Source organism: Lacrimispora sp. YZC11 (genome assembly GCF_057543815.1).
On record NZ_BAAJYQ010000016.1, the window covers coordinates 115,344 to 346,029 of the forward strand.

At 44.9% G+C, this 230,686-nt stretch carries 210 protein-coding genes, 1 tRNA gene, 2 pseudogenes and 2 riboswitches (2 of these 215 only partly in view); of the genes and pseudogenes, 195 read left to right on the top strand and 18 right to left on the bottom strand.

Annotated elements, in window-relative coordinates:
* The 5 genes and pseudogenes from AC27IJ_RS15850 to AC27IJ_RS15870 form a co-directional block, all read left to right on the top strand.
* Positions 1–168: the end of a COG1361 S-layer family protein gene (locus AC27IJ_RS15850; protein WP_487149703.1), read on the top strand. It extends 1,761 nt beyond the left edge of the window; only the last 168 of its 1,929 coding nucleotides appear in the window; the start codon falls outside the window, past its left edge; it ends in the stop codon at positions 166–168.
* The gene (locus tag AC27IJ_RS15855) at positions 158–1,519 is read left to right on the top strand and encodes an ABC transporter permease (protein WP_487149705.1); all 1,362 of its coding nucleotides are present in this window, start codon (positions 158–160) and stop codon (positions 1,517–1,519) included. Before AC27IJ_RS15850 ends, AC27IJ_RS15855 begins: the two co-directional genes overlap by 11 nt.
* Positions 1,520–1,573: 54 nt before the next feature.
* Positions 1,574–1,655, top strand: a riboswitch (ZMP/ZTP riboswitch).
* A 91-nt stretch (positions 1,656–1,746) separates the two neighbouring features.
* Positions 1,747–2,460 (top strand): IMP cyclohydrolase, encoded by a 714-nt coding sequence (locus AC27IJ_RS15860; protein WP_312445698.1) that lies wholly within the window; start codon positions 1,747–1,749, stop codon positions 2,458–2,460.
* A 14-nt stretch (positions 2,461–2,474) separates the two neighbouring features.
* Complete coding sequence (locus tag AC27IJ_RS15865) at positions 2,475–3,653, top strand: phosphoribosylaminoimidazolecarboxamide formyltransferase (RefSeq protein ID WP_487149707.1); 1,179 nt, start codon at positions 2,475–2,477, stop codon at positions 3,651–3,653.
* 94 nt (positions 3,654–3,747) lie between these two features.
* A pseudogene (locus tag AC27IJ_RS15870) lies at positions 3,748–4,023 on the top strand (sigma-70 family RNA polymerase sigma factor); the annotation flags it as partial.
* Between the two features lie 78 nt (positions 4,024–4,101).
* Here AC27IJ_RS15870 and AC27IJ_RS15875 read toward each other — a convergent pair.
* A complete protein-coding gene (locus AC27IJ_RS15875) occupies positions 4,102–5,844 on the bottom strand; it encodes a methyl-accepting chemotaxis protein (RefSeq protein ID WP_487149709.1) in 1,743 nt (580 codons plus the stop codon).
* 327 nt (positions 5,845–6,171) lie between these two features.
* Here AC27IJ_RS15875 and AC27IJ_RS15880 point away from each other — a divergent pair, with 327 nt between their 5' ends.
* The 6 genes from AC27IJ_RS15880 (at position 6,172) to AC27IJ_RS15905 (ending at position 9,711) form a co-directional block, all read left to right on the top strand.
* Positions 6,172–6,633, top strand: coding sequence for a hydrogenase maturation protease (locus AC27IJ_RS15880; protein ID WP_312504416.1), 462 nt, complete (start codon positions 6,172–6,174; stop codon positions 6,631–6,633).
* Positions 6,626–6,883: a hypothetical protein gene (locus AC27IJ_RS15885; RefSeq protein ID WP_312504417.1), complete on the top strand. Its 258-nt coding sequence runs from the start codon at positions 6,626–6,628 to the stop codon at positions 6,881–6,883. Before AC27IJ_RS15880 ends, AC27IJ_RS15885 begins: the two co-directional genes overlap by 8 nt.
* Positions 6,884–6,948: 65 nt before the next feature.
* A complete protein-coding gene (locus tag AC27IJ_RS15890) occupies positions 6,949–7,422 on the top strand; it encodes a cytochrome b5 domain-containing protein (RefSeq protein ID WP_312504418.1) in 474 nt (157 codons plus the stop codon).
* Positions 7,423–7,427: 5 nt separating this feature from the next.
* On the top strand, positions 7,428–8,333 hold the full coding sequence (locus tag AC27IJ_RS15895) for a hydrogenase small subunit (protein ID WP_331667189.1): 906 nt from the start codon (positions 7,428–7,430) through the stop codon (positions 8,331–8,333).
* Between the two features lie 2 nt (positions 8,334–8,335).
* Complete coding sequence (locus AC27IJ_RS15900; protein WP_487149712.1) at positions 8,336–9,130, top strand: nickel-dependent hydrogenase large subunit; 795 nt, start codon at positions 8,336–8,338, stop codon at positions 9,128–9,130.
* Complete coding sequence (locus AC27IJ_RS15905) at positions 9,073–9,711, top strand: nickel-dependent hydrogenase large subunit (RefSeq protein ID WP_487149714.1); 639 nt, start codon at positions 9,073–9,075, stop codon at positions 9,709–9,711. The genes AC27IJ_RS15900 and AC27IJ_RS15905 overlap by 58 nt, the downstream gene beginning before the upstream one ends.
* Here the strand turns inward: AC27IJ_RS15905 and AC27IJ_RS15910 are convergent.
* On the bottom strand, positions 9,699–9,860 hold the full coding sequence (locus AC27IJ_RS15910) for a hypothetical protein (protein WP_312445688.1): 162 nt from the start codon (positions 9,858–9,860) through the stop codon (positions 9,699–9,701). The two genes, AC27IJ_RS15905 and AC27IJ_RS15910, sit on opposite strands and share 13 nt — an antisense overlap.
* A gap of 114 nt (positions 9,861–9,974) precedes the next feature.
* Between AC27IJ_RS15910 and AC27IJ_RS15915 the strand changes: the two genes are divergently transcribed.
* The 18 genes and pseudogenes from AC27IJ_RS15915 (at position 9,975) to AC27IJ_RS16000 (ending at position 27,515) form a co-directional block, all read left to right on the top strand.
* Positions 9,975–11,660 (top strand): recombinase family protein, encoded by a 1,686-nt coding sequence (locus AC27IJ_RS15915; RefSeq protein ID WP_312504421.1) that lies wholly within the window; start codon positions 9,975–9,977, stop codon positions 11,658–11,660.
* Positions 11,656–12,024 (top strand): annotated as a pseudogene (locus AC27IJ_RS15920) (sigma-70 family RNA polymerase sigma factor); the annotation flags it as partial. The gene AC27IJ_RS15915 and the pseudogene AC27IJ_RS15920, both read left to right, overlap by 5 nt.
* A 319-nt stretch (positions 12,025–12,343) precedes the next feature.
* Positions 12,344–14,026, top strand: coding sequence for an ABC transporter substrate-binding protein (locus AC27IJ_RS15925; RefSeq protein ID WP_487149717.1), 1,683 nt, complete (start codon positions 12,344–12,346; stop codon positions 14,024–14,026).
* Positions 14,023–15,024, top strand: a complete 1,002-nt coding sequence (locus AC27IJ_RS15930; protein WP_312445684.1) for an ABC transporter ATP-binding protein — start codon at positions 14,023–14,025, stop codon at positions 15,022–15,024. Before AC27IJ_RS15925 ends, AC27IJ_RS15930 begins: the two co-directional genes overlap by 4 nt.
* Before the next feature lie 3 nt (positions 15,025–15,027).
* The gene (locus tag AC27IJ_RS15935; RefSeq protein WP_487149719.1) at positions 15,028–16,047 is read left to right on the top strand and encodes an ABC transporter ATP-binding protein; all 1,020 of its coding nucleotides are present in this window, start codon (positions 15,028–15,030) and stop codon (positions 16,045–16,047) included.
* Complete coding sequence (locus tag AC27IJ_RS15940; protein ID WP_312445681.1) at positions 16,040–16,984, top strand: ABC transporter permease; 945 nt, start codon at positions 16,040–16,042, stop codon at positions 16,982–16,984. The genes AC27IJ_RS15935 and AC27IJ_RS15940 overlap by 8 nt, the downstream gene beginning before the upstream one ends.
* A 16-nt stretch (positions 16,985–17,000) precedes the next feature.
* Complete coding sequence (locus AC27IJ_RS15945; RefSeq protein ID WP_312445680.1) at positions 17,001–17,873, top strand: ABC transporter permease; 873 nt, start codon at positions 17,001–17,003, stop codon at positions 17,871–17,873.
* A gap of 250 nt (positions 17,874–18,123) precedes the next feature.
* On the top strand, positions 18,124–18,978 hold the full coding sequence (gene licT / locus AC27IJ_RS15950) for a BglG family transcription antiterminator LicT (protein WP_487149722.1): 855 nt from the start codon (positions 18,124–18,126) through the stop codon (positions 18,976–18,978).
* Positions 18,971–19,465, top strand: a complete 495-nt coding sequence (locus tag AC27IJ_RS15955; protein ID WP_312445678.1) for a PTS sugar transporter subunit IIA — start codon at positions 18,971–18,973, stop codon at positions 19,463–19,465. Before licT ends, AC27IJ_RS15955 begins: the two co-directional genes overlap by 8 nt.
* A gap of 20 nt (positions 19,466–19,485) precedes the next feature.
* The gene (locus AC27IJ_RS15960) at positions 19,486–19,728 is read left to right on the top strand and encodes an HPr family phosphocarrier protein (protein WP_312445677.1); all 243 of its coding nucleotides are present in this window, start codon (positions 19,486–19,488) and stop codon (positions 19,726–19,728) included.
* 71 nt (positions 19,729–19,799) lie between these two features.
* A complete protein-coding gene (gene nagE, locus AC27IJ_RS15965; protein ID WP_312445676.1) occupies positions 19,800–21,236 on the top strand; it encodes an N-acetylglucosamine-specific PTS transporter subunit IIBC in 1,437 nt (478 codons plus the stop codon).
* Positions 21,237–21,373: 137 nt separating this feature from the next.
* Positions 21,374–21,994 (top strand): manganese efflux pump, encoded by a 621-nt coding sequence (locus tag AC27IJ_RS15970; RefSeq protein ID WP_312501501.1) that lies wholly within the window; start codon positions 21,374–21,376, stop codon positions 21,992–21,994.
* A 96-nt stretch (positions 21,995–22,090) separates the two neighbouring features.
* Positions 22,091–23,251 (top strand): flagellin lysine-N-methylase, encoded by a 1,161-nt coding sequence (fliB, locus tag AC27IJ_RS15975; RefSeq protein WP_312501502.1) that lies wholly within the window; start codon positions 22,091–22,093, stop codon positions 23,249–23,251.
* A 528-nt stretch (positions 23,252–23,779) separates the two neighbouring features.
* A tRNA-Cys gene (locus tag AC27IJ_RS15980) sits at positions 23,780–23,851 on the top strand.
* A 61-nt stretch (positions 23,852–23,912) separates the two neighbouring features.
* On the top strand, positions 23,913–24,815 hold the full coding sequence (locus AC27IJ_RS15985; protein ID WP_312501504.1) for a transporter substrate-binding domain-containing protein: 903 nt from the start codon (positions 23,913–23,915) through the stop codon (positions 24,813–24,815).
* 21 nt (positions 24,816–24,836) lie between these two features.
* Positions 24,837–25,544, top strand: a complete 708-nt coding sequence (locus AC27IJ_RS15990) for an amino acid ABC transporter permease (protein ID WP_312445670.1) — start codon at positions 24,837–24,839, stop codon at positions 25,542–25,544.
* Between the two features lie 5 nt (positions 25,545–25,549).
* Entirely contained in the window at positions 25,550–26,254 is a 705-nt protein-coding gene (locus tag AC27IJ_RS15995; protein ID WP_312445669.1) for an amino acid ABC transporter permease, read from the top strand.
* A gap of 4 nt (positions 26,255–26,258) precedes the next feature.
* Positions 26,259–27,515: a metal-dependent hydrolase family protein gene (locus tag AC27IJ_RS16000; RefSeq protein WP_487149727.1), complete on the top strand. Its 1,257-nt coding sequence runs from the start codon at positions 26,259–26,261 to the stop codon at positions 27,513–27,515.
* 150 nt (positions 27,516–27,665) lie between these two features.
* On the opposite strand, the gene AC27IJ_RS16005 is transcribed toward AC27IJ_RS16000, so the two are convergent.
* Both AC27IJ_RS16005 and AC27IJ_RS16010 read right to left on the bottom strand, forming a co-directional pair.
* The gene (locus AC27IJ_RS16005) at positions 27,666–28,358 is read right to left on the bottom strand and encodes an LrgB family protein (RefSeq protein ID WP_312445667.1); all 693 of its coding nucleotides are present in this window, start codon (positions 28,356–28,358) and stop codon (positions 27,666–27,668) included.
* Complete coding sequence (locus tag AC27IJ_RS16010; RefSeq protein ID WP_312501509.1) at positions 28,351–28,722, bottom strand: CidA/LrgA family protein; 372 nt, start codon at positions 28,720–28,722, stop codon at positions 28,351–28,353. The genes AC27IJ_RS16005 and AC27IJ_RS16010 overlap by 8 nt, the downstream gene beginning before the upstream one ends.
* Before the next feature lie 248 nt (positions 28,723–28,970).
* On the opposite strand from AC27IJ_RS16010, the gene AC27IJ_RS16015 reads away from it, so the two are divergent.
* The 5 genes from AC27IJ_RS16015 to AC27IJ_RS16035 all read left to right on the top strand — a co-directional run bounded on the left by AC27IJ_RS16015 (position 28,971) and on the right by AC27IJ_RS16035 (position 32,850).
* Positions 28,971–29,519, top strand: coding sequence for a phosphatase PAP2 family protein (locus AC27IJ_RS16015; RefSeq protein WP_312445867.1), 549 nt, complete (start codon positions 28,971–28,973; stop codon positions 29,517–29,519).
* Between the two features lie 35 nt (positions 29,520–29,554).
* Positions 29,555–29,652, top strand: a riboswitch (THF riboswitch).
* A 60-nt stretch (positions 29,653–29,712) separates the two neighbouring features.
* Entirely contained in the window at positions 29,713–30,285 is a 573-nt protein-coding gene (locus AC27IJ_RS16020) for a folate family ECF transporter S component (RefSeq protein ID WP_312445664.1), read from the top strand.
* 180 nt (positions 30,286–30,465) lie between these two features.
* Positions 30,466–31,284, top strand: a complete 819-nt coding sequence (locus AC27IJ_RS16025) for a Cof-type HAD-IIB family hydrolase (protein WP_487149730.1) — start codon at positions 30,466–30,468, stop codon at positions 31,282–31,284.
* On the top strand, positions 31,277–32,113 hold the full coding sequence (locus AC27IJ_RS16030) for a P-loop NTPase (protein ID WP_312445661.1): 837 nt from the start codon (positions 31,277–31,279) through the stop codon (positions 32,111–32,113). The genes AC27IJ_RS16025 and AC27IJ_RS16030 overlap by 8 nt, the downstream gene beginning before the upstream one ends.
* 26 nt (positions 32,114–32,139) lie before the next feature.
* The gene (locus AC27IJ_RS16035; RefSeq protein ID WP_312445659.1) at positions 32,140–32,850 is read left to right on the top strand and encodes a GTP pyrophosphokinase; all 711 of its coding nucleotides are present in this window, start codon (positions 32,140–32,142) and stop codon (positions 32,848–32,850) included.
* Between the two features lie 43 nt (positions 32,851–32,893).
* Here the strand turns inward: AC27IJ_RS16035 and AC27IJ_RS16040 are convergent, their stop codons facing one another.
* Both AC27IJ_RS16040 and AC27IJ_RS16045 read right to left on the bottom strand, forming a co-directional pair.
* Positions 32,894–34,159, bottom strand: a complete 1,266-nt coding sequence (locus tag AC27IJ_RS16040; RefSeq protein ID WP_312445658.1) for a sensor histidine kinase — start codon at positions 34,157–34,159, stop codon at positions 32,894–32,896.
* Positions 34,156–34,830, bottom strand: a complete 675-nt coding sequence (locus tag AC27IJ_RS16045; RefSeq protein WP_312445657.1) for a response regulator transcription factor — start codon at positions 34,828–34,830, stop codon at positions 34,156–34,158. The genes AC27IJ_RS16040 and AC27IJ_RS16045 overlap by 4 nt, the downstream gene beginning before the upstream one ends.
* A 270-nt stretch (positions 34,831–35,100) precedes the next feature.
* On the opposite strand from AC27IJ_RS16045, the gene AC27IJ_RS16050 reads away from it, so the two are divergent.
* From AC27IJ_RS16050 to AC27IJ_RS16160, 23 genes are all read left to right on the top strand, one after another.
* On the top strand, positions 35,101–36,189 hold the full coding sequence (locus tag AC27IJ_RS16050; RefSeq protein WP_312445656.1) for an S-layer homology domain-containing protein: 1,089 nt from the start codon (positions 35,101–35,103) through the stop codon (positions 36,187–36,189).
* A gap of 21 nt (positions 36,190–36,210) precedes the next feature.
* Positions 36,211–37,992, top strand: coding sequence for an efflux RND transporter periplasmic adaptor subunit (locus AC27IJ_RS16055; RefSeq protein WP_312501510.1), 1,782 nt, complete (start codon positions 36,211–36,213; stop codon positions 37,990–37,992).
* Positions 37,993–38,062: 70 nt separating this feature from the next.
* Positions 38,063–38,722 (top strand): ABC transporter ATP-binding protein, encoded by a 660-nt coding sequence (locus AC27IJ_RS16060; protein ID WP_312445865.1) that lies wholly within the window; start codon positions 38,063–38,065, stop codon positions 38,720–38,722.
* A complete protein-coding gene (locus tag AC27IJ_RS16065) occupies positions 38,706–39,884 on the top strand; it encodes an ABC transporter permease (RefSeq protein WP_312501849.1) in 1,179 nt (392 codons plus the stop codon). The genes AC27IJ_RS16060 and AC27IJ_RS16065 overlap by 17 nt, the downstream gene beginning before the upstream one ends.
* A 132-nt stretch (positions 39,885–40,016) precedes the next feature.
* A complete protein-coding gene (locus AC27IJ_RS16070) occupies positions 40,017–41,009 on the top strand; it encodes a dipeptidase (protein WP_312445652.1) in 993 nt (330 codons plus the stop codon).
* Positions 41,010–41,111: 102 nt separating this feature from the next.
* Positions 41,112–42,767, top strand: a complete 1,656-nt coding sequence (locus AC27IJ_RS16075) for a Na/Pi cotransporter family protein (protein ID WP_312445651.1) — start codon at positions 41,112–41,114, stop codon at positions 42,765–42,767.
* A gap of 44 nt (positions 42,768–42,811) precedes the next feature.
* A complete protein-coding gene (locus AC27IJ_RS16080; protein ID WP_312445649.1) occupies positions 42,812–43,501 on the top strand; it encodes a response regulator transcription factor in 690 nt (229 codons plus the stop codon).
* A gap of 46 nt (positions 43,502–43,547) precedes the next feature.
* The gene (locus tag AC27IJ_RS16085; RefSeq protein WP_312445648.1) at positions 43,548–44,951 is read left to right on the top strand and encodes a sensor histidine kinase; all 1,404 of its coding nucleotides are present in this window, start codon (positions 43,548–43,550) and stop codon (positions 44,949–44,951) included.
* 34 nt (positions 44,952–44,985) lie between these two features.
* Positions 44,986–45,873 (top strand): DegV family protein, encoded by an 888-nt coding sequence (locus AC27IJ_RS16090; protein ID WP_312445647.1) that lies wholly within the window; start codon positions 44,986–44,988, stop codon positions 45,871–45,873.
* 115 nt (positions 45,874–45,988) lie between these two features.
* A complete protein-coding gene (locus tag AC27IJ_RS16095) occupies positions 45,989–46,501 on the top strand; it encodes a Gx transporter family protein (protein WP_312501512.1) in 513 nt (170 codons plus the stop codon).
* 94 nt (positions 46,502–46,595) lie between these two features.
* Positions 46,596–48,125 (top strand): UDP-glucose--hexose-1-phosphate uridylyltransferase, encoded by a 1,530-nt coding sequence (gene galT, locus AC27IJ_RS16100; protein WP_487149737.1) that lies wholly within the window; start codon positions 46,596–46,598, stop codon positions 48,123–48,125.
* Positions 48,126–48,272: 147 nt separating this feature from the next.
* Positions 48,273–49,136, top strand: coding sequence for a YitT family protein (locus AC27IJ_RS16105; RefSeq protein ID WP_312445642.1), 864 nt, complete (start codon positions 48,273–48,275; stop codon positions 49,134–49,136).
* 212 nt (positions 49,137–49,348) lie between these two features.
* Entirely contained in the window at positions 49,349–50,386 is a 1,038-nt protein-coding gene (locus AC27IJ_RS16110; protein ID WP_312445640.1) for an ABC transporter substrate binding protein, read from the top strand.
* Positions 50,387–50,610: 224 nt separating this feature from the next.
* Positions 50,611–51,525 (top strand): ABC transporter permease, encoded by a 915-nt coding sequence (locus tag AC27IJ_RS16115; RefSeq protein ID WP_312445638.1) that lies wholly within the window; start codon positions 50,611–50,613, stop codon positions 51,523–51,525.
* A gap of 2 nt (positions 51,526–51,527) precedes the next feature.
* On the top strand, positions 51,528–52,325 hold the full coding sequence (locus AC27IJ_RS16120) for an ABC transporter ATP-binding protein (protein ID WP_186422960.1): 798 nt from the start codon (positions 51,528–51,530) through the stop codon (positions 52,323–52,325).
* A gap of 256 nt (positions 52,326–52,581) precedes the next feature.
* A complete protein-coding gene (locus AC27IJ_RS16125) occupies positions 52,582–54,180 on the top strand; it encodes a C40 family peptidase (RefSeq protein WP_312501519.1) in 1,599 nt (532 codons plus the stop codon).
* Between the two features lie 164 nt (positions 54,181–54,344).
* Positions 54,345–55,274 carry an NTP transferase domain-containing protein gene (locus AC27IJ_RS16130; protein ID WP_487149741.1) on the top strand — a complete coding sequence of 310 codons (930 nt, stop codon included), beginning with the start codon at positions 54,345–54,347 and terminating at the stop codon, positions 55,272–55,274.
* Positions 55,271–56,302: an XdhC family protein gene (locus tag AC27IJ_RS16135; RefSeq protein ID WP_312443641.1), complete on the top strand. Its 1,032-nt coding sequence runs from the start codon at positions 55,271–55,273 to the stop codon at positions 56,300–56,302. The genes AC27IJ_RS16130 and AC27IJ_RS16135 overlap by 4 nt, the downstream gene beginning before the upstream one ends.
* Positions 56,302–56,940, top strand: a complete 639-nt coding sequence (locus AC27IJ_RS16140) for a nucleoside-triphosphatase (RefSeq protein WP_312443639.1) — start codon at positions 56,302–56,304, stop codon at positions 56,938–56,940. The genes AC27IJ_RS16135 and AC27IJ_RS16140 overlap by 1 nt, the downstream gene beginning before the upstream one ends.
* Positions 56,915–57,931 (top strand): FecCD family ABC transporter permease, encoded by a 1,017-nt coding sequence (locus tag AC27IJ_RS16145; RefSeq protein ID WP_312443638.1) that lies wholly within the window; start codon positions 56,915–56,917, stop codon positions 57,929–57,931. The genes AC27IJ_RS16140 and AC27IJ_RS16145 overlap by 26 nt, the downstream gene beginning before the upstream one ends.
* Positions 57,932–57,943: 12 nt before the next feature.
* Positions 57,944–58,717, top strand: coding sequence for an ABC transporter ATP-binding protein (locus AC27IJ_RS16150; protein ID WP_312443636.1), 774 nt, complete (start codon positions 57,944–57,946; stop codon positions 58,715–58,717).
* Positions 58,717–59,463 (top strand): Rossmann-like domain-containing protein, encoded by a 747-nt coding sequence (locus AC27IJ_RS16155; protein ID WP_312443634.1) that lies wholly within the window; start codon positions 58,717–58,719, stop codon positions 59,461–59,463. The genes AC27IJ_RS16150 and AC27IJ_RS16155 overlap by 1 nt, the downstream gene beginning before the upstream one ends.
* 39 nt (positions 59,464–59,502) lie before the next feature.
* A complete protein-coding gene (locus AC27IJ_RS16160; protein WP_487149745.1) occupies positions 59,503–60,639 on the top strand; it encodes an ABC transporter substrate-binding protein in 1,137 nt (378 codons plus the stop codon).
* Positions 60,640–60,706: 67 nt separating this feature from the next.
* Here the strand turns inward: AC27IJ_RS16160 and AC27IJ_RS16165 are convergent, their stop codons facing one another.
* Together AC27IJ_RS16165 and AC27IJ_RS16170 are read right to left on the bottom strand one after the other, a co-directional pair.
* Entirely contained in the window at positions 60,707–63,019 is a 2,313-nt protein-coding gene (locus tag AC27IJ_RS16165; RefSeq protein ID WP_487149747.1) for a hydratase, read from the bottom strand.
* A gap of 3 nt (positions 63,020–63,022) precedes the next feature.
* Entirely contained in the window at positions 63,023–64,354 is a 1,332-nt protein-coding gene (locus AC27IJ_RS16170) for a citrate synthase (RefSeq protein WP_313153982.1), read from the bottom strand.
* A 408-nt stretch (positions 64,355–64,762) separates the two neighbouring features.
* On the opposite strand from AC27IJ_RS16170, the gene AC27IJ_RS16175 reads away from it, so the two are divergent.
* From AC27IJ_RS16175 to pgeF, 33 genes are all read left to right on the top strand, one after another.
* Positions 64,763–65,545, top strand: coding sequence for a ClpP family protease (locus AC27IJ_RS16175; RefSeq protein ID WP_312443628.1), 783 nt, complete (start codon positions 64,763–64,765; stop codon positions 65,543–65,545).
* A 61-nt stretch (positions 65,546–65,606) separates the two neighbouring features.
* On the top strand, positions 65,607–68,285 hold the full coding sequence (locus AC27IJ_RS16180; protein ID WP_487149750.1) for an FtsK/SpoIIIE family DNA translocase: 2,679 nt from the start codon (positions 65,607–65,609) through the stop codon (positions 68,283–68,285).
* Between the two features lie 133 nt (positions 68,286–68,418).
* Positions 68,419–70,089 (top strand): formate--tetrahydrofolate ligase, encoded by a 1,671-nt coding sequence (locus AC27IJ_RS16185; protein ID WP_312443624.1) that lies wholly within the window; start codon positions 68,419–68,421, stop codon positions 70,087–70,089.
* Between the two features lie 13 nt (positions 70,090–70,102).
* A complete protein-coding gene (locus AC27IJ_RS16190; protein WP_312443623.1) occupies positions 70,103–71,578 on the top strand; it encodes a UDP-N-acetylmuramoyl-L-alanyl-D-glutamate--2,6-diaminopimelate ligase in 1,476 nt (491 codons plus the stop codon).
* 195 nt (positions 71,579–71,773) lie between these two features.
* Positions 71,774–73,144 (top strand): UDP-N-acetylmuramoyl-tripeptide--D-alanyl-D-alanine ligase, encoded by a 1,371-nt coding sequence (locus AC27IJ_RS16195; protein ID WP_312443621.1) that lies wholly within the window; start codon positions 71,774–71,776, stop codon positions 73,142–73,144.
* 131 nt (positions 73,145–73,275) lie between these two features.
* On the top strand, positions 73,276–75,504 hold the full coding sequence (gene priA, locus AC27IJ_RS16200) for a replication restart helicase PriA (protein WP_312443620.1): 2,229 nt from the start codon (positions 73,276–73,278) through the stop codon (positions 75,502–75,504).
* A gap of 70 nt (positions 75,505–75,574) precedes the next feature.
* Entirely contained in the window at positions 75,575–76,066 is a 492-nt protein-coding gene (def, locus tag AC27IJ_RS16205) for a peptide deformylase (protein ID WP_312443618.1), read from the top strand.
* A gap of 2 nt (positions 76,067–76,068) precedes the next feature.
* The gene (gene fmt / locus AC27IJ_RS16210; RefSeq protein WP_312501523.1) at positions 76,069–77,058 is read left to right on the top strand and encodes a methionyl-tRNA formyltransferase; all 990 of its coding nucleotides are present in this window, start codon (positions 76,069–76,071) and stop codon (positions 77,056–77,058) included.
* A 2-nt stretch (positions 77,059–77,060) separates the two neighbouring features.
* On the top strand, positions 77,061–77,777 hold the full coding sequence (locus AC27IJ_RS16215; protein WP_312443614.1) for a zinc metallopeptidase: 717 nt from the start codon (positions 77,061–77,063) through the stop codon (positions 77,775–77,777).
* Positions 77,767–79,098 carry a 16S rRNA (cytosine(967)-C(5))-methyltransferase RsmB gene (gene rsmB / locus AC27IJ_RS16220; RefSeq protein WP_312501526.1) on the top strand — a complete coding sequence of 444 codons (1,332 nt, stop codon included), beginning with the start codon at positions 77,767–77,769 and terminating at the stop codon, positions 79,096–79,098. Before AC27IJ_RS16215 ends, rsmB begins: the two co-directional genes overlap by 11 nt.
* A 120-nt stretch (positions 79,099–79,218) precedes the next feature.
* Positions 79,219–80,271: a dual-specificity RNA methyltransferase RlmN gene (rlmN, locus tag AC27IJ_RS16225; RefSeq protein ID WP_312443611.1), complete on the top strand. Its 1,053-nt coding sequence runs from the start codon at positions 79,219–79,221 to the stop codon at positions 80,269–80,271.
* Between the two features lie 106 nt (positions 80,272–80,377).
* The gene (locus AC27IJ_RS16230; RefSeq protein WP_312443610.1) at positions 80,378–81,121 is read left to right on the top strand and encodes a Stp1/IreP family PP2C-type Ser/Thr phosphatase; all 744 of its coding nucleotides are present in this window, start codon (positions 80,378–80,380) and stop codon (positions 81,119–81,121) included.
* Complete coding sequence (pknB, locus tag AC27IJ_RS16235; protein ID WP_312443608.1) at positions 81,118–83,277, top strand: Stk1 family PASTA domain-containing Ser/Thr kinase; 2,160 nt, start codon at positions 81,118–81,120, stop codon at positions 83,275–83,277. Before AC27IJ_RS16230 ends, pknB begins: the two co-directional genes overlap by 4 nt.
* A gap of 9 nt (positions 83,278–83,286) precedes the next feature.
* Positions 83,287–84,165: a ribosome small subunit-dependent GTPase A gene (rsgA, locus tag AC27IJ_RS16240; RefSeq protein WP_487149756.1), complete on the top strand. Its 879-nt coding sequence runs from the start codon at positions 83,287–83,289 to the stop codon at positions 84,163–84,165.
* Position 84,166: 1 nt separating this feature from the next.
* Positions 84,167–84,829 carry a ribulose-phosphate 3-epimerase gene (rpe, locus tag AC27IJ_RS16245; protein ID WP_312443605.1) on the top strand — a complete coding sequence of 221 codons (663 nt, stop codon included), beginning with the start codon at positions 84,167–84,169 and terminating at the stop codon, positions 84,827–84,829.
* Entirely contained in the window at positions 84,826–85,488 is a 663-nt protein-coding gene (locus tag AC27IJ_RS16250; RefSeq protein WP_313260227.1) for a thiamine diphosphokinase, read from the top strand. The genes rpe and AC27IJ_RS16250 overlap by 4 nt, the downstream gene beginning before the upstream one ends.
* A gap of 96 nt (positions 85,489–85,584) precedes the next feature.
* Positions 85,585–86,172, top strand: coding sequence for an ECF transporter S component (locus AC27IJ_RS16255; protein WP_312501531.1), 588 nt, complete (start codon positions 85,585–85,587; stop codon positions 86,170–86,172).
* Between the two features lie 32 nt (positions 86,173–86,204).
* Positions 86,205–87,044 carry a pyridoxamine kinase gene (locus tag AC27IJ_RS16260; RefSeq protein WP_312443601.1) on the top strand — a complete coding sequence of 280 codons (840 nt, stop codon included), beginning with the start codon at positions 86,205–86,207 and terminating at the stop codon, positions 87,042–87,044.
* A gap of 132 nt (positions 87,045–87,176) precedes the next feature.
* Positions 87,177–88,466, top strand: coding sequence for a serine--tRNA ligase (gene serS, locus AC27IJ_RS16265; protein ID WP_487149759.1), 1,290 nt, complete (start codon positions 87,177–87,179; stop codon positions 88,464–88,466).
* Between the two features lie 235 nt (positions 88,467–88,701).
* Entirely contained in the window at positions 88,702–89,067 is a 366-nt protein-coding gene (locus AC27IJ_RS16270) for a VOC family protein (protein ID WP_312501535.1), read from the top strand.
* A 9-nt stretch (positions 89,068–89,076) separates the two neighbouring features.
* Complete coding sequence (locus AC27IJ_RS16275) at positions 89,077–89,745, top strand: alpha/beta fold hydrolase (RefSeq protein ID WP_312443598.1); 669 nt, start codon at positions 89,077–89,079, stop codon at positions 89,743–89,745.
* A gap of 88 nt (positions 89,746–89,833) precedes the next feature.
* Complete coding sequence (gene ylxM / locus AC27IJ_RS16280) at positions 89,834–90,184, top strand: YlxM family DNA-binding protein (RefSeq protein WP_312443596.1); 351 nt, start codon at positions 89,834–89,836, stop codon at positions 90,182–90,184.
* Positions 90,185–90,195: 11 nt separating this feature from the next.
* Entirely contained in the window at positions 90,196–91,545 is a 1,350-nt protein-coding gene (ffh, locus tag AC27IJ_RS16285; protein WP_312443595.1) for a signal recognition particle protein, read from the top strand.
* Positions 91,546–91,630: 85 nt separating this feature from the next.
* Positions 91,631–91,873, top strand: coding sequence for a 30S ribosomal protein S16 (gene rpsP, locus AC27IJ_RS16290; protein WP_013272775.1), 243 nt, complete (start codon positions 91,631–91,633; stop codon positions 91,871–91,873).
* A gap of 15 nt (positions 91,874–91,888) precedes the next feature.
* Positions 91,889–92,116, top strand: a complete 228-nt coding sequence (locus AC27IJ_RS16295; RefSeq protein WP_312443594.1) for a KH domain-containing protein — start codon at positions 91,889–91,891, stop codon at positions 92,114–92,116.
* Between the two features lie 173 nt (positions 92,117–92,289).
* Positions 92,290–92,799, top strand: a complete 510-nt coding sequence (gene rimM / locus AC27IJ_RS16300; protein WP_312443593.1) for a ribosome maturation factor RimM — start codon at positions 92,290–92,292, stop codon at positions 92,797–92,799.
* 22 nt (positions 92,800–92,821) lie between these two features.
* Positions 92,822–93,568 carry a tRNA (guanosine(37)-N1)-methyltransferase TrmD gene (gene trmD / locus AC27IJ_RS16305; protein WP_312443592.1) on the top strand — a complete coding sequence of 249 codons (747 nt, stop codon included), beginning with the start codon at positions 92,822–92,824 and terminating at the stop codon, positions 93,566–93,568.
* Positions 93,569–93,781: 213 nt separating this feature from the next.
* Positions 93,782–94,129, top strand: coding sequence for a 50S ribosomal protein L19 (gene rplS, locus AC27IJ_RS16310; RefSeq protein ID WP_312443591.1), 348 nt, complete (start codon positions 93,782–93,784; stop codon positions 94,127–94,129).
* Between the two features lie 141 nt (positions 94,130–94,270).
* Positions 94,271–94,822 (top strand): signal peptidase I, encoded by a 552-nt coding sequence (lepB, locus tag AC27IJ_RS16315; RefSeq protein WP_312443590.1) that lies wholly within the window; start codon positions 94,271–94,273, stop codon positions 94,820–94,822.
* A 9-nt stretch (positions 94,823–94,831) separates the two neighbouring features.
* On the top strand, positions 94,832–95,674 hold the full coding sequence (gene ylqF / locus AC27IJ_RS16320; protein ID WP_312443589.1) for a ribosome biogenesis GTPase YlqF: 843 nt from the start codon (positions 94,832–94,834) through the stop codon (positions 95,672–95,674).
* Positions 95,675–95,754: 80 nt separating this feature from the next.
* On the top strand, positions 95,755–96,405 hold the full coding sequence (locus AC27IJ_RS16325) for a ribonuclease HII (RefSeq protein ID WP_312443588.1): 651 nt from the start codon (positions 95,755–95,757) through the stop codon (positions 96,403–96,405).
* On the top strand, positions 96,402–96,746 hold the full coding sequence (locus tag AC27IJ_RS16330) for a YraN family protein (RefSeq protein WP_312443587.1): 345 nt from the start codon (positions 96,402–96,404) through the stop codon (positions 96,744–96,746). The genes AC27IJ_RS16325 and AC27IJ_RS16330 overlap by 4 nt, the downstream gene beginning before the upstream one ends.
* Positions 96,747–96,757: 11 nt before the next feature.
* A complete protein-coding gene (pgeF, locus tag AC27IJ_RS16335; RefSeq protein ID WP_442913716.1) occupies positions 96,758–97,618 on the top strand; it encodes a peptidoglycan editing factor PgeF in 861 nt (286 codons plus the stop codon).
* A gap of 88 nt (positions 97,619–97,706) precedes the next feature.
* Here pgeF and AC27IJ_RS16340 read toward each other — a convergent pair whose 3' ends face one another.
* Positions 97,707–98,885: a ribose-phosphate pyrophosphokinase gene (locus tag AC27IJ_RS16340; protein ID WP_312443585.1), complete on the bottom strand. Its 1,179-nt coding sequence runs from the start codon at positions 98,883–98,885 to the stop codon at positions 97,707–97,709.
* 201 nt (positions 98,886–99,086) lie between these two features.
* Between AC27IJ_RS16340 and AC27IJ_RS16345 the strand changes: the two genes are divergently transcribed.
* From AC27IJ_RS16345 to AC27IJ_RS16385, 9 genes are all read left to right on the top strand, one after another.
* Positions 99,087–100,460 carry a DUF512 domain-containing protein gene (locus tag AC27IJ_RS16345; RefSeq protein ID WP_312443584.1) on the top strand — a complete coding sequence of 458 codons (1,374 nt, stop codon included), beginning with the start codon at positions 99,087–99,089 and terminating at the stop codon, positions 100,458–100,460.
* Between the two features lie 139 nt (positions 100,461–100,599).
* A complete protein-coding gene (gene der, locus AC27IJ_RS16350) occupies positions 100,600–101,928 on the top strand; it encodes a ribosome biogenesis GTPase Der (protein ID WP_312443583.1) in 1,329 nt (442 codons plus the stop codon).
* Between the two features lies 1 nt (position 101,929).
* Positions 101,930–102,571 carry a glycerol-3-phosphate 1-O-acyltransferase PlsY gene (gene plsY, locus AC27IJ_RS16355; protein ID WP_312443582.1) on the top strand — a complete coding sequence of 214 codons (642 nt, stop codon included), beginning with the start codon at positions 101,930–101,932 and terminating at the stop codon, positions 102,569–102,571.
* Between the two features lie 15 nt (positions 102,572–102,586).
* A complete protein-coding gene (locus AC27IJ_RS16360; protein WP_312501542.1) occupies positions 102,587–103,597 on the top strand; it encodes an NAD(P)H-dependent glycerol-3-phosphate dehydrogenase in 1,011 nt (336 codons plus the stop codon).
* 249 nt (positions 103,598–103,846) lie between these two features.
* A complete protein-coding gene (locus AC27IJ_RS16365) occupies positions 103,847–105,070 on the top strand; it encodes an ABC transporter substrate-binding protein (RefSeq protein WP_312443580.1) in 1,224 nt (407 codons plus the stop codon).
* A 100-nt stretch (positions 105,071–105,170) separates the two neighbouring features.
* Positions 105,171–106,052, top strand: a complete 882-nt coding sequence (locus AC27IJ_RS16370; protein WP_312443650.1) for a branched-chain amino acid ABC transporter permease — start codon at positions 105,171–105,173, stop codon at positions 106,050–106,052.
* 9 nt (positions 106,053–106,061) lie between these two features.
* A complete protein-coding gene (locus AC27IJ_RS16375) occupies positions 106,062–107,138 on the top strand; it encodes a branched-chain amino acid ABC transporter permease (protein WP_312443579.1) in 1,077 nt (358 codons plus the stop codon).
* 2 nt (positions 107,139–107,140) lie between these two features.
* Positions 107,141–107,899, top strand: a complete 759-nt coding sequence (locus AC27IJ_RS16380; RefSeq protein WP_312443578.1) for an ABC transporter ATP-binding protein — start codon at positions 107,141–107,143, stop codon at positions 107,897–107,899.
* Between the two features lie 13 nt (positions 107,900–107,912).
* Positions 107,913–108,623 carry an ABC transporter ATP-binding protein gene (locus tag AC27IJ_RS16385; protein WP_312443577.1) on the top strand — a complete coding sequence of 237 codons (711 nt, stop codon included), beginning with the start codon at positions 107,913–107,915 and terminating at the stop codon, positions 108,621–108,623.
* Between the two features lie 96 nt (positions 108,624–108,719).
* On the opposite strand, the gene AC27IJ_RS16390 is transcribed toward AC27IJ_RS16385, so the two are convergent.
* Positions 108,720–110,471: a cache domain-containing sensor histidine kinase gene (locus AC27IJ_RS16390; RefSeq protein ID WP_487149770.1), complete on the bottom strand. Its 1,752-nt coding sequence runs from the start codon at positions 110,469–110,471 to the stop codon at positions 108,720–108,722.
* An 88-nt stretch (positions 110,472–110,559) separates the two neighbouring features.
* Here AC27IJ_RS16390 and AC27IJ_RS16395 point away from each other — a divergent pair, with 88 nt between their 5' ends.
* From AC27IJ_RS16395 to AC27IJ_RS16580, 38 genes are all read left to right on the top strand, one after another.
* Positions 110,560–112,107, top strand: coding sequence for a response regulator transcription factor (locus tag AC27IJ_RS16395; protein ID WP_487149772.1), 1,548 nt, complete (start codon positions 110,560–110,562; stop codon positions 112,105–112,107).
* Between the two features lie 223 nt (positions 112,108–112,330).
* A complete protein-coding gene (locus tag AC27IJ_RS16400; RefSeq protein ID WP_312443573.1) occupies positions 112,331–113,824 on the top strand; it encodes an ABC transporter substrate-binding protein in 1,494 nt (497 codons plus the stop codon).
* A gap of 32 nt (positions 113,825–113,856) precedes the next feature.
* A complete protein-coding gene (locus AC27IJ_RS16405; RefSeq protein WP_487149774.1) occupies positions 113,857–114,774 on the top strand; it encodes a carbohydrate ABC transporter permease in 918 nt (305 codons plus the stop codon).
* A gap of 19 nt (positions 114,775–114,793) precedes the next feature.
* Positions 114,794–115,648, top strand: a complete 855-nt coding sequence (locus AC27IJ_RS16410) for a carbohydrate ABC transporter permease (RefSeq protein WP_312443571.1) — start codon at positions 114,794–114,796, stop codon at positions 115,646–115,648.
* Between the two features lie 13 nt (positions 115,649–115,661).
* Positions 115,662–116,813, top strand: coding sequence for an ABC transporter ATP-binding protein (locus AC27IJ_RS16415; protein WP_312501546.1), 1,152 nt, complete (start codon positions 115,662–115,664; stop codon positions 116,811–116,813).
* Between the two features lies 1 nt (position 116,814).
* Complete coding sequence (locus tag AC27IJ_RS16420; protein WP_312443569.1) at positions 116,815–117,924, top strand: ABC transporter ATP-binding protein; 1,110 nt, start codon at positions 116,815–116,817, stop codon at positions 117,922–117,924.
* Between the two features lie 26 nt (positions 117,925–117,950).
* Positions 117,951–119,024, top strand: a complete 1,074-nt coding sequence (locus AC27IJ_RS16425; RefSeq protein ID WP_312501549.1) for an alcohol dehydrogenase catalytic domain-containing protein — start codon at positions 117,951–117,953, stop codon at positions 119,022–119,024.
* Positions 119,025–119,200: 176 nt separating this feature from the next.
* Positions 119,201–120,055, top strand: coding sequence for an L-ribulose-5-phosphate 3-epimerase (locus AC27IJ_RS16430; protein WP_312501550.1), 855 nt, complete (start codon positions 119,201–119,203; stop codon positions 120,053–120,055).
* A 1-nt stretch (position 120,056) separates the two neighbouring features.
* Entirely contained in the window at positions 120,057–121,565 is a 1,509-nt protein-coding gene (locus tag AC27IJ_RS16435; protein WP_312501551.1) for an FGGY-family carbohydrate kinase, read from the top strand.
* Between the two features lie 15 nt (positions 121,566–121,580).
* The gene (locus tag AC27IJ_RS16440) at positions 121,581–123,194 is read left to right on the top strand and encodes a xylulokinase (RefSeq protein ID WP_487149778.1); all 1,614 of its coding nucleotides are present in this window, start codon (positions 121,581–121,583) and stop codon (positions 123,192–123,194) included.
* A gap of 233 nt (positions 123,195–123,427) precedes the next feature.
* Positions 123,428–124,903, top strand: a complete 1,476-nt coding sequence (spoIVA, locus tag AC27IJ_RS16445; RefSeq protein ID WP_312443561.1) for a stage IV sporulation protein A — start codon at positions 123,428–123,430, stop codon at positions 124,901–124,903.
* Between the two features lie 44 nt (positions 124,904–124,947).
* Positions 124,948–126,549: an MBL fold metallo-hydrolase RNA specificity domain-containing protein gene (locus AC27IJ_RS16450; protein WP_487149781.1), complete on the top strand. Its 1,602-nt coding sequence runs from the start codon at positions 124,948–124,950 to the stop codon at positions 126,547–126,549.
* Positions 126,550–126,564: 15 nt separating this feature from the next.
* Complete coding sequence (rnhA, locus tag AC27IJ_RS16455; protein WP_312443557.1) at positions 126,565–127,041, top strand: ribonuclease HI; 477 nt, start codon at positions 126,565–126,567, stop codon at positions 127,039–127,041.
* 131 nt (positions 127,042–127,172) lie between these two features.
* Positions 127,173–128,036, top strand: a complete 864-nt coding sequence (locus AC27IJ_RS16460; RefSeq protein WP_487149783.1) for a lysozyme inhibitor LprI family protein — start codon at positions 127,173–127,175, stop codon at positions 128,034–128,036.
* 151 nt (positions 128,037–128,187) lie between these two features.
* On the top strand, positions 128,188–128,337 hold the full coding sequence (locus AC27IJ_RS16465) for a hypothetical protein (RefSeq protein WP_312443553.1): 150 nt from the start codon (positions 128,188–128,190) through the stop codon (positions 128,335–128,337).
* Between the two features lie 51 nt (positions 128,338–128,388).
* Positions 128,389–130,995 (top strand): alanine--tRNA ligase, encoded by a 2,607-nt coding sequence (gene alaS / locus AC27IJ_RS16470; protein ID WP_487150289.1) that lies wholly within the window; start codon positions 128,389–128,391, stop codon positions 130,993–130,995.
* 139 nt (positions 130,996–131,134) lie between these two features.
* Positions 131,135–131,311, top strand: a complete 177-nt coding sequence (gene rpsU / locus AC27IJ_RS16475; protein ID WP_008975787.1) for a 30S ribosomal protein S21 — start codon at positions 131,135–131,137, stop codon at positions 131,309–131,311.
* A 293-nt stretch (positions 131,312–131,604) separates the two neighbouring features.
* Positions 131,605–131,871, top strand: a complete 267-nt coding sequence (locus tag AC27IJ_RS16480) for a YabP/YqfC family sporulation protein (protein ID WP_312443551.1) — start codon at positions 131,605–131,607, stop codon at positions 131,869–131,871.
* A 24-nt stretch (positions 131,872–131,895) separates the two neighbouring features.
* A complete protein-coding gene (gene yqfD / locus AC27IJ_RS16485; RefSeq protein WP_312501596.1) occupies positions 131,896–133,140 on the top strand; it encodes a sporulation protein YqfD in 1,245 nt (414 codons plus the stop codon).
* Entirely contained in the window at positions 133,127–134,143 is a 1,017-nt protein-coding gene (locus AC27IJ_RS16490) for a PhoH family protein (protein ID WP_312501597.1), read from the top strand. Before yqfD ends, AC27IJ_RS16490 begins: the two co-directional genes overlap by 14 nt.
* Entirely contained in the window at positions 134,133–134,630 is a 498-nt protein-coding gene (gene ybeY / locus AC27IJ_RS16495; protein ID WP_312443546.1) for an rRNA maturation RNase YbeY, read from the top strand. Before AC27IJ_RS16490 ends, ybeY begins: the two co-directional genes overlap by 11 nt.
* Positions 134,627–135,781, top strand: coding sequence for a DUF3048 domain-containing protein (locus AC27IJ_RS16500; RefSeq protein WP_487149788.1), 1,155 nt, complete (start codon positions 134,627–134,629; stop codon positions 135,779–135,781). Before ybeY ends, AC27IJ_RS16500 begins: the two co-directional genes overlap by 4 nt.
* Positions 135,768–137,441, top strand: coding sequence for a putative polysaccharide biosynthesis protein (locus AC27IJ_RS16505; protein ID WP_312501599.1), 1,674 nt, complete (start codon positions 135,768–135,770; stop codon positions 137,439–137,441). Before AC27IJ_RS16500 ends, AC27IJ_RS16505 begins: the two co-directional genes overlap by 14 nt.
* A 54-nt stretch (positions 137,442–137,495) precedes the next feature.
* The gene (locus AC27IJ_RS16510; protein WP_312443540.1) at positions 137,496–137,882 is read left to right on the top strand and encodes a hypothetical protein; all 387 of its coding nucleotides are present in this window, start codon (positions 137,496–137,498) and stop codon (positions 137,880–137,882) included.
* A 66-nt stretch (positions 137,883–137,948) separates the two neighbouring features.
* Positions 137,949–139,187 carry a BaiN/RdsA family NAD(P)/FAD-dependent oxidoreductase gene (locus AC27IJ_RS16515; RefSeq protein WP_487149790.1) on the top strand — a complete coding sequence of 413 codons (1,239 nt, stop codon included), beginning with the start codon at positions 137,949–137,951 and terminating at the stop codon, positions 139,185–139,187.
* Between the two features lie 8 nt (positions 139,188–139,195).
* Complete coding sequence (locus AC27IJ_RS16520; RefSeq protein ID WP_312443536.1) at positions 139,196–140,791, top strand: NAD(P)/FAD-dependent oxidoreductase; 1,596 nt, start codon at positions 139,196–139,198, stop codon at positions 140,789–140,791.
* Between the two features lie 70 nt (positions 140,792–140,861).
* Positions 140,862–141,725 (top strand): glutamate 5-kinase, encoded by an 864-nt coding sequence (gene proB / locus AC27IJ_RS16525; RefSeq protein ID WP_312501854.1) that lies wholly within the window; start codon positions 140,862–140,864, stop codon positions 141,723–141,725.
* Between the two features lie 10 nt (positions 141,726–141,735).
* Complete coding sequence (locus tag AC27IJ_RS16530) at positions 141,736–141,957, top strand: DUF896 domain-containing protein (protein WP_312443534.1); 222 nt, start codon at positions 141,736–141,738, stop codon at positions 141,955–141,957.
* Positions 141,935–142,477 (top strand): 5-formyltetrahydrofolate cyclo-ligase, encoded by a 543-nt coding sequence (locus AC27IJ_RS16535; RefSeq protein WP_312443532.1) that lies wholly within the window; start codon positions 141,935–141,937, stop codon positions 142,475–142,477. Before AC27IJ_RS16530 ends, AC27IJ_RS16535 begins: the two co-directional genes overlap by 23 nt.
* A 59-nt stretch (positions 142,478–142,536) precedes the next feature.
* Positions 142,537–143,781 (top strand): glutamate-5-semialdehyde dehydrogenase, encoded by a 1,245-nt coding sequence (locus tag AC27IJ_RS16540; RefSeq protein WP_312443530.1) that lies wholly within the window; start codon positions 142,537–142,539, stop codon positions 143,779–143,781.
* A gap of 495 nt (positions 143,782–144,276) precedes the next feature.
* Positions 144,277–145,611: an ABC transporter substrate-binding protein gene (locus tag AC27IJ_RS16545; RefSeq protein WP_312443528.1), complete on the top strand. Its 1,335-nt coding sequence runs from the start codon at positions 144,277–144,279 to the stop codon at positions 145,609–145,611.
* A 70-nt stretch (positions 145,612–145,681) separates the two neighbouring features.
* Complete coding sequence (locus tag AC27IJ_RS16550) at positions 145,682–146,560, top strand: carbohydrate ABC transporter permease (RefSeq protein WP_312443527.1); 879 nt, start codon at positions 145,682–145,684, stop codon at positions 146,558–146,560.
* A 14-nt stretch (positions 146,561–146,574) separates the two neighbouring features.
* Entirely contained in the window at positions 146,575–147,390 is an 816-nt protein-coding gene (locus AC27IJ_RS16555; protein ID WP_312443525.1) for a carbohydrate ABC transporter permease, read from the top strand.
* 20 nt (positions 147,391–147,410) lie between these two features.
* On the top strand, positions 147,411–149,873 hold the full coding sequence (locus AC27IJ_RS16560; protein ID WP_487149795.1) for a glycoside hydrolase family 38 N-terminal domain-containing protein: 2,463 nt from the start codon (positions 147,411–147,413) through the stop codon (positions 149,871–149,873).
* A gap of 16 nt (positions 149,874–149,889) precedes the next feature.
* Positions 149,890–150,789, top strand: coding sequence for an ROK family protein (locus AC27IJ_RS16565; RefSeq protein WP_487149797.1), 900 nt, complete (start codon positions 149,890–149,892; stop codon positions 150,787–150,789).
* Positions 150,790–150,792: 3 nt separating this feature from the next.
* A complete protein-coding gene (locus tag AC27IJ_RS16570) occupies positions 150,793–151,512 on the top strand; it encodes a GntR family transcriptional regulator (protein WP_312443519.1) in 720 nt (239 codons plus the stop codon).
* Between the two features lie 73 nt (positions 151,513–151,585).
* Positions 151,586–153,334: a class I mannose-6-phosphate isomerase gene (locus AC27IJ_RS16575; protein ID WP_487149799.1), complete on the top strand. Its 1,749-nt coding sequence runs from the start codon at positions 151,586–151,588 to the stop codon at positions 153,332–153,334.
* A 17-nt stretch (positions 153,335–153,351) separates the two neighbouring features.
* Positions 153,352–155,439, top strand: coding sequence for a DUF5054 domain-containing protein (locus AC27IJ_RS16580; RefSeq protein ID WP_487149801.1), 2,088 nt, complete (start codon positions 153,352–153,354; stop codon positions 155,437–155,439).
* 154 nt (positions 155,440–155,593) lie between these two features.
* On the opposite strand, the gene AC27IJ_RS16585 is transcribed toward AC27IJ_RS16580, so the two are convergent.
* Complete coding sequence (locus AC27IJ_RS16585) at positions 155,594–156,307, bottom strand: GntR family transcriptional regulator (RefSeq protein WP_312443514.1); 714 nt, start codon at positions 156,305–156,307, stop codon at positions 155,594–155,596.
* A 246-nt stretch (positions 156,308–156,553) separates the two neighbouring features.
* Between AC27IJ_RS16585 and AC27IJ_RS16590 the strand changes: the two genes are divergently transcribed.
* From AC27IJ_RS16590 to AC27IJ_RS16800, 43 genes are all read left to right on the top strand, one after another.
* A complete protein-coding gene (locus tag AC27IJ_RS16590; RefSeq protein WP_312443513.1) occupies positions 156,554–157,918 on the top strand; it encodes a sulfatase family protein in 1,365 nt (454 codons plus the stop codon).
* A gap of 13 nt (positions 157,919–157,931) precedes the next feature.
* On the top strand, positions 157,932–158,357 hold the full coding sequence (locus tag AC27IJ_RS16595) for a PTS sugar transporter subunit IIA domain-containing protein (RefSeq protein ID WP_312443512.1): 426 nt from the start codon (positions 157,932–157,934) through the stop codon (positions 158,355–158,357).
* A gap of 18 nt (positions 158,358–158,375) precedes the next feature.
* On the top strand, positions 158,376–159,182 hold the full coding sequence (locus AC27IJ_RS16600) for a PTS mannose/fructose/sorbose/N-acetylgalactosamine transporter subunit IIC (protein ID WP_312443511.1): 807 nt from the start codon (positions 158,376–158,378) through the stop codon (positions 159,180–159,182).
* Positions 159,172–160,008, top strand: a complete 837-nt coding sequence (locus tag AC27IJ_RS16605) for a PTS system mannose/fructose/sorbose family transporter subunit IID (RefSeq protein WP_312443509.1) — start codon at positions 159,172–159,174, stop codon at positions 160,006–160,008. The genes AC27IJ_RS16600 and AC27IJ_RS16605 overlap by 11 nt, the downstream gene beginning before the upstream one ends.
* Before the next feature lie 43 nt (positions 160,009–160,051).
* A complete protein-coding gene (locus AC27IJ_RS16610) occupies positions 160,052–161,494 on the top strand; it encodes a sulfatase-like hydrolase/transferase (protein ID WP_312501619.1) in 1,443 nt (480 codons plus the stop codon).
* 13 nt (positions 161,495–161,507) lie between these two features.
* Positions 161,508–163,046 (top strand): PHP domain-containing protein, encoded by a 1,539-nt coding sequence (locus tag AC27IJ_RS16615; RefSeq protein WP_312443506.1) that lies wholly within the window; start codon positions 161,508–161,510, stop codon positions 163,044–163,046.
* A 17-nt stretch (positions 163,047–163,063) separates the two neighbouring features.
* Positions 163,064–163,549 (top strand): PTS sugar transporter subunit IIB, encoded by a 486-nt coding sequence (locus AC27IJ_RS16620; protein WP_312443505.1) that lies wholly within the window; start codon positions 163,064–163,066, stop codon positions 163,547–163,549.
* 167 nt (positions 163,550–163,716) lie between these two features.
* Positions 163,717–164,523 carry a motility protein A gene (locus AC27IJ_RS16625; protein ID WP_312443504.1) on the top strand — a complete coding sequence of 269 codons (807 nt, stop codon included), beginning with the start codon at positions 163,717–163,719 and terminating at the stop codon, positions 164,521–164,523.
* Between the two features lie 18 nt (positions 164,524–164,541).
* Positions 164,542–165,237, top strand: a complete 696-nt coding sequence (locus AC27IJ_RS16630; RefSeq protein ID WP_312443503.1) for an OmpA/MotB family protein — start codon at positions 164,542–164,544, stop codon at positions 165,235–165,237.
* A 296-nt stretch (positions 165,238–165,533) separates the two neighbouring features.
* Positions 165,534–167,036 (top strand): ribosomal protection-like ABC-F family protein, encoded by a 1,503-nt coding sequence (abc-f, locus tag AC27IJ_RS16635; RefSeq protein ID WP_487149807.1) that lies wholly within the window; start codon positions 165,534–165,536, stop codon positions 167,034–167,036.
* Between the two features lie 212 nt (positions 167,037–167,248).
* The gene (gene miaB / locus AC27IJ_RS16640; protein ID WP_312501625.1) at positions 167,249–168,697 is read left to right on the top strand and encodes a tRNA (N6-isopentenyl adenosine(37)-C2)-methylthiotransferase MiaB; all 1,449 of its coding nucleotides are present in this window, start codon (positions 167,249–167,251) and stop codon (positions 168,695–168,697) included.
* Between the two features lie 26 nt (positions 168,698–168,723).
* A complete protein-coding gene (mutS, locus tag AC27IJ_RS16645) occupies positions 168,724–171,378 on the top strand; it encodes a DNA mismatch repair protein MutS (protein WP_312501627.1) in 2,655 nt (884 codons plus the stop codon).
* A 115-nt stretch (positions 171,379–171,493) separates the two neighbouring features.
* Positions 171,494–173,413, top strand: a complete 1,920-nt coding sequence (gene mutL, locus AC27IJ_RS16650; protein ID WP_487149810.1) for a DNA mismatch repair endonuclease MutL — start codon at positions 171,494–171,496, stop codon at positions 173,411–173,413.
* Positions 173,410–174,366, top strand: coding sequence for a tRNA (adenosine(37)-N6)-dimethylallyltransferase MiaA (gene miaA / locus AC27IJ_RS16655; protein WP_487149812.1), 957 nt, complete (start codon positions 173,410–173,412; stop codon positions 174,364–174,366). The genes mutL and miaA overlap by 4 nt, the downstream gene beginning before the upstream one ends.
* Positions 174,366–175,646 (top strand): methionine gamma-lyase family protein, encoded by a 1,281-nt coding sequence (locus AC27IJ_RS16660; RefSeq protein WP_312443496.1) that lies wholly within the window; start codon positions 174,366–174,368, stop codon positions 175,644–175,646. Before miaA ends, AC27IJ_RS16660 begins: the two co-directional genes overlap by 1 nt.
* A gap of 124 nt (positions 175,647–175,770) precedes the next feature.
* On the top strand, positions 175,771–176,022 hold the full coding sequence (locus AC27IJ_RS16665; protein WP_312443495.1) for a DUF4321 domain-containing protein: 252 nt from the start codon (positions 175,771–175,773) through the stop codon (positions 176,020–176,022).
* A 103-nt stretch (positions 176,023–176,125) separates the two neighbouring features.
* Complete coding sequence (gene radC / locus AC27IJ_RS16670; protein ID WP_312443494.1) at positions 176,126–176,821, top strand: RadC family protein; 696 nt, start codon at positions 176,126–176,128, stop codon at positions 176,819–176,821.
* On the top strand, positions 176,822–177,742 hold the full coding sequence (gene mreC / locus AC27IJ_RS16675) for a rod shape-determining protein MreC (RefSeq protein ID WP_312443493.1): 921 nt from the start codon (positions 176,822–176,824) through the stop codon (positions 177,740–177,742). It abuts the gene before it with no gap.
* A 9-nt stretch (positions 177,743–177,751) separates the two neighbouring features.
* On the top strand, positions 177,752–178,270 hold the full coding sequence (gene mreD / locus AC27IJ_RS16680) for a rod shape-determining protein MreD (protein ID WP_312443492.1): 519 nt from the start codon (positions 177,752–177,754) through the stop codon (positions 178,268–178,270).
* Complete coding sequence (locus tag AC27IJ_RS16685) at positions 178,263–181,127, top strand: penicillin-binding transpeptidase domain-containing protein (RefSeq protein WP_487149816.1); 2,865 nt, start codon at positions 178,263–178,265, stop codon at positions 181,125–181,127. The genes mreD and AC27IJ_RS16685 overlap by 8 nt, the downstream gene beginning before the upstream one ends.
* A 20-nt stretch (positions 181,128–181,147) precedes the next feature.
* Positions 181,148–181,813: a septum site-determining protein MinC gene (locus tag AC27IJ_RS16690; RefSeq protein WP_312443645.1), complete on the top strand. Its 666-nt coding sequence runs from the start codon at positions 181,148–181,150 to the stop codon at positions 181,811–181,813.
* Positions 181,814–181,932: 119 nt separating this feature from the next.
* Positions 181,933–182,724, top strand: a complete 792-nt coding sequence (gene minD, locus AC27IJ_RS16695) for a septum site-determining protein MinD (RefSeq protein WP_312443491.1) — start codon at positions 181,933–181,935, stop codon at positions 182,722–182,724.
* Positions 182,725–182,735: 11 nt separating this feature from the next.
* Positions 182,736–183,014 carry a cell division topological specificity factor MinE gene (gene minE, locus AC27IJ_RS16700; RefSeq protein ID WP_312443490.1) on the top strand — a complete coding sequence of 93 codons (279 nt, stop codon included), beginning with the start codon at positions 182,736–182,738 and terminating at the stop codon, positions 183,012–183,014.
* A 2-nt stretch (positions 183,015–183,016) separates the two neighbouring features.
* A complete protein-coding gene (locus AC27IJ_RS16705; protein ID WP_312443489.1) occupies positions 183,017–184,141 on the top strand; it encodes an FtsW/RodA/SpoVE family cell cycle protein in 1,125 nt (374 codons plus the stop codon).
* Between the two features lie 31 nt (positions 184,142–184,172).
* On the top strand, positions 184,173–184,568 hold the full coding sequence (gene mgsA / locus AC27IJ_RS16710) for a methylglyoxal synthase (RefSeq protein ID WP_025233147.1): 396 nt from the start codon (positions 184,173–184,175) through the stop codon (positions 184,566–184,568).
* A gap of 14 nt (positions 184,569–184,582) precedes the next feature.
* Complete coding sequence (locus tag AC27IJ_RS16715; protein ID WP_312443488.1) at positions 184,583–185,551, top strand: D-alanyl-D-alanine carboxypeptidase family protein; 969 nt, start codon at positions 184,583–184,585, stop codon at positions 185,549–185,551.
* Positions 185,552–185,640: 89 nt separating this feature from the next.
* Positions 185,641–186,060 carry a hypothetical protein gene (locus tag AC27IJ_RS16720; RefSeq protein ID WP_025233145.1) on the top strand — a complete coding sequence of 140 codons (420 nt, stop codon included), beginning with the start codon at positions 185,641–185,643 and terminating at the stop codon, positions 186,058–186,060.
* 151 nt (positions 186,061–186,211) lie between these two features.
* Complete coding sequence (locus AC27IJ_RS16725) at positions 186,212–187,651, top strand: biotin/lipoyl attachment domain-containing protein (protein WP_312443487.1); 1,440 nt, start codon at positions 186,212–186,214, stop codon at positions 187,649–187,651.
* Positions 187,652–187,663: 12 nt separating this feature from the next.
* Positions 187,664–188,359, top strand: coding sequence for a YggS family pyridoxal phosphate-dependent enzyme (locus AC27IJ_RS16730; RefSeq protein ID WP_312443486.1), 696 nt, complete (start codon positions 187,664–187,666; stop codon positions 188,357–188,359).
* Between the two features lie 131 nt (positions 188,360–188,490).
* On the top strand, positions 188,491–189,009 hold the full coding sequence (locus AC27IJ_RS16735; RefSeq protein ID WP_312443485.1) for a cell division protein SepF: 519 nt from the start codon (positions 188,491–188,493) through the stop codon (positions 189,007–189,009).
* Positions 189,010–189,182: 173 nt separating this feature from the next.
* Positions 189,183–190,271 (top strand): 3-dehydroquinate synthase, encoded by a 1,089-nt coding sequence (aroB, locus tag AC27IJ_RS16740; RefSeq protein WP_312443484.1) that lies wholly within the window; start codon positions 189,183–189,185, stop codon positions 190,269–190,271.
* 10 nt (positions 190,272–190,281) lie between these two features.
* Positions 190,282–190,800: a signal peptidase II gene (gene lspA, locus AC27IJ_RS16745; RefSeq protein WP_313258091.1), complete on the top strand. Its 519-nt coding sequence runs from the start codon at positions 190,282–190,284 to the stop codon at positions 190,798–190,800.
* Positions 190,797–191,711, top strand: a complete 915-nt coding sequence (locus AC27IJ_RS16750) for an RluA family pseudouridine synthase (RefSeq protein WP_487149822.1) — start codon at positions 190,797–190,799, stop codon at positions 191,709–191,711. Before lspA ends, AC27IJ_RS16750 begins: the two co-directional genes overlap by 4 nt.
* A 114-nt stretch (positions 191,712–191,825) precedes the next feature.
* Entirely contained in the window at positions 191,826–192,467 is a 642-nt protein-coding gene (locus AC27IJ_RS16755; RefSeq protein WP_487149824.1) for a cytidylate kinase-like family protein, read from the top strand.
* Positions 192,468–192,686: 219 nt separating this feature from the next.
* Complete coding sequence (gene yhfZ / locus AC27IJ_RS16760; RefSeq protein ID WP_312443480.1) at positions 192,687–193,622, top strand: GntR family transcriptional regulator YhfZ; 936 nt, start codon at positions 192,687–192,689, stop codon at positions 193,620–193,622.
* A gap of 60 nt (positions 193,623–193,682) precedes the next feature.
* Positions 193,683–194,042: a PRD domain-containing protein gene (locus AC27IJ_RS16765; RefSeq protein WP_312501638.1), complete on the top strand. Its 360-nt coding sequence runs from the start codon at positions 193,683–193,685 to the stop codon at positions 194,040–194,042.
* Positions 194,043–194,107: 65 nt separating this feature from the next.
* Positions 194,108–194,479 carry a DUF2620 domain-containing protein gene (locus tag AC27IJ_RS16770; protein WP_312443477.1) on the top strand — a complete coding sequence of 124 codons (372 nt, stop codon included), beginning with the start codon at positions 194,108–194,110 and terminating at the stop codon, positions 194,477–194,479.
* Positions 194,480–194,481: 2 nt separating this feature from the next.
* Positions 194,482–195,792 (top strand): YhfT family protein, encoded by a 1,311-nt coding sequence (locus tag AC27IJ_RS16775; protein ID WP_313153608.1) that lies wholly within the window; start codon positions 194,482–194,484, stop codon positions 195,790–195,792.
* A gap of 13 nt (positions 195,793–195,805) precedes the next feature.
* Positions 195,806–196,789, top strand: coding sequence for an amidase family protein (locus tag AC27IJ_RS16780; RefSeq protein ID WP_487149827.1), 984 nt, complete (start codon positions 195,806–195,808; stop codon positions 196,787–196,789).
* 169 nt (positions 196,790–196,958) lie between these two features.
* A complete protein-coding gene (locus tag AC27IJ_RS16785) occupies positions 196,959–197,828 on the top strand; it encodes a phosphotriesterase family protein (protein ID WP_313258098.1) in 870 nt (289 codons plus the stop codon).
* Between the two features lie 14 nt (positions 197,829–197,842).
* Complete coding sequence (locus tag AC27IJ_RS16790) at positions 197,843–198,937, top strand: aminotransferase class V-fold PLP-dependent enzyme (protein ID WP_312501642.1); 1,095 nt, start codon at positions 197,843–197,845, stop codon at positions 198,935–198,937.
* The gene (locus tag AC27IJ_RS16795) at positions 198,938–200,095 is read left to right on the top strand and encodes an alanine racemase (RefSeq protein ID WP_487149829.1); all 1,158 of its coding nucleotides are present in this window, start codon (positions 198,938–198,940) and stop codon (positions 200,093–200,095) included.
* Positions 200,092–201,306 (top strand): phosphopentomutase, encoded by a 1,215-nt coding sequence (locus AC27IJ_RS16800; RefSeq protein ID WP_487149830.1) that lies wholly within the window; start codon positions 200,092–200,094, stop codon positions 201,304–201,306. The genes AC27IJ_RS16795 and AC27IJ_RS16800 overlap by 4 nt, the downstream gene beginning before the upstream one ends.
* An 81-nt stretch (positions 201,307–201,387) precedes the next feature.
* Here the strand turns inward: AC27IJ_RS16800 and glmS are convergent, their stop codons facing one another.
* Positions 201,388–203,205 carry a glutamine--fructose-6-phosphate transaminase (isomerizing) gene (gene glmS, locus AC27IJ_RS16805; RefSeq protein ID WP_487149831.1) on the bottom strand — a complete coding sequence of 606 codons (1,818 nt, stop codon included), beginning with the start codon at positions 203,203–203,205 and terminating at the stop codon, positions 201,388–201,390.
* A gap of 468 nt (positions 203,206–203,673) precedes the next feature.
* Between glmS and AC27IJ_RS16810 the strand changes: the two genes are divergently transcribed.
* The 8 genes from AC27IJ_RS16810 (at position 203,674) to dcd (ending at position 212,132) form a co-directional block, all read left to right on the top strand.
* Positions 203,674–204,774: an ABC transporter ATP-binding protein gene (locus tag AC27IJ_RS16810; RefSeq protein ID WP_487149832.1), complete on the top strand. Its 1,101-nt coding sequence runs from the start codon at positions 203,674–203,676 to the stop codon at positions 204,772–204,774.
* Between the two features lie 11 nt (positions 204,775–204,785).
* Positions 204,786–205,652 (top strand): carbohydrate ABC transporter permease, encoded by an 867-nt coding sequence (locus AC27IJ_RS16815; protein WP_487149833.1) that lies wholly within the window; start codon positions 204,786–204,788, stop codon positions 205,650–205,652.
* 32 nt (positions 205,653–205,684) lie between these two features.
* Positions 205,685–206,560: a carbohydrate ABC transporter permease gene (locus AC27IJ_RS16820; RefSeq protein ID WP_487150292.1), complete on the top strand. Its 876-nt coding sequence runs from the start codon at positions 205,685–205,687 to the stop codon at positions 206,558–206,560.
* A 126-nt stretch (positions 206,561–206,686) separates the two neighbouring features.
* The gene (locus AC27IJ_RS16825; RefSeq protein WP_312443462.1) at positions 206,687–208,081 is read left to right on the top strand and encodes an ABC transporter substrate-binding protein; all 1,395 of its coding nucleotides are present in this window, start codon (positions 206,687–206,689) and stop codon (positions 208,079–208,081) included.
* A gap of 34 nt (positions 208,082–208,115) precedes the next feature.
* Positions 208,116–208,874: a glycerophosphodiester phosphodiesterase gene (locus AC27IJ_RS16830; RefSeq protein ID WP_487149836.1), complete on the top strand. Its 759-nt coding sequence runs from the start codon at positions 208,116–208,118 to the stop codon at positions 208,872–208,874.
* Entirely contained in the window at positions 208,852–209,709 is an 858-nt protein-coding gene (locus AC27IJ_RS16835; RefSeq protein WP_312443460.1) for a Cof-type HAD-IIB family hydrolase, read from the top strand. The genes AC27IJ_RS16830 and AC27IJ_RS16835 overlap by 23 nt, the downstream gene beginning before the upstream one ends.
* Positions 209,710–210,047: 338 nt before the next feature.
* Positions 210,048–211,580 carry an LCP family protein gene (locus AC27IJ_RS16840; RefSeq protein WP_313258697.1) on the top strand — a complete coding sequence of 511 codons (1,533 nt, stop codon included), beginning with the start codon at positions 210,048–210,050 and terminating at the stop codon, positions 211,578–211,580.
* A gap of 18 nt (positions 211,581–211,598) precedes the next feature.
* Positions 211,599–212,132 carry a dCTP deaminase gene (gene dcd / locus AC27IJ_RS16845; RefSeq protein ID WP_487149838.1) on the top strand — a complete coding sequence of 178 codons (534 nt, stop codon included), beginning with the start codon at positions 211,599–211,601 and terminating at the stop codon, positions 212,130–212,132.
* An 83-nt stretch (positions 212,133–212,215) separates the two neighbouring features.
* On the opposite strand, the gene AC27IJ_RS16850 is transcribed toward dcd, so the two are convergent.
* Entirely contained in the window at positions 212,216–213,238 is a 1,023-nt protein-coding gene (locus AC27IJ_RS16850; protein ID WP_312443457.1) for an AI-2E family transporter, read from the bottom strand.
* Positions 213,239–213,638: 400 nt separating this feature from the next.
* Here AC27IJ_RS16850 and AC27IJ_RS16855 point away from each other — a divergent pair, with 400 nt between their 5' ends.
* Complete coding sequence (locus tag AC27IJ_RS16855) at positions 213,639–214,883, top strand: MFS transporter (RefSeq protein ID WP_312443456.1); 1,245 nt, start codon at positions 213,639–213,641, stop codon at positions 214,881–214,883.
* Between the two features lie 15 nt (positions 214,884–214,898).
* The gene (locus AC27IJ_RS16860; protein WP_312443455.1) at positions 214,899–215,201 is read left to right on the top strand and encodes an ArsR/SmtB family transcription factor; all 303 of its coding nucleotides are present in this window, start codon (positions 214,899–214,901) and stop codon (positions 215,199–215,201) included.
* A gap of 203 nt (positions 215,202–215,404) precedes the next feature.
* Here AC27IJ_RS16860 and eam read toward each other — a convergent pair whose 3' ends face one another.
* Positions 215,405–216,667: a glutamate 2,3-aminomutase gene (eam, locus tag AC27IJ_RS16865; protein ID WP_487149841.1), complete on the bottom strand. Its 1,263-nt coding sequence runs from the start codon at positions 216,665–216,667 to the stop codon at positions 215,405–215,407.
* A 997-nt stretch (positions 216,668–217,664) separates the two neighbouring features.
* Between eam and AC27IJ_RS16870 the strand changes: the two genes are divergently transcribed.
* Positions 217,665–223,397 carry a polysaccharide lyase family 8 super-sandwich domain-containing protein gene (locus tag AC27IJ_RS16870; protein ID WP_487149843.1) on the top strand — a complete coding sequence of 1,911 codons (5,733 nt, stop codon included), beginning with the start codon at positions 217,665–217,667 and terminating at the stop codon, positions 223,395–223,397.
* A gap of 3 nt (positions 223,398–223,400) precedes the next feature.
* On the opposite strand, the gene AC27IJ_RS16875 is transcribed toward AC27IJ_RS16870, so the two are convergent.
* The 3 genes from AC27IJ_RS16875 to AC27IJ_RS16885 all read right to left on the bottom strand — a co-directional run bounded on the left by AC27IJ_RS16875 (position 223,401) and on the right by AC27IJ_RS16885 (position 225,093).
* Complete coding sequence (locus tag AC27IJ_RS16875) at positions 223,401–223,601, bottom strand: hypothetical protein (RefSeq protein ID WP_312443452.1); 201 nt, start codon at positions 223,599–223,601, stop codon at positions 223,401–223,403.
* Complete coding sequence (locus AC27IJ_RS16880; protein ID WP_312443451.1) at positions 223,592–224,200, bottom strand: sugar O-acetyltransferase; 609 nt, start codon at positions 224,198–224,200, stop codon at positions 223,592–223,594. Before AC27IJ_RS16880 ends, AC27IJ_RS16875 begins: the two co-directional genes overlap by 10 nt.
* 83 nt (positions 224,201–224,283) lie before the next feature.
* Positions 224,284–225,093, bottom strand: a complete 810-nt coding sequence (locus AC27IJ_RS16885; protein ID WP_487149846.1) for an HAD family hydrolase — start codon at positions 225,091–225,093, stop codon at positions 224,284–224,286.
* 158 nt (positions 225,094–225,251) lie between these two features.
* Here AC27IJ_RS16885 and AC27IJ_RS16890 point away from each other — a divergent pair, with 158 nt between their 5' ends.
* The 3 genes from AC27IJ_RS16890 to AC27IJ_RS16900 all read left to right on the top strand — a co-directional run bounded on the left by AC27IJ_RS16890 (position 225,252) and on the right by AC27IJ_RS16900 (position 228,054).
* Positions 225,252–226,151 carry a helix-turn-helix domain-containing protein gene (locus AC27IJ_RS16890; RefSeq protein ID WP_487149848.1) on the top strand — a complete coding sequence of 300 codons (900 nt, stop codon included), beginning with the start codon at positions 225,252–225,254 and terminating at the stop codon, positions 226,149–226,151.
* A 159-nt stretch (positions 226,152–226,310) separates the two neighbouring features.
* Positions 226,311–227,540: an allantoate amidohydrolase gene (locus tag AC27IJ_RS16895; RefSeq protein WP_487149850.1), complete on the top strand. Its 1,230-nt coding sequence runs from the start codon at positions 226,311–226,313 to the stop codon at positions 227,538–227,540.
* 154 nt (positions 227,541–227,694) lie between these two features.
* Positions 227,695–228,054 (top strand): molecular chaperone Hsp90, encoded by a 360-nt coding sequence (locus tag AC27IJ_RS16900; RefSeq protein ID WP_312443447.1) that lies wholly within the window; start codon positions 227,695–227,697, stop codon positions 228,052–228,054.
* A gap of 280 nt (positions 228,055–228,334) precedes the next feature.
* Here AC27IJ_RS16900 and AC27IJ_RS16905 read toward each other — a convergent pair whose 3' ends face one another.
* Positions 228,335–229,456, bottom strand: coding sequence for an alginate lyase family protein (locus tag AC27IJ_RS16905; protein ID WP_487149853.1), 1,122 nt, complete (start codon positions 229,454–229,456; stop codon positions 228,335–228,337).
* A 204-nt stretch (positions 229,457–229,660) separates the two neighbouring features.
* Between AC27IJ_RS16905 and AC27IJ_RS16910 the strand changes: the two genes are divergently transcribed.
* Positions 229,661–230,686 carry the beginning of a helix-turn-helix domain-containing protein gene (locus AC27IJ_RS16910; RefSeq protein WP_487149855.1) on the top strand. It continues 1,206 nt past the right edge of the window, so only the first 1,026 of its 2,232 coding nucleotides appear in the window; its start codon is at positions 229,661–229,663; the stop codon falls past the right edge of the window.

Sequence of the window (230,686 nt, forward strand, 5' to 3'; positions counted from 1 at the left end):
GGTACTGTATTTCTGCTTAAAAGGCGAAAAAAGAAAAAGGAAGCGGAAGCAGATGCTTTAGAACCAGATGCATTAGAGTCAGAAGCATTAGAGCCAGAAGTATTAGAGTCAGAAGTATTAGAGCCAGAAGTATTAGATCCAGATGAGGAAAAAGACAATGAGATTTAGCGATTTGCTTTCCATGAGTGTAAATAACTTAAGACGCAGGAAGCTAAGGACGTTTTTAACGGTTCTGGGAGTTTTGATCGGTACGGCTTCCATTGTTGTCATGGTGTCTTTGGGGATCGGTTTTAATGAACTTACTATGGAACAGATCGCTTCCTATGGAAGCCTTACAGAAATATCTGTATATTCCAACGCTATGTGGGGAGGAAATGACAGCAGCAAGGATCCTAATTACATGACGGATGATGTGATTGCACAGTTTGGACGGATCGAGCACGTTACCACAGCTTCTCCCCTTTTGGAGACCAACGTTTTGATGACCCAGGGTGCTTATCAGGGAAACATCAACCTAATAGGGGTTTCCCAGGAGTATATGAATAATATTCCGTTAAAGGAAGGCAATATCCCGGAGCCGGGCAAAAGGGACCTTCAGATGGTTGTGGGAAATATGGTCCCCAGAAATTTCAGCAACCCAAAAAGCAATCGTAACAACTATTATGATGATTCCGCCAGCATTCCTGACATTGATTTTATAAATAAGCCCATGTTTGTGATTTTTGATATGGATGCTTACTATCAGTCTCAGAACGGCGGGACGGGGGAAGGAGGCTCAACTGTTAAACCTCCTAAAAAGTTTCTTATTCCAACGGCCGGACTGGTGGAAGGAGGGCCGGAGGAATGGAATAGTTACAGCTACAACGTTTATGTGGATCTAGATGCCTTAAAATCCCAGTTGAAACAGATTTTTAAAAAGAAGCCCATTCCTAATCAGCCCACCAATAAAAAGGGGAAACCCTACAACTATTTTATTTACCAGCAGGCGGTTGTGGAAGTGGACGATATGAACAATGTAACGACAGTACAAAAAGCCATCTCAGATATGGGTTATCAGGCCAACAGCAATATGGAGTGGCTGGAACAATCCCAAAAACAGGCCAAAATGGTTCAGGCCCTTCTGGGAGGGATCGGAGCTGTATCCCTGTTTGTGGCTGCCATCGGCATTGCCAATACGATGATGATGTCCATTTATGAAAGAACAAAAGAAATCGGAATCCTGAAGGTTCTGGGCTGTGATATGAATAATATCAGAAACATGTTTCTTCTGGAATCCGGCTTTATAGGCTTTTTAGGAGGAATCACAGGAATTCTGTTCAGCTACGGGGTTTCATTCCTAATTAATAAGTTCCTTTCCGGCAGTTTTATGCAAGGCATGCCCGGCGATCTTTCAAGGATCCCCCCATGGCTTTCCTTGGCAGCCGTCGGCTTTGCTATTTTTGTAGGAATGGCCGCAGGATTTTTCCCTGCCTTAAGAGCCATGAAGCTGAGTCCTCTTGCAGCAATAAGGAATGAATAGCCGATTTTAAAAAGAAGGCTTGCATTTCTCCGGAGAATATTATATGATGATGTACAAGGTACGTGCGACTGGCGGATGAGTGGAGTTTTACCACGGGGAGCACGATACGAAAAAGCCGACCGCCTGGGCGCCCTATGGGATGCCCAGGCGGTTTTTTATGCGGCTAACGAGCCAAATGAGCATGTTTCTTATCATTGTGTTTTCATTCAGAAAGGAGACCAGATCTGATGAATTTGATTTCTTTACAGGACGATTTAAGGAGCAATTCCTATCCGGGAAGAGGCATTATTATGGGAAAAACACCGGATGGAACAAAGGCGGTCGCCGCTTACTTCATTATGGGGAGAAGCGATAACAGCCGCAACCGAGTATTCGTAGAGGAAGGGGAAGGAATCCGTACCCAGGCCTTTGATCCTTCAAGGGTCACGGATCCAAGTCTTATTATTTATGCTCCGGTGCGGGTTATGGGGAATAAGACCGTTGTGACAAACGGAGATCAGACCGATACCATTTACCAGGGAATGGATATACAGCTGACTTTTGAACAGTCCTTGCGATGCAGGGAATTTGAACCGGATAGTCCCAATTATACGCCCCGTATTTCCGGGATCATGCATATAGAAGGCGGGCGCTTCAATTACGCCATGTCCATCATAAAAAGCAATCATGGGAATCCGGATTCATGCAACCGCTATACGTTTGCCTATGACAATCCAGCGGCAGGAGAAGCCCATTTCATTCATACCTATATGCATGATGGAAATCCCTTACCAAGCTTTGAAGGGGAGCCAAAGCTGGCGGCGACCCTTGACGATCTGGATGAATTTACTGCCATGATATGGGAAAGCCTTCATAATGAGAATAAGATCTCTCTCTTTGTAAGATATATTGACATAGAATCAGGAGCTTATGAAACCAGGATTATAAATAAAAATCAATGACAGGAGCACGAAAGATGAATGAGCTGGAATTAAAATATGGTTGTAACCCGAATCAAAAGCCCTCAAGGATTTTTATGCCAGGTGGGAAAGAGCTTCCCATCCAGGTTTTAAGCGGCAGGCCGGGATATATCAATTTCTTAGATGCCTTTCATGGCTGGCAGCTGGTAAAGGAACTAAAGGAAGCGACCGGACTTCCTGCTGCTACTTCCTTTAAACATGTGTCTCCGGCCGGCGCCGCAGTGGGACTGCCTCTTGACCCGGTACTTGCAAAAATTTACCGGGTAGAGGATATGGAAGGCCTTTCTCCCCTGGGCTGCGCCTATGCAAGAGCTAGAGGTGCTGACCGTATGTCTTCCTTCGGGGACTTCATCTCTTTATCAGATATCTGTGATGTGGATACTGCAAGGATTATCAAACGGGAAGTATCCGACGGCGTCATTGCCCCAGGGTATGAGCCGGAAGCCTTGGAAATCTTAAAGTCCAAGAAAAACGGCAATTATAACATCATCCGCATTGACCCGGATTACCAGCCGGAGCTTCTTGAAAGAAAACAGGTTTTTGGGATCATGTTTGAACAGGGAAGAAATGAAGGAACGATTGATGAGGAGCTTTTAAAGAATGTGGTGACAAAGAACCAGGAAATTCCCCAATCAGCAAAAACCGACTTGATTATTTCCCTTATTACCTTAAAATACACCCAGTCCAACTCTGTCTGCTTTGCAAAGGGCGGTCAGGCCATTGGAATCGGGGCAGGCCAGCAATCCCGCATCCACTGCACCAGACTGGCAGGAAATAAGGCGGACAACTGGTTTCTCCGTCAGGCGCCCAAAGTCCTGGAACTTCCCTTTGTAGATGGCATAGGCCGTGCGGATCGGGACAATGCCATTGATGTCTACATCGGAGAAGATTATATGGATGTAATTGCAGACGGCAGATGGGAAAATACGTTCAGGGTAAAACCAACCGTATTTACAGCAGAAGAAAAGCGGGCATGGCTCAGCCGGTTGACAGAGGTTTCTCTGGGATCTGACGCATTCTTTCCATTCGGTGATAACATAGACCGGGCTTATCGAAGCGGTGTTAAGTACGTAGCCCAGCCAGGGGGATCGGTCCGGGATGACCAGGTAATTGAAACGTGTAATAAATACGGAATGGCCATGGCTTTTACTGGTATCCGTCTGTTCCATCATTAAACGTAAAATAAGTACCAGCCTATATTTTTTGTAAAAGCACTTTAGGGAGAAGGGCGGCATAAAATGAGAGTAAGTAAGTTTAAGGTGGCTTTCTTTGAAAACTTTTCCCAAACCTTTAACTGCGCGAGAAGAACGAGAGTGTCTGGAACGATACCAGGAAGGGGATCGGGAGGCGAGAGCCACACTCATCGAGCGGAATATGCGCCTGGTAGCACATGTGGCAAAAAAATATCAGAATACGGATTATGATATGGAAGACCTTCTTTCCGTAGGAACCATTGGGCTCATTAAAGCCGTTAATACCTTTCATCCAGATAGAGGCTCCAGACTGGCCACTTATGCGGCCAAATGTGTGGAGAATGGTATCCTATCATAACGGCTCGTAATCTGAAGAAACAGGGAACCGGCGCATGCCTGTAACAGCAGGGCATGCACCGGTTCCTTTGGCTTATATTCTAAACTCTAAAATCATATCATGTAAATCTTCTGCCAGACCGGATAAAATGTCGCTGGAAGCTGCAATTTCTTCTAGCACATCGGCTTCCTCTTCCATAGACCGGTTGACCTCCCCGGCCGCAGAAGAATTCTGCTTTGCAATGTCAGATAAATGCTCCAGCAAAGCCAATATCATATTTTTCATATCATACATTTCTTTTCCAGTGTTGCTTAAGTGGACAGAAGCCTTTTGGGATTCTTCCATGGCTTTGTTTATGAATTTGTAATTCTCTCTGCTGCTTTCGACGCGCTGGGTCTGTTCTGCGGTAATATTTTTAATCCGTCCAATAATGTCAACGGCATTTGTGGCATTCTTCTGCAATTCCGAAACAATTTCTTCAATATCTTTGGAGGAATCAGCCGATAGGGCAGCCAGGTTTTTTATCTCGTCTGCCACTACAGAAAAGCCTCTTCCTGCATTACCGGCTTTGGCGGCTTCGATTGATGCGTTTAAGGCCAGAAGCTTGGTCTGGAATGCGATTGAAGAGATCAGCCTACTTGCCTCGCTGATCTTTTGAGAGCTGTCATTTGTTTTTATTATTAAATCGAATATTTTCTCATTGGCACAGTTGCTTTCTTCTGTAATCGTATAAAGGCTTTCCATTTCACCAAATCCACCGCTTATAGCCTCCGTCACATTTGTAATGGAACTGCTGATGTGATTGGCAGACTCCAGATTATGGTCAATGATATCCCCCAGCTGAATAATTCTGGAGGTTCCCTCCATTGTATTTTTTGTCTGCTCCAGGGCTCTGCCGGCAATTTCCTGGATTGCATTTGATACTTCTTCCGCAGTTTTGGCAGATTGGGAAGCAGCAGCAGTAAGCTGCTGGGAAGTAACGGCCACCTGTTTGGAGGAGACATTGATCTTTTGGATGATATTTTTAAAGTTATCCCGGATGCTCTCTAATGAATTGGCTAAGGTTCCAAATTCATCCTTCTTACGCAATTCTTTCCTTGAAATGTCACTTTTTAAGTTAAATTCAGCCAGCTTTTTTGAATAGTCCGAGGCACGCTTGATGGAACGTGATATTTTGCCGGAAAAGATCAATCCGGATAAAATAATGATTGCAGTAAATACCAGAAGGACAATAATGCTGATTTCCTTAAACCGGTTAAGCTCCTGGTAAATGGATTCAGCATCAAAATCCGCACCTATGATTCCTACCACATTGCCCTGGCTGTCCTTTAAAGGGTAATAAGAGCTTATAAATATTCCCCAGCCTTCTACAACGTTTAACTTATTATCCGTATAGGGGCTGCCGCTCCATGCCTGTTCATAGGAAGGCCCTGATTCTTCCGTGTCTCCAATATGTGAAAGTTCCTCAGCAGGGGATCCGTCAATTACATACATGAATTTCCCCTCATCCGTTTTCCTCATGGTGAAGATGTACTTGGCTCCGCTGATCTCCCGTATTTTTACAAGGTTTTCTCTTTCCTGGACATAAAAGGCCGTTTTTTCATCTTCTAAGGATGTCAAGGTCTTAAACGTTTCTATGTCAAGGTATTTGCTGGACTGGGATACTGTCCGGAAGGCTTCCTCGGCTGCTCTGGTGGTTATCATTTTATAACTTTGCAAGTATAAGATATACGCCAGTGCTGCAGCAATGGATATTACCATAACCAGAAAAAATACTGTAATCTTAACTCTGATATTTTTTCGAAAAGAGAATTTTGATAGAAAAGAAATTTTCATACTAAGCCCCCAAATCATTTTTTTGACCAACCGGAGGAGATCATTGAAAACCAATTCCAGGGCTGATCCTTGATCAGTATATCCTTAAAATGGTGAGGGTGCAAGCTTGATTTTCTTGAAAAATTGCAAAAATATATGCAAAAGACACAAGAGTTTAGAAAAGATTATGTGAGTAGTGCACAAAAGTTTTGGGAAAATCATCCTTATTTTTCCATTATAAATCAGGGATACTGCAACCTTTCCTCCAATATTCCCCCGGCAAAGAATATTTGATTATGTCCAACATATATATGGATAAATAACTAATTTAGAGAAGGAGACAAGGATATGGTGAAGTTAGTTGCTATTGGCAACCGGTTTATGAAGGATGACGCCATAGCAATTAAAGCTGCCGAAGCATTGGAAGACCGGCTGATCTGCCAGGATATTCAAGTGATTATTGGTGAAACCGATTTTCAAAGCTGCTTTTATTTACTAGATAAGGATGACTTTGTTTTTATTCTTGATGCACTTTCCTCAGGAGCAGAGCCTGGTAGCGTTCATATGTTCCGTCTGGAAGATGTGATGTCACAGCCTTCCTCATTCACCATGCATCATGATTTGAGCATGGTGGAACTCATGAAGCTATATGGCAGTCAATTTAAGGGTTATCTGCTGGGTATTGAAATCTTTGAAATCGGTTTTGGTCAGGAACTCAGCACTGTTTTAAGGGAGAAACTGCCTTTCATCTGCAGGATAATTGAATGCGAAATCAAAAAAATCATAGCGGAGGAAATCACTTATGCATGATACGTTTCTAAATCAAAATTTATATGAGTCAATGATTGACTTATGCAGGGAGAATTCCATTGCGAAGATATTGAATCTGACAATTACGGTACATACAAACAGCCATATAAGTGAAAACAGCATCCGTGAACAATTTTCTGAAAGAAAGAATGAGCTCATTGGAGACTGGACAAACATATTGGTCCGCAAACGAGAAATAGAACCGCTTACTGCGATTATAGACAGTATTGACGGTGAGAAATTCCAATGAGAAAGGCTGGATTTTGTCCGGCTAGTGTATCAATCATTCCGTATTTCATATTGGGAGGTTTTTTCATGGAATTAAATCTGTTTTTAGATTATATTGGGAACTGCGTCAAGCAAATAAACGAGGATGTAGAAAGACTCCATTCCAAACAGTACAACAGTAACGTTGTATTGGATCATTTGAGCAGCGAAGTGATCATGCTGGAAAGCCATATCAAATATTTCAGCCAGACAAATCAATTGGGTATGGAAGAGATACAATATCCGAATCAGACCATTCATGTAAATCAGGCACAGGAAGAGTTTCCTCCAAGATACTTCACCCTGGAAGAATTATCCCGTTATGATGGAAAGAACGGAGCTCCGGCTTATGTTGCGGTAAATGGAGTGGTGTATGATGTTACAAATAATTCCGTCTGGAAAGGAGACAGCCATTTTGGCCTTAATCCTGGAAATGATTTATCAAAAGATTTTGCAACATGCCATCCGGGAGCAATGGTATTAACCAGATTACCGGTAGTCGGTTATTTGGATACAGAGTAACGCTGGTGAAGAATTTGGATTGTGCAAGCTTTAAATGTCCTTATCAGGAAAGCAGGCTGAAAGCAACGGAAAGTCTTGTGAACCGGGTGAAGGATGAGATCGGCAATGATGTGCGCAAAAAGCGGAATCTTGTCTGGCTTGAATTAAACGGCTGTTCAGGAAATACAATCTCCCTTCTTAACGGCCAAAATCCGGATTTCCAGTATCTGCTGACTCAAATGACCAATTTTATATACAGCAACAGCCTGATGAATCCGGCTGGAAATAAGGCCATGGATCAGCTGTTTGATGTGATAGGCAGTGATTATATTCTGGCTGTGGAAGGAGCTGTATCGTTAAAGGACAACGGTTCCTACCATATCATTGGCAGGTACAACGGCAGGGAGATTACAGGATTTGAGGCGGTTAAAAGACTGGGAGAAAATGCGGCCCATGTGATTGCCGTAGGGGCCTGCGCTTCACACGGAGGTGTGTCGGCAGCACGGCCTAATCCAACGCAATGTGCGGGAATACAGGATGTTCTACAGAAAAAGGTGATTAAACTAACGGGGTGTCCATGTCACCCGGACTGGTTTATGGGGACTCTGGCCTATCTGTTATTATATGGAGACCCCCCTCTTGATAACAGGGACCGTCCCCTGATGTTTTACAGCATTACCATTCACGACAGATGTCCAAGACGGTCTTATTTTGACAGCGGCATCTTTGCCACAAAGCTTGGGCAGGAAACCTGCATGTACATGATGGGCTGCAAAGGTCCGATTACCCAGATCGACTGTCCCATCCGTCAATGGAACGGGCATGTTAACTGGCCCATTGGAGATGATTCGCCCTGTATCGGATGTGCCCAGTTCGGTTTTCCTGATGCAATGGAGCCTTTTATTACATTTGATACCATGGGAGGGGAGTGAATATGGCGGAGAAAATAACCATAAATCCTGTTACCCGCATTAGCGGTTTCATGGAAATTGATGCTGATATCGGAGAACAATCAGTGGTGGATGTAAAAATGAGAGGCTTGATGTTCCGGGGGTTTGAAAAGATGCTTCAGGGAAGAAACCCTTTTGATGCCGTTTATTTTACGCAGCGCATCTGTGGCATCTGTTCAACCGCACATTCCATGGCTTCTGCTCTTGCTCTGGAAGAAGCCTTGAACATTGTACCCTCTGAGCAGGGAAGGTATCTCAGGGATTTGCTTCATGCATGTGAGTTCCTGCAAAATCATTTGAGGCATTTTTATCAGTTTACCCTTCCGGACTATGTAAAGCTTCCTGAGGATTATCCGCTGTTTAAAGCGGATCACAATGATTACAGACTTCCGAAAGACATAAACGACAAAATGGTAAACGATTACTTTGAATCCCTCCGGTTCAGCCGGGATGCTCATCAGATGCTTGCCATACTCGGAGGAAAAGCTCCTCATAATCACGGAATATTCATCGGAGGGATCACATCGCCGATCTCGGCAGATAAGATCATCAGCATAAAATCCATTCTATATAACATAGGACAGTTCATCGCTGAAAAAATGATTCCCGACGTATACACAATCGGAACCTATTATCCGGAGTACTATCATATGGGCGGAGGCTACGGCAACTTGCTGACCTATGGGAGTTTTAACCATTATAAGAATTTGGAACCCTTTATGTGGATCCTCTTGTTTATACCAATGGCCAGACCGCCCCCTTTGATCCTGCTCTCATAACCCAGGAAGACGAATATGCCTGGCTTAACGAAAATAATGAACCGGACAGAAATAAGCCCCTGGCATATTCCTGGATAAAGGCGCCGAGATACAATGATGCTCCCTATGAGGTAGGGCCGTTGGCCAGACAGTGGCTCTCCGGCGAATACAGGAACGGGATCTCTGCCATGGACCGGACCATTGCAAGAGTGCTGGAAGCTAAGAAAATTGTGGAAATTATGCAAACCCTTATAGATAATCTGATTCCGGGAGTATCCATGCAGAAGGAATATACGATTCCTGTGCAGGCATCGGGAAAGGGACTGGTGGATACGACACGGGGGTCCCTTGGCCATTGGCTGTATATTGAAAACAGTACAATCGCCTTTTACCAGATCATAACCCCATCTGCGTGGAATCTATCAACACAAACAAATGGGATGAAGGGTACCGGGGAACAGGCATTGATCGGAGCGCCTGTAAAAGATGTTGCAGCACCTGTGGAAATTGGCAGGATCATACGGTCTTTTGATCCCTGCGTGTCCTGCGCCACTCATGTTTACTCAGACGGGAAGCATATGAATACAATTCAGGTAGTGTGAAGCTCTTCCATAAGAGCCTGTTTTTGGTCATTGGGGCAGGGGAGCTGCTGGATGTATTGAAGGACAGCCTGGCTATGCAGGAGGGAGGATTTTTTTTCCAATTCTTTTCTGCCTTCTTCTGTTTTTGGATGGTATACGATCATATTCATGACAAGGACCTGATATAGACTGTTATTATAATGTATGATGCTTCCCATGTCCTGTATGTTTGGGAATAAGAGGGCAGAAATCAGAGTTTTGCCTAAGTAAGGAGGAAGGTTTGGGTGGAACCCGGGAACGAGCGGTTTGCGATTTATTCAAGAAAGTCAAAATTTACCGGAAAGGGAGAAAGCATCGGCAACCAGATCGAACTGTGCAGACAATACATTTCTGCACATTATGGAGAGTGTTTCGCTGACAGCGCCTGCGTATATGAGGATGAGGGGTTTTCCGGAGGAAACCTTGACCGGCCTCAGTTTAAAGTCATGATGCAGGAGGCAAAAAAGAAGAAATTTACAGCCGTCGTCTGCTACCGTCTTGACCGGATAAGCCGTAATATCGGTGATTTTGCAAATCTGATTGAAGAGCTTAATGAACTTCATATTTCCTTTATCTCCATAAAAGAGCAATTTGACACCTCCTCCCCCATGGGGCGGGCTATGATGTACATTGCCTCTGTTTTTTCCCAGCTGGAGAGAGAGACAATAGCCGAACGGATCCGGGATAACATGCTCGAGCTGTCCAAGAGCGGAAGATGGCTGGGAGGAAATACTCCTACGGGTTATAAGTCGGAGAGCGTGTCCTCCGTGACCATAGACGGTAAAGTGAAAAAGGCCTTTAAACTTAAGCTGATTGAAGAAGAAGCAAAGCTGGTCAAGCTGATTTACGAGAAATTCTTAGAAACCGGATCACTCACCCAGACGGAAACCTATTTGCTCCAAAATGGGCACAAGACAAAATACGGCCGCCTGTTCAGCCGTTTTGCAATAAAAGGAATACTGACCAATCCGGTCTATATGATTGCAGATAAAGAGGCCTATGAATATTTACGGAAAAAAAATATGGATCTGTTTGCAGAAAAAGAAGCCTTTGACGGGAGCCATGGTGTGATAGCATATAACCGTACTCTTCAAAGGGCCGGAAAAACCCACGAGATGAAAGATATGGAAGAGTGGATCGTGGCAGTGGGAAAGCATGAGGGAGTGGTCTCAGGTTCCCTGTGGGTCAAAGTCCAATTGTTGTTGGACCAAAATAAATCAAAAAATTACCGGAAGCCCCGCAGCAATGTGGCATTGCTGTCCGGAATCCTCTTTTGCGGCGGCTGCGGCGATTATATGCGGCCAAAGCTTTCCGGGCGGTACAATGCCAAAGGAGAACAGATCTATTCTTATTTATGCACCATGAAGGAAAAAAGCCGTATGAAATGCTGTGGGATGAAGAATGTAAATGGAAATATGCTTGACCAAATGGTCTTGGAGGAAATCAAAAAGATATCTGGAGATACCGGTGAATTTCAAAAGCAGCTTTGCCGGAGCAAAAAGGCAGTGGAAGAAAGCAGGCAGGAAGTGGAATGGGATATATCCCGTTTAAAGGAGGAACTGAAGAATGTTGAAGGGGAGATAGCCGGATTGGTGGCTTCCCTTGGAAAAGCAGGGGGCACCGGGGCAGAGGAGTATATCATACAGCAGATTGATGAACTCCATAAAAGAAAAGGGGAAATGGAGCAGCGGTTATGGGCACTTTCGCAGGACGCAGGAAACCATGAGCTTTCCGGTCAGGAGCTTCAGCTGATCAGGCAGACCCTGTCTTCCTTTCAGAATGTGATCGACCTCATGGATGTCCGGCAGAAGCGTGCAGCGGTCCGGACTTTTGTGGATAAGGTTATATGGGATGGGGAGAATGTCCATCTGTATCTGTTTGGATCAAAAGAGCCTGAATTGCCGGAGCCGCAAGGTGACTCTAGCAAATGAAATCCTAATGCTTCTTCGTGCAAATAAGAAATATTCCAAAGAGGTTTCTCTGTTCGAACCCATTGGCGTAGACAAGGATGGAGAGACTGTAAGTCTGGTAGATGTCATTGAAATGGAAAATAAGGAGACATTGGAAACCATTATTTTAAAACAGGATATTAAGGAGCTGTATGAGGCCTTTGACAGCTGTTTAAAAGAAAATGAAAAAACCATAATCGGAATGAGGTACGGTCTGCATGGAGGGAAGGAATATACGCAGCGGGAGATAGCGGATGTAATGGGAATATCCAGGTCCTATGTATCCCGGCTGGAAAAGAAGGCTTTGGAGCGGTTGAGAGACGAACTTAAAAAGAATTGTATTTAAAAAGAAGTATTATAGAATTGTCCCATCTCTGATGGTTGAGAAGAGTAAAAAGTCTGGGAGGTCCGATAAGCAGGGCGTTCCGGACTTCTTTGCTGTCATGAAAAAGTGCGTAAGCCGGTTCTAAAGCAGAATGGAGTTCTTATAAAGACTTGCTGCAGATTGTATTTAATATAGTTGACAAAAAAACGAAATCATAATAATATGATAAAAAGGATATTTCATACTAAACATATATGTATTCTCTCATATGAGAAAAGCGTACCGTGCGCAGGATAAATATCTGAGAAAATTCTATGTTTATTTAAGGAGGACGGCAATTATGAAAAAAATAGTCTTTCAAAAACTGCATAAGGTAATTGGGTCTATGCTGGTTTTTGGCTTGGTGGTATCTCTTGCGGCTTGTGCAAAGTCAAATTCCAGTCCCGGAGCTGAGAATCCGGCGAAGGGTAACACGGCAGAGGATAATTCCGCAAAGGATGAGAGTGCGGGGGATAAAATCGTAAATATCGGAATGACCGATTCTATCAGCAGCGTTAACCCACTGTTAATGGATGCAACTGAGATCATGAAGACCTCCACGGCAATGGAATTCCTGCCCCTTGTTGAATTAAACGGCAATCTGGAGTTTGAGGGAATGCTGGCTTCTTCTATTACCACGGAGGACAATACTCATTTTACAGTGAATATTGATCCGAACGCAAGCTGGTCCGATGGTCAGCCTGTAACTGCGGACGACGTCGTATACACCGTACTTAAACTGTCAAGCCCCATCCGTGCCAATGCAAGTATGGCACTTTATGCCATTGAAGGCATGGGCGACGACGGTTTTTCGGAGGAAGGAGCGACGGAGATATCCGGTGTTAAGGCAATTGACAGTAAAACCGTCGAATTCACGACCAAATATCAGATGGCTCTTACCACCTTCCAGAATACATATGGGCGCTATATACTGACACTGCCCAAGCATGTTCTGGAGAGCGTAGCGGATGAGGACCTGGCAGGTTATGACTGGTTCAACGCACCGACGGTAATTAACGGGCCTTACCGCATCACTTCCGTTGACTTGCAGCATTATGTGTCCTATGAGGCAAATGATAAATACTGGAAGGGCGTTCCGAAGATTAATAGGTTAAATATCAAGATCGTACCTGCGGCACAATTGCTGACCGGGCTGCAATCAGGAGAGGTTGATTTTGTGCAGCAGACCACCGGTAACGTCCTGCAGGAGGATTATGCCAGCGTGGAAGCCCTTGCAAACGTGACGGTTAACTATGGTGCTCCTGTCATCAATCAGTCGATCTTCTTTAATACCACCACGGTAACGGATCCCCGTATACGTCAGGCGATTCTTTATGGGATTGACCGCCCGTCCATCATTAAAGGTCTTTTAAACGGAAAAGGTGAAGTGGTTGACGGCTTCCTGTCCAGTGCGGGACCTTTCTATGACGAGGGCCTGACGCCCACCGCTTACGATCCGGAAAAAGCGAAGGAATTGGTCGCCCAGGCAGTCGCGGACGGTTGGGATGCTTCAAAAACATTGAACTTCTATGTAAACAGTGGAGATTCTACTTTCTGCCAGGCCGCAGATTATATTGCTGCGAAGCTGCAGGAAATCGGAATCAAGATTCAGGTGACAACCGTGGACTTATCCAGCTTAATGACCAGGGCGGGAAGTAAGGATTTTGATTTGCTGGCAGTGCAATATACCTATGCCCCGGTAGATCCCTATCCGGACGTTAACTGGTTATTATCTGCGGACGGTTGGACCGGCTATGTAAATGATACCGTGACCCAGGCACTGGCGGCGACCCAGGCTACCAGTGACGTTAATGAAATCAAGGAGCAATATCTAAAGATCGATACCGTCATGCAGCAGGAGGTTCCGATGATCTCCTCCTATATCATAAGCGCAATCGGAGCTGTGAATAAAAGGGTGGTGAATGCGACACCGGATGTATATGGCTCTTTTAATAATATTCACGAATGGGATGTAACACAATGACTCCGTTATTGGAAGTAGACTCGCTGGAAATGATGTTCTCCACCGGTGCAGGAGATATCAAATGCATAGACAGGGTCAGCCTTAATGTAAATCAAGGTGAGATCCTGTGCATCGTTGGAGAATCGGGTTCAGGCAAGAGTGTTACGCTTCTGTCAGTCATGGGCTTACTTGGAGAAAATGGTAAAATCACCGGAGGAAGGGTCGTCTTTGACGGGCAGGAACTGTTGGAGCTGCCGGAGAAGGAGTTTGACCGGATTCGCGGGAGTGAGATGACCATGATCTTTCAGGATGCCATGGCCAGCTTAAATCCGTTATTCACCATTGGGAACCAGATCATGGAAGCCATGCGCATTCATATGAACTTGGACAGGAAAACAGCGAAGGAACGGGCACTGCTCCTCCTGGATAAGGTGGGGCTTCCGGATCCTTCTTCTATTATGAACAAGTATCCGCATACACTGTCAGGAGGAATGCGGCAAAGGGCAATGATCGCCATGGCGCTTGCCTGTAATCCAAAGCTTCTCATTGCGGATGAACCCACAACAGCGCTGGATGTTACGATTCAGGCACAGATTATGGAACTCTTAAGGAACTTACGGGAGGAGCTTCATATGTCAATCATTTTAATTACCCATGACATGGGTCTGGTAGCTGAAATGGCTGACCGGGTTATGGTTATGTATGCCGGACAGATTGTGGAGGAAGCAGGCGTCCTTGATTTATTTAAAAAACCGGGACACCCTTATACACAGGCGCTGCTGAAATCCATACCGAGTATCAGAGATAAAGAAGAGAGAGAGCTATTGACGATAGAGGGTACTGTTCCAGAGCATTACGGTGAGATCACCGGCTGCCGCTTTGCAAACCGCTGTCCGTATATGGCCGATGGCTGTGATCTGGAGCAAAGGCTGCTTGAAATAGATGGAAGCCACAGGACAAGATGCTGGCGGGGGTCGGAAATCCGGGATAGGAAGACGCAAGCGTCAGGAGGGAATTAACACATGCAAAAGGAACGACAGCCTCTGGCAGAGATTAAGGGATTGAAAAAATATTATCCGGTTCGCGACGGAATTATTCCCCATACAGTTGGGTTCATCCATGCTGTGAACGGTGTGGATCTTGAGCTATATCCGGGAGAAACTCTGGGACTGGTAGGGGAATCCGGCTGTGGCAAATCCACCATAGGGCGGCAGCTGGCCGCGTTAGAAACTCCCACAGAGGGCAGCATTGTTTATGAAGGGTATCCGTTCACGGACCGTACGGCGGCTGGAATGAGACGAATCCGTACCCAGATACAGATGGTGTTTCAAGACCCTTATACCTCCCTTAATCCGAAAAAACGTATTTTTGATACCTTATCCTATCCAATGCTGTATCATGGCATCAGTACAAGACAGAATGTCGATAGGGAGGTTGACCGCCTGCTTGACATGGTGGGACTTCCGAAAAATTCGAAGGGGCGTTATCCTCATGAGTTCTCTGGCGGCCAACGGCAAAGGATAGGGATCGCAAGAGCACTGTCTCTTAACCCCAGACTTGTCGTCTGTGATGAGCCGGTCAGCGCCCTGGATGTATCTATACAGGCTCAGATTCTTAATCTGCTTCGTGATCTGCAAAAGGAGCTAAAGCTTACATATCTATTTATTGGCCACGGTCTGGATGCGGTCAAATACATCAGTGACCGAATTGCCGTCATGTATCTTGGTAAGATTGTGGAGCTTGCGGATGCAAGGGAACTGTTTGAGAATCCGGTGCATCCTTATACGCAGGCATTATGCAGTGCCGCACCGATTCCCGATCCCGAGTCCAGAGGCAGAAAAAGAGTGATATTGCAGGGAGAACTGCCTTCCAATAAGAATATGCCTTCCGGCTGTCATTTTCATAGCCGGTGTCCCTATGCCATAGAGGAATGCAAACGATCGGAGCCGGCGTTAATCCCGATCCAGCCAGGAAGCGGGCATCTGGCGGCTTGTCCGGTGCAGACCCTGACTGTATGGCCAAAGGAGGCGGCGGATGCTTAAATATATTATCAAGCGTATTCTTATCGCAATTCCGGTACTGATCGGTATAACCATAATTGATTTTCTGATCATGACTATGGTAGGAAGTCCATTGGAACTGCTTCAGGGACCCCGAGTGTCCCTGGAGGCCATTGAAACCAGAAGAATTGCCTTAGGCCTTAATAAGCCTGTCTATGTACAATACTGGATCTGGCTGACGAATCTCCTGCAGGGTAACATGGGATATTCCTTAAAGAGTTTCCAGCCGGTAAGCCAAATGATTAAAACCTATATCGGGCCAACTTTGCTACTGATGTCCGTCTCGTTACTTGTCAGTATGCTGATTGCGGTACCAGCAGGAATCTATAGCGCAGTCCACAAATATACGCCGCAGGACTATACCGTAGTTACGCTTTCCTTCCTTGGAAGCAGTATTCCCGGTTTTTTCCTGGCATTGGTGCTGATCTATCTTTTTACCATCAGGCTTGGCTGGCTGCCCTCCAGCGGTATGTATACCCTGGGAGCCAAGAAGAGTGCCGTAGACGTCATCAGGCATATGATCATGCCTGTGATTGTATTGGCGACCTCCATGGCGGGAACCAATATTCGATATATTCGAAGTGCCATGCTTGAGATACTCCGTAAGGATTATCTGCGAACGGCAAGGGCGAAGGGAATTGGTCGCTTTCTGGTGATTAATAAACATGCGCTTCGTAATGCGTTAATCCCGGTTATTACCGTATTCGGAATGCACATACCGATCTTGTTTGGCGGAGCCATCATCATAGAACAGGTTTTTTCCTGGCCTGGGCTTGGCATGATGACCATGAGTGCAATTATCAGCAGAGATTATCCGGTCATTATGGGCGTCTGTCTGATGTCCGCAATTGTTGTTCTGGTGGCAAACCTGCTGACAGATGTCATCTACGCATTGGTAGATCCGACGATTACGTATTAAAAGCAGGAGAAAATGAATGAATAGAGATAAAACAATAATCAGTGAAGATAATGCATACCGCAATACGGTAATGAGGCGGTTCTTAAAACACAAATTGGCTGTGGCCAGTACCGTATTCCTGGCTATGATTCTCCTATGTGCGCTGCTGGCGCCGGTTCTTTCGCCTTATGACCCGAATAAGGTGGTCGGCGGATTCAGCGATCCGCCTTCCCTAAAGAACTTACTTGGAACCGACCAGGTGGGAAGGGATGTATTAAGCAGAATGCTGTACGCCGTCAGAATCTCGTTGTTGGTAGGGTTTGCCGCTACTGCCGTATCCACGGTCGTCGGTGTGGTTCTGGGCCTGGTATCCGGGTTCTTTGGAGGAATCCTTGATATGGTCATCATGCGGTTTACCGATATGGTCATGTCCTTCCCCTATATTTTACTTGTATTGGTTTCAGCCGCGATATTTCGCCCGGGTCTTTTAAATATTATACTGATTCTCGGTTTTGTTGATTGGCCAGGAATTGCACGGCTGGTCAGAGGAAATGTTCTATCCATCCGAGAGATGAATTTTATTCAGGGGGACCGTGTTGCAGGAATGCCAAAGCGCTATATCCTGTTTTCCGAGATACTTCCCAATACGGTCGCACCCATTCTGGTATATGCGACCTCGGTTATCGCCATATCGATGTTAGATGAAGCAGCCTTAAGCTTTCTTGGTATGGGAATTCAACCGCCTCAGTCCAGCCTTGGCAATATGTTAAACGGAGCCCAATCCATCTCGATCCTCACTTCCAAGCCATGGTTGTGGGTACCGCCGGGACTGATGATCATATTGCTGGTCGTCAGCATTAATTTCATCGGAGATGCTTTAAGAGATGCTTTCGATCCTTCGGGAAATTAATTAGCGGATCGCCGTATGTGGGATAGGGATTTCGCGGGATGATTTTAGCTGAAACATTGTAAATTTATAAAATATATATAAAAATGTATAAAATTTTGTTGACTTTTTAGAAAGAAACTGGTATAGTTCAAGCAAGGATATATTAAGTGGATTGTTACTGGAAAGCAGGCAAAACCAATTTTGATTATGGAAAATGAAATTTATTTTCGTGGTCGAAGTTGGTTTTTTATTTTATAGGATGGGACATTGTATGAAAATTGACAAAATAATCAATAACAATATTGTCAGTGCGCTGGAGCCGGATGGAAAAGAAATTATAGTCATGGGCAGGGGAATCGGATTCGGCATGAAGCCGGGAAAGGAAATTCCGGAGGGTGCAGTTGAAAAGGTATTCCGTCTGGACAGCCAGAACAATGTTGACAAATTTAAAGAATTGCTGGTGAACCTTCCCCTTGAGCATATCCAGGTTTCTACGGAAATCATAAATTACGCGAAAAGCGTATTAAACAGGAGTCTTAATCAAAACATATACATAACGCTGACGGACCACATCAATTTTGCCATTCACCGTTTTAAGGAGAAAATGAAATTCTCAAATCCTCTGCTTAATGAGATAAAGACCTTTTACAAAGAGGAATACTTGATCGGTGAGTACGCTATAGCATTGATTGAGCGGAGGATAGGGATATCCCTTCCTGTTGATGAGGCAGGGTTCATCGCGTTTCACATCGTCAATGCGGAATTCAATACCGCCATGCGCGATACCATTGATATCACAAACCTGATTCAGAATACTGTAGGGATTGTAAAGGATTACTTTTCAATGGTGCCCGATGAAACGTCATTAAATTATCAGCGGTTTGTTACCCATTTAAGGTTTCTGGCACAAAGAATCGTTACAAAGGAGCTGTTAAACAGCGGGAATGGTGAATTTAACCATTTGATATCCAAGATGTACCCGGAGGAATACGGGTGCAGTTTAAAAATCAAGGATTATATAATGGAAACGTACCATCACGATGTAACGGAAGAAGAAACCGCATATCTGGCGGTTCATATCAAAAGAATGAGGCTGCAGAAGAAAGGAGAATCATTATATGTTTGATTCATTAAAAAAAATATTCGGCGGTGGCGGAGAAAAAGAGAGAGAGAAAATTCTGGCTCCGGTTGAAGGTACAGTAGTGCCCTTAAGTGAAGTGAATGATCCCACATTCAGCCAGGAGATCCTTGGAAAGGGAGTCGCCATTATTCCGGCAAAAGGAAGAGTTGTGGCTCCGGCCGACGGAATCCTGACGGTGGTGTTTGAGACAAAACATGCTGTCAGCATTACGACTCCGGAAGGCGCTGAAATCATTGTCCATGTAGGGCTTGATACGGTCAATTTAAAAGGGGAGCATTATACTGCTTATAAAAAGCAAGGAGACAAAGTGAAAGCAGGGGAGCTTCTTCTTGAATTTGACATGGCAGCCATAAAGGAAGCCGGATATGAAGTGATCACGCCGGTTATCGTCTGCAATACGCCGAATTATCCGGATATGGTATGCCATACAGGAATGCAGGTAAAGGAACTAGAACCAATCATCGAATTATAGGTATTAAAATGAGGGAGTATTTGTATGAATTAAAAGATCCCCTGGGACTTCATGCCAGGCCGGCTTCCGTGATTTTTATGGAAGCCAGGAAATATTCGTGCAGCATAGAAGCCCAGTGGGAATCAGACAAAGCGGATTGTAAAAGCCTTTTGGCATTAATGGGGCTTGGAGCCAAAAGAGGAAGCATCATCCGGTTCCGGTTTGACGGAGAGGATGAGGAGGCGGCCATGTACGCGCTTTGCGCCGTTTTGGAAGAAATGTGATCTGAACCTGCTTGGCAGCAGGAATGGATAAAAAATGTCCGGTAGGACAAAAAGAAAGGGGTTTCTTTATTATGATGAAGTATTTGCAAAAACTAGGTAAGTCATTGATGCTTCCGGTGGCATGTTTGCCAGCGGCAGGCATCCTGATGGGAATTGGTTACTGGATTGACCCCACCGGCTGGGGCGCAAACAGTGCCATTGCTGCCTTTTTAATCAAGGCAGGGGGCGCCATCATTGATAACATGGCAGTTCTGTTTGCAATCGGTGTCGGTGTTGGTATGGCAGATGACCATGAGGGTACTGCAGCGCTGGCGGCCATTGTTTCCTGGCTGATGATTCAGACGATTCTTTCACCTGGAGTGGTTGCCATGCTGAAAGGAATTGATGTCAGCGAAGTGAATCCTGCCTTTGGTAAGATTGGAAACCAGTTTATCGGTATCGTATCCGGTATCATCGGTTCCAGCTGCTATAACAGGTTTAAGAATACCAAACTTCCTGACGCGTTGGCATTCTTCAGCGGCAAACGGTCTGTTGCCATTGTTACTGCACTTGTTTCTCTGGTAGCCTGCCTTGTTTTATTCTTCATATGGCCGGTTGTATATTCCGGATTGGTTGCATTTGGTAAAGGTATTCTGGGAATGGGCGCTATAGGAGCCGGTATTTATGGTTTCTTCAACCGTCTTCTGATCCCGGTAGGTCTCCATCACGCACTGAACTCCGTATTCTGGTTTGACGTTGCAGGAGTAAACGACCTTGGTAATTTCTGGTCAGGAAATGGTGTCCTGGGCCAGACAGGTCAGTACATGACAGGCTTTTTCCCGGTTATGATGTTCGGTCTTCCGGCCGCAGCTTTGGCTATGTATCATACCGCAAAGCCTGGTAAAAAGAAAAATGCATATGGTTTATTACTTGCAGCAGCAGTTTGTTCCTTCTTTACAGGTGTAACAGAACCTCTGGAATTTGCTTTCATGTTCCTTGCTCCAGGCCTTTACTTAATCCATGCAATTTTAACCGGTATTTCCTTAGCGATCTGCTCCCTGCTTCCCGTACGTGCAGGCTTTAACTTCAGTGCAGGTTTCGTTGACTGGTTCTTGAGCTTTAAGGCTCCCATGGCTGTAAATCCGCTGCTTATTATCCCGCTGGGCCTTGTATATGCAGCTATTTACTACTTCGTATTCCGCTTTGCAATCTTAGCGTTTAACTTTAAGACTCCGGGACGGGAAGATGATGATCTGGATGAGAACACAGTTACTCTTTCCAATAACAACTTTACCGCTGTTGCTTCCATTATTCTGGAAGGACTTGGCGGTAAGGATAATATTACCAGCGTTGATAACTGCATTACAAGATTAAGACTGGAGATCAAGGATTATACTCTGGTAGATGAAAAGAAGATCAAATCTTCTGGTGTTGCCGGCATCATCAGACCTGGCAAAACCAGCGTACAGGTTATTGTAGGACCTCAGGTACAGTTTGTGGCAGATGAATTTAAGAAGCTTAGCCAGTAGTGATCAGGCAAAAAGCAGGGGCATATTGCTGCCCCTGCTTTCTTATTCTGGGTTTGAGACAAAAAATCCGGCAGCCTTCGGGGTCCCAAACGGGACTTGAATGAATATATTAAAATAAAAAGGTAAGATTCCGGGATATGCGTGATATATTAATTCTTGTGCTGGCACTTAGCACCGACACCTTTGTTGCCAGCATTGCTTATGGGGCAAACCGGCTGAAGATTTCCTGCGGAAAGGTTATTGCAGTAAATATGATCTGCAGCGGCTGTCTGGGAGCTGCTCTTGTATTTGGAAGCGTGATCAGCGGATTGGTACCGGAAGGTTTTGCAAAGGGGGCGGCATTTTCCTGCCTGTTTCTCCTGGGCGTGATAAAGCTTCTTGATTATACCATAAAAAAGTATATTAACAGCCATGTGAATGTTCAAAAGAATCTGACATTTTCTATTTCCGGTCTGAGTATCATCATAAATATTTACGGAAATCCTATGGCAGCAGACTGGGACCATTCCAAATCATTGTCCTGGAAGGAGACCATCATGTTTTCCCTGGCCATGTCCTTAGACAGTCTGATAGCCGGGGCTTTATCCGGATTTTTGATGATACCTCCGGGGCTTACGACCCTTTCCGCTCTGGTTGTGGGAACTGCCGTCATGTATATCGGCCTGTTTCTGGGACATAAGCTTGCTGCATTAAAGAACTGGGATTTGTCCTGGGTCAGCGGCATACTGTTTTTGTTTCTTGCGTTTGGAAAATTATGATTGCCTGATTTAAAAATGGGGTTCACTCTTTTAAATGGGTTGCACCCCATTTTTAAATGCGGTATAATCGATATCAAAAAACAGGAGCAATCATTTATGCAGTTTACAATACCTCATTACTATAATAAATTCCGCTGTGTGGCCGGAGAGTGCCCGGATACCTGCTGTGCAGGCTGGGCCATCATGATCGATGATCTTACAAAAAAACGATACCAAATGCGAAAGGATGCTTTTGGCAGAAGGCTTAATCAATGGATTGACTGGAAAAATGGCTCCTTTAAGCAGTGTGACGGCCGGTGCGCGTTTCTAAATAAGGACAAACTATGCGATATCTATAGGGAGGCCGGCCCGGGAATGCTTTGCAAAACCTGCCGGGATTATCCAAGGCATATAGAAGAATTCGAAGGAGTCAGGGAAATCTCCTTATCCTTATCCTGCGAGGAGGCTGCCGGGCTGATTCTTGGCTGTGAAGAACCTGTCCGCTTTCTTACGAAAGAGGATGAGAGGGCGGAGTCCTATCCGGATTTTGATTTTCTATTATTTACAAAGCTTATGGATGCAAGGGATCTGATTTTATCCTTCCTGCAAAACCGGAACATGGATTGCCGTCTGCGCATCGCCTTGGCATTGGGTTTTTCCCATGATATGCAAAGGAGAATCAATGAGGAAAAGCTATATGAGCTGGATGAATTGATGAAACGGTATCAAGGGACGGGCGGAACTGAGATCGTGGAACAGAAAATGGCTGTTCGCAGGATAGAAGATCGGATCCGTTATGAAAAGATGAAGAAATGGTTTTCTCTCTTTAGAAAGCTTGAAGTGCTTAATGAAAGCTGGCCCCAATATTTGGGAACTCTTAAAAGGATATTGTTTGACGCCGGTGCAGAAAGCTATGAGGAAAACAGGAAAGCCTTTCACCGGTATTTAATGGAAGAGGAAGGCCGTAAGCGTCAATGGGAGCAGTGGAGCGAACAGCTAATGGTATACTTTATCTTCACCTATTTCTGCGGAGCTGTTTATGACGGACACCCCTATGTAAAAGCAAAGTTTGCCGCAGTGTGCACAATTCTTATTCAGGAAATGGGCCAGGCGGTATTCAAAAGAAATGAAGGCAGCCTGGATTTTAAGGAATTTGTTCATCTGGCTCACCGGTTTTCCCGGGAAGTAGAACATTCGGATTTGAATCTCAATACACTGGAGGGAATGTTCCGGACGGATAAGAGCTTTGGCCTGGAAGAGATTCTTCAGATGCTTTAGGGGATACATACATTCAAATATTCGGATATGGGCTTTCAAATGAATAGGAGCTCGTAGAAGCATTTACGAATGCAATTCCATCAGAACTTAAAGAAGTTTGAATAATATTAAAAAAGTATTGACAATTAAAAGGGTTAAGATTATAATGCATTACATATAGATATAGTAGGTGATGGGAAAGGGAGGATATGTAGGAAAAACACATCGTTTTCTTTCATAAATATAGAATTTCCCATTTATAACGGCAAGAGCGTGCAGATTAAATAAAATAAAAAGAGCTGACTGGACAACTGGAGGTTCTGATAAGCAGTAATGCATATCAGAGGAAGGTTGTTCTTTTTTATTTTATGGTAATCTCTCCAACCAGAAGGTGCCCTCATCTGCCAGCGAGGCATTTAGAATCCGTGATAGAGGTGCTATCATCAAATTTATAAAAATCTGACTAGAAAACTAGAGGATTTGGATGAAAGTCCAAGTCCTTTTTGCATTTTGGAACAGTCTGGCAGCTTCTTAAATAACAGAAGATTGGGTGCCGTAGCCAGAAGGAAAAGGCAAGAGTCTGCAAAACTTAGATTGTTGGTTCAAATCCGACCGGTACCGTTGATATATAGAAACTTAGCTGTTTATATAAATCAAGGAATACAAAAAAGGAGAATGAAAAATGAAAAAAAGTGAAAAAGAATCCAAAAAAGCAATGACAGTAGCATTAATGGCGGTAGTATTGTTAGCGGCAATGGCTGCTACAGCAGGCTGCAATTCGAGAAGTGGCGTATCTGATGGCGGCCAATCGGCAGAAAGCACGACAAAGGAAAGTGTTGCAGCGGATGTAAAAATTATTAAAATCGGAATTGGCAACAGTTTTAATCCAATGTGCTACGTGGATGAGAATGGAAATTTACAGGGCTATGATTTTGAGACATTAAAAAAGATCGATGAACTACTTCCGCAATATGAATTTGAATATGAGCCTACGGAATTTAAAAACATTTTAGTAGGTCTTGATACGGACAATTATGATATTGCTGTTCATCATTATGGCTGGAATGAAGAACGGGCAAAAAAATATTTATACGGTGACGTAGGTAACTTTTTTGATACCGGATATAATTTCAGGGTTGCAAAAGGTTCCAAGATTGTGATCCATAGTGAAGAAGATTTGGGCGGGCTTAAAATTGCGGTGCAGACATCATCCAATGTAGCCTATTTGTCAGAAAAATATAACACGGAGCATCCCAATAACCCAATTACAATTATTTATGATGACGGAACAACGGAACAGCATTTGGCAAGCTTAAACAGCGGTATTTACGATGGACTTCTTAGTATACCATTTGTTGATATCCTGGATAAAGCGGCGTACGGAGATATTTTTGATATTGCAGGTTCCCAGCTCTTTTATAATACTGATAAGCTGAACGGCTGCTATTTTATCTATAACTATGGTGATGAGCAGCTTAAGCAGGATATAGATGCAGTACAGCAGGAACTGTTGGATTCCGGCTGGCAAAAGGAACTTTCCGAGAAAATACTGGGTGCAGATTATACTGTTAATTTAAGCAAATAAGATAGGAAGGAGCAGATAATCATGGCAGGTGATTTTTTTTCCTTTCATAGAGTAATAACATATTTCCCTAAGGTTCTCTCAAAACTACCGGTTACTCTTAACATCGTATTGGTTTCCATTACAATTGCAATTGTACTTGCCACTGCAATTGCAATGATCTGCATCAAAAAGCTGCCTGTATTAAGCCAAATGGCGGCTTTATATATCTCTTTTGTAAGAGGAACCCCCATTCTGGTACAAATGTTTCTGGTGTATTATGGTATGCCGCTTTTTATCACCGCACTTGTGGGGAGTAATATCACATCAGAATGGAATAAGCTGATATTCGTTTACATAGCCTACGGATTTAACGAAGCTGGTTTTTTATCGGAGCATATACGTGCAGCTATATTATCCGTGCCGGCAGGGCAGACTGAGGCCGGATACTCTGTAGGGTTGAACGGAAACCAGACGTTTTTCCGGATCGTCCTGCCTCAGGCTTTCCGGGTGTTAATTCCCGGGTTCAGCACCATGCTGGTGGGACTTCTTCCTGCGACTTCCTTAGCCTATATGCTCGGCGTTACGGATATGATGGGGAAGGTCAGAGCAATTGGAACTGTTACCTTTCATACGTTAGAGGGATATTTTTGTGCAGCGATTATCTTTGTATTGGCAAGCTTTATACTGGAACGTTTTTGTGCCCATCTTTTAGAGCGGTTTAATTATGAAAGTAAAATAAAAGAGGCGTAAAGAATATGAATATAAAATTAAATTATATTTTGGAATGTTTCTGGAATGCGGTCAGATACATCCCCATCACCCTATATATTGCAGCGCTGGTTCTGATTATTGGATTTATATTCGGTACACTGATCGCCCTTGGAAGAACATATCGGATCAAAGGATTATCATTTTTCCTTGATCTTTATATTATTATTTTTAAAGCAGTTCCTGTGAATCTAATCATAGTCGCATCGGGGCTTATATTTGCATTGAAGTTCAATGATTTTGCAAAAGCACTCAGTCTGGCAGTCAGGGTAAATGATATCAATATGCTTTATGTAGGAGTTTTCGCACTGTCTTTTACCTGCACCACGCAGCTATCTGAAAATATTAGAGGAGCACTTTCTTCTATTCCGAAGGGACAATATGAGGCAGGATATTCTGTTGGCATGACCCAAAATCAAACGTTCCGCCGAATTGTGTTCCCTCAGCTTTTGCTGGTTCTGGTTCCGGCCCTGACAGGAAGCGTTATTTCTATTATTAAAGCTACTTCCCTGGTAATTTTGATTGGAGTTATGGACATATTAAATGGCGCTTTAAAATATGCAAATGCGGCTTACTGCTTCTTCGAAGCTTATCTTGCAGCAGCTATGATCTATTGGCTGTTCAGCCTGGTTATTCAGTGGAGCGGCAATACCCTGGAACGACATCTTGGAAGATACAGAAAGGAGCTGTAAGTATATGAAAAAACTTATAAAAAATGCCAGTGTATTTGATGGAAAGCATGAAAAGTTAAAGAAAAATGCAGGGATTGTAATAGAAAACAACCTTGTAAAAGAGATCTTTGATGGAGGATTTTCAGAGGAGAATTTTGATCAGATCATCGATGCACAAAATAAAACGGTGATACCAGGTCTAACAGATGCTCACGTTCATTTGTTTTTTAATGGAACCGGTATTTCTGATGCCATGAGGCAGGATGAAAATGCAGTCCGTTCCGTCCGTTTTGCCCGTGATATGCTTCTTCGGGGGTTTACAACGGTTCGCGATGCAGGAGGCGTGACCTATGGGTTAAAGAAAAATATTGACAACGGATATTTAGAGGGGCCAAGGATTTTACCATCAAATGCTTTTATTTCCCAAACAAGCGGCCATGGAGATACAAGAGCAAGCAGAGCAGAATACCGGCTGACTGACAGTATATATATATCTGCGGCATTGCAGAGTAAGGGCACAGTATTAGCAGACGGAGTGGCAGAAATGCTAAGAGCGGTACGAGAACAGCTTTTTCTTGGAGCATCACAAATAAAAATAATGGCAGGAGGAGGGATATCTTCTGCTTATGACCCGATTCAGACTGTTCAGTTTACCCTGGAGGAAATGAAGGCGGCAGTTTCAGCGGCGGCGGACTACGGAACTTATGTCATGGCCCATCTTTATACCCCCCAGTCCATGCAAAGGGCCGCAAGAGCAGGCGTTAAAAGTTTTGAACATGCGACGATGATGGATGAAGAAACAGCTAAGGTCATAGCCGCCAATGGAATATGGGTAACAGCCGGTCCGCAATGCGGCAGGAATTGGCATAATGAACTTACACCAGAATCCATCAAGAGAAAATCAGCCATGGTTAAACAGGGAGAAGAGCTTACCACAGAGCTGATCCATAAATATAATCTTCCGATTTTATTTGGAACAGATTCTTTTGGAGATCCGGAACGGGTAGACAAATATCAGTTAGAAGATTTTTCCTTTTTTAAAAAGAGATTTGGCAGTTTCAAAGGACTTGTGGCAGCTACAGGGAACATTAATGAGCTGGCGAAGCTTATGACCTATCAAAATCCTTATCCGGAAGGAAAGATAGGAGTATTGGAAAAAGGGGCATTTGCAGATCTTTGTATCGTGGAAGGCAATCCTGTTGAGGATCTGGATGTATTGGCAGACAGGAACAATATAAATCTGATCATGAAAGATGGAAAGATTTATAAAAATATTCTATAAAATATTTTGTAATATTTAAAAATAATAATTAATCAACAGAATAACTGGAGGTTTGAAAAGCATAACTTTTGAAATTATGCTTTTCAAACCTCTTTAGAAGTAGTACTTCAAACCCTTTTCAAGTAGAATTCCCTGGATGAGGAAAGCTGTTTACATGAAGTTAGAGAATACAGAAGCCAATATAACGGTGCAAAGTCCGGAGGTTGCTATTGCAAGACTGCTCATGGCTCCTTCGATTTCGCCCATTTCCATGGCTTTTGTAGTTCCCACGGCATGGGAAGCAGAGCCGATGGCAATGCCCTTGGCAATGGGTTCCGTAATTTTAAATATTTTGCACACAGCTTCCGCAATGATGCTCCCCTGGATGCCGGTGATGATGATGCTGGCTACCGTTATGGTCACATATCCCTTCATTTCCTCTGTAATTCCCATTGCAATGGCTGTGGTAATGGACTTTGGCAGAAACGTAACATACTCCTGGTGATTTAAACCAAAGACCAGAGCCAAAAGCAGTACGGTGGTCATTGTGGTGAAAACCCCGGTCACGGTTCCGGCTATAATAGCTTTGGAATGCTTCTTAAGCAGTTCCAGCTGGCGGTAAAGAGGGATTGCCAGGCAAATGGTGGCCGGCGTCAGAAGATAGCTGATGTATTTGGCGCTTTTATCGTACACCTCATAATCAATATGAAATACAGACAGAAATACCATGACAACACAAATGGATATTAAAAGAGGGTTAAAGATAGCCCATTTGAATTTTTTCTTTAAACGGAGTCCCAGCTCATAGCTTAAGAGACTGAGAACCGCACCAAAAAACAAAAAATCACTTACTGTATTACTCATTTTTTTCTGCCTTTCCTTTTCCGTCGTTTTTGATAAACAGCTGAGTCACTTTTCCGGTAATTACCATCACGATGATTGTGGAAAGCAGGGTGATGACCAGAAAAGGAACCAAAATGGGCCGAAGAACTCCCCAGGAATCCAGAAGTCCGACGGCTGCCGGTATAAACATCAATGGCATGATGTCTATGAGAAATATGCTGACTTCCTCAACTGCCTCCAATGGAATCCATTTCTTCCTTAACCCGATCAGCATGATCAACAGACCATAGATGCTTGCCGGGACCGGAAGGGGAACCAGCAGATGTATGATTTCTCCTGCAAGGGATATAAATAGAATAATAGTGAATTGTCTGATGTATTTCATAACATAGCCTCCTTAGTTTCCTTCCTGACTTTTCAACTATGGTTTATCCTAAACTTATATTTAGGGCTTGTCAAATGGTTTTATTATCATGACGAAATTTTTTGTTGGTAAATTTAAGGGGAGCAAGGTATAATAGACCTAAGCGTCTGTTATCGTGTTGCATTCGCCATATGCCGCTAAAGCGGCGCTTGGCTCATTGCTTTCATGGTCTAATAGGAGCATGAATGAAAAAGGAGTAAAGAATTATGATGGCTGGTACGGAATTTGGTATTCTGTATTTTTTACAATCGTTACATACTCCCTGGCTGGATGTGCTTATGAAGGAGATAACCAGTCTGGGAGATCACGGGATGTTCTGGATCCTCACCGGAGTTGTTTTGCTGTGTTTTAAAAAGACAAGACTCATGGGCCTTTGTGTTATTTTATCCCTGGCAGCGGGTCTTTTGATCGGAAATACGTTTCTTAAGAACATGATTGCCAGAGAAAGGCCCTGTTGGATTGATAACAGCGTCCCCCTTTTAATAAATAATCCCAGAGACTATTCCTTCCCCTCCGGGCATACCCTAGCTTCCTTTGAAGGAGCAGTGAGCATCTGGCTTTATAACCGGAAATGGGGAACTGCAGCCCTGATTCTGGCAGCCCTCATCGGTTTTTCCAGAATGTATCTGTTTGTTCATTTTCCCAGCGATGTACTTGGAGGGCTGGTTCTTGGCGTTCTGATCGCTGTTTTGGTCCACTTTATAGTGGAGAGAGGAAAAATTTCTAAAAAAAATACTTGCTTTCCAGGGAATCTATGATATACTGATGGCGTTACAAAATACAATATTATAATCGCAGAGTAGACCCGTGTGCGTTAAGTGCCAGCTGAACAGGGAGTTGTCAGCCGGACGAAAAGATTTTCTTGCGGTACACCGGTCGCATCCCGCTGCATCAGAAGATAGGATTATTATCTCCGGTTGTAGTTTGAGGTCTGCAAAGGAGGTATTTTTTATGAAAAAATTCGTTTCTTTGTTCACCGATTCTTACAGAGAGCTGAAGTCTGTAAGGACCATTACCACCTCCGCCATGTTTGGCGCAGTAGCAATTGTTTTGGGCATGTTTTCCATTAACATGGGAAATTACATCCGGATCAGTTTTTCGTCCATCCCAAACGGTATCGTTTCATACCTGTTTGGCCCGGTAGTAGGAGGCCTTTTTTCCGGAAGCATGGATGTGCTTAAATACCTGCTAAAGCCTACGGGTGCATTTTTCCCGGGGCTGACCCTGGTAACTGTTCTGGCAGGTATCATGTATGGCTGCATGTATTACAGAAAGCCTGTCACCTTAAGACGGGTTCTGGTTTCCAAGCTTCTGGTCATGCTGGTATGTAACGTGATTCTTAATACCATGTGTCTTTCTATCCTGTACGGAAAGGGCTTTATGGTACTTCTTCCGGCAAGGGCACTGAAAAATCTGGTCATGTGGCCTATTGATTCCATGATTTTTTATTCCATGGCAAAAGCGCTGGATACCATGGGGGTCTTTAGAACAATCCGTAAGGTTGGGACTGCAAGAACAAAATAAAAAACAAAGGCCTGTAGCGTCAATGATGACAGCACAGGCCTTTTGCCAATGAAATTCGCAGCCGCCCTTTTATCGAAACTTACGTTGCAAGTTCCGATAAGCTATATTATAATCTTAAGTGTTTGTATGATGTAGCGAACACAGATAAGAATAATCAGATTATGAAGGAATGATGGATAAATGGAAAAGAAGATAAAGGCCATTTTTTTTGATATTGATGGTACGCTTCGGGATTTTCAAACAAAACGGATTCCGGGCAGCGCAAAAGAGGCGCTTTTGGAAGCCAGAAGGGCAGGAATCCTGCTGTTTATTGCAACGGGACGACATAAGCTTGAAATGGAAGAAGAAGGCCTTCTGGAGGGAATCCCCTTTGACGGCTATGTGACGTTAAACGGCCAGTATTGCTATTGCGGGGACAGGATCATTTATGATCTGCCCATAGATCCTGGTGAAGTTGAGCGGACTTTAATGTTTTTGAAGGAAGAGCCATTTCCCTGCATGTTTATGGAAGGGGACCGCATGTACATCAATATGGTGAATCATGCGGTGGAAAAGGTCCAGTTGGATATCGGAACCAGGCTTCCCCCGGTTTTAAACGTGGAACGGGCCAGAAACCAGCGTATTTACCAGATAATACCTTACGTATCGTACGACATGGAGCAGAAGCTGAAGAAGTATCTTTGCGGCTGCGAGTTCATACGATGGCATGACGAGATGGGCTGTGATGTGATTCCCGCAGGCGGAAGCAAGTGGAACGGGATTATGAAGATGGCAGAGCATTACGGCTTTTCTGCCGGTGAGATGGCTGCCATTGGCGATGGCAATAACGATATTTCCATGATAACCGGCGCAGGCTTGGGAATTGCCATGGGAAATGCCTCTGATGAGGTAAAGAGTGCGGCCGGCTATATTACGAATTCGATAGAAACAGATGGCTTAAAAAAAGCCGTCTTCCATATATTAGACTATAATTCATTAGGAGGAATAACCAATGAGTGAAGTAAATTGTACTCATGATTGTAATACCTGCCAGGAGAACTGCGGCAGCCGTGAGGAGCAGGTAAGCTTTTTAGAACCCCTTAACCCTGCCAGCACAGTAAAAAAGGTAATTGGCGTTGTAAGTGGAAAGGGCGGCGTGGGTAAATCCCTGGTAACTTCCCTGATGGCTGTAGGTATGAACGGGAAAGGTTATAAAACGGCTATACTTGATGCGGATATCACCGGCCCATCCATTCCAAAGGCCTTTGGCCTTTCGGATTACGGTGTGGGCATGACGCCCAATGGCCTTATGATCCCGGCTACCACTGCAACAGGAATTGAAGTGATGTCAGCTAATCTGATTCTGGAACACGAGACGGATCCGGTCATCTGGAGAGGCCCTGTCATTGCGGGGGCGGTTAAGCAGTTCTGGCAGGAAGCCCTTTGGGATAACGTTGACTACATGTTCGTGGACATGCCTCCGGGAACCGGAGATGTGCCATTAACCGTGTTCCAGTCCCTCCCTGTGGACGGAATTATCATTGTCACCTCCCCTCAGGAGCTGGTTACCATGATTGTTGAAAAAGCGGTAAATATGGCGAAAAAGATGAATATACCGATTCTGGGGCTGGTGGAAAACATGAGTTACTTAATTTGCCCGGACTGTGGAAAGCAGATTTCTGTGTTTGGGAAGAGCCGCGTTGATGAAGCGGCCAAAGCAAGTGGTCTTACCGTTCTCGCGAAAATCCCCATTGATCCACGGATCGCAGCCGCAGTGGATGGCGGTACGGTCGAGTATTTAGAGGCGGCCTGGCTTAACGAGGCAGTTTCGGCAGCAGAGAAATCTTAAAGTAATATACGTTTCGAGGGATAAGAATGAATATTAGCATGAACCCCAATAGTGAATTGAACCAGTCTATTGTGAATGTTCCCAATCTGGTTCAGGTTCCGGACCCGCTTATAAAGCAGGCATACCAGTTTCAGGAAGCAATGATGATGTATACCTGTGCCATCCGGGAGATCAAGACAAAGCTGGAGGTCTTAAACGACGAACTGTCAGTCAGGAACTCCAGAAACCCCATTGAACTGGTTAAATCCAGAGTAAAAAAGCCCATGAGCATTGTGGAAAAGCTGCAGCGCAGAGAGCTGCCGGTTTCTTTAGAATCCATGATGGAAAATCTGGATGATGTCGCGGGAATCCGCGTGATCTGCTCCTTTCTTGATGATATTTATGCGGTGGCAGATATGCTGGCCCGCCAGGACGATGTGCATATCATAGCCATTAAGGATTATATCCGCCACCCCAAAAGAAACGGATACCGCAGTTATCATATGATCGTAGAGATCCCCGTGTTCTTTTCCGACCAGAAAAAATGGATGAGGGCAGAAGTCCAGATCCGTACCATTGCCATGGATTTCTGGGCCAGCCTGGATCATCAGTTAAAATACAAAAAAGAAGTGGAAGAATATTCCCAGGAAATCAGTGACGAACTGCGGGAATGTGCGGATGTGATCGCTCAGACAGACGAAAGGATGCTGGGTATCAGAAAGAGGATTGAAGATCATGGAATGTCAGTTTCCAAATAAATAAGTGAAGGGAGCAATTGGGGAAAATCCAATTGCTCCCTTTTTAAGTTTTGCTTAAATGCTGTCGGGAAGGAAGGGGAAGGCTTACGGTAAAAACGGTTCCTGTTTCAAGGCCGCTGGTCAGGCTGATCTTTCCCTTATGGTGGTCAACAATAGTCTGTGCAATGGAAAGGCCAAGTCCATAGCCTCCTTCCTTGCGGACTCTGGATTCATCCGTCCGGTAAAACCGTTCAAAGACATGGCTCTGTTCTTTTTCAGGAATAGGGGTCCCCGTATTTTTAACAGCCAGGACGGCATAATGGGAAGATTTCTTTAATCTGACAGATACGGAACCATTTTTTCCTGCGTACTTGCAGGCATTGTCCAGGAGGATGGTGATTACCTGCTTTAACTGGACGTCCCAGCCTTCCAGGATAATGCCTGGCTCAATCTCGTTTTCCAGCTTCACCTTATTTTCAAAGGCAACGGATTCAAAAAGCAGGACTCCGTTTAATACGATGTCACTGAAGTCCATGGAAGCCTTAGCCGCCTGGGCCTGGACGGCTCCGGTATCGGAGCGGGCCAAAAAGAGAAGTTCTTCCACAAGCTGTTTCATACGTTCCGACTCTTCTTTTGTGTTGTCCAGCCATTTCTGCTGCTCCATGATGGTGCATTCTTTATGAAGGGAAAGGATCTGCAAGTTGGCCAGGATCACGGTGAGAGGTGTCTTTAATTCGTGGGATGCATCGGCAATGAACTGGTTTTGCATCCGCCATGCGTTTTCCACAGGCTTTAGCGCCAGACGGGAAAGGAAAATACTCAGGATCAAAAAAAGAAAGACTGCCGCAAAAAAGACCAGCAGACAGTAGATCAGCAGGGTCTTTAAATTATTCCGTTCATATCTTTGGTCTGCAAATACTATTTTCGTGCCCTCCGTGGAGGAAACTTTAAGGTAACGAAGGGAATAATCCTTAAGTTCCCCCTGGAGAGAACCATCAGCCTTTGCCAGCTCCACTAAGGTAGAAGCCTGATCCTTAGAAACGGTGATGTTGTTTTCTCTTATGTTTTCTATGGTGTTGCGGCTGTTTAAGGTCACCACGAAAACAGGGATAAGAGGCGGCAGATTCTTTTGAGGTCTGCGGGTGATTTCCACCTTATCCGGCAGACGGTCCGGCCGGTTATGGTCAGAGGCCTGTAAAAGAGCCATGACGGTCTGCCGCTCTATGCGTTTAAAACTGGCGTAGTAAAAGATGCCAAGAACTGTGGAAAGAATGCTGATCACAAAAACCATGTTAATCAAAACAAACCTTCTTCTTAATTTTTTTATCATGTTGTTTCCTCCAGGCGGTATCCAACCTTGCGGAGGGTGCTGATTTCTACCCTTGATCCTACAAAATGCAGTTTTTTGCGTAAAAAGGAAATGTAAGCCTCAACATTGTTATCCTCTGCGTCAGAATCACTGCCCCATACCCTTGATATGAGTGCTTCCTTTGAAACGATTCTGCCGGAATTGCTCATAAGAATTTTTAACACTTCAAATTCCTTATACCCAAGATGAATGGATTTGGAGCCGCAGCATAAATCATTGGCAGACAAATTCAGGGTCAGATCTCCGAATTTCATTTCTTCTACGATCACTTCTCCCTGACGGCGGGAGAGGGCCCGGATGCGTGCCAGCAGCTCTTCAGGGATAAACGGTTTGGTCATATAGTCATCAGCCCCCCGATCAAGTCCGTTTACTTTATCCTGAATGTCATCCCGTGCGGTCAGCAAGAGAACAGGAGTCTGTATGCGGGCTTCTCTCAGCTTTTTCACCACTTGAAAGCCGTTTTCTCCCGGAAGCATTACATCTAAAACAATGACGTCATATTCCCCGGAAAGGCCGCAGGATAAGCCGTCAGTTCCATTATACACAATATCCGCCTGGTAATGCTGTTCCTTCATAATCTGTCCCAATGCATCGGCCAGCCTTACTTCGTCTTCTACAATCAATACCTTCATGGTTCGATTCTCCTATATCTATTATTAACCTGTTGACATCTATTATAAGTTGATACTACTTATTAAGCAATCTTTCATTTGTGTAATCATAATAGATTAAGCTTAAAATAGGCTGAAATATCATAATCAGAGGCTGATTTGGTTAAGAGATTCCAGGAATTTCAAGTTAAAAACATCAAGTTTCAGGTTAATTTCAGCTTACTGTCACAAAACAGACATAAGAGCCTGTTAAAATAGGCATCAGATTTGAATGATGAGAGGAGAAACTGGATGAACAGACGGAGAATAGCGGCTTCCCTGGCTTTTGCAATGGCTGCGACGGCAGTCAGCCCCATGATAACAGAGGCATCAAGTAATTTTGATTTAAGGAAAAAGGTGATTGGAGTTTCGGGGATCATGAACACTGGGAATCTGAATTTATCAGTGACGCGGGGGGAATTTGCAAGCATGCTGGTAAACGCCTCTTCCTATCGAAGTACGGCCGGCAAAACCAGCAACACTTCCGTATTTGCCGATGTGCAAAGAAACCAGGAATATGCAGCTCAGATCCGGATCGCAGCGGAGCAGGGGTGGATGAACGGGTATCTGGGAGGAAACTTTAAACCGGATGAATCCATAACACTTCAGGAGGCGGTAAAAGGAGTTCTAGGGCTTTTGGGATATGTAAATTCCGATTTTACCGGTGACCAGTCCGGTTCCAGGCTTTCCAAATATCATTTCTTGGAATTAGATGAGAACTTAAATAAAGAGGCTTTGGAGATTCTAAATAAAGAGGATTGCATCAACTTGTTTTATAACCTGCTAAAAACAGATACAAAAGCTGGAACCATGTTTGGAAAGAGTCTGGACTGCGAATTGACAAGTGACGGTGAGATCGATCCGTTTTCAATGGTTGATAACAGCATCAAAGGACCGAAAGTTGCAAAAAGCAAGAGCAGGCTCAATTCCATTCTGCCTTTTAAGCTTAGTGATGCCAATATTTATCTTGACGGAGAACCTGTTACTAATTCCAGTGATGCAATTGACGTTTCCTTAGAAAGCACGGATGGGGTTCTGGTATATTACCATACCATTTCTAAAACTGTGTGGCTTTATACCGTGGGAAATGAAAATGAAAGCGGACGTTCTGCCGTATTCGGAGAAATCACCAACGTGGTCTATGATTCTGCGGATTTAATGACACCGGGAGCAATCATATTGGATGACGGCAACACCTACGAGCTCTCCAGCACTGAGATGAAGTTTGCATTTTCTTCCTATGGGGACCTTCGGGTAGGAGATACCGTGAATCTGATCTATACCCTGTCTGTAGACAAAGAAGGAAATGAGACCCGGACTGTCATTGATTATATAGAATAGAAGATAACAGGAGAAGCCGGAATGAAAAAAATCATTCAAAAATTATTTTCAAAAGAAAAAAGAAAAGGCCGGATAAAGGGAAAAAAAGTTTTGATTTTTCTGATCATAATCCTTGCGGTGCTGGCAGGTGTAATGGCGGCTGCAGCCTTAAAAAAGTCAAAGGCAGCATCAGCCACTTCAAAAAGCATAAGAACTGCAAATGTAACAAAGCGGGATATTGTTTCTGAACTATCCTCCTCCGGAACCATTTCTCCCCAGAATACCTATGACATAACCTCTTTGGTTGAAGGAGAAGTCATTGCAGCAGACTTTGAGGAGGGAGACGAGGTAGAAAAAGGACAGATCCTCTATCAGATCGACACATCATCCATGGAATCAGAGATGACATCTGTAAACAACAACCTGTCCAGAGCCCAGGAAAATTATGAAACCGCATTGGATGATTATAATTCTGCTTTAGGTGATTACAGCGGAAACACCTATAAATCCACAGAGAGCGGATACATAAAATCGCTTTCCATTAAGGAAGGGGATAAAGTTGGAAACAATACGGAAATTGCTTCCATCTACGATGATAAGGCCATGAAAATCAAGCTTCCGTTCCTTTCCGCAGAGGCAGCTCAGATAGGAGCCGGACAGGCGGCAGTTTTGACCCTTACCGATACGGGAGAACAGGTCCAGGGTGTGGTCACTTCTGTCAGTAATATGGATGTAACCTTAACAGGCGGGCGCATTGTCCGTTATGTTACCATTGAAGCTGCAAATCCAGGTGGTCTTACCACAGAGACCCCGGCAACGGCAGCGGTAGGCGATTTTGTGTGCAGTGTGGAAGCAACGTTTGAGCCAAAACTTGAGACGACCATGAAAGCTGATTTATCTTCCAACGTGGAGGTTGGAACCCTGCTGGTTCATGAAGGGGACTATGTTACAAAGGGCACTCCTGTTTTTACAATGGAAAGTAAGTCTGCGGATAAGCTGATACGCACTTATAAAGATACCATGGAAAAGGCCCAGGAAACCCTGGAAGGAGCAAAAAGCAAGCTGGAGAGCACCCAGAATAATTATGATAACTATACCATTACCGCTCCTATATCCGGAAAGGTCATTACAAAAACCGTGAAGGCGGGAGATAAGATTGCCAAAAGCTCCAGCGGAAGCACAACGCTGGCAGTCATATACGATATGTCCGCCTATACGTTTAAAATGTCTGTGGATGAATTGGACGTAAAGTCCGTTAAAGTAGGCCAGGAAGTAAACATTACGGCAGATGCCGTAACCGGTAAAACCTTTTCCGGAACAGTTACCAATGTCAGCCTGGAGAGTTCTACTTCCAACGGTGTTACCAATTATCCGGTTACTGTCACCTTAAATGACGGTATGGATGAGCTTCTCCCCGGCATGAACGTAGATGGAGTGATCATTCTGGATAAAGTGGCCGATGTCCTTGCGGTGCCGGCCGATGCGCTGATGCGGGGAAACCAGGTCTATGTAAAGGATGATTCGGTGAAGGAGCCCCAGGGGAACATTCCTGCAGGCTTTCGGGCGGTAGAAGTTACCACAGGCCTGATCAATGATGATTATGTGGAAATTACCAGCGGATTGGAAGAGAACCAGGAGGTCTACGTTGCACAAACCACTGTAGGCACCTCAACGAATATTATGATGCCGGGAGGCATGGGCGGCGTAACCGTAGCCCCAGGCGGCTCCGGCTCCGGTTCCGGTACCAGGTGGCGCAGCGACGGCAGCGGCGGAGGTTCCGGCAGTGGAAACCGCAGCGCAGGCAGTGGCGGTCCCCAGCCCTAAGGCCGCAAGGAGGTTGTAAAGCGTGGAAAATACCTTGATTGAATTAAAGGATATATATAAAGTATACCAGATGGGAGAGGAAGAGGTCCGTGCAAACAACGGAGTGTCCTTAACCATTTGCCACGGGGAATTCGTGGCTATTGTAGGAAAGTCGGGAAGCGGAAAATCCACGCTCATGAATATTATAGGCGCACTGGATGTTCCCACGTCAGGAGAATATCTTCTGGGCGGTGAAGATGTGGGCAGGATGTCGGATAACCAGCTGGCCGGGATACGGAATAAGATGATTGGCTTTATCTTCCAGCAGTACAATCTGCTTCCCAGACTGAATCTTCTTGAAAATGTGGAACTGCCCCTGTTATATTCAGGGGTAGGATCCAATGAACGGAACAAACGTGCCATGGCCTCTCTGGAACGGGTAGGTCTGGGGGAAAAATGGAAAAATTTTCCCAACCAGCTTTCCGGGGGCCAGCAGCAGAGGGCTTCCATTGCAAGGGCGCTGGCAGGAGATCCCTCCCTGATTCTGGCCGATGAGCCTACGGGGGCTCTGGATTCAAAAACCAGCCGGGAAGTCCTTAACTTCTTAAAAAAGCTGAACGATGAAGGGAATACCATCGTCATGATCACCCATGACAGCGCCATTGCACGGGAAGCCAGGCGGGTGATCCGGGTACACGATGGTAAGATTAATTTCGATGGAGACGTAAATGAATATTCTGCAATCCTTTAAAATGGCTTTAAAGAGCATCTGGGGCAATAAGATGCGTTCCTTTCTCACCATGCTTGGAATCATTATCGGCGTGGCATCGGTCATCATTCTGGTGAGCCTTGTAAACGGACAAATGTCCTATATGACGGAACAGTTTACCAGCATGGGTACCAACCAGATTAATGTAAACGTAACCAATCTTTCATCCAGGACAGTAACCGTGGATCAGATGTATCAATTTTATGAAGACAATAAAAATCTTTTTTCTCAGATGACGCCAAGGGTTTCCGTGTCCTCTACTTTAAAAAATGGTACAGAATCCCTGACCAATACTACGGTATCCGGTGTCAGCGAGGAATATCTGGAAATGAAGGATCAGACCCTGGATTCAGGACGGTTTCTCCAGTATTCCGATATCATATCCAGGCAAAAAGTTTGTGTTGTAGGTTATTATGTGGCCTGGGAGTTATATGGAGGAGCAGAAAAAGCAATTGGCCAGACCATAAAAATAAACGGTTATGCTTACCAGATCGTTGGCGTGGTTTCCAGACAAGATGAGGATGAGCTTAAGGACGGCGGTTCAGACGACGTGTTGTACCTCCCCTACAGCAGTGCCGCCAAGATGAACAATACTGCCGACATAAACAGCTATATCTTTGCCACCGCCGACATGGACCATTCCGCAGAGGCCAAGGAGGCCATCAACACCTTTCTTTATGGAATTTTCAAGGACGAGGACCTGTACCGGATTACTGCTATGAGTGAGCTTTTAAACTCCTTAAATTCCATGATGTCCATGATGTCCATGATGCTTGGCGGAATCGCCGGGATCTCCCTTTTAGTTGCCGGAGTTGGAGTCATGAATATCATGCTGGTGTCGGTAACAGAACGTACCAGGGAAATCGGGATCAGGAAGGCGCTGGGGGCAAAAAAACGCAACATCATGCAGCAGTTTGTTATAGAAGCCGCAGTTACCAGCTCTCTTGGCGGGGTCGTTGGTATCCTGGTGGGTTCCGTGGCAACCACTATCATTGGAACTGCCATGGGTATGAATGCAACTCCAACACCTGGTGCCGTCATGGTATCCTTCAGCGTATCCGTAGGAATTGGCCTTTTGTTTGGTTATATGCCTGCCAGAAGGGCTGCCGATTTAAATCCCATTGACGCTCTGCGAAGTGAGTAAAAAATGAACATTTTCTTGCAAATATGTCATATTGGTGATACTATTTGCATAGTTACCAAAGGAGTAGCTCATTTTTGGGCTGCTCCTTTTGCGTAGAGTAAATTCAGTGGATTATGAGAAAGGGAAGAAATTATGAAGGTTGTTGATATGCACTGTGATACCATTTCAGAGCTTTTTTACCGGAAAGAAGAGGGAAAAGTCTTTTCCATCTTAAAGAATGATTGTCATATTGACTTAGAGCGCATGAAAAAAGGAGATTACTGTTTACAGAACTTTGCCTTGTTTACAAATCTCGCCAGGCAGGAACATCCTTTTGAATATTGTATGAAGCTTGTTGACCTCTTTTATACGGAGCTGGAAAAATATGAAGATATCATTGGCATTGTAAAAAGCTACAGGGACATTGAGGAGAATCGGAAAAATGGGAAGATGTCTGCTATGCTCACCATAGAAGAAGGGGCCGTCTGTCAGGGGGAACTGGCATTCTTAAGGGATTTTTACCGGTTGGGAGTCCGTATGGCGACCCTTACCTGGAACTATAAAAATGAACTGGGGCATCCCAACCGTATCTGGGAGGAAAACGGAGAGGCCTTTTTTGAACCGGAGAAGGAGCATGGGCTTACGGAAAAGGGAATCGCATTTGTTCAGGAGATGGAAAGACTGGGGATGGTTATCGATGTGTCCCATTTGTCAGATGCCGGGATAGAAGACGTGTTCCGTTATACGGAAAAACCATTTGTGGCCAGTCATTCCAATGCCAGAACCATTGCTTCCAATCCCAGGAACTTAACGGATGATATGATAAAAAAGCTTTCAGAACGGGGAGGCGTCACCGGAATCAATTATTGCGCTGATTTTCTTCATGACTGGAAGAAGGGAGAAGGAGCCTTAAGCCGGGTGGAAGATATGGTTTCCCATATGAAACATATAAAGAAGGTGGGAAGCATCCAGTGCATTGGGCTTGGATCGGATTTTGACGGAATCGGGGGAAATTTAGAAATGAAATCTCCGGAAGACTTACCACTTTTAGAAGCTTATATGAAAAAAGAAGGATTTTCGGAAAGTGAAATCGAGGCAGTTTTTTATGGAAATGTCCTTCGGGTCTATAAGGAGATTTTACAATAAGACAAAAATTTACATAAATTTTACATTAATGTGCATATTTCTTTACATAGATTTGATATAGTGTTTACAAAAATGTATTATCATGAAAAAGTGGAGGATGCTATGTCAATCGAAGATTTACAAATGCTATTTAAATTCATCGGGGGACTGGGGATGTTCCTTTATGGAATGGATGCCATGGCCGATGGGCTTCAGAAATCAGCTGGCCATAAAATGCAGCAGCTTTTAGGAGTTCTGACCAGCAACCGGCTCATGGGTGTTCTTTTGGGTACGGGAATTACCGCCATCATCCAGAGCAGTTCGGCAACCACAGTCATGGTGGTAGGCTTTGTAAATGCCGGGATCATCAATTTACAGCAGGCCGTTGGCATCATTATGGGCGCCAATATTGGAACCACCGTTACCAGCTGGATCGTATCCATGAGTGAATGGGGAGAGATGATGAAGCCCGAGTTTTTTGCTCCGGCACTGGTAGGCGTAGGCGCTGTTTTAAGCCTTTTTACCGGAAGCGGAAAGAAAAAACAAATCGGAGAAATCCTGGTAGGCTTTGGTGTGCTGTTTATAGGCCTTACGTTCATGTCGGATTCCATTACTCCTTACCGGAACGCACCTATTTTCAGCCAGGCCTTTTCCATTATGGGGAGAAATCCTTTCCTTGGAATTTTAGCAGGCCTTGTTGTTACCGGCATCATCCAAAGCTCCTCAGCATCTGTGGGGATTTTACAGACTCTGGCCCTCAATGGAATTGTAAATTGGCAGTCAGCGATTTTCATCACTTTAGGACAGAATATCGGTACCTGTGTAACCGCTCTGCTTTCCAGCGTGGGAGCTAACAAAACGGCAAAGCGTGCCGCTGTCATTCATCTTCTCTTTAATGTGGTCGGTGCTGTTATTTTCGGTTGCATCATGTTTGTAGTGTTTAAACTGAATCCGGTTTTCGCGGCTTCACGAATCAGCAGTGTGGGAATATCCATTTTTCATACCATATTTAATGTGAGCAATACCATTATTTTATTCCCCTTTGCCGGACTTTTGGTGAAGGCTTCAGGGTTCTTTATCCGGGAGGATAAAAAGGAAGCTCCAATGGATTCTGATACCCAGATGAAGCGTCATCTGGATGACAGAATTTTAGAAACTCCTTCCTTTGCTATTGAAAATGTAAACCATGAAGTTGTAAGCATGGGAAATGCTGCCATGGAAAACTTAGACTTAGCGGCTGCCGCTCTTCTTGGCAACAGCAGGACAGAGGCAAAGCTTGTGGAAAAAATGGAACAGAAAATCAATGATTATGAAAAGATACTCACAGATTATCTGATAAAAATCAACAACCAGTCCTTAAACGAGGAACAGCATCTTCTGGTTAAAAACTTATTTTATACGATCAGCGATTTTGAGCGGGTCAGCGATCACTGTGAGAACTTATCAGAACTGGCAGTAGAAAAAACCAACCGTAACATCATTTTTTCAAAGGAAGCAGAAAATGAAATCAAGGAAATGCTTAAAGAGGTTCGTTCCTCTTTGGAGCATGCCATAAAAGCCAGGAAGACTGGAGACATGTCCGAGGTCCGTGCAGTGAACCAATGCGAAGAACGTGTAGACAGCCTGGAAGAAGAATTAAGAGAACGTCATATCGAACGGTTATCCGCTCAAACCTGCAAGCCGGAAAACGGAGTCATCTTTTTGGATGCACTGAGCAATCTGGAACGTATTTCAGATCATGCCCATAATATTGCAGGGTATGTGAGGGATGAAATGTAATAGAAAGCGGCATGACTTTTTCTTCGTGAAGGAAAGGAGAATGTATGGAACGTATCTATGTAATTGAAGACGATGACAACATCAGGGACTTAATTAAAATAGCCTTGGAAGGTTTTGGCTATGAAGTATCTGCTTTTGAAATGGCAGAGGATGCCTTAAGGCATATCGAGTCAGACAAGCCGTCGCTGGCTGTGTTTGATCTGATGCTTCCCGGTATGGATGGACTGACAGCTATTCGAAGAATTCGGAAAAATGAGTCTTTAAAAGATATTCCCGTTCTTATTTTGACGGCGAAAGACAGGGAGTTTGATAAGGTGGCAGGACTTGACGGGGGAGCCGACGATTATATGACAAAGCCCTTCGGAGTCATGGAGCTTGCCGCCAGGATCCGAAGCCTTTTGCGGCGCAGCACCAGGGGAGAGGCGAACTCAAACGAACTGAATCAGTATTGCCTAAGTTTAAATAAAAAAACAAGAGAGGTCTATTGTGACGGCGTCAAGGTTGAACTGACGTTAAAGGAGTTTGAGCTTTTACAGTATTTAATGGAGAACCATAATAAGGTCGTAACCAGAGATGAGCTTTTAAACCATATCTGGGGATATGATTACGATGGGGAGACCAGAACCCTGGACATGCATATCCGTACACTCCGGCAAAAGCTGGGAGAAAACGGCGGTTCCTGCATCAAGACGATCCGCGGCGTAGGCTATCGTTTTATTAAGACGGAGGAGTAAGGAAATCATTGATAGCCTGGCTATATGCCGCAGAATGAGGGAATCTATGAGAAGCGTGATCTTTAAAAAATTTATTCAGATCATTTTGGTAGTGCTGATACTCAGCAGTTCTGTTTTTTATATTGCCTCCAGCAGCGCAATGCTTAAAAATTCCAGAAAAGATATGACCTATACGCTGAGAGCCTTAGATGAGGTCCTGGATTATTCCGGTAATCTTGTTGGAGAAATAGGAGACTTAAAGCAGACACTCAGCGAAAATGAAAGCCGTTTTACAATTATACGCATGGATGGAAGTATTGTGGTCGATACTGGGAATGTACCGGCCGCTTCCCTGGATAATCATCTGGACAGGGAAGAAGTGAAGGAAGCTCTTGCAGAGGGGGTCGGCACAGCCAGACGCTATTCCGAGACCCTTAAGGAAAATATGCTTTATGTAGCAATCCGCTCTTCACGGGCGGATTATATTCTTCGTATGGCAATTCCCTATTCCGGCATGAAAGAATATTTAATGCTGTTGTTGCCTTCGATCTGGCTCAGTTTTCTGATGGCTATTATGTATTCCGCATTTTCGGCGGACAGCTTTTCAAAATCCATCACAAGACCGTTAAAGGAAATTTCCCAGGAGATGTTAAAAGTAAACGGGGATTATACAGACCTCTCCTTTGAAACCTACCAGTATCCGGAAATTAATATTATTGCGGAAACGACTAGGTCAATGTCTAAAAATATAAAGGAATATTTAAACCAGATTGAGCTGGAAAAACAGATCCGCCAGGAATTTTTCAGCAATGCTTCCCATGAGCTGAAAACTCCCATAACATCGGTTCAAGGGTATGCGGAGCTTCTGGAGAGCGGGATCTTTCAGGATGAAGAACAAAAGATTGATTTTATAAGGCGCATCAAAAAAGAAGCAGTCAATATGAATCACCTCATCAATGACATCCTTATGATCTCCCGGCTTGAGGCAAAAGAGGCAGAGGTTTTAAAAAATGATGTGCGTCTGTCCATTCTTTTAGACGATATCGTCGAATCCTTAAAACCGCTGGCTGCATCCCATGAAGTTATCGTCCATGTAGACTGTAAGCCCCTTTGTATTTATGCCAATGGACAGCAGATGAAGGAGCTTTTCGGGAATCTTATAAGCAACGCGGTAAAATACAATAAGGCCGGCGGTCAGGTATGGATCACGGTGACAGAAGAGGACCGCAATGTGATTATCCGTGTAAAGGATAATGGAATGGGTATCCCAAAAGAATCTTTAAACCGTATTTTTGAGCGGTTTTACCGGGTGGACAAGGGGCGGAGCAAAAAGCAGGGTGGGACCGGCCTGGGGCTTTCCATTGTGAAGCACATTGTAAATTTCTATCATGGTACCATTACCGTTCGCTCAGAACTTGATGTGGGAACGGAATTTGTCGTAAAGATTCCAATTCAGGAAAAAATATGTTAATATTGATTCAGTAAATGATAGGAGGTGTGCAGATATGGGAAGTTTTGTTTTAACCTGCTGTTCTACGGTAGATATGAAGAAAGAATTTTTTGAGCAGCGCCAGATTCCCTATGTGTGTTTTCACTATACAATGGATGGCGTTACCTATCCGGATGACCTTGGGCAGAGCATTCCTTTTCCTGAGTTTTATGACCGGATCGCCAAAGGTGCGGCCCCTGTAACTTCCCAGGTAAATGTGGAAGAATATTGTGATTTTTTTGAACCATTTTTAAAGGAAGGCAAGGATATTTTGCATCTCACCCTTTCCTCCGGCATTTCGGGAACCCACAATTCTGCATGCGTAGCCATGGAGGAAATGAGCTCCAGATATCCGGAAAGAAAGATCGTCATTGTGGATTCACTTGGAGCTTCTGCAGGCTATGGACTTCTAACCGATGCAGCGGCAGACTTAAGGGATAAGGGTGTTTCCCTGGAAGAAGCGAGAGAGTGGGTGGAGAATAACAAGCTATTCGTGCATCACTGGTTTTTCTCCACGGATTTGACCAGCTTTAAACGGGGAGGCAGGATTTCAGCCACATCCGCGATGCTTGGCACTGTGCTTAACATCTGCCCTCTTATGAGCATTGACGACAAGGGGCATTTGATTCCCAGGCAGAAGATCCGTACCAAAAAGAAGGCAATCCAGGAGATTGTAAACACAATGGAAGCTCATGCGGACGGAGGTAGAGATTACGCCGGGAAATGCTTTATCTCTTATTCCGCCTGTGAACATGATGCCAGGGAAGTGGCGGCCCTGGTGGAGGAACGATTCCCCAGGCTTTCCGAAAAGGTGCAGTTAAACAGCATTGGCACTGTCATCGGTTCCCATACCGGGCCTGGTACTGTGGCATTATTTTTCTGGGGTGACAAAAGAATGAATTAGTTTTTCTCCCGGAGAGCATTTTCCTGATAATGAGGATGCTCTCCGGGATTTTCTTTTACATAAATACCAAAGTATGATAAGATAGAGGCTGAATGCAGGAAAAAGGAGAGCTCTTATGAAAGGAAAAAATTCAGCACATGTGGCAGCGTTGTACGGGATGCTGATTGCACTGGCCTTTGTTCTCAGCTTTATAGAAACCCTGATTCCCATTTCTCTTGGAATACCGGGGGTAAAGCTGGGGCTTGCCAATCTGGTCACGGTTGTGGGGCTCTATACGGTCGGGACAGGCGGAACAGTTATGATTTCTCTTTTGAGGATCGTTCTTACCGGATTTACCTTTGGAAACCTGTTTGCCATGCTCTACAGTCTGGGAGGCTGGAGCTTAAGCCTTCTTCTAATGGTTCTTTGCAGGAGAAAAAACTGGATCGGTACAACGGGAATCAGTATTCTGGGCGGTGTGGGTCATAACATCGGACAGGTTTGCGTGGCAGCCCTTGTGGTCAAGCAGGCCGGGGTGTTTTTTTATCTTCCCATGCTTCTGGTAGCAGGTACAGCCGCCGGACTTATCATAGGGATCCTGGGCGGCATGATCATTAGCCGGATCAGTAATTTCATAAAAAAAATGTAATAAAAACAAAATATATTATATTGTTTTACCGCTTTTAGAAAGGTATAATTGGATAGGTATATAAGGAGAAAAAGAAACCAGGAGGAACACCACAATGATTTATGAGACAATAAAGAAACTGGTACAATACGGACTTAACACAGGCTTGATCGAGGAAACGGACCGGTTTTATGCCCTTAACCAGATCCTTGATGTAATGATGATGGACGAGTATGAGGAACCGTCAGGAGAATGGGGCGGCAGGAAAGAGGAAATTGATCTGGAAGCTGTGTTACAGGAATTGCTTGATTATGCCTGCCAGGCTGGAATCATAGAAGAAGACAGTGTTACATACCGGGATTTGTTTGATACAAAGCTGATGAATTGCCTGATGCCAAGGCCAAGTGAAGTGGAAAAAACGTTCTGGGATCTGTATCAGAACCAGTCACCTCATGCTGCAACCGGATATTATTATAAACTGAGCCAGGATTCCGATTATATCAGGCGTTATCGGATCAAAAAGGATATGCGGTGGGTGACTCCTGTCAAATACGGAGATTTGGATATTACGGTGAACTTATCAAAGCCTGAAAAGGATCCCAAGGCCATTGCCGCCGCAAAGCTTGTAAAACAAAGTGGTTATCCCAAATGCCAGCTTTGCATGGAAAATGAGGGCTTTGCGGGAAGAACCAACCATCCGGCCAGAAATAATCACAGGATCATTCGTCTTAAAATTAACAATAGCCAATGGGGCTTTCAGTATTCCCCCTATGTTTATTATAACGAGCACTGTATCGTTTTCAACGGACAGCATATCCCTATGAAGATAGAGAGAGAGACCTTTGTAAAGCTGTTTGATTTTGTAAAACTGTTTCCACACTATTTTCTTGGTTCCAATGCGGATCTGCCAATTGTAGGAGGCTCCATCCTTTCCCATGATCATTTCCAGGGAGGAAATTATGATTTTGCCATGGCAAAGGCTCCCATGGAGAGTTGTTTCCTGATGGAAGGATATGAAGGAGTGGAAGCCGGAATTGTGAAATGGCCCATGTCTGTGCTGCGTACCAGAAGCAAAAACCCGGAGGACTTAATCGCCCTTGGGACAAAGGTTCTCGATGCATGGAGAGCTTATACGGATGAAGAAGCCTTTATCTTTGCGGAAACTGACGGAGAGCCTCATAACACCATTACCCCCATTGCCAGAATGCGGGATGGAGTATACGAGCTTGACCTGGTCTTAAGAAACAATATCACCACAGAAGAATTCCCCCTTGGCGTTTACCACCCACACCAGGAGCTTCATCACATCAAGAAGGAGAATATCGGCTTAATTGAAGTCATGGGATTGGCAGTCCTGCCTTCCAGGTTAAAGGAAGAGCTGAACCTGCTGGCTCAGTGCATTGTGGAAGGGAAAAGCATAAGAGATGTAGAAACCATTGAGAAGCACGCAGATTGGGCGGAGGCTTTCCTTGGAAAATATGAAGAAGTGACAAAAGAAAATGTGGATGAAATTCTAAAGAAGGAAGTTGGCCTGGTATTTGAACGGGTTTTGGAGGATTCGGGCGTATACAAATGCGATGAGCAGGGACGTAATGGGTTTGGGCGGTTCCTTGCCAGTGTCGGATTTACTCCTTGTTCACAATAGAAAGACTGTGAGAATATCAGACGGAATTGTGTTTGTAATTACCGCCCCTTTGAGGTATAGTCGAGTGGGAGTGAAAGGAAACTATAAATTCACTCAAAATCGTACAGAACCGGCTTAAAGGAGCCGGAGGGAGATAGACAAACAGTCATGAAGCAGATAGAAAACAAAACACTGAGAACGCTTGCAGAGTATGGACTGATCACGTTCAGCATCTGGATTATGGTAGTGGGGATTTATTTCTTCAAATTCCCCAATAATTTTGCATTCGGAGGTGTCACAGGGTTTGCGACGGTTATCAGTGCATTAACCCATTGGTCGGCCAGTGAATTCACAACCATTGTGAATTCAGTTTTACTGGTGGCTGGCTTTCTCTTCCTGGGACGGAACTTTGGGATTAAGACGGTTTACGCCACCCTCATGATGTCCGTATTTCTTTACTTTTTGGAACGGCTGTATCCTATTACAAGGCCACTTACCAAGGAACCACTTTTGGAATTGATCTTTGCGATTCTATTGCCAAGCGTAGGCTCTGCGCTCCTTTTTAACACCGGAGCTTCCAGCGGGGGAACGGATATTATCGCCATGATACTGAAACGGTACACCAGTCTTAACATAGGAACCGTGCTTTTGCTGGTGGATTTAGCGGGGGTCATTCTTGCCTACTTTGTATTCGGACCGGAGACAGGGCTGTTCTCTTCTCTTGGTTTAATGGCTAAATCCCTTGTCATCGGTGATGTCATCGAGAATATCAACTTATGCAAGTGCTTCAGCATCATCTGTGATGACCCGGCGCCCATCTGCGATTATATCATACACGGACTTAACCGGAGCGCCACCGTTTACGAGGCACAGGGCGCTTTCAGCCATCATAAAAAGACAGTTATCCTGACGACCATGAAACGTTCTCAGGCACTTAAGCTTAAAAATTATATACGTACTGTAGAACCAACTGCATTTATACTGATATCCAATTCCAGTGAGATTATAGGAAAAGGATTTCTTACCAATTAAAAAAAACCGGAGAATACAAGTTCTCCGGTTTTTTTAATGAACAGAGCAGGTGATAGGACTTCTGATATCGTCATTTTTTACAAAAATGCACTTTAGCGCTTTAAAAACACATAAAATTAAAGCAATAAAATTGACGGCATGTCTTTTTTGTAGTATGATACGAATTAAGTTCCAAAAAGGACGAAATTTTGGAAGGAAGAGGAGAGAAGATTATGAAGAAATCAGCAAAAGTTTTATCACTGTTTCTTGCTGGCGCTATGATAATGTCTTTATCAGCATGCGGCAGCAAAGCACCGGATACGGCGACCTCGGCACCGGAAACCACAGCTGCGGCGGAAAAGACAAGCGAAGCGGCAGAAACCACGGCAGAAAAGACAGCAGATGGAAAGCAGTTTAAAATCGGGGTTCTCCAGCTTGTACAGCATGCAGCCTTAGATGCAACCAATAAGGGCTTTATCCAGGCACTTGATGATGCAGGTCTTAACTATACCGTTGACCAGCAGAACGCCTCCGGCGACCAGCCTACGTGCCAGACCATTGCCAGCAAGCTGGTTAATGACAAAGATGATTTGATCCTTGCCATCGCAACACCGGCAGCTCAGGCTATGGCAGGAGCCACAAGCGATATCCCGATTCTGGTGACAGCGGTCACTGATCCGGCATCCTCAGATTTGGTTGAAAGCAACGATAATCCAGGTGGAAACGTAAGCGGAACCTCTGATTTAACTCCTGTGAAAGAGCAGATGTCCTTATTAAAAAAGATTCTCCCTGATGCAAAAACTGTGGGAATCCTTTTCTGTTCTGCAGAATCCAACTCTGAGATCCAGGCCAAGATGGCAAAAGACGCAATTGAAGCGGAAGGCATGACAGCAGTGGAGTACACCGTATCAAACTCCAACGAGATCCAGACGGTTGTTACGTCCATGGTAGGCAAGGTAGATGCTCTCTATGCTCCCACCGATAATACCATTGCCGCAGGTATGGCAACCGTGAGCATGGTAGCAAATGAAAACGGCATTCCGGTAATTTGCGGAGAAGAAGGCATGGTAAAGGCAGGCGGTCTTGCTACATACGGCATTGATTATTATGAACTTGGTTATTTAACCGGACAGCAGGCAGTGAAGATCCTGAAAGAGGGTGCGGATATCTCCAAGATGCCCATTGAATACCTTCCTTCTGATAAGTGCAAGCTGACTGTTAACGAGGAAACTGCAAAGACTCTTGGAATTGATGTTTCCAACCTTAAGTAAACAGATATAAACAGGAATGAACGGCAGGCGGGGCCCATTTGACTGGCCCGCCTGTCATCCATAGATGCTTTACATAAAGGATGGGGATTTCATTTTTTATGTAAGGCATTTATGCCTATGAACGCCCTTCGGGCATACCTTTACACCCGGTAAAGCGGGGTGGGCTCTGCCCAAAATGCATGGGCAGGAAATATGAAACGAGAAAATACGCGGAGGAATGATTGATGAGTGGTTTGTTGGTATCCCTTCAGGATGCAGTTGTTCAGGGGGTTTTATGGGGGATTATGGTTTTAGGAGTTTACATTACCTACAAACTGTTGGATATCGCCGATTTGACGGTAGATGGAAGCTTTGCCATGGGTGGCTGTGTATGTGCCGTTATGATACTTAATTTTCACGTAGATCCCTGGGTTGCTTTAGGGATTGCAGCAGTTGCCGGGATGGCGGCTGGAGCAGTGACCGGATTGCTGCATACGATCTTTGAAATACCGGCAATTCTGGCAGGAATACTGACGCAGATCGGGCTTTGGTCCATAAATCTCCGGATTATGGGTGGGAAAAGTAATGTACCGCTTTTAAAGACAGATACGATTATGTCTAAATTCATAGCTGCAACCGGATTTAGCAAGCAAGGCGCCACCATGATCATTGGAATCGGACTGGCGATCCTTATGATTTCCCTTCTTTACTGGTTTTTTGGGACAGAAATCGGCAGCGCCATGCGCGCTACGGGCAATAATCAGGCGATGATACGCGCCCAGGGCGTCAATACAAACTGGACGAAGCTTCTGGCCCTCACCATCAGCAACGGGCTCGTAGGAATTTCAGGAGGGTTGGTCTGTCAAAGTCAGAAATACGCAGATATCGGTATGGGCACCGGTGCCATTGTCATCGGCCTTGCCGCTATTGTCATTGGTGATGTGCTGATGGGAAAACTGCGCTCCTTTTCAAGCAAGCTTATCTCCGCAGTTGTGGGATCTGTCATATATTTTGTGATCCGTGCGGTGGTTTTGAGAATGGGTATGGATGCCAATGATATGAAGCTGCTGTCGGCTGGGATCGTTGCGGTGGCGCTTTGCGTACCGGTTATGGCAAATAAATGGCGCATCAGGAAATCTTATACAGAAGGAGGAGAATAACCATGCTGGATATTAAGAATGTCAGAAAAACGTTTAATAAGAACACCATCAATGAAAAAAAGGCATTGAATGGCATTGACCTCCATCTGAACGAAGGTGATTTTGTCACTGTGATCGGCGGTAACGGAGCGGGGAAGTCCACGATGTTAAATATGATAGCAGGAGTGTATCCGATTGATTCCGGAAAGATCCAGATTGATGAGATCAATATTTCCAGGGATCCGGAGTATAAAAGAGCGAAGTATATCGGAAGGGTATTCCAGGATCCTATGCTGGGGACTGCCGCCGGAATGGAAATACAGGAAAATATGGCACTGGCTTATCGGCGGGGGCAGGGAAGAGGCCTTGCCTGGGGAATCAAAACCAGTGAAAAAGCCTTTTATCATGAAGCGCTTAAAAAGCTGGGACTTGGACTTCAGGACCGTATGACCAATAAGGTTGGACTTCTTTCGGGAGGCCAGAGACAGGCGCTAACCCTGCTGATGGCGACCCTTAAAAAACCAAAACTGCTTCTCCTTGATGAACATACCGCCGCACTTGACCCCAAAACTGCTAAAAAGGTTCTGGAAATCACCCAGGAGATTGTGAAAGAGCAAAATCTCACCACGTTAATGATCACCCATAACATGAAGGATGCGATCCAGATTGGCAACCGTCTTGTCATGATGCATGAAGGCCGCATCATTTATGATGTATCGGGCGAAGAAAAAAAGAAGCTGGAAGTTGAGGACCTTCTTAAGAAATTTGAAGAGGCAAGCGGTGAGGAATTTTCCAACGACAGAATGATACTGGCGAAATAACCGGTGAAAATATGGGGCAGGGAAACTTTTATAAGGGTCTCATGCCCTTTGTTATTTATTTTGTAACCGGAAGCTATATTTTTCAAAGTTGCCTTACCTATATGTGTCTTTTTTAATATTTGTAATATAATCTTAATAATTTTTTTGTTGGAGCTATATCGCAAAGTATGACATTTTATGCTATACTTAGGCAGATAGGCTCGTAGTCTGAATCGGCTTTCCAATAGAATACAGAAAGATGGAGAGAAAGTACAGGATGGAAAACAACAACGAGAAAAAAGATTATATAATCCGTTTGGATAAGGCCAGAAAAAAACGCAGCAAGAATGATTACAAGAAACTTTTGGTACTGGGAGGTGCAGCGGTTCTTTGTGTGGCAGCCATTTCAGCGGTAGGAATGGCAGTAAAGAATCACATAGCGAAACCGGCAGGACTTGCCACCGGATCGGAAGCCTCTGCAATAAAGCTGGAGGAATCGGCAGGTTTAAAAGCAGAAGCTGAGTCTGAAGCCCAGGCAGCAAAGGAAAAAGAGGAAAAAGAACAGGTAGTAAGTTCCTACAAGAATTTAGGTATTATCCAGGTATCGGGATATTTAAACGTAAGAAAAGCACCGGGTACCGAGGAGGATGTAATCGGAAAGCTCCAGGGAGACAGTGCCTGCGATATCCTGGAAAAGATGGACTCCGGCTGGTATAAAATATCTTCCGGCGGAATTGAAGGATTCATAAATTCCGAATTTGTTTTAACAGGGGAAGATGCAAAAAAGAAAGCAGCGGATCTGGTAAAGCTGAGAGCCGTCGTTCAGACCGACAGCATGAACATCAGGAAGGAACCATCCACCAGTTCGGATGTGGTGGGGCAGGCGCTTTCCAATGAGCGGTATGAGGTCTTAGGAGAGACAGATGGCTGGGTGCAGGTTCCGGCCGGATATTTATCCGCAGATTATGTCAAGTTGGAATATGGACTGAATGAGGCCAGAAAACTGGATTTAAAGGCAATGATATTCAATCTTTATAAGAACATCGGTATTTCCGACGTGGATAATTATTTGAATGTGAGAGAAGAGCCTAACGAAAACGGCAAGGTCATTGCAAAGATGCCAAGCAAAGCCGCGGGAAATATTTTAGAGAAAACAGATGACGGCTGGTATAAGATTCAGTCCGGTAAGATTACGGGCTATGTGAAGTCTGATTTTATCCTGACAGGACAGGCCGCAAAGGATGAGGCTCTGCAGGTGGCGGAGCTTATGGCCATCGTCAACACGGATATGTTAAACGCCAGAGCCGAACCTTCCACTGATTCAAAGATATGGACACAGATATCCAACAATGAACGGTATCCTGTTTTAAAGCAGATTGACGGCTGGATACAGATCGAGCTGGAGGAGAACAGCAACGCTTATGTATCCACAGATTACGTGGATGTCCGGTATGCTCTTCCTGAGGCAATCAAGTTCTCTCCTCTGGAGGAAAAAGCCAATGTACAGGCGTCGTTAAGGACCCAGATCGTCAATTATGCCCTGCAGTTTTTGGGAAATCCTTATGTTTGGGGCGGAACCAGCCTGACCAAAGGGGCTGACTGTTCCGGGTTTACCATGTCTGTTTACGCTCATTTTGGCATTGGACTGCCTCATTATTCCGGCTCTCAGGCTGGTATGGGCAAGGCAGTGAAATCCGGCGAGATGAAGCCAGGGGATCTGATCTATTATGCAGACAGCAGAGGAACCGTCAACCATGTGGCCATGTATATCGGTAACGGACAGATCGTACACGCGGCCAGCAGGCGTAGCGGCATTAAAATTTCCACATGGAATTACCGGACTCCGGTAAAAATCCGTAATATGGTCGGTGATTGACTTTAAGGCTCCCGGATTGAAATTTAATTGAGGTTTTGATTAAATTTCAATCCGGGGGCTTTTATTTTTTTACTTTTTTCTCTGGTTTACAAATTCTGGAAAAAGGATTATAATAAATAAAACCGTTATATTTCTGAAAATATAACGGAAAGGCGGGATCCGGTATGAAAACAGGTGCGGTTATTTTAGCGGCTGGGCATAAAAGTGCCACCAGTACATTTAAACCATTGATGCCCATTGGAGGTACAACCGTTATTAGACGGATAATCATGACGTTGAAAAGGTCCGGTGTAGATCCGATCGTGGTCATAACCGGAAAAGATGCAAAGGAATTGGAAAAACACATTTCCAAGCTAAGAGTGATCTGCCTCAGAAATGAGAATTATGAAAATACCCAGATATTTGACAGCGTCTTTACAGGCCTTAATTACATTGAGGATTTGTGCGACCGGGTACTTATTCTCCCGGCAAAATACCCCATGCTGTTGCCGGAAACCATTAAAAAAGTTATGAACAGCAGCCGGCTAGCTGCTTGTCCGGTCTTTGACGGCCGCAGAGGCCATCCGATTATGATCAGCAAGGAGCTGATCCCCTCCCTCCTGTCATACGATGGAAGACAAGGGCTGAGGGGAGCTTTAAAGCAGACGGAAATAGATGTCTTAATTGAGGAAATTCTAGTTGATGATAAAGGAATCATAGAATCCATCGAAACGGATGTGGACTATGGAGATAACTATTATATGGGACGGGCTTCCATGCACCCGAATGCAAATCTGTTTCTGGAATGCGACGAGATTTTCTTTGGGCCGGGGATTGCCCAGTTTTTGATGCTGATTGAGCATAACGGTTCCATGCAGACGGCTTGCCGGCAGATGTACATGTCCTACAGCAAAGGTTGGAAGATCATAAAAGAGGCAGAAAAGCAGCTTGGATATCCTCTTTTGATCACCCGGTCAGGTGGAGCAGAGGGCGGATTTTCCCAACTTACACCTAAAACAAAGGATTTTCTAAACCGGTTCTTAAGCATGGAAAAAGAATTAAATGAAAAAACAGAAGAACTGTTTATAAAATATTTTGAGGGGGTATTGAAATGAGGAAGCTGTTTAAAACAGTTTTAGAAACACTGGAAAAAGGTGAAGATGGGGTTTTAGTGACCATTGTTGCGAGTTCTGGATCCACTCCCAGAGGTGCAGGATCCCATATGCTGGTAAGACGGGACGGGACCACGGAAGGGACGATCGGAGGCGGAGCGGTGGAATACCGGTCTATCCAGAGGTCACAAAAAGCGATTGAGGAAAAGGCCTCCTATATGCACAGCTTTGTACTGGGAAAGGAACAGGTAGCTGATCTGGGTATGATCTGCGGCGGTGATGTGGTGGTTTACTTCCAGTATCTGGATCATGGAAATCAGGAATTTAAGGACTTATGCAGGAAGATAGAAGACGCCTATGACAAGGATGAAGATAGCTGGCTTCTTATGGATATTACCGACGAAACCACCTGGGGGTTGGGCATCTACAGCAAATCAGCGGGATTAACAGGAATAAAGGAAATTGATGAAGAAGATAGAAAAATTCTCCTTCAACATAAAGCGGTTCAGAAAAACTTTGGTGAACGTAAGTATTACAGCGAGCCTCTGGTCAGGGCCGGCTGCGTCTATATGTTCGGAGGCGGGCATGTGGCACAGGAATTGGTGCCGGTTCTGGCACATGTAGGATTCCGGTGTACCGTTTTTGATGACCGGCCGGAATTTGCCAATGAAAAACTGTTTCCTCAGGCAGAGAAGACCATTGTTGGGGATTATGAAAGGATTTTTGATTACCTTGAATTAAGGGAATGTGATTATGTCTGCGTCATGACCAGGGGACACCAGTCGGATTACATTGTTCAAAGACAGGTTCTTACGAAAGATGCCTGCTATGTCGGTGTGATTGGCAGCCGCAGGAAACTGGAAACTTTGACTGAAAAGCTTATGGCGGACGGTGTTACCAGAGAACAAATCGATAGCTGTCACAGCCCCATCGGCTTGGAAATCTACGCAGAAACACCCGCTGAAATCGCCATCAGCGTGGCAGGAGAGTTGATTGCTGTCAGAGCCCTGCGGGAAGGGCGAAAAAAGTAATGGGGAAGTTTTTATTTCTAAAAGGTGATTCCGGAGAAGGAAAGACGACCCTGCTTTTTGAATGCCTAAAACCCTGGCACCGGATGGTTGGAGGATTTTATTCCCAACGTTTGCTGAATGAAGATGGGCTGACCATGGGATTTCGTATGGTCCCGGCAGCTGAAGAATGGATTCCGGCAGCTGCCTATAAAAAAGGAATGACGAATGTTTTTATTCAACGGAATGAAAATGGATTTCAAAAGAACCTTCAGTTTTTTAAAACCGATGGGATAGAAATTCTGCGTTCTTCCGCTCATAATAAGCTCCTCCTTCTGGATGAAATAGGAGGGATAGAACTTTTTGTACCGGATTTTATGAAGGAGGTTCTTTGCTGCATTGATAGCCAGGTGCCTTGCATCGGAGTTTTGAAAAGCCAGAAAAATCTGGAGGCCATGAGAACCAGAGTTCCCACAGAGCCGGACCCGGACAAGCTTCTTCGGGATTTGGAAGAGAAGCTTGTAAAACGGTCAGATGGACGAATTCTTACGTTTGATCGTGAAAAAAAAGAGCACATTCGGGCAGAAATTATGGAATTTTTGAGAGAATGTACGGAAAAGGAAGGAAAGGAAACACATGGTAGAAAGGGACTGGATATATAAAAGACGTTTTGGAATCATAGTGCTCTTATTTATTGTCTGCTTTTTGGGTTCCTTTTTGCTTGGACGGTACCCGGTATACCCGGCCACGCTCTTAAAGGTCCTTCTTTCGGCGGTTTTTCCTATAAAAACCACTTGGCCGGCCCAGGCAGAGACGGTTGTTTTCCAGGTCCGTCTTCCAAGAGTTTTTATGGCAGCATTGATCGGAGGAGGATTGTCCTGTGCAGGCGCCGCTTATCAGGGGATCTTTAAAAATCCCATGGTATCACCGGATGTTCTGGGTGCATCCTCTGGCGCGGGATTAGGTGCTGCTCTGGGATTGTTTTTCTCATTCGGATATAACGGTGTGACAATCAGCGCCTTTCTTTTTGGTCTTGGTGCTGTAGGAATCGTCTGTCTCATCAGCAGCCGGGTAAAGTATAATCCCGTGCTGGGACTGGTGTTGTCCGGCATGATGGTAAGTTCCCTCGCCTCCGCAGCGGTTTCTTTTTTAAAACTGGTGGCAGATCCGACCAATACCCTTCCGGTCATTACCTATTGGCTTATGGGAAGCCTGGCATCCATCCGGCAGAAAGACGTTATGTTTGCTGCACCATGGATCCTGATAGGAATCCTTCCGATTTACCTTCTTCGGTGGCGGATCAATGTTTTAAGCCTTGGTGAAGATGAAGCGAGGAGCATGGGCATCAATGCTAAGAAGCTCCGTTTTATCGTTGTAGTCAGCGCAACTTTAATTACCTCAGCAGCAGTTTCGGTAAGCGGGCATATCGGCTGGGTGGGACTGGTAATCCCGCATTTTGCCAGAATGCTGGTAGGAAGCGATTACCGCAGGCTATTACCGGCCTCTCTGCTTATGGGTGGCAGCTTTCTGTTGATCGTGGATAATTTTGCAAGGCTTTTGGCTACCAGTGAGATCCCCATCGGCATTTTGACTGCATTTATTGGTGCTCCGTTCTTTTTATATCTTATTTTGCGGGAAGGAAACCGGTTATAAAGGAGGGGAAGTATGGAGCTGACAGTAAAAGATCTGGAATTCGGCTATCATTGTTTTCCGGTATTAAAGGGGATCAATTTTTCATTCAACAAAGGAGAACTGGTCTGTGTTCTTGGAAAAAACGGTGCAGGAAAGAGTACACTTTTTCGCTGCATGTTAGGTCTGTTAAAGGGGTACCATGGAGAGGTTCTGATTGATGGAACAGAACGCCGGCACTTCTCAGAACGGGAATTGGCCGGAAGGATTGCCTATATACCCCAGAACCATGATACTGCATTCTCTTTTTCGGTTCTGGATATGGTGTTGATGGGAACAACTGCCTCGCTGCCCCGCTTTGCAAGTCCGGGACAGAAAGAAAAAGACAGGGCATTGAATGCTCTGAAGCTTTTAAAGATTGACGGTCTAAAGGACCGTATATTTGGGCAGATCAGCGGTGGCGAACAGCAGCTTGTGCTGATTGCAAGGGCTATCGCCCAGGAGGCAAAAATACTGGTTATGGATGAACCCTGTTCCAGCTTGGATTACGGCAACCAGATCCGGGTTATGGAGGAACTGCGGACCTTGTCAGAAAAGGGATATTTAATTGTACAATCCACCCATAATCCGGAGCATGTCTTTTATTTTGCCCATAAAGCACTGGTGATGATGGATGGAAAGATAGCCGCTTTCGGTGAGCCGGACAAGATCTTGACGAAAGAGCTTTTGGAAGGCGTATACCAGGTGCCTATTGAGATCTATGAAGATTTAAAAAGCGGAAAAAAAGTGTGTATGCCTGGGGGAAGGTGATGAATATGTGGGAAATGTATGACAATCTGATAGAACCAATACCAGATGACGTAAAGATAGAAGATTATTTTGTCGGAATCCAGTGGACTTCAGTGACTGTCTGCGGATATACTGGTGCGGCAGCGACAAATCCGCTTCAGACCATCCAAAGAACAGAAAAAGACGTACTGGACATGTCATGGAAGGAAGCTGCAGGGCTGATAAAATCATGGAATTTTACTGAGGCCAGCATAGGTGCCGCAGCGGTAAATGCTTATTATAATCAGCCGGAGCGGATCAGTAAGTTGGAAAAGGAAGGCACAATCAGGCAGCTATCTAAGGAAGATGCTTTTATGGCCTATCGTGAGGATATCAAAGGAAAAAAGGTGGCGACCATCGGACATTTCTGTTTTGCAGAGGAATATTTAAAAGAAGCAAAATCCTGTGTAATTTTGGAACGCAATCCAATGGACGGCGATTACCCGGACAGTGCCTGTGAATATATACTTTCAGATAGAGATTATGTTTTTATCACTGGATTTACCCTGGTTAATAAAACACTTCCAAGACTTTTAGAGTTGTCGCGGAATGCCAAAGTTATATTAGTGGGACCCAGTGTGGCTCTCGCTCCCGGCCTCTTTGATTTTGGCGTGTGGGAGCTGGCAGGCACTCTTATTACGAATAAAAAACTTACAGAGGAATTAGTGAAAAAAGGAGAGCACAAGGCGGTAATCCGTACCGGATTGCCGGTAAGGCTTTCCAAATAATAAATATATGCCGCAAAAGCGGCGGAATAGGGGGATTATATGAAAAAAATGAGAAAAGGGCTGGTACTGGCTGCATTCCTTGCGGCTGCAGTACTGGCAAATGGCTGCCAAAAAGGAAGCGGTAAGGAGGTTCCTGCCAGTCAGGCAGAGTCAACTGCATCTGTAAAAGCAGAGACTCAGGCAGAAACAGAAAAAGCGGGCGAAGCAGGGGCGCAGTCAGACACCAGAGTGTTCACGGATTCAGCAGGAAGAGAAGTTACACTGCCAAAGGAAATTAACAAGATTGCTCCTTCCGGACCTTTGGCACAGATCGTGCTTTATACCCTTTGTCCAGATAAGCTGTCCGGACTTGCTTCTGATTTTTCTGAAGGTGCAAAGCAGTACATTGACGAAAAATATTGGGCACTTCCTAAATTCGGCCAGTTTTATGGGAAGAATGCGAATCTCAACATGGAGGCTCTCATTGCGGAAAGTCCGGATGTAATCATTGATATCGGAGAAGCGAAAAAAAGCGTAAAAGAGGATATGGATGCCCTTCAGGAGCAGCTAAACATGCCAGTCATCTTTATAGAGGCAGATTTAGATACCATGAGTTCTGCTTATGAAATGCTGGGAGAGCTTACCGGAGAGACTGATCAGGCAAAAAAACTGGCGGATTATTGCAATAACATACTGAAAAAGTCTGAAACAGCCGGGGAACCGCTTGCAGAAAAGAAATCGGTTTATTTCGCTACCGGAGATGATGGACTTCACACCAATGCAGAGGGTTCCATTCATGCCCGGGTCATCGAACAAATAGGAGCGGAAAATGCAGCCAAAGTTGAAAAGGTATCTAGCGGCGGCGGAAGTGAAGTATCCTTTGAACAGCTTCTTCTGTGGCAGCCGGATATTATCATTGCAGATTCTGAGGCCCTGTACCAAACCATAACAACGGATAAGGTCTGGGGAGAATTAAATGCAGTGAAAGAGGGGAAGGTCTATCAGATACCTTCCGTTCCATATAGCTTTATGAGCAGTCCGCCTTCTGTCAACCGGATGATCGGGATTCTGTGGCTGGGCAATCTTGTATATCCCGAACAGTATAGCGTTGATATAAAGCAAGAAGTAAAGGATTTCTATGAACTGTTTTATCATGTAGCTCTTGATGATACACAGGTAGAAAAAATCCTTAAATAAAAAATACCCCTGGATTAGGATCTGGCTTTTTATACCAGATCCCAATCCAGGGGTTATGTTTTTATAATTACTGCTGTTGGTTTTTGTTTCTATTATAATTAATCAGACATCCGGCCTTCACGATTTCCCGTTCTTCCGGGGTCATATCAGCAATGTGCAGTTCTATCTCATGAATCGGATTCTCTTCCTTATTTTTCACCACATAGGCCGGAATATGCTTCATATTGCCGTCAAGGGCAGTGCGGATTCCAGGCACATAGATGAAATCCCCTACTTCAAAATCAGGTTCTTCATCCAGAAGGAAAGGGAGCATTCCCCAGTTCATGACATTGGAACGGTAACGCTTGGTGGCATACTCTTTTGCTATATTGGCAAGGCCGCCCAGCACTCTTTGGCAGCTGGCTGCCTGTTCACGGGCAGAGCCATCCCCCGGCTTTACCGCGTAAATCATGCTTCCGATCTCTGTTTCTCCTGCCTTCAGCTCCTGCTGGTTTAAGTAAACGGCCAGGGCCTTAAATGCAGATTCCAGTGACCGGTCAGCTTCTAAGGGAGAAGTTCCGGCTTTCCTTGCCTGTTCCAGCTCAAATACCTTTTTTGAACGTCCCACGTATTCCGGATCGCGGCGGGACAAAGTGAATTCCGCAAGACCGAGAGGGTTGGAGCGGTAGGAAGAGGTTTCGCCGGAAGGAATCAGTTCATCAGTGGTAGTGACCGGATCCATGATCTTGGAACTTACCCGTAACATGATGTTTTCCGTCAGAGCGCTCATAGCCGGCCAGTCCTTGATGTTTGGCCCGTAAATAAGGGGAATCTCAGGCTGAGCCTTTCCGAATCCCTGATACACCCGTCTTTCATAGGAAGATGGGTCGAATTCATAGGCAGGAACCTGGTAATCCTCTCCATATCCTTCTGCGGAAGTGAGATAGCCGCCGTTTGCCGCCGTTGCCGCAATGGAACGGGCATCCATGAGAGCGACGCAGGAAATCTGTCCGCTGCCTGGCTTGGAGCCTTCCCGGTTGGGGAAGTTCCTTGTGGTGTGGCGGATGCTTAAGGAATTGTTGGAAGGCGTATCTCCTGCACCGAAGCATGGGCCGCAGAAGGCCGTCCGGACGGTTGCGCCGGCTGCCATCAGTTCCGAGATTGCTCCCTTTTTCACCAGATCCATATAAACAGGCTGGGAAGAGGGATATACTGATAGATTGAAGATGTCATTTCCGCAGTTTTTACCGGTCAGGATATGGGCTGCAGCCATGACATTGGAGTAGTTGCCTCCGGCGCAGCCTGCGATCACTCCCTGCTGGACCATCAGCTTTCCATCCACGATCTTGTCGGTCAGGGAAAGGCTTGCCTTGGAGCTTCCCACGATACGCTCTGCTTCCTTTTCCACAGTGCGGAGAATGTCTCCGAGATTTTCATTTAATTCGCCGATCTCATAGGTATTGCTTGGATGGAAAGGCAGTGCGATCATGGGTTTGATGGTGCTTAAATCTACAGAAACCACTCCGTCGTAGTAGGCCACTTCCCCGGGATTCAACTCTTTGTAAGCATCTCCCCGTCCATGAAGATTTAAATAGGACTTTGTATCCTCATCAGTTCTCCAGATAGAGGATAGGCAGGTGGTTTCCGTTGTCATAACATCCACGCCGTTCCGGTAATCCGTATCCATGGAAGATACCCCTGGCCCTACGAATTCCATGATCTTGTTTTTTACATAGCCGCTTTTAAAGACTGCTCCGATAATGGCCAGGGCCACATCATGAGGGCCAACGGAAGGAGCGGGGCTTCCGGTAAGATAAATGGCCACAACGCCGGGATAAGACACATCATAGGTATCACGAAGAAGCTGTTTTACAAGTTCCCCGCCTCCTTCTCCGATGGCCATGGTTCCCAAAGCACCATAGCGGGTATGACTGTCAGAGCCAAGGATCATGCGTCCGCAGCCGGCCATCATTTCACGCATGTACTGATGGATGACCGCAATATGAGGCGGAACAAAGATTCCACCGTATTTTTTTGCAGCGGAAAGTCCGAATACGTGGTCATCTTCGTTAATGGTGCCGCCAACTGCACATAAGGAGTTATGGCAGTTTGTCATAATGTATGGAATAGGAAATTCCTCAAGCCCTGATGCACGGGCAGTCTGGATAATTCCTACAAATGTAATGTCGTGGGAGGCCATGGAGTCAAACCGGAGTTTTAAATGATCCATATTATCAGTAGTATTGTGCTCTTTTAGAATGGAGTAGGCGATGGTACCCTTTTTTGCCTCAGCCTTATCAGCAGCTTTTCCTGTAAGGGCGGCCACTTTTAACACTTCCTGCTCTGGAACCAGTTGTGTACCATGAACAAGATATGCTCCGCCGTCATACAATTTTACCATATGCTATCTTTCCTCTCTTTTTTTGTAGGTAACAGTTTCTCCTACGTATTTTGTCGCCGGACGCATGATTCTTCCATCGTACAGCTTGTTTTCGATATTGTGCGCCAGCCAGCCTGCCATACGTGAGCAGACAAACAGAGGCGTATACATATCTTCCGGTATCTGTAACATATTATAAGCGAAACCGCTGTAGAAGTCTACATTGTTTGACAGGGTTTTTCCGTTGCCCGCCAGGCAGGCTTTGGCAACCTTTTCAAATTTTGTCAGGAATTCATATTCATCTTCCCTGTTTTTCTGTTTGGCAAGCTTTTCACAGCATACCTTTAAAAGATCCGCCCTTGGATCGGAAACCGTATAAACGGCGTGGCCAAGTCCGTATACAAGTCCGGTATTATCATAGAAATCCTTTGCAAGGATCTTCTGGATCACACCCTTCATCTGGGCTTCCGTTGCCTTTAACCCGATTTCCTTTTCAATGGCCTTAATCATTTCACTGCAGCATATATTGGCGCCGCCGTGCTTTGGTCCTTTTAAGGAGCCGATAGAAGCGGATATGGCCGAATAAATATCGGTTCCGGTAGAAGATATGACTACATTGGTAAAGGTAGAGTTGTTTCCGCCGCCATGGTCTGCGTGGATCATCAGCATCACATCTAAAAGATCTGCTTCCTGTTCGGTAAAAATCCCATCCCGGCGCAGCATGTAGAGAATGTTTTCCGCCATGGAATACTCCGTCCTTGGATAATGTATGATCAGGCTGTCTCTGTCATAGTAATGAACCTTGCTCTGGTATGCATAGACGGAAAGGGAAGGAAGCTTTGCCAGAATGTTGATTCCTTTTAAAAGTGTCTCATAGGGATCCACATTATCCGGCTCCTCATCATAATCGTAAAGAGCCAGGATGCTTTGCTGAAGGCTGTTCATCAAATTGCGGGAAGGGGTGCGGAGCATATTCTTCTCCAGGAACTCATCAGGGAGATGGTAATGCTGGCTAAGGGTGGATGTAAACTCTCTTAATTCCTTTTTCGAGGGGAGATAGCCAAAAAGAAGTAAAAACGAGGTCTCTTCAAAACCATAACGTTCATTATTCTTTCCGCCTACCAGGTCGCCGATCTCAATTCCCCGGTAAAAGAGCTTGCCAGGAACGTTGACCTTTTTTCCGTCTTCGATTTCATAGCCGACGACATCAGATACGCGGGTCAAGCCCACCCGGACCCCGGTGCCGTCTTCGTTGCGGAGCCCTTTTTTTACATTGTGTTCCTTAAATAAATTGTTTGGAATATCCGTGTAATTAGAGGATTTGCCAAAGGTCTGAGCGATAAAAAAGTTGTTCATGGGACGATCTCTCCTTTTTATAGTTAAGCCACAGCCAGCCATAAAGGCGGGTGTCTGTTTATAGAAAAGCAGCGCAAAAGGATTTCTCCGGCGCTGCCTCCATTGGCAAGAATGTGACTTGATTTATGTTGTTTGGTAGTTTAACATGGAAAAGTATCAAAGTCAATAACTTGTTATAATCACAACTAAAATATTGTTATTGCGTCAGGAAGGAGACTGGTTGTTGATAGGAAGTCAAAAAATCCGGTTTAGAGTTTTTCAAGCATACTTTTATGGTTTTCTCCACATCATATGGAAATACCCTATAAATGTACCATTACGCCCGGAAAAGCAGGGCGGACTCTGCCTGGAAAGCATGGGCATAAAGAGGGGTCTACCAAATTTATAGTAAAACAGGAGGTTTTTAAGGTGAGAGAAAATCAATATAGAAATAACGGGAATAACGAAGAACCGGAGGAAAGACAGAACAGGCCTTCAGACAATGCACGCAAGGAAAACCTTGATGAAAAGAAAACGGAAAAAGACATTGAACAGAAAGAAGATGAAAGGCTGGAGGAGTATGGCCAGATGACCCTGGATGATAATGCCGGCAAGCGGAAAATCCATCTGATCTCCATTATCGGAGAGGTGGAAGGTCATGAGAATTTATCCAGCAACAGCAAGGCGACTAAGTATGACCACATCCTCCCGAAACTTGCCGAGATTGAAGATGATGATTCAGTGGAAGGGCTTTTGGTTCTCTTAAATACCTCCGGCGGTGATGTGGATGCAGGACTTGCCATAGCAGAGATGATCGCTTCCTTAAGCATACCTACCGTATCTCTGGTTCTTGGGGGAAGCCATTCCATTGGAGTTCCCTTAGCAGTTTGTACAGATTATTCCTTTATCGTACCCACCGGAACCATGATGGTTCATCCGGTAAGAATGACGGGAATGGTGATCGGCGCCTCCCAGACTTATGAATATTTTGAAATGATACAGGACAGGATCTTAAGCTTTGTTTCCAGCCACGCCCAAATTGCCTACGACCAGTTAAAGCGCCTTATGCTGAATACGGAAATGCTCACCAGAGATCTGGGAACCGTGCTGGTTGGTGAGGAAACGGTAAAAGAAGGCCTGATTAATGAGGTGGGCGGAATCAAGGATGCTTTAAAAAAATTATATGAACTGATGGAAACTGCTTCCCGTTAATCGTTGCAATTCTCCCGATTTTTTTGTATACTGTTACCAACGGATAGAAGGGGGAAGTATTGTGCCTGAGACAACGAAGAAACGTACAACAGCAAAAAAAGGAAAAAACGGGAGAACAAGAAATACAGCCGCCAAAAAAAATGTGGATTTGCCGGAACCAGAATTTATCCATTCAGAAGTCGTGATTATTATGTCATTTTTGGCTGCGGCCATTCTGTTTTTTAGCAACTTTCATTTGTGTGGAATGGTTGGAGATTTTCTGCGGAGTATACAGCTTGGCATATTCGGAAGTGTCGGATATGTTGCGCCTGTGCTGCTGTTTGCAGGAACAGCGTTTTACATCTCCAACCAGGGAAATCCCAGGGCCGCTTTTAAACTGGCGTCTTTTATTCTGGCGCTGGTTTCTTTGTGTGGATTTTTACAGCTTCTTTTTGGAGCAAAAAGCGGCGAGGGAATGGGACTTGCAGACATCTATTTTGAAGCTTCCGTAAGCGGAAGAGGCGGCGGTATTATAGGCGGCCTGCTGGCCGGAGGGCTTACCTCCATAATTGGTGTTGTGGGAGCCTATCTGGTGATAGGAGTCCTTCTTATCATATCTGCAGTCTGCATTACGGAAAAATCTTTTGTAGATATTGTGAAAAAGGGAAGCGGAAAGGCATATCGCCATGCCAGGGAAAATGTGGACATGCACATGGAAATCCATGCAATACGCCAGGAAGCCCGCAGAAAGCTCTGGGAAGAGAAAAAGCTTCGGGGAGTCAATTTAGAGGCCACGAAGCTGGAGTCGGCCCAGGAGGAAAACTATGGGGAAGAACAGGCTGAGGAAGTTCCTGACAGTCTTGCCGATGATATTATGGACCAGGCAAAACGGCTGTCGGCTGTTACTTCTGTGGAAGTAAACGAACCTAATCCTGCTGATGTTTTCCGGGGCAGTTTTTCCCCTGTCCCTGAAAATGAGGAGGATATTGTTCCCTTTGATCCCGATGTGCAAACGGCCCCGTTGGCTGAAGCTATGGAAGATTCTTCCATATATATGAAGAAAGAGATCAAAACCTTAAAGGAAATGGAAGTTGTGGAAGAGGAGTTCTATCCTGAGGAAAGAAATGATACATTTTCCATCCCAGAAGAGCCAAAACAGGTGGTCACCGCCTCCGGCAAGGTAATAGAGACTGATACAGAAGCCCTACAGAAAAAACTGGAAAAGAAGCGGGAAGAAGCGGCAAAGGAAGACGGTTTAAGTGTTATCCAGGAAATCAAACAAAAGCAGGAGATTGTGAAAAAGGAATATAAATTTCCGCCTCTCTCCCTGCTTAAAAAAGGAAAAACCTCCGTTTTTTCCGACCGGGAATATAAGGATACCGCCATCAAGCTTCAACGGACCCTCCAGAACTTCGGCGTTGGTGTCACGGTAACTAATATAAGCTGCGGACCTTCCGTAACCAGGTATGAGCTTCATCCGGAGCAGGGAGTAAAGGTAAGTAAAATCGTAAGCCTGGCAGATGATATTAAACTGAGCCTGGCAGCCGCGGATATCCGCATTGAGGCCCCCATACCGGGAAAATCAGCGGTGGGAATCGAGGTCCCCAATAAGGAAAATCAAATGGTATACCTGCGGGATATTCTGGAGGCAGACGGCTTTCAGAAGCATTCCTCTAAAATTGCTTTTGCAGTGGGTAAGGATATCGGCGGGCAGGTAGTTGTCACCGACATTGCAAGGATGCCCCATCTTTTAATCGCCGGAGCCACAGGTTCCGGTAAATCCGTCTGCATCAATACTTTAATCATAAGCATCATCTTTAAGGCGGATCCTGAGGATGTAAAACTGATCATGGTGGACCCCAAGGTAGTGGAGCTAAGTGTTTATAATGGAATTCCTCATTTGCTGCTCCCTGTGGTCACTGATCCGAAAAAGGCTTCCGGTGCCCTTAACTGGGCGGTAGCGGAGATGACAGACCGTTATAATAAGTTCGCCCAGTATAATGTCAGGGAAATTAAGGGTTATAATGAAAAGGTTGAAAGCATAAAAGACATTGAGGATGAGGATAAACCCAAAAAGATGCCTCAGATCGTCATCATTATCGACGAGCTTGCAGATCTTATGATGGTAGCTCCCGGAGAAGTGGAAGATTCCATCTGCCGTCTGGCCCAGCTTGCCAGAGCTGCGGGCATACACCTTGTCATCGCCACCCAGCGTCCGTCGGTTAACGTCATAACAGGTCTTATCAAGGCCAATGTTCCATCCAGGGTAGCCTTTGCGGTTTCTTCCGGAGTGGATTCCAGGACCATTATTGATATGAACGGTGCAGAAAAGCTTCTTGGAAAAGGTGATATGCTGTTTTATCCGGCAGGATACCCAAAACCAATGCGAGTTCAGGGCGCCTTTGTATCAGATTCCGAAGTCTCCAAGGTGGTGGAGTTCTTAACAGAGCAGGGGATGACCGCGGATTATAATCTGGAAGTGGAAAGCATGATCACTTCTGCACCTACAGGCGGAGAGCTAAAGGGCGGAGGAAATGACAGAGATGAATATTTCGTCCAGGCAGGGAAATTTATCATTGAAAAGGATAAAGCGTCTATCGGAATGCTGCAGAGAATGTTTAAAATAGGCTTTAACCGGGCAGCCCGGATCATGGACCAGCTTGCAGAAGCCGGTGTGGTAGGAGAAGAGGAAGGCACCAAGCCCCGTAAGGTACTGATGAGCCTGGAAGAATTCGATGAAATGCTTTCCCAGGGTTATTAATATGGCTTATCTGAACTTGAAACGCAAGTGAAGATAAAAGGGCTGCTTTTTAGCCCGTCCATCCGATTATCGGAAGCATCGTTGATTCCGATAATATAGAACCGTGTTATTTACATAGAAGGAGGATTGGAAAATGAAAACAGATATCGAAATCGCGCAAGAGGCAAGAATGCTTCCTATTAAAGACGTGGCTGCTTCCTATGGGATTGGTGAGGATGAGCTGGAACTTTACGGAAAGTATAAGGCAAAACTGACTGATGAACTGTGGGAGCGGGTAAAGGACCGTCCGGATGGCAGGCTGGTTCTGGTAACAGCCATCAATCCCACTCCTGCAGGGGAAGGAAAGACCACCACTACCGTTGGTCTCGGTCAGGCATTGGGGAAATTGGAAAAAAAGGCGATCATCGCCCTCAGAGAACCCTCCCTCGGACCGTGCTTTGGCATTAAAGGCGGAGCAGCAGGCGGCGGATTTGCCCAGGTTGTGCCTATGGAAGATTTAAATCTTCATTTTACCGGTGATTTTCATGCCATAACCTCTGCCAATAACCTGCTTGCAGCTCTGTTAGACAATCATATCCACCAGGGCAATGCCCTTGGGATCGACACCCGCCAGATTCTTTGGAAGCGCTGCCTGGACATGAATGACCGCGCCCTTAGAAATATTGTGGTTGGCCTTGGCTCCAAGGCGGAAGGCTTTGTGAGGGAGGATCACTTTGTGATCACGGTCGCATCAGAAATCATGGCAATCCTTTGCCTTGCAAATGATATGGCAGATTTAAAAGCACGGCTGGGAAGAATCATTGTGGCATATAATTATGCTGGGGAGCCTGTGACCGCCTCCCAGTTAAATGCAGTAGGAGCTATGGCGGCTTTGTTAAAGGATGCGTTAAAGCCCAATCTGATACAGACCTTAGAGCACACCGGCGCCATTGTTCACGGCGGGCCCTTTGCAAACATCGCTCATGGCTGTAACAGCGTACGCGCGACAAAAACGGCCCTTAAGCTGGCTGATGTTGTCGTGACAGAGGCAGGGTTTGGTGCGGACTTAGGCGCAGAAAAATTCCTGGACATCAAATGCAGGAAAGCCGGATTAAAGCCCGATGCCATTGTACTGGTGGCAACGGTGAGAGCCCTCAAATACAATGGCGGAGTGCCAAAGGACCAGTTAAAGGATGAAAACCTGGCTGCTCTTGAAAAAGGGATCGTCAATCTGGAAAAGCACATTGAAAATATGATGAAATACGGCGTTCCGGTCATTGTCACCCTGAATTCCTTTATCACAGATACAGAGGCAGAACACCAGTTTGTTAAAAACTTTTGTGAAGAAAGAGGATGTGAATTCGCCTTATCCCAGGTATGGGAAAAGGGAGGAGAAGGCGGCATAGAGCTTGCAGAAAAAGTACTTTATACCCTGGAAAACAAAGAAAGCAATTTCGCACCCATTTATCCCGATGAAATGGGGCTGGAAGATAAGATTGCCGCAGTTGCAAGGGAAATCTACGGTGCTGGTGGTGTGACTTATGCTCCTGCAGCTTTAAAAGCCATAAGAAAATTTGAAGATATGGGCTTTGGCAGCCTTCCTGTGTGCATGGCAAAGACACAATATTCCTTATCCGATGACCAGACAAAGCTTGGGAGACCGGAAGGCTTTGACATCAATGTGCGGGATGCTTATGTATCTGCCGGAGCGGGATTTGTGGTCATTGTGACCGGAGCCATCATGACCATGCCAGGTCTTCCAAAGAAGCCGGCAGCAGATAATATTGACATAAATGAAGATGGAGTAATCACCGGATTATTCTGATTGGGAGGTTTCAATGAAGTTTAAAGAATGGCTAAAAGACTTAAAATACGAGGTGCTTCAGGGAAGCCTGGACGTGGAGGCAGAGGATGTCATTTATGATTCCAGAAAGGCCCGAAAGGGTGTTGTATTTGTCTGCATGAAAGGCACGAGAACCGACTCCCATGAATTCATAACTGAGGTGGTGGCCGCCGGGGTGGAAATCCTTGTAGTAGAGCGAAAGATGGATATCCCGGATGGCGTAACCGCCATTCTCGTACATAATGCAAGAGAAGCGCTGGCTCTTTTATCGGCCGCCAGATTTGGATATCCGGCGGAAAAGATGGTGACGATCGGCGTGACCGGAACCAAAGGAAAAACCACCACTACCCACATGATCAAGACGATTTTGGAAGCCTGCGGAAAAAAAGTGGGAATGATCGGAACCACAGGCATTGTCATCGGCCAGGAGGTAACGCCTACGTTGAATACGACTCCCGAGTCCTATGAGCTTCATCAGGCATTCCGCCGCATGGCGGAAGCTGGCTGTGAATATATGGTCATGGAAGTTTCCTCCCAGGCATTTAAGATGCACCGGGTAGACGGGATCTGCTTTGATTACGGACTGTTTACCAATATTTCCCCTGACCATATCGGACCGGATGAGCACCGGGATTTTGAAGAATATCTTTTTTACAAATCCCGGATCTTTTGCTGTTCGAAAATAGGTATCATGAATGGCGATGATGAGCACTGGGATGAAGTGATAAAGGATGCTTCCTGTAAACTTTATTCCTTCTCCATGGAGAAAAAGGGCACGGATTTTAAAGCAGAAGCCATCCGGTACATCGCCCAGCCGGATTTTGTGGGACTTGAATTTGATATCAAAGGGGACTGTGAGCTTTCCGTCCGGGTGAATATTCCGGGGCGCTTTAACGTTGCCAACGCGTTGGCTGCGGTCAGCGTATTAAGCTTCTTAGGGCTTCCGAAAGAGAGTATCTGTCACGGGTTGGAACATTTAAATGTGAACGGACGTATGGAAATCGTATATGCCTCTGAAAGGTGTACGGTGATCGTAGATTATGCCCATAATGCGGTCAGCATGGAAAGCTTGCTTTCAACGCTTAGGGATTATCACCCGAAGCGCCTCGTCTGCGTCTTTGGCTGCGGCGGAAACCGTTCCAAAGACCGGCGTATATCCATGGGAGACAGCTCAGGACGTCTGGCAGATCTTACGATTATCACTGCGGACAATTCAAGATATGAAAAAACGGAAGATATCATCGCAGATATTCGTGGAAGTCTTGAAAAGACCGGAGGGAAATTCATGGAAATACCGGACCGCAGGGAAGCGATCCGGTACAGCATCATTCATGCTGAACCAGGTGACATGATTGCCATTATAGGAAAAGGGCATGAGGATTACCAGGAGATGAACGGAGTCCGCTACCATTTCTCAGACAGGGAAGAGGTTTTAGCAGCGGTGGAGGCCCAGCTTTCAAAGGAAGTTTAAAGGAAGGCTCAACGATAAATATAATGCCGAAAGCCGTAGGGAAATGCGGCTTTCGGCATTTCCACGGTAGGTGGTATACCCAGAAATCATAGGCAGGAAAGAGGAACGCCCCGGGCATACCTTTATGCCCAAAAAACATGGGCAGGAAAGAAGAAAGGAATGTGCGCCGGGAGCGTACATGGAACGGAGGAAGCAATGGTAAATATGACGGTAAAGGAAATACTTTCAGCAACAGGCGGAAAGCTTCTTTGCGGAAATGAAGATACGGTTCTGGAACATATCAGCATTGACTCCAGAAATATGAAGGGGAATGACCTGTTTGTTCCCATCATTGGAGAAAGGCAAGATGCCCACCACTTTATCGGGCAGGCCTTTGACAATGGGGCGGCGGCGGTTCTTACCAGTGAGCATGACGCCATGGAATCATTTAAACCGTGGATCCGGGTAGAGGATACAAAAAAGGCTCTTCAGGCTATTGGAAGCTATTACAGGGACAGCCTAAAGCTTCCTCTGGTGGGGATCACAGGAAGCGTGGGAAAGACCACTACAAGAGAGATGGTCGCCTGTGCCCTGTCAGCCTGTTATACCGTTTATAAAACTCCTGGAAACCATAACAGCCAGGTAGGGGTGCCCATTACCATATCAGAGATCTCACCGGAGGATGAAATCGGAGTTATTGAATTGGGAATGAGCGAGCCTGGAGAACTGACCGTTATTGCCAGGATCGCAAAAATCCAGATGGCTGTGATCACCAACATCGGAGTAACCCATATCGAGCAGCTGGGGTCCCAGGAAAATATCTATAGGGAAAAACTGACCATCCAGGATGGGCTAATGGAAGGCGGAATCCTCTTTTTGAATGGAGATGATCCGCTTTTAGAAACAACAAAGGCAAAGGAAGGCTGTAAGACGATCTATTACGGAACGGGAGAAAATTGTGATTACAGGGCCGTAGATGTCCGTTTAGAGGAAGGCTTTCCGGCCTTTACGGCAGTGTTTGGCCAGAAGAGAGTACCTTTACGGCTGGCAGTAATGGGAAGCCATAATGTGTTAAATGCCATGGTGTCTCTTGCAGTGGCTTCTGAGTGCGGCATTCCTATGGAAGAGGCGGCTGAATGTCTTCAGGAATTTACCGGCTTCAAGAACCGCCAGCAGATCTACGATGTAGCCGGTATGACCATCATTGATGATACATATAATGCCAGCCCGGTTTCCATGAAAGCAGGACTGGAGGTTTTGGGTTCTATAACAAAAGCGGAACGAAGGATCGCCGTATTGGCCGATATGAAGGAACTGGGAGAAAAAACACGGTCATACCATTATGAAATCGGAGAATACATCGCAGAGCATCCAGTACATGAGGTTGTGACTTTGGGAGAACTGGCAGGGGAGATCGCCAGAGCGTTGAAGGAACACGCTCCTCATATCCTGGTTAAGGAATTCATGGAACCGGAACTGCTGGTGTCTTATTTAAAAACGGAATTAAAGGAAGGGGACTGCGTGCTGTTTAAGGGCTCCAACAGCATGAAGCTTGGGCCGGTGGCGGAGCAATTTTACCGGCTTTGACAGCCTTTTAGAGCTCATGGCGCATAAGGTGCGGGTATACCTGTACGCCCAAAAAGCATGGGCAGAAAAGAGGAAACACTCTTTGAGTATACCTTTATGCCCAAAAAACATGGGCAGAAAAGAGGAAAACAATGACGGAACGATTTGCCCGGATTATTATTGATATTTCCCATGAAAAAGTTGACAGAACCTTTGATTACCGGATTCCGGCCGGGCTTCTTGATGAAGTGGCTGTGGGGTCTCTGGTTTTGATTCCTTTTGGAAAAGGTAATTCCATGCGGAAAGGGTATGTGGTCGGCATTGCCGCCCATGCGGATTATGATCCGGATAAAATTAAGGAGATAGCTGGGATAGTAACAGATGGCATATCGGCAGAATCCCTGCTCATTTCCCTGGCATGGTGGCTGAAAGAGCGGTATGGCTCTACCATGAACCAGGCATTAAAAACGGTGCTTCCGGTTAAGCAAAAGGTAAAGCCCAGGGAAAAAAAGGTGCTTAAAAGCCTTTTGGACCATTCCCAGCTTTTAAATGCTTTGGAAGAAGCGGAAAAAAAGAAATACAAGGCCAGGGCACGCCTCTTTCAGGCGCTTTTGGAGAACCCTGCCATTCCATATGAAATTGCGGTTAACCAGATGAATCTTTCTGCCGCCACCTTAAAGCCGGTTATTGAAAAAGGATACGTAAGCCTTGATTGCGAAGAGGTTTACAGAAATCCTGTTAAAACAGAAACAAAAGAAAGAAGCAAGGTGGTTTTAAACGGAGAACAGCAGGCAATTGTAGACAGTTTTTGCCTGGATTATTCCCAAAATATAAGAAAAACCTATCTGATCCACGGCATTACGGGAAGCGGCAAGACGGAAGTTTATATGGAACTGATCCAAAGGGTCATTGAGGATGGAAAACAGGTGATTGTTCTCATTCCGGAAATTGCCCTGACTTATCAGACCGTTCTGCGGTTCTACGGAAGATTTGGGAACCGGGTGTCCATAATCAATTCCAGATTGTCGGCAGGGGAGCGGTTTGACCAGTTTGAACGGGCAAGAAACGGGGATATTGATATTATGATCGGTCCCCGTTCGGCCCTGTTTACTCCCTTTTCCCGCCTCGGCCTGATACTCATAGACGAAGAGCATGAAGGAGCTTACAAAAGTGAAGTGTCTCCAAGATATCATGCAAGAGATGTGGCGGTAAAAAGAGCCTCCATGCAAGGAGCATCTTTGGTTTTAGGCTCGGCGACCCCATCCCTGGAAGCTTATACAAAAGCCCTTCAGGGGGAATACCAGCTTTTTCACCTGACGGAGCGGGCCAAAAAAAACAGCCGTCTCGCGGCAGTATCCGTGGTGGATTTAAGGCAGGAGCTCAAAGAAGGCAATAAGTCCATTTTCAGCAGAAACTTAAAGGCACTGATCGAGGACCGGCTGGAGAAGCGGGAACAGGCTATGTTATTTATCAACAGGCGCGGCTATGCGAATTTTGTATCTTGCCGTTCCTGCGGAGAAGCCATTCGCTGTCCTCACTGTGATGTGACGCTGACACTTCATAATAACAGCCGCCTTGTGTGTCATTATTGCGGATATTCCATATCCATGCCTGACCGCTGTCCGGCCTGCGGTTCTCCCTACATTGCCAATTTCGGAGTGGGAACCCAGAAGATTGAGCAAATGACAAAAAAAATGTTCCCGGCTGCAAGGGTTCTGCGTATGGATCTGGACACCACCTCAAAAAAGGGAGGGCATGAAGAGATCCTCACCGCTTTTTCTGAAGGAGAAGCTGATATCCTTATTGGTACCCAGATGATCGTAAAAGGGCATGATTTCCCTAATGTGACTCTGGTTGGGGTACTTGCTGCAGACCTGTCCTTGAATACTCCTGACTACCGGTCTGCAGAACGTACCTTTCAGCTCTTGACCCAGGCGGCAGGACGGGCAGGACGGGATTTTCGAAATGGTGACGTGGTCATCCAGACCTATAGTCCGGAACACTATAGCATAGTAACCGCTGCAAACCAGGACTATGAGGCGTTTTACCGGCAGGAAATGGCTTATCGCCGCATGATGAAATATCCTCCGGCAAGCGGTCTTTTGACCGTTCAGTTTTCCTCCAGACAGGAGGACTGCCTAAAAGAAGCTTCGGCTGCGGCTGCCGGGTTTATCGGCCCCCTTGCGCAACAGGAAGCGGTGCAGGTCATCGGCCCGGTAGATGCAAGCGTCTACAAAATTAATGATATCTATAGAAAAATTTTATACTTGAAACAGGAAAACTATGATATACTAATAAAAATCAGGGATCAGATCGACGGTTTTTCAGAAAACCATTGTCAGATGTTTGATCAGGTGATGGTCCAATACGATTTTTCATAAATGAGAGGATACACCATTCGGGTATACCTTTATGCCCATAAAGCACGGGCAGGAAAGAGGATAAAAGAAAATGGCAATTAGGAAGATTAGAACCATTGGAGATGAAATTTTAAGAAAGCACTGCAAGCCTGTAAAGGAGATCACACCAAGGATTTCCGAGCTGATTATAGATATGTTTGAGACCATGTATGAGTCCAACGGAGTTGGCCTTGCAGCTTCGCAGGTAGGGATTTTAAAACAGATCGTAGTTATAGATGTAGATGATGGCAACCAATATGTTCTTATTAATCCGGAAATCATAGAGACAAGGGGAAGCCAGACCGGGCCGGAAGGCTGCCTTAGCGTGCCTGGAAAATCCGGTACGGTTACAAGGCCCGATTACGTAAGGATAAAGGCTTATGATGCTGTTATGGAGCCATTCGAATTGGAAGGGGAAGGATTTTTAGCCCGGGCCATCTGTCATGAATGTGATCATTTAAATGGTGATCTATACGTAGACATCGTGGAAGGCGAGCTGGAGGATGTCTCCCTGGATGAGGAAGAAGGAGAGGTTGAAGAATAATTATGCGTATCATATTTATGGGAACACCTGATTTTTCTGTTCCAGCTCTAGAGGCTTTAAAAGAGGCCGGGCATGAAATCCTTGCGGTAGTTACCCAACCGGACAAACCCAAGGGAAGAGGGAAGGAAGTCCAGATGACTCCGGTAAAGGAGAAAGCAATGGAATACAACATCCCTGTTTACCAGCCGATCAAGGCCAGAGATCCTGAGTTTGTAAAAATTTTAACAGATCTTGCACCGGAGCTGATCGTAGTAATCGCTTTCGGACAGATTCTGCCTAAAACCATTCTGGATATTCCCAAATACGGCTGTGTGAATATCCATGCTTCTCTGCTCCCTAAATACCGCGGTGCGTCTCCCATACAGTATGCGGTCATTAACGGGGAAAAAGAAAGCGGGGTCACAATCATGATGATGGCGGAAACTCTGGATACCGGAGATATGCTGGATCAGGAAGCCGTTGTTTTGGATGAAAAAGAAACCTTCGGAAGTCTTCATGATAAGCTGAGCAGTCTGGGAAGCAGACTTATTTTAAAAACCATAACAAAGCTGGGAGAGGGAACTGCCGTCCGCACCCCGCAGGATGATTCCAGGACCTGCTACGTAGGCATGATAAAAAAGTCCATGGGAGATATTGACTGGTCCATGGATGCAGTATCCATTGAACGCCTGATCCGCGGTTTAAATCCATGGCCCAGCGCCTATTCAGTCTGGAATGGAAAAGTGATGAAACTGTGGGAAGCGAAGGTAGTGGATAAAGAGTATGAAGGAGCCTATGGCCAGGTAGTAGAAGTTGACAGGGATTCTCTGGTCATAAAGACCGGGAAAGGCGGCTTATCCATCCGCAAACTTCAGCTGCAGGGAAAAAAATGTATGGATATTGACGCATTTCTCCGCGGATATCCGATTGCGGAAGGCACCGTTTTGGAGCGCCTTGCAGGCGCATCTTCGTGCACGGAAAACGTGGGCAGGAAAGAGGAAAGGGGAGTCTGATTATGTATTATGGCGGCATGATGGGATATTATTTGGATCCGACATGGATCCTTGTCATCATAGGAGCAGTTTTGTCCATGGTGGCATCTGCAAGAGTAAATAGTACGTTTAATAAATATTCAAAAGTAAGAAGCATGTCTGGGATGACCGGAGCAGAAGCGGCCAAACGCCTTTTAAACTCCCAGGGCATTTATGATGTTCAGGTAAGGTCTGTAGGCGGTCAGCTTACGGATCATTATGATCCAAGAACCAAAACCGTTAATTTATCCGATTCCGTTTACGGTTCTACATCAGTGGCTGCAATCGGTGTCGCCGCGCATGAATGCGGTCATGTTATGCAGGACAACACAGGCTATATTCCACTGAAACTTCGGGCAGCCATTGTTCCTGCAGCCAATATCGGCTCCAAGGCGGCATTGCCTCTCATTATTCTTGGCGTTATAATAGGAGGAATCGGTTCTCCCTTAGTCAATATCGGCCTGATCCTTTTTTCTCTGGCGGTTATTTTCCAGCTTGTCACCCTGCCTGTGGAATTCAATGCTTCCAGCCGGGCGGTCACTCTTTTGGGGCAGGTGGGAATTTTAGGCGACCAGGAATTGGGTTATACCAGAAAAGTGCTGGGTGCAGCTGCCCTTACCTATGTGGCGGCGCTTGCTGCGACCGTGCTTCAGCTTTTAAGGCTGGTCATCTTGTTCGGAGGAAGAAGGAATGATGACTAAAGAGACCGACAGCAGGGAAATTGCCCTTGATGTCCTGCTAGAGATTCTGGAGCGGGGAGGCTACGGCCATATCATCCTGCACCAGGCGTTAAATAAATATCAGTATCTGGATAAATCGGAACGGTCCTTCATTTCCAGGATAGTAGAAGGAACTGTGGAATACTTACTTCAGATCGATTATATCATTGATTCCTTTTCCAATACAAAAGTTCAAAAGATGAAGCCGGTAATACGTACTATTTTGCGTATGTCGGTTTATCAGCTTCTTTATATGGACCGTGTTCCGGATTCCGCCGTTTGCAACGAAGCCGTGAAGCTTGCCGTGAAACGGAAATTTACAGGATTAAAGGGCTTTGTCAATGGAGTTCTGAGGAATATTTCCAGAAATAAAGAGGGATTCAACTGGCCTGATGATTCTGTCCGCTATTCCATGCCGGCATGGATCGTATCCATGTGGGAGGAAACTTTTGGCAGGGAAACGGCAGTCACCATGATGGAGTCCTTTTTAAAAGATAAAAAAACTACGGTCCGCTGCAATTTTGCAAAGGCTTCCAAAGAAGAAATCATTCAGAGCCTTGAAAAGCAGGGGTCAGAAGTGAGCGAATCCGGAATTTCGGAAGCAGTGCTTTGCATTGAAAAATATGATTACCTGGAAGGACTGGAAGCATTCCAAAAGGGATATATCCAGGTTCAGGATCTAAGCTCCAGTTTTGTAGGCGAAATCGCAGATCCGAAAAAGGGAGATTATGTCATCGACGTCTGCGGCGCCCCTGGAGGAAAGAGCATTCATATCGCAGATAAGCTTGACGGAACGGGTATGGTGGAGGTCCGGGACTTAAGCCTCAAAAAGATAAGTATGGTTGAAGAAAATATAAAGCGTTGCGGATTTTTAAATATCCGCACAAAGGTCCAGGATGCTCTTGTTGCTGATCCGGATTCAGTGGAGAAAGCGGACATTGTCATTGCCGACCTGCCTTGCTCCGGACTTGGGATCATCGGACGGAAGCCGGACATCAAATACCGTATAATGCCGGAAGACTTAGAATCTCTGGCCTCGCTCCAGAGGGAGATTCTGGCGGTCGCCCAGACATATGTAAAACCAGGTGGGCGGCTGATTTTTAGTACATGTACCATAAATCGAAAAGAAAATGAAGAAAATGCCCGGTGGTTCCTTGAGCATTTTCCTTTTGACTGCATAAGCCTTAAGGGAAAATTTGGCGACAAGCTGGATTCAGCCGCCGAGAACCAGGAATTTATACAGCTTTTGCCGGGTATCCATCCCTGTGACGGATTTTTTATTGCGGCATTTCAGAAAAGGTAGAGCCTTTCAGGCATATCCTTATGCCTGGAAAGCAGGGCGGAATTGAGGATCGCCCTGCGGGTACGCCTTACGGCATACCTTTATGCCCAAAAAGCGTGGGCAGAATAGAGGAAATGTAGAATGGATAAGATAGATATAAAATCTCTGGATTTGGAACACCTGTCATCCTATATGGTGTCCATAGGTGAAAAGCCCTTCCGTGCAAAACAGCTTTATGAATGGATGCACCAGAAGCTGGCTGCAGATTTTAATGAAATGACCAATCTTCCTAAAGCGCTGAAGGAAAAGCTTTTGCAGCTTACAGAAATAAACTGCCTTACAGTCGTAGAAGAAAAGATTTCAAAAATAGATGAAACAAGAAAATATTTATTTGCCCTTTCCGATGGGAATGTGATTGAAAGCGTTTTGATGAAATACAAGCATGGGAATTCTGTCTGCATTTCATCCCAGGTAGGCTGCCGCATGGGCTGCCGGTTCTGCGCTTCCACACTCGATGGATTGGAAAGAAATTTAACCCCTTCTGAAATGCTTGACCAGATATACCGGATCCAAAGGATCACCGGGGAGAGGGTTTCCAATGTGGTGGTCATGGGATCCGGAGAACCTCTGGATAATTATGATCATCTGGTTCAATTCATTCGTTTACTTACTGATGAAAACGGCCTGAATATCAGCCAGCGCAACATAACAGTATCCACCTGCGGCATTGTTCCGGGAATTCTTCGATTGGCTGAAGAAGATTTACAGATCACTCTGGCTTTGTCTCTTCATGCACCAAATGATGAAGTCAGAAAAACCCTGATGCCTGTTGCCAACCGATACCCGCTAAAGGATGTGCTGGATGCCTGCCAGACATATTTTGAAAAGACCGGGCGAAGGCTTACCTTTGAATACAGCCTTGTAAGCGGTGTCAACGACAATTTAAAAGAAGCCTCCGCTCTGGCTGCTCTTATAAAGGGCCAGCACGGACATGTGAATCTGATTCCGGTAAATCCTATTAAGGAGCGTAATTACGTGCAGTCGGACCGGAAGGCTATAGAAGCCTTTAAAAATCTTCTTGAAAAAAACGGAATAAATGTTACTATAAGAAGAGAAATGGGTCGGGATATTAACGGCGCCTGCGGGCAGCTGAGAAAAAGCTTTTTAAATCAGGAGTCAAATACTCCGCAATAGACTCCGAAGTATTTGACCTTTGCAGAATTCGCCAGATGCAGGAATGCAAGCATTCCTCCGCCTGGCACGTTGCTTGCAAAAATAAAGAGGAAGTGAGAATGAAACGATGAAGGCTTGCGCGATGACGGACACCGGAAGAGTCCGTACGGCCAATCAGGATTATGTCTATGCCCAGGCAGAGCCATTAGGCACACTGCCCAATCTTTTTTTGGTTGCAGACGGCATGGGCGGCCATCAGGCCGGAGATTATGCCTCCAGGTATATTGCTGAAAATCTGGTGGCTCACTTAAAACAGGCGGACTCGCCGGGAATTGTTCCGCTTCTTCGGGAGGAAATCTTGAAGGTCAACGGAATGCTTTACCAGGAATCCTTAAAAAGTACAGAATTAAACGGCATGGGAACAACCTTGGTAGCGGCAGTGATCGAAGATTCCATAATGTACGTGGCAAATGTCGGAGACAGCCGTCTGTATCTGGTAAGGAAACGGCTGCAGCAGATTACAAAGGATCATTCCTACGTGGAAGAACTGGTATCTCTAGGCCAGTTGGAGCGGGGAAGCCGGGATTACCGGGAAAAAAAGAATATTATAACAAGAGCGGTTGGTACAGAGGATAAGCTGGAGGTTGATTTTTTTGAAGTCAGTCTGGAACCTGGAGATTATGTGCTCATGTGTTCTGATGGACTCAGCAATATGGTTGAGGACGCTGAGATAGAAGAAATTATATGCTCAGAACTGGAACTGCCGGAAAAGGCAGAAAAGTTGATTACAATAGCCAATGATAATGGCGGTAAAGACAATATAGCTGTTGTTTTAATTGATCCGCAAATTGGCAGGGAGGTAAGCTTATGATCTTAAGACCGGGGACATTTTTACAGGACAGATATGAAATACTGGAGCAGATCGGTTCCGGCGGGATGTCAGATGTATATAAGGCCCTGTGCCATAAATTAAACCGCCCTGTAGCCATAAAAGTCTTGAAGGAAGAATTCAGTTCAGACAGCGGTTTTGTCAGCAAGTTTAAAATGGAGGCCCAGGCGGCCGCCCGCCTTTCCCATCCCAACATCGTAAATATCTATGATGTAGTGGATGAAGTGGATCTCCATTATATTGTTATGGAACTGATTGAAGGAATCACGTTAAAAAATTATATAATTAAAAAAGGCTGTCTTGATGTGAAGGAAGCCATTGGAGTTGCGATTTCCGTTGCACAGGGAATCGCGGCAGCTCATGAACAGGGGATCATCCACCGGGATATCAAGCCTCAGAATATCATCATTGCCAGGGATGGAAAAGTGAAGGTGGCTGATTTCGGAATCGCCCGGGCCGCCTCTTCACAGACCTTAAGCGCTACCGCAGTGGGCTCTGTCCATTACATATCTCCGGAACAGGCAAGAGGCGGTTACAGCGATGTGAGAAGCGATGTTTATTCTCTTGGAATCACCATGTACGAAATGGTGGCCGGCCGGGTCCCGTTTCAGGGAGATAATACAGTAACCGTTGCCCTGGCCCATTTGGAAGACCCCATAACACCGCCCAGCTTTTATAATGAGAACATCCCGGTAGGTCTTGAAAATATTATTTTAAAATGTACCGAGAAAAAGCCCGAGTACCGTTATGCAAGCATGCAAGAGGTCATATCCGACTTACGGAAGGCTCTTGTCAATCCTGAAGGAGATTTTGTCCAGTACAATTCCCAAGTGGATGATTCCCAGACGGTTATCATAGGAAAGCCGGAGCTGGAACAAATCCGTTCCGGCCGGAAGGTACAGGCAGATCCTATTGCCAGCCGGAATGGGAACAGGAGTCAGGAGCAGCGGCCGGAACGCCGCCCGGAAAAAAATGCAGGTGTGCAGCCGGGCAGCAACAGAACCAGGAAACAGGATTCCGAGGAGGACATCAATCCCAAAATCGAACGTCTTCTGACCGCGGCAGGTGTTGTTGTTGCCATCCTCATTGTGGTCGTACTGGTTATTGTGTTCTCAAAGGTAGGAGGGTTGTTCCGTTCCGGTTCCCCCAAGGAAACCGAATCAACTGCGGAGATTTCTACCGAAGAAACCTTAAGTGACAAAAAAGTGAAAATGACAAGCGTTGTGGGATTGGCAACGGATATCGCAGAGCAGAAGTTAAAGGACAACGGCGGCCTGTATATGAAGGTAAGCGATTACGTATTTGATGATACCGTAGACAAAGGGGATATCGTGTCCCAGGACCCGGCTGAGGGTACGGTGATTGATAAGTATTCTGCTGTTTACGTAGTGGTCAGCAAAGGGCCGGAGCACGAAACCATTGACTTAACAAAGCTTGGTCTGGATAAGATGGATGGCGCTTCCGCCAAAACAGCGCTGGAGGGCAATGGCCTGACAGTCAATGTGGAGCAGAAGAACAGCGAAACCGTAACGGCAGGATATGTGATCAGCTATACTCCTGATGCGGCAAAAGAAGGAGAAACCGTAACTCTGGTTTTAAGCAGCGGTCCGACTCTTGTCAATCCGGTCACTGTTCCGGATATTACCGGTCAGACACAGGAGATTGCTGTGGAGATGCTGGCTGACGTGGGACTGGTACAGGGAACGGTTACGGAAGCAGCCTCTGAAACGGTTCCAAGGGGCAGCGTCATCAGCCAGACCTTAACTGCTAACAGCCAGGTTGAGGCGGGAACAGCCGTGAATTACGTAGTCAGCAGCGGAACTGCCCAGCAGGCAAAATACAAATATCTGGCTTCTATTGATAAGTCTTATCCCCTGCAAAACATTATCGGACCAGGCTCCGGCAGCACCCAGCTTACCTTAAAGATACAGCTGAGGCAGTCGGTAAATGGAAAAGACGAAATCAGAGAGCTTATGGGACCTGTTACCATGACAGGCGACCAGATGCTTCCTGTATCATTTAAAAATATAGAAGGCGTTTACGGCGTTAGCAGCGGTACCATAGAGATCGTAAATGTGGAGACTGGAGATGTGATTAATTCTTATTCGGTCACATTTATTCCGGTGCCACAATCATAAGGAAAATATATGACAGGAAAAATTTTGAAAGGAATCGCAGGCTTTTACTACGTCCACGGTACGGACGAAAACATCTATGAGTGCAAGGCAAAAGGAGTTTTCCGCAATCTAAACGTGAAACCTCTGGTTGGGGATGATGTGGAATTTTCTATCCTGGACAGCTTGGAGAAGAAAGGAAACATCGAACGCATCCTGCCAAGGCAAAATGAACTTGTTCGTCCGGCCGTGGCCAATGTGGATCAGGCAATGGTGCTGTTTGCCATTACCCATCCGGAACCCAACTTAAATCTGCTGGATCGTTTTCTGGTTATGATGGAAGTTCAGGAAGTTCCTGTAAAAATCTGTTTTAATAAAATTGATTTGGCTGGAAACGAAGAAAAACTGGCCCTTGAAGAAATCTATGGGGCGGCTGGCTATCCCGTGTATTTTACCAGTACCTATGACAACCAGGGAATTGAGGAAATCAGGGAACTGGTGCGGGGGAAAACTACGGTTTTGGCAGGACCTTCCGGAGTGGGAAAGTCCTCCTTAACCAACCTACTCTATCCCCAGGCTGAGATGGAGACTGCAAATATCAGCGAGAAAATCCAGAGGGGAAAGCATACCACCAGGCATTCGGAGATTTTTGGCATCGGACGGGATACGTACCTGATGGATACGCCAGGATTTAGTTCCATGTACGTGGATGACATGGAGTGCGGCCGGCTGAAAGATTATTTCCCGGAGTTTGAGCCCTATGAAGACGGGTGCCGGTTCTTGGGCTGTGTGCACATAGGGGAAAAAACCTGCGGCGTAAAGGATGCGGTAGAAGAAGGAAAAATAAACCGGGGCCGATATGAAAATTACCGGCTTTTATATCAGGATCTAAAAGAGAAAAGGAGATATTAATATGCTAAAACTTGCCCCTTCCATATTAGCGGCGGACTTTAAAAATCTTGGACAGCAGGTAGCTGAGGTAGCGGAGGCAGGTGCCATGTACATTCATCTGGATGTGATGGATGGAGCCTTTGTGCCCAGCATTTCATTTGGAATGCCGGTTATTGGAAGCCTTCGGGGCTGCACGGACCGGATATTCGATGTTCATATGATGGTAGAGGAACCTGGAAGATATATAAATGATATGAAAGAAGCGGGAGCTGATCTCATCTGTGTCCATGCGGAAGCCTGTAACCATCTGGACCGCACCATTAATCAGATCAAGGAAGCCGGTCTAAAAGCAGGAGTGGCCCTTAATCCGGCAACCCCCTTATCCGTCCTGGATTTCATTCTCCCGGAAGTTGATATGGTTTTAATTATGACGGTGAATCCAGGCTTTGGCGGACAAAAATTCATCCCTTATACACTGGATAAAGTGAGGGCTCTAAGACGAATTTGCAGGGAACGGGATCTTGAGACGGATATCCAGGTTGACGGAGGCGTGACTTGTGATAATGTGAGAGAACTGATTGAGGCAGGTGCTAATGTATTTGTGGCCGGTTCAGCCGTATTTAAAGGAAATGCGGCCGCCAATACAAAGGCATTCTTAAAAATATTTGAGGAATATGAAGGGTGAAAGAAGAAGTTAGAGGTTTGATCGTTACCGGAGGGACCATGGATTATGGATTTGCCGGCAGATTTTTAGAAAACAGAGCGTTTGATAAAGTTATCGCAGTGGATGGCGGGCTGGCGGCCCTTTCCAGGCTTCAGTTAAAGCCTGATGCCATTGTTGGAGATTTTGACACGGTGGCAGAAGATATCCTGGCAGAATATAAAAACAGCCCGGACAAGATCACCTGGGAGATCCATAAACCGGAAAAGGATGAGACCGATACGGAACTTGCCATAAATACCGCCATAGGACTTGGCTGCTCGGAGTTGGTCCTGCTTGGAGCAACAGGAGGAAGGATGGACCATTTTATCGGCAATCTACATCTTCTTTATGCATGTTTAAAAAAAGGCGTGGAAGCTTCCATTGTTGACGATAAAAACTGGATTACTGTGATTGATAAGGGAAGAACGTTTCATGTTGAAACATTATGGGGAAAGTACATTTCCTTCCTTCCCCTGTGCGGAGAAGTGAAGAAAATCACATTGACCGGATTCAAATATCCTCTTTATGAAAAGGACATTGACTTAGGTACCAGCCTGTGCATCAGCAATGAGCTGACCGGCGAAGAGGGCACGATTGAATTCGCGTCCGGAACCCTGATTTGTATCCAATCCCATGACTAAACTGGTATGATTTAATATATCGAAACTGGATATTTATATCACTCCACTTGCGTGCTAAGATAAAGAACAACATAAGCAGCAAGGGAGGAATTACCAATGAGTAAGACAGACAACAGGATTTATAAAACCGCACTGACAGGACTGTTTGCCGCCATGTCCTATGTAGTATTTACGTTCCTGCAATTTAAGATCACACTTCCGGGAGGAGATGCCACATCCATTCATCTGGGAAATGCGGTCTGTGTTTTGGGAGCGCTTTTATTAGGTGGGCTGTACGGCGGATTAGGCGGTGCCATCGGCATGACCATAGGAGACCTTTTTGATCCGGTTTATGTGGTATATGCGCCAAAGACCTTTGTATTAAAACTGTGCATCGGCCTTATTACCGGATTTTTGGCTCATAAAATCGGCAGGATCAATGAATCTTCTGATAAAAAGCATATACTGGCCTGGACCATCGCAGCAGTGGCAGGAGGACTATTGTTTAATGTGATTTTTGATCCCCTGGTGGGTTATTTTTACAAGCTTCTGATCCTGGGAAAACCGGCGGCAGAACTGGCGCTGGCATGGAACGTTGCGTCTACTTCTATTAATGCAATAACCTCTGCCATTGTTTCCGTCATCATCTACATGCCCCTCCGGAATGCCCTGATCAGGTCCGGCTTATTTACGAAAATTTGTTAGAGTCACCAATGGACAGAAAAGAGGAAATTTATATGACATCAGAAAAACACCAGAAAAAAATTGCTGTTATTCATGATCTGTCGGGATATGGCCGCTGTTCCTTAACAGTGGCCCTTCCCATTCTCTCAGCCTTAAAGGTTCAGTGCTGTCCGGTTCCAACCTCCATTCTATCCAACCATACCGGATTCCCAACCTACTTTTTTGATGATTATACGGAGAAAATGCCTTCATACATTGAACAGTGGAAAAAACTGGATCTGTCCTTTGACGGGATTTACAGCGGATTTTTAGGCTCCGAGGAACAGATTGGAATTGTCATTGACATGATTAAGGATTTTAGAACACAGGATACAAAGGTTTTGGTGGATCCCATTATGGGAGATCACGGGAAGGCCTATCAGACCTATACGGAAAGGATGTGCAGCCGTATGAAGGAACTGGTGGGCTTTGGAGACATCGTGACCCCCAATTTAACGGAGGCCTGTATCTTAACCGGAAGAGAATACCGGCCAGTGGGCTGGAAACGTTCGGAGCTTCTTGCAATGGCGGCTGAAATTTGGGAAATGGGACCTGATTCCGTGGTGATCACAGGCGTAAGGGAAGGCGGCTATGTGACCAATGTAGTCGCGGAGAAGGGCCTGGAACCCCGCTTTTTGCGTTCTCTTCATGTCGGGTGTGAACGGCCGGGAACCGGAGATGTGTTTTCCAGCATCCTTGCAGCCCAGACCGTAAAGGGGATTCCGTTGGCAGAGGCAGTGAAAAAAGCGGCCAGCTTTGTAAAGGACTGTATTATAAAATCCGATGAGCTTCATGTTCCGGTGAAAAACGGAGTGTGCTTTGAAGAAATCCTTTCGACCCTCATTCGTGGATAAGAATGAGGTGATGGATGGGGAATTTTAGGAAAGGGGCTTTTCTTTGCCCTTTTTTTGTAGTATAATCAACGGCAGACTATCATGCGGGACAACTTTCGCAGAGAATATTGAGGAAAAACCAGGAGGAATACCATGTTAGAGTTAAAGTTTGTAAGAGAAAATCCTGAAATCGTAAAGGAAAATATGAAAAATAAATTCCAGGATAGCAAACTGCCGTTAGTTGATGAGGTCATTGAACTTGATGAGCAGAACCGTGCGGCAAAGCAGGAAGGGGATGCCTTAAGAGCGGAACGCAACAAACTTTCCAAACAGATCGGCGCCTTAATGGGACAGGGAAAGAAGGAAGAAGCAGAGGAAATGAAGAAAAAGGTTACTGATGCTTCCGAACATCTGGCCCAGTTGGAAGATAAGGAACGTGACCTGGAAGAAAGAATCAAAAAAATCATGATGACCATTCCGAATATCATTGATCCCAGTGTACCCATCGGTAAGGATGACAGCGAGAACGTAGAGGTAGAGCGTTACGGCGAGCCGGTTGTTCCTGAGTTTGAAATTCCTTATCATACGGATATTATGGAAAGCTTTGACGGCATTGATCTTGACAGCGCTAGAAAGGTGGCCGGCAATGGTTTTTATTATCTGATGGGTGATATTGCAAGGCTTCATTCTTCCGTACTTTCCTATGCAAGAGACTTCATGATTAACCGGGGCTTCACCTACTGCATTCCGCCTTTCATGATCCGCAGTGAAGTAGTGACAGGTGTTATGAGTTTTGCTGAAATGGATGCCATGATGTATAAGATCGAAGGAGAGGATTTATATCTGATCGGTACCAGCGAGCATTCCATGATCGGAAAGTTCATTGACACCATCCTTCCGGAAGAAAAGCTTCCTCAGACCTTAACCAGTTATTCTCCCTGCTTCCGTAAGGAGAAAGGCGCTCACGGCTTAGAGGAACGTGGAGTGTACCGGATCCATCAGTTTGAAAAGCAGGAAATGATCGTTGTCTGCAAACCGGAAGAAAGCATGGATTGGTATGATAAATTATGGCAGAATACGGTTGACTTATTCCGTTCCCTGGATGTCCCGGTAAGAACCCTGGAATGCTGTTCCGGTGATTTGGCGGATTTAAAGGTGAAATCAGTGGATGTGGAGGCATGGTCTCCAAGGCAGAAAAAGTATTTTGAGGTGGGCAGCTGCTCTAATTTAGGTGATGCCCAGGCAAGAAGACTGAAAATCCGTGTTGCAGGTGAAGATGGAGGAAAGTATTTTGCCCATACATTAAACAACACCGTAGTTGCTCCTCCGAGAATGCTGATCGCTTTCCTGGAAAACAACTTACAGGCAGACGGAACCGTGAAGATTCCGGAAGCTTTGCAGCCTTATATGGGAGGCACAAAAGCTCTTTTGCCGAAAAAATAATGATTTAAATAGGTCCGGCTCTTTCTGAAAGGCCGGGCCTTTCTTTAAAAAGGAATGGGCACAACGCCTGAAATGAGGAGAATGAGGGCCTTTTGATATTTCAGGCAGAAGATATTCGGTTGCTGTTGACAAGTGGGTTAATATATATGGTATGATGGATATGACAATGGACAGGCGCGTAACCGGTAAAAGGGAAAACGCAGCTGATGTAAAAAAGAAAAGGAGTGACAGCGGCATGATTACATTTAACCACTTTAATTTTAATGTACTTGATCTGGAAAAGAGCCTAAAATTTTATAAGGATGCGCTGGGACTTACCCCTGTGCGTGAAAAAGCAGCGGCAGATGGTTCCTTTAAACTGATATATTTAGGTGACGGAAAAAGTGATTTCACCCTGGAACTGACTTACTTAACAGAACGAAAAGAGCCTTACAACCTGGGAGAATGTGAATTTCATCTGGCGTTCCAAACGGATGAATACGAAAGCTTCTATAAAAAACATAAGGAAATGGGAGTTATCTGTTTTGAAAACCCTGCCATGGGTATTTACTTTATCAGTGATCCGGACGGTTATTGGATCGAGATCGTACCCGCCAGATAAGGAGAAGCCGTGTATATTGAGGTAAACGGAATCAGATTGTTTTACAAGGTGTCAGGAAGCGGCCCGGCTATCCTTCTTGTACATGGAAACGGGGAGGATCACAGCATTTTTAATGAAACAGCGGAGCTTTTAAGAAAAGATTATACCGTTTACGCCCTGGATTCCAGGGATCATGGAAAAAGCTCAAGAGTGAAAACACTGGGTTATGAGGAAATGGCGGATGACATGGCGGAATTTGTCAGAATGCTGAAGCTTGAAAAGCCCTGTTACTGTGGATTCAGCGATGGCGGGATCATAGGGATTCTTGCAGCCGTCCGTCATCCCGGGCTTTTTTCAAAGCTGGTGCTTTGCGGCGCAAATGCTTATCCCCAGGGCTTAAAATGGTACTGGCTTAAATTTTTCGCTATGATCGAAGCCTTAAACCATGACCCAAAGATTCTGATGATGCTTAAGGAACCCCAGATTGCGGTCAAAGAGCTGGAGAGTATCTCTGATCCAGTGCTTCTTTTGGCAGGGGAACGAGATATGGTCCGTGAATCCCATACCCGTTATCTTGCCTCAAAGATAAAAAACAGCAGTCTTCAGATTCTTCCCGGAGAAGGGCATGGCAGCTATATCGTCCACAGCAGAAAACTTTATTATTTCATGAAAAAATTTCTTGATAAACCGCTTCCATGAGAAAAATTTGTTTAAAATAAAACAGGGGTGTAAAGAAAAAACACTTGACACCTTATGAAAAGTATTGTATGATATCCCAGGTGATGATATGGAAAAGATAGCAAGACAGGGCTTATTATATGATTTCTACGGCGCTCTTTTAACAGAGCATCAAAGACATATTTACGAAGATGTTGCTTTTTATGACCTTTCTTTAAGCGAGATTGCAGAAGAACAGGGTATCAGCCGTCAGGGGGTCCATGACCTCATCAAACGGTGTGATAAGATTCTGGAAGGTTATGAAGAAAAACTCCATCTGGTAAAAAAATTTGAGCAGACAAAAAAACTGGCCAGAGAAATCCAGAGTTTGACAAAAGAGTTTGCCGATCGGGCAGACATGAATCTGATCCATCGCATTGAGGAGATATCGGGCGAAATCATCGAGCTGGAAGCTCATTAGGAGGGCGTTAGATGGCTTTTGAGAGCTTATCCGATAAATTACAGAATGTATTTAAAAGTTTAAGAGGCAAAGGACGTTTGTCCGAAGCCGATGTGAAAACAGCCCTTAAAGAAGTGAAGATGGCTTTACTGGAAGCCGATGTAAGCTTTAAGGTTGTTAAACAGTTTATAAGTGCCGTACAGGAGCGGGCGATTGGACAAGATGTCCAGAACAGTCTGACTCCCGGGCAGATGGTAATAAAAATTGTAAATGAAGAACTGGTAAAGCTGATGGGCTCTGAGACGACTGAGATTCAGTTAAAGCCTGCCAGCGATATGACCATCATCATGATGGCCGGTCTTCAGGGTGCCGGTAAGACCACCACCACTGCCAAGCTTGCCGGAAAGCTTAAGGCAAAGGGCAGAAAGCCGCTTCTCGTTGCCTGTGACGTTTACCGTCCGGCTGCTATCAAGCAGCTGCAGATCAATGGAGAGAAGCAGGGTGTCCCCGTGTTTTCCATGGGAGAAAACCATAAGCCGGCAGATATTGCAAAGGCCGCGATTGCCTATGCTGCAAAGAATGATCAGAATGTGATCATTCTGGATACGGCTGGCCGCCTTCACATTGATGAAAACATGATGAACGAACTGATCGAAATTAAAGATGTGGTAGATGTTCATCAGACGATACTTGTAGTAGATGCCATGACAGGACAGGATGCGGTAAATGTTGCAGGAATGTTCAACGACAAAATTGGCATTGATGGCGTCATCATTACCAAGCTGGACGGTGATACCCGTGGCGGTGCTGCTCTTTCAATCCGTTCAGTGACCGGAAAACCGGTCCTTTATGTAGGTATGGGAGAAAAGCTTTCGGATTTGGAACAGTTTTATCCGGACCGTATGGCTTCCAGAATACTTGGTATGGGAGATATCCTTTCTCTTATTGAAAAGGCTGAAATCCAGGTTGACGAAGAAAAAGCAAAAGAGTTGTCCCAAAAACTCCGCAAGGCGGAATTTGATTACAACGATTTTCTGGACCAGATGAACCAGGTAAAGAAAATGGGCGGTATGGCAAGCATTTTAGGCATGATGCCGGGCATGGGACAAATGAAAGATATGGATTTTGATGAAAAAGCCATGGACCGGGTAGAAGCGATCATTCTTTCCATGACCAGCAAAGAACGGCTGAATCCGGAGCTTATGAAGAATGCTTCCAGAAAACAGCGTGTGGCTAAGGGCGCGGGCGTGGATATCACAGAGGTAAACCGCATAGTCAAGCAGTTTGACCAGATGAAGAAGATGATGAAACAGCTTCCCGGCATGATGGGCGGCGGAAAGCGTCACGGCGGTTTGCTCGGCAAGCTGAAATTACCGTTTTAGTTACTATTTAACGTTAGCAAAGCAGATTACTGCGTTCGCTATAAATTAGTTTTAGAATCCAAGATTTAAGGAGGTGAATTTCAAAATGGCAGTAAAAATGAGATTAAAAAGAATGGGTCAGAAAAAGGCTCCTTTCTATAGAATTGTAGTTGCAGATTCCAGATCTCCAAGAGATGGCAGATTCATCGAAGAGGTTGGTTACTATGATCCTACCACAGAACCAAGCGTAATCAAGTTTAATGAAGAGAATGCTAAGAAGTGGTTAACAGCAGGTGCTCAGCCAACCGAAGTCGTAAGCAAGCTTTTAAAGATCGCCGGTATCCAGTAGTGAGAGGTGAAGCATATGAAGGAATTAGTAGAAGTAATTGCAAGAGCACTGGTTGATGATCCGGATCAGGTTGTTGTTACTGAAACCGTAAAAGATGATGAGATAATCCTCGAACTTACGGTAGCGCCTTCCGACATGGGTAAGGTAATCGGCAAGCAGGGAAGGATTGCAAAGGCTATCCGCTCTGTTGTAAAAGCAGCAGCTTCCAAAGAAGACAAAAGAGTTACTGTAGAAATCCAGTAACCGGAAAAGACCGCCGGCCTGTCGGGACGACGGTCCTTTTGGTATGAATCGAACTTCTTTGTGCAAATACTAAGAATTAAGCCGGATAGCGATATCCGGTTTCTTTGACATGATTTACTGAAAGAAGGTAAGTAGAGCGAATCAGACTTCCTTTTCACGATATGGAGAGACAGATGGAAAATTTGTTAAGAGTTGGCGTGATTTCCTCCACCCACGGGGTGAGAGGAGAAGTAAAGGTTTATCCAACCACAGATGATGTAAACCGTTTTAACAGTTTAAAAGATGTAATCCTGGATACCGGACGGGAGCATATGAATCTGGAAATCCAGGGGGTAAAGTTTTTCAAAAATATGGTAATCCTTAAGTTTAAAGGATATGATTCCATTGAAGACATTGAAAAATATAAAGGAAAAGATTTGCTCATAACCAGAGACCAGGCTGTGGAACTGGGACCGGATGAAAATTTCATTGTTGACTTAATCGGACTTCGTGTAGTCACTGAGGATGGAGAAGAATTTGGAACCCTGACCGATGTGATCAAGACCGGAGCCAATGACGTCTATGAAGTAAAAACGGCCGAAGGGAAGGAAGTCCTGCTTCCGGCAATCAAGGAATGCGTGTTGAATGTGGATTTAACAGAAGGAATTGTTACGGTTCACATCATGGACGGGCTTCTGGATTAAGATAGAGGAGTGGAAATAGACAATGAATTATCACATATTAACCCTGTTTCCTGAGATGGTCCTAAACGGCCTCCACACCAGTATTATCGGGAGAGCAGCGGAAAAGGGCCTGCTCTCCATTGAAGCCATTGATATCCGGGAATATTCAACAGACAAACACCGCCATGTGGATGATTATCCCTATGGAGGCGGAGCCGGAATGGTCATGCAGCCCATGCCTATCTGTGAGGCGTATGATGACTTGTGTGAGAAGATCGGGAAAAAGCCCCGGGTTATTTACATGACTCCTCAGGGGAGGGTTTTTAACCAAAGAATTGCAGAGGAGCTGGCAAAGGAAGAAGACCTTGTGTTCCTATGCGGTCATTACGAAGGAATTGATGAGAGAGCTTTGGAGCTTGTTGCAACGGATTATCTTTCCATTGGCGACTATGTGCTGACAGGAGGCGAGCTTCCGGCCATGGTCATGATTGACTGCATTTCCCGGCTGATTCCCGGGGTTTTAAACAACGATGCCTCTGCAGAGTTTGAGTCCTTCCACGATAATCTTCTGGAATATCCCCAGTATACCAGGCCGGAAGAGTATAGGGGGCTTCGGGTTCCGGATATCCTTTTATCCGGTCATCATAAAAATATCGATGCCTGGAGAAGGGAACAATCCATTAAACGGACCCTGGAACGCAGGCCGGATCTTTTAGCGGATGCCAACCTGTCCAAAAAAGAAGCGGAATATTTAATAAAGCTTGAAAATGAGCAGGAAAAACGGGAATAATTTAACCGAATCAAGTAAGTCCCCCACTTCAAATGCGAAAAGCATTAAGTGATGGCTGGGGATTGCGAATATCCCCTTGGCGAAAAAGGACTTGCATTCCAAGTCTCTTTATGATAAAATGTAACACGTTGTGATGAAAAGGCGATGGTCCTCTGTTACGGATTTCATAATGAAGTATTAAGAACATCAAATAATATCAAGGAGGTTCACACAATGAATGAGATTATCAAGAAAATTGAAGCAGCACAGTTAAAGCAGGAAGTTCCTCAGTTCAACGTTGGCGATACCGTTAAGGTATACAACAAGATCAAAGAGGGTGCCCGCGAAAGAATCCAGATTTTTGAAGGAACCGTTATCAAAAGACAGAACGGCGGCGCCAGAGAAACATTTACCGTAAGAAAGAATTCTAACGGCATCGGCGTTGAGAAGACCTGGCCATTACATTCCCCTTCTGTAGACAACATTGAAGTTGTAAGAAGAGGTAAAGTAAGAAGAGCTAAACTTTACTACTTAAGAGACAGAGTTGGTAAGGCTGCCAAGGTTAAAGAATCAGTTAAATAATTCCGGATTAGGTGAGGGGGACAATGCAAATTGTCCCTTTCTTGGCATGGTACTTAAGGGAGTTCCGTTCACCATGCTCACCGAATGGTCAATTATGCCAAGCGAATCGAACTTCCTTACAATAGATGGGGTGTTTCATACATGGATTTTTATCACAGTGAAGATAGTAATAAGCTCCGGCAAATAGTCAACTGGGTTGTTGACATTGTAGTAGTGATTGCATTTGCATGGTTTCTGGTCTATGCTTATGGAACACAGATCGTGATTGCAGGGCATTCCATGCTTCCTCTTCTCGCCTCAGATGATGTGGTCTTGATGGATCGGCTGGCTTATGATTTTGGAAACCCAGATCGTTTTGACGTGGTGGTGTTTCAAAGAGAAGACCAGAAAATGAATGTAAAAAGAGTCATCGGCCTGCCAGGTGAAACTGTGCAGATAAAAAACGATGAAATATTTATTGATGGCGAAAAGTTAAAAGAGCCGTCCGGCTCTGGCAGGATCTCTCTGGCCGGGCTTGCGGAAAAGCCGGTGAAACTCGGGGAAGATGAATATTTTCTGCTGGGTGATAACAGAGACAGCAGCGAGGACAGCCGTTTTGCCAATATCGGAAATGTAAGCAGAGGACAGATCCAGGGAAAGGTATGGTTCCGGATGCTGCCTTTTATAAAAATGGAACTAATTCGTTTAAAGTAGAGGAATAATATGAATATACAATGGTATCCAGGTCATATGACCAAAGCCAAAAGAGCCATGAAGGAAGATATCAAATTAATTGATTTGATAATAGAACTGGTGGACGCGCGAGTCCCCTTAAGCAGCCGGAACCCTGATATTGATGTATTGGGGGCCGGAAAGGCGCGAATCGTTCTGCTTAATAAATCCGATCTTGCGGATGAGCGCTGCAACAGCGCCTGGGAGTCTTATTTTGTAGCCAAGGGCTGCCACGTTGTCAAGGTGAATTCTAAAAGCGGGGCAGGACTAAAGCAGATTAACGGAGTTGTTCAGGAGGCATGCAAGGAGAAAATAGAACGTGACCGCAGAAGAGGAATATTAAACCGCCCGGTGAGAGCCATGGTGGTTGGGATTCCCAATGTGGGAAAGTCTACTTTCATCAATTCCTTTGCAGGAAAAGCATGCACAAAAACAGGAAACAGGCCAGGAGTGACCAAAGGAAATCAATGGATCAGGCTCAATAAAAGCTTAGAACTTCTTGATACCCCCGGTATTTTGTGGCCGAAATTTGAGGATCAGCAGGTAGGAATCAAACTCGCCCTCATTGGATCCGTCAATGACGAGATATTGAATAAGGATGAGCTGGCCATGGAACTCATTCGTTTCCTGACAAAAGAATACCCCAAGGTTCTTTCTGAAAGATATGGAATAGAAACAGAGGATTCCCTGGAGGCATTAATGCAGGTTGCACGGGCCAGGGCCTGTCTTGCAAAGGGCGGAGAACTGGATCTGGTGAAGGCTTCGAATCTTTTGATTGACGATTTCAGAAGCGGTAAGCTGGGACGGATGACTCTGGAACTTCCTGTGCAGTAGCCGGAATTAAATGTAGGGTTTTGCTTTTTGGAAAAAGAGCAAGGCCCTGTTTTTCAATCATAAAATGGGAGCTTAAAGAAATGAGAAAAATTACTGAAGAAAAACTTCAAGCGGAACGAGAACGCCTGGAGATCATGAAAGAGTTTGAATACCGGTATGAGGATCATGTACTGGTCTGCGGAATCGACGAGGCAGGACGCGGGCCCCTTGCGGGTCCGGTGGTGGCCGGTGCGGTGATCCTTCCCAGGGCTTGTGAGATTCTTTTTTTAAATGATTCAAAAAAGCTGTCAGAGAAACGGCGGGAAGCCCTGTATGAAGAGATCCAGGAAAAAGCCTCCGCTTTTGCGGTGGGAGTGGTCGGAGCAGACAGAATCGACGAAATAAATATTCTGCAGGCCACTTATGAAGCGATGAGGCAGGCCATAAGTAAATTGGGAGTGGAGCCGGAAGTCCTTTTAAATGATGCGGTTACAATACCAGGTATTGCCGTTTCCCAGGTCCCTATTATCAAGGGTGATTCAAAAAGTGTGTCAATTGCCGCAGCAAGCATTATGGCAAAAGTAACCAGGGATCATATGATGGAGGAGTATGACAAAATATTCCCGGAGTATGGTTTTGCAAAGCATAAAGGATATGGAACGGCTGCTCATATTAATGCCTTAAAGGAGTTTGGCCCCTGTCCCATTCACAGGCGCAGTTTCATTAAGAATTTTGTGGGAGGCTGTCTTTGAAAAACCATCGGGAGATTGGAAGTGAGTTTGAGGAAGCGGCGGCCGCATATCTGGAAAGTAAAGGATATGTAATATTGGAACGGAATTATGGGGACCGTAAGGGAGAAATTGATATCATTGCAAAGGATGGAAAGGAACTCGTCTTTATAGAGGTAAAGTACCGGCGGAATCTGGAAAAAGGGGATCCTGCGGAAGCAGTCCATCTTCTCAAGCAGAGAAAAATCAGGGATGCCGCCAAGAGATATCTGTACCGAAGCCATCTGGGGGAGGACATTCCCTGCCGCTTTGATGTGGTGGCAATTCTGGGACAGGAAATCCGGCTGATTAAAGACGCATTTTAAACAAAGGTGTGATGGAAGATATGTGGAAACGAAAAGCTAGTGATATACAAATGGATTATACGACAGTGGAAAAGGTACCTTATTTGTCTTTTCCGATTTTAGAAAGAACCGGGCTGGTGAAACATGGATTTTCGACGAAGTTTGGCGGCGTCAGCCAGGGAAAGTTTGCTACTATGAATTTTACATTTACCCGGGGAGACAATCCAAAGCATGTCCTGGAAAACTACAGTCGGATGGGAAAAGCACTGGGAGTAGATGTGAACCGAATGGTTTTATCTTATCAGACCCATACCACCAATGTACGGCTGGTCACAGAAGAGGATGCAGGGAAAGGAATTATAAAGGAACGGGATTATGAAGACGTGGATGGATTGATCACCAATGTTCCTGGAATTACCCTGGTCACTTTTTATGCAGATTGTGTCCCCCTTTATTTTCTGGATCCAGTCCACCGGGCGATTGGGCTCAGCCATTCCGGCTGGAGGGGAACCGTGAAACGCATGGGGGAAGTTACTGTTAAGAAGATGGCGGAAGCCTTTGGTACAAAGGCGGAGGATGTGATCGCCTGCATCGGCCCCAGCATTTGCAAGGACTGCTATGAGGTGGGAAGCGAGGTTGCCCAGGAGTTTATGAAAGGGTTTGATAAGAAGCATTGGGGTAACATATTATCTGAAAAGGAAGATGGGAAATATTTACTTGACCTTTGGCGGGCAAATGAAATTGTGCTGCTGGAGACAGGGGTAAAGCAGGAAAACATCCAGGTTACGGATATCTGCACCCATTGTAATTCGGATCTTTTATTTTCCCATCGAACGACTGGGAATGAGAGAGGAAATTTAGCTGCATTTTTAGGAATCACTGAAAAAAAATAAAAAGGAGCATTGCCCCTGGCATGAAATTATCCTGATTTCATGCCAGCGCGCAATACTCCTTTCCGCTTTTACGAAAGCGGGGCGTTTCTTATGCCAGATATTTTTTTAACAAATTCTGTATCTTGTCAGTAGATGAAAGGGCGGTACTTATGGGTACATCATGATTTAAGGAATTCACAATTGCCGCAATGTATTTACTGATGTCTGCTTCCACATACCATTCTCTTTCCAGCAATTCCTTTGGACGGTAATTTAAATTTGTTGTTACAACACAGTCTATGTAGCCACGGCTGTAATACTCGTCAAATTTAGCCAATCCATTGGTGAATAAGCCAAAGGTACAGCAAACGATCACCTTATCCGCTTTCCGCTCCTTTAATTCCTTAGCCGTATCCAGCATGCTCTCCCCGGAAGAGATCATATCGTCTACGATCAGCACCGTCTTGCCCTCTACGGAGGCACCTAAGAACTCATGGTCAACGATAGGGTTCCGCCCGTCAATCACTTTGGAGTAATCCCGTCTTTTATAAAACATACCCATGTCTACACTTAAGTTGTTTGCTAAGTATACGGCACGGTCCATGGCGCCCTCATCCGGGCTGATGATCATTAAATGCTCTTTGTCAATCCTTAAATTCGGATACTTCCTTAATACGGCCTTGACAAACTGGTAGGTGGGCATAAAATTGTCAAATCCGTTTAATGGGATGGCATTTTGGACTCTGGGATCGTGGGCGTCAAAGGTAATGATGTTGTTGACTCCCATATGAACCAGTTCTTCTAAGGCCATGGCACAGTCTAAAGATTCCCTTTTGGTTCTCTTATGCTGACGGCTTTCATATAAAAACGGCATAATGACACATACCCTGTGGGCCGTTGCGCTGCAGGCGCCGATGATTCTTTTTAAATCCTGATAATGATCGTCAGGGGACATATGGTTGGTATAACCATTGACCGTATAGGTTATGCTGTTATTGGTGACGTCCGCCATCACAAATACGTCCGTACCCCGGACAGATTCCCTGATGATGCCTTTTGCTTCTCCGCTTCCAAAACGCGGGCATTCGCACTTAAGAAGATAGGAGTCAACATCATATCCGCGATAGTGAAGATCAGCTTTGCGGCGTATAAGCTCCTGGATATCATTTCTGCGGAAACCTACAATGTGGTCGTTTACTTTCCCGGCCAATTCCCGGCAGCTTTCCAGCGCTGCGATCTTCAAGGAAGCAACAGGTAGCTGGTCGTTAAATACATAATCATTTGCCATGACAAAGATTCCTCCATAATAAATCAACAGCCAGTCGTAAGACTGCCTGCTTTTAATCTTACACCCTTTTATACCATTGATTGACATAATGCGTCAATAGCCTGGGCGGTATTTCCATGAAAAAAACAAAAAAGGCTTCCTTTACAAAGAGTAACAATCTTGTTATGATATATGGGACAGCTACAGAAAGGTAAAATTAAAATGAGCAAAAGAGGACATATCATAAAAGAAGTTGATTCCGGATCCATTGCAGATCAGCTGGAACTGGAGCCAGGGGATACGGTCCTGTCCATAGATGGTCATGAACTGGAAGACATTTTTGATTATGAGTATTATATTAACAGCGAGTCCATTCTCATGACCGTGAAAAAGAAAGACGGGGAAGAATGGGAGCTGGAAATAGAAAACCAATATGAGGATCTTGGGATTACCTTTGAAAACGGACTGATGAGCGAATACAGATCCTGCCGGAATAAATGCATTTTCTGCTTTATAGACCAGATGCCACCTGGAATGAGAGAGACCCTGTACTTTAAGGATGACGATTCCAGGCTTTCCTTTTTACAGGGAAACTACGTGACGCTGACTAACATGAGCGATCATGACATTGACCGTATCATTAAGTTTAAGCTGGCACCTATCAACATTTCCGTCCATACCACCAATCCCGCCTTAAGGTGTGAGATGCTTCATAACCGGTTTGCAGGCAAAGCCCTGGATAAGATCCAAAGGCTGTATGAGGCAGAGATCCCCATGAACGGACAGATCGTGCTGTGTAAGGGCGTCAATGACGGAAAGGAGCTGGAGAGGACCATAGAGGATTTATCAAAATACCTTCCATATATGGAGAGCGTATCCGCAGTCCCTGTTGGAATGTCAAAATACCGGGATGGTCTGTATCCTTTACAGCCCTTTACGTCTGAGGATGCAAAAGAGATCGTGAAAATCATCGGACGATGGCAGAAAAAGCTGTATAAAACCCATGGAAACCATTTCATTCATGCCAGTGATGAGCTTTATATCCTGGCGGGGCTGCCCTTTCCGGAAGAGAACTGTTACGACGGATATATTCAGCTGGAAAACGGCGTAGGCATGCTCCGGCTTTTGGATGAGGAGATTAAGGCCGCTCTGGAAACCATGGAGGATGACCATAAGTCTGAAGAGATCTCAATAGCAACAGGCAGACTTGCTGCCCCTTATATTGAAAGACATGCAAAACTGGTACAGGAAAAGTTTCCCGGGCGGGTCATTCACATTTATCCGATTACCAATGTCTTTTTCGGCGAGCAAATCACAGTGGCAGGCTTAATCACCGGCCAGGACTTAATCGGACAGCTTAAGGGTAAGGCACTGGGCAGACGGTTATTGCTTCCGGAATGCATGTTCCGAAGCGGAGAAGAGGTATTTCTTGATGACCTGACCCGCCAGGATGTACAAAATGCTTTACAAGTACAGGTAGATATTGTAAAATCAAGCGGTCAGGATTTTGTACAGGCGGTTCTTGAGCCGGTAGAAGAGAGTGAAGCTTCTTATGAAGGATATGAGTTAAACACCCTTGCAGGTATCCCTTTATGACCGGAAAATCGTGCAGAAAAGGGGAAGTACCCTATGGGTATCCCTTTATGACCAGTAAACGTGGGTAAGAGGAAGAAACACCCTGCGGGCATACCTTTATGCCCAAAAAGCATGGCGAAATAGAGAAAGGAAATAACATATGAGTAAACCAGTGGTTGCTATCGTAGGCCGCCCCAATGTGGGAAAGTCTACGTTGTTTAATGTTTTAGCCGGTGATACCATTTCTATTGTAAAGGACACACCAGGCGTTACCAGGGACCGTATCTATGCAGACTGTACCTGGCTGAATATGAATTTTACCCTGATTGATACTGGGGGTATTGAGCCGGACAGCAGTGACATCATACTGTCCCAGATGCGGGAGCAGGCGGAGATCGCCATTGCCACCGCAGATGTCATCGTTTTTATCGTGGATGTCCGTCAGGGATTGGTGGATGCGGATTCCAAGGTCGCAGACATTCTTCGGAAATCAAAAAAGCCTGTTGTCCTTGCAGTCAATAAGGTGGACAGCTTCCAGAAGTTTGGTAATGATGTATATGAGTTCTATAATTTAGGAATCGGTGATCCGGTTCCGGTTTCTGCAGCCTCCAGACTGGGCCTTGGAGAACTTCTTGATGAGGTGGCAAAACATTTTGGCACCTTTGATACAGAGGAAGAAGAGGATGACAGGCCGAGAATTGCGATTGTGGGAAAGCCAAACGTAGGAAAATCTTCTATTATAAATCAGCTTTTGGGAGAAAACCGGGTCATTGTTTCCAACATTGCAGGAACTACCAGGGATGCGGTGGATACGGAGATCGTCCATAATGGCACCGAATATGTGTTCATTGATACGGCAGGACTTAGACGGAAAAATAAGATCAAAGAAGAGCTGGAGCGCTACAGCATCATCCGTACCGTTACGGCAGTTGAACGTGCCGATGTGGTGGTGGTGGTCATTGACGCGGAAGAAGGCGTAACTGAGCAGGATGCAAAAATTGCAGGTATTGCTCATGAGCGTGGTAAGGGCATCATTGTTGCGGTCAACAAATGGGATGCCATTGAAAAGAATGATAAGACCATATATGAATATACAAACAAGATTAAGAACACCCTATCCTTTATGCCTTACGCAGAGTACGTATTTATTTCTGCAAAAACCGGCCAAAGGATGAATAAGCTGTTCGAGGTGATTGATATGGTTCGGGAGAACCAGACCCTTCGGGTAGCTACCGGAGTTCTAAACGAAATCATGACAGAAGCCGTGGCGCTTCAACAGCCTCCGTCTGACAAGGGCAAGCGGTTAAGGCTCTATTATATCACCCAGGTAGCTGTAAAGCCTCCGACTTTTGTAATCTTTATAAATGACAAGGAACTTACCCACTTTTCCTATACCAGATACTTAGAAAACAGGATCCGGGAAGCATTCGGTTTCAAGGGAACCTCCCTTAAGTTTATATATAGAGAAAGAAGCGGAAAGGAACAGTAGTATGGAACGAATCATCTGTCTTTTTGCAGGTTATTTATTTGGACTCTTGCAGTCCGGTTATTTTTACGGAAAGATTCATAAAATCGATATCCGCAATTACGGAAGCGGTAATTCCGGTACGACCAACGCCTTAAGGGTCATGGGGGCAAAGGCCGGAGCAGTGGTCTTTTTTGGTGATTTTTTAAAGTCATTGATTCCTTGCCTGATGATCCGGGTCTTGTTTAAGTCCCAGCCGGAGATGATTTATCTTCTGATATTATACACGGGCTTTGGCGTTATTCTAGGCCATAACTACCCGTTTTACCTTAATTTCAAAGGCGGCAAGGGCATTGCAGCCACTGCCGGACTGATCGTAGCCACTGATTTAAGAATGATGCTTTTATGCTTGGTGGCATTTATTTTGATCGTTGCCATAACAAGATATGTTTCTCTGGGCTCCCTGGTGGTTGCAACGATCCTTTTTGTATGGCTGATCCTATTTGGAAAGCTGGGAGCGTATGGTATTGATCAAAGATTGCTGCCGGAATTCTACATAGTGGCGGCACTCATAAGCGGTCAGGCGTTCTGGCGCCACCGTGCAAATATCGGACGCCTTGTCCGCGGCAGAGAGAATAAAATTTCCTTTGGATCAGGAAAAAAATAAAATGAGGTGAAGAAAATGGCTAAAATCGGAGTGGTCGGTTCGGGAAGCTGGGGAATAGCGCTTGCGGCTCTTCTATATAATAATGGTCATGAGGTGACCGTCTGGTCGGCTCTTCCCGAGGAGATTTCGGAGATGAAATCGACTCACAGACATCATACCCTTCCGGATCTGGTGCTTCCAGAGGACATGGCTTTTACGGAGGATTTAGAGGAAACCATGACAGGAAGGGATCTTCTGATAACTGCAGTTCCTTCCGTATATGTCCGTTCCACGGCACGAAAGATGAATCCATTTTGCAGATACGGCCAGGTAGTGGTCAACGTTGCAAAAGGGATCGAGGAATCCTCTCTTATGACCCTTTCCGAAATATTGGAAGAAGAACTTCCTATGGCAGATGTGGCAGTCCTTTCCGGACCCAGCCATGCGGAAGAGGTGAGCAAAAACCTTCCTACCACCTGCGTGGCAGGTGCCCGTACCAGAAAGACAGCAGAATACATTCAGGGAATCTTTATGAGTGAGGTTTTCCGGGTATACACAAGCCCTGACATCCAGGGAATCGAGCTTGGAGCCTCCCTTAAAAATGTCATCGCCCTTGCTGCCGGAATCGCAGATGGATTGGGCTATGGAGATAACACAAAAGCGGCTTTGATCACTAGGGGCATTGCTGAGATATCCAGGCTTGGAACGGAAATGGGAGGTAAATTCCAGACCTTTTGCGGCTTGTCCGGAATCGGGGATCTGATCGTGACTTGTGCCAGTATGCACAGCCGGAACCGGAGAGCCGGAATCTTAATCGGCCAGGGACGGACCATGGAGGAAGCTACAAAAGAAGTGAAGATGGTGGTGGAAGGCATTTATTCTGCCAAAGCCGCTCTGGCCCTGTCGGAAAAACACGATGTTTCCATGCCGATTGTGGAGCAGGTAAATGCAGTTTTATTCGATAACAAACCAGCCTCAGAGGCTGTCAAAGAGCTGATGCTCAGGGATAAGACCATTGAAAGCTCTGATCTTCCCTGGGACAAATGATGTTTCATCATTTAAGCACAGACAGGAAAAAGGAAACATGTCGATTTTTTCATAATTAAATTAAAATCAGTTGACTTTTTTTAAAAGCCATTTTATTATAAAGACTATGTATAGTCAACGGGGTTCGATCTGCCCTTGGCTCATCGAACAGGTGATTTGCTGGATTCCGGCTGTATATTTCTGCCTTTATCACGTAAATCATGTCACAAGAACTGTATATATAAAACGTTCTATGAGGAGGAATGGATTATGAAAAAATCTATGAAGAAGTTACTGAGTTTTACTATGGCAGTTGCTTTGGCAGCATCTTTAACTGCCTGTGGAAGCGGCAAAACTACAGAAACTACCGCTGCCGGGGAAACAAAAGCGGCATCAGGAGAATCCACGGAAGCAGCAAAGGCTTCTGGAGAAGGATCCTTTAAAATCGGCGGTATCGGTCCGATTACCGGAAGTACAGCGATTTATGGACAGGCTGTTATGCGCGGTGCGGAACTTGCCATTAACGAAATCAACGCAAATGGCGGAATTAACGGCGCTCAGATTGAGTACAACTTCCAGGATGATGAAAACGATACGGAAAAAGCAGTAAATGCGTACAATACCTTAAAGGACTGGGGTATGCAGATGTTAGTCGGTACCGTCACCTCCGCTCCCTGTATCGCAGTAGGCGCGGAATCCAGTAACGACAATATATTCCAGCTCACTCCTTCCGGCTCTGCTGTAGACTGTGCAAAGTTTGACAACCAGTTCCGTGTATGCTTCTCCGATCCTAACCAGGGAGCAGCTTCCGCACAGTACATTGGTGAGAACAAGCTGGCTACTAAGGTTGCCATCATTTATGACAGCTCCGATGTTTATTCATCCGGTATCCATGATAAATTCCTTTCTGAAGCAGCGAACCAGGGAATTGAAATTGTGTCTGATGAGGCTTTTACCGCAGACAACAATACCAACTTCTCCGTACAGCTTCAGAAGGCACAGGATTCAGGCGCTGAACTTGTATTCCTTCCGATTTACTATTCCCAGGCTTCCCTGATCCTTGCACAGGCAAAGCAGATGGGATATGAGACGCAGTTCTTTGGCTGCGACGGACTTGACGGACTTTTAACCGTAGAAAATTTCGATACTTCCTTAGCTGAAAATGTAATGCTTCTGACACCATTTGCCGCTGATGCAACGGATGAACTGACTCAGAAATTTGTTACCACTTTCAAAGAGAAATACGGTGAGACACCGAACCAGTTTGCTGCTGATGGTTATGATGCGGTTTACGCCATCAAGGCTGCTGCTGAAAAGTCCGGACTTACAACAGATATGGACGCTTCCGCAATCTGTGATGCTTTAAAGACATCTATGACAGAAATATCCGTAAACGGCTTAACAGGCGAGAACATGAAGTGGTCCAAGGACGGAGAACCGGATAAGGCTCCAAAAGCAGTTAAGATTGTAAACGGTGTTTACACAGCAATGTAATTACTGAATTTCATTCATTTGGTAAATGACCCAATAGAGGGTCGTCCAGAGGACGACCCTCTTCTTTTAAAATAAACAACGAATGAGGTGCGATGGTATGATGAGTTTCATATCCTATTTTATTAATGGCCTAAGCCTGGGCAGTGTTTATGCGATCATTGCCTTGGGATATACCATGGTATATGGCATTGCCAAGATGCTTAACTTTGCTCATGGCGATGTAATTATGATTGGAGGATACGTGGTGTTCACAGTCGTCAGCACAATGGGCTTAGGCCCGGTCGCCGGCATACTCCTTGCAGTGATCCTATGCACGGTACTTGGCGTTGTCATTGAGGGCGTCGCTTACCGTCCTCTCCGTATGGCAAGTCCTCTTGCGGTTCTGATCACGGCAATCGGTGTGAGCTACTTACTCCAAAACATCGCACTGCTCGTTTTTGGTTCTAATCCGAAATCTTTTACTTCTGTCGTAACAGTTCCGGCGCTTAAGCTTTCACAGGGAAAGCTGACCATTTCCGGTGAGACCATTGTCACGATCATCAGCTGTATCGTCATTATGATCGGTCTGACTATGTTTATCAGGAAGACAAGAGCAGGACAGGCCATGCTTGCCGTATCGGAAGATAAGGGAGCCGCCCAGCTCATGGGAATTAATGTGGATGGAACCATTGCCCTTACTTTTGCCATTGGCTCTGCTCTGGCTGCTGTGGCCGGTGCGCTTCTTTGTTCCGCCTATCCGACTCTTACCCCTTATACCGGCTCCATGCCAGGCATTAAGGCATTCGTAGCTGCCGTATTTGGCGGGATCGGATCCATTCCGGGAGCATTTATCGGCGGACTTTTACTGGGCGTGATTGAAAACTTAAGTAAGGCTTATATTTCTTCCCAGCTTTCCGATGCCATCGTATTTGGAGTCCTTATTGTCGTTCTTCTTGTAAAGCCTACAGGAATCCTTGGCAAGAAGATTAACGAGAAAGTATAGGTGGACGATATGGAAAAAAGTAAGAAGATGAATTTCCGTTTGAATAAGACTTTAAGAAGCAACATGATAACCTTTGGGTTAGTGATCGCTGCATATATTATTGTACAGCTTCTTGTAAATGCGGGCCATGTAAGCAGCCTGATGAAGGGCCTTTTAGTGCCTCTTTGCATTTATACGATTATGGCAATATCCTTAAACTTAACCGTAGGAATCCTTGGAGAACTAAGTCTGGGACATGCAGGCTTCATGTGTGTGGGAGCTTTTTCCAGTTCCCTGTTTTCCATTACCATGCTGGAAGCCATTCCAAATCAGGGAATCCGTTTCTTTTTCGCCATTTTAATCGGCGCTTTTTTTGCGGCACTGGCCGGCATTGTGGTTGGGATTCCGGTATTAAGGCTTCGGGGAGATTATTTAGCCATTGTGACCCTGGCATTTGGAGAAATTATTAAAAACGTGATAAACGTGATTTACATTGGAAAGGATGCGCAAGGGTTTCATTTTTCCGTGAAAAATGCTGCGGCTCTCCATATGGCAAAAGAGGGAAAGGTGATCTTAAACGGCGCCCAGGGAATTACAGGAACGCCAAAAAACTCGACCTTCACCATTGGTGTAATCCTTATTTTGATCACTCTGGTTATCGTTTTGAATTTAATTCATTCCAGATCCGGACGGGCCATCATGTCTGTACGTGACAACCGCATTGCGGCGGAATCCATTGGCATCAACATAACAAAGTACAAATTAATGGCCTTTACCATTTCCGCCTCCCTGGCAGGCGTGGCCGGTGTACTGTATTCCCATAACCTCTCTGCCCTTACTGCGACACAGAAGAATTTTGGCTATAACCAGTCCATCATGATTCTTGTATTTGTGGTTCTCGGCGGAATCGGAAATATCCGGGGTTCCATGATCTCTGCAGTTATCCTAACTTTGCTTCCGGAGCTTTTGAGAGGTTTAAATAACTACCGGATGCTGATTTACGCCATCATCCTGATCGTCATGATGATTTTTAACTGGAGTCCTAAATTAATCGATTTCAGGAAACGGTATTTTCATAAGAACAGGGCAGAGAAGGAGAGGGCATAACCATGGCTTTACTGGAAATCAAGAATCTTGGAATTTCCTTTGGCGGACTGCGCGCCGTAGATAATTTCAGCATCACCATTGAAAAAGGACAGCTTTATGGTCTTATCGGCCCAAATGGAGCAGGTAAAACCACGATCTTTAACCTTTTAACCGGTGTATATAAACCCAATACAGGTACTATTTTATTGGACGGGGAGAACATGACAGGGAAAAAAACAGTGGATATCAACAGGGCCGGAATCGCAAGGACCTTTCAGAATATCCGCCTGTTTAAGGAATTAACTGTTCTTGATAATGTTAAGACCGGCCTTCACAACAGTTATTCCTATTCAACGGTCGCAGGAATTCTCCGTCTGCCAAAGTATTTTAAGGTAGAAAAAGAGATGGATGAACGGGCCATAGAGCTTTTAAAAGTATTTGGCCTTGATGAAGAAAAGGACATCCTTGCTTCCAACCTTCCATACGGAAAGCAGAGGAAGCTGGAGATTGCCCGTGCCCTTGCCACAGGTCCTAAGCTTTTGCTCTTAGATGAACCGGCAGCCGGTATGAATCCCAATGAAACCACAGAGCTTATGGACACCATACGCTTTGTACGGGATAATTTTGATATGACCATCCTGTTAATTGAACACGACATGAAGCTTGTTTCCGGCATCTGTGAAAAGCTGACCGTGCTGAATTTCGGCCAGGTTCTTACACAGGGTAAAACAGCGGAGGTGCTCAATGATCCGGAGGTCATCAAGGCATATCTGGGAGAATAAGGAGGCTTAATGCATGGCACTACTTGAAGTAAAAGATCTGGAAGTATATTATGGCGTCATCAAGGCGCTTAAGAGTATTTCCTTTGAAGTAAACGAGGGTGAGATCGTGGCCCTGATAGGCGCCAACGGCGCCGGAAAAACCACGACCCTTCATACCATAACCGGCCTTTTAAAAGCGGCTTCCGGCACAATCCAGTTTGACGGCCACGATATTACAAGAATACGGGGCGATAAAATTGTGAGCATGGGTATGGCTCATGTACCGGAAGGACGGCGGGTTTTTGCTGCTTTAAGCGTTTATGAAAATTTAAAGCTGGGCGCTTATACAAGACGGGATAAAAATGAGATAGAAGAAACCCTGCAGATGATCTACAAACGCTTCCCAAGACTTCTGGAGAGAAAGAACCAGCCTGCGGGAACCTTAAGCGGCGGAGAGCAGCAGATGTTAGCCATGGGGCGGGCACTGATGAGCCATCCAAAGGTAATCGTACTTGACGAGCCATCCATGGGACTTTCTCCGATTTATGTGAATGAGATTTTCGATATCATTCAGGAGGTCAACAAGTCAGGAACTACGGTTCTGCTTGTGGAGCAGAACGCAAAGAAAGCTTTGTCCATTGCGAACCGCGCCTATGTTCTGGAAACAGGGGCTATTGTTTTAAGCGGTGATGCCCACGAACTGATGAATAATGATTCGGTAAAGAAGGCATATTTAAGCGAATGAGCATACGGATTTTTTCGTATCAGGTGTAAGAATCCCCATAATCTCACGTATGTTTTATACATGAGATTATGGGGATTTTCCTTTTTTATCTTTTTCCTATTCATGATCCGGCATGGCGCAGTGTTTGTTATACGGAAAGAGGATTGTAACGACCGTCCCTTCATTGGGCTCGCTCACATAAATCAATCCGTATTCCTTACCATACTGCATTTGGATTCTTTCCTTGATGTTTTTAATGCCGATCTGATTAAATTTGTCGCTTCTGACCTTAGAGGAATTGATTTCTTCCAGGACCGAGTCTTCCATGCCAACTCCATTATCTGTGATTTTTACACATAGTTTGTCACCTTCCTGATAACTTTCAATCCGGATTCTATAATTCCTTTCCATATCATCAAAGCCATGTATGATGGAATTTTCAATTAGCGGCTGGATGCAAAAAGGGATGATGATGCACTCCAGTGTCTCCTCAGCAATCTGGTACTCAACCTCAAAATAGTTTCCATAACGGTATTTCTGTATTCCGATATAGCGTCGAATGCTTTCGATTTCATCCTTTAACAGGGCGGACGTTGTGTCCTGCTTTAGATTGTATTTTAGTAAGTTGGTAAGGTCGCTGGTCATTTCAGCCACATTCGTGATATTCTGCATGGTAGCCAGCCAGCGTATGGAATCCAGGGTGTTATATAAAAAATGAGGATTGATCTGGGACTGGAGGATTTTGAATTCAAGTGAAGATTTGCGTTTCTGCTCCTGGAGCTCATTGATGAAGTAACTGTTCAGCTTGTCCAGCATCATATTAAAAGTGATGCCCAGATTTCCTACCTCATCTTTGGAATCCAATTGAACGCGGAGCGAAAAATCACCGCCTTTTATCTTATTGCAGGCATCGCTGAGAATCTTGATAGGGCGGGTGATCTTCCCAGTCAGCCAAAGGCCGTAAACAAGGCTGGTAATACAGGAAATGATGATGATGATCACAGCATAATAGGTTATTTTTTTCGTATTACTGATTAAGTGCTGGGTTTGGATGATGCGTATAATACTCCAGTCTGCGATCTTGATCGGATTGGATACAATGGTACTGTCCAGATGAAAGACCTTTCCCTCCAGACTATAGCTGGTGGAGGTGTCCAGGAGTTGGGGGTACTGTTTGAGAACCGGCTCGTAGGAAGTATAATAGGGAAAGTTAAATAAAATTTCACCGTCGGAATTGATAACCAATGTCTTTTCATCAGAGAGGATGGTGCTGAGCATAAACATCTCTTGTATGTAATTGTAGTTTAAATCCATGATTAAGAGTCCAATGAATTGCTGATCCCGGTTCATGAGCGGTCTGATAAAGGAGATGACCTTTTTGTCGGTAAGATCCCTGGCAGTATTCTGAAAATGCGTGCTGATCCATTGGCCTTCTGTACTGATAACCTGTTTTTTTTCCATGTAATTCCGATAATGTTCTGATAGCAGATCTGTTTCTGTTCCGGATTCCGTACTTAAAACGGTAGCATCTGGCTTCATCAGATAAATATGGGAGATAAAAGGCTGCATCTCCAGGATGTTATTTAAGTTTTCATTTATTTTGACAGCTGATTGTGGGTTCTGGCCGGACAGGTAATTCTGAATTTCTTCATTTTCATACAGGTAGGTGGAAGTAGCCTGGATCAGATTGATGATTAAGTCAAATTGAGAACGGATCTTGTTGCTGGCAAGTAAGTTGTTCTGTATCTCGTTCTTTTTCAGTTCTTTGTAAAAAGTATAATTTACAAAGGTCAGAGATAAAACTAGGAAAAATGTAGAAAGAACAAATACACCGATAAAAATTTTTGTTGAAATTTTCTTGATATGCATCACATACCTCCGGATTGTATGGTATACTAAACATTAAATCAACTTATTGTACCATGTTTATTTGTCTTTAGGGAAGCGGGAAAAGAATATGAAGCGGGTATTAATTGTGGATGATGAATTTTTGGTCCGGATGGGGCTTAAGATGACCCTGGACTGGAAGTCTTACGGGTACGAGATCGCGGCAGAGGCCAGCAGTGCGGAAGAAGCTCTGGAGATTATGGAGCATGAACCAATTGACATTCTGATGACGGATATCAAGATGCAGGGGATGAACGGACTGGACTTAATTGAAAAGGTGAAAAGAAAATATTCGGATATCCAGTCTGTTATTTTCACGAATCATGATGATTTTAATTTTGCAAGACGTGCCATGGAGATGGGGGCGGAAAAGTATATTTTAAAGTCAGAAATATCACCGGACAGCCTGTTGTCATCTCTGGTTAATTTATCTGGCGAGTCAGAAGCATCATACCGCAAAGGACATTCGGTCAAAAAGATGGAAGAAAAATACTTGGACGAGCAGTTGCTTAAACTGAATCTCTCCGGTGTACAGGAGACTGTTTCTGATTATCCATATTCAGACCACATGTTTTGTGAAACGTCTTATGTAATTATCATTGGTCACTGCAGTATCAATTCCCTTCCAGACGGATCAATCAGTATGCTGATTGAAACTGTAATGAATCTCGTTTCGAAATTTTTCTGCCAAAGCATTTCCCGGTACATCATTTTAAAGGATCTTCTCTGTTTTGGTGTAATATACCATGATGAAAGGGATGAGTATCCAAAAAAACTGATGGAGGACAAGGGTACATCTATAATTAAGAATACGGTGCAGTATTTTAATGCGGACATCAATCTGGGAATCAGCAGAGCCGGTACAAAGGAATATTTTCCCCAGATGTTTCAGGAAGCAGAGACTGCACGGCTGAAGGGCTTTTTTCATAACGGCAGTGTATGGACGTACGATGAGCAATTAAAGCCTACCCGGGGAGAGTATATCCGGATCAGTGCCCGGAAGATCAAGGAACTGATAGAAGAGGAGGATCAGGAACCATTAATGGAATATATGAATTCCATTTTCCGGAAACTGAAAGAGGCCGGAGATTACCGTATGGTGACTGAGGCATTTATTGATCTGCTGTCAATCTCCAAATCCCTGATCGAGAATTATGATACCGGAGATATTCCCGGACTGAATCCGGTAAAGTTTGAATATCATAATCTTTATGCTATTTCCCATATGAATCATGTTCAGATGTATGTGATTGATGTATACATGGCAATCTGGGGGTTTTTACATAACAGGAAGAGTCCATACAGCGGACTGATCAGGGAATGCATTGGTTTTATCGAGGAAAACTATTCCCAGAATATTACTCTGGACAATGCAGCGGCGGCAGTGAATATCAGCAGCAGTTACTTGTCGTTTATTTTTAAGCAGGAAACCGGAATCAATTTCAGCGTGTATTTAACAAATCACCGGATTGAGATGTCAAAAAAGCTGATTCTTAAATCGAATCTGAAAATATATGAAATTGCAGAGCAGGTGGGTTTTGGGAGCCCCTATTATTTTAGCAAAGTATTTAAAGAGATTGTGGGGATGACTTGTAAAGAATTTAAGAACCGTATATAGAATGGGAAGGGCGCCGCTTCAAGAGCAGGCGCCCTTATTTTGTGTTTTCACAACATAATTTTTTTTATATTATCGTAAGATTTTTCTAATAAAAACAGTTGCTGTTTTCATCTGGAAGATTGTTAATAATACCACGAAATAATTTGTTGATTATAGTATAATTATTCATTTCATTAAAAATAAAATTCATGTAAAATTTATATATAAAAAAAGAGGAGGTTTGATGAACGTGAAAAAAAGCAACATAAAAAGGTGGATATCCTTTGGGTTGGCAAGCATTATGACAGCAGGGACCCTGATTGGATGCAGCGGCTCCGGATCGGGTACAGCTAAGGTTTCGGCCACAACTACGGGGGCAGAAGCAGCGCAGGAAACTGCAGCACCAGGAACGGAAGCTGGGTCCCAGACAGCAGATGGGAACTTTGACTGGAAGAAGTTTGCCGGAACGACGCTGAAGGTAAATATGGTGCAGCACAGTGTGGCTGAGGCCATCGTAACCAAGATTCCTGAATTTGAGGAATTGACCGGGATCAAGGTGGAACATTCCATTACACCGGAAGCCAACTACTTTGATAAGGTATCTACGGCGCTTGCCAGCAGAACCGGGGAACCGGATTTATTCATGTCAGGTGCATATCAGTTATGGGATTATTCAGCGGCAGGATATGTATATGACTTAAACACATTTTTAAGCGATCCGGATAAGGTTGCTCCTGGGTATGATTTTGCAGATCTCTATCCCAGTGCGGTATCTGCTCTCCAATGGGACGGAGTACCCGGACATGCAGTAGGTTCCGGTGCGCAGCTGGGTCTCCCATTGGCTATTGAGATTTACAGCCTTGCATATAACAAAAGAGCCTTTAAGCAGGCGGGAATTGAAGTTCCTAAGACCTATGACGAACTGCTGGCCGCCTGCGACAAGCTTCAGGGCTGGAATGGACCGGATTCCTATGCCATGACCGTCCGCGGGGCAAGAGACTGGGGAACCATTCATCCGGGATATATGAGCACATTTGCAAATTTCGGAGCCCAGGATTTTGCAATAGAGGATGACCGCCTGGTGTCTAAAGTGAATTCGCCGGAGGCAGTGGCAATGACCGAATTCTGGGTGGACATGATCAAGAGAGGCGGCTCTCCGTCATGGTCCAGATATACGTGGTATGAATGTGGAGCCGACTTGGGAGCCGGCAAGGCTGCCATGATGTTTGAGGCGGATAATACCGGGATTCATCAGGACTGGGAAGGAGCTTCAGCTGAGGCCGGCAATCTGGCATGGACGGTGATGCCCTTGGCAAAAGAAGGTAACACTCCGAATTCAAACTTCTGGACATGGTCCATGGCCATGAATGCAGATACAAAGAATGCGGATGCCGCTTGGTATTTTATGATGTATTTCACAAGCAAGGACTTTGCCCTGTATGCAGTTACCGAGAAAAATGCTCTTGACCCGGCGCGTACTTCCGTAATCAATTCTCCGGAATTCTTAAAAAAGATGGAGAGCCACGACGGGTATATCGATACGTTTGAAAAGACTATTGGGTCAACCACGATCCGTTTTACCCCTCAGCCCTATTTCTTTGAGACGACCACTTTGTGGGCAACCACTCTGCAGGAACTGGTAGCAGGGAACTATGCCTCTGTCCAGGAAGGCATGGACAGTCTGAAAGAGAAACAGGATAAGGTAGTAGAAGATATTGTCATCTCCGACTATGAATAAGCTGAGTAAAATTTTATAAAGGAGGGGCAGGTTTGGCTCAAAAGACACCGAAGGAAATCAATTATAATGAAATACCGGCCCATGTGCGCAGGCGGCCGTACTATATCATTGCGCCGGGGCTCCTGATCCTGATCGGGATTATGATTCCATTTGCCATAGCGATATTTTTATCCCTGACAAATTACTCGTTCAAAAACCCGAACTTTAAGTTCATCTTTTTTAGAAACTGGATTCGGGTGTATCAGGACCCTGATTTTTACCATTCTCTGTGGGTGACCATCAAATATGGATTCCTTGCAACAGGAACTCAAATGATCCTGGGGTCTGTGATTGCGATCCTGCTTCGGAAGGATACTAGGTTTACCCGGATACTAAAGGTGGTCTTCACCTTTCCGCTGATGGTGGCTCCAGCCATCGCAGTGCTCATCTGGCAGCTGATGACTTCCAACTCGGTGGGCGTACTGGAAAAGTTTGTAAACCTGTTTGGAGTGTACGGATTTAAGTGGGCAGCATCCCAGGATACAGCCATGTTTACTGCAGTGCTCATTGATACCTGGGTAAATACCCCTTTCGTGCTGTTGCTGGTCTTGGCAGGGCTGCAGTCTCTGCCAAAATCCCCCTTTGAGGCAGCCGAGGTAGATGGTGCCAGCTCATGGTTTATCTTTAAAACACTGACTTTTCCCATGCTTAAGCCGTTTATGTACATCGCTCTTTTATTCCGGTTAATGGCGGCACTGCAGGAGTTTGGCATTATTTTTGCACTGACCAAGGGCGGGCCGGGAAATACGCTTATGAACATTTCACTGACGGGCTATATTACGGGATTCCAATTCCAGAAATTAGGATATGCACTTCCCTATCTGCTTACTCTATGGGTGATTGTCAATATTACCGCCAGTTTTCTGGTAAACAGGCAGCGTAAGATGGTAAAGCAGGCCCAGGGATATTAAATCAGGTAGGAGGACAGTTATGGAACATTCCATTGAAACTGCGAAACAAAGAAACGGACTGAAAGAAGCAGCCAGGGAAACCGGACGTAATCTGGGACTTGTGTTGTACGCTCTGTATGCCCTGTTTCCGCTGATCTGGATGCTGATCTGCACCTTTAAAAGCGATACGGAGATGTATAATACGGTTTTCATCTTCCAGCCCACACTTGCTAATTATCAGGCGGTTCTGCTTGGAACGGATTATATCCGGGCTTTCTTTCAAAATATCATTGTTTCCGGCGGGGCGGTTCTGCTTACGGTAGTAGCGGGCGTACCTGCGGCATATGCGCTGGCCCGGTATGATTTCCGGAAAAAAGATGATATTGCATTTCAGATTTTGTCGTTTAAGTTTGCGCCTGAGATCATGGTTATCCTGCCGATTTTCCTGATCTTTCAAAAGATAGGGCTGTATGATACGTATTTTGGCTTGATATGGGTTTATCAGCTGATTACCATGCCTCTTCTCATCTGGGTGGTGCGGGGATATTTTGAGGATATCAGCGTGGAGGTGGAGCAGGCCGCTTCATTAGATGGTTACCGCTGGTATGAGGTGTTTTTAAAGACCCTTCTGCCCTTAATCAAACCGGGGCTGGTTGCCTCAGGACTTCTGGCATTTATCTTTGCATGGAACAGTTTTACGTTCCCGCTGATCTTAAGCGGGTTTAGGATCCAAACCCTTACCATTACATCCCTTCGGTATATTTCTTCTGAAACGGTACATTACGGGCAGGTGGCCGTGGCTGCAACCGTGGCCGTTTTGCCGGAGATCATCGCCTGTCTGTTCATTCAGAAGCATTTGGTAAGAGGACTCAGCTTCGGTGCTGTAAAAGGATAAGGAGGACAAGGGATTGGCAGAAATAGAACTGATTAATGTTACAAAAAAGTACGGAGCAAAAACAGCGGTAGACGGGGTCAGTCTGACTGTGAAAGATAATGAATTCTTTGTACTGTTTGGTCCGGCGGGAGCTGGGAAGACTTCTTTGCTCAAGGTGATCGCAGGAATTGAATTCCCCCAGGAGGGGCTGGTGAAAATAGACGGAAAGATCGTAAATCATGTGGAGCCCATGAACAGGAATGTGTCCATGGTGTTTGAAAATTATGCCCTTTATCCGCATTTAAGTGTTTATGACAATATCGCTTCCCCCATGAGAAGCAGGCTTTATAAGCAAAGCGAGGATTTTATTCGATCCGAAGTCGACCGGGTCACTGTGATGATGAGGATCAACCATCTGCTGGAACGAAAGCCCAGCCAGCTTTCCAATGGGCAGCGTCAGCGCGTGGCGATCGGACGGGGGCTGGTAAGAACGCCCAATGTGTTTCTCATGGATGAGCCCCTAGCCCATTTGGACGCCAAGCTCCGCCATTTTATGCGGCGGGAGTTAAAGGAAATGCAGAGTGATTTTAATACTACAACCATCTATGTGACCCATGATTACATGGAAGCCATGTCTTTGGCAGACCGGATCGCTGTGGTTCATGAGGGGCGAATCGTACAGACCGGAAGTGCTGTTGAAATGTATTATCTCCCCCGCAACGAGTTTGTTGCAAGATTGTTCGGGGAACCTGAGATCAATATTTTCCCGGGTATTATAAGGCTCAATGGTAATCAGGGACTGATCGATGCTTTTGAACAAGTCTCTGTCTTTGAGGTAACTCAAGATGTGATTGAACGGGTCTCACCTTTTGCCGGAAAGCAGATTGATATCGGTATCCGGGGCAGTGACATTGCCTTCCGCTTTGAAAAGCAGGACAGTACCTGGATCAGGGCATTTGTTTATGCCAATGAACCGATTGGAAACAAGGTTATCATGACGGTTCTTGCTGGTGAAAACAAATTGGAGGTGGTTGCCCCCAATGATACCAGAGCTTATATCGACCAGGAGGTTTATTTAAAGTTCAATATGACGAATGCACTATATTTCGATCATTCTTCAAAGGAATTAATTACAAGAGCCGGAAGACAGAAATATGAGGCAAAGAGTCAAAACGGAGGTCAATGATATGGCAGAACTGGTACTTAAGAATGTCTATAAGCGGTATGACAATAAGGAGAAAAAGAAAGCAGCAAACGGATATGCCGTCAATGATCTTTCTTTCCGCTGTGAGGACGGGGAATTCATTGGAATCCTGGGGCCTTCGGGATGCGGAAAATCCACTACCTTAAGGATGCTGGCGGGCCTGGAAGAGATCACTTCCGGGGATGTATTCATTGGCAGAACACGCATCAATCATCTGCTTCCCAAGGACCGTGGGATCGGCCTGGCTTTTGAGGATTATGCCCTTTATCCGCCTTTAACCGTATATGAAAATCTGGCTTTTAATATGCGGGCAAAGAAAAGATCGGAAGAGGAAATCAGAAATGAGATCGGCCGTGTCGCCCCTCTGCTTAAGGTGGAAGACTTACTGCAAATGAAACCAGCTGCCTTGTCCGGGGGGCAGAAGCAAAGAGTCAATATTGCCAGAGCTATTATCCGGCGCCCGGGGCTTTTGCTCCTTGATGAGCCTTTAAGCCATCTGGATGGAAAGATGCGGCAGATGCTGAGGCAGGAAATAAAGAGGATGCATCATGAAATCAAATGCACGACTATAATCGTGACTCATGATCAGATCGAGGCCATGTCCATGGCAGATAAAATTGTCATTATGAAGGATGGGGAACTCCAGCAGATGGGGACTCCTTTGGAAGTATACGATGATCCGGCCAATGAATTCGTAGCCGGATTTATCGGAGAACCGCCTATGAATCTGATGCCGTCGGTCATTAAAATGGACGGGGGCCGATATTACTTTACATTTGAAAACAGCGGATTAAAAGTTCTGGTTCCCGACCGGTATCAGCCGGTGATCAGGGAGGGACTTAAAGTGACTCTGGGAGTCCGGCCGGTGGATGTGTTGATTTCGGATGATCCGGCGACCAGTACACCGGTACCTGTGGCCGTATATGAGAATATGGGTGATGAGCGAAGGATCAGCCTTCGGGTGGGTGACAGCCTGTTAAGCATTACCACCACAGATGATGTATATTATCAGAAAGGCGATGAGGTTTACCTGAAATTCAATTCAGAAAAGACCCATCTGTTTGACGAAAACACCGGAGACCGGATCCGGTAATAAAAAATGAATGGAGGATTTTTAAGATGAGCATTCCGAAAACAATGAAAGCACTTGTTGCATATTCCAAAGATGATTACCGTTTTGAGCCAGCCTATCCAACACCGGAATGCGGTCCGGATGATATCATCATCAAGACCGAAGGATGCGGAATCTGTGCAGGAGATTTAAAATGCAGCCACGGAGCAGCCATGTTCTGGGGAAATGAGGTCCAACCCTCATGGGTAAAACCGCCCTTTATTCCAGGACACGAGTTTTTGGGCGAAATTGTTGAGCTTGGAGAGAATGTGAAAGGTTACCAGATCGGTGAACGGGTGACTGCAGACCAGATCAAGCCCTGCGGGGAATGTAAGTTCTGCAAATCCGGCCGTTACTGGATGTGCCAGCCTCATGATATTTTCGGTTTCCAGCATACCAACAACGGAGGTATGGCAGAGTATGTCCGATATCCAAAAGGTTCTGTGATACATAAGGTACCAAAGGATATGCCCTTTGATGATGCGCTTCTTATAGAGCCTTATGCCTGCTCCAAGCATTGTGTGGACCGGGGGGAAATCGGCTGTGAAGATGTGGTTGTAATCTCAGGTGCCGGAACTCTGGGACTTGGTATGGTCACCTATGCACGCATGAAAAATCCGGCCAGATTGATCGTGCTTGATATGATGGATGACCGGCTGTTAAAGGCAAAGGAATTTGGTGCGGATCTGGTGTTGAATCCAGGGAAAACAGATGTGGTAAAAGCGGTCATGGATTTAACAGAAGGCTATGGATGCGATATCTATATCGAAGCAACCGGCCATCCCTCCAGTGTGGTACAGGGTCTTTCCATGATCAGAAAGTTAGGACGTTTCGTGGAATTCAGCGTATTTGCAGAACCTGCCACCGTGGACTGGTCCATTATCGGCGACCGGAAGGAATTGGACATTGCCGGTGCCCATTTAAGCCCTTACTGCTATCCATTTGTCATTGAGAATATGATGAACGGCAATTTAAAGACAGACGGTGTTATCAGAAATACATTCCCCATTGAAGAATGGGAAAAGGCATTTGAATATGCCGGAGGCAGGCACGGTGACTTTAAGGTAGCAATTAAATTTTAACCGAATCAAGTAAGTCCCTCACTTCAAATAGAAAAGCATTAAGTGGTAGGTGGGGACTTGCCCCAGTCAGGTGGAGGATAAGCTCCACCTGACAAGCAGCGATAGCTGCTATTCGGTTATGGGCAAGCAGCGAAGCGGATTGCGAATATCCGCTTGGCTAAGATAAGGGAAGAGCTATGAACAGTCATAGGGTTTATCGGTTAGGTTTGTATGAAAAAAGTATGCCTGGGGAATTACCTTTTGAAGAAAAGTTTAAGGCAGCGAAAGAAACAGGATATGACTTTATTGAAATGAGCATCGATGAAACTGAAGAAAAGATCAGCCGGCTTGATTTTAGCGATGCAAGGATCCTGATGCTTCAATCCCTTTCTTTGGATATAGGAATCCGGTTCGAATCCATCTGCTTCAGTGCCCAGCGAAAGTTTCCGCTGGGCAGCCTTCTTGACGGCGCGGCGGATGCAGCAGTGGAACTATTTAAAAAGTGTGTGGATTTTGCGGTGAAAATGGGGATTCGGATCATTCAGGCACAGGGATATGATTGTTTTTATGGGGAAACCTCCTCAGCAGAGACCAGGGAGAAATTTCTGGATAATTTAAAGCTTTGCATGGAGTATGCATCTGCCCATGGGGTTATGGTGGGGTTTGAAACAATGGAAAATGAATTTATGAATACGGTTGAAAAAGCCATGTATTTTGTGAATCAGGCAAAAATGCCCTATCTTTCAGTATACCCGGATGTAGGAAACATATGGAATGGGGCGGATGATATATACCAGGACTTAGAATGCGGCCGCAGCCATATCTGCTCTGTTCATTTAAAGGAAACCCTTCCCGGGAGGTTTCGGGAGATTCCCTATGGGGAGGGCCAGGTGGATTTTGAAAAAGTGATCCAAACGACCAGACAGTTAGGCATCCATCGGTATGTGGCGGAATTCTGGTATACGGATGAAGCGGATTACCGAATGACTCTCAAGAAGAACAATCTGTTTTTAAAAAGGTATCTGGATGCTGTATACATGACGGAGGTGTGATATGAAACAATACGTAATGGGTCTGGATAATGGGGGAACCAGCACAAAAGCGGCTTTATTTGATCTAAAAGGAAATCAGATCAGCGTTTTTTCGGCCAGTACGCCCATAGAAACTCCAAAATCCGGTTATACGGAGCGGGATATGGATCTGTTGTGGGAGAATAACCTTCTTTGTATGAAGAAGACAGTGGAAATTGCAAACATCAATCCTGCAGATATCATTGGGGTTTCGGTGTGCGGACACGGCAAAGGTCTGTATGCCTGGGGCATGTATGACCGCCCGGCTTACAAGGGAATCGTATCGACTGATACCAGAGCGTGGGAATACACGGAGAAATGGTATAATAACGGAGTATTTGAACAAGTGTATGAGCGGATATGCCAGCAGCTCATGCCCTGTCAGCAGGCGGCCCTGCTTGCCTGGCTGAAAGACCATAACAGAGATGTTTATGACAATATCCGGTGGGTATTTTCTGTAAAGGACTATATTCGTTTCCGGCTGACCGGAGAAGCGTATTGCGAAGCCACTGATATTTCCGGCTCAGGCCTGCTCAATGTGCGGGATAGGGTATTTGACAGAGAACTATTGGAATGCTATGGGATCGTGGAAGTGTATGATAAGCTGGCACCCCTAAAATATTCTTATGATCTGTGCGGTAAGCTCACTGATGAAGTGGCGGTAAAAACCGGCCTTTTGGAAGGAACACCCGTTGCCGGCGGGATGTTTGACATCGATGCCTGTGCCATTGCAATGGATATCACAAAGCCGGAACAGCTTTGCACCATCGCAGGTACCTGGAGCATCAATGAATTTATCGCAGAAGAACCGGTGCTGTATGGTCCGGTCGCCATGAATTCCCTGTTTGCCATGCCAGGGTATTACCTACTGGAAGAGTGCAGTGCCACCTCTGCAGGGAACTTAGAATGGTGCATGGAGAACTTAATTGATTTTAACGGGATGCAGAAGGGAGAAAGCAGATATGACTTTTTAAGCCGTCAGGTTGAATCGGTTTTACCGGAAGAATGTGATGTGTATTTCCTTCCCTTTCTATACAGCTCCAATGCACACCCCTTGGGGAAGGGGAGTCTGGTGGGGCTTACTACATACCATAAAAATGCCCATATCATCAGGGCCATTTATGAAGGAGTCGTCTATTCTCATAAAACCCATATCGATAAGCTGCTTAAAGTAAGGGATAAGCCGGATGTAGTCCGTATGGCAGGCGGAGTCGTGAATTCCCCGGTATGGGTCCAGATGTTTGCGGATATCCTGGGGCTTCCTATTGAAACCATTAAAGCTAAGGAACTGGGAGCATTGGGCTGTGCCATGGCAGCGACTGTGGCTGCAGGAAGGTTCGCAGACTATGTAGAAGCGGCACGGCATATGGTTCATGTGGAAAAAAAGGTAATGCCGGATATGGAAAAACACGAAATATATTTAAAAAAATACAAAAAATATACGGCAGTCAAAGAGGCTCTTGATATTGCCTGGCCGTTATTTACCGTATAAGGTGGAGGGTGGCTTATGGATTTGGATATTTCTGCAATCAGAGAAGCGATTGAAAACGGAAAAACTTCTCTGGGGATCGAACTTGGCTCTACCAGGATAAAAGCTGTGCTGATAGGGGAAGATCATGTTCCTCTTGCTGCAGGAAGCTATGACTGGGAAAACCGGTATGAGGAACGTGTCTGGACTTACAGCATGGAGGAAGTTAAAAAAGGGCTTACAGGCTGCTACCGGGACCTGGCAGAGGCTGTAAAGGAACGATACGATGTGGAGCTGACTGTTTTAAGTTCCCTGGGAATCAGCAGCATGATGCATGGCTATCTGGTGTTTGATAGGCATGGTGAGCAGCTTGTTCCCTTTAGGACCTGGCGCAACACCATAACCGGAGAAGCTTCTGCCAGACTGACAGAAACTTTCGCTTATCCCATTCCCCAGAGATGGAGCATTGCCCATCTGTATCAGTCCATGCTGAATCAGGAAGACCATGTGAAAGATATCGGTTTCCTGACGACTTTATCCGGTTACGTGCACTGGATCCTCACCGGTCAGAAAGTATTGGGGGTAGGAGATGCATCCGGGATGTTCCCTATAGATATCCGGACCGGTGATTTTAACAGCCGGATGCTGGATCAGTTTGATGAGTTGGCCGAAGAGGGAGGATATTCCTGGAAGCTTTGGGAGATTCTCCCAAAGGTATTATCAGCCGGGAAAACTGCCGGCGTTTTAACGCCTGAGGGCGCCAGACTTCTGGATCCTTCCGGCCGGCTAAAACACGGCATTCCCCTTTGCCCTCCGGAAGGCGATGCGGGAACTGGTATGGCAGCTACCAACAGCGTGGGGCCAAGAACCGGCAATGTATCAGCCGGTACCAGTGTATTTGCCATGATCGTATTGGAGGAGGAACTGACCCATGTATATGAGGAAATCGATCTGGTCACAACCCCTGCAGGAGATCTGGTTGCTATGGTACATTGCAACAACTGTACCTCAGATTTAAACGCATGGGTGTCCCTGTTCGGAGAGGTTTTGGAAGCCATGGGCTTAAAAACAGATACAGGGCAGATGTTTTCCGTGTTATATAACCTGGCGCTGACAGGAGATAAGGACTGCGGCGGGCTTTTGTCTTACGGTTACTTGGCTGGAGAGCATATAACCGGATTTGACGAAGGAAGGCCCCTGTTTGTACGCATGCCTGACAGCAGGTTCAATCTGGCCAATTTCATCAGGGTCCACCTGTTTACTTCTTTGGGTGCACTAAAAATGGGAATGGATATTCTCTTTAAAAGGGAAGGGGTAAAGCTGGATCTGCTGTTTGGCCATGGGGGCCTTTTTAAAACGAAAGGTGTGGGACAGAGCGTGATGGCAGCTGCAGTGAATGTACCGGTTTCCGTAATGGATACTGCCGGGGAAGGAGGTGCCTGGGGAATTGCTCTGCTAGCTTCCTATATGGTTCACAAAGAAGCCGGGGAAACATTGGAGCATTATCTTGGAAACCAGGTGTTTTCCGGTGAGAGCGGAAATCAGGTAACGCCTGATCCGGAGGATGCAGCCGGATTTGAGGTGTTTATGGATCGTTATACCAGTGGTCTGGCAATTGAACGGGCAGCGGTGGATGGGATGAAGCCCCGTTGATAGCATCAAACAAGAACAGATATCAGTTTGTATAACCGGTTGATGAAGGATGGCTAAAGAAGTGTAAAAACTGCTTTGGCCTCCTTCATTTTTTACCATTTTCTCCGGTTCAAATACGATTATAAAAGGGAACAGGAATCACATAGAAAATTCCTGGAAGCAGGGTGAAAAATAAAAGGGAATAATCCTTTCTCCCATGCATATAGTATAACAGCACAGAAGGGGGAATCTTTATGGACAATTATAACGTATACAATGATATCAAAGCCCGAACCAACGGAGAAATCTACATTGGAGTTGTGGGGCCGGTAAGAACAGGAAAGTCGACTTTTATTAAGCGTTTTATGGAATTAATGGTTCTGCCGGGCATGGAGGATGAACACCAGAAAACTCAGACTAGGGACGAACTGCCACAGAGTGCGGCAGGAAAAACCATCATGACCACGGAACCCAAATTCATCCCCAAAGAAGCTGCCATCATCCGTCTGGGAGATGAGATCGAAACAAAAGTCCGCTTGATCGACTGTGTAGGCTTTATGGTAGAAGGTGCTGCCGGCCACATTGAAAATGATGAAGAGCGGCTTGTGAAGACGCCCTGGTTTGATTATGAGATTCCTTTTACAAAAGCGGCTGAAATCGGAACCAGAAAGGTTATCAATGACCATTCTACCATTGGCGTAGTCATAACCACAGACGGTTCCATCGGCGAACTGAAGCGTCCCAACTACATAGCTGCAGAAGAGCGCACCGTACAGGAATTAAAAAACCTGGGGAAACCTTTTATTATCCTGCTTAATTCCGCAAAGCCATATTCCGAGGAAACAACGGCTCTCTCAAAGGATATCAGCCAGAAATATGGGGTAACGGTCATGCCCATTAACTGTGAACAGTTAAAAAAGGATGATGTAAACAACATCCTTGAACGGGTATTAAAGGAATTCCCCGTGACTGAAATGGATTTCTTCATTCCAAAATGGCTTGAGATCCTCCCTGCTACCCACTGGCTGAAGGCCCAGGTCATCCAGGCTGCAAAGGATATGGTGAAAAAGGTATCCCATATGAAGGACGTATCCTCAGACTTATTTGACGGATCAACAGAAAGCGTCCGGTCCATTAAGGTCCAGAACTTAAATATGGCCGACGGCAGCGTTTCCGTTGCCATGGATGTGGATGACAGCTATTATTATCAGATTTTAAGCGATTACGTAGGGCTTCCGATTGAGGGAGAATACCAGTTGATGCAGACCTTAAGTGAGCTTGCTAAAATGAAGGCAGAATACGAAAAGGTCAACCAGGCCATGAGCCAGGTTCGTTTCAAAGGCTATGGAATCGTAACCCCGGAACGGTCCGAGATTATACTGGATGAACCGGAAGTCATCAAACACGGAAATAAATACGGAGTAAAAATGCGGGCAGAAGCACCTTCCATCAATTTAATCAAGGCCCATATCCAGACGGAGATCGCCCCTATTGTTGGAAGCGAACAGCAGGCAGAAGATTTGATCGCCTACATTAAAGAAAATGCAAGAGATAGCGAAGAAGGAATATGGAACACCAATATCTTTGGAAAATCCATTGAACAGATTGTGGAAGACGGCATTCAGCAAAAGGTTTCCCAGCTTACGGAAGACTGTCAAATAAAACTTCAGGACACCCTCCAAAAAATAATTAACGATAGTAATGGCGGTATGATTTGCATTATTATTTAAATTAATGGTATAATACAAAAAACAGGTACAAAAGGAGGGCTTATATGAAATTAATGTTCATCGGCGCAGCCCGCGAGGTAACCGGGAGCTGTCATTATCTGGATGCTGCCGGTTTTAAAATCCTTGTGGACTGCGGTATGGAGCAGGGGATTGATAAATTTGTAAATGTGGATCTGCCGGTCAGCTATGCGGAAATTGATTATGTTCTTTTGACCCATGCCCATATCGATCACGCAGGGATGCTTCCTTTTATCTATGCCAGAGGTTTCCGGGGACGGGTGATCTCCACCGTTGCAACTGCCGACCTTTGCGGAATTATGCTGAAGGACAGCGCCCATATTCAGGAGTCCGAAACAGAATGGAAGAACAGAAAAGCCAGGCGGGCAGGGCTTCCGGAAGAAGAACCCCTGTACGGAATCAATGATGCCATGGGCGTATTGGAGCTGTTTCATTCCTACAATTACAATGAAAAGGTGGAACTGGAGGAGGGCTTAACAATCCGCTTTATAGATGTAGGCCATCTTCTTGGTTCCGCCTCTATTGAAATCTGGATCACAGAAGGCAAAACCTCCAGAAAGATCGTGTTTTCCGGTGATATCGGCAACAAAAACAAGCCCTTAATCCGCGATCCCCACTACATAAAAGAGGCAGATTATGTAGTTATGGAAAGCACCTACGGAGACCGGCTTCACGGTGTGATACCGGACCATGTTTCCGTTCTTGCAGGCATTGTCCAGAAGACCCTGGACAGAAGAGGAAATGTGGTGATACCCGCATTTGCAGTGGGAAGAACCCAGGAGCTTCTTTATATGTTCCGCCGTATCAAGGCAGAAAAGCTGGTCACAGGGCATGACGGATTTGAGGTTTATGTCGACAGCCCTCTGGCAGTGGAAGCAACCCAGATTTTTAAAGATAATCTGGTAGACTGCTATGATGAGGAAACAAAGGAACTGGTTATGAAAGGCATCAACCCCATATCCTTTCCAGGCCTTAAGCTGTCGGTTACCAGCGAAGAATCCAAGAACATTAATTTTAATTCAAAACCAAAAGTGATCATATCAGCGGCAGGCATGTGCGATGCAGGCCGTATCCGCCATCACTTAAAACATAATTTATGGAGACCGGAATGCACCATTGTTTTCACCGGATATCAGTCCATAGGGACTTTGGGAAGAAGCCTGATCGAAGGGTGCAGCGAAGTAAGGCTATTTGGCGAAACCATTCAGGTGGAAGCCCATATAGAACAGATGGATGGGATGAGTTCCCACGCAGATATGGAAGGATTGATTGCCTGGTTGAATGCATTTGAAGAAAAACCACGACAAGTATTTCTGGTACACGGTGATGATCTGGTTTGCAATTCCTTTGAGCAGCTTCTTGAGAAGGATTACGGATACAGGGCAAATGCCCCTCACTCCGGTTCTGTTTATGATCTTTCCCTGGGAAGATGGCTGAATGAAACAGAGGGTATTGCAGTAGTCAAATCACCGGAAATCTCAAAAAAACCAGCGGGAGTTTATGGAAGGCTTTTTGCTGCAGGCGAAAGGCTTTTGCAGGTTATCCGTCATAACGAAGGCGGAGCCAACAAAGATCTTGCCAAATTTGCGGATCAGATTAATTCTTTATGTGATAAATGGGATAGATAAGGAGAACAAAAGAAAGTGACGAAAGTACAATTATTTACCGACGGAGCTGCAAGAGGAAACCCTGACGGGCCGGGAGGCTATGGCGCGGTTTTACAATTTATGGATTCCAAAGGGCAGCTCCACGAAAAAACTATGGCGGCAGGATATGTAAAGACCACCAACAACCGTATGGAACTGATGGCGGCCATTGCAGGTCTGGAAGCCCTGACCAGACCCTGCCAGGTGGAGCTATACTCTGATTCCAAATACGTGACAGACGCATTTAATCAGCATTGGATTGACAACTGGATAAAAAACAACTGGAAGAGAGGCAAAAGCGGCCCTGTAAAGAACATAGATCTATGGGAAAGGCTGTTAAGAGCCATGGAACCTCATCAGGTGACTTTTCGCTGGGTAAAGGGACATGCCGGTCACCCCCAGAATGAACGGTGTGACAAGCTGGCCACAGGCGCTGCAGATGGAGACAATCTGCTGGTCGACGAAGGGATATGACATGGCAGTCATTGGAAAATGTCAAAAACTTACATATCTCTTACAATGTCTTACTAATTGCAGATTCCTATTTTCTTTCTTTTTTATTTGTGATATGTTAATTTCATCAACGCAGGTTAGGATGATATTTCATGAATAAAAATAGAGGAATTTGGATTGTGATTGGAAGCATTCTGGTCATTGGGATCCTCATAACCCTTGCCACATCCAGTTTTGTAAAAAGCAAGGAAAACGTTTCGGATTCTATGGGAATTACCGGATTTTCAAACTCCGAAGTTCCGGATGCCCAAATGGAAGCAAAAAGCTATGGCGGAGCGCCGGAATTGTATTCAGCGGATATAGCGGCCCCTCAGGAAGCACCTGCTTCAGCAGAGGAACCTAAGCAGAGGAAAGCCGGACCGGATGCGGCCCCCCAGGCCGAAACCACCCCGGAGAATAGTGCGCAGCCCGCAGATGCCGGGCTTCGGATGAAAATTGCTGTAGCTTCCGATCAGGCAGAGCCGGCCCCCCAGGCCGTGGAAAACTCTAACGAGGCTTCCACTGAGGAAACCGTGATCTCTCCCATTAGTCCGGATTCTAAAAGCAGGCCGGTTAACTCTGCCGCTTCTTCGGAAGGAGCAGCCTATTATCAAAAGCATTTGCTGGATTTAGATGTCCAGATCAAAAAAATGCGGGAGGAATCGGGAGATTCCAATACTTATTCCATGAAGGCCCTGGCAGATAAAGAGCTAAAGCTGTGGAACAGGGAGCAGAACGCAATTTATGCTTCCATTGTAGAGGAACTGACCGACGAAGATATAAAGTCCCTTGAGACCTCACAGCAGGCATGGATCAAAAGCAGGGATGCAAAGGCAGAGGACGCCGCAAAAAAATACAGCGGCGGAAGTCTGGAAGAGGTTGAGTACACCGCTTCCCTGGCAGAATCCACGAGGGCAAGGGCCTATGATCTTGTAGCGGAATATATGGATGTTCTCTCTTTGAGAGATGACCAGTAAAAGTACGGTGAACACCGTACTTTTTTATTTCTGCAAACAAAGAGCCAGGCCCGGGCAAAAAAATTCCATTGTAACATCTTGATAAATAAAATTCCATATGATAGGATAGTAAAATGAGTGATACTATATGAATTTTCGGGAGGAAAAAAATATGACAGCAATATTCGCAAGTTTCCTGGAGACTGCAATCAAATTCCTGTTCTTTCTGTTTCTTGCATGGGGCGGAATCGTGTGCGGCAAGAAATACAGAGATCATAAAGATGCCGTGAATAACGGAAATGCGACGAAAGAGATAAAATAGCAAACGGAGGACAGTAACGTGAATAACTACGGTGTGAATGAACTGAGGAAAATGTTCCTTGAATTTTTTGAAAGCAAGGGACATCTGGCTATGAAAAGCTTCTCCCTGGTTCCGCATAATGATAACAGCTTGTTGTTGATCAACTCGGGCATGGCTCCCCTTAAGCCATATTTTACAGGCCAGGAAATCCCGCCGAGAAAAAGGGTGACTACCTGTCAGAAGTGTATTAGGACAGGAGATATTGAGAACGTTGGCAAGACAGCCCGCCACGGCACCTTCTTTGAGATGCTGGGAAATTTTTCCTTTGGGGATTACTTTAAGGATGAGGCGATTCACTGGTCATGGGAATTTTTGACCCAGGTGGTCGGACTTGACCCGGACAGGCTGTATCCTTCTGTTTATCTGGAAGATGATGAAGCCTTCGAAATCTGGAATAAGAAAATCGGCATTGCGGCCGAGCGTATTTTCCGTTTAGGGAAGGCAGACAATTTCTGGGAGCACGGAGCAGGTCCCTGCGGACCCTGTTCTGAGATTTACTATGACAGGGGAGAGAAATATGGCTGCGGCAAGCCGGACTGTACCGTTGGCTGCGAATGCGACCGCTATATGGAAGTGTGGAATAATGTATTCACCCAGTTTGAAAATGACGGCAATGGAAACTATGAGGAGTTAAAGCAGAAGAACATTGATACCGGCATGGGGTTGGAGCGTCTAGCCGTAGTTGTTCAGGATGTAGATTCAATTTTTGATATAGATACGATAAAAGCCCTTTTAAACCGTGTTGCTGAACTGGCCCGGACAGAATACACGAAGGATCCTGACGTGGATGTATCCCTTCGTCTGATCACGGACCACATCCGTTCCTGTACCTTTATGATATCCGACGGCATCATGCCATCCAATGAGGGACGGGGCTACGTTCTCCGCCGCCTTTTAAGAAGAGCTGCCCGTCACGGTAGACTTCTGGGCATCAAAGGAAAATTCCTTGCAGACTTATCCTCCACCGTGATTGACTTATCAAAGGATGGGTATCCGGAGCTGGAAGAAAAGAAAGCCATGATTTTAAAAGTTCTGTCCCAGGAGGAAGATAAGTTCAATAAGACCATTGACCAGGGCCTTGCCATTCTTGGGGAGCTGGAAGAGGAGATGGTAAAGAAGAATGTCACCATTCTTTCCGGAGAAAATGCTTTTAAATTATATGATACCTACGGATTCCCCCTGGATCTGACTCTGGAGATTCTGGAAGAGAAGAATTTCGGAGTAGACGAAGAAGGCTTTAAAGCTGCCATGCAAAAGCAGAGGGAAACCGCCAGAAATGCCAGAAAGACCACCAATTACATGGGTGCTGACGTCACTGTTTATCAATCCATTGATCCTGCAATTACAACGGAGTTCATCGGTTATGATAAGCTGACTTGCGACTCCAAAATCCTTGTTCTTACCACAGAAACAGACTTAGCAGAGGCGCTTACCGACGGAGAAACCGGAACCATTGTGACGGAACAGACCGTATTTTACGCTACCATGGGCGGCCAGCAGGGCGATGTGGGCAGAATCGTAAGTGATATGGGCGAATTCAAGGTGGAAGATACCATCCATTTACAGGGTGGAAAAGTGGGCCATGTGGGCAGAATGATAAAGGGAATGCTGCAGACCGGAGATATGGTCACCTTAAAGGTTTGTGAGAATAACCGTCAGAATACGGGGAAGAACCACAGCGCAACCCATCTTCTCCAGAAAGCTTTAAGAGCGGTTCTTGGCAATCATGTGGAACAGGCCGGTTCCTTAGTTGACGGAGACAGGCTGCGTTTCGACTTTACCCATTTCTCAGCCATGACGCCTCAGGAAATCGAACAGGTGGAAACTCTTGTAAATGAGAAAATCAAAGAATCTCTTCCTGTAAAAACGGAAATCATGTCTTTAGAGGAAGCAAAAAAATCTGGTGCAATGGCACTGTTTGGGGAAAAATACGGAGATACGGTCCGCGTAGTGAAAATGGGAGATTTTTCCACGGAGCTTTGCGGCGGTACTCATATTAGTCATACAGGAGTCATCGGCTCCTTTAAGATTCTGTCAGAAACCGGTATCGCAGCCGGAGTACGGAGAATCGAGGCCCTGACCGGAGACGGCCTGATGCATTATTATCAGGAAACAGAAAAAGAGCTTCATGAAGCGGCAAAGGCTGCCAAGACAACACCATCATCCCTGACAGCCAAAATTGAGTCCCTTTTAGATGAAATAAAAGCCCTGAATTCTGAAAATGAAAAGTTAAAGAGCAGGCTTGCAAAGGACTCTCTTGGCAATGTAATGGATCAGGTGAAAGAAATTAAGGGAGTAAAGGTCCTTGCCACAAAGGTACTCGATGTGGATATGAACGGACTCCGCAATTTAGGCGATCAGCTGAAAGATAAATTAGGCGACGGGGTTATTGTACTCGCCTCTGTTCAGGATGATAAAGTGAATCTGATGGCTACTGTAACGGAGGAAGCGCAGAAAAAAGGTGCCCATGCGGGCAACTTGATCAAAGCCATTGCTTCCTTAGTTGGCGGTGGCGGCGGCGGACGTCCGAATATGGCTCAGGCAGGCGGAAAGAATCCGGCAGGAGTAGCTGCATGCCTTGAAAGAGTCATGGAAGTTGTTGCGGAACAGCTGATATAATAAGCAAAACATTAAGAAAAACATGAAAGTTTTTCTTGACGTATGGCAAAATTATGCTATAATCATATCAGTGCTATAAAATACCCAAACAGTTGTATTATGCACAAGTACACAACTGGAGGGAGGTTAGGTGTGAGCTATGTCAAATGTTATCGTTAAAGACAACGAAACCTTAGATAGTGCTTTACGCAGATTCAAAAGAAACTGTGCAAAAGCAGGTATCCAGCAGGAAATTCGTAAGAGAGAACATTACGAAAAACCGAGCGTAAGACGTAAGAAAAAGTCTGAAGCTGCAAGAAAACGTAAATATAACTAATAGTTAAAAGATGAGCCCCTGGTCACATTTTCAAGTGACCGGGGGTTTTTTCGGCTTTTAAGACCATAGAAAAAATTTAAAATCTCGTTTCTGCATACTAAATTAAGAATGGCATGGTTGTACTGTGACGAATTTCCCGCTTCTTGTTTGCATATAGTATAAAGGGGTCAAAAACCCCAAAGCAAGCCAAGGGGTTTTTGACCTCTTACAGCGTTCGCCAGATGCAGGAATGCAGTATTCCTGTGCCGGCTGGTTGCTTGCGGAAATAAAAAGAGAGGAGCAGAAAAGGGATTATGTTTGAGGAATCAAAGGAAAAAGCAGCTTCCGCCTTAAAACTCCCGAAGGATGTGGTTCTGGGAGAGGTGCTTGTATCTTTTCTTGGACGTCATAGCGTTGTGATAGAAAATTACCGGAGCATTATCCTGTACACTGACTCTTCCATCAAACTTCAGGCAAAAAACTGTCGAGTCATCATCGGAGGAAGCAGACTGATGATTGAATATTACACCAATGAGGAGATGAAAATCAACGGTTATATAAAATCCCTGGAATTTGAATAAAAAGGGAACTGGAGGTGTAGCAAAATGCTTGCATGGCTGAATCATTACTTTTTCGGTTATCTTTTTATAGAAATGACCGGTTTTTCCCCGGAACGTTTTCTTAATATGTGCAGCGTTCATGAAATTGAATTGTGGAAAGTCATAAATTCCGGACATTCCTATCAGCTTTTTATGACTGTACAAGGGTTCCGCAAGGTAAAACCCCTTGTACGTAAATCGAAGGTCAGACTTAGGATTTTAAAAAAGTTTGGACTTCCTTTTTTTTTACACAGGAACAAAAAGCGGAAACTATATGCTGCCGGATTTGTAAGCTTTTTCCTGATCCTTTATTCCCTTTCCCTGTTTATCTGGGACATTGAGTTCGACGGGAACCGGATGTATACATACGACACCCTTTTAAAATTTTGTGAATCGGAAGAAATCCGGTATGGCATGAGAAAATCAAAAATTGACTGTGATGCCCTGGAAGAGACCTTTCGAACAAAGTTTCCAGAAATAACCTGGGTGTCGGCAAGGGTATCAGGAACCCGCCTTTTGGTTAAAATAAAAGAGAATGAAGTGTTGTCGGAGATTCCTGTAAAGGATGAAACCCCCTGTGATATCATAGCGGAAAAAGACGGTGTGATCACCTCCATGATCGTGCGCAGCGGTGTTCCAATGGTAGCCATAGGTGATACCATAGAACAAGGACAGACGCTGATCAGCGGCACCCTTCCCATTATCGGAGACAGCGAGGAAGTGATCAACACCCACTTTGTGCGCTCCGAAGCGGATATAACGGCCAGAACAGAATATCATTTTACCAGGCAGATGCCCCTTTTCCGGAAAGTAGACGTAGAAACAGGAAAGGTCAGGAAGGGATATTATATGAAGGCTTTCCGCTTTTCCTTCATGCTTATCCGGCCACGGCCGGAGGGAACTTTCTGGAAGCGGACGATGGAGGAAGAGCAGCTTCATTTATTCCAGAATTTTTATCTTCCCATTTACGTTGGCAAAATAACAGGGAAAGAATATATATCCTACGAGCGTCCCTATACGGAAGAAGAGAAAAAACAGCTGTCCGAGGATATAAACGAGAGGTATAAAAAAAATTTAATAGAAAAAGGGGTACAAATTCTGGAAAATCATGTTAAAATACTAGATAATGAATCTTTATGCCAGATTGCCATAGATTTCGTGGCAGAGGAGCCTGTAGGCAGGCAGGAGGCGTTGAAGATACAAAGAACAGAGGAACCGGAGGAGACAAATCATTTAAATGAGCGTAATTGAGACAATCATAGATATCCCAGCTGAACACGAAAAAAATGTATGCGGACAGTTTGACAACTATCTAAAGAAAATAGAACGAACCCTGCATGTTACCATGATTGGACGGGATGGCGCCCTTAAGATCATAGGATCGGAGCAGATGGTACAGAAAGCAAAAAGTGTATTCAATAACCTGATCGAGCTTTCCAAGCGGGGAAATGCCATTACAGAGCAAAATGTAGATTATGCCCTCTCTCTGTCATTTTCTGAAAGCGATAGTCAGATTTTAGAAATCGACAAGGACATTATCTGCAGAACCATTACTGGACGACCGGTAAAGCCCAAGACCCTTGGGCAAAAGCAGTATGTGGATCAGATCAGAAAGAAGATGATCGTATTCGGCATCGGGCCTGCCGGAACCGGAAAGACCTATCTTGCCATGGCAATGGCCATCCAGGCGTTTAAAAACGGAGAGGTGAACCGGATCATCCTGACCAGGCCCGCCATTGAGGCAGGGGAAAAGCTGGGCTTTCTCCCAGGTGATCTGCAAAGTAAAATAGATCCTTACTTAAGGCCATTATATGATGCACTCTATCAGATCATGGGAGCGGAGAGCTATCTTCACAATGCGGAGAAAGGCTTAATTGAGGTGGCTCCCCTGGCTTACATGAGAGGCCGTACCCTGGACAATGCCTATATTATTCTTGACGAGGCCCAGAATACCACTCCGGCCCAGATGAAGATGTTCCTCACCAGAATCGGTTTTGGATCAAAGGTGATTGTAACAGGTGACTTAACACAAAAGGATCTGCCATCAGGAGCCATATCAGGTCTTGATACAGCCATGAAAATATTAAAGAGAATTGACGACATCGGCTTCTGCCACTTAACCAGCAGCGACGTGGTTCGTCATCCTCTTGTGCAGAAAATTGTACAGGCTTATGAAGATTATGAGTCAAAGAAAAAGCCGGTTGAACGAAAGACCAAAGCCATCGGCGGCAGAAAGGCACGTTATGACGATTAATGTTGAATATGAGGCAGAAAAAAAGCTGGACATCCCATATGAAGATATTATTACAAGGGTGGTAGAAGAATCGCTGGATTATGAAGACTGCCCTTATGAGGCAGAGGTCAATATTCTCATTACCGACAATGAGGATATCCGCCAGATCAATAAGGAATACCGGAATATAGACAACCCTACGGATGTTCTTTCCTTTCCCATGATCGAATACGAAAATCCTTCGGAATTTGAACACTTAGAAGAGACGGCAGACGACTGCTTTCATCCGGAAACAGGAGAACTTTTGCTGGGAGATATTGTGATATCTGTAGATAAGGTAGAAGAACAGGCCGAAAAATACGGCCATTCCCAAACAAGGGAGCTTGCTTTTTTAGTTGCCCACAGCATGCTTCATCTTTGCGGCTATGATCACATGGAAGAGGAAGAGCGGGAGATCATGGAAAAGAAGCAGGAGGAAATCTTAAGCCTGGGAGGATTTACAAGATGATGAAAAAGGTATGGTTTGGATTCGCTGGCATCGTGCTGTCTGCCGCTTTTTTATCCGGCTGCAGTAGAAAATACGAAAAGGTATGGGTTCCGGATCAATCGCTGGAAACCGACCAGGCTCAGGAAACAAAAGAGATCAAAATTAGCAGCAGTGAGTCAGCAGACGATGGGACAGAGGCGAATTCCGGTGAATACTATACCTTTGAAGAACGTACTGAAAAAGATGGAATGATACGCAGCTATCTTACCGGGGAGATGGTGAAATCTGCCATCGGAAACCGGAGGCCGGTGGCAGTGATGATGAGCAATGACAAAGAAGCTCTTCCCCAATACGGAATCAACCGTGCCGGAGTGGTTTATGAGGCACCGGCAGAAGGGGGTATGAACCGTTACATGGCTATTATGGAAAATTATGATGATCTGGACCGGATTGGCTCCGTCAGGAGCTGCCGCACCTATTATACATATTTTGCCCGTGAATTTAATGCCATTTACGCCCATTACGGGCAGAGTACCTTTGCTAAGCCTTATCTGGCCAATGTGGACAACATCAACGGGCTTGATGGCATCGGCACGGTGGCATATTTCCGTTCCAAAGACCGGAAATCTCCCCACAACGCATATACCAGCGGGGAGCGGTTAAACAAATCCATCCTACAACTGGGATATTCGGAAAGCTACGACCCGTCCTACCGCGGCCACTACCGCTTTGCGAAAGAAGGCCGTAAGGTGACCCTTGAAGGAGTAAATGGCGTCAGCGATGCCTATAAGGTCTATCCGGGCTACGTGCTCAATAAGCCATGGTTTGAATACCATGAGGAGGACGGGCTTTATTACCGGTTCCAGTATGGGGCTCCTCACAAGGGAGATGAAGGCCAGATCAAAGTTAAGAATATTATTCTTCAGTACTGTCCTGCCGCCCATTATGCAACGACAGAATATTTAAACATCAACGTACAGGATGACTCTTATGGCTGTTACGTAACAGAAGGCCGTTCCATCCCCATAAAATGGACCAAGGATGGAGAATTCGGCCCAACACATTATTACGACATGGAGAATAACGAGATTATCCTGAACCAGGGAAAAACCTGGGTATGCATTATTTCCGCACAGGATTCTCCCAATGTAAAGTTATATGGAAAAGAATAGGACAAGCAGAAAACAGGCAAAAAGGGGATCTTCTAATTTCCTGATCCAGGGAGCCATCCTTGCGGTGGCTGGTATTATCGTCCGGGTCATCGGTATGTTTTACCGCATCCCTCTGGCGGATATTTTAGGGAATGAAGGAAACGGTTATTACAGCTCTGCGTTTACGATTTATTCCCTCCTTTTGATTGTATCCTCTTACAGCCTGCCTACGGCAGTATCGAAGATGATCGCCACCAGACTGGCGAGAAAAGAGTACCGCAACTCCACAAGGGTATTAAAGGTGGCCCTGTTTTACGGTACCGTGGCAGGAGGGCTGGGAGCTGCCGTGCTCTGGTTTGGAGCAGACATATTTGCCAGCCGTTTTTTAAAGATGCCTTATACCTTCTATGCCTTAAAGACGCTGGCCCCTACCATCTGGGTGATTGCCTATCTTGGTGTGTTCCGGGGATATTTCCAGGGCATTGGGACTATGCTTCCCACGGCCATATCCCAGGTGCTTGAACAGATCGTTAATGCGATCATCAGCGTATATGCAGCCTCCAGGCTGTTTCAGGCAGGGCTTCGGTCCAATCTGGTTCACGGTTCCACGGAATACTCCTTTGCCTTAGGAGCGGCGGGAGGAACCATTGGTACAGGAGCAGGGGCCGTGGCTGCCCTGCTGTTTCTCCTGCTTATTTTATTCAGCTACTTTCCGATCATGAAAAAGCAGGCAAGAAGGGACAGGACAAGACGGCGGGAATCCTATGGAGAACTTTCCGGCGCTCTTTTCATGACGGTCTTTCCCATTGTATTAAGCAGCGTGGCTTATAACATCAGTACAGTGATTGACAACAGCATTTATGGAAACGGCATGGCGGCCATGGGTATGGGTGCATCGGAGATCGCTTCCAACTGGGGAGTAATCGGGAAGTACCAGCTTCTTTTTAATATTCCGGTTGCAATTGCCAATTCTCTTTCCTCCGCCCTCATCCCCTCCCTATCAAGGGCAATGGCGGAAGGTCAGAGAGGACAGTTAAAAAGCAAGGTATCCATGGTGATCCGTTTTTCCATGCTCATTGCCATACCGGCTACGGTAGGCCTTACCGTACTGGCAGGACCTATCTGTAATCTGTTATTCAGCAGAAATGACAATTCGGCCCTTATTAAGATGATGATGTACGGATCTGTGGCAGTAGTGTTTTTCTCCCTTTCCACAGTGACAAACGGAGTATTGCAGGGCATCAACCGGATGCAGACCCCCTTAAAGAATGCGATCATTTCTTTGATCCTCCACGTCATCATACTGTGTGTCATGCTTTTCGGATTCCGGCTGGGAATCTACAGCGTAGTGTATTCCAACATCCTGTTTGCCTTTACCATGTGTATGTTAAACGGGGCAGCAATCCGGAGATTTTTGAATTACAGACAGGAATATAAAAAGACCTTTATCCTTCCCATCATGGCATCGGGAGTTATGGGAGCGGCTGCTTACGGTACCTATTTTCTGGTGCATCTGACCTTGAAGCGCAATGTGTTTGGTGTTCTTGCTGCCATAGCTGTGGCGGTGGCGGTTTATGGAATTCTCCTTTTAAAACTGCGCTGCGTTGATGAATCGGAGCTTTTAAGCGTCCCCGGAGGGAAGAAGCTGGTGCGCATTGCAAGAAAATTCCATCTTATGTGATTAAAACCCAGGAAGAAGGCAGATACTATACTTACATGAAGGAGGTATCATCTCATGAAGAAGTATATGTTCTGCTTTCTTTTGTTCGTAGCGGCATCTGCCATTTGCTTAGGAATTGGGTTTGCCATTACAAAGGACAGCGTAAGGCCTGAGGAGGCCCTGCCGGGGGCAACCATAGAAACAGAAACTGTGACGGAAGCGCAGATCGTAATAAACCAGGAAGAGGTTGAACCCGTAAATGCAAAAGGCAAAGAAAAATATTATCTTGTCTCAGAGGACGGTTATCTTCTCGTCCTCTACCAGGATAAAACCACCATCTGCCTATATACCCATATGCCGGTCACTGATTTTCCCGAGGAAGAACGGGGAAAATTAATGGATGGCATATGGTTTTCTTCCATGATCGAGGTATTTAATTACCTGGAATCCTATACAAGCTAAAGAAGCACTTGAAATGAAGGGGCAAACTGGATACAATAAGTCTGTCTGAGGATACAGGAGGATTTTATGAAGCAACAGGTAATCATCGTAGGTGCAGGAGCTTCCGGTCTGGCAGCGGCCATCCAGGCAGCCAGACAGGGCGCTTCTGTTACCGTTTTAGAACATACAGCCAGACCGGGGAAAAAACTTCTTTCCACCGGAAACGGAAAATGTAATTTAACCAATTTAATGACCCCTGACGGCGCTTACCGGGGAGGTCAGCCAGAGTTTATAAAAAAGGTGCTGGAACGCATTCCGGTCGGACAGACTCTGGAATTTTTCCGGAACCTTGGCCTTGTTCTTACGGACCGGAACGGATATGTCTATCCCAACACCGGACAGGCCGCCTCTGTCCTGGAAGCCCTTCTCTTTGAGCTGGACCATCTGGGCGTCTCCATAGTTACCGACTGTCAGGTAGAGGAAATAAGGAAGGATCTGTCCCTTATGACTTCCAAAGGAAAGAAAAAGGCGGATGCCGTCATTTTAGCGGCAGGTTCCATGGCAGCTCCAAAAACAGGTTCCGATGGAAGCGGTTATCAGCTTGCAAGCGCTTTGGGGCACCGCATCATTAAGCCGCTGCCTGCTTTGGTACAGCTTAGATGCAGGGAAAAATGGTACAAACAGGCAGCCGGGGTCAGGACAGAAGCTGCCGTAACCCTTAAAATAGACGGAAAGGCGGCTGCAGCCGATCGTGGGGAGCTTCAGTTCACGGATTATGGGATATCCGGCATTCCGGTATTCCAAGTCAGCCGTTTTGCTGCCAGAGAGATGGATGCAGGCCGTAATGTAACAGCAGAGCTGGATTTATTTCCTTCCATGGATTTTGAAAGTACCAGGCAGCTTCTTTTGGAACGAGCTAGACACTTTGGTTACCGGCCGGCAGAAGAATTCTTAAACGGCGTATTAAATCATAAGCTGGCCCGGATTCTTTTAAAGGAAGCCGGTATCCCAAATGAGGGCTTTGTCAAAGATATTACGGCTTCCCAGATAAAAAAGCTGGCTTCTTCCTTAAAGGGACTGAAAACCGAAATCATTGCCGCCAATTCCTTTGATCAGGCTCAGGTGTGCAGCGGAGGTATTGATACCAGGGAAGTGGATCCAAACACCATGGAGTCAAAGCTTATTAACGGGCTTTACCTGGCCGGTGAAATTCTTGACGTGGACGGCATCTGCGGAGGTTATAACCTGCAGTGGGCGTGGTCTTGCGGCATACTGGCAGGCACCTATGCAGGAAGGGAAACGCCCAGAACGCATGGGCAGGAATGAGGAAAATTATGATAAGAATTAATCAACTAAAGCTGCCGGTGGATCACACAGAAGAGGCCTTATGGGCAAAGGCAGCGAAAACATTAAAGATACCGGTAAAGGAAATACATTCCCTCCAAATAATCAAACAATCTGTTGATGCCAGAAAAAAAGAGGAAATCCATTTTACTTACTGCATCGATGTGGAGACCGCAAAAGAAGAGTCTGTGATACATAAAGCCAGAAACGGAAGTTTTGGAATATCAGAGAAAAAAGAATATTTCTTTCCAAAGCCGGGAACTGAAAAGATGGCCAGCCGGCCGGTGATCATCGGCGCCGGACCTGCCGGGCTTTTTTGCGGGCTCATGCTGGCAAGGCACGGATACCGTCCCCTTCTTCTGGAACGGGGAGAGTCTGTGGAAAAGCGCAGGGAAGCTGTGGACTCATTCTGGAATGGCGGAATATTAAAGCCGGATTGTAATGTACAGTTTGGAGAGGGAGGCGCTGGTACCTTTTCCGATGGAAAGCTGAATACCCTTGTTAAGGATCCCCTCATGAGGAACCGGAAGGTATTGGAGCTTTTCGTGGAATTTGGAGCCGATCCCTCTATTCTCTATGTAAATAAGCCTCATATCGGCACCGATGTTTTAAGCGGCATCGTCAAAGGGATGAGGGAGGAGATCATAGACCTTGGAGGAGAGGTCCGTTTTAACAGCCGTGTGACCGATTTTATAATAAAAGGCGGCAGGCTGCAGGGAGTGATGGTCGATGAAAAGGAAGAGATTCCGGCAGAAACTCTTGTGTTGGCTATCGGACACAGCGCCAGGGACACTTTTGAAGTTCTGAACAAAAGAGGGGTTCCAATGGAAGCAAAGGCTTTTGCAGTGGGATTAAGAATCCAGCATCCGCAGGAGGGCATAAACCGTTCTCAGTATGGGACCGGAAATTATCCCAGCCTTGGTCCGGCAGATTACAAGCTTACCCATCAGTGCACAAATGGAAGAGGTGTTTATACGTTCTGTATGTGTCCCGGAGGATATGTCGTCAATGCATCCTCCGAAGAAAAGAGGCTTGCAGTAAACGGAATGAGTTATCACAAGAGGGATGGCGTAAATGCCAACAGCGCCCTGATTGTTACCGTGACACCGGAGGATTTTGGCGGCACGGCTCCTCTTGCCGGTATCGCTTATCAAAGACGGCTGGAAGAAGCGGCCTTCTTAAGCGGCAGCGGGAAAATTCCGGTCCAGCTTTACGGGGATTTTAAAAAGAATCAGCCATCAAAAGCATTTGGTGACGTAGAACCGGCCTTTAAGGGCTTATATGGTTTTGCAAATATAAGAGAGTTTCTTCCAGAATACTTATCAGAATCCCTGATTCAGGGAGTGGAAGCCTTTGAGCGCCGGATTCACGGCTTTTCCAGACCGGATGCTATTTTTGCAGGTGTGGAAAGCAGAACCTCATCATCGGTACGCATTCCCAGAGGCGAGGCCTTTGAATGCAGCATAAAAGGAATCTATCCCTGTGGAGAAGGCGCCGGATATGCAGGAGGGATCACTTCTGCGGCAATGGATGGCTTAAAAGTAGCGGAAGCCATTGCCTCCAGATTTGAAAGGTTATCTATATAAATTGACGAAACAGTAAAAATGATGTAAGATATGAAACAAAAAGAATACCAGAAAGCAGATGATAATGAAGATGTACGTCACAGAACGAGAGAAACTAAAGGATAAAAAAAGGATCGTTATAAAGATCGGATCTTCATCCTTAACCCATGCCTATACCGGGGATTTGAACCTGATGAAAATTGAAAAACTGGTTCGGGTTATCAGCGATTTAAAGGGACAGGGAAAGCAGGTAGTCTTAGTTTCCTCCGGTGCGATCGCAGCGGGACGTCAGGCTCTTGGGCACCATACCAGACCTGTTACCATATCGGAAAAGCAGGCATTCGCCGCCGTAGGCCAGGCCAGGCTTATGATGGTGTACCAAAAGCTTTTTGCAGAATATAATCAAATAGCGGCACAGGTTCTTTTGACCAAAAATACTATGGTTAATGACAGCAGCCGTTATAATGCACAGAACACCTTTGATGAACTTTTAAAGCTTGGGGCCATCCCTATTGTTAATGAAAACGATACCGTATCCACCTCTGAAATTCCACTGGTGGATAATTTCGGCGATAATGACCGGCTTTCCGCCATTGTTGCCGCATTGATCGGAGCAGACCTTTTAATATTATTATCGGATATTGACGGCCTGTATTCCGATGATCCCAGACAAAACCCAAAAGCAGAATTTATCGGTTTGGTAAAGGAAATCACGCCAAAGCTTATGGAAATGGGAAAATCCACCTCCGGAAGCGATGTAGGTACCGGAGGCATGGCTGCAAAACTTGCTGCCGCCCGAATTGCTACGGACAGCGGTTCCGATATGGTCATTGCCAACGGCGACCAGGTGGAGGTCATCGGGCAGATCGTATCGGCAGAAGAAAAAGGAACCCTGTTCCTTGCCCATTCAAACCATGATTTTGACTTGATGGACTATATTAATCACGAGTATTAAGGAGAACCCTATGAATCAGGATAAGATCGACAGGATCAATACACTTTATCATAAATCAAAAGCAACCGGATTATCAGAAGAAGAGCAGGCGGAGCAAGCTGCTTTGCGGAGAGAGTATATCGAATCCATCCGCAGCAGTTTACGAGGAAATTTAAACAACATTACCATTCAAGAGGAAGACGGAACCGTAACGGATTTGGGTAAAAAGTATGGAAAAGTCGGAGAAGAATGATATCAGGCTCATGATAAAGGAGCAGCGGAAGGCCTTGGAAGCAGCAGCTGAGAGCGTATGGGACGATTCCATCTGCGAGCAGCTTTTGAACCTTGATGATATTCTTAGGGCTTTTTGTGTTTACTGCTATGTATCCTTTCAACGGGAAGCAGGCACCTGGAGGTTCATGGAATCATTATTAAGGCAGGGAAAATGCGTAGCTGTACCAAAGGTCGTTGGAAAGGAACTGGAGTTTTATGCCATATCCGGGAAGGCAGATTTAGAGGAAGGCATCATGGGTATTATGGAGCCAAAGCCATCCTGCTTAAAAATCCATGACCCGGAAGCTCCTGTGATTGTTCCGGGACTTGCTTTTGACAAATCCGGAAACCGGCTGGGATACGGCGGCGGATATTATGACCGGCTTTTTGAAAAGGAACCAAACCATCCCCGCATTGCCATAGCCTACGGATTCCAGATATTTGACCATATTCCAACGGAACCTCATGACAAACGTATGGATCGGATTATTATTCCTTAAGAAAACTTTATGCCCCAAGTTTATGGGCAATAATAAGGAAAAGATTGGAGGACTCTTTTATGACGATTATTGAAATCGGAAAAAAAGCAAAAGAAACAGCCGGAATTATAGGGATCCAGGGATCAGCCAAAAAGAATGAAGGCTTAAAGGCAGCGGCGGCAGCCCTGCTGGAAGGAGAAGCGGAAATCCTCGCCGCAAACCAGGAGGATGTAATAAAAGCAGCAGCTTCCGGAATGAACGCCGGACTGATTGACCGCCTGGAACTGACTCCTGCGAGAATCGAAGCCATGGCTGACGGACTTTTATCCGTGGCTGCGCTGGATGACCCGGTGGGAGAAGTGCTTTCCATGAAGATACGCCCCAATGGCCTGACCATCGGCCAGAAGCGGGTTCCTTTGGGCGTTGTTGGTATTATATACGAAGCCAGGCCCAACGTGACCGCCGATGCCTTTGGGCTCTGCTTTAAATCAGGAAATGCCGTGATCTTAAAGGGTGGAAGCGATGCCCTGGAATCCAATATGGCCATTGTTAAATGGCTCCGTACCGGCCTTAGGAATGCAGGCCTTCCGGAGGATACCATCCAGCTCATCACTGATACTGACAGGGAAGTAACAAAGGAATTCATGCGCCTTAGGGAATATGTGGATGTATTGATCCCAAGAGGAGGCGCCGGATTAATAAAAACCGTTGTGGACAACAGTACCATTCCGGTCATTGAAACAGGAACCGGAAACTGCCATATTTTTGTCGATGAATCCGCTGATTTTGATATGGCCTTAGATATCATATTTAATGCAAAGACTCAGAGGATCGGAGTGTGCAATGCTTGTGAATCCCTGGTCGTTCACAGAACAATTGCCCCTCAGTTCCTGCCCTTATTAAAAGAGCGGCTCTCTCAGAAATCTGTTGAGATCCGGGCGGACGAAGAAGCCTGTACCATGGCAGAGGGATTTGTCCCTGCTACCGAGGAAGATTGGGGCAGTGAATACCTGGACTATATCTTGTCCTTAAAGATTGTTGGCTCTGTGGATGAAGCCATTTCCCACATTAATCGTTATAACACCAAGCATTCCGAAGCCATCATTACATCAGATTATAATAACGCTCAGAAGTTTTTAAATGAAATTGATGCAGCAGCCGTTTATGTCAATGCATCCACACGCTTTACTGATGGATATGAATTCGGCTTTGGCGCAGAGATCGGGATCAGCACCCAAAAGCTCCATGCAAGAGGACCTATGGGACTTAAGGAGCTGACGACTACCAAATATATCATTTATGGCAATGGACAGTTTCGCCCGTAGCTGACTTTTTTATTTAAAATACAAAAATCACAGTAAAATTTCATTGTAATTTAATATCCGAAATTCATTTTAATGTGATAGAATTAATGACGAGAATTTAACACAAGGATTTTTCTTCAATTATACGATCAAAAACCTAATAAGGGTCAGGCTAAAACCCAAAAGGAAAAACAGGGAGTTTGCACAGGAATGTGCGCACCCTGTTTTTTTCTGTGCAAAAAATCGTAAATCACTTATTAAAATGTATTATCCAAGGAGGCATTACTGGATAAAAATACGGGTAAAATGATTGGAAATACATGATTTATCCACCATTATGGTCTGCAATAAATCAATTGTGTACATTTTGCATAAAAAGTATTAAATATAATTACCGAACTTGTGCTATTTGCTTGAAAAGAATTGATTTATTAATAACATTAGTATATTGTAATGTTATAACTTTTACATGCCTGCGCAAGAGGCACAGGATAAGCAAATAAGGAGGCAATCGTTATGTTAAAATCTAAGAGGTTTGTAGCGGCGGCGCTGACAGCGGCTATGGTTATGGGAACATTGGCCGGATGCGGGAGCAGTACAAAAGGGAACGCTGACACCGGGGCAGCAAAAACAGAAGGGGAAAAAGCAGAGACATCAGGAACAGCAGCAGGGGGAAGCGCAGCAGTAGGAACGAAAGTGGAATTCTGGAATGACAAATTTGCCAATTCGGAAAAGTCTGATGTGGATAAGATCATGAACAGTATTACGGAATTAAGCGGAATTAAAGTAGAACAGATTGCATATCCGGATACGGCAGCATATCAGACAGCCATGCAGCAGTCCATCCGCGATAAGAAGGCACCGGGATTATTCACCTGGTGGAGCGGACCTCAGTTAGAAACACTTGCCAAGAATGATTTGCTTGAGGATTTATCAGACCTTTGGGATGAAGTGATTGTTCCAAACGGCGTATCAAAGGACTTAGCAGACGCATTTACCGTGGACGGTAAGGTCTATGCGGTGCCATACAGCGTTATCTATAATACCATGGTCTACAATATGGATATATTCAAACAGTTTCACCTGGAAGTGCCCCAAACGTTTGATGAGTTTATTACTGTCTGCCAGACGTTAAAGGACAACGGCATCACTCCTATCGCATTGAAGAACGACTCATGGGCAGGCTTTATCTGGTTCCAGGCTTTAATTGGTGCATACGAACCGCAGCTTTATTTAGATATCTGTAACGGAACAAAAGACTATACGGATCCGGATGTGGTAAAAGTAATGAACATCTGGAAAGACATGCTGGACAAGGGATATTTCACAATGCCTATGAAGATTCAAGATATGGACAAATCTTTAGCACAAGGTACCGTAGCCATGGAATTAGAGCCAAACTATGAAGTGGGTTCCCTGATTAAAGAGTACGGTATGGTAGCTGGAGAAAATGTCGGTGTATTCGTCCTTCCTTCCATGAATGATCATAAGAAGGTTATCTTCTATGAAGTGACTCCATTATGCGTTGCCAAGGCCAGCGCAGATAAAGAAACTGCAAAAGAAGTATTGCGGTCTTGGTTTAAGAAAGAGCATCAGACGGTTCTGACAGAAGTTGCAAACTTTGTAAATACCAGCGAAGTATTGGTTGATAACAAATGCATCCAGGATACGCTTGCCTTTACATCAGATTCAGACAATTACCAGATGATCCTCCGCTACTACGAAAATACACCGGAAGAAATTCGTAATGTAGCATTGGACGAACTGATGAAATTTGAACTTGGCGATGCAGGTGTGGATGAAGTATTACATACAATCCAGGCGAAAGCATCCGAAGTATTTGGAAAATAGTCAGGGAAGGTCAGGAACCGGAGAGCGGACATCCGCTCTCCGAGTCTGGTATCAGAAAGGAGCATATGGTATGGCAAGGACGATAGAAACGCAGAAGAAAAAAATATATTGGAAGGATTATTTATATATACTTCCGGCAGTCCTTTTTATCGGTATTTTTTTTGTATCATCCATTTTTTATACGGTCCGGCTTAGCTTCTTTGAGTGGGATGGCTTTTCAAAAATGACGTTTAAAGGTCTGGATAATTATATCAATTTATTTCAGGATAAAAATTTCAAGATATCAGTGATGAATACCCTCATCTGGGTAGTATCTTCCATGGTTACGTCAGTGCTTGTTCCATTATTGTTTGCGATTTTGATTACAAGGAGTTCCGCATTAACACTCTTTAAAAATATATTCTATTTTCCAACAGCGCTTTCCGGAACGGTCGGAGGCCTGATCATGGCTACGCTTTTGTCCACCTATGGTCTTCCTCAGATCTTCCTATGGCTTGGGAAGCCGGAACTGGCGAGAGACTGGCTGGCCATTCCTTATGTGAATACCTTTATCATGATCCTGACCGGCGTATGGCAGGGGATCGGCCTAAACATGCTGTTGTTCATTTCAGGAATCAGGAACATGGATTCTTCTCCCATTGAGGCCGCTAAGATTGAAGGCGCAGGTTCCATCAAGCTTTACACAAAGGTGATCCTGCCGCTTTTAAAACCGACCATCATCGTTGTACTTTTAATGGCCCTTGTAAACAGTTTTAAAGTATTTGACGGCATATGGGTTATGACGAAAGGTGGTCCATACAGGACATCGGAGACTCTGGCTCTTACCATGTACGAGGAATCCTTTATTTATAACAATTTCGGCGTGGGCGCTGCGGTAGCAGTCGTTCTTACTATCGTAATCCTCATAGTATCCTATTTTAATATCAGGAATACATTCAAGGAAGATTAGACAAGGAGGCCATCATGGCGCAGAAAATATATAAAACAGTCATTGTTAATGCCATACTGTCAGTTCTTGGCCTTGTGTGGATTACCCCTTTGATCTTTACCGTACTGAATATCGTAAAGACAAAGCAGGAATATAACATAGGAAGCTTCTGGCAGCTACCAGAAGGTTTCTATTTGGTGGACAATATAAAAACCGTGATTGACAGCGGGATATTAAGTTCCATGGGAGCCAGCCTTTTATATGCCGTTTTAGGATCGGGATTTTCTGCTTTTATCGGCCTTCTGGCAGCTTACGCCCTCACTCATTTGAGGATTCGCGGAAAAATGTTCTGGTTCCTTTTCATCTACAGCGGAACAATTTTTCCGTTCCAGGTCTATTTGATTCCTATTTACAAAGGATACTTCAAGCTGGGACTTTACGATACAAGTCTGGGCATGGTACTGTTCTATACGGCAATCTGTATTCCTTTCTGTATGTTTGTCCTTCGCAACTTTTTCTTGGGTATTTCCAAAGAAGTCTGCGAATCTGCAAAGATCGATGGGGCGTCGGAGTGGAAAACGCTGTTACACATCTTTGTACCAATGGCAAAGGCTCCCTTATCCATTCTGTTCCTGTCACAGTTTACCTGGTCCTGGAACGACTTGATGTTCGGTCTTACTTTTACAAAATCAACCCATATCAGACCGGTCATGGCGAGCATGTCCATGTTAAGCAAGGGCAATGCACCGGCACTGTTTTTAGCATGTATCCTGGTATCCATACCAACCATTATCCTGTTCATATTTCTTCAGAATAATTTTGAGGCGGGTATGGCTTACACCAGTAAATAAAAGAAACGAGGATAGCGAAGATGAATACGAAAAAAAAGTGGAATATTTATTTGATCCAGCATTCCCATACGGATATCGGCTATACGGAACGACAGGATAAGATCATGCGGTACCATTACGACTTTATACGCCAGGCCATGGATATTCTTGATGGAATCCACAGCGGGAAAATCACAGGGGCTGACGGCTTCGTATGGCAGTGCGAAAACTACTGGCAGGTGGAGAATTTCTATGAAATAGCAGACGAAGCCTCCAGGAAAAAATTCGAGACGTACGTAAAAAGCGGCGAAATCGGGTTAAGCGGCAACTATTTAAACATGACTGAACTGGTAAGCATGCCGGTTCTGGAACACGCCATAGAAAAAGCGCAGCAGTATGGGAAAGCAATCGGCCATCCGATTACAGCTGGTATGTGCGCTGATATCAATGGAATGGCATGGGGATATGCTGATGCGCTTTACGATTATGGAATCCGGGATTTTTACTCCTGCCTCCATCCCCATCACGGAATGTTCCCTCTTTATAAAAAAGCACTTCCGTTCTACTGGGAAAGCCCCAAAGGAAACCAGATGCTAGTCTGGAACGGAGATCATTACCACTTGGGGAATGAGATGTTTTTGGCTCCTCATGGGGGAACAACGTACATGATAAATGATGAATTTTCACCGGGAATCCGGAAGAATTTCATTCTTAACCAGAGCACAGAGGATACGTATGAAACCGAGATGAAGATCGTAAAGACCAGAATCCAGCGGTATCTTGATAATCTAAATGAGGAAGGCTATCCCTACGATATCGTACCGTTCATGGTTTCCGGAGCAATTACAGATAATGCACCGCCTAGTGCTGGCATTGCAAGACGGGTCAATGAATTGAACAAAATATACAAAGATCGCATATCTTTCCGCATGGTGACCCTGGAGCAGTTCTTCGATGCTGTGAGGAAACATTGCAGCGATATCCCCGTCTTTCGCGGAGACTGGACCGACTGGTGGGCCGACGGAATCGGCTCAACACCGGCTGAGGTGAAGGTATACCGGGATGCTATGAGAAAATATGACCTCTGCAGGAAACTGGATCCCCATGGTCTGCTTGGAAATCAGAAACTGATGGAGAAGACGGCAAAGGAACAAATGCTGTATGCGGAACATACCTGGGGGTATTCCTCCAGCGTTTCTGAACCGTGGGAAAGTCTGGTAGGGATGTTGGAACTGAAAAAAGGTGCTTATGCCGCTAATTCCAATACTCACGCGGCAAAGAATTTAGATCAGATCCTGGCAGCTAAAGGAGAAGTGGCAATCCGCCAGGATAAGCCTCAGCGCTATTTGGTCATCAATCCACATGATGTAGAGCTTCACACAAAAGCCTGCCTTTACATTGAGTTCTGGGAGTATATCCAAGGAGTACGTTATGATGAGACCATTCCGATCCGGGTGGTGGACTGTGAAACCGGACAGACGGTCCCAAGCCAGGTAAAACGGATCGCCAGGGCAACCCAGGTGGAAATCGAAATTGCTATGAAACCGAAAGAAGAGAAACTGGTGATGATTACCCTGGATGAACGGAAGTATCAAACCACTGAAAATCACGCCCACATCGGGGCGGAAGGCATTGAGGACCTGCTTTCAGAAAAGGATAACAGGGTAGATGCAGACCGGATTGAGACTGACCATATAATTCTTACTTTAGACGGAGAAAAGGGAATCACTTCCATTATAAATAAAGCGGATCACACAGAACTGATCCGTGACGACAGTGTGGACGGCGCATTTGCCGGTGTGTACGAGGTGACGGATATGGTGGAATCCGCCTGTGAAACCAGAAGAAGAATGGGACGTAACCGAAAATCCACAGCTACCAGAAGATACAGAAGCATGTTAAAGGATCGGAGAATCGTGGAAAACGGAACGGTTTACGCAGCGGTTGAATTGGATTATCAACTGGAAGGAACCGGATTCTATACAGTATACGTAAAGGCATATAAGCATCAGCCTAAGCTGGAGGTAATGGTAAGAGTCCATAAACAAAGTGTGTGGGAGCCGGAAAACTTATACGTGGCCCTTCCGTTTACTGCCGGAGAAGACACAACGGTTTATTTCGATAAAACAGGCTGTATTATCCGGCCTGGAATCGACCAGCTGCCTGGTAGCTGTCAGGACTTTTATCTGATACAGAATGGTGTAGTATTAAAATCAGATACCATAAATCTTGCCATAATCACAAAAGATGCACCTCTCATTAGTCTTGGCGGGCTGGAAGCCAGACCAATTGTCTTATGTGATTGCGAGGATGAAGGAAGAAACCGTTCTCCACTTTACTCCTGGGTGATGAATAACTATTGGGAGACAAATTTTAAGGTAAATCTGGGCGGATTTTATGAATTTTTCTATACTCTGATGGTTCACGAACCATGCGGTAAAGCGGAAATATATGCAGTATGTGAGGCAGAAAACGAGGGACTGATTGCCTGTTATACGGATTGACAAAGGAGAGAAGAGTGTGAAGGCGGAATGCGGATATATACTTCTGGATGTAGGTGGTACGCAGATAAAATGCGCAGTTGCGGACCAGACAGGACTGCTGTTTCAGAAAGGACCGGTAAGCTTTCCGGCCTTGGCAAAGGAAGAAAGCGGGATTATCTTTGACAATTTCGCTTTCCTGATCAATGAGATGAAGAAGATGGCCGGGATGAGTCCCATTGCCGGCGTAGCTATGGCGTTTCCGGGGCCTTTCGATTACGTTTATGGAATCAGTCTGATGAAGGGACTGGATAAGTACGATTCCATCTATGGAATTCCTCTCGTTTCCCAACTGAAAAAGCGTCTGGATTGGCTGGCAGATATCCCGTTTCAGTTCCTTCATGATGTGGAAGCATTTGCTGTGGGGGAAAGCTGGTATGGAAAAGCTGCGGATAAGGAAAAAATTATTTGTCTTTGTATTGGCACTGGAGCAGGCTCTGCTTTTGTAAAAACAAAGAGGATTCAAAAGGAAGAAAAGGACGGGGTGCCGGAAAACGGCTGGCTTTACAATGCTCCGTACCGTGACGGGGTAATTGATGATTACTTATCCGTCAGAGGTCTGGCGGTACTGGCCAGTGAAATTTATGGCAGCAGTATTTCCGGTAAGGAACTTTACCACCGTTCTCGTCAGGGGGAAGAGAAGGCACTGCTTACGTTTCAAGCATTCGGGGATAATTTAAAAGACGCTATGGTGCCGTTTTTAGACAGGTTTAAACCTGATGCGCTGGTTATGGGGGGGCAGATATCAAAGAGCTTCGCCTTCTTCGGAGATGGTATCCGAAAAGAATGCCTGTATAGGAATATAGAGATTTTCACGGAAGATGATACATCGGGACTGGCAATGCTGGGACTGTTTGTTTCCATGAAGGAAGGAGTGTAGAGAATGCTGAATCACGAAAAGGGGGCGCAGCCCTTATATTCCCAGCTGGAAACAATATTAAAGAAGCAGATTGAGCATGGGGAATTCAATAAGGGGGATATTTTCCCCACGGAAAAGATGCTGATGGAAGAGTACGATGTATCCCGGGTCACAGTACGTCAGGCTTTAGCTGCGCTGACCCTGGACCGGTATATCAAAAGTTCCAGGGGAATCGGAACCACGGTAATATATGAAAAAATTGACGAACATTTAAAGAGTGTCATCAGCTTTACAGACGAAATGAAGCAGCATAACATCACCATGAGTACCTCCTTTTGCACAATGGAAAAAGTCAGGCCGGGGAAGAAAGTAGCCATGGTACTTGGAATTCCTGAGACGAAGCAATGTTACTGCCTTACCAGAGTGAGATGTGTGGATAAAATCCCTATGGTCTATTCTGTCACGTATTTGAAGGATATCGTGGAACTGCCTATGGAAAAGGAATATTATATGGAATCATTATATAAATATCTTCAGGAAACCTATGGAATCATTATTGCGAGAGGACAGGATACCCTGGAAGCCGTGTTATCCACAAAGGAAATCCAGGGTTTTTTGAAAGTAGATCCGCAGCTGCCTTTATTTAAGAGGGTAAGAAAGACATTTTTGGCGGATGGGGAAATATTTGAATATTCTGACTGCTATTATCCAGGAAACCGGTACAAGTATACGGTGGACTTATAAGAAGGTGGAAAGGTTGAAAGAAAAGTATAACTGGATATGCAAGCATATCTGCTTGTTTCATTAGGAGGCAAATATGAAATTTAATAACAAATATAACAATTATGAACTGCATCCGTATACTGAAATCAAGGGGTACGATGACCATGCGTGGGGAGATTACGATTCGGTGGTATCTGAATTGAAACAAAATATCGGAGAAAAGGAATCTGCCGTAGTATGCTTTGACTTCTATCCGGGTGTGAATAAGGAAGAAATCCTTGCTTTGGCAAGGAAATTAAAGCCGGATGTTCTCATTGATATGGAAGAACTTGCAAAAAGTGAGGAAGAATTAAACCGGGAATTCCGTGATTTTATTACGGACGACCGGGTGTTTGGTATCATGTGCCATAAGCGGCTAGAAGATTTTTTTGATTTGGAAAAAATGGCAGCAGCCAGGCAGCAGCTTTCCATGCATCAAAACGGGCTTGTGGTGATTGCAGGCGTTGGAGCAGGACTTTTAAGGGAAGGTGATATCACGGTTTACTGCGATATCACTCGATGGGAGGTTCAGCTTCGCTACCGTGAAGGTATGCCTAACTGGCACTGTACCAATTACGATGCGCCGAATCTGGAAAAATATAAAAGAGGGTTTTTCATCGAGTGGAGACTGGCAGACCGGTATAAGAAGGAACGGTTTGAACGCTTTAATTACATACTGGAAACGGAAGACAGGGACAATCCAAAGATGATCACCGGTGAGGCATTCCGGGCAGGCCTAAAGGAACTGAGCAGACGCCCCTTCCGTTTGGAACCCTACTTTGATCCGGGGGTTTGGGGCGGTCACTGGATGAAGGAACACTTCAATCTCGAAAAAGAGAAGGAAAATTTCGCGTGGAGCTTTGACGGTGTACCGGAAGAGAATGCCATCAATCTGGCCTTTGGAGAGGTGAAGGTAAAACTCCCTGCCATTGATCTCGTTTTTTACTGCCCCAAGGATCTTTTAGGAGAGCGGGTGCACGGCCGCTTCGGTGCAGAATTTCCTATCCGTTTTGATCTTTTGGATACGATGGGAGGGGGAAATCTATCCCTTCAGGTTCATCCGCTGACGGAATATATTCAGGATGCTTTCGGAATGCATTACACTCAGGATGAAAGTTATTACTTGCTGGATACTGATGAAGACGAGGATGTATACGTTTACTTAGGTGTAAAAAAGGGTGTGGACAAAGATGCCATGGAACGGGATCTGCGAGAAGCTGAGACTGGTAAAATCCAGTTTCCGGCCGAAACATATATAAACGAAATATCGGTAAAGAAGCATGACCATATATTGATCCCGGCGGGGACCATCCATTGTTCCGGTAAAAATACCATGGTACTTGAGATCAGTGCCACTCCCTACATTTTCACCTTTAAGCTGTGGGACTGGGGTAGAGTCGGTTTGGATGGGATTCCCCGTCCAACTCATGTGGATCACGGATTAAAGAATATCCAGTGGGAACGGGACACAGACTGGATCTATAAGGAAATCGTCCATCAGGAGCAGATTCTGGAAGAACGGGAGGGTATGAAGTTGGAACGTACCGGACTTCATAACCAGGAATTCATAAATACCTTCCGTTATACTTTCACGGAACCGGTTTCCGTTAAGATGGAGGATTCCGTTCAAATGATGAACCTGGTGGAGGGAGAATCCGCCAGTATCGAAAGTGTAGGCGGAACCTTTCAACCCTTTGAGATCCACTATGCGGAAACGGTCATCGTGCCTGCAAGCGTGGGAGAATACCGGATCGTACCAGGTGAAGGTATGTGCATGATGGTGATTGCAGCAATCCGAAAATAATGGAGGAAATAAAGCACATGGATAAATCAACGATTAAAAAGGTACACGTGGTATTTAAGACCCATCTCGACATCGGCTTCACTGATTTGGGGCAGAATGTTCTGAACAAATATGTGAATCGCTATATTCCGCTCGCCATTGACTTGGCCTTTCAGATAAATAAGGAACAAGAAAAACGGTTTATCTGGACTGTCGGTTCCTATCTCATAGATTACTATTTCAGACATGCCGGAGAGGAGGCCTGCAAACGGCTTGAGGCATCAATCCGCCGGGGAGATATTTTCTGGCATGGACTGGCCTGCACCACCCATACGGAACTGCTGGATAAAGAACTTTTTGAATACGATTTAAGCCTTTCCGACAAATTGGATAAGCGGTTCGGAAAGAATACCATTTCAGCCAAGATGACAGATGTTCCAGGCCATACGAAAGCCATCATCGGTCCTATGGCGGATCACGGCAAGGTTTACATGCACATCGGCGTCAATCCTTCCTCTATGGTCCCTCAAGTCCCCTTGACCTACCGCTGGAAGTCGGGAGATAAGGAGATTATCATCCAGTACTCTTTTGAATACGGTGCGCCTTGTTATGTGGAAGGAATGGATGAGGTGCTGGAATTCGCCCATACCGGTGATAACTTAGGACCTCAGTCCGTGGAAGCGGTAGAGGCTGAGATGGACCGGATACAGGCCATATATCCTCAGGCTAAAATCGTAGCTTCTACCATGGACAAGTATGCCGAGAGCCTGCTTCGATATAAAGACCTCCTTCCAGTAGTGGAAGAAGAAATCGGGGATACCTGGATTCATGGCATTGCCTCCGACCCGCTAAAGATTACCCGTTATCGCGGACTGATTGAATGGAAGGACCGTATGGAAAGGGAAGGAAAACTATGCCGTGAAGACAGTTTTTACGGAGACTTCATGGAAAACCTGCTTCTGGTGGCAGAGCATACGTGGGGGCTGGACTATAAAAAATACCTGGCTGATTTTACAAATTGGGAAAAGACTGGTTTCCAGGCGGCCAGAAAAGCGGATGTGACAACTCTGGATTTCCTAACAAACCGTAATGCCGGTATGTTAAAGGTCTTGCAGGAGGATTTCCACAAGTACCGCGGCGGGAAATTCGATGGATCCTATAAAATATATGAAAGTTCCCATGCTGAGCAGATGGAATACATCCGGAAGGCTGTCGATGCCCTTCCGGATGTATTGAAGGAAGAGGCGAAAGCGGAGCTTGACCGTCTGACTGTGAACTGCCGTGATATGGCGGGGAGAGAGGGCGGAAGAACAATATATCCTTATGAGCGGGTGGTTATTGGAGAATGGACTGTATCGTTTGATGGCAGCGGCACTATGGTGTATTTGAAGAAAGGTGAAAGGGAGTGGATTACGGATGGGGTTTTCGGAAGGCTATCCTATGAGACTTATAATGCCAGGAACTGTGTGGAGAATTACTACAGCTATAACCGGGCCTTCCGCCAAAACCAGTGCTGGTCGGAAGGAGATTTCTCTAAGCCGGGCCTTGAGTTCGCAGAGGATTTAGAGAACCGGAATTACGTATTCGGTGCGGAGAAAATCAAAGCAGATGGTAATGAAATCCACATTATGCTAAAAGGCAATGAAGAGGCGATTACAAGATATGGCTGCCCGAAGCGGGCCGTTATTACCTATACCTTTGGGGGAGATATTAGCGTAAGGCTCTGCTGGTCCGGGAAGGATGCCAACCGCATGCCGGAAGCACTTTGGTTCGATGTTTGCTTTGATGTGGAAAATCCATACTGCTGGAGGCTGAAGAAGATGGGAAATCTTATTTCTCCGGTAGAAATAGTGCGGGGAGGTAACAGAAGACAGCACTGTGTGGAGGAACTTTCCTATCACGGTGCAGACGGAAAAATCGTAGTTATAAACCACCATTCCCCTCTCGTCAGCGTGGGTGGAAAATGGATGTACGGTGATTACCGGAATCTTCCGGATATAAAAAAAGGATTCTCTTATAATTTATATAACAATAAATGGGGAACAAATTTCAAGATGTGGTGCGAGGATGACTGTTGTTTTGAATATACGGTCAAGATTACAGGGGAGGGCAAACCCGCTACATAAAAAAATAGTCGTCTTTGGTATTTCTCCTTAAAGCAGAATAACTGTACATACGATTCAAGAGCCAGCTGGTATGGTGTTCTGCCATCCAGACTGGCTCTTAAACTTAGTGTTATCGTTTTCGGATCCCTCCCTCTTATGGAGGGGCTTCCGGATATCAGCTTTTGACATAAGTCAACTGGTATTTAGGTGAGTTAAGCGTCAATTCTGTATAATCCAATATCTGATTATTGGTAAGATAAGTAGTATTGGCAACTCTTAAAATAGGAGTATCCAGAGATATTCCAAACATTTCCGCGATATTTTTTGAAGGATGAATGGGTGTTACGGTATGGTCACTGTATGCGATTTTCATACCCTTTACCTGTTCAAAGTACTGATATTTAGATTGCTGCAGCACCTGCATTGAGATATCGGGATACAAACGGCTGGACATATAGGTTGTTTCAAACTGAAAAATCTCATCATTTGCATACCGGACTCTTTCAATAAAATAAATAGGTTCCCCTGTCTCAATCTTTAAGATGGAAGCAATATTTGAAGGTGCTTTCTGGATCATAAAGGTGGGAACTTCAGTCCGGACGGAAATTCCCTGTTCACACATCACTTCTGAAAATCCCTGGATGGAACTGGGGTTTAATGTAACGGAAGGGTGGCATACAAATGTCCCCACTCCGGCAACCCTAGTCAAAAGTCCCTTTGCTACCAGATTATCTGTGGCTTTTCTCACAGTCACCCTTGATACATGATAGGTATTGGAAAGCTCCAGCTCTGTGGGTATAAGATCGTCTTTTTTATAATAACCTAAATTTATTTTCTGAAGTAAGTCATTTTCAATCTGTTTATATTGTGCAATTCTTTTTTCTGCCATAAATATCACCTCATTTTATTATAAAGCCAGTTCTTTAATTGTATTATACTTTGAAATAAATGACAATACATTTTTGCATTATTAAGTATATTACGCAGCATATTAGTAGAAACTGCAACTTGTTCATGATAATACAATTGAATTAAATGTATTGACATTGCCATGAGATTGTAGTATATTATGTACATAAATGACAATACATATCGTGCAGTAATAAATACATTTTAACATCAGGAGGTACAAATAGTGAAAAATGTATTGTATATTCATACCCATGATTCCGGGCGGGTATTGAGTCCCTATGGTTATAAGGTTCCCACACCAAATATGGAATCCTTTTCCAGGACAGCAGCCGTGTTTCGGAATGCGTACTGTGCAGGTCCGACTTGTTCACCCAGCCGTGCGGCAATGCTGACAAGCACGTACCCACATCAGAATGGCATGTTAGGTCTGGCCCAGAGAGGCTTTACCATGGATTACAGCAAACATCTGGTCCACTATTTAAACCAGAATGGCTACTATACCGTTCTTTGCGGAATCCAGCATGAAGCAGGCTGGTATCTGGACAGGAAACTGGGAGCGGCTGAGATTGGCTATCAGGAAGAACTGACCACAGATAATTCCGGATATACTCAGGAAGAGCTGGTGGACTGGGATAAGGAAAATGCACTTAAAGTCTGCCAGTGGCTGAAAGATCATAACAAGGAACATCCCTTTTTCCTTTCTTATGGAATGTATGCAACCCATCGGCGGTTTCCTGATAAGATTGATGAAGATATTGACCCGGATTATGCCCTTCCCCCCTATCCGATTCCGGACACCAAGGATACCCGTAAAGATTTTGCTGGTTATCTGATGAGTGTTAAACGCGCGGATGCCTGTTTTGGCAAGGTGATTTCCTGCCTAAAAGAAGAGGGGTTGTGGGAAAATACCATTATTCTCTTTACAACTGATCACGGTTTGCCAAATCCCTTTTCAAAATGTACTTTGTTTGATAGTGGGATCGGTGTGAATCTGATGCTTCGGTTACCGGGAGCTTTGGCGAATGGAACCGTTGCAGACAGTCTTGTTTCCCATATGGATGTATTTCCTACACTTTGTGAGCTCCTTGAACTGGAGAAACCGGAATATTTAGAAGGAAAGTCACTGGTTCCACTGCTAACAGGGGAGAGAGAGGAAATCAGGTCCGATATCTTTGCTGAAATCAATTTCCACACGTCTTATGAGCCGGCACGCTGTGTACGCACTAAGCGCTATAAATATATCCGCTATTATGATACAACCTATTTGAAAATTAACCAGTCCAACATTGATGAATCTTTGACAAAAGATTATTTTATGAAGCAGGATCTGGAAAGCCAGACAAAGTACGAAGAAGCTCTTTATGATCTTCTTTATGACCCGGGAGAACGCAATAATCTGGCACATAACCGGGATTACGCTTCGGTTTTGAAAGAAATGAGCCAGAGATTACTGGCTTATCAGGAAGAGACAGGGGATCCGATTCTGAAAGGTGAAATTACAATAGAACCAGAATGGAAAATAAACAGAAAGGAGTGTAAGACTGCAAGTTCAAAAAATCCAGAGGATTATGTCAGCGTTGGAAAATGAAAGGAGGAAAAGGATGGTAGGTATGATTGTAACCGGCCATGGCAGTTATGCCGCAGGGATCACAAGCGGACTGAAACTGCTGGCTGGAGAGCCGGAGTATTATGAACCAGTGGATTTTCTGGAGGAAGATTCTCTGGAGATTCTAACCGGAAAATTAGCAGCGGCTTCAGGGCGGCTGTCCCAATGCACCGGAATTTTGATTTATACGGATTTGACAGGAGGATCCCCGTTTAATGTCTCCGTTCGTATGAAAATGGAACGGCCTGGCAAAATAGCTGTAATCGGCGGGGCTAATCTTCCGGCAGTACTGGAAGGGTATATGTCAAGAGGTTCCATGGACAGTGCTTCTGAAATTGCCGCAGAGAGTTTGACCGCGGGAAAAAATGCAATGATACAGTTTGAAGAATCTGCTGTCGCGGAAGGGGATTACGAAGAATAATAAAAGGAGGAATAAGGTATGACTTTTTTACAAGCTTTACTGATTGGATTATTTGCCTATCTTGGCAGTAAGCGTACACCTTGGTTTTTTGGGGTGACCGGAGGGTGGAATATGATTGGGCGTCCTCTTGTAGCCGGTTTGATTGTTGGTGTGATCTTAGGGGATGTAAGAGGCGGTGTTATTGCAGGAGCTATGGTTCAGGCACTTTTTATCGGACAGATCACGCCCGGAGGCGCTATGCCGGCGGATGTGAACTGGGCAGCCTATATCGGTATACCGCTGGCACTGGCGGCCGGAGGTACCGGCGAACAGGCAGTGGCCTTATCAGTTCCTCTCAGCATGCTGGGACTTGGACTATTTAATTTTATCATGACGATCAATGCATATTTTCCTCATATGGGAGATCGTGCCGCAGAAAAGGGAGATGGGGCGGGAATTCACCGTGCTACTTATCTGGCAGCCGTTCCAAGCTTTATTCTCCGGGCAGGCTCTGCCATGCTGATCTGTTACCTTGGCACGCCCCTGGCAGAGTTCCTGATCAACAGTATGCCTCAGGGAGTATTGCACTTTTTTGAGGTGGCCGGAAAGATGCTCCCTGCCATTGGATTTGCCATGCTGCTTAAGCAGTCCCTTTCAAAGAAATGGATGCTTGTATTGTTTCTGATGGGCTGGATCCTGATCGGCTCTACCAATATGTCTGTTACTGCACTGGCTATATTTGCAACTGCAGTTGCATTTATCTTTGTTATGGCCCAGGGCGGAACACAAGCGGCCGTACCGGCTCCGGTACAAAGCTCAGAGGAGGATGGCTGTTATGAAGAATAAAAGAGAAAACTCATTACTTACCAAAAAGGATATTAACAAAGCTGCCTGGACTTATATTTTCTTTATACAGGCAACCCAGAATTTTGAACGTATGATGGGACTTGCTTTTTGTCATGTGCTGGAACCGATATTAAAGAAACTCTATAAAAATGATTCTGGTGAATACAAAAAATCCCTTCAGCGCCATATGCAGTTTTTTAACACAGAGCCTCAGCTTGGCTCCCTGATTCCTGGTATTACCATTGCCATGGAGGAAGCCCGTGCCATGGGGGAAGATGTCAGCGAAGAGTTGATTGTTAATACAAAAAATGCACTTATGGGGCCTTTTGCCGGAATCGGAGACTCTATGTTAATCGGTACCTATAGTCCGATTCTTCTAAGTATTGCCATGAGCATGTGTATTAGTGACGGAAATCCGGTTGGTCCCCTGTTCTTTTGCGCAGTATGGCTTACCAGTATGGTTGGCCTGCAGTGGTATCTGTTTCATAAAGGATATGATATGGGTATCGGTGCGGCAAATTTGTTTTTCACCAACCGTTCGCTTGCCGATAAAATTACTACCGGGCTCACCATGATGGGGTTGATCGTAATAGGCGGAGTCGCCGCAACAACGGTAAAAGCAAATGTGATTTACCAGTTTGTAAGCGGTGAAATGTCTCTTTCTTTACAAGAGCAGATTTTTGATAAAATAATGCCCGGGATCCTTCCCCTTTTGCTTACACTGGCAGTGTGGTATCTGATGGATAAGAAGAAGTGGTCCGCCACAAAAATTATTCTCGGTATCGTTGGGTTTGCGGCTGTTATGGTATTTTTAGGAATCATGTAAATGCAGGATAATCAGAATCGGCCGGACCAGAGGAGATTTTCTTATGAAAGATATGGTTTTAATTATGTCAGACCAGCACGGCTGGGATTACACGGGATTTGCAGATGAACGGATTGATACGCCGGGTCTAAAAAAGATTGCAGAGGAAGGTCTGATGTTTGAACGCTGCTATTGCAATTCGCCCCTTTGTGTCCCTTCGCGCATGTCATTTCTATCTGGAAAATTGCCCTCACAACTGGGTGTTTTTAATAATGATGCCGCTCTTGGCGGTGATATGCCTACCATTGCCCATGAGATGGGACGCCTTGGATACCAGACCGTTCTGGCTGGCCGGATGCATTTTAAAGGGGAAGACCAGAAGCATGGATTTGATGAACGGTATTGCGGAGATATTACCTCTCAATTCTGGGGAACCGGCGGAAAAAAGCGCCTGGATTTTGGCGTGTATGCCGGAACAACGAACAGGATAAACTGCCTGAATGCAGTTGGAGGGGGGATTTCCCCGGTTATGCTTTATGACGAAATGGTATTCCAGTCAGCCATGGGTTTTCTTGAAGATTGGGGAAAGAAAAAGGAAAATGGAAAACCGCTGTTTCTGGTGATTGGATTCTATGGCCCTCATTTTCCTTTTACCTGCAGAAATGAGGATTACCTAAAGTACCAAAGCCGCTTTTCTATAGAGGAGTGTGAGAAAGAAGCAAGGCTCCCTTCTCTTTCTGCTTATAATGAATTTCTGCAGGAATGTGCACCAGAACATATGAGAAACTGCAAGGCCGCTTATTGTGGCCTGGTGGAGCAGTTAGACCGGTATGTAGGGGAACTTTATAATAAAATCCAGGCGGTCGAAGCCGGACGGGAATATCTCTTTCTCTACACGTCCGATCATGGGGAACAGCTTGGAAAACGGAAGCTGTTCGGAAAGCAGACCATGTATGAAGCTGCGGTCCGCATACCTCTTCTGGCAGCAGGAACCGGGATAGCTCCAGGCATCTCAAAAGAGCCGGCAGGGCTTTTGGATGTATCCCGTACACTTTTGGAAGAAACTGGAAGAAATGGAAATTACTCCTGGCATCAGGGAAATAAGCTTGATTTCAGTGGTTCCAGGAACGAAAAATCCAGACTCGTAAGAATCCAGCAGATGGTGGGTAGTGATGACAGCCCGCAGTTGATAGAAGCGGTGGTTCTGGGACAATACAAAATAGTTAAGTCAGGAAATGAAACCATATATCTTTATGATTTACAGGAAGATCCCGATGAAGAACATGATCTGTCATTGACCAGAGAGGGCTTATTAAAAAAGCTTATGAAACAGATAGAAGAAAGCGGCGGCTTCCTGAGTAAACATGAGGTTAAATATTTATCTGACCGGGAGCGGGAGGCCAGAGACGGGCAGCGACGGCTGAAAGCATGGGGACAGGCGAAAAAACCGGAAGAATGGGCAACCATGAAAATAGATAAAAACACACTCATAAATCCAAGAGAGTAGTTGGGAGGATTCCATGAAATACAATAAGTTTTGGACAGACATGCATAGTAATATCCACCATGAGCAAATGAATGAGCTCCCGGTGTGGTATGAACATATAAGAAAACAGATGGATTTCTGGCCGGTGGCTTATTATCCGTTTTACATGCGGCCCACACCGTCAGGGCTTGCGGTCGAAGACCGGTACGATGATGAAGCAATTGCCAGGGACTGGGAATTATTAAGAAGTTTTACCGAGGAAGCCAACAGACAGGGCTTTCCGATGTTCATGGGTTATGAATGGCAGGGAGCCGGGTTGGATGGAGATCATAATGTATTTTTCCTTCACAATAACGGGAAGCAGGAGCATCCGATGCGCTATCAGGATCTGGCCGCCGCCTATGAGGGGCAGGATGTCATTGGTATCCCACACCATCTGGCATACCAGCCGGGCTCCAGAGGTAAAAATTGGGATACCCATAACGAGACGTTTTCCCCTATAGCAGAAATTTACTCCAGCCACGGCTCCAGTGAAAATGACGATGGACCTCTGTCCATGGACCGCCATGTCCATATGGGACCGCGGACAGGAGAGACGACCTATGAGAAAGGCCTTGATCGGGGATATAAAATCGGCATCATTGCGGCAGGTGATAACCACAGTATTCCCGGAGTATTTGAAAATGGAAGCATGTGTGTACTTGCAGAGAACGGTACAAAGGAAGCCATCTGGGAAGGATTGACAAAGCGGAGAACCTATGGGGTATCCCGGAGCAGGATTGAAGTTGACTATTGTGTGAATTCAGCACCAATGGGATCTGAAATTGAAGCAGGCAAAGAAGTAGAATTGGAATTTCAGATAAAAGGTACCGGAGCGGTAGACAGGGTGGAGATTTTAAGAGATAATGTCTTAGAGGAAATGGTTGTGCATTCAGGCACATGGGAACGGGAGAAGCAGGTTGGATTGATCCGGTTCAAATTCCGTCTCGAGCTTGGCTGGGGACCGGATACCAGGGTCTACCATAACCACCTAAGGAAAAACTGGGAGGGACGTCTGGAAACGGACGGAAAACTGCTTTCCGCCCAAACGTGCTGGAATCACTATGGTCAGGAAATTTTTCAAGATGACGACAGGAGCTGCCGCTTTACCATGACCACATACCAGTCTCCGGCTTCCGGTAAATGGATGGGGTCGGAGAAGGCAGCAGCAGAGGGCTTTATCTTTGAAGTGGAAGCGGATGTGGACAGTGTTCTGCGTCTGCTCATCAATGGAACGGAATATCTCCTTCCCGTGAGGAAAATACTTAACAGCTCTCAGGTTATGGCACTTTGGGATGAGGTGAACTCCCTGACTAAGGAAAACTGGGGAGATATCACTCATTACCGGAATGATCCATGGTGGCACAATGCCTATAAAATCCGCATAGGCAAGGCATATCCTGAAAGCTCCTATAAACTTACCGGAAAAAGAAAGATCCGGATGGAGCAAAGCGGAAACTTACGGCTTCGCATCTGGCAGAAAAATGGAGATGCCGCCTGGACCTCACCTGTATTTATAACCGTAAAAGACTAACGAAAGGGGACTATTTAATGATGGAGATTGTAAATGTCCGGATTGATGACCGTCTGATTCACGGACAGGTAGCAACTGTCTGGAGCCAGGTTACAGGAGCAACCAGGATTATGGTGGTCGATGATCAGGTTGTAAAAGATACAATTAATAAGGAGGCTCTTAAGCTGGCCTGCCCGAAGCAGTGCAAGCTGTCAATTCTTACCGTAGAAAAGGCTGCCGCTAATCTGTGCGCCGAAAAATACGAAGGGGAAAGGGTCTTCCTGGTTGCCAAAAGCCCAAAAACGATATGCAGGCTTTACGATGCGGGCTTCCACATGGATAAAGTGAATGTGGGAAATATGGGAGGTAAGCAGAACACCCGAATGTTAAAAAAGGCCGTCAGTGTATCAGAAGAAGATATTACAGATTTTCTGTATCTGTCGGAACAGGGAGTTACAATTACGGCCCAGATGGTTCCGGCCGATGAGGTACTGGATTTCATTAAACTAATCAATGAGCGGTAAAATGCAAACGTAACCAGATACGTGTTCCCCTGGACCTTGCAGCATTATAAGACAAAAATCCATAACTAAATCTCGTTGTAATATTAGCAATATTTTAGCATCTGAAATTCCTCATTATATGATAGAATTAATGATGTTACAAATACTAGTTACAAAGGAGAAAAGTTATGGATTTTTCACTGCTTATTGGTATCTTCATCGGAATCGGTGCTCTTTTGACAGGTTTTGTTCTGGAAAAAGGCGCCATATATTCTCTGTTTCTCTTAAGCCCTTTCATTATAGTGGTAGGAGGAACAGCCGGCGCTGTCATTGCATCCTATTCCCTCAATGATATAGCTATGGCTATGCGGGCCATGTTTCGAAGTTTTAAGCATCCCCATTCCGCCAGTATGGAAAAAATGATTGCCAAAATATCAATGATTGCAACCCGCTACCGGGCGGAAGGAGTCACTTGCCTGGAAAATATAAGCAGGGATCCGGAACTGAATCAGGAGGAATATCTGCTTCTTAAGGAAGGCCTGGTTCTTATACAGGAAATGAAGACGCCGGAATCCATCCAGTACACCCTGGAATCTGATATCAGAGCCTATGTTCAGCAAAAAAGCATTGAGGCAAGTGTATTTGAGGCTGCTGCGGGGTTTTCTCCTACCATGGGAGTTATCGGTACCGTTATGGGACTGATCATGGTACTTGCTTCCGGTTTTGAGGATCCGTCAGAGCTTGCAGGTTCCATCGGTACTGCGTTTGTGGCAACCCTCTATGGTGTGTGTTTCGCCAATCTCATTTACATGCCAATTGCGAACAAATTAAAAACGCAGCTTAAGAGAAAGCATATTCAAAAAGAAATGATCGTGGATGGCGTCTGCATGATTGCCAGCGGTAATACCTCCCGAAATATTGAAAATGAACTCGCCCTTTATTTCCAGGCTTTTTCAGATGGAGCCAAACGATACAAACAGGGAATTGAAAACTAAAATTGGGAGGAATAAAGGATGCGCAGAAGAATCCTTGAATCAGAAGGAGAAAAAGACAATTCGGAGCGCTGGCTTCTTACATATTCTGATATGATTACCTTGCTTTTGGCTTTGTTTATCATCCTGTATGGCATGAGCTCAGTTGATACGATGAAGCTAAAAGAGATGTCACACGGGCTGGAGCAGGTTTTAAACCATACAGGTCAGACGAACAGTTCTGCGACAGGAGACAATATTTCTGTTTCTGCGGATAATTTAGACAATGTCTACCTGGCCTTGAAAGCTTATATCGCCGAGCGCAATCTGGGGGAGATGGTCGATGTATCTTCCAACGGATCAGCCGTAAGCATTCATTTAAAGGATGCCATGCTGTTCCAGCCGGACACAGCCATCCTGCTTCCGGACAGCAAGCCGGTCATTCAGGAAATCAGCAGCAGCCTAGAGGCCATTTACGGTGACATCAATCACATTACGATTACTGGCAATACGGCAGATTTAGGCCACTATGATGCTGCTAATGAAGCGGATTCCTGGCAATTGTCCGTAAATAGGGCAGTGGCAGTCTTAAACCAGATGACTGCTATGGGACTGGAGCCGGCTAAGATGTCCATTGAGGGAAATTCTCATTACAATCCCATCGCCTCCAATGATACGGATGAGGGAAGAGCAAAAAACCGACGGGTAGAAATTACCATTACAGGACGGGCTAATTAAGGGGTATTCGTGTATACTATGCATTATCTCTTGCATTGTCTGATTATTATTTGACAATATTTTATATTTATGATAGACTTCGGGCATATAAAACGAAATGAGGTGAAAGGATGAAATAATTTTCTTGCTAAAGTAACTGCATGATTAAGAAGGAAAGGACATTGTCTTTTTTTTGTCATGCCTGTTTATGCAAGAATATTATTTCATTCTCATACCTTTTATATTTCGTAAACGGCCCGATGGGCTTGTTTTGATGCAAACGGCTGTGAGAAAAAGGATTCTTGCAGTCGTTTTTTGTGCGGAAATTTTATTTCCTGCCTGAATGGAGGAATGGAAGCCCAAGTCCCGTCTTCGAGCACGTTTCCTTTCAGATCGATACGGATTGGAAGCTGGGTTTTACAGGAAGGAACGGAAGAGGAAAAACCACGTTTTTAAATCTTCTGATGAACCGTTTTAAATACACAGGAACCATTGTTTCAAATGTCATGTTTGACTATTTCCCTTATCCAGTGCCGGATGAGGAGCTGGAAACTCTGGAAATTCTGAATTCTCTCCTTGGAGAATATCCATTCTGGGAGCTTAAGAGAGAGCTGTCCAGATTAAAGGTTTCTGAGGATGTTCTGTACCGGCCCTTTTTCACATTATCAAACGGAGAGAGGACCAAGGTTTTGCTGGCTGCTCTTTTCTTAAGAGAAGGCCATTTTCTGCTGATCGATGAACCTACCAACCATTTAGACCGGGAGGCCAGAGAACTGGTAAGCCAGTATTTAAACAGCAAAAAGGGATTTATCCTGGTGTCTCATGACCGGAAATTCCTGGATGCATCCGTGGACCATATTCTGTCCATAAATAAAACCAATATTGAAGTTCAGAAAGGCAATTTCACCTCCTGGTATGAGAACAAACAAATGCAGGACCAATTCGAACGGTCCGAAAACGAGCGGTTAAAAAAGGACATTCGTCATCTGGAGGCGGCCGCAAGGCAATCAGGGGACTGGGCGGACCAGGTGGAATCAACAAAGATCGGTAAAAAATCCATGGTCCGTGAAAAATCCATTGATACTAGGGCCTATGTAGGCGAAAAATCCCGGCGTATGCAGATGCGCAGAAAGAATTTGGAACACAGGCAGGACCGTGCCATTGAGGATAAAAAAGGACTGCTGAAAAATATAGAAGATGCGGAAAATCTTAAGCTTTATCCTTTAAAGTACCGCTCGGCCAGAATTCTTTCATTAAAAGAGGTTGTTCCATACTATGAAGGGCCTGTCTGCGAACCGGTCAGCTTTACCCTGGAACAGGGACAAAGGATATCCCTGCAGGGGAAAAACGGCTGTGGAAAATCCAGCATTTTGAAGCTGGTCGCCGGCAGCGAACTTACGGGGGAGAATATTTCCTTTGAAGGATACGAGGAAATACCCAGCGGTCTTAAGATATCCTATGTATCTCAGGATACTTCATTTTTAAAAGGGAGCCTGACAGAATACTCCCGGGAAAGCGGTATCGAAGATCATCTGTTTAAGGCGCTTCTTCGCAAGCTGGACTTTTCCAGGGAACAGTTGGAAATACCCATGGAATCCTATAGCGAAGGACAGAAGAAGAAGGTTCTTATTGCCCGCAGCCTCTGTGAGCAGGCCCATCTGTATATCTGGGATGAACCTCTTAATTTCATTGATGTATATTCCAGGATCCAGATTGAGGATTTAATCCTTAAGTTCCAGCCGACCATGCTGCTTGTGGAGCATGACGATGCATTTACCGGGAAGGTGGCAACCGGAGTGGTGAAGATGATTTCACTTTAAAAAACGAATGTTAGATCGTCTGCTGCCTGAAGAAACAGCTTAATCCATACTACGTAATTATCGGCATTCGTTATAAAACCCACAGAGGACAGGGCATTCACACCCTGTACACCAGAAGGGTATTTCAACCAGAAAAGCCCATTTTGTTATTTGCAATAAAAAATATTTATGATATAATGGGAAAACCGAATAAAAATTAAGAGGTTACGCAAATGGATTATATAAATTTGACTTATGAGGAAGCCCTCAGCCAGGCACCAAAAGAAGAACCTGCAAGACAGTACTATTTTATAGAGCGTTACCGGGAAACTCTTGATAAATTAAAAGAATTATCAGGAAAAGAACAATTTACCTTTCACATCGCTACCTTTGGATGCCAGATGAATTCCAGAGATTCTGAAAAGCTTCAAGGAATTTTAGAAGCAATCGGCTTTGTAGAAACCGATACGGAAGAGGCAGACTTTGTTCTATATAATACCTGTACAGTCAGAGAAAATGCCAATGACAGAGTCTACGGACGTCTTGGATATTTAAACAGCTTAAAAAAGAAAAATCCTCACATGATGATCGCTCTTTGCGGCTGCATGATGCAGGAAGAGAAAGTAGTTGCCAAGATTAAAAAAAGCTACCGCTTTGTGGATATTATTTTCGGTACTCACAACATTTTTAAACTGGCAGAGCTTATGTATGAACGTCTGGAAGAAAAAAAGATGGTTGTAGACATCTGGGAAGGAACGGACCGGATTGTGGAGGATCTCCCTACGGACCGTAAGTACCCTTTTAAATCCGGCGTTAACATTATGTTTGGCTGCAACAATTTCTGCAGCTACTGCATCGTGCCCTATGTGCGCGGCAGGGAACGGAGCCGCGGCCCAAAAGACATTCTGGAAGAGGTAAAACAGCTTGCAGATGACGGCGTTGTGGAGATCATGCTTTTGGGACAGAATGTTAACTCATATGGAAAAAATCTGGAAACACCCGTAAGCTTTGCGGAACTCCTGACCCAGATTGACCAGGTAGATGGCCTGGAGCGGATTCGTTTCATGACTTCCCATCCAAAGGATTTGTCAGACGATCTGATCGAAGCCATGAAAAATTCAAAAAAGGTTTGCACCCATCTTCACCTGCCTCTTCAGTCAGGCAGCAGCCGTATTTTAAAGGTCATGAACCGGAAATACACCAAGGAACAGTATTTGGAGCTTGTAGAAAAAATCCGGACAGCCATTCCGGATATTTCTCTGACCACTGATATCATTGTAGGTTTCCCGGGAGAGACGGAAGAGGATTTTAACGAAACCCTTGAAGTGGTGAAAAAGGTACGTTTTGACAGCGCCTTTACCTTTATCTACTCCAAGCGTACAGGTACACCGGCGGCAAAGATGGAGGAGCAGGTACCGGAAGAAGTGATAAAGAACCGCTTTGACCGTCTGCTGGCTGAAGTCCAGAAAATCTCCTCCGAAGTCTGCGGAAGAGAGGAACACACCGTTCAGAAGGTACTGGCAGAAGAAGTGAATGATCATGAGGAAGGTCTTTTAACCGGCCGCTTGAGCAATAACACTACTGTTCATTTTAAAGGGGATTCTTCTCTTATTGGAAAAATCGTGGACGTATATCTGGATGAATCCAGAGGATTTTACTACATGGGAACTTTAAGACCATAAACAGAAGAAAAAGGAAGTGAAAGAGCATGGCTGGACTGTCACCAATGATGACCCACTACATGGAAACAAAAAAGGAGTACCCGGACTGTATCCTGTTTTACAGGCTGGGGGACTTTTACGAAATGTTTTTTGATGATGCGGTTACCGTATCAAGAGAGCTGGAAATCACCTTAACCGGGAAAGAATGCGGACTGGAGGAACGGGCGCCTATGTGCGGCGTTCCTTACCATGCCGTTGATACATATTTAAACCGTCTTGTCCAGAAAGGCTATAAAGTTGCCATTGCCGAGCAGATGGAGGACCCCAGACTTGCCAAGGGTCTGGTAAAGCGGGAGGTTATCCGTGTGGTAACACCTGGAACCATCACAAGCACACAGGCTCTTGATGAAACAAAAAATAATTACCTGATGGGAATCGTCTATATCGGCGAAACCTTTGGGATCGCAGTTGCGGATATCAGCACCGGTGATTTTCTTGTAACAGAGGTAGAATCGGAGCGGGAACTGATAGATGAGATTAATAAGTTTACCCCCTCCGAAATCATCTGCAACGAAGCATTTTATGTTTCCGGGGTGGATGTTGAGGAAATAAAGAACCGTCACCAGGCGGTCATTTCATCTCTGGATCATCATTTCTTTTCCGATGAAGTCTGCCGGAAAATTCTAAAAGAACACTTCAAGGTAGGCGCACTTACAGGACTCGGGCTGGAAGATTATGACACCGGAGTTATAGCTGCCGGGGCAGTTATGGAGTACTTGTACGAGACCCAGAAAAACAGCCTTTCCCATATAACCACCATTACCCCTTATTCCACCGGGCAATTCATGATTATTGACACTTCTACCAGGCGGAATCTGGAGCTTTTGGAGACCTTAAGGGAAAAGCAGAAGCGGGGAAGCCTTCTCTGGGTCCTGGACCGGACGAAAACGGCCATGGGCGCCAGAATGCTGCGCACTTACATAGAACAGCCTTTGATCCATAAATCAGAGATCATAAAACGCCAGAACGCCATTGAAGAGCTGAATATGAATTTCATTTCAAGGGAAGAGATCTGCGAATATTTAAATCCTATTTATGACCTGGAACGTCTGATCGGACGGATCAGCTATAAGACTGCCAATCCCAGAGATATGATCGCATTTAAAAGCTCCCTGGAAATGCTTCCGCACATCAAGAATCTTTTAGAGGAATTCACCAGTGACATGCTGAAGGACTTGTGGGGAGAACTGGATCCGTTAGAGGATGTCAGGGAACTGATTGACAATGCCATAATTGACGACCCGCCGGTCACCTTAAGAGACGGCGGAATCATTAAGGATGGTTTCCATGAGGAAGCCGACAAACTGAGAAGCGCCAAAACAGAGGGCAAGAACTGGCTGGCTGATTTGGAAGCAAGGGAAAAAGAAAAAACCGGGATCAAAAACCTGAAGGTAAAATTTAATAAAGTATTCGGCTACTATTTTGAAGTAACCAATTCCTTTAAAGATCTTGTGCCCGATTACTTTATCCGTAAACAGACCCTTGCCAATGCGGAGCGCTACACCACCGATGAGTTAAAGGAGCTTGAGAATGTAATACTTGGCGCTGAGGACAAGCTGTTTTCCCTGGAATACAGTTTATTCTGTAAAGTCCGGGATTCGGTGGCAGACCAGGTTCTCCGGATCCAGAAGACCGCAAGAGCCATAGCAGGAGCCGATGTCCTGGCCTCCTTATCCTCTGTAGCCACAAGGAACAACTATGTCAAGCCCCAGATCAATGAAAAGGGACTGATCGACATTAAAAACGGACGCCATCCTGTCGTGGAAAAAATGATGCGGGATGATCTGTTTGTTTCCAATGATACCTATCTGGATAACGGAAAAAACAGGGTTTCCATCATCACCGGCCCTAACATGGCAGGAAAGTCTACCTACATGCGCCAGACCGCGTTAATTGTCCTTATGGCCCAGATCGGAAGCTTTGTTCCTGCAGAGGAGGCAAGCATTGGAATCTGCGACCGGATTTTCACCCGGGTAGGCGCCTCTGATGATCTGGCTTCCGGCCAGAGTACTTTTATGGTGGAGATGACGGAGGTAGCCAATATCCTCCGGAACGCCACAAAAAACAGCCTGATCGTCTTAGATGAAATCGGTCGGGGTACCAGCACCTTTGACGGTCTCAGCATTGCCTGGGCCGTGGTGGAACACATCAGCAATCCGAAAATCCTGGGAGCAAAAACCCTGTTTGCCACCCACTATCATGAGCTGACCGAGCTGGAAGGAACCATGAGCGGGGTGAATAATTACTGCATCGCGGTAAAGGAACAGGGCGACGATATTGTTTTCTTAAGAAAAATCATAAAGGGCGGAGCTGATAAAAGCTACGGCGTTCAGGTGGCAAAGCTGGCCGGCGTACCGGATACCGTCATTATAAGGGCCAAGGAGCTGCTGTTGGAATTAAGCGATGCCGACATCACAGCCAAGGCCAGGGAAATTGCAGGGATCAACGCCAATATTACCCAGAGAAAGGCTGTTCCCAAGCCGGATGAAGTAGATTTACAGCAGATGTCCATCTTTGATACCGTAAAGGATGATGACATCATCAAGGAATTAGGCGATATAGAGCTGGGTAACATGACGCCCATTGACGCACTCAATACCCTGTACCGTCTGCAGACTAAACTAAAGAACCGTTGGCAGTAAGGCGTATCTGCAAACTCATTACCCAAATCTGCACACTCCGCTTTTCGGAAGATTTGTGCTGCAAATCCTGGGACAAGCAGTTTTCTGAAACGCCCTAGAAAAAGGAGCAAGTGCCATGCCGAATATAACCGTACTGGATCAGAACACTATTAATAAAATAGCGGCAGGAGAGGTCATAGAACGTCCTGCCTCCGTTGTAAAGGAGCTTTTGGAAAACGCCATTGACGCTAAATCCACCGCAATTACCGTGGAGATAAAAGAAGGGGGAACCACCTTTATCCGGGTGACCGACAATGGCTGCGGAATCCCAAGAGAGGAAGTATCTCTTGCTTTTCTGAGCCATTCCACAAGCAAGATCAAATCCGTCGAGGATCTGTTTACCATTTCCTCTCTTGGATTTAGGGGAGAGGCTCTTGCAAGCATTGCTGCCGTCTCCCAGGTGGAACTTATTACCAAGACCAGCGTAGGGCTTACCGGAACCAGATATCAGATCGACGGTGGCGAGGAACGGTCCGTAGAAGAGATCGGAGCACCTGAAGGGACCACCTTTATTGCCAGGAACCTGTTTTACAACACTCCGGCCAGAAAGAAGTTTCTAAAGACACCTGCGACAGAAGGGGCTCATGTGGCGGAACTGGTGGAAAAACTGGCACTTTCCCATCCGGAAGTATCCATCCGATTTATTCAGAACAACCAGAATAAACTTCACACTTCCGGAAATCATAATTTGAAGGATATTGTATACACAGTGTTTGGACGGGAGATTGCATCGAACCTTTTGGAGGTTACGGTGAAAAAAGATCAGATCTCCATTCATGGCTACATCGGGAAACCGGTGATCGCCAGAGGCAACCGTAATTACGAAAACTATTTCATCAATGGCAGGTACATAAAAAGCAGCATTATTTCCAGGGCAATTGAAGAAGCCTACCGGCCATTTATGATGCAGCATAAATATCCCTTTACCATGCTTCATTTTTCCATTGAACCGGAAATGCTCGATATAAATGTCCATCCTACCAAGATGGAGCTTCGGTTCCGGGATGGGGAAATGGTCTATCACATGGTATATCAGGCAGTATCAGGTGCTTTGGCACACAAAGAGCTGATTCCTGAGGTGGAGTTAGAGAAGAAAAGGGAGGAAAAGCAGGGGTTTGCCGGAAAAAAATTCGAACCCAGCCCGGAGCCTTTTGAAAAGCGCCGGCTTATGGCTATGGAACAACAGGCTGTCACGGAAGAAAAGAAGGAAACTGCCGATTCTTTTCCTAAAAGATTAACTCCGCCCCAGCCTTCCTTTGTAAAGGAAAGGAATGAGCTGTCGGAGAACTGGTTAAAACCACAGACACCGGCCATTAACAGACTGGCGGAGGTTCCAGCCCAGGATGTGATTCCTAAAAGTGAAAAGGTGCCGGAACAACTGGATCTGTTTGACGGAAAGCTTCTGGAACCAAAGGCCCGGACCAGGCACAAGCTCATCGGTCGGCTGTTTGATACCTACTGGCTGGTGGAGTTTAACGAACAACTTTTTATTATTGACCAGCATGCCGCCCATGAAAAGGTTTTATATGAAAAAACCATGGGAACACTTAAAGAAATGGAATGCATTTCCCAGCTGGTAAGCCCCCCTATCATCCTTACTTTAAACCAAAATGAAGAAGTTTTATTAAAACGCCATTTAAAATATTTTACGGATATGGGCTTCGAAATCGAGCCCTTTGGCGGCAGGGAATATGCAGTCAGAGGGGTTCCTGCCAACCTGTTTTCCATAGCAAAAAAAGAACTTTTAATCGAGATGATAGATGGATTGTCCGAGGATGGCTCATCCCATAACCCGGATATCATTTATGCGCGGGTTGCATCCTTGTCCTGCAAGGCAGCAGTAAAGGGAGGACACAGCTTATCTGCTGCGGAAGCCAACGGGCTTATCGACCAGCTTTTGAGCCTGGAAAATCCCTATGCCTGCCCTCACGGCAGGCCAACGATTATTTCCATGAGCAAATATGAGTTAGAGAAGAAATTTAAGAGGATCGTATGATGAGACCGCTGATTATTATAACGGGGCCGACGGCAGTGGGAAAGACCGCTCTGTCGGTCCGTCTTGCAAAGGCAATCGGAGGAGAAATTATAAGTGCTGATTCCATGCAGGTGTACCGCCATATGGATATCGGGTCTGCAAAGATTACAAGAGAAGAAATGGAAGGTGTTCCTCATTACCTGATCGATGTTCTTGATCCGGAAGAGGAATTTAATGTGACAGTTTTTCAAGAGATGGCCAAGGAAGCCGTGGAAGAGATTTATTCTCATGGCCATATTCCCATTGTGGCCGGAGGAACCGGTTTTTACATCCAGGCCCTTCTGAATGATATTGATTTTACGGAAAACGGAGAAGATACCTCCATACGCATGGAACTGGAAAAACTGGGACAGGAGAGAGGCGCAGAGTTTCTTCATAGCCTTCTCCGGGACATTGACCCGGATTCCGCCGCCCGGATCCATGAGAATAACATGAAACGGGTGATCCGGGCAATTGAGTATTACCGGCAGACCGGAGAGCGGATTTCTGAGCACAACATACGGGAAAGGCAGAAAAAGTCTCCTTATGATTTCCTCTATTATGTAGTAAATACGGACCGGGCCTGTCTCTATGACCGGATTGACCGGCGCGTGGATTTCATGTTTGAGCAGGGACTTGTAGAAGAGGTAATGCATTTAAAGGACATGGGCTTAACCAGGGACATGGTTTCCATGCAGGGCCTTGGATATAAGGAAATCCTGGATTATTTGCAGGGAATATATACACTGGAAGAAGCCCTCTATGTTCTGAAGCGCGACACCAGGCATTTTGCAAAGCGCCAGATCACCTGGTTTAAACGGGAACGGGATGTAAGATGGCTGAATCTTCCTGATTTTAACAATGACTTGGAAAAAGTGCTTTTAAAAATATTACAGGACACATATGAGATGTACGGATTGGAGAAAAATAAATAATGGAAATAAATGAAATGTATGAAAACCTGGGAATCAGCCGTCAGGTTATGGATTTCGGGAAAGAAATCGAAGAAACTTTAAAGGAACGTTTTAAAGAGATCGATGAAACGGCCGAATATAATCAGATGAAGGTCATTAAAGCCATGCAGGAGAACCGGGTCAGTGACATCCATTTTGCGGCAACCACAGGCTATGGCTACAATGACTTGGGCCGTGACACTTTGGAGGCAGTTTATGCCAGCGTATTCCATACGGAAAGCGCTCTCGTAAGGCCGAACCTGATCAGCGGGACCCATGCCCTGACCGTTGCCCTTTCCGGAAATCTCCGCCCTGGCGATGAGCTGCTCTCACCAGTTGGAAAGCCTTATGATACACTGGAAGAAGTGATCGGCATCAGGGACAGTGTGGGTTCCTTAAAAGAATATGGAGTGGTATACCGGCAGGTGGACCTTCTGGCCGATGGAACCTTTGACTACGAATCCATTAAAAAAGCAGTGAACGAAAAAACAAAGCTGGTCACCATCCAGCGTTCCAAAGGCTACGATACCCGTCCTACCTTTTCGGTTTCCCAGATCGGAGAACTGATTTCCTTCGTGAAAAAGCTGAAGCCGGATGTGATCTGCATGGTTGACAACTGTTACGGGGAATTCGTTGAACGGATTGAACCGTCCGATGTAGGAGCCGATATGGTGGTTGGCTCTCTCATAAAGAATCCGGGGGGTGGCATTGCCCCCATCGGCGGCTACATTGCAGGAAGAGCAGACTGCATTGACCGGGCTTCCTACCGTCTGACAGCACCTGGCCTTGGAAAGGAAGTTGGAGCCACTCTGGGCCTTAACCAGTCCTTTTTTCAGGGACTATTCTTATCGCCTACCGTAGTGGCAGGAGCCTTAAAGGGCGCTGTTTTTGCTGCCAATGTCTATGAAAAGCTGGGCTTTTCCGTGGTGCCCGACGGTACCCAGTCCCGCCATGATATTATCCAGGCTGTTACCTTTGGAAAGCCGGAAGGTGTCATTGCCTTCTGCCAGGGAATACAAGCGGCAGCCCCTGTTGACAGTTTTGTCACACCGGAACCATGGGATATGCCGGGTTATGACGCCCCTGTCATCATGGCGGCAGGTGCCTTTGTACAAGGCTCATCCATTGAGCTGAGCGCCGACGGACCTATCAAACCGCCTTATGCGGTTTATTTTCAGGGAGGTCTTACCTGGTACCATGCAAAGCTGGGAATTTTAATGTCAGTGCAAAAGCTTTTGGAAATAGGTTTGATCCGGGTGTAAGAATATTCACTTAACCTTGGAGGCGAATTATAAAAAAACGGTATACACAACTGCAAAACTATGTTAGAATGATTTGATAGGTATGGACAATCCTGTCATAAAACCAAAAGGGGTAGCATAGCAGATGAAATACAAAAACTGCTGGGTACTGCTTCTTCTTATGCTGGCTGGCGTAGTTCTCGGAGGCTTTGTCGGAGATCTGACCCGGGGAATTTCCTGGCTGTCCTGGCTGAACGCGGGACAATCCTTTGGATTTGACACCCCATTGATCGTCAATCTCGGAATTCTGGTAATTACCTTTGGCATTAATATTAAAATCACCATGGCTGGCATTATAGGAGTGGCGGCAGCCCTCATTACGTATCGGTTTATTTGAACGCCTGCGTTCATGTGCAAGTAACAAAGCGGATTGCGAATAACCGCTTTACCCTACATATGTCCTTTCTTAAAGTGCCTGGAGAGTAACGGTCAGGAGGCATATGAAACGAATAACGATGAAAGACATTCCTGCGGATGAACGGCCCTATGAAAAGTGTTTAAAGGAGGGGCCGGAAGGCTTAAGTGATGCGGAGCTTTTATCTATTATTATCCGCACAGGTTCCAGGGAGAGCAACTCCCTGGTGCTGGCACAGAAGATACTGGCCTTAAATTATCCCAAAGAGGGTATTTTAGGGCTTTTGCATCTTTCAATGCCGGAGCTGATGTCAGTTAAGGGAATCGGAGCTGTCAAAGGTGCCCAGCTTTTATGCGTGGGAGAGCTTTCCAGACGCATCTGGAAGAGAGCCGCCCGCTCCGATGGCGAGTCATTTAGCAATCCCCTTGATATTGTAAATTACTTTGTGGAGGACATGCGCCATAAAGAACAGGAGATGGTTTATATCGTGCTCCTGAATACAAAAGGAGCCCTGATAAGGGACATTATGATCTCTCAGGGAACGGTGAATTCTTCCGCGGTTTCTCCCAGGGAGATTTTCATTGAGGCTATGAAATATCATGCAGTAAGCCTGGTACTGGTCCATAACCATCCAAGCGGAGATCCATCCCCCAGCAGGGAAGACTTAAGCTTCACCCGCAGGGTAAAGGAAGCAGGAGATTTGGTTGGCATCCGGCTGTTGGATCACATTATCATAGGAGATAATTCCTATATCAGTTTGAAGGAACGGGGAATCTTATAGATGGAATCAAAGCGCAGCAAATATGTTCTTATTGCTTTAACAGTATTTTGTGTCCTGCTGATCGGGCTGACCTCCATTCGTGACGAATGGCTGACGCCCCTTAGGACCGGAGTGGGTTATTTACTTATCCCGGTGCAATCGGGTGTTAATGCAGTTGGCTCGGCCATTTATGATGAAATTATCGATTATACAAAGCTTCATGACGCACTGAATGAAAACAAAGAGATGAAGGATATTATCACACAGCTGACGGAGGAAAACACCAGGCTTCAGTCAGAAGAATTTGAATTAAAACGGCTTCGCCAGCTTTACAGCCTGGATCAGGAGTACGGGCAATATACAAAGGTAGGGGCCAGGGTCATTGCCAATGACTCAAGCAACTGGTTCCAGATATTCCGTATCGACAAAGGCTCAAAGGATGGCATTGCCCCGGATATGAATGTTGTGGCCGGGGGCGGCTTAGTGGGCATTGTCACGGATGTGGGGGCGAATTATGCGACCGTCCGTTCCATTATTGATGATTCCAGCCGTGTGAGCGGCATGGCCATGCAGTCCGGAAACAGCTGCATCGTTGCCGGTGACTTAACCCTGTTTAAGGAAGGAAGGCTCCGGATCACCAATGCGTTAAAGGAAAGCGATGTGAAAGACGGAGATAAGATCGTAACCTCCAACATCAGTTCCGTATTCCTGCCCGGCATCCTGGTTGGGTATGCTTCCGGCATTACCAATGATACCAACAACGTCACCAAATCAGGTTATTTAATTCCGGCTGCAAAGTTTGACAGCCTGCAGGAGGTTCTGGTTATCACGAAACTAAAATCTGACATGATGAAGGAAGAAGCTGCAGCCTCCCAGGAGGAAACAGCTATCCAGGAGACGGCTTCCTCAGAAGCAGAAACAACAGAGACCAATTCTCAATAAAGGAGTAACATGAGACGGATACTTTTTAATGTGCTGATGATAATTTTGGCATTTACCATTCAAAACTGCCTGTTTCCGTTGCTGCCGTTTTTATCGGCCGCTCCCAATCTGCTCTTAATCCTCACCTTTTCCTTTGGCTTCATGCATGGGAAAGAGTCCGGGATGTATTACGGGCTTTTGGCAGGGCTTCTCATGGATTTATTTTACAGCGGGCCTTTTGGCTTTTACACCCTGATTTTTATCTATGTAGGCTATATCAACGGAATTTGTACGAAATACTATTATGAAGATTACATTACGCTGCCTCTTATCCTAAGCGTACTGAACGAGTTGGCTTACAACTTATATATTTATGTTTTCCGGTTCCTGATCCGCCAGAAAGTCAGGGTTGGGTATTATTTTATTAATCTGATGCTTCCGGAAATCATTTTTACCGTTGTAACGACCCTGCTTCTTTATCGGGTATTCCTGATTTTGAACAGGCACTTGGAAGAGATAGGAAAAAGAGGTGATTCGGCAATTGTTTAGTGATTTGTTAGATATAATAAAGGAGTTTTTTAAAAAAGCGGTAACTTCACGGCTTTTTATACTTGGAATCATCTGCTTTTTTATGTATGCAGGTTTAATAAATAAACTTTTTGCCATGCAGATCGTCAATGGGGAAGAGGCTCTAAACGAATACTTACAGCTTACGGAACAGACCATTACAACCGCCGGAACAAGGGGCAATATCTATGACAGGAACGGCAAAGTCCTGGCTTATAACAAGCTCGCCTATTCCGTTACCGTACAGGATACCGGAGTTTATAAGAATGTTGCCGCCAGAAACAGTATGTACTTAAGACTGGTGCAGATCCTTGAAAAACATGAGGAATCCATACAGGGGAAATTTGAAGTCGCCATTGATCCCAACGGCGACATGGTTTATACTTCCTCCTCCGAAGCCTCCAGAAAACGCTTTCTGAGGGATTATTACGGCTTAAAAAAGGTGGAAGACTTAGATGATGAAAAAGGCGTTTATCCCTCCAATTTAAGCGCAAGAGAGCTGTTTGAAAAGGCCTGCAAGGACAATGGCTTGACGGACATGAAAGACCCGGATGGAAAGGTCGTTCCCCTGACAGACCAGGAGGCACTGGATATCATCAACATCAAATACGCCCTTCGCCTCATGTCCTACCGCAAATATGAATCCACGACGGTTGCCAGCCAGGTAAGCGATGAGACCGTGGCGGATATCCTGGAACATATCGGGGATATGCAGGGAGTAAGTGTGGAGGAAACCACGATCCGTGCCTATAACGACAGCATCTCCTTTGCTCCGGTCGTCGGTTATACCGGAAAGGTCCCGGAGGACCAGCTGGAAGGCCTTCAGAAGAAAAAAGACGATTACGACATCAATGACATTGTAGGACGGGCTGGAATTGAATATACCATGGAGCACGAGCTGCAGGGGACAAAAGGAAAAAAAACGATTTACAAGGACAGCGTAGGTCGGATACGTGAAACAAAGGATGAAACCGATGCCTCTGCAGGGAACGATGTGTATCTGACCCTGGATGCAGACCTTCAGAAAGGTATCTACCACTTAATCGAGCAGTCTTTAGCCGGAGTACTTATTAAGACCATCGTAAATGGTGATTACAGTTCAAACAGCACAACCGATGGCTCCAATATGAAGATACCTGTTAAGGATGCCTATTACCAGCTGATCAACAACAATGTCCTTTCCTTAAAGGAAATGGAAGGGGAAGACGCTTCTGAAACCGAAAAAAACATATACCAGAAATATATGTCTTCCCAACAGCAGATTTTCAACAATTTAAACAATGAACTGATGAGCACTCATGCCACGTCCATGAAGGACCTTTCGGAAGACATGAAGGCCTATATGTTTTATATTTATACCTACCTTTCAGGTCCTACGGTGGGGATTATCAAGGAAGACGCCATTGATACCTCCAGCGGGGAATATCAGGCATGGAAAGCGGATGAGATCAGTTTAAGGAACTATCTGTATTATGGAATAGCCAATGGCTGGGTAGATACTACCAAGCTGGAAACCGGTTCCAAATATTCAAACGCGGATGACACTTTTGAAGCACTTGTGGCTTATGTACTGGACAAGCTGAAAGATGACCGGAACTTTACCAAAAAAATATACAGGTATCTGATCAATGACGATATCATTACAGGGCAGGAGCTATGCCTTGCCTTATACGATCAGGGGGTTTTAACAGACAACGGCCAGGATGCCGCAGAACTGAGAGCCACAGGGGATGCTTATGCCTTTCTGATCAAAAAGCTGTCCACCATGGAGCTCACTCCCGCCCAGCTGGCTTTATCACCCTGTAATGCGGGTGTTGTGGTTACGAATGACAAAACAGGAGAAGTGCTTGCTCTGGTATCCTATCCGGGATATGACAACAACCGGATCGGCGACGGCACCTATTTCAGCCAGCTGCAGGCAGACTTGTCCCTTCCGTTATACAATAATGCAACCCAGACGAGAAAAGCGCCTGGTTCTACCTTTAAACCCATTACCGCGGTAGCTGCTCTGGAAGAGCGTGTCGTTGCAACGGATGAGACCATTACCTGTACCGGTATTTATACAGATGTAGAACCGCCCATTAAGTGTTGGATTTATCCAGGCCAGCATGGTCCTTTAAATATTGTGGGTGGAATCGGGAATTCCTGTAACTACTTCTTTGCTGATCTGGGACACCGTTTATCAATGGATGCCAACGGTGTATATTCTCCTGACCTGGGACTGGACGCCTTACGGAAATATGCAACCATGTTCGGGCTGGATCACAAATCCGGGGTAGAGATCGCAGAGCTTGATCCCCAGATTTCAAAAGAAGCGCCGGAGCGTTCTGCCATGGGACAGGGAAGCCATGCTTACACCAATGTCCAGCTTTCCAGATATGTAGCTGCCATCGCAAACCGGGGAACCGTGTTTGAACTCAGCTTATTGGACAAGACTACAGATTCTGAAGGCAATCTGATACAAGATTATACCCCTAAGATTTCTTCTCATATTGACGCGGCGGCTTCAACGTGGGATACTGTACAACAGGGAATGAGAGAAGTGATTGCAAACGGTTCAAGTAAAAGGCTGTTTTCAGACCTCGAAGTGGAAATTGCCGGTAAAACCGGTACTGCCCAGGAGGCCCGCAACAAGCCCAATCACGCATTCTTTATTTCTTATGCGCCATATGACAATCCGGAAATCTGTGTTACCGTGAATATTCCGTATGGCTATTCATCATCCAACGCCGCCAATATTGCGAAGAACGTCTATAAGTATTATTACGGCTATACGGACTTAGAATCCATTGTAAATGCCGGCGCCCTGGATGCAGCGAAGGTCAACATTCGCGATTAACTAGGATAAGAGGTGATATGATGCATAATACCGTAGTAATTAAAAGCAACAGAGCAGGTATGACTGTCATCCTGGACCCAGACATCCCCTTCCCTCAGCTTCTTTCTGATATCGGGAAAAAATTCGGGGATCATGCCAAATTCTGGGGATCTGCACAAATGACCCTGACCCTGGAGGGTCGGGAACTGACTTCCGAGGAGGAGTTCGCAATTATCAACCAGATCACGGAAAACTCCAATGTGGAGATCATCTGCCTGGTTGATACGGATATAAACCGTATGGAGCGCTGCGAAAAAGCACTGAACGAGAAACTCATGGAGCTGTCCTGCCAGACCGGGCAGTTCTTCAAAGGCAATCTACAAAGCGGAGAGACTTTGGAATCTGAAGCCAGCATTGTTATTATCGGTGATATAGGCAAGGGAGCAAAGGTTTTGGCAAAGGGCAACGTAATCGTTCTTGGAAAGCTTTCCGGAACGGTATGTGCAGGTGTGGCAGGCAACCGGGGAGCGCTCATTACAGCCCTGGATATGGCTCCAACCCAGCTGCGAATCGCAGATTGCACCTCAGGCCTGGACGGAAGAGGCAAGCGCCTTGGACGGGGTCCCATGAAGGCTTATATGGAAAATAACAAAGTCATAATTAAACCAATGAAAAAAAGTGTGGAAATATTCCAAAAACTAAGGTAGAATATAAAAAGGAAGTTCGATTCGCCTTTGGCTCATCGAACGGATAATTTACTAAATTCAGGGGGCACATCATTTGCCTTCGTTAAGTAAATTATACCTTAAAATCAGGAGGATATGGTATGAGCGAAATTATCGTAATCACTTCTGGAAAAGGCGGGGTAGGCAAAACAACAACCTCTGCTAATGTTGGTACCGGACTGGCTATTCTGGGCAAAAAAGTAGTCCTGATTGATACGGATATAGGACTTCGGAACCTGGATGTTGTCATGGGTCTGGAAAACCGCATAGTCTACAATTTAGTAGACGTGGTAGAGGGCAATTGCCGTATGAAGCAAGCCCTGATAAAAGACAAAAGATATCCAAACTTATTTTTACTTCCCTCGGCGCAAACCAGGGACAAGACGGCAGTCACTCCCGAACAGATGGTGAAGCTGGTTGATGATTTAAGGGAAGAGTTTGATTATATCCTGCTGGATTGTCCCGCAGGCATTGAACAAGGCTTTCAAAACGCCATTGCAGGCGCTGACAGAGCCATCGTTGTTACCACTCCGGAGGTTTCCGCTATCCGGGATGCTGACCGGATCATCGGGCTTTTAGATGCCGCCGACATGGGAACCATTGAACTCATCGTAAACCGGATCCGTGCGGATATGGTGAAAAGAGGAGATATGATGTCTCTGGACGACGTCATGGACATCCTTGCCGTTGATATTATCGGCGCTGTGCCGGATGACGAGGATATCGTCATTTCCACAAACCAGGGAGAACCTCTCGTTGGTATGGGAACCCCGGCCGGACAGGCCTATATGGATATCTGCAGGCGGATTACCGGGGAAAACGTACCGCTTCAGAATCCAGCAGTACGAGAAGGCCTGTTCTTTAGACTCTCCCATCTCCTAAAGAGAGCATAGGAGGGTGTGATATGAGACTGTTTCCTGTATTCAGCAAGAAGAATTCAGGAGAAATTGCAAGAAATCGTCTGAAACTTTTGCTGGTTGCGGACAAGGCTGATTGTTCTCCTGAGATCATGCAGATGATAAAAGACGATATGGTCCGTGTTGTTTCAAGATACATGGATATAGATTCCGACGGAATAGAGATACAGATGAAGAAGCTTAAACAGCCGGATTGCGAACGCTTTATACCGGTTCTTTATGCAAACATCCCTATTCGCGACGTACCTGATAAGGGGATATACTAATTATGTTTTCTGACTACAATTTTAAATACTATAATTACCGGTTAGTTTTGTACATGCTGTCGCTGTCCGTTATCGGGATTCTTGTGGTGGCCAGCGCCTCCAACCAGGACTCGAGTACAGTGACGAAACAGATTATCGGCGTAATGGTGGGATTTGCCCTGGCTATCGGGCTTTCCATCATAGACTATCATAAAATCATCAAGCTTTATGCTTTGGATTATGCGGCCTGCATCCTTTTGCTGGGTGCTGTTCTGGTTATGGGACATACGGCTGGAGGGGCTACCAGATGGATCAACCTTCCAGGTATCGGACGGATACAGCCGTCTGAGTTCGTAAAAATCGGATTAATCGTGTTCTTTTCCTGGTATTGGAACAAATACCAGGAAAGTCTGAACACGCCGGTTATGATAGGGCTGGCTGCTTTGCTTGCGGCCATTCCCATCGGCCTTATTTTTGCGGAACCGAATTTATCCACCAGCCTAGTGGTTTCCATCATTATCCTGTGTATGGTATTTTCCGCAGGAATAAGTTACCGCTGGATTGGGGGCGTCCTTGCCATAGCAATACCGGCAGGAGCGCTTTTCATATTTCTGCTGACCAAAGGGCTGATCCCTTTTATCCACGATTATCAGGCGCGGCGTATCCTCGCATGGATTTATCCTCATGCAGAGCAGTATGCAGAAAATCTGTACCAGCAAAAAAATTCAATTATGGCAATCAGTTCCGGACAGCTTCAAGGGAAAGGACTTTTTAATACAACCATTGCATCGGTGAAAGATGGAAACTTCTTATCAGCCGGAGAAACTGACTTTATTTTCGCCATTATCGGCGAAGAGATGGGATTTCGAGGCAGCGTTATCGTCATTGTTCTTATTGGTTTGGTTGTATTTGAATGTCTTTATTTGGCATCCAAAACCAAGGATATGTCAGGAAAACTGATTTGTACCGGCATGGCGGCCCTGATTGGCTTCCAGGCCTTTGCCAATATCGCCGTGGCAACGCAAATATTTCCCAATACAGGCCTCCCGCTCCCCTTTATCAGTTCGGGAGTCAGTTCGCTCATCAGCATCTTTATGGGTATGGGACTGGTGCTGAATGTTGGACTGCAGCGCAAAATCGGTAATTAAAAATCGGTAATTAATAAGGAGGTATATCGTCATGAATATAGGACTAGTTGCACACGATTCAAAGAAAAAACTTATGCAGAACTTCTGCATTGCCTACAGGGGTATTTTAAGCAAACACATGTTGTATGCTACCGGAACCACCGGACGCTTGATTGAAGAGGTCACGAACTTAAATGTTCATAAGTATCTGGCCGGACATCTGGGCGGAGAGCAGCAGCTGGGGTCCCAGATTGAGCATAATGAGATCGATCTGGTCATCTTTTTAAGGGATCCGCTTACACCAAAGTCCCATGAACCGGACATCGTAAATATCATGAGCACTTGTGATATGCACAACATTCCTCTTGCAACCAATCTGGCTACCGCAGAGCTTTTAATCAAGTCCCTTGAGCGCGGTGACATGGAATGGCGTGAGATGTACAAATAGCGGAGGTAGACTCCGTGAAAAAAAGTGTTTTTGTAAAAACAGGCTGCATTGCCTTATGTACCGTGTTTCTGACAGGCTGCGCCGGTCTGAAGGGCCTTGATAATCCGTATATATATTCGGAAAGGACCACCCTTTACCAGTCCAGTGCAGTGTCTGGCAGAGCAGAACCTTTTGCTCATGATCTCTGCATTGTTTCAGAAAGTACTTCCAGCCAGGACAATGCGGTCACTGCCGAAGCTGCCGCTGTTTTTGACCTGACGGATAAGAAAGTACTGTTTGCAAAGAATCCTTTTGAGCGTTTGTATCCAGCAAGCATCACAAAAACCATGACAGCTCTTATTGCCTTGAAATACGGAAATTTAACGGATGAAGTCACGGTGACCAAAGATGCTGTCATTACGGAAGCCGGAGCCAGTTTATGCGGGATAAAGCCGGGAGACAAGCTGACTATGGAACAGCTTTTATATGGTCTTATGATCCCTTCCGGTAATGATGCCGGAGCCGCCATTGCAACCCATATGGCCGGCGGAATCGACCAGTTCTCTCAGATGATGAACGATGAAGCGGTAAAGATCGGAGCTACAGGCACTCATTTCCTTAATCCCCACGGATTGAATGATGAAAATCACTATACCACAGCTTATGACCTGTATTTAATCTTTAATGAAGCTTTAAAGTATCCCGAATTTCGCAAGATCATCGGTACAACCGAGTACACCACCACCTATCAGGATGGAGCGGGAAAACCGGTAAATGCAACCTGGAAAGGTACCAACTGGTATATGACAGGAGAGCGCCAGATGCCGGAGGGACTTACCGTTCTGGGCGGAAAGACAGGTACGACAAAGGCGGCAGGAAGCTGCCTGATCATGGGAAGCTCGGATTCCTCTAAGCGGGAATATATTACCGTAGTTTTGAAAGCGCAGAATCATGCAGGCGTCTACGATAATATGACAAATATATTGAATAAAATTGTAGAATAGTCATTGCCTTTCTTATGGATTTGTACTATAATTATATTAATCCGAATAGACTTTTTATACAAATTATATAACGCAAGGAGGAGATTGCTATGGTGCAGATAATAGCAGGAAAAAAGGGTAAGGGAAAAACAAAACATCTGTTAGACAGAGCTAATTCCATTGTAAAAGAATCAACAGGTTCTATCGCCTACCTGGACAAAAGTTCCAAGCACATGTACGAATTAAGCAACAAGATCCGCCTCATTAATGTCAATGAGTATCCGATTACATCCAGCGAAGGATTTATAGGTTTTATCTGTGGTATTATATCTCAGGATCATGATTTGGAAATGATGTTCTTTGACAGCTTCTTAAAGCTGGCCTGCCTGGAAGGGGAAGACATATCTGAGACCATTGCAACTTTGGAAAAAATCGGTGAAAAGTATCACGTAACCTTTGTTCTCAGTGTTTCCATAGATGCGGAGAATATGCCTGAGAATGCCAGGGCTAATGTGGTTGTTTCATTATAATCATACATAAAGATAAGGGGGCTGCACGGCAGTCCCCTTTGTTTTGCTTGAATTTTTTGGATTTTCCTTTTATAATACTAGAAGGATCGCCCTGGGGGCATACCTCTATGCCCGGAAAACGTAAGCAGGAATAAGGAAAGGAGGCGTCAGGATGGCAAAACCAAAGGCACCGCGGCCATTAAAACGGGCTGCCCGACCAAAGAAGAATAAAAAAATCATCCGATACCGGCGGCCTCTGAATATTAATGTTGGCATGATCATCTTTGCGTTGATCTTTGTTTATATGGTGTTCAGTGTATCTGCCTATATCCGTAGAGATAAAGTACAGTTTTATGAAGTACAGGAAGGCAGTATCGTCAATAACAAGAATTACACGGGGATTATTCTCCGGCAGGAAGAAGTGAAGAATGCAGACCGTTCCGGCTATGTCAATTACTATGTAAGAGAAGGGAAACGGGCTTCTAACGGTACCCGGGTCTATTCCATTGATGAGACAGGAAATCTTACCTCATTTCTGGCGGAAAATTCAGAGGATAAGGTCACACTGACCCCGGAAAACCTTGGTGAGTTAAAAAAGCAGCTGACCGCATTCAGCCTTACTTATGACAACGACCAGTTCCATTCTGTCTATGATACCAAATACGCTTTAGAAGCCGAAGTCATGGAATACATGAATTTTAATGCATTGGACAACCTAGGAGGCCTGATGGATCAGGCAGGCATTAACTTTGAACAGGTAAAAGCGGACCGGGCAGGTATCGTCTCCTATGGGGTGGATTCCTATGAAGGTCTTCAGCCATCGGAGGTCTCGGAAACCGTATTTGACCGCAGCGCCTATACGAAGACAATCACCAAATCAGGAAAGCTTATAGAAAAGGGCGCTCCGGTTTATAAGATCATCACTTCCGATTTATGGTCTGTTGTGTTCCCAATGACGGAAGAAGATGCCAAATCTTACGGAGACAAGACAAGCCTTACCGTAGAGTTTTCCGGGCGGGATTTAAGGGCTTCCGGAAGCTTTTCCGTACTCACGGGAACAGATGGAAAACCCTTTGGAAAATTGGATTTTGATAAATACATGGTTCAATTCGCTTCCGACCGCTACGTTGATTTTGAAATCGTTTCCGACCGGGTAGATGGATTAAAGATTCCTGTAACATCCATTACAAAAAAAGATTTTTATCTGGTCCCCATGGACTACGTCACCCAGGGCGGTGACAGCCAGTCCACCGGTTTCAACAGAGAGATATATTCTCAATCCGGGACCTCAGTTGTCTTTGTTCCTACCGAGATTTACTATTCCGAAGGGAATAATTACTATATTGAAATGGGTGGGGAAGACGGCTTTAATGCCGGAGACTATATTGTAAAGCCTAACTCCACAGAACGATATCAGATTGGGACAAGTGCATCCCTTCAGGGTGTATATAACATAAACAAAGGGTACGCTGTATTTAAACAGATTGATGTGCTGGTTTCCAATGATGAATATTACACAGTGAAAAAGAATATGACTTATGGGCTGGCGGTATACGATCATATCGTTCTCAATGCAGGAACTGTCAATGAAGGGGAATTAATTTATAAATAAGAGGTGATTGGTTTGATTAGGGAAAATCTTAAAGAAGTTAATAACCGGATTTTAGCCGCCTGCAAGAAGGCGGGAAGAAATCCGGAAGAAGTAACCCTGATAGCAGTAAGCAAGACAAAACCTGCTGTCATGATATCAGAAGCATACTCTGCCGGTGTCCGGGATTTTGGAGAAAACAAAGTGCAGGAACTCTGCGAAAAGCACCTTGCACTTCCGGAAGATATCCGCTGGCACATGATTGGGCATCTGCAGCGAAATAAAGTGAAACAGGTTATTGGCAAAGCTGTGCTGATCCACAGTGTAGATTCTATCCGCCTGGCGGAGCAGATCGAAGAGGAGGCAGCCAGAAAAAATCTGATTGTGGACATCCTTTTGGAAGTAAATGTGGCAGAAGAGGAAAGCAAATTTGGATTTCATTTAGAGGAGACGGAAAGCGCTATTCGTAAAATCGCCAGCCTTCCCCATGTAAAGATAAAAGGTCTTATGACTATTGCGCCTTTTGTAGAAAATTCTGAGGAAAGTCGTCCTGTTTTTAAAAAATTAAGACAATTTTATGTTGACATGCAAAGCAAAAACATTGATAATGTTAGTATGAATATGCTCTCAATGGGTATGACCGGAGACTATGAAATTGCCATAGAAGAAGGTGCTACTCTGGTAAGAGTCGGTACCGGAATTTTCGGTACAAGATATTATATGAACACTTAAGGAATGCAGGAGAAGCGAAGCATAGCCTGCCACGCATGATCGGGCATGAATTTAGTGAGAATATTTGCCTTGGCCCTGAGAAGATCTTTTCTGCCTTAGGAACCATGGTGTAAGATTGGAGAGAATGAAGTATGAGCATTTTAGGCAAACTGATGGATAGCATGCGCTTAAATGATACAGAAGATGACGATTACTATTTAGATGATGATTACGAGGATGAAAACGATAAACCTGCGAAAAGGACCCTTTTCTCGAAAAAGAATGAAGAGGATTACTACGAGGAGGAGGAGGACTATGAACAGAAGCCTCGTTTTCTTTCCCGTTCCCCTAAAGTAGTGCCCATGAAGCAGTCGCGTATCATGGAGGTATCCATGGTAAAACCAACCTCCATTGAGGATGCAAAGGAAATTTGCGATCATATGCTGGCTGGAAAGGCTGTTGTCCTTAACATGGAAGGCATCCATACAGAAGTCGCCCAGAGAATCATCGACTTTACCTCAGGCGCCACTTATTCCATGAATGGTAATTTACAGAAAATATCAAATTACATATTCATAGCAACCCCGGAATCCGTAGAACTCTCCGGTGATTTTCAGGATCTGTTAAATAGTGGAAGTCTGGATATGGGCGGAATGAATTTGCGCCTATAACAGATTTTCCCCACAAGACATCATACATTTCTTTGAATGGTACAAGCAGACGATTTTCCACATCACACGCTTCCTTAAATCGTTGCAGCATTGCAATGCGGGAAGCGTGAAGGAAGATTGTTTGCTTTCTTCCATGATATAGGAATAAAAATAATACAGCGGAGGAAAATACCATGGGATATAGAATTCCGGTACACATGAACGATACCTTCATTTATGAGATTGTCATGGAAACTGGGTTTGACGGGCTAAAGGAAGAGCTGAAAAAGCTGAACCTGGGAGACCGTAAAGTCTGTATTGTCACAGATTCCAATGTGGCCCCTCTTTACCTTGAGGAAGTAGAAGCGATTGTTACTGCTTGCTGCAAAAAGGCAGAACACTTTATCTTTCCTGCCGGAGAAGAAAATAAAAATCTGGATACCGTCAGAAATTTATATGAAACCCTTATTTTAAAACAATTTGACCGCCATGATTATCTGCTTGCTTTAGGCGGGGGAGTTGTGGGGGATTTATGCGGTTATGGAGCAGCCACCTATTTACGGGGAATATCCTTTATCCAGGTACCTACGACCCTTCTGTCCCAGGTCGACTCAAGCATCGGCGGAAAAACCGGTGTTGATTTTGACTCCTACAAAAATATGGTAGGAGCCTTCCACATGCCAAAACTGGTATATTCTAATACAGCGGCCTTAAAAACGCTCTCAGAAGAACAGTTTTCATCAGGTATGGGAGAGGTTATCAAGCATGGGCTGATCAAAGACGCTTCCTATTACCAATGGCTCATGGATCATGCCGCTGAAATCCGGAACAAAGATTTAACGGCATTAAGTGAAATGGTACTTGTAAGCAACCAGATCAAGCGGGATGTGGTAGAAAAGGACCCAACGGAACAGGGAGAACGCGCTCTTTTAAATCTGGGCCATACCCTGGGCCATGCCATTGAGAAGCTTTCAGACTTCCGGCTGGTACACGGTCACTGTGTTGGACTTGGCTGTATTGCTGCCATGGCAATTTCCGTAAAAAGAGAAATGATCCGGGAAGAAGAGCTTCCAAGACTGATAACGGCAATGAAACAGTTTGGCATGCCTGTTACGGTGAGCGGACTTTCTCCTGAAAATATAGTTCTCACGACCAGAAGTGATAAAAAAATGGATTCCGGCACCATCCGGTTTATCCTGTTAGAACAGATTGGCAAAGCCTGCACCTGCAAGACCGTCACTGAAACGGAAATGTCAGAAGGACTTCGCCATATCTTAGCTTAAGGAGATTTACATGAATCATAAAATAAAACTGATCATTGGAATGATCATCGGCTTCTTTCTTTCCATTGGCCTGGATCAATGGACAAAGCTTCTTGTGGTTAAGCATCTCATGAACCGGCCTGCCTTAGTCATCTGGGATGGCGTTTTTGAACTTTATTATTCCGAAAACCGGGGGGCAGCTTTTGGAATGCTTCAGGGAAAACAGACGTTTTTCCTATTGGTTGCTCTGGCAGTGCTTTCAGCAGCGGCTTTTGCCGTAAGCCGCATGCCTGCCGACAAAAAATATATGCCGCTGCACCTTATCGCCATGTTTCTTTCGGCCGGAGCGGTGGGTAACATGATTGACCGCTTTGCCAGAGGTTATGTGGTAGACTTTTTGTATTTTAAGCTGATCGATTTTCCGATCTTTAATGTTGCGGATTGCTACGTTACGGTTTCCATGTTCGTTTTCATGCTCCTGTTTCTGTTTTATTATAAAGAGGAGGACTTATCCTGTCTTTCTCTTCATAAAAAGGAGGAGCAGGCTTGAGTCAAGAGTTTGTAGTCGCTCCCGGGGAAGCCGGAGTCCGGATCGACCGGTATTTATCCGACCAGTGCCAGGATATCTCCCGATCTTACCTTCAGAAGCTTTTAAAGGAACAATCCGTGCTGGTTGAAGAAAAACCGGTAAAAAGCAATTATAAAGTAAATGCAGGGGACCGGATCTCCCTGACCCTTCCCGAACTAAGGGAACCGGAAATTCTGCCGGAGGAAATCCCTCTTGATATTGTCTATGAGGATAAGGATATCATTCTTATTAACAAGCCAAAGGGGATGGTAGTCCATCCTGCCGCAGGCCATTACAGCGGAACCCTGGTCAATGGACTGATGTCCCATTGCCGCAGTGAGTTATCTGGAATAAATGGAGTTATGCGCCCTGGAATCGTCCATCGGATTGATATGGACACCACCGGGGTTCTTGTTGTATGTAAAAATGATATGGCTCACAATTCCATTTCCGAGCAGCTGAAGGAGCATTCCATCACCAGAAGATACGCTGCAATCGTACACGGAGTTTTAAAGGAAGACGAGGGGACCATCAATGCCCCCATTGGCCGTCATCCAATAGACCGGAAAAAAATGAGCATCAATGAGAAAAATGGAAGAGAAGCGATAACCCATTACCGCGTCCTTGAGCGGTTTAAGCAGTTTACCTATATAGAATGCCAGCTTGAAACGGGGCGCACCCATCAGATCCGCGTCCATATGGCAAGCATTGGCCATCCGCTTTTAGGAGATTCCGTCTACGGCCCTGCAAAGTGCCCATTCCGCCTAAACGGGCAGACGCTTCATGCCGGCGTGCTGGGAATTATCCATCCCAGAACGGGTGAATATATGGAATTTACAGCGCCTCTTCCCGACTATTTTGAAGAATTATTGAGAAAACTGCGGACAACTTAACAGGCTAACCATAAGATTCCTTCTTAAAAAACAGTTAAATCGAAATATAAATATAGATTTTTCAGAAATTTTAAGGTATAATATAACTATAAGATACCGGAAGGAGCTGTCTATATGAGTGGAAATTTAGTGATTGCAATTGGAAGACAATGCGGAAGTTCTGGAAAAATCATCGGACAGAAATTGGCAGAAGAACTGGGAATTAAGTGCTATGATAAGGAGCTTTTGGCTCTTGCAGCAAAAAACAGCGGGTTATGTGAAGAATTATTTAAGACACATGATGAAAAGCCAACCAACAGTTTTCTCTATTCCCTTGTGATGGATACATATTCCATGGGATTCACTAACTCTGGTTACATGGATATGCCGATTAATCATAAGATCTTTTTAGCACAGTTTGATACTATCAAACAGCTGGCGGATGAAGAATCCTGCATAATCGTGGGAAGATGTGCTGATTATGCTCTGGAGGATTATCCCAACCTTGTTTCCGTATTCATTTCTGCCAATGAAGAAGACAAGATTAAATCCTTAAAAGAACTCTATCATGTTGACGATACCAAAGCAAAGGATATTATGGTCAAAACGGATAAAAAGCGTTCCAGCTACTATAATTACTATTCCAATAAAAAATGGGGAGATGTAAGAAGCTACGATTTGTGTATTAACCGAAGTTCCATAGGAGTGGATGGGACCGTTAAGCTGATCCACAATTTTGTTGACGCAAAAATGGATTGGAACAAGGCGAACCGTTAATGGATGAATTTCCTTTCGAAACCGTTATTATTATTGATTGAATCGTAAAAAGGCGAACATTTCTGTGATTGGACAGAGATGTCCGCCTTTTAGTTTATGAATTTGTACTTTCTGTACAAGAAATAAAAATATATGGGATAATATTGTTGACATTGTACATGGCGTATGGTATTGTTTGAATATACAAAATAATGTAAATTGCTAAAAGCGAGTGATCTAATGAATAACAAATGTTTAGAAGCAGGAAACCTATATCAAAAAATAGGTCTGGTAAAAAATCTGTTGGCACTGGATCTAATGTCCAGGAATGCAGGGGACCGGATCCTGCCTATCTCAGAGTACCAGAATAAGTTCGGGGTATCCAGGGGAACCATTCAGAACGCATTTGCCTGTTTAAAAGAGTGCAATGCTGTGACACTGGAAAATCATGGGCATCAGGGAACCTGCATCAAAGAAATTGATTACAAGAAGCTGCAGGAAAACTGCATGCGCAAAGAAATTCTGGGAATCATGCCCCTTCCCTATTCAGTGACTTATGAGGGGTTCGCCACGGCCATGTACATCCAGTTTGCTCCGCTTAACTTTAATATGGCTTACGCCAGAGGCGCGGTTGGGCGTATTGAACTGGTAGAATCAGGAACCTATCAATTTGCGGTCTGCTCCCAGTATGCGGCGGAACAATCCATAAGAGAGGGAAAGCAGATTGAGGCTGCAATTAATTTTGGGCCGGGCAGTTTCCTTTCCAGGCACGTGCTTCTTTTGGCGGATTCCAGATATGACAGCATTCAGGATGGCATGAGAGTGGCATATGACAGCAGTTCCATTGACCAGAGCTGCATTACCAGAAATATTATACACGGCAAAAAGGTTACCCTGGTCCCCATCCGGGCCCAGCAGACCGTCAATGCCCTGATGGATGGTATTATAGATGCCGGCGTATGGAACTATGACGATATCCAGGAACATAAGCATGAACAATTGAACGTAGTTTTTTTAGACGAATCTGATTATAACAATCTGTTTTCTACGGCCGTCATGGTAATCAGAAAAGAGGATGAGTATCTAAAAGCACTGCTGGAAAAGTATGTGAGCGTACCAAAAGTAGTTGAAATCATCCGGGAGGTAAGGGAGAAAAGAAGAGAGCCTTATTTTTAAAAGGGCATCTTTTTGAAGCAAAGTACAAAATAATGTATATTGGGGCAAGGAGGAAATCCAATGGAATTAAAAGATATTTTAAACCAGCGACTGGACATTCTGGAGGAGAATCATGTGATTTGCAAAAAAGTTGCGGATTATTCCAGAAAAGCAGTGGAACGGATCCTGGAAGAAAAACCTGATACAGAGGAGGATAAAGCGGCAATGTTCATTACCCATCTGGCCATGGCTGGGCAAAGGGTTTTAGACGGAGCCGTGGAGCACCCTCTGGATAACATACTCTTAGATGGAATTAAAAAGGAACCGGTTTACCAAAGAGCAGCAGCGTTAAAAGAAGAGCTGTTAAAGGAAACAGATATCCAGTTCCCGGAAGCAGAGCGGGATTTCCTGACCGTTCATCTATGCAATCTGCTTTCATAAAAAGGTATCAGGGCCGAATGGCCTTTATATGAAATGATACAAGGATAAAAAGGAGGATAGAAGCAATGAAGATTGTGGTTGGTGGTCAGATTGACAAGGAAGAAATTGCCAGATTGGTGGCCCTGCAGATGAATGACCGCGCAGAGATCGAGATCAAGGGGGATTTAGATGCTGCGTTGGGCGTAAAAAACGGGAAGTATGATTATTATGTGGGTGCCTGCAATACCGGCGGCGGCGGAGCGCTTGCTATGGCTATGGCCATGCTGGGTTCCGGGCTCTGCTCTACGATTTCCATGCCAGGAATGATAAAGAGCGGAGATTTTATCAGGGAAGAGGTTCAAAAAGGCAAAAAAGCATTTGGGTTTACAGCACAGCACAAAGAAGAGGTCCTTCCGGTCCTGTTACAGGCGATCATTGAGAAAGAGGAGGTTTCATAGGTATGAAATACATAGTCATTGCATTAATCGGAGCGCTGGCTTCCGTTTTATCCAATCAGGGGATTGCAGTATTTAATGACGGTTTCCGGCCAATTGTGGGGCAATATTTTAATGGGGAGATCAACCGGAAAGAACTGGCAGCCATGAGCTTTGCCATCAGCTTCGGCCTGGTCATTGGTTTTGGAATACCGACCTCCATTGCAGCAAGCATTATTTTGATCCACTGTCTGCTGCTGACCACAGATATCATCGGATCTTTCTGTAATAACAGCAGGAACGGGATGATCCTTTCCGCTGTCATCGGAGCCGCTTATGGCTTAGCAATTCTGGCAGGCCTTGAGTTCGTTGTGAAACTGTTCAGCTATATGCCATATAACTTTACCAGTGACTTAGGAAGCGTATCCGGCTATATAACGGTTGCATTTGCCGTGTTCCCTGCGGTAGGTATCGCTTACCAGCACGGATTTAAAAAAGGCATGACCGCAGGAATCGTAACCTTACTTGTATATTTTCTTGTTAAAAAATTCGGTACTTTTACCATTGGTGCAGGCAAGGTTTCTTTGAACGCAGAAGGCATGGCAATGCTTGCAGGTATGATTATGATGCTCTTTTATGCTGCTCAGCAGAAAGGAACGGAACATGCCAATGAAGTGCTGACCCAGGGCTTTGAAGGCAATATTTTACGCATCCGTAAAAATTGGCTGCTGCTGGCTGTTATGGGCGGTCTGATCGCAGCCGGAACCAGTCTTTCCATTATCGCCGGCGATCCCGCTTCCCTTGCGCTTTTGGCCAACCAGGAATACAGCAACGCCGGTTTAACCGCACTGGCAAGAGCCATCGGTTTCATACCTCTGGTATTTACTACAGCCATAGTTACAGGCGTGTACGGTGCGGCCGGCTGCACCTTTGTGTTTGTAGTCGGACTGTTCCTCCATGGAAACCCGGTCTTTGCCTTTGTAATCGGATTTGCAGTCATGGTGGCAGAGATTTTCCTGATCAACATTTTTGCAAAATACATGGATAAGTTCCCGGGAGTCAAGGATATGGGAGAGTATGTGAGAACATCCATGAACAAGGTTCTGGAAATTTCATTGCTGGCAGGCGGTATTGTTGCGGCAGAAAAGATGGCAGCTTCCTCATCAGGATATACCGGAATCGGAGCACTGTTTGTCATCGGAGGCTTCCTGTTAAATAAGAAAGCAAAAAAACCGATTGTTGACCTGGCAGTTGGTCCTGTGGCATGTATCGTTTTCGGAGTGTTGTTAAACCTGCTTCTCATAATCGGCCTCATCGCAGTCCCGGCAGCAAAATAGTCCGTGAATTGATATGGAAAAACTTGAAACATATGCAAAGAAAACATTTTTGGCACTTAAAAATCCCTATTGCACCGTAAACCAGGTATACCCCCGCATCATTGACCTGGTCGCCCCATCTCTTGAGAAACATGGGTTTGCCTGGTATACCGGAATCAAGGATACTCCTGTCATTCCCGAGAAATTAAAAGAGCGTCTTAATGAAAGCGGATTTTTATTTCATACCGCCGATAAAATGGCATTGGGCGGAAGAGCGGTGGATTTACAGCTTATTAATCCTATTACCGGAAAATGGATGACCGGCTCCAGCAGCGGCACAGCCCTTAATGTATTCTATGGAATCAATGATGCCGGAATCGGAACAGACGGAGGCGGCAGCGTGCTGGCACCTGCCGCTGCTCTCAATCTTTATGGATTCATCTCTCCGTTAATAGAGCAGGATCATATGAGGCAGCATTCAAAAGCGTCCACTGACGGAATCGTATTTTCTCCCAGCCTTGGTGCCATTACCAGAGATTTAGAGACCCTGGAACAGGTTTTGGACCCTTTGCTTGGAATAAGCCTGACAGAGGAATCCAATGATTGGAATACCGCTTGGGAATGGAAAGAAGTTCCAAAGGGCGGCCAGACGGATATTTATGGGCGCCGGGAACCATTGATCCAATACTTAAACGAAATCATAAGACCGGGAACCATCCTGATCTCAAGAGAAGGACCGGTAGATGTTAATGCCATGGGAGACAGCATTTACGGCCATTTTGATAAAGATACAGAACGGTCCCAGGCTCTTTCGGGAAAAGGGCTGATGCGGGTGGTCAATATGTGCGGAAAATCCGCTCTGACCGTTCCTTCCAGTGAACTGGGGTGCTGTACCGTTCTGATCTGTGAAAGTAAAAAAGGGGACATTGAGGCCATGTTCCGAAAGGCCAGATTGCTGGCCTGTAAAAGATCCCGGCTGACCCAGCGGTACTTTATGAATTTTGATATGTATTTCTAGCGCAGAAAAGACGGGTCAAATGTGAGAATAAATTCTTGCTTTGGCCCTTGGAGGCAAAGGTTGAAAGGAAAATGTCTTTCAACCTTGAGTTTGTGAACAGCGAGCCCCGCTTTACCGGGTATCAACTGGATATGCAAGCATATCCCCTTGATTCATTAGGAGACAAAATATGAAAAAAGGTTATACTTTGATGCATGAGCACATTACCATAGACTTATCCGGGGTAAAAAAGGACCAGGATTGCCGGCTGGACTGTTTTGAGGAAACGAAAAGCGAGCTTCACGGTCTCTACCAGCTTGGTGTCAGGCGCATTCTGGATGTGACGAATATCGGTATGGGAAGGAATCCGGAATATGTGAGCCGTATGGAAAAAGCCACCGGCATCCGGATCCTGCAGTCGACCGGTTTTTATAAAGAACCGTTTCTTCCTGATTTCGTGTACTCCATGTCCGAAATGGAGCTGTCGGAACTGGCAGAGAAGGAAGTGACGGAAGGAATGGGGGATTCCGGCATCAAAGCAAGGGTCATCGGAGAGTTTGGAACCAGTAAAAACATCATGACAGATATGGAAAAAAAGGTGTTTCACTCCATGGCTCTGGCGGCAGTACGCACCGGTGCCCTGGTTACCACCCATACCACCCTTGGAACCATGGCCTTAGAACAGGCCGTATATTTAAAAGAGGCCGGGGTAAGGCCGGAGAAGATCATTATCGGCCATTTAGACCTTTCCCAGGACCCGGATTACATTCTTTCAGTTCTGAAAGAAGGCGTAAACATCGGGTTTGACACTGTGGGGAAAAACAATTACTGCCCTGACCGGTTCCGTGCGGAAACGTTAAAACGGATCGCAAAAGAAGGATACTTAGAGCAGGTAGTATTATCTATGGATATTACCAGAAAATCTCATTTAAAAAAATGGGGAGGACTGGGTTATGCTTATCTGTTTGAGACCTTTCTTCCCATGCTTCGGGAATATGATTTATCTGAGGAACAAATTGATACGCTGCTGATTGATAATCCGGACCGGATTCTGAAGTAAGGAGGAAGAAAAAAATGCAAACTTATCCCTTATCCAGCATCTCAGTGGAGGAGGCCGCCTGGCTGCAATTCAAAGTAATTGATTGTATTACAAAAAAATTCAGCGGCCATGAAATTTTAAACCTGGGAGACTTAGGGGTTGTTCCGGGGCTTAATAAGCCATTAACCACAAAAAAAGCGGAACGGGTGATTGCGGACCTGTTTGATGGGGAAGCATGCATCCTGGTAAGAGGAGCCGGAAGCGGAGCGATACGATTCGGACTCCACAGCATGTTAAAGCCGGCTGAAAAAATCCTGGTACACAAGGCGCCGGTTTACAGCACCACTGCCACATCCCTGGAAATGTTGAACATTCCGGCCGTAGAGGCTGATTTTAATAATCCGGAAGATATCCTCCGGGTGATGAAAGAAAACAATGATATTAAGGGAGCTCTCATCCAATACACCAGACAAAAGCCGGATGACCGCTACGACTTATCCCAGGTAGTAAAAACCATCAAGGAATACAGCGAAATCCCCATATTGACCGATGACAACTATGCTGCCATGAAAGTGAGCCGGATCGGTATCCAGTGCGGAGCCGACCTTTCCTGTTTTTCCTCATTTAAGCTGCTTGGCCCGGAAGGCGTAGGTGTTATCGTGGGAAAGGCATGCTATATTGAAAAGCTTGCAAAAGAAAGTTATTCCGGAGGCATGCAGGTTCAGGGCCATGAAGCCCTGGAGGTTCTCCGGGGTCTTGTCTATGCCCCTGTGGCCCTGGCCATCCAGGCCCGGGTAAATGAAGAATGTGTAAGGCGGCTGAATGCAGGTGAGATCCCTCAAGTAAAACAGGCATTTCTGGCTAATGCCCAATCAAAAGTACTTTTGGTTGAGTTTTATGAGAACATTGCAGAAAGGGTCCTTAGTGAAGCCGAAAAGCTGGGGGCAGCGCCGAATCCGGTTGGCGCGGAATCAAAATATGAGATGGTCCCCATGTTTTACCGGGTATCCGGTACCTTCCGGAATTGGGATCCCACACTGGAAAGCCGTATGATCCGGATCAACCCCATGCGTTCCGGGGCGGATACCATTTTACGCATTATAAAAGAAGCAGTAGAAAGAGTGATATAAATGTTTTTAGAGCAGACCATAAAACGAAACCCGGAACTGATCAAAGCCTCTTTTGAACTTCATCAGAGCGGGCTGATCCAACCGGATTCTTATGTGATAGACGTAGATACCTTTCTGGAAAATGCATCTTTCATGTTAAAAGAAGCGAAAGAAAAGGAAATCCGGTTGTTTTTCATGCTGAAGCAGGCCGGAAGAAATCCCTATCTGGCAAGGAAACTGGTGGAGCTGGGCTATGAAGGAGCCGTTGTGGTGGATTATAAAGAAGCCAGAGTTATGATGCATCACCGGATTCCTATTGCAAATGCAGGTCATCTGGTACAGATTCCTTCTGCCCAGATCGAGGAGATCGTAGCATACCACCCTCAGATGATTACAGTATATTCCGAAGAAAAAATCAGCCAGATCCATCAGGCAGCAAAGAAACTGGGGCTTTTGCAGGAGATCATTCTCCGTGTTACCAGCGATTCGGATATGATCTATTCAGGGCAGACAGCAGGGTTTCATCTTGAAACCTTAAAAGATTTAGCGGAACGGGTCAAAACACAGTATCCCTGTGTAAGGATTGCAGGTGTCACATCTTTCCCTTGTTTTTTATATGAAGAATCTGCCCATGATCTGATCCCTACCAGGAACATGGATACCGTAAAACATGCAGCTGAGATCTTAAGGGAGTGTGGATTCCATGTAACTATCATCAATACACCTTCTGGTTCCTGCACCTATGCCTTAAGCAAGATCAAAGAAATGGGAGGTAACTGCGCCGAGCCGGGCCATGGCCTGACCGGAACTACTCCAATGCATGCGGATCATATGCTGGAGGAAGTCCCTTGTGTTACTTATGTAAGTGAAATATCCCACAATTTTAAGGGGCAGGCCTATTGTTACGGCGGCGGATATTACAGGCGTTCCCACGTAAAGTCTGCTCTGGTTGGAACCTCTTTTGATAATTACACAGAGATGGGTGTTATTCCGCCTTCCAACGAAAGCATTGATTACCATTTCGGCCTGACGAAAGAAGGGATGGTAGGAGATACTGTGGTCATGGCATTCCGTTACCAGATCTTCGTTACCCGGTCGGATGTGGTGCTTGTGGAAGGATTGAAAACGAAAAAACCGCAAATTGTTGGAATATATGACAGCATGGGGAGAAAAGTATGAATAAAAGATTTATTGTCGTCGTTTTGGATGGATTCGGCATCGGAGCCATGGAAGATGCCCGTCTTGCCCGGCCGGGAGATGAAAAGTCCAATACCCTTAGAAGCATTCTGAAAGACTATCCCGATTTAAAGCTTCCGGCACTGGAAAAGCTGGGGCTCATGAATGCCTATGGAGAGGAAAGTGCTTCCATGAAATTTTCATCCGAAGCCAATTTCGGAAGCTGTGGGCTCATGCATTTTGGGGCAGACACGTTTATGGGCCATCAGGAAATTATGGGAACACTTCCCAAAAAACCGGAAGTCCATCCCTTCCAGGAGAAAGCAGACGCAGTAAAAGCACACTTAGAGGCAAATGGACATCAGGTAAAGGTCATAGAGCGGCAGGGGCTGCGTTATTTACTGGTGGATCATTACGTGACCGTAGCAGATAATCTGGAAGCGGACTTAGGGATGTGCTACAATGTAACGGCACCTTTGGATCTGATCTCCTTTGAAGAGGAATATGCCATAGCCAGAAAGGTTAGAGAAGTAGTAACCGTAGGCCGGGTGATTGTGTTCGGCGGAACCGGAAATACCATGGAAGACCTCTGGAACGCCGAAGAAGTGAAAGAAGGCCGCTTCATCGGTATTGCCTCTGCAAAATCCAAGTCCTATGATCATGGCTATCAGTGCAGACACTTAGGCTACGGAGTGGATCAGAACGTACAGGCTCCCACGATTCTCACAAAAGCAGGGTTTGACTGTACTCTGATTGGAAAAGTAGCGGATATTGTAACTAATGACAGGGGGTTAAGCATTTCCTGCGTACCCACGCAGGAAGTGATGGACCTTACATTTCGGGAAACAGAAGCCATGAAACAGGGCTTTTTATGTACCAATGTGCAAGAAACAGATTTAGCCGGGCATTCCCAATCCACCACGGTTTATAAAAAGATCCTGGAAATCGCAGACCAGGGAATCAGCAGGCTTTTACCGGAGCTGACTTGCCAGGACATTCTGGTGATCATGGCTGACCACGGAAATGATCCCAATATCGGTCACAGCAAGCATACCAGGGAACGTGTTCCCCTTCTCATTTATAAAAAAGGAATAACAGGAAAAAGCCTGGGAAGAAGAAAAACTCTGTCTGACATAGGAGCAACCGTATGTGATTATTTTGGCACAGACACTCCGCAAAACGGAGAATCCTTCCTGCCGGTTCTAAAAAATTGATGGTAAAGAATTTAGTCCGTAATAAACATGAGGGAAACGGCCAAGGCCGCACCCCTCATGTTTTTTTCTTTTCCTATGAGATCACTCAACTGTCACTGACTTCGCCAAATTCCTTGGCTGATCCACATCCAAATCCTTTCCCACAGAAGCATAATATGCAATAAGCTGAAGCACAACTGCTATTGGAAACACCGTAAACCGGTCGCCGATCTCCGGAATACTGATCTGAACATCAGCAATCCCCGGCTCAATCTTTGATTTCTCCTTTGTCAATAAAATCACAAATGCACCTCTTGCCTTTACTTCCCGGATATTGGAGATGGTTTTTGAAAAAATCTTCTCCTGTGTTGCAATGGCAATAACTGGAACCTGATCCGTTATAAGAGCAATGGTACCGTGTTTTAATTCCCCCGCAGCATAGGCTTCCGCATGAATATAGGAAATTTCTTTTAATTTCAAAGCCCCTTCCAATGAGAAGGCGTAATCAAGACCTCGCCCTATAAAAAAGGCATCCGGCTTATTGATTAAGTGTGTTACCAAAGCTTTTACCTCATCTCTTTTTTCAATCATAGCCTCCATGGCCGGTATGGCGTCAAGCAGCTTTTTTATAAAGTCTTCGGCTTCCTCATGGTCATAATTTCCCCGGACAAAAGCCATCCGGCAGCATACCATATAAAGGGCTGCAAGCTGAACAGAGTATGCTTTGGTGCTGGCAACCGCGATTTCCGGGCCTGCATGAGTAAAAAGAACATAATCGCTTTCCCTGGCAATGGTAGAGCCTTTTACATTGACCACTGAAAGAGCAGCAGCGCCGCAGGCCTTCGCCAGCCGCAAAGCCGCCAGGGTATCAATGGTCTCCCCTGACTGGGATATGATGATGACCAGGGTGTTACGGTCAATGAGCGGCTCCTCATAACGGAATTCAGAAGCAATGGAAACTGTAACTGGGATCCGAAGGAGCGGCTCCATTAGAGCCCTGGCCACCATCCCCGCGTGCATGGCAGTACCGCAGGCCACGATATGAACCTGGGTGCACTGTTTCAGCACTGAGTCCGGAATTCCGTCATCGCCAAAGTCCGGAAGCCCCTTTACCAGGCGTGGTAATATGGTGTTCTTTAGGGCATCCGGCTGTTCGTGGATTTCCTTCAGCATGAAATGGGGGAATCCGTTCTTCATGGCTGCATCCATGTTCCAGTTTACCTCCATCAGCTCCGGTACTTCTTCCTCCTGTTGTAGGTTATAAAGATGAACCTTATAGGAGGAGAGTTTTACAATATGATTCTCAGGAACCACAAAATACTGCCTGGTATATGGAATGAGGGCAGTTAAATCTGAAGCTACAAAAGAACCGGATCTTGTATAAGCCACCACCAGGGGGCTGACATTGCGGATTGCATAGATATCACCAGGATGATCCTCAAACATCACGCAAAAGCTGTAAGAGCCTTTTAAATAAGCGGTTAATTTTGAAATAGCTTCCACAGGATCTCCCTGATATACGCTTTCCAAAACCCAGGCAGCCACCTCGCTGTCTGTTTCGGAGCGGAGCTTTCCCTCCAGATGAAAATCCAGAGTAAGCTGATGATAATTTTCTATAATTCCATTATGAACCAGAGTGATCCGCCCGGCCTGATGGGGATGGGTATTCTGGGTTGTCACGCCTCCGTGGGTTGCCCATCTGGTATGTCCAAGACCACAATGGGATACCTCTGTGATTCCTTTGCATTCTTCCTTTAAATTAGATACTTTTCCTGTATGTCTGATCAGACGGGTATGAGAATTCTCCATAAAAAGAGCAATGCCTGCGCTGTCATACCCCCGGTATTCCAGCTGGGACAATCCATCAAGCAATATTCTTTTAGAGTCTAATGGTCCTGTATATCCAATAATTCCACACATAATTTTGCAATCTCCTTAAATTTTCATTTTATGTCTGCACTTTTTAAAAATGGTAAACAAAAAACAAGCTGTCTGGCTCCAAATTTTAAAAACGGCAGCTTTTTTATCACATTCTGTTTTAAATCCCCGGTTCCAACGCGTTTGTTTTGCAGTTACCTGCATATTTCACGTAGGATACACACCCGGAGGGGCATGGAAGGGCATCCGCCGAACGTTCGATAACCCTTCACCTCGTCAACCCTTGATACCACTTTTCCAGGGAAAAATGTTCACGATCGTATCAATAGGTACATGGCGCTTAGCTTTGCTATAGTCATTTATGCCTCCTTCATAAATCTAGTTTATTATAGCCTTTGATCGTTTGTGAGTCAATACCATGATTTACATTCATTTTACGAAAAGCTCCTTTTTCATTTTACATCAATTCTATAAAATGAATTTAAGATATGCAGAAAGGAACAGTAACCTATGGCAAGTTTATCTTTCGTGAATGTATGCAAAACCTATAAAAACGGCCTTACCGTTGTACAGGATTTTAATCTTGATATCAAAGACCGGGAATTTTTGATCCTGGTAGGTCCATCCGGCTGCGGGAAATCCACGACGCTGCGCATGATCGCAGGGCTTGAAGACATTTCTTCCGGTGAGTTATGGATCGACGGACAGCTCATGAATATGACTAGCCCCCAGAGCAGGGATTTATCTATGGTATTCCAGTCTTACGCTCTTTATCCCCACCTGTCAGTCTACCAGAATATGGCCTTCGGCTTAAAGGTACATAAACTCCCGAAGGTGGAAATAGACAAACGAGTCGGTCGTGCGGCGGAAATCCTTCATATCAGCCATTTGCTTGACCGGAAACCTTCTGCTCTATCAGGAGGGCAGAAGCAGCGGGTTGCTATTGGAAGTGTCATTGTCCGCAAGCCAAAAGCCTATTTAATGGATGAACCCTTATCCAATCTGGATGCAAAGCTGCGGGCTCAGATGCGTGTGGAGCTTGCCAAAATCCACAGGGAGCTGGGAGCAACCATCATATATGTCACCCATGACCAGGTAGAAGCAATGACCCTTGGAACAAGGATCGTAGTCATGAACAGCGGGGTGATCCAGCAGGCTGCGTCTCCAAATGACATTTACCAGAATCCTGTTAATAAATTTGTAGCAGGCTTTATCGGTTCCCCATCCATGAACTTCATACCTGTCTGGGTAGAGCGAAGAGAAGAGAAGATCTGCCTGGAATTTGGTAAAAACAAGCTCATTGTCAATGGTATCTGCGCAAAACGTCTGGTAGAAGGCGGTTACGTAGGAAGGCGTGTTTACTTGGGAATCCGGCCGGAGGATTTTCATGAAGCGGGACCGGAGGAACAGAAGCTCCTTTTAGAGGTGGATATGAAAGAGGTTCTTGGAGCGGAAGTCCTTTTCCATGGCAAGATAAACAGGGAGGAGATATGTGTAAGGTTAAATCCCAATGTTAAGGCGGAAACCGGGGTGTGTTTACCGGTTTATGCGGATATGGACCGGATCAAACTCTTCGATATGGATACAGAGCAAAATATTTTATACATTTAAGGAGCCTTCTTATGAACCTAAAAACAATTGTTAAGAAAGCAGGGCCTTATGTCTATACGGTCCCGGCTATGGCAATATTTGTAGTATTCTTGTTTTTCCCGTTTTTTAAAACTATATATTTAAGTCTGTATAAAACCAATAAAATGGGTCAGGCCAAGCTATTTGTAGGCCCTTTAAACTATACTGACCTTTTACATTCCACGTCATTTTTCAACAGCCTCATGGTAACAGCAGTATTTGTCATAATTGTCGTGTCAGTGAGCATGCTTTTAGGGCTTGCTGCGGCAGTTCTTTGCAGCAAAACCTTTCCCGGAATCCGGATCTTCAGCACTGCTTACGCGCTGCCAATGGCCATTGCTTCCAGTTCCGCTGCCATGATATTTAAAATCATGCTTCATCCTTCCATTGGAATCGTTAATAAGATCCTGGGATTCCATATCAACTGGATCAGTGATCCCAAGTATGCCCTGGCCTGTGTCGCCCTGCTGACCGCCTGGCTAAACAGCGGAATCAACTTTCTTTATTTCAGCGCCGGTCTCAGCAACATTGATGAGACGATTTATGAAAGAGCCTCCGTGGATGGGGCAAATGCCGTTCAGAGATTTTTCTTCCTGACGCTTCCGGGCTTAAGCCCTATCATGTTTTACACCCTGGTGGTCAATATCATTCAGGCATTCCAGTCCTTTGGCCAGGTTAAGGTCCTGACCCAGGGCGGCCCTGGGGAATCTACCAATTTGATCGTATACTCCATTTACCGGGATGCCTTTTTTAACTACCGTTTCGGGAGCGCAGCCGCCCAGTCCGTGCTGTTGTTCCTCATAATCATGATCCTCACCTTATGCATGTTCCGCCTGGAAAAGAAGGGAGTAAGCTATTGATGGAATCTATTATCACCGCAGCCTCCAAAGATATGAACCAGGATGAACTGGAAAAACTGAAACAGTCTGCAAATCAGAAGGCGCTTTTCCGCAGAAGGGCAGGAAAGCTGGCTCTGGTGATCATAAACCTGGCAATGTCCATTTTTGTTTTGCTTCCGCTTTTGTATGCGGTGAGCATTGCATTCATGCCTTCCAGTGAACTGTTCACAACAGAGATGAACCTAATCCCAGGGAATCCGACCCTTGAGAACTTCCGTCAGGCCATGGTTAAAATCCCCTTAAACCGGTTTATTGTCAATTCCTTTTTTGTGGCAGGCTGTATCACATTCGGACAGATCCTGTCCTGTTCCCTGGCGGCATTTTCTTTTTCCTTTTTGGATTTTAAAGGAAAAAATCTGCTGTTCATGATTGTCATGGCAACCATGATGATACCGGGAGAGGCCACTATTATATCAAATTATTTGACCGTAAGCGGGTTAAAATGGCTTGACAGCTATAAGGTATTAATTATTCCTTATCTCACCTCAGCCATGGGCATTTTCCTTTTCCGGCAGTTTTATAAATCTTTTCCTGTATCCTTATATGAATCCGCAAGGATTGACGGCTGTTCCAACTTAAGATTTATTTTCAGCATCCTGATCCCACTAACAAAATCTGCAATCGGAGCCATGGCAGTCTATACCTTTATCAATGCCTGGAACATGTATATGTGGCCTCTCCTTGTTACCGGCTCCGACCGCATGAGAACGGTCCAGATTGGAATCGGCATGTTAGACAGCGTGGACTCCCAGTCAATCTCCATGATGATCGCTGGGGTTGTCATTATCATCATCCCATCCATCTCTGTTTTCATCGCAGGGCAGAGACAGTTGATCCGTGGTATGTTCTCAGGAGCAGTCAAAGGCTGACTTCGTTCAGAGCATAATTTTCATTATGAAGGCAAGCGCAGTGCGCCTAAGCCTGGAAAATGCCGTTCGACGAACCTTCAGGCGAATCGGACTTCATTATAAAAAATATAATTTGGAGGAAAGAAGATGAAGAAAAGAGCACTTGCCATGAGCATGGCAGTCATGATGGCAGCAGGAGTATTGTCCGGTTGCGCAAGCCCTACAGGAACAGAAACCAGCAATGCCGGTTCGTCCGCTGTGGAAACGCAGACAACAGCAGCCCAGACCGCCGAAAGCTCTGGCAATCCGGAAGGCACCACCATAACCTTCTGGCATTCCATGGGAGGCGTAAACGGAGAAGCCATCGACACACTTGTAAAGAAATTCAATAAGGAGAACACTTTAAGCATTACTGTTGAAGCTCAATACCAGGGCAGCTATGACGATGCCATCAACAAGCTGAAGAGTGCCCAAATCGGCAACATGGGTGCTGATCTGGTCCAGATTTATGACATCGGTACCCGCTTCATGATCGATTCCGGCTGGGTCATTCCCATGCAGGAGCTGATCGACGGGGATCAATGGGATTTAAGTCAGGTGGAACCAAACATTGCAGCCTATTACACCGTAAACGGTACTTTGTATTCCATGCCTTTTAATTCCTCCACCCCGATTCTCTATTATAATAAAGACATCTTTGAGAAAGCCGGTATCACGGAAATTCCTGACAGCCTGACCGGAATTGGAAAAATCGGTGACGATCTTATCAACAAGGGCGGAGCAGGGGAAGTAATTTCCTTAGGTATTTATGGTTGGTTCTTTGAACAGTTCACCTGCAAGCAGCAGGCGCATTATGCCGATAACGGAAATGGAAGAGAAGCAGCGGCAGCGGCTGTAGACTTCGATAAAAACGGTGCCGGCGTCAAGACCTTAACCGCGTGGAAGGAATTATCAGACAAGGGTTATGCTCCTAATGTGGGTCGGGGCGGCGATGCAGGGCTTGCTGATTTCAGTGCAGGCAAAGCAGCTATGACTCTGGGCTCCACCGCATCTTTAAAACAGATATTAAATGATGTGAACGGCAAATTTGAAGTGGGTACCGCATATTTTCCAAAGGTGAACGACAATGATAAAGGAGGCGTTTCCATTGGCGGAGGCTCCTTATGGGCATTAAACAATGAAGATCCGGCAAAGCAGCAGGCTGTATGGGAATTTGTAAAATTCCTGGTTTCCCCGGAAAGCCAGGCTTACTGGAATTCCCAGACCGGTTATTTTCCTGTTACGGTTGCCGCTCACAATGAAGCCGTATTCAAAGATAACATTACAAAATACCCTCAGTTTAAAACAGCCATTGATCAGCTTCATGATTCCACACCTCAGTCCGCAGGAGCTCTTCTCAGCGTATTCCCGGAGGCAAGGCAGATCGTGGAAACAGAAATCGAAAATATGATCAACAACAACGGGACTCCGGAAAGTGCAGTTTCAAAAATGGCAGAAAGCATCAATAAGTCCATTGAAGAGTATAATCTTATTAACAACTAGATAACATTTTAAAATTTTGAAAGGATATTGACAGATGAGAACAAAAGTTTGGGCTCACAGAGGCGCATCCGCTTATGCGCCGGAAAATACGCTGGAGGCTTTTGAACTGGCAATCAGGCAGAAAGCAGACGGAATTGAACTGGATCTACAAATGACAAAGGATGAGAAACTTGCAGTAATACATGATGAGACCATTGACCGCACCTGCGATGGTACCGGTTATGTAAAAGATTTCACTATGGAAGAACTGAAAAGGTTTCACTGCAGCAAAATCCAGCCGGAATTTGGCACCTCAGTCATTCCTGAACTGATGGAGGTATTGGAGCTTGTAAAGCCTTTTGATCTTACTGTTAATATTGAGCTGAAGACAGGGGTCTTCCGTTACAAAGGAATTGAGAAGGAAGTATTAAAGCAGGTAAAAAAAGCTGGGTTGGAGGAACGTGTCATCTATTCCTCCTTCCATCACCCCAGCATTGTGAAGGTAAAGAAATTAAATCCCAAAGCAATGACCGGCCTGCTTTTCTCAGACGGTTTCATTAACATTACAGGATACGCAAAATTAATAGGGGCAGATGCGCTTCATCCGTCTCTAGACCTTCTCCGATCTAAAAAACTGATGAAAGAAGCGGCAAAAAGAAAGCTTCCGCTTCATGTTTGGACCGTAAATGATAAAAACATGATGGAATACCTTGCAGAACAGGAGATCGGAGCAATCATTACCAATTATCCTGATATTGCAAAAGAAATTGTAGAAAAGAAAGGAAGATCACATGATACGATTAGTCGCATCTGACATGGATGGAACTCTATTAAACCGATATGGAAAGATTTCCTCCTTAAATATTGCCGCCATTGAGGCTCTTAAGCGGAAAAACATTAGCTTTGTCGTCTGCACTGGCAGGAACTTTGACGATGCTTCATCCCCTTTAAAGGAAGCCGGGATTTCCTGTGACATCATTTGTATGAACGGCGCTGCCGTTTTTGACAGCTTCGGAAGGCAGCTGCGAAAGCAGCCGTTGTTAAAAAGCCAGGTAAACCGCATTCTTAACATTTGCCGCCCGTTTTCAGTTCTTTATGATTTTATGACAGAAGAGGGAAGTTACACCACCTCCACCATGGAAGACTTTCGGAAAAGCTTTGAGGATAAAATTTTTCTTCCCATGGTTTCCGATGAGCATACCTATGAGACCATCGCAGAGCGGTTTCATTTTACAACAGAAGAAGTGTTACTTGGATCCTCATGGGAGATTTATAAAATGTCTGTTGTCCATGAAAACCCGGAGGTCTTAAAACAGATTCGCTGCGCTCTGGAAAAAGAAGAAGGGATCTCAGTTGCTTCATCGGCCTCCTCCAATCTGGAGCTGACACATATAGGTGCGCAAAAGGGATCTGTTCTGATGGAATATGCGGCAAACACCAACATCTGTCCCAGAGAAATCCTTGCCATTGGAGATAGCGAAAACGACCTTTCCATGCTTACCCTTCCTCTGGGATATACCATTGCCATGGGCAATGCCTCGGAAGTGATAAAACGCAGCGCACGCCTCATCACCAGAAATAATGATGAAGATGGGGTTGCTGTTGCCATAGATGCCCTGATCCTTTCTGATGCTGCAGCAGTCTATTGATTCTTTTACCAGTCTTAATAAACGATCAAATCTTTTTCTCTGTATTTTTATCCCGAATTACAGATACAAAAAACCTGGCTGCGTTACGGTCAATTGGCCGTAGTACAACCAGGCAAAACTGTTTTGTCAAATAGTTCTTGCCTATCAGCCGTTTTATTCCGTTCAATGCCCGGTTCCTGACCATCCAGCAAGGTATTAGCAGCAGATGTCAAGGAAAATACGGCTAAAGTCTGATTGACTGATAAAATTAAGAGAAAAGCAAGAAATGATGGGCCGCTTTCTGATAAAATAGATAGGATCTGCCAAAGAAAATATTGGAAAGGATTGATTATTCGATCATGGACTATGAGGATGAATTAGACCGTATGCGGGCCCGTAAAAACCGGGTGAGCAGCAAAAGGGCGGGGAACCCAGATAAATCGCATCCGGCTGAAAATAAGCACCGTTCACAGGCGGTGAGAGGAGACAGGACCTATTACAGTACAGGAGACGGAAGAAACCCCCGTGCTCGTTATAATGGTCCGCAAAACAACGCCAAACATAAGGCGGATAAAAAACGGAAACGAAAACATAAGCAGCGCGTGATATTCATGGAGCTTGTAATTTTGGCGCTGGTTCTGCTGGGCGGAGTTTTTCTGTTCAAACAGCGCACTCATCAGAAAGGCTATTGGACCATTGCAGTTTTTGGCGTAGACTCCAGAGATGGAAAACTTGAAAAGGGAGCCCTGTCCGATGTGGAGATGATCTGCAACATCGATAAAGCTACCGGCGAGATAAAACTGGTATCGGTTTTCAGGGATACATATTTAAAGATTGACAGCAAGGGAACCTATCACAAGATAAATGAGGCCTATTTTAAAGGCGGCCATAAACAGGCAGTCGATGCATTAAATGAGAATCTGGATCTTAGCATTGACGATTATGCCACCTTTAACTGGAAAGCAGTTGCTGATGCCATTAATATTCTGGGCGGGGTCGATTTGGAAATTACAGATTCAGAATTCGCATATATCAACGGTTTTATTACTGAAACTGTTAAATCCACCGGAATCGGTTCCTTTCAGTTGAAAAAGGCAGGGATGAACCATTTGGATGGAGTACAAGCTGTGTCCTATGCCAGACTCCGTCTCATGGATACGGATTTTAACCGGACAGAACGGCAGCGCAAGGTGATAAGTCTTGCAATGGATAAGGCAAAAAAAGCTGATTTTGGGACGCTAAGCACCCTGGTTTCCACCGTATTTCCCCAGATATCCACCAGCATTGGTATGAATGATATTCTGTCCATAGCCAAAGGAATCAACAAATACCACATAGGAGAAACAAACGGTTTCCCATTTTCACGTACTACCATGAAGATTGGAAGAATGGATTGTGTTATCCCTACCACATTGGAGAGTAACGTCATCCAGCTCCACCAGTTTCTTTATAATGAGGCTGATTATTCTCCATCTTCAGCGGTGAAAAAAATCAGTGACAAGATTGCTCAGGAAAGCGGCATCAAAGAGCCTGGAAAGAATGCTCCGGCCGGCGGAAGTTCAGGCGGCAAGAAAAAGGGAGATTCTTCTTCTAAAAATACCGCTCCTGCACAAACGGAAGCTCCCACAGAGGAAAGTGTGAAAGAGACCACAGCAGAAAATACGAAGGAAGTGATTCCGGAAACAACAGAGCAGGAGATAACGGAAACCCCCACCAACGATGACGGAAGCCTGATTGGACCTGGTGCCAATATAAAGGAAACAGAGAAGAAACCGGAGAAGAAACCGGAGAAGGAAACAGAAAAGGAAACAAGACCGGAAAAGGAAACAGGGGAAAATCCGGGAGAACAGGAAGGTCCTGGAGCTGGCGGAGAGATCGGTCCTGGCGTTTAAGAGAAAGGAAATTATTTTATGATTTTATCTGATAAAACAATCCTTCGGATGCTAGCGGATAAAACGCTGATTATATCACCTATGGAAATGCACCAGATTCAGCCTGCCAGCGTAGACATCCGACTTGGGAATACGTTTTGCGTAATAGAAGAAACAAGCAATGGGATTATTTCCTTAAATAATGAGATTAGATATAAAACCATTGAGACGGACCGGTATCTGCTTCTGCCTGGACAGTTTGTACTTGCCACCACCATGGAATATTTCTCTTTACCAGATGATCTGACGGCCTTTGTGGAGGGCCGCAGTTCCTTGGGACGGCTAGGGTTGTTCATACAGAATGCAGGCTGGGTGGATCCGGGATTTGAAGGGGAAATCACATTAGAGCTTTTTAACGCAAACAGATGTGCCATAGAGCTATGTGCAGGCCGCCGTGTTGGACAGCTTGTTTTTGCTCAATTAGATGATCATGCCTTAAATCCGTACAACGGAAAATATCAGGGACAAAAGGGTGCAACGGCTTCAAAAGTTTTTATGGATATGGATTCATAACGAAAAAGGAGATCAAGGCAGACCGAACTTATCGGTGTCTTGATCTCTTTTTTTTGATGAATAACATATTTCTTTCGTGCTTTTTACCGATTATTTGTCCCTACCTTAATATCTAAAATATCCAGGAAAAACATGAACAGCGGAATACCAAAAAGCAGTCCCCAGACTCCGATATAATGTTCGCTCACCATTAAAATAAGAAAAACCAAAAATACGGGGATTTTTGTTTTTGCAGACATTAATTTAGGGTTTAATACATAGGTTTCCAAAGAATGGAGAATAGCAATCATCACAATAACTTCTATGATTTTTATGGCGCCTCCAATATTAAATGCGATAATTGTAAGGGGAACCATGGAAATGATCACTCCGGCAACGGGAATCAAACCTAGAATAAAAATCATGGCTCCAAGCCCCAATGTCTGCGGAAATCCCATAACTGTCAGGGCTAACACAGACAGAAAAGAGTTAATAAATGCAATTACAATCTGCAATTCAATTACTTTTCCGAAAGAATTTAAAAACTTTTTACCATAAAACGTAAAGTATTCATACAGGAAGGAAATTTTGCTCTTCTCCATGTGTTTAAAAAATACGACGATTTCATCCTTTTCTAATAAGAAAAGAAAGCTTATCAAAAAGGACATCAATAAATTTATACTAAAGGTACCTGCTGTTGTTACAAACCCCAAAAGATGGCTTTCCGCTAACCGGATATAAGCGTCGATCTGATCCTCTGGCATGATATTCATCAGATTAATGTCAAACTTTGACTGAACCTGGCTCAAATCAAAGGTAGAAATCAAACTGATGATATCAAATAACTGTTGGGTAACCTTTGGAATATAGACGATTCCTGATATGGTGAAAAACAGCACAATTATAATATACATGAAAATGGTAATCAGCTTTCGGCTGATTCTCATGCGGGTATTTACCTTATCATAAATAAACTTTTGCAGCTGACCAAAAATAAATGTAACTATGAATATGAGTAAAAGCTGATTCAGCATGCCTCGAAAGAAATACATAAACAAAACCAGCAATACGGTACTAAAGATCTTTTTTACAAGTGTATTATTAATAATTCCATCAAACTTATCCATTCCTTTTACCTTTCTTACCTAAAAACGTGTATTTATAAATTATGTACTATTTATGTCAGATTTAGGCCTGTATTTCAATTATAATATAATAATAAAGCTTTGAAAATACCCAGACACAAATTTGTAAAATCCATAATGACTTCTTAACAGTACCATTGGTTAAAAGAAAACGCGTCCAGGTAGAATTCAGAGAAAAATGGAATCCAATACAAAAGAAGAGTAGAAAAGAGATTAGATAGGAACCTCTGATATCCTCGTTAATAAAAGGATGAAAGAGTTTCATCTCAAATAATTATAAAACGGCAAAATTATATTTGTAACGTAAACAGTATATTATATTGACATTTATCAATATGAAACTTATAATGTTTTCTTAGCGACTAAATTTGGGGAGAATATTATGAAAGTACCAGTAACTAATTGGAAACGAAATTTTTATACGATATGGGCAGGCCAGGCATTTTCTCAATTCTCAAGTTCTGTCCTTCAGTTTGCTATTGTTTGGCATTTGACTGATAAAACAGGTTCCGCTTTGATTTTATCTGCCGCAATGATGATGGGGTTCTTGCCGCAGGGAATCTTAGGTCCTTTCATAGGTGTGTTTATTGACCGTTATAATAGAAAAATGATTATGGCAGTTTCAGATTTACTCATTGCCGCGGCCAGTTTTATCATGGTTATTGCGGGGCAGATGGGAGTTTTATCCACAGAGCTGATTTTATTGGTTTTACTGATTCGCTCAATAGGTTCTGCCTTTCATACACCTTGCCTTCAGGCAGTGACCCCGCAGATTGTTCCGGAGGATCAACTAACAAGATGTTCCGGATATTCACAGGCTTTGGAATCCGTTTCTCAATTATTTAGCCCTGCGTTAGCAGCAGTTCTCTATCAGTCATGGAGCTTAAGCGGTATTATTTTCCTTGATGTTATCGGAGCGTTAATTGCAGTATTCATGTTGGTAATATCTGTAATCCCGGAATTAAATCATAATGAAAACATAGGAAAAATACACGTTTTAAGAGAAGCAAAGGAAGGTTTTAAAATACTTCGCACCCAAAAAGGAATGTTGGGTTTGGTTTTAATAGGTACTCTTTATACCTTAGCATTGATGCCGACCAGTGCATTGTTTCCGCTGATGAGTATGTCTTATTTTCATGGAACCAGCACAAACGCAAGTGTTGTTGAAATTGTATTTTCCATTGGTCTGCTGATCGGCTCTTTGATATTGGGCAGATGGGGAGGAACTAAAAATAGAATTTATACCATAATCGGATCTTTTCTATTGATGAGTTTTAGCTTGTTTGTCTCTGGTTCCTTGCCGCCTGACGGTTTTTTAGTTTTTGCTATATGCTCCTGGTTAATGGGAATATCCGGTCCGTTTTATTGGGGAATGTATACCCCGTTGCTGCAAAGTAACTTTGAAGCGAAGTATTTAGGGCGGGTAATATCTCTATCCAGCAGCATCCGGTTAATAAGCGGCCCAATAGGGCTTTCTGTTTCCGGTGTTTTTGCAGAGAAATATGGGGTGGAGAAGTGGTTTCTGATTGCAGGAGCACTGGTTTTATTTGCCTCATTCCTATGTCTGGCCGTTCCTTCCGTAAGGAATTGTGATGCAAAGCAAAATGATAATAGGATAGTGAAATGAATGTATGGAGTGATCATGGATAAAAACAAGAAAAAGGCTAAAATATTTAAAGCTTTCTGTGATGAACAAAGGCTTGCCATATTAGAGTTATTACAGGGCGGAGAGAAGTGTGCCTGTGAACTGCTTGATAAACTGGATATTACCCAGCCGACCTTGTCCCATCATATGAAAATTCTTTGTGATTCTGGGATAGTGACAGGCCGTAAGGATGGTAAATGGATGCATTATTCAATCAGTGCATCCGGGACAGAGCATGTGAAAAAGCTCATTGATGAAATAACAATGATAAATCAGGATAAACCAGATAGTTGTTGTTAAGTATGCTTCTTGATTTTTAATTTTCTAAAAAGCATAGATTGAACGCCAAACGAGAAACCAACAAAGTTAGTCATCTTGTCCGGTATTCAATCTATGCTTTTTCTCTGTAATTCCGTTTAAAATTGTTGCCCGTGTGACATGATATTTCATCAGGCTTTGGAAATCCTGCCGGATATGACAACTATATCGATTTCAGCTCACCGTCAGGATTCCAGATATTTCCGGATATCCTTTGTTTCATGATCTTCATATTTAACGATATTTCCTTCCCAGGTTCTCAGTTGAACATAGCCTGGTCCTCGGGATACAATGTAATTGGGAAAGATAGGAGTCTTTCCTAAACCCTTGGGGGCATTTACTATAAACGTCGGGATCGCCATGCCCGAAGTATAGCCACGTAAATATTCCATAATCTCTATGCCGTCTTCAATGGATGTATTAAAATGAGCGGTTCCCTGAACATGTTTTGCATGAAAGATGTAATAAGGTCTTACTCTGCATTTGAGCAGCTCATGATTGAGCACCCGCATGATGTATTTATCATTGTTAATTCCATTTAATAATACGGCCTGATTACCAAGAACGATCCCGGAATCAGCCAGCTTTTCACATGCCGCTTTTGACGCTTTCGTAATTTCTATGGGATGATTGAAATGAGTGTTTATATAGATCGGATGATACTTTTTCAGCATGGAGCATAATTGATCTGTGATCCTTTGAGGCATGGTTACCAGGCTTCTGGTACCCAGACGGATATAATCAATATGGGGGATCTCTTTCAGCTGCTTTATTATCCACTCAAGGTACTCATCAGAAAGGCACAGGGCGTCCCCGCCAGTGATCAGCACATCCCTGATTTCTTCATTTTCTCTTATATAATCAATGGACTCCAGAATCATCTTACGGGATCTATGGACATCTTCCTCTCCGATATTCCTTCTTCTCTGACAGTGTCTGCAGTACATGGCACACTCATTGGTCACATTAATAATTAGACGGTCCGGATACCGCCTTGTAATACAGCCTGCCGGATTTGTAAATTCTTCCCCCATGGGATCAAGATCCATGCAGGAATCATCCAGTTCTTTATAAGTTGGAATTGACAATAACCGTATCGGATCATATCTGTCTTCTGGATCTGCCAGACTTAAGTAATACGGAGAAACTGCCCACCTGAATTTTTTCTCCACTTTTTTAATGCGCATTTTTTCTTTTTCACTTAAGGAAATGATTTTACTTAAGGTCTCAACATCCGTTATCCTATGGGTTAACTGCCACTGATAATCATTCCAGTTTTCTTCTGTGGCATCCAGTACCTCTAATATTTTGGTTTTCCTCTTAATGAATTCTTCCTCTAAGTCCATTCCCTTTAGAATATTCTTGCGGGCCTCTAAAAAATCTTCGATCCGCCCTTTTAATTCTTCTGCTCTTTCAATTGATACCTGTTGTTTTTTGCTTTTTTCCATTTAATATCTCCTTACTTATTTTATTCACTCCGTTAAAAACCAAACTTCCTATGGAGATTTTTGCAACGAAAAACGAAAGCTTCTATACTTTTACGAAACAATCAGCGGTCTGTTCAAATTTTACGAAAATAGTTCTTATGCGGGATGATTGGAAAATACATCTTCCAAGGTCTTCCAACAAACCTGTGGTTTTATCCGCCGGGCAGCCTGTACCGGGCCTTTGCTTGTTGGAAAATGAAACGTTACCAGTATTCATAAATTTAAGATATGATGATGGATTACAATGTCAGATTAGATAAATCATACTGTGGATCTTTAACAATAAGGTTCACATATAGCTTTACTTTATTTTTTGTTATTTTAACTTATCCGAAGCAACAACTTAATTATACCAGTAAAGTTGTTGCTTAGTCAACCGTATGAAAAAACCAATTTTATAAAGCTAAAAAGCTATAATGATTTCTCGGATTAAAATAATATTGATGTTAAGAAGGGGAATTAAGCTGGTTGAATCTTAGACTGTTATTTATTTAAGGAAGCCTGTCCGGAATGCTTGGAATCAGCTTCCGATCTTATCAGACGGAAATCTATTCTACAAGATACAGTAAAATGCACGCTTGAACAGGTTTGGCTTCATTTGAATGATGTAAATCAAACATATAAATTCGTTTATTAAAACTTTTGTCTTTTCCACAAATAATACATCTTTTACAAAAATATTATAAAATTAAATTTATTATTATTAAAAATATTAAAATATTACAATTATTTTGAAAATAATTCATTTATTATTGTCAAAAAATTCCATATAATTAAATAAATTTTTATATTATATCTTTGACTGTTTTATGGTACATGCACATTCCTGTGACAACAGGAAGGAAATCAGGATCCATAGGCAAAGTGAAAATCGCTTTAAAAACCTGAATTTCCGGATAACTTACCAGCAGGTTTAAGATCATTAATATAATTATTTTAATTAAAAGGAGGAATTCGTGTGAAGCAAAAGATTAGGAACAAGTGGAAGCGGGTGACAAGCATGTGTCTGGCAATGCAGATGATCATATCAGTTCCAGCTGCCGGACAGACGTTACCAATAATATCCGGATCAGAATTATTTAACACAGGGCATTACGCTGCGTCCATTAATCCTACAATGGGAGGGGGAAGTCTGTCACTATCAAAAAGCAGTGACACGACATCGGGATGGAACACCATGAATGAAGCTTTGATACCTGGAACAACCATGTTCTGGGAAGGGGAAAACCGTTTTCGAGGAGCTGAAATCACAACAGAAATGTCAATGAAGTCACTTTCGGATACTTACGGTGTACAAGGTGTAAAGCTGGGGAATGAAATTCATGGCGTAAAATCATGGTTTTTATTCAGTGGCGAAATCCTTTGTGCTGGAGCAGGCATCCAGGCACAAGCAGAAAACAGCGGTCAAATCATAACCATTGTAGATAATATTCCGGTTACCAAGGATACAAAGCTGGCATTGACAAATCCCAGCAACGGATACCGGAATGTACTGACAGCAAGTGCAAACCAGGGAGTGTGGAGTACCCTCATCAACACACCGACGAAAGGAGTCCATACCCAGAGAAACTGGCTCAGTGCGTCTGCCTTGAACGATAATAAGCTGGAATGGTCCTATGTATTTGGAGACGGGGAAACCGGATCCCATTTATCTGCCTCTAACGTATACTATCGGCTGAACACGAAAGAGTCTGATAAGGCTCAATTAGCCGAGTTTTTTATTGCTCCCGGGGAGAGCTACCAGTATTCCATGGTCGCAGGTAAAACAACCGCTGATTATTCAAATTCAATCCTGTATAGAACAGATGCAAGACTTCTTATAAATACGCCGCAGATACAGGCTGCTTCCAGCATTGGAGAGGGGATTGTCTCTGTAAACAAGTGGTCCTCCGGCAGCATCCGACTGGATAATCAGGTAGTACCCTTAACAATGAATGAGTGTATGGCGCTTACCGTAAAAAAAGATCCTTCTACTGGTAACATAACACTAAATATAGCGAAACCAGAAAACCAAAACAATGGTTATCTGGAGGTGACTCTGGAAACCCGTGGAACAGGAATACTAACAAATTCGAACCCGATGGCATTAGCAGAATCCACCTTTGGCTCTGAAGTTTTCCTTAAATTCGATGCTTCCAAAATGGGAACAGAACCTGTGGTTCTGACGATTGAAGGAAAAGCTGCTGAAGCAGTAACTGGAGATGAGATTGTTTTGGTGAGAGGAGGAGAAGGCCGGATCGAGAAACCGGATGAATTGTCCGGAAGCATCCATTGGGAAGTCAAAATACCCAAGGGCGACGGTAACTATGTACGCAATGCAGGAAGTAGCAAAATCAAGAGAGAATTGCTGGATGGGGAAACAGATGGAACCAGAAAAGCCGGAGATACTGATGGAAGCCACATTGCTTCTGTCAGAAAACTTTCCGGTGAAGGTGCACTGCTTACGGCAAATGAAAAAGGAGTTGTCACTGTACTTGCTACTGATGAAAACGGAAAGCAAAAAAAGTGGAACGTAACAGTCCTATATGAAGATCCGGCAAATCTACCTCAGACTGAACCGGAAGATTACGAAATAATCCGCAAACGGTGGAAGGACTCCCTCATCGGAAATGACTTAACTGAACTGAATGGGGGCAGAGAGATCCTTGACGACATTCAAGCTCAGGCAAAATCTGCATGGGAAGCTTATGCTTATAAAGGACAGGATTCCTGTGACGGAATCCCCTGGCCGCAGGATGAAGGAGCTGCCGGCAACCCGGACATTCCCTTTGAAGATGATGCGGTAGAGTTTCGTCCGGCTTTTAAAAAGATGCTTGCAATGGCAAAGGCATATGCAGCGAAGGGTAATCTTTACTACCAAAATGATGGGCTGTTAAAGGACATGAAGCAGATCTTAAATTACCTGTGTTCCCGCTGTTACGCATCAAAAACCCAGACAGATAACTGGTGGACATGGGAAATCGGCGTTCCCAAAGACTTAATCCCCATATTGGTCCTTTTATATGACCACCTGTCAGCGGAAGAAATCAGCCTTTATACCGAGGGACTTTATTTCTTTCAGCCAGATCCTTATCATGAAGGCATCATTGGAACCGGAAGTACCCATGCCCAGGGATACCGGACGGCCCAGGGAGCCAATATCATTGACTGTTCAAGGATCGCCTTAGGACTGGGAATTATCAGAGAGGATAATGAGCTTGTTCACCTGGCTCAGAAAGCTTCTTCGGAGACTTTCATAATCCAGAGCCTGAAAGACAGTACCAAAATAGCGGATCAGGGCTATACCAGCGGTTTTTATGCAGATGGTTCTTATCTGGACCATTCCCATGTACCGTATTTAGGGTCCTACGGAATTGAATTTCTTAAAGGCGGAGCAGGAATGCCGCCCCTATTTGCCGGGACACCATGGGAATATCCCAGAGAAGTTCAGGAAAATCTGGAATTCTATTTGAAAGAAGGGTTTTTGAATGGAATGTATGACGGTCTGATGCTGGATTCTCTGAAAGGACGCTCTTTATCCAGACCTGCCGGCAGTAACCGGGATGCGGGAAGAGAAGCTATGGTTCTTATGATCCAGCTCATGGACTCAGTTTCTCTTAAGGTGCAGGATGAATTAAAAAGTTCATTAAAGGCCTGGATGGAAATTGACCCTGAATTTATAGAAACCTTAAACGGAGCAGAGTATATAATGATAAAGGCAAAAGCCCTGGAAATTCTGGGAGATGATTCTATTACCTCCTCCATTGCTCCGATACATAAAAATCTGCCACTCATGGACCGGGCGATTCACCGGACTGATAAGTTCCTGATGGCGCTATCCATGTATTCAGAACGCATTCAGAATACGGAAATCATGAACCATGAAAACCGTTATGGCTGGCATCAGGGAAGCGGTATGACCTACTTATACAATCAGGATACCATGCAGTATACGGAAAATTTCTGGAATACAGTGAATCCCCTCAGGCTGGCGGGAACGACCCTAGTTTCCAAGAATATCGGTAATGGTCAGCCAGACAGCTCAGGCTTTGCCCAAGGCGGTGATTTCCGTTCAAGAGAATCCTGGGTCGGAGGCAGTGCCATAGAGAATGACGGAATTAACGGAATGTCCTTAACCGGAGAAGTCCGGGTCAAAGAGGGAGAGGGTTCTCCTGCCGTGACTTATTCTCCTCATCTGTCAGCTAAGAAATCCTGGTTTATGTTTGGAGGACAGATCGTATGTCTTGGCGCCGGCATTTCTAATTCCGGTGAAGAATATCCGGTGGAAAGCATTATTGAAAACAGGCGTCTGAGGCAGGAGGGTGACAATGCTCTGATCATCAACGGAGAGACAAAAGATCTTATGACAGATTCCGCATCTTTAAAAGATATTGTAGAAGGAAAAGTGGATGTGTCAGGAACAACGCTTACTGATGTGTCCTGGGCTCATTTAGAGGGCAATACGGCCGGAAGCGATATCGGTTATTATTTCCCTGCCGCTTCTCAAACCATATCGGTGAGAAAGGCTAGGAATGCCGGAGACTGGTCACTGGTTGGAACCTCAACAGGAAAAGCGGAAGAGAACTATTTAGAAATGTGGTTTGACCATGGAAAAAATCCTGAAAATGCCGCGTATGAGTATGTTCTTCTTCCAGGGATGACTTCAGAAGAAACCGAACAGTATTCCAGAGAACCACAAATCACGGTCCTGTCCAACACTTCACAGATGCAGGCGGTCTACAGCAGATCCGAAAACATACTGGGAGCCAATATCTGGACAGATGCTGCTGCGAAAATTGGAGACTTCTCCATCAAAGGTGCTGCCTCTTTGATGACAAAAGAAGATGAGAATGGAATTCTGACTGTTTCAGCCTCTGATCCAACGATGAAAAATACAGGAACTATTGTGATCGAAATAAAGAAACCTGTGACAGAAATTCTTTCATCAGACGAGAATGTTAAGGCAGAACTGACAGAATACGGAGCAAAACTTACCATTTTGGCAAAAGGAACCAACGGTTCCAGTTCTTATGCAACAATGCAGTTGGCGGCTTCCCTGTATCCGCAGGCAGTTACCCTGGCTCCGGGACAAAGTATGTCCTTTGCAGTCAATGATTATACCAATGATGCAGGAAATATTTCCTGGAAAGTCACAGGGGATAAACCTCTGGAATCAGGTACCGGCATCGATGGACAAGGTTGTCTCGATATTGATGATTACGAAGAGAGCAGCCGGTTAAAGGTAACTGCTGAACTGGAAAATGGGATAAATCTTCAGGCCTTTGTCTCTTTGGGCGGAGAAGTAGAGCCAGAATTACCGAAAAACGTTCAAAAGGTCCAGTCACTTATTGAAAATGCGGTATCGGAGGCATTAATAAACGACGATTACAGCAATTACAAGGTACAGAAAGCCATCAGGTCGGCGGTCAATGCCTTAACTTCCATTTCGAATGAGGAATTGGCAAAGTATTTAATGGATCAACTAATCACATTAGAAGAACTGTATAAGGCTGCGATGGCTGCAAATGACTGTATGATAGACAGCAGGGTGGATTCCGCTGAAACAGAAATTACTGGTATCCAGATTGCAGGAGCTGCGTTAAGCATACCAATTAAAATCACGGGAAGCAGCGCAACCCCCTCCAATGCAGTCAGAGCGACTGCCTCCGACGCAAGCAAGGCAACTCCCTCATTCGCTTTCAGGATCTTTGAAGATGAGGAAGATGATCAGGAAATCCGTATGGCAGTTATGTCGGTCAAGGACGGCAATGTATCGGAAACAGAAGAAGAATTCCGCAAGTCCTTCGAGCTTCAGCTTCAGCTGGAGGATACGTATGGAAATAAAAGGCCCATATCGTTAAATGCTCCGGTGAAAGTGTGGATGGACATTCCTGATCAGGGAAAGGACAGTAGTTCCATTACTGCGATATTTAAGGGGCTTAATGGAGAGACCAGACACTTGCCGATATATCAGGATCATAAAATGGATAGGATTTCATTTGTGTTGACGGATAACGGGTCAGTGACCTTAATAACACGCGGCACTGCAGTAGAAGAAGAACGCTATCAAGTGTCCATCGATGACAGTCTGGAAGGCGGCAGTATTACTGCAAACCTCTCAGAAGGAAAAAAGGACACAAAGGTGATTGTAAGGGCAGTCCCTGATATAGGATATCGTTTGAGACGTATATCTGTAAATGGAAAGACAGTGTCGCCAGACAAAACCGGAAAATATGAATTTCTGCTACAGCAGGATACTTATATTACTGGTGAATTCCAGAAAACAACTCTGGACAGAGAGGAAAGCTCTGAACCGGCCACAGTTAGTTCTGTCTGGAAAAAAGTGAATGGAAAGTGGTACTATTTCAATGATAAGGGCAATATGGTAACAGGCTGGCTCTTAATCGATGGAAAATGGTATTGGCTGAGTTCGGATGGTGCCATGCAGACCGGTTGGGTCTTTGATCAGATGGACGATTGCTGGTATTATCTGGATTCCTCCGGAGCCATGGCGGAAGGCTGGAATTGCATAGATGGAAAATGGTATTATTTAACCCCAAATGCAGAAGGTTCATCCGGCTGGACACTGAATCAGGAGAACTGGGAATATAAAAAGCCAGAAGTTCACTCACGCCCGCGTGGATCGTTATACATGAACGATGTGACTCCAGACGGCAGGCTGGTTGACAGCAATGGAGTATGGAATCAATAAATATTAGGCTATTAATCTTTTTTCAAGAGCAATAAAAATAATGGATGCTGCTTCGCTAACTGATGTTAGTTTCGCAGCATCCATTATTTCTTTCGAAAATCCCCTCCAGCAAGCTCTTACTGGGCTGAATCCAAGACGGCGATTGTTAAAGCAAAAAATAACGCCTTTTATATATAGCTGTACTTTATCTAATGTTACTCCCATACATCCAACTCTCTATTCATAAAAAAATACTTTTTGTCTTTCTCCCCAATTTCTCGAATAACCCGACATGGAACACCCAATGCAACTACATTAGAAGGGATACTATTTGTCACAACGCTTCCTGCTCCTATTACTGAGTTCTCACCTATCGTCACTCCCGGAAGTATCTGCACGCCTGAGCCGATCCAAACATTTTTCCCTATATGAACAGGAAGATTATACACATAATTGTGTTCCCTCAATATGGGCAATATCGGATGACCCGACGTAGCAATAACTACATTTGGCGCAATCATACAATCATTTCCCACGTAGATATCTGCATCATCTACAAGAGTCAAATTAAAATTACAATATATGCCGCTTCCAAAATGTACATGATGACCACCCCAGTTTGCATGCAATGGGGGCTCTATATGGCAGCCATCACCGATTTCAGCAAACATTTCTTTAAGTAATTGCTGACGCTTATTTTGTTCCAGGGGTCTGGTGGAATTGTAATCGTAAAGTTTCTCCATATAATTAAGCTGTTTACCCATTATCTCGGGATCATCATAACGGTATACCAGTCCATTTTCTTTTCTTTCTTTATTCGTCATAAAAATAGTGCCTCCTATGAGATTGATTTGATAAAAATAACTTTTGTTCTAAGCTTAAATACTAATCTTTTGTAGTTAACAATTCACATATTCTTATAACGTTGTATAATTTTATCAATGACTTTTATCACTCCAAAATTATCATTTGAATCAGTAATAAAGTTCGCATATTGTCTCATGTCAGACGTAGCATTTTCGACAATATAGCTATACTTTACGGCTCGTAACATTTCTATATCATTATAGGTATCTCCGAACGCCATCATTTGTTCCGACTTCAGCCCTAGCCGTTCTCCTAACAATTGCACAGCTTTTCCTTTATCTATCCCACGGTTCATAATATCAATCCAAACAGTATCCCCCACTGTAACAGAAAAATCTTTGCCATATTGAGGGTTAAATATTTTTTCATAATATTCCTTGCTATCTTTTTCCGGAAAATAAACAGTAAATTTATTAGCATCTATAACAAGCTGATCAAGATTTTTTACAAATGTAATCTTTGAATAAAATGTTTTTAAGTAAGTTTCATAAATTTTATATTTCTCGGACAGAAAAGCGGAATCCAGTCCGCAAAGAATTGCAATTCCGTCTGTGTTATCTTCAACAAACCGAATCATTGATTGATAGTCCGCAGGCTCCAGTAAACTTTTAAAGATAATTTTACCCTTATAACTTATAATACCGCCGTTATCACTAATAAAACTTATCTTATTTCTGATTTTGGGAAAAATCGTTTCTAGCGTGTATAAAGGACGTCCTCTTGCAATAACAAAATCAATACTGAGCTTATCTAATTCCAGAATATAACTGTCAAAGTTTGGTGGCAGTTCACCTTTTTCCGTAAGCAATGTATGATCCATATCTGAAGCAATTAATCTTATAATATCCATTAAATAGCACCTCTTTACATTCTGTTGATGGTTTTAATAAAGTTCGGGACTTATATATATAATAACTACCATCAAAATTGTATCTAATCATACTTGGTTTTTCTACTAATATCGGCTACAATTATATCAAAATCGTATTTATTTTAGGGGGTGATACAATGATTTCGCCATTAGAAGTGTTTTCCGATTTATCAGAGCGATTGCATTATAATCTACCAGATTTTCCTTTGTATGTTCGTAAAGACAAGTTGCTTCAATACGGATACGCGGCTGCATGCCATTGGCACCCAGATTTGGAGTTTATCCTTGTGCTCGACGGAGCAATGGATTTTTTCGTAAACGGAAAAACTGTACATATAGAAGCACATGATGGTGTTTTCGTTAATAGCAAACGCTTGCACTACGGTTTTTCTACAGATAAAACTAACTGTTCCTTCATAGCTGTCGTTATTCATCCGGTATTGCTTTTTGAAAATTCTCAAGCAGTCAAAGTATATCTGGATCAGAAATTCGGATCAGATAGCAGCGATTTTATATCATTAAACCCCAAAATTGATTGGCAGCAGGAAGCTTTACTTTTACTTAGTAAGATATATGATGAGATGCATAGTGACACTCGTAATCCATTGCGCTTAGTGTCACAGGCTGTGTGTCTTTGTGCTCATATGGGAGATCATATTCAGAGAACCTCAGGGTATCGTGTAGATAGCCAGTTGCAAACGATTGTTTGGAAAATGACAGGATTTATTCATCAGCATTATGACATGAAGATAACACTAGATGATATTGCGGCTTCTGGTGCTGTGTGCAGAAGTAAGTGCTGCGAATTGTTCAATAAATACGTTGGACAAACGCCTAATACCTATGTGTTAAGGTATCGTATTACAAAAAGTTGTGATATGTTACGTGAAACAAACAGAACTGTTTGCGACATAGCGATTACCTGCGGATTTCAAAGTGCAAGCTATTTTTCATATGTCTTTCGTAGTGAAATAGGATTGACACCCCAAAATTACCGTAAGAAAATTACGGTCTCTTTGATTCCTCAAAATGATTGAATGAAGTATGGTTACAGATTTTTCTTTGATCGTCAGAACAACCTTTAAGTAGTGCCATAATGAATACTAAACAAAACAATTTCTATCCAAAATTTGTAATATAAACCACCTTATGTTATGATATTATTTATAAAAAATTGAAGCAGTGAGGTAAGTAACATGATTCAGTGCAATTATGAAAGAATGGAAGATAAGATTAAAACTTTCAGCCGGTTTGGAGATACGGGAAAGGGTGGAATTACCAGATTTTCCTTATCAGAAGAAGCCTTAGCCGCAAGAAAAGAATTCGTAAAGCACATGGAAGCAATCGGTGCCTCCATTGTAACAGACGATATGGCAAATATATATGCAACCATTACCGGAACAGAAGATTTACCTGCTATTGCCTCAGGGTCCCATATGGATTCCGTACGGCAGGGCGGTAATTATGATGGGATTCTGGGTGTCTTAACAGCAATGGAAATGGCAGAAACTATAGTAAAAGAAAAAATACCTCACAGGCATCCGATTACGGTTATTGTATGGACCAACGAAGAAGGCGCCAGATTTGAACCGGCAATGATGTCTTCCGGTGTTATTTGTGGAAAGTTTGACAAGGAAACGATGCTGGCTTCACAGGCCAAAGACATTCCAGGATATACTTTCGGAGATGCTTTAGAAAATAGCGGTTTTAAAGGAACGGAAGAAAACCGGTTGGATCCGTCTAAAACAAAGGCTTTGGTGGAACTTCATATTGAACAGGGCCCGGTACTGGAAGCAGAAGGGATAGATATTGGAGTAGTAGAAGGCGTCTGCGGTATGATCAATTACGAATTTACTTTTACCGGACAGGCTGGTCACGCAGGAACAACACCCATGAAATACCGTAAGGATGCTCTTTATGCAGCGGTTAAAACCATTCAATATCTTCATGATGAGCTGGACCAGTTAGATAGCAAATTGGTTTATACCACAGGAAAGATTTCTGCCCATCCGAACATTCACACCATAATACCAGATGAAGTAAAAATCACCCTGGATGCAAGACATCAGGATCCAGAAGTGATCAAGCAGGTACTTGCAGTTATTAAAAAAATCCCGAGCATTGTGGAGCAATGCGAAGTGAGTTATGAGGAAGCTTGGTCACGTAAAACCGTGAGCTTTACTACCGAACTGGTTGATTATGTGGAAATAAGTGCCCTGGAATGCGGCTATTCCAATCGGAGAATATACAGTGGCCCTGGTCATGATGCGCAGTTTGCTATAGATCTGGTTCCCACTACCATGATATTTGTACCAAGTGTAGGAGGGCATAGCCATTGTGAAATCGAATATACTCCAGTAGAAAACTGTTTAAAAGGGGCTAATGTTCTTTTAAATACAATTTTGCATATTGATAAAGAGCATTAGACAATAATAAAGCTCATTTTCGCTTGATGTACGGGGCTTGGTTTGAATTTGTTAGCTGAGTGCATGAAAAAAGAGTCACGCATCTTTGAATTGCAATGGCTAAATAGTTATGGTAAAATATAGTAAAATTCCAGAAGAAAGAAGGAAATCAATTATGGATAAAGAAATATTAAATTATGCTGTTGAAAAAACACACGAATTAATGAGTGCACCATCATGTAGCAGTGAGGCAAAAACAGCGGCCCAAACCTGGTTGGATTCTATTGGAACTGAAAGGGAAGCTGCAGAAACAAAAAAATATATTGATGAGCTTGAAGCAGATATCTTGCCTATTGACAGTTTAATCGGTTTTGCAGGATCTGATGCTGGAATCCAGGTTTTTGGAGCGGACACTGCGAAGAATATCGCAGCACATGCAAATGAAATCAAGTCTGCCGGAGAGAAATATTGTGATTGTCCGGCCTGTGCGGCTGTAGCAGCGATTCTTGATAAGAAAGATATCCTTCTTAAATAAGAAAAGAAGATTAACAACCGGTACAATTTACAGAGCATCAATCAGAAATGATTGGTGCCTTTTCTTTATTGAACCAATAAGCATTCCTTGGAGATGATAATACAGCAGGTTGAGACTTGCTGTATTTTTATTCATCCTTACGGAAAAGGGAATCATTGAGGCCGAGGAAATAACAAAAGTTTTTCAGCGCTTTGATGAGCTTGGAAGAATCTGACTGAAGAAGAATCTGCTGCTGCAAATAAGCCTGTTATTTTTTAACAGGCTTATTTGTAATATAAAGCTACATCCACAGCAGGGGCTGCCGTATGGCCGCATTCCGCCTGGCTTCTTCATCCTCCGATTCAAAGGGCAGACTTTCATACAACCGTATCAGTTCAGGGATTCCCATACGGCATCCCGCAAACAGCAGGAAAGAGGCTCTCGCCGGAAACGCATCAAAATGGGCGATATCCTGAGAATAGGGCCATCTGCTTTTATCAATTACATAGGGAAAGAGAAAATCAATCGCTTTCCGGATGCTCCTTCCTTCCGAATCCTCATAATTCCATAAAACGTCTTCCGGTGTGGAGAGCACATGACAGATTGTGACTAAGTTGTCCACGATAAAGATGGAATAATTATAGGGTTTCGTCCGGGCCAGCTCCCGGGGGAAAGAACCGTCCGTATTCATCTGCTTTAATAGCACATTCTTAAAATGTTCCCGGCAGAATCCTGCTATCATCTCATTATCCGTAAACAGAGAGAAAACGGCGGCTTGCATGAAAAAGCAGACGCTGTGGTTATTGTCTGTATTCATTTCTTCAATTCCGTTCTCATCCGTAAGCATCCAGCCTAAATATCGGGAAAACCATTTCTTAAGTCCCTGATAGATAAAATCCGTCATGGCCGGACTATCGCACAGGGCCTGAATTACAAAGGGAATATCCGCTAAATGGATCGTATCGATGATGCCGATGCCCCGCCCGGTGCAGATTCCGGGAATTGCCTGGGCATAGGAAAGATTAGGATTCATATTCGTGGCCTCATCCAGAAAAAATTCTTTGAGAATCAGGACACTGCGCTGGGCAAACCGTTCTTCCCTTGTCATCACATAGGCATATGCAAGATTGACTGCGCAGGTGCGCATCCGGCGGAGAATCATGCGGTGTTTATTGAAATTGCCCGGATTGCTCTCCCCATCCCGTCGGATATAGGGGAGCCCGTCGGCGGAATCAGGATCGGGCCACCAGTAATCGCCGTTTGAACAGTAATCGTGTATGGTGCCGGGACTTCTGGGACAGACCGCATCGGTGATGTGGGGGATAGGGGCAGTTAAGGCAAATTCCGCTTTCTGAAGAATCCGGTCTTTGCTGCTGTCATCCAAGCCAGGAGGAATGGAATAGGACTTTGGATAAGTGATCATGATGTGTACCTCATTTCTGATTTTAATTTCCGGTTTTGTGTTCCTGTCATGCTTTCAGTTTACGCCAGTAAGGGAAAAAAACCAATGGATAAAATTCAGAAACAATAGGCAATTTGAGAAATTGCCTATGTTTTAAAAAAAAGCTTATATACGGAACCGGATTCTTTCGATAAGATATAGGCGGGGAGAGGGGGAGGTACGCTTATGAAAAACAGATCTAAGGTATATTTATGGATGTTCTTATCCTATGTGGGAATTCTTTCGGTCCCCATCCTTTTGGGAATCGTAATTTACGGCTATACGTCTGCGTCAGTGCGCCGGCAGGCGGAGAAGCTGAATACAAGCCTCTTAATGATGGTACAGAGAGATTTAGATAAGGAGATTGACAATATTCAGAAGATTTCTGCAAGAATGGCATTGGATAACAATGTACAGATGGCCAGCAGGGTGAAAAAGGATTTCGGCAGTGAGGATCAGCTGACTCTTTACCACCTGTTTAATGATTTACAGGCCATTGCCATGTCGGAAGAGTTTATTGAAGATATTTTTGTCTATTTCAACAACACCCAGAAGGTTTCCTGCATTAACGGCAACATGTCCTCGGCTATGTACTATGACCTTTATTATAAAAGTGAAGACTTTCCATTTGAAAAATTCAAGGATTACATGAGCGGGTTTCATTATAACGATGTGCTGTCCAACCATAAAAAATCAGGCGGCGATGTTCTGGTTTTCACTATGACAATCTTATATTCTGACATTGGTGAAAAATCGGCCACCATCGGAATTGCCGTAGATTATGAGAGCATAAGACAGAGGCTGGTATCAATGAAATGGGCGGAAGGCATGAATGTTCTGGTTATGGATGAGAACGACATGAGAATCTGCGCCGATCAGGATAACGTGGAAAGCCAGAGGCTGACATATGACAGCCTGACTGCCGGAAACCATGTGATGAGAGATGGAGAGGGAAAACCATACATTGTCTCCGCTTTTGAGTCCAATAAGGCCGCCTGGAAATATGTGGCCATCACTCCAATGGCCCTGATTGATGGAGAAGCCAAAGAAATCCAGAGAATCGCGGTGCTGGGACTATTTCTCTGTGTCATCACAGGATTTGCTATTTCCGGATATTTAACAAGGAAGAATTATAATCCGGTAAAAATGCTTCTGGAGACCATGAAAAACCATGGAGGCCGGGAAATAGAAACAAATGAGAATGAGTATCAG

Bases quoted from the DNA above. Each gene is read 5' to 3' on its own strand.
- AC27IJ_RS16505 (WP_312501599.1), top strand. From the start codon at position 135,768: ATGGAAAAGAATAGGACAAGCAGAAAACAGGCAAAAAGGGGATCTTCT.
- AC27IJ_RS15945 (WP_312445680.1), top strand. From the start codon at position 17,001: ATGAATAGAGATAAAACAATAATCAGTGAAGATAATGCATACCGCAAT.
- AC27IJ_RS16150 (WP_312443636.1), top strand. From the start codon at position 57,944: ATGGAGCTGACAGTAAAAGATCTGGAATTCGGCTATCATTGTTTTCCG.
- AC27IJ_RS16215 (WP_312443614.1), top strand. From the start codon at position 77,061: ATGTATTATGGCGGCATGATGGGATATTATTTGGATCCGACATGGATC.
- AC27IJ_RS16770 (WP_312443477.1), top strand. From the start codon at position 194,108: ATGAAGATTGTGGTTGGTGGTCAGATTGACAAGGAAGAAATTGCCAGA.
- AC27IJ_RS16020 (WP_312445664.1), top strand. From the start codon at position 29,713: ATGAAAAAATTCGTTTCTTTGTTCACCGATTCTTACAGAGAGCTGAAG.
- AC27IJ_RS16665 (WP_312443495.1), top strand. From the start codon at position 175,771: ATGAAATACAAAAACTGCTGGGTACTGCTTCTTCTTATGCTGGCTGGC.
- ffh (WP_312443595.1), top strand. From the start codon at position 90,196: ATGGCTTTTGAGAGCTTATCCGATAAATTACAGAATGTATTTAAAAGT.
- AC27IJ_RS16630 (WP_312443503.1), top strand. From the start codon at position 164,542: ATGCGCAGAAGAATCCTTGAATCAGAAGGAGAAAAAGACAATTCGGAG.
- AC27IJ_RS16165 (WP_487149747.1), bottom strand. From the start codon at position 63,019: ATGGTAAAATTGTATGACGGCGGAGCATATCTTGTTCATGGTACACAA.
- rpsU (WP_008975787.1), top strand. From the start codon at position 131,135: ATGTCAAATGTTATCGTTAAAGACAACGAAACCTTAGATAGTGCTTTA.
- mgsA (WP_025233147.1), top strand. From the start codon at position 184,173: ATGAATATAGGACTAGTTGCACACGATTCAAAGAAAAAACTTATGCAG.
- AC27IJ_RS16785 (WP_313258098.1), top strand. From the start codon at position 196,959: ATGAAAAAAGGTTATACTTTGATGCATGAGCACATTACCATAGACTTA.
- AC27IJ_RS15860 (WP_312445698.1), top strand. From the start codon at position 1,747: ATGAATTTGATTTCTTTACAGGACGATTTAAGGAGCAATTCCTATCCG.
- AC27IJ_RS16085 (WP_312445648.1), top strand. From the start codon at position 43,548: ATGAGAAGCGTGATCTTTAAAAAATTTATTCAGATCATTTTGGTAGTG.
- AC27IJ_RS16010 (WP_312501509.1), bottom strand. From the start codon at position 28,722: ATGAAATACATCAGACAATTCACTATTATTCTATTTATATCCCTTGCA.
- AC27IJ_RS16625 (WP_312443504.1), top strand. From the start codon at position 163,717: ATGGATTTTTCACTGCTTATTGGTATCTTCATCGGAATCGGTGCTCTT.
- AC27IJ_RS16040 (WP_312445658.1), bottom strand. From the start codon at position 34,159: ATGATAAAAAAATTAAGAAGAAGGTTTGTTTTGATTAACATGGTTTTT.
- AC27IJ_RS16430 (WP_312501550.1), top strand. From the start codon at position 119,201: ATGAACAGTCATAGGGTTTATCGGTTAGGTTTGTATGAAAAAAGTATG.
- AC27IJ_RS16815 (WP_487149833.1), top strand. From the start codon at position 204,786: ATGAACCTAAAAACAATTGTTAAGAAAGCAGGGCCTTATGTCTATACG.
- AC27IJ_RS16270 (WP_312501535.1), top strand. From the start codon at position 88,702: ATGATTACATTTAACCACTTTAATTTTAATGTACTTGATCTGGAAAAG.
- pknB (WP_312443608.1), top strand. From the start codon at position 81,118: ATGATCTTAAGACCGGGGACATTTTTACAGGACAGATATGAAATACTG.
- AC27IJ_RS16895 (WP_487149850.1), top strand. From the start codon at position 226,311: ATGATTCAGTGCAATTATGAAAGAATGGAAGATAAGATTAAAACTTTC.
- rsgA (WP_487149756.1), top strand. From the start codon at position 83,287: ATGACAGGAAAAATTTTGAAAGGAATCGCAGGCTTTTACTACGTCCAC.
- AC27IJ_RS16120 (WP_186422960.1), top strand. From the start codon at position 51,528: ATGCTGGATATTAAGAATGTCAGAAAAACGTTTAATAAGAACACCATC.
- AC27IJ_RS16795 (WP_487149829.1), top strand. From the start codon at position 198,938: ATGTTTTTAGAGCAGACCATAAAACGAAACCCGGAACTGATCAAAGCC.
- rlmN (WP_312443611.1), top strand. From the start codon at position 79,219: ATGGATAAGATAGATATAAAATCTCTGGATTTGGAACACCTGTCATCC.
- yqfD (WP_312501596.1), top strand. From the start codon at position 131,896: ATGCTTGCATGGCTGAATCATTACTTTTTCGGTTATCTTTTTATAGAA.
- AC27IJ_RS16260 (WP_312443601.1), top strand. From the start codon at position 86,205: ATGACATCAGAAAAACACCAGAAAAAAATTGCTGTTATTCATGATCTG.
- AC27IJ_RS16535 (WP_312443532.1), top strand. From the start codon at position 141,935: ATGGAAAAGTCGGAGAAGAATGATATCAGGCTCATGATAAAGGAGCAG.
- AC27IJ_RS16605 (WP_312443509.1), top strand. From the start codon at position 159,172: ATGAAGAATAAAAGAGAAAACTCATTACTTACCAAAAAGGATATTAAC.
- AC27IJ_RS16115 (WP_312445638.1), top strand. From the start codon at position 50,611: ATGAGTGGTTTGTTGGTATCCCTTCAGGATGCAGTTGTTCAGGGGGTT.
- galT (WP_487149737.1), top strand. From the start codon at position 46,596: ATGATTTATGAGACAATAAAGAAACTGGTACAATACGGACTTAACACA.
- serS (WP_487149759.1), top strand. From the start codon at position 87,177: ATGTTAGAGTTAAAGTTTGTAAGAGAAAATCCTGAAATCGTAAAGGAA.
- AC27IJ_RS16435 (WP_312501551.1), top strand. From the start codon at position 120,057: ATGAAACAATACGTAATGGGTCTGGATAATGGGGGAACCAGCACAAAA.
- AC27IJ_RS16855 (WP_312443456.1), top strand. From the start codon at position 213,639: ATGAAAGTACCAGTAACTAATTGGAAACGAAATTTTTATACGATATGG.
- rsmB (WP_312501526.1), top strand. From the start codon at position 77,767: ATGATGACTAAAGAGACCGACAGCAGGGAAATTGCCCTTGATGTCCTG.
- AC27IJ_RS16345 (WP_312443584.1), top strand. From the start codon at position 99,087: ATGAGCAAAAGAGGACATATCATAAAAGAAGTTGATTCCGGATCCATT.
- AC27IJ_RS16340 (WP_312443585.1), bottom strand. From the start codon at position 98,885: ATGGCAAATGATTATGTATTTAACGACCAGCTACCTGTTGCTTCCTTG.
- AC27IJ_RS16575 (WP_487149799.1), top strand. From the start codon at position 151,586: ATGAAATTTAATAACAAATATAACAATTATGAACTGCATCCGTATACT.
- AC27IJ_RS16000 (WP_487149727.1), top strand. From the start codon at position 26,259: ATGAAAAAACTTATAAAAAATGCCAGTGTATTTGATGGAAAGCATGAA.
- AC27IJ_RS16835 (WP_312443460.1), top strand. From the start codon at position 208,852: ATGATACGATTAGTCGCATCTGACATGGATGGAACTCTATTAAACCGA.
- AC27IJ_RS16515 (WP_487149790.1), top strand. From the start codon at position 137,949: ATGAAGCAACAGGTAATCATCGTAGGTGCAGGAGCTTCCGGTCTGGCA.
- rpe (WP_312443605.1), top strand. From the start codon at position 84,167: ATGCTAAAACTTGCCCCTTCCATATTAGCGGCGGACTTTAAAAATCTT.
- AC27IJ_RS15985 (WP_312501504.1), top strand. From the start codon at position 23,913: ATGAAAAAAAGTGAAAAAGAATCCAAAAAAGCAATGACAGTAGCATTA.
- AC27IJ_RS16550 (WP_312443527.1), top strand. From the start codon at position 145,682: ATGGCAAGGACGATAGAAACGCAGAAGAAAAAAATATATTGGAAGGAT.
- AC27IJ_RS16035 (WP_312445659.1), top strand. From the start codon at position 32,140: ATGAATATTAGCATGAACCCCAATAGTGAATTGAACCAGTCTATTGTG.
- AC27IJ_RS16765 (WP_312501638.1), top strand. From the start codon at position 193,683: ATGGAATTAAAAGATATTTTAAACCAGCGACTGGACATTCTGGAGGAG.
- AC27IJ_RS16090 (WP_312445647.1), top strand. From the start codon at position 44,986: ATGGGAAGTTTTGTTTTAACCTGCTGTTCTACGGTAGATATGAAGAAA.
- AC27IJ_RS16450 (WP_487149781.1), top strand. From the start codon at position 124,948: ATGAAATTAATGTTCATCGGCGCAGCCCGCGAGGTAACCGGGAGCTGT.
- AC27IJ_RS16440 (WP_487149778.1), top strand. From the start codon at position 121,581: ATGGATTTGGATATTTCTGCAATCAGAGAAGCGATTGAAAACGGAAAA.
- AC27IJ_RS16365 (WP_312443580.1), top strand. From the start codon at position 103,847: ATGAAAAAATCTATGAAGAAGTTACTGAGTTTTACTATGGCAGTTGCT.
- AC27IJ_RS16735 (WP_312443485.1), top strand. From the start codon at position 188,491: ATGAGCATTTTAGGCAAACTGATGGATAGCATGCGCTTAAATGATACA.
- AC27IJ_RS16195 (WP_312443621.1), top strand. From the start codon at position 71,774: ATGGTAAATATGACGGTAAAGGAAATACTTTCAGCAACAGGCGGAAAG.
- fmt (WP_312501523.1), top strand. From the start codon at position 76,069: ATGCGTATCATATTTATGGGAACACCTGATTTTTCTGTTCCAGCTCTA.
- AC27IJ_RS16170 (WP_313153982.1), bottom strand. From the start codon at position 64,354: ATGAACAACTTTTTTATCGCTCAGACCTTTGGCAAATCCTCTAATTAC.
- AC27IJ_RS16110 (WP_312445640.1), top strand. From the start codon at position 49,349: ATGAAGAAATCAGCAAAAGTTTTATCACTGTTTCTTGCTGGCGCTATG.
- AC27IJ_RS16510 (WP_312443540.1), top strand. From the start codon at position 137,496: ATGAAGAAGTATATGTTCTGCTTTCTTTTGTTCGTAGCGGCATCTGCC.
- dcd (WP_487149838.1), top strand. From the start codon at position 211,599: ATGATTTTATCTGATAAAACAATCCTTCGGATGCTAGCGGATAAAACG.
- AC27IJ_RS16875 (WP_312443452.1), bottom strand. From the start codon at position 223,601: ATGGGAGTAACATTAGATAAAGTACAGCTATATATAAAAGGCGTTATT.
- AC27IJ_RS16050 (WP_312445656.1), top strand. From the start codon at position 35,101: ATGAACAGACGGAGAATAGCGGCTTCCCTGGCTTTTGCAATGGCTGCG.
- AC27IJ_RS16465 (WP_312443553.1), top strand. From the start codon at position 128,188: ATGACAGCAATATTCGCAAGTTTCCTGGAGACTGCAATCAAATTCCTG.
- rplS (WP_312443591.1), top strand. From the start codon at position 93,782: ATGAATGAGATTATCAAGAAAATTGAAGCAGCACAGTTAAAGCAGGAA.
- AC27IJ_RS16555 (WP_312443525.1), top strand. From the start codon at position 146,575: ATGGCGCAGAAAATATATAAAACAGTCATTGTTAATGCCATACTGTCA.
- AC27IJ_RS16045 (WP_312445657.1), bottom strand. From the start codon at position 34,830: ATGAAGGTATTGATTGTAGAAGACGAAGTAAGGCTGGCCGATGCATTG.
- AC27IJ_RS16725 (WP_312443487.1), top strand. From the start codon at position 186,212: ATGGCAAAACCAAAGGCACCGCGGCCATTAAAACGGGCTGCCCGACCA.
- AC27IJ_RS16155 (WP_312443634.1), top strand. From the start codon at position 58,717: ATGAATATGTGGGAAATGTATGACAATCTGATAGAACCAATACCAGAT.
- AC27IJ_RS16060 (WP_312445865.1), top strand. From the start codon at position 38,063: ATGGGAGAGGAAGAGGTCCGTGCAAACAACGGAGTGTCCTTAACCATT.
- AC27IJ_RS15855 (WP_487149705.1), top strand. From the start codon at position 158: ATGAGATTTAGCGATTTGCTTTCCATGAGTGTAAATAACTTAAGACGC.
- AC27IJ_RS15930 (WP_312445684.1), top strand. From the start codon at position 14,023: ATGACTCCGTTATTGGAAGTAGACTCGCTGGAAATGATGTTCTCCACC.
- AC27IJ_RS15990 (WP_312445670.1), top strand. From the start codon at position 24,837: ATGGCAGGTGATTTTTTTTCCTTTCATAGAGTAATAACATATTTCCCT.
- spoIVA (WP_312443561.1), top strand. From the start codon at position 123,428: ATGGACAATTATAACGTATACAATGATATCAAAGCCCGAACCAACGGA.
- AC27IJ_RS15900 (WP_487149712.1), top strand. From the start codon at position 8,336: ATGGCGGAGAAAATAACCATAAATCCTGTTACCCGCATTAGCGGTTTC.
- ylqF (WP_312443589.1), top strand. From the start codon at position 94,832: ATGAATATACAATGGTATCCAGGTCATATGACCAAAGCCAAAAGAGCC.
- AC27IJ_RS16595 (WP_312443512.1), top strand. From the start codon at position 157,932: ATGGTAGGTATGATTGTAACCGGCCATGGCAGTTATGCCGCAGGGATC.
- AC27IJ_RS16720 (WP_025233145.1), top strand. From the start codon at position 185,641: ATGGTGCAGATAATAGCAGGAAAAAAGGGTAAGGGAAAAACAAAACAT.
- AC27IJ_RS16850 (WP_312443457.1), bottom strand. From the start codon at position 213,238: ATGGATAAGTTTGATGGAATTATTAATAATACACTTGTAAAAAAGATC.
- alaS (WP_487150289.1), top strand. From the start codon at position 128,389: ATGTTCCTTGAATTTTTTGAAAGCAAGGGACATCTGGCTATGAAAAGC.
- trmD (WP_312443592.1), top strand. From the start codon at position 92,822: ATGAATTATCACATATTAACCCTGTTTCCTGAGATGGTCCTAAACGGC.
- AC27IJ_RS16080 (WP_312445649.1), top strand. From the start codon at position 42,812: ATGGAACGTATCTATGTAATTGAAGACGATGACAACATCAGGGACTTA.
- AC27IJ_RS15880 (WP_312504416.1), top strand. From the start codon at position 6,172: ATGGTGAAGTTAGTTGCTATTGGCAACCGGTTTATGAAGGATGACGCC.
- AC27IJ_RS16705 (WP_312443489.1), top strand. From the start codon at position 183,017: ATGTTTTCTGACTACAATTTTAAATACTATAATTACCGGTTAGTTTTG.
- ybeY (WP_312443546.1), top strand. From the start codon at position 134,133: ATGACGATTAATGTTGAATATGAGGCAGAAAAAAAGCTGGACATCCCA.
- proB (WP_312501854.1), top strand. From the start codon at position 140,862: ATGTACGTCACAGAACGAGAGAAACTAAAGGATAAAAAAAGGATCGTT.
- priA (WP_312443620.1), top strand. From the start codon at position 73,276: ATGACGGAACGATTTGCCCGGATTATTATTGATATTTCCCATGAAAAA.
- AC27IJ_RS16560 (WP_487149795.1), top strand. From the start codon at position 147,411: ATGAATACGAAAAAAAAGTGGAATATTTATTTGATCCAGCATTCCCAT.
- AC27IJ_RS16830 (WP_487149836.1), top strand. From the start codon at position 208,116: ATGAGAACAAAAGTTTGGGCTCACAGAGGCGCATCCGCTTATGCGCCG.
- ylxM (WP_312443596.1), top strand. From the start codon at position 89,834: ATGGAAAAGATAGCAAGACAGGGCTTATTATATGATTTCTACGGCGCT.
- lepB (WP_312443590.1), top strand. From the start codon at position 94,271: ATGGATTTTTATCACAGTGAAGATAGTAATAAGCTCCGGCAAATAGTC.
- AC27IJ_RS16620 (WP_312443505.1), top strand. From the start codon at position 163,064: ATGATGGAGATTGTAAATGTCCGGATTGATGACCGTCTGATTCACGGA.
- AC27IJ_RS15875 (WP_487149709.1), bottom strand. From the start codon at position 5,844: ATGAAAATTTCTTTTCTATCAAAATTCTCTTTTCGAAAAAATATCAGA.
- AC27IJ_RS16880 (WP_312443451.1), bottom strand. From the start codon at position 224,200: ATGACGAATAAAGAAAGAAAAGAAAATGGACTGGTATACCGTTATGAT.
- aroB (WP_312443484.1), top strand. From the start codon at position 189,183: ATGGGATATAGAATTCCGGTACACATGAACGATACCTTCATTTATGAG.
- AC27IJ_RS16900 (WP_312443447.1), top strand. From the start codon at position 227,695: ATGGATAAAGAAATATTAAATTATGCTGTTGAAAAAACACACGAATTA.
- AC27IJ_RS16580 (WP_487149801.1), top strand. From the start codon at position 153,352: ATGGATAAATCAACGATTAAAAAGGTACACGTGGTATTTAAGACCCAT.
- AC27IJ_RS15885 (WP_312504417.1), top strand. From the start codon at position 6,626: ATGCATGATACGTTTCTAAATCAAAATTTATATGAGTCAATGATTGAC.
- AC27IJ_RS16905 (WP_487149853.1), bottom strand. From the start codon at position 229,456: ATGATCACTTATCCAAAGTCCTATTCCATTCCTCCTGGCTTGGATGAC.
- AC27IJ_RS16500 (WP_487149788.1), top strand. From the start codon at position 134,627: ATGATGAAAAAGGTATGGTTTGGATTCGCTGGCATCGTGCTGTCTGCC.
- AC27IJ_RS16255 (WP_312501531.1), top strand. From the start codon at position 85,585: ATGAGTAAGACAGACAACAGGATTTATAAAACCGCACTGACAGGACTG.
- minD (WP_312443491.1), top strand. From the start codon at position 181,933: ATGAGCGAAATTATCGTAATCACTTCTGGAAAAGGCGGGGTAGGCAAA.
- AC27IJ_RS16820 (WP_487150292.1), top strand. From the start codon at position 205,685: ATGAACCAGGATGAACTGGAAAAACTGAAACAGTCTGCAAATCAGAAG.
- AC27IJ_RS16030 (WP_312445661.1), top strand. From the start codon at position 31,277: ATGAGTGAAGTAAATTGTACTCATGATTGTAATACCTGCCAGGAGAAC.
- miaA (WP_487149812.1), top strand. From the start codon at position 173,410: ATGATGAGACCGCTGATTATTATAACGGGGCCGACGGCAGTGGGAAAG.
- AC27IJ_RS16460 (WP_487149783.1), top strand. From the start codon at position 127,173: ATGAATAAAAATAGAGGAATTTGGATTGTGATTGGAAGCATTCTGGTC.
- AC27IJ_RS15865 (WP_487149707.1), top strand. From the start codon at position 2,475: ATGAATGAGCTGGAATTAAAATATGGTTGTAACCCGAATCAAAAGCCC.
- eam (WP_487149841.1), bottom strand. From the start codon at position 216,667: ATGGAAAAAAGCAAAAAACAACAGGTATCAATTGAAAGAGCAGAAGAA.
- rimM (WP_312443593.1), top strand. From the start codon at position 92,290: ATGGAAAATTTGTTAAGAGTTGGCGTGATTTCCTCCACCCACGGGGTG.
- AC27IJ_RS16190 (WP_312443623.1), top strand. From the start codon at position 70,103: ATGAAGTTTAAAGAATGGCTAAAAGACTTAAAATACGAGGTGCTTCAG.
- AC27IJ_RS16410 (WP_312443571.1), top strand. From the start codon at position 114,794: ATGGAACATTCCATTGAAACTGCGAAACAAAGAAACGGACTGAAAGAA.
- AC27IJ_RS16380 (WP_312443578.1), top strand. From the start codon at position 107,141: ATGGCTTTACTGGAAATCAAGAATCTTGGAATTTCCTTTGGCGGACTG.
- pgeF (WP_442913716.1), top strand. From the start codon at position 96,758: ATGGAAGATATGTGGAAACGAAAAGCTAGTGATATACAAATGGATTAT.
- AC27IJ_RS15935 (WP_487149719.1), top strand. From the start codon at position 15,028: ATGCAAAAGGAACGACAGCCTCTGGCAGAGATTAAGGGATTGAAAAAA.
- AC27IJ_RS16390 (WP_487149770.1), bottom strand. From the start codon at position 110,471: ATGCATATCAAGAAAATTTCAACAAAAATTTTTATCGGTGTATTTGTT.
- radC (WP_312443494.1), top strand. From the start codon at position 176,126: ATGAAACGAATAACGATGAAAGACATTCCTGCGGATGAACGGCCCTAT.
- AC27IJ_RS16070 (WP_312445652.1), top strand. From the start codon at position 40,017: ATGAAGGTTGTTGATATGCACTGTGATACCATTTCAGAGCTTTTTTAC.
- AC27IJ_RS16360 (WP_312501542.1), top strand. From the start codon at position 102,587: ATGGCTAAAATCGGAGTGGTCGGTTCGGGAAGCTGGGGAATAGCGCTT.
- AC27IJ_RS16825 (WP_312443462.1), top strand. From the start codon at position 206,687: ATGAAGAAAAGAGCACTTGCCATGAGCATGGCAGTCATGATGGCAGCA.
- AC27IJ_RS16105 (WP_312445642.1), top strand. From the start codon at position 48,273: ATGAAGCAGATAGAAAACAAAACACTGAGAACGCTTGCAGAGTATGGA.
- AC27IJ_RS16420 (WP_312443569.1), top strand. From the start codon at position 116,815: ATGGCAGAACTGGTACTTAAGAATGTCTATAAGCGGTATGACAATAAG.
- AC27IJ_RS15955 (WP_312445678.1), top strand. From the start codon at position 18,971: ATGTTTGATTCATTAAAAAAAATATTCGGCGGTGGCGGAGAAAAAGAG.
- AC27IJ_RS16385 (WP_312443577.1), top strand. From the start codon at position 107,913: ATGGCACTACTTGAAGTAAAAGATCTGGAAGTATATTATGGCGTCATC.
- AC27IJ_RS16095 (WP_312501512.1), top strand. From the start codon at position 45,989: ATGAAAGGAAAAAATTCAGCACATGTGGCAGCGTTGTACGGGATGCTG.
- AC27IJ_RS16055 (WP_312501510.1), top strand. From the start codon at position 36,211: ATGAAAAAAATCATTCAAAAATTATTTTCAAAAGAAAAAAGAAAAGGC.
- AC27IJ_RS16545 (WP_312443528.1), top strand. From the start codon at position 144,277: ATGTTAAAATCTAAGAGGTTTGTAGCGGCGGCGCTGACAGCGGCTATG.
- AC27IJ_RS16885 (WP_487149846.1), bottom strand. From the start codon at position 225,093: ATGGATATTATAAGATTAATTGCTTCAGATATGGATCATACATTGCTT.
- der (WP_312443583.1), top strand. From the start codon at position 100,600: ATGAGTAAACCAGTGGTTGCTATCGTAGGCCGCCCCAATGTGGGAAAG.
- AC27IJ_RS16370 (WP_312443650.1), top strand. From the start codon at position 105,171: ATGAGTTTCATATCCTATTTTATTAATGGCCTAAGCCTGGGCAGTGTT.
- AC27IJ_RS16395 (WP_487149772.1), top strand. From the start codon at position 110,560: ATGAAGCGGGTATTAATTGTGGATGATGAATTTTTGGTCCGGATGGGG.
- AC27IJ_RS16610 (WP_312501619.1), top strand. From the start codon at position 160,052: ATGAAAGATATGGTTTTAATTATGTCAGACCAGCACGGCTGGGATTAC.
- AC27IJ_RS16425 (WP_312501549.1), top strand. From the start codon at position 117,951: ATGAGCATTCCGAAAACAATGAAAGCACTTGTTGCATATTCCAAAGAT.
- AC27IJ_RS16125 (WP_312501519.1), top strand. From the start codon at position 52,582: ATGGAAAACAACAACGAGAAAAAAGATTATATAATCCGTTTGGATAAG.
- AC27IJ_RS16325 (WP_312443588.1), top strand. From the start codon at position 95,755: ATGAGAAAAATTACTGAAGAAAAACTTCAAGCGGAACGAGAACGCCTG.
- AC27IJ_RS16145 (WP_312443638.1), top strand. From the start codon at position 56,915: ATGGTAGAAAGGGACTGGATATATAAAAGACGTTTTGGAATCATAGTG.
- AC27IJ_RS16540 (WP_312443530.1), top strand. From the start codon at position 142,537: ATGACGATTATTGAAATCGGAAAAAAAGCAAAAGAAACAGCCGGAATT.
- licT (WP_487149722.1), top strand. From the start codon at position 18,124: ATGAAAATTGACAAAATAATCAATAACAATATTGTCAGTGCGCTGGAG.
- AC27IJ_RS16490 (WP_312501597.1), top strand. From the start codon at position 133,127: ATGAGCGTAATTGAGACAATCATAGATATCCCAGCTGAACACGAAAAA.
- AC27IJ_RS16025 (WP_487149730.1), top strand. From the start codon at position 30,466: ATGGAAAAGAAGATAAAGGCCATTTTTTTTGATATTGATGGTACGCTT.
- nagE (WP_312445676.1), top strand. From the start codon at position 19,800: ATGATGAAGTATTTGCAAAAACTAGGTAAGTCATTGATGCTTCCGGTG.
- AC27IJ_RS16530 (WP_312443534.1), top strand. From the start codon at position 141,736: ATGAATCAGGATAAGATCGACAGGATCAATACACTTTATCATAAATCA.
- AC27IJ_RS15925 (WP_487149717.1), top strand. From the start codon at position 12,344: ATGAAAAAAATAGTCTTTCAAAAACTGCATAAGGTAATTGGGTCTATG.
- fliB (WP_312501502.1), top strand. From the start codon at position 22,091: ATGCAGTTTACAATACCTCATTACTATAATAAATTCCGCTGTGTGGCC.
- AC27IJ_RS16130 (WP_487149741.1), top strand. From the start codon at position 54,345: ATGAAAACAGGTGCGGTTATTTTAGCGGCTGGGCATAAAAGTGCCACC.
- AC27IJ_RS16015 (WP_312445867.1), top strand. From the start codon at position 28,971: ATGGCTGGTACGGAATTTGGTATTCTGTATTTTTTACAATCGTTACAT.
- AC27IJ_RS16585 (WP_312443514.1), bottom strand. From the start codon at position 156,307: ATGGCAGAAAAAAGAATTGCACAATATAAACAGATTGAAAATGACTTA.
- AC27IJ_RS16160 (WP_487149745.1), top strand. From the start codon at position 59,503: ATGAAAAAAATGAGAAAAGGGCTGGTACTGGCTGCATTCCTTGCGGCT.
- glmS (WP_487149831.1), bottom strand. From the start codon at position 203,205: ATGTGTGGAATTATTGGATATACAGGACCATTAGACTCTAAAAGAATA.
- AC27IJ_RS16690 (WP_312443645.1), top strand. From the start codon at position 181,148: ATGCATAATACCGTAGTAATTAAAAGCAACAGAGCAGGTATGACTGTC.
- AC27IJ_RS16230 (WP_312443610.1), top strand. From the start codon at position 80,378: ATGAAGGCTTGCGCGATGACGGACACCGGAAGAGTCCGTACGGCCAAT.
- plsY (WP_312443582.1), top strand. From the start codon at position 101,930: ATGGAACGAATCATCTGTCTTTTTGCAGGTTATTTATTTGGACTCTTG.
- AC27IJ_RS16660 (WP_312443496.1), top strand. From the start codon at position 174,366: ATGGAAATAAATGAAATGTATGAAAACCTGGGAATCAGCCGTCAGGTT.
- minE (WP_312443490.1), top strand. From the start codon at position 182,736: ATGAGACTGTTTCCTGTATTCAGCAAGAAGAATTCAGGAGAAATTGCA.
- AC27IJ_RS16755 (WP_487149824.1), top strand. From the start codon at position 191,826: ATGAGTGGAAATTTAGTGATTGCAATTGGAAGACAATGCGGAAGTTCT.
- AC27IJ_RS16600 (WP_312443511.1), top strand. From the start codon at position 158,376: ATGACTTTTTTACAAGCTTTACTGATTGGATTATTTGCCTATCTTGGC.
- AC27IJ_RS16890 (WP_487149848.1), top strand. From the start codon at position 225,252: ATGATTTCGCCATTAGAAGTGTTTTCCGATTTATCAGAGCGATTGCAT.
- mutL (WP_487149810.1), top strand. From the start codon at position 171,494: ATGCCGAATATAACCGTACTGGATCAGAACACTATTAATAAAATAGCG.
- AC27IJ_RS16615 (WP_312443506.1), top strand. From the start codon at position 161,508: ATGAAATACAATAAGTTTTGGACAGACATGCATAGTAATATCCACCAT.
- AC27IJ_RS15995 (WP_312445669.1), top strand. From the start codon at position 25,550: ATGAATATAAAATTAAATTATATTTTGGAATGTTTCTGGAATGCGGTC.
- AC27IJ_RS16570 (WP_312443519.1), top strand. From the start codon at position 150,793: ATGCTGAATCACGAAAAGGGGGCGCAGCCCTTATATTCCCAGCTGGAA.
- def (WP_312443618.1), top strand. From the start codon at position 75,575: ATGGCAATTAGGAAGATTAGAACCATTGGAGATGAAATTTTAAGAAAG.
- AC27IJ_RS16840 (WP_313258697.1), top strand. From the start codon at position 210,048: ATGGACTATGAGGATGAATTAGACCGTATGCGGGCCCGTAAAAACCGG.
- AC27IJ_RS16480 (WP_312443551.1), top strand. From the start codon at position 131,605: ATGTTTGAGGAATCAAAGGAAAAAGCAGCTTCCGCCTTAAAACTCCCG.
- AC27IJ_RS16810 (WP_487149832.1), top strand. From the start codon at position 203,674: ATGGCAAGTTTATCTTTCGTGAATGTATGCAAAACCTATAAAAACGGC.
- AC27IJ_RS15970 (WP_312501501.1), top strand. From the start codon at position 21,374: ATGCGTGATATATTAATTCTTGTGCTGGCACTTAGCACCGACACCTTT.
- AC27IJ_RS16780 (WP_487149827.1), top strand. From the start codon at position 195,806: ATGGAAAAACTTGAAACATATGCAAAGAAAACATTTTTGGCACTTAAA.
- AC27IJ_RS16520 (WP_312443536.1), top strand. From the start codon at position 139,196: ATGATAAGAATTAATCAACTAAAGCTGCCGGTGGATCACACAGAAGAG.
- AC27IJ_RS15940 (WP_312445681.1), top strand. From the start codon at position 16,040: ATGCTTAAATATATTATCAAGCGTATTCTTATCGCAATTCCGGTACTG.
- AC27IJ_RS16800 (WP_487149830.1), top strand. From the start codon at position 200,092: ATGAATAAAAGATTTATTGTCGTCGTTTTGGATGGATTCGGCATCGGA.
- AC27IJ_RS16140 (WP_312443639.1), top strand. From the start codon at position 56,302: ATGGGGAAGTTTTTATTTCTAAAAGGTGATTCCGGAGAAGGAAAGACG.
- AC27IJ_RS16295 (WP_312443594.1), top strand. From the start codon at position 91,889: ATGAAGGAATTAGTAGAAGTAATTGCAAGAGCACTGGTTGATGATCCG.
- AC27IJ_RS16860 (WP_312443455.1), top strand. From the start codon at position 214,899: ATGGATAAAAACAAGAAAAAGGCTAAAATATTTAAAGCTTTCTGTGAT.
- miaB (WP_312501625.1), top strand. From the start codon at position 167,249: ATGGATTATATAAATTTGACTTATGAGGAAGCCCTCAGCCAGGCACCA.
- AC27IJ_RS16135 (WP_312443641.1), top strand. From the start codon at position 55,271: ATGAGGAAGCTGTTTAAAACAGTTTTAGAAACACTGGAAAAAGGTGAA.
- AC27IJ_RS15910 (WP_312445688.1), bottom strand. From the start codon at position 9,860: ATGAATATGATCGTATACCATCCAAAAACAGAAGAAGGCAGAAAAGAA.
- yhfZ (WP_312443480.1), top strand. From the start codon at position 192,687: ATGAATAACAAATGTTTAGAAGCAGGAAACCTATATCAAAAAATAGGT.
- AC27IJ_RS16775 (WP_313153608.1), top strand. From the start codon at position 194,482: ATGAAATACATAGTCATTGCATTAATCGGAGCGCTGGCTTCCGTTTTA.
- AC27IJ_RS16790 (WP_312501642.1), top strand. From the start codon at position 197,843: ATGCAAACTTATCCCTTATCCAGCATCTCAGTGGAGGAGGCCGCCTGG.
- AC27IJ_RS16075 (WP_312445651.1), top strand. From the start codon at position 41,112: ATGTCAATCGAAGATTTACAAATGCTATTTAAATTCATCGGGGGACTG.
- lspA (WP_313258091.1), top strand. From the start codon at position 190,282: ATGAATCATAAAATAAAACTGATCATTGGAATGATCATCGGCTTCTTT.
- mreD (WP_312443492.1), top strand. From the start codon at position 177,752: ATGAGACGGATACTTTTTAATGTGCTGATGATAATTTTGGCATTTACC.
- AC27IJ_RS16005 (WP_312445667.1), bottom strand. From the start codon at position 28,358: ATGAGTAATACAGTAAGTGATTTTTTGTTTTTTGGTGCGGTTCTCAGT.
- rpsP (WP_013272775.1), top strand. From the start codon at position 91,631: ATGGCAGTAAAAATGAGATTAAAAAGAATGGGTCAGAAAAAGGCTCCT.
- mreC (WP_312443493.1), top strand. From the start codon at position 176,822: ATGGAATCAAAGCGCAGCAAATATGTTCTTATTGCTTTAACAGTATTT.
- AC27IJ_RS16400 (WP_312443573.1), top strand. From the start codon at position 112,331: ATGAACGTGAAAAAAAGCAACATAAAAAGGTGGATATCCTTTGGGTTG.
- AC27IJ_RS16185 (WP_312443624.1), top strand. From the start codon at position 68,419: ATGAAAACAGATATCGAAATCGCGCAAGAGGCAAGAATGCTTCCTATT.
- AC27IJ_RS16375 (WP_312443579.1), top strand. From the start codon at position 106,062: ATGGAAAAAAGTAAGAAGATGAATTTCCGTTTGAATAAGACTTTAAGA.
- AC27IJ_RS15890 (WP_312504418.1), top strand. From the start codon at position 6,949: ATGGAATTAAATCTGTTTTTAGATTATATTGGGAACTGCGTCAAGCAA.
- mutS (WP_312501627.1), top strand. From the start codon at position 168,724: ATGGCTGGACTGTCACCAATGATGACCCACTACATGGAAACAAAAAAG.